This window comes from Rhodococcus tukisamuensis NBRC 100609, from assembly GCF_001894985.1.
In the GTDB taxonomy this organism is placed as follows: Bacteria; Actinomycetota; Actinomycetes; order Mycobacteriales; family Mycobacteriaceae; genus Rhodococcus_G; species Rhodococcus_G tukisamuensis.
Genome location: NZ_BCXG01000007.1, coordinates 57,672 through 288,357, shown reverse-complemented (window position 1 = coordinate 288,357; position 230,686 = coordinate 57,672). Strand labels below are relative to the sequence as shown.

Genomic DNA, 230,686 nt, shown 5'->3' with positions numbered 1-230,686 from the left:
TGCAGCGGGACCTGCGGGACCGCTACACGCGCGGTGAGAGCATCCGAAGCCTCGCCGAGGCCACCGGCCGTTCGTACGGCTTCATCCGCACCGTGCTGACCGAGTCCGGGGTCGTGTTGCGCGGGCGGGGCGGGGCGAATCGACACCGGATGGCGTGACTCACCCCGCCCGTCGGCGGCTGAAGGAGACGTCGAGTTCAGTCCCGGCGCCGCACCGATTCCTCCACGAGATCGAGTACCGCGGAAAGGTTCTCGGTCGCATGCCCGGACGCGATCCGCGCGATCAGACCGTCGAGCACCAGATCGAGGTAGCCGAGCAGCACCTCGGTCGGCAGGTCGTCGCGCAGCCGTCCCGCCGACTTCTGGCGTTCGAGCCGGCTGACCGTGGCCTGGGTCAGTTCCGCGCTGTGCTGCGTCCAGTCCCGGGCGAACTCCGGGTCGGTGCGCAGCCGCCGCGCGATCTCCAGGCGGGTGCCGAGCCAGTCGAACTGCTCGGGCTGCGCGAGCATGTCGCGCATCACCTGGACCAGGCCTTGCTCGGCCGCCACGTCCGCCATCCTGCGGGCATCCTCGTGGGCCAGCGCCAGGAACAGCCCGTCCTTGTCCTTGAAATGGTGGAAGATGGCGCCGCGCGAGAGCCCGGTTTCCTCCTCCAGTCGGCGCACAGTGGCGCCCTCGTAGCCGTACTCCGCGAAGCACCGCCGGGAGCCGTCGAGTATCTGGCTCCGTCGTGCTGCGAGGTGGTCCTCGCTGACCTTGGGCACAGCCGACATCCTTTCGTACCGAACGGGAACGGCGGGCTCGAGACGAGACGTCCCGAGCCCGCCGTCCGCGCTCTGTGCGATCTACCTAGACCACAGGATCAGGTGCGACTAGCCCCTGATCATGTTGCGCAGCACGTACTGCAGGATGCCGCCGTTGCGGTAGTAGTCCGCCTCACCGGGGGTGTCGATGCGGACGACGGCGTCGAACTCGACCTTGGAGCCGTCCGTCTTGGTGGCCGTGACCTTCATGGTCCTCGGGGTGACACCCTCGTTGAGCTTGGTGATGCCCGTGATGTCGAAGGTCTCGGTGCCGTCCAGGCCCAGCGACCCGGCGGACTCGCCGGCCGGGAACTGCAGCGGCACAACGCCCATGCCGATGAGGTTGGAGCGGTGGATGCGCTCGAACGACTCGGTGATGACGGCCTTGACGCCCAGCAGGCTGGTGCCCTTGGCGGCCCAGTCACGCGAGGAGCCGGAGCCGTACTCCTTGCCGCCCAGGACGACCAGCGGGATGCCGGCGGCCTGGTAGTTCTGCGACGCGTCGTAGATGAACGACTGCGGGCCGCCCTCGAGGGTGAAGTCGCGGGTGTAGCCGCCCGAGACGTCGTCGAGGAGCTGGTTGCGCAGGCGGATGTTCGCGAACGTGCCGCGGATCATCACCTCGTGGTTGCCGCGACGCGAGCCCAGGGAGTTGTAGTCCTTGCGCTCGACACCGTTGGCGTCCAGGTACTGCGCCGCCGGGGTGCCGGGCTTGATCGGGCCGGCCGGGCTGATGTGGTCGGTGGTGACCGAGTCGCCCAGCAACGCCAGGACGCGGGCGCCCGTGATGTCGGTGACCGGGGTGGTCTCCATCGTCATGCCCTCGAAGTACGGCGCCTTGCGGACGTAGGTCGAGTTCTCGTCCCACGCGAAGGTGTCGCCCTCCGGGGTGGACAGGTTCTGCCAGCGCTCGTCGCCCTTGAAGACGTTGGCGTAGGAGTTGACGAACATGTCCTGGTTGATCGAGGACGCGATGGTCTCCTCGATCTCCTTCGTCGAGGGCCAGATGTCCTTCAGGAAGACGTCGTTGCCGTCGGTGTCCTGTCCGAGGGGATCGACCTCGAAGTCGAAGTCCATGGTGCCGGCGAGACCGTAGGCGATGACCAGCGGCGGGGAGGCCAGGTAGTTCATCTTGACGTCGGGGGAGATGCGGCCCTCGAAGTTGCGGTTGCCCGAGAGCACCGCGGTGACCGACAGGTCGTTGTCGTTGATCGCCTTGGAGATGTTCTCCGGCAGGGGACCGGTGTTGCCGATGCACGTGGTGCAGCCGTAGCCACCGAGGTAGTAGCCGAGCTTCTCGAGGTACGGCCAGAGGCCGGCCTTCTCGTAGTAGTCGTTGACGACCTGCGAGCCCGGCGCCATGTTGGTCTTGACCCACGGCTTGGTGGACAGGCCCTTCTCGACCGCGTTGCGGGCCAGCAGGGCGGCGCCCAGCATCACCGACGGGTTCGAGGTGTTGGTGCAGGAGGTGATGCCCGCGACCACGACGGCGCCGTGGTCGAGCACGAACTCGCCCTGCTCCGGGGTGGTGACGCGCACCGGCTTGGAGGGGCGGCCCTCGGCGCCGTTCGCGGCCGACGCCACGGCGCCGGCGGCGTCGTCAGCGTAGGAGAGCGCGGCGGGATCGGACGCGGGGAAGGACTCCTCGACGGCCTCGTCCAGCTGGCTGTGGTCGGCCGCGGCGTGATCCTCCACGTAGGTGTGGATGTCGCGACGGAACGCGTTCTTCGAGTCCGAGAGCAGGATGCGGTCCTGCGGGCGCTTCGGGCCTGCGATGGACGGCACCACGGAGCCGAGATCCAGCTCGAGGTACTCGGAGTAGTTGGGCTCGGCGTCGGCGTCGTGCCACATGCCCTGTTCCTTGGCGTACGCCTCGACGAGCGCGAGCTGCTCCTCGCTGCGGCCGGTCAGGCGCAGGTAGTTCACGGTCTCCTCGTCGATCGGGAAGATCGCGGCGGTGGAACCGAACTCGGGGCTCATGTTGCCCAGGGTGGCGCGGTTGGCCAGCGGCACCTCGGCGACGCCCTTGCCGTAGAACTCGACGAACTTGCCGACGACGCCGTGCTTGCGCAGCATGTCGGTGACAGTGAGCACCACGTCGGTGGCGGTCACGCCGGGCTTGATCTCGCCGGTCAGCTTGAAGCCGACGACGCGCGGGATCAGCATGGAGACCGGCTGGCCGAGCATCGCGGCCTCGGCCTCGATGCCGCCGACGCCCCAGCCCAGCACGCCCAGGCCGTTGACCATGGTGGTGTGCGAGTCGGTGCCGACGCAGGTGTCGGGGTATGCCTGACCGTTACGGATCATGACGGTGGGCGCCAGGTACTCGATGTTGACCTGGTGCACGATGCCCATGCCCGGGGGGACGACCTTGAAGTCGTCGAACGCGCCCTGGCCCCAGCGCAGGAACTGGTAACGCTCGCCGTTGCGCTGGTACTCGAGGTCGACGTTGCGCTCGAGGGCGTCGGCGCGGCCGAAGACGTCGAGGATGACCGAGTGGTCGATGACCATGTCGGCGGGGGAGAGCGGGTTGACCTTGCTCGGGTCGCCGCCGAGAGCGGTGACGGCCTCACGCATGGTGGCCAGGTCGACGATGCAGGGCACGCCGGTGAAGTCCTGCATGATCACGCGGGCCGGGGTGAACTGGATCTCGATGCTCGGGTCGGCCGACGGATCCCAGCTCGCGATCGAGCGGATGTGGTCGGCGGTGATGTTCGCGCCGTCTTCGGTGCGCAGCAGGTTCTCGGCGAGAACCTTCAGCGCGTACGGCAGCTTCTCGGTGCCGGGAACTGCCGAGAGTCGGAAGATCTCGTACGAGTTGTCTCCGACCTCGAGAGTTCCCTTGGCGCCAAATGAATCAATACTGGTGGTCACGTCAGCTCCACTCGTCTTTGAGGTTCGCCGTCGGCGGGGCTGTGCCGACGGCTGAAGCGAGGCTCGTCGCGGCGAACCAATCGGTCGCGCCGAAGCACCTCGAGGCAAGTCTAACAGTACGCTTGTCCTGTGAAGCCCGCGGGCGGTTCGTGCGCTCCCGACGTCTGGCCGGTCGGGGCACGTGTCGATCCTTGCCCACGTCCCGGCGTGTCGCAACGCCGGGCGCCGAGCGGCACGGGTGGGATCGGGCCGGTCCCGTAGTGTGCTGGGCGAACGACGCGCCGCGCGAGCCCACGCGCCTGAAATCGATCCGGATGAAAGATGCCTGCTGCCCTCACCTTCGCGTTCCTCCCGGCCCCGGCCGACATCCCGCCCGAGGTCAACATCGACACCGTCGTCGCGGACCTCGCGGACGACGGGGTGTCCGCGCCGTCTGCCGACGTGCCCGGCCTGCAGGCGGTGGTGGCCCGTGCCCGGGAGCACGGGCTGGACGTGAAGATCGTCGTCCTGGAGCGGAACCCGGGGCGCGACGAGCAGTTGCGCGACATCGCGACGGCGGTCGGCAAGCACGAGGACGGCACCGTGCTGGTGCTCAGCCCGAGCTGGGTCGGGTCGTACACCAACACCCTGCCCCGGGTCGCCGTCGAGGACGCCCAGGACAAGGCGTACACCGGCAACGCTGTGCAGTCCGCGTCGAACTACGTCGACGAACTCATCGCGCCGGGGGAGTCGTACGGGCTGATCACCGTCGGTGTCCTGGTACTGGCCGGCGGCGCGGCCGCGGCCACCTGGGTGCTGCGCAGGCGCCGCGCCGACCGCGACGGTCGCTGACACTCCTTCCATCGCCCGGATGGGCGTTTTCTCGCGTGCGTCGGCGCGCGGTGCGCCGCAGGGCCCGCATTTTCCGACAGTCCTACGGGGCGTTGGCATTCGGATGTGAAGTCGGTGAATTCGACGTGTCCGTCAATGGTGCGGAAAACTACTTCAGTGTTATTTGTGGTTAGAGTTACCGCCCGTGGGCAAAGTGTCGTACGGTGCCATTGGCACTTAAGGGGAAGAAGTGTCGTCGTGGCATCGTCGTCACGTATGTGGATCGTCACGTAGGTGACCGCTGCTCGCGCACGTTTCCCCCGATGGGCACGACCACGAAGACGGGTTGCAGGGCCAGTTCTGGACGTCGGCTCGGTGACACCGGAGTTGTTCACCGTGGTGGTTGAACCGAGGGAGAAGTCAGTGAGCCGAAGGGCAGCGCGCGGGACCCACCGCCGCGGATTCTCGCGATCGAGAATCCGTAGTGCGCAACTGCTCGTCGGACTCGCCGTCGTGACGTCCCTGGTGACGACGACGGGCCTGGCCGCGGCCGTTCCTCCGCCACCTCCGAACCCCAGTGATTCCGACCTCCAGCAGGCCACGGCGGGTGTGGATTCCCGGCTGGGTCAGGTCGGTGCGCTGATCAACGAAGTCGCTTCGGCCGACCAGCAATTGAGCGCCCTCGACGACGAGGTGGCGATCAAGCGCGAGGGCGTCAACAAGGCACTGGTGGACCTGCAGAACGCGCGTGACGCGGCCAGTGTCGCGGCAGGTGCCGTCGCCGGGACGCTGCAGGCGCTGCAGGACGCGGGCGCGCAGATCCACTGGGCGCAGACGAAGTTCGACGAGTTCGCGGCGAACACCTATCGGCAGGGCACCGGGGTCGCGTCGATCGCCTCCTTCATCGGATCCGCCGGGCCGGCGGACGTGCTCGACCGGGCCCAGTTGATCAAGCTCCTTGCCACCAACAAGAACTCGGTCCTCGATGGGCTGCAACGTGCGCGCACCGCGGAGGCCAACAAGAACTCCGCCGCCCGCGAGGCCAAGCAGTCCGCGGACGAGGCCGCGTCCGCCGCGGAATCGCAGAAGGCGGAGGCGGAGAACGCAATTGCGGTGGCCCGCTCCGCGTTGGCCGAGCAGGCGGGCAAGAAGGCGAAGATCGAGGCCGAGAAGGCCGCCGCCGAGGCGGCTCTGGGCGCCGCGCGTGAGAATGTCTCGGGTCTGCAGAATCAACGCCAGGCATTCGTGAACTGGGACACCCAGCGTGCCGCCGAGCAGGTCGCGGCCGCCGCGGCGGCCGCCGCGGCCAAGCAGGCCGCGGCCGAGGCCGCCGCCCGGGTGGCGGCGAACGAGGCCGCCCGGGCCCGGGCCCGCGAACTGGCCGAGGGCCAGCGCGCGCACACCCAGATCGAGGACGACCCGCCGAGCGGCGAGACCGACACCTCGGGGACCGACGAATCGGGCGCCGACACGTCCGGGACGGACAACTCCGGGACGGACAACTCCGGCACGGACGAATCGGGCACGGACACCTCGGGCACAGACACTTCCGGCACGGACGGCTCCGGAACCGACACGTCCGGCACCGACGACTCGGACACCGACGAGGTCGCGCCGACCACCACGCCGAAGCCGAAGCCGGCGACGCCCAAGCCCACCAAGCCGAAGCCGACGACGCCCAAGCCGACCAAGCCGAAGCCGACGGTCTCGGGAAGCGCCGCGATCGAGACCGTCATCGACCGAGGCATGGCGCAGCTGGGAATCACCTACGCCTGGGGAGGCGGCGACGAGAACGGTCCGACGCTCGGCATCCGGGACGGCGGTGTCGCGGACAGTTACGGCGACTTCAACAAGGTCGGCTTCGACTGCTCGGGCCTGATGATCTACGCCTTCGCCGGAATCGGTGTCTCGCTTCCGCACTACACCGGCTACCAGTACACCGCCGGCGAACAGGTCTCGACGTCGGAGATGAAGCGCGGCGACATGATCTTCTACGGGCCCAATGCCAGCCAGCACGTCGCGCTGTACCTTGGCAACGGGGAGATGCTCGAGGCTCCGCAGTCGGGTTCGGTCGTCAAGGTCTCGCCCGTCCGGTGGAGCGGTATGACCCCCTACGTGGTCCGAATGGTTGCCTGACCTCCTTCTCGCTCCCGGTCCGGGAGACGCGGGTGAGTTCGGGTGCGATCGATGTGAAAGCGGTGGATTCTTGGTGACCTCAGCGGACGGGGCCGGCGCGATGCCGGATGCGCAACTCCTGGAGAAGGTGATCTACGAGGTCAAGCGGGTGATCGTCGGTCAGGACCGGCTGATCGAGCGGATCCTGGTCGGTCTGCTGGCCCGCGGCCACGTGCTGCTCGAGGGCGTGCCGGGTGTTGCGAAGACGCTGGCCGTGGAGACCTTCGCGACGGTGGTCGGCGGGTCGTTCTCGAGGGTGCAGTTCACCCCGGACCTGGTGCCCACCGACCTGATCGGAACCCGCATCTACCGGCAGGGCCGCGAACAGTTCGACACCGAACTCGGCCCGGTGGTGGCCAACTTCGTGCTCGCCGACGAGATCAACCGTGCGCCCGCGAAGGTGCAGTCCGCACTGCTCGAGGTGATGGCCGAACGGCACGTGACCATCGGCGGCAAGACCTTCCCGATGCCCGACCCGTTCCTGGTGATGGCCACCCAGAACCCGATCGAGAACGAGGGTGTCTACCCGCTTCCCGAGGCCCAGCGGGATCGATTCCTGTTCAAGATCCTCGTCGACTACCCGACGGTCGAGGAGGAGCGCGAGATCGTCTACCGGATGGGTGTCGAGGTGCCCGTGCCCAAGCAGGTGCTGGGCCCGGACGAGTTGATCCGCCTGCAGAAGGCCGCCAGCGGTGTGTTCGTGCACCACGCTCTGGTCGACTACGTCGTCCGGGTGATCGCCGCGACCCGCACGCCCGCCGACCTGGGACTGACCGACGTGGCCGGCTGGATCTCGTACGGGGCCTCGCCGCGTGCCACCCTCGGCATCATCTCCGCAGCGCGGGCGCTGGCCATGGTCCGCGGCCGTGACTACGTGGTGCCGCAGGACGTGCTCGACGTGATTCCGGACGTGCTGCGGCACCGACTGGTGCTGTCCTACGACGCCCTCGCCGACGAGGTCTCGCCCGACGACGTGATCAACAGGGTCCTGCAGACCGTCGGACTGCCCCAGGTCGCGGCCCAGCCGGTCGCCCCCGTGGCGCCGCCGGCGGCCAACGGTGCGCCGCAACAGCACTCGGCCGGCGCGGTGCAGCAGCATCCGGCCCCGTCCGCGCCCGCACCGGTCGCTGCGTCCGAGCAGCCGTCGGCAGGGTCGGGCCCGGCGCCCCAGAACCCGGCAGGCCCGACCGCGGCGGTCGGTGGCCAGCAGCGGTGACCGGTTCGGCAGGTGACGCCGCCCCGTCGGCGGCCCGTCCGGGCGGGGCGGGGTCGACCTCCTCGGCGGGGCTGCCCTCGTTCCGCTCGGGCCAACTGCGCGACCCCCAGCTGGCGGCCGCGCTACGCACCCTGGAGTTGACGGTCCGTCGGCGCCTGGACGGGGTCCTGCACGGCGAGCACCTCGGGTTGATCCCGGGCCCCGGCACCGAGCCGGGCGACGCCCGCGAGTACCAGCCCGGGGACGACGTCCGGCAGATGGACTGGTCGGTGACCGCCCGCACCACCCACCCACACGTGCGGCAGTCCGTGGCCGACCGGGAGCTCGAGACGTGGATGGTGATCGACCTGTCCGCGAGCCTCGACTTCGGCACCGTGGGTGCGGAGAAGCGTGACCTCGCGGTGGCCGCCGCGGCCGCGGTGACACACCTGACCAGCGGCGGCGGCAACCGGATCGGTGCGATCGTGGCCACCGGCGAGCGGACCGTACGGATCCCGGCGCGCGGCGGACGGCTGCACGCGCAGGCGATGCTGCGCACCATCGCGACGACGCCGCACGCGCCGGACGGGGTGCGGGGGGACCTGCGCGGCGCGATCGAGTCGCTGCGCCGGCCGCAACGCCGGCGCGGGCTGGCCGTGGTGATCAGCGACTTCCTCGGCCCGCTCGACTGGGAGCGGTCGCTGCGTGCGATCGCGGGCCGGCACGACGTGCTCGGCGTCGAGGTGCTCGATCCCCGCGACCTGGAACTTCCCGACCTCGGCGACGTGGTGCTGCACGACCCCGAGACTGGGCGCACCCGTGAGTTCCACACCACGCCCGAGTTGCGGGCCGACTTCGCCGCCGCGGCGCAGGCCCACCGCCGGGCGGTCGAACAGACCCTGCACGGCTGCGGTTCGTCGGTGCTGAGCCTGCGTACCGACCGCGACTGGATCGCGGACGTCGTGCGCTTCGTGGCGGCCCGTCGGCACAGCTATGGTGCTCGGGTGAATCGAGTGCCCCGCCGGTGAGTCTCACGGATTTCGCGTCGCCCTGGTGGCTGGCGTTCGCTGTCGTGGTGGCCGCGATGGCCGTCGGCTACGTCGTGGTCCAACGCGGCAGGCGCAAGCACGTCCTGCGTTTCACCAACCTCGAACTGCTCGAACGGGTCGCCCCCAAGCAGCCCGGCAGGCTCCGGCACCTGCCGACGGCCCTGGTGCTGTGTGGGCTGCTGCTGCTCACCGTCGCGCTGGCCGGCCCGACGACAGACAAGCGGGTCCCTCGCAACCGCGCGACGGTGATCCTGGTGATCGACGTGTCGCTGTCGATGAAGGCGACCGACGTCGAACCGACCCGGCTCGCTGCCGCACAGGAGGCGGCGAAGTCGTTCGCGGACGGCCTCACCCCGGGCATCAACCTGGGGCTGGTCGCGTTCGCCGGGACGGCCTCCGTGCTGGTCTCGCCGACCACCAACCGCAACGAGACGAAGACCGCCATCGACCACCTCACCCTGGCCGAGCGGACCGCGACCGGCGAGGCCATCTTCACCTCGCTGCAGTCCATCGAGACCCTCGGCGCAGTCCTCGGCGGCGGCGACCAGGCCCCGCCGGCCCGGATCGTGCTGCTCTCCGACGGCAAGCAGACCGTTCCCGACTTCGAGACCGACCCGCGTGGCAGCTACACCGCGGCGCAGTTGGCCAAGGAGAAGGGGGTGCCGATCTCGACGATCTCGTTCGGCACCCGCTACGGCACCGTGGACATCGAGGGCGACCGAATCCCGGTACCGGTCGACGACCCGTCGCTGCGTGAGATCGCGAGGCTGTCCGGCGGTAGCTTCTTCACCGCGTCGAGCCTCGAGGAACTGCGCAAGGTCTACGACACGCTCGAGGAACAGATCGGTTTCGAGACCACCCGTGGCGATGCGAGTCGGCCGTGGCTGGTGCTCGGGGTACTGTGCACCGCCGCCGGTCTTGCGACGGCTTTGGTTCTGCGCCAACGCCTGCCGTGACCACGCGGTGACCGATCACAATTTGCACCGACCCAACCCCGCCAGTCGAACATGAACAGATAGGTTGATCGCATGTCCAACCCCACTGCGCCCGACAACGCTGCCCCGTCCCGCTCCGTGCTCGTGACCGGAGGCAACCGCGGCATCGGCCTCGCGGTCGCCCAGCGCCTCGCCGCGGACGGCCACAAGGTTGCCGTCACGCACCGTGGCTCCGGGGTTCCCGAGGGGCTGTTCGGCGTGAAGTGCGACGTGACGGATTCGGAGTCGGTGGACCGGGCGTTCTCGGAGGTCGAGGCGCACCAGGGCCCGGTCGAGGTGCTGGTGGCCAACGCGGGCATCACCGACGACACCCTGCTCATGCGGATGACCGAGGAGCAGTTCACCAGCGTCATCGACGCCAACCTGACCGGTGCCTTCCGCTGCGCCAAGCGCGCCAACCGCGCGATGCTGCGCGGCCGCTGGGGCCGGATGATCTTCCTGGGTTCGGTGGTCGGCCTGGGCGGCGGCCCCGGCCAGATCAACTACGCATCGTCGAAGGCCGGAGTCATCGGTCTCGCGCGCTCGGTCACCCGCGAGCTGGGTTCGCGGTCGATCACCGCCAACGTGGTCGCCCCGGGCTTCATCGAGACCGACATGACGGCGGAACTGCCGGACAACCTGCGCGACAAGGCCAAGGAGTTCATCCCGCTGCAGCGTCTGGGCAAGCCGGAGGACGTCGCGGCCGTGGTCAGCTTCCTCGCCTCCGAGGACTCGGCCTACGTCTCCGGTGCGATCATCCCGGTGGACGGCGGCATGGGCATGGGCCACTAGCTCCGCCCGAATACATCACCCACACACAGACTTTCATCACAGGAGAAGCGCTATGGGCGGACTGCTCGAAGGCAAGACCATCCTCGTCACCGGCATCATCACCGACTCGTCGATCGCGTTCCACGTCGCGAAGGTGGCGCAGGAGCAGGGCGCGAAGGTCATCATCACCGGTTTCGACCGGCTGCGCCTGATCGACCGCATCGCGCAGCGGCTGCCGCAACCGGTACCGCCGGCCGTCGAGCTCAACGTGCAGGACGACGAGCACCTCGCGACGTTGGCGGACCGTGTCCGTGAGCTCGCGCCCGAGGGCATCGACGGCGTCGTGCACTCCATCGCGTTCTCGCCGCGCTCCGGTTTGGGCGCGCCGTTCCTCGACGCGCCCTGGGCCGACATCTCGACCGCGCTGGAGGTTTCGGCGTACTCGTACGCGTCGTTGGCCAAGGCGCTGCTGCCGGTGCTCAACGACAACGCCTCGATCGTCGGCATGGACTTCGACCCGTCGCGCGCGATGCCGTTCTACAACTGGATGGGTGTCTCGAAGGCCACCCTCGAGGCGGTCAACCGGTACGTGGCCAAGGAGGTCGGCGTCCGCGGCATCCGCTCGAACCTGGTCGCTGCGGGCCCGATCAAGACGCTGGCCGCCAAGGCCATCGCCGGCGACAGCACCGGACCGGGTGCCGAGCTCGACAAGCTGAACACGGGCTGGGACGACGTCGCCCCGATCGGCTGGAACGTGGACGACCCGACGCCGGTCGCCAAGAGTGTGTGCACGGTGCTCTCCGACTGGCTGCCCGGTACCAGCGCGTCGATCATCTACGTCGACGGCGGTTTCCACGCGATGGTCGGCTGACCGGATCCCATCTCGCCACGACGACGGTTCCCGAGATGACTGAGTTCGACGCCCTGCTGCTGCTCTCCTTCGGCGGGCCGGAGAAGCCCGACGACGTCCGCCCGTTCCTGGAGAACGTGACCAGGGGCAGGGGAGTGCCGCCCGAGCGCCTCGACGAGGTGGTCGAGCACTACCTGCACTTCGGTGGGGTGTCGCCGATCAACCGGCTAAACCGCGACGTCATCGCCGCGGTCGAGGCCGAGTTCGCCGGTGCTGGAATCGATTTGCCGATCTACTTCGGCAACCGGAACTGGCACCCGATGGTCGAGGACACCGTCGCTCGCATGCGCGACGACGGTGTCCGCTCGGCCCTGGTGTTCCCGACCTCGGCGTGGGGTGGCTACTCCGGGTGCAGGCAGTACCACGAGGACGTGCTGCGGGCACGGGCCGCGGTGGGCGACGGGGCGCCGACGCTGCGGAAGCTGCGCCAGTACTACGACCACCCGCTGCTGGTCGCGGCCTTCGCGGACGCGATCGCGGCGGCCAGGGCGCAGCTTCCGCCGTCGCAGCGCGACGCCGCCCGTCTGGTGTTCACCGCGCACTCGGTACCCGTGTCCGCGGACGCGAGCGCGGGCCCGCCCGCCGACGGCGGCCGGCTCTACAGCCGCCAGGTGGCCGAGGCCGCACGGCTGTGCGCGCAGGCCGCGGGCGTGGCGGACCACGACCTGGTCTGGCAGTCCCGGTCGGGACCGCCTCAGGTGCCGTGGCTCGAACCCGACATCTGTGACCACCTCGGCGCGCTCGCGGCCGGCGGAACCGAGGCCGTGATCGTGTGCCCGGTGGGCTTTGTCTCCGACCACCTCGAGGTGATCTGGGACCTCGACACCGAGGCCCGCGACAAGGCCGCGGAGCTCGGTCTGGGCTACGTCCGCGCCGGCACGCCCGGCACCGATCCCCGGTTTGCCCAACTGGTGACGGCGCTGGTGGGCGAGCAGTTGAGCGGGGCGGCACCGGACCGGCTCGGCAGCGAACCGCTCTACGGCGCCGGGCTGAACGGCGCCCTGTGCGCGACGGCGTGCTGCGAACCGGTTCGCCGGCCCGGTCGCCAGGCGTAGCTCGGCCGACGTTGCGGTCGATCGGGTGCCTTGCCATCGATGGCGGCCGGTCCCGCGATGCCCGATCGGAACTCCGATTGCAGGGGTCTGACCTGGGCGTATGATCTGAGGATGCCGCTGCGATACGTCGATCCGGCCAAGAAGCACGGCCCGGTGTACAAGGCCACGGAACGCTTCGGGCGCTCCCGCATCGGACAGCTCTACGTGCGCAAGATCGCCTCCCGCACCGACCCGTGGGTGTACCGCGTCACCGGCGGGCGCCTGCCGTCACGGGACTGGTCGGTCCCGTCGGCGCCGCTCAGGACCACCGGCGCCAAGTCGGGTCTGCCTCGCGAGGTGCAGGTGTCCTACTTCCACGACGGGAGCGATCCGATCCTGATCGCGTCCAACTACGGTGGAGCGAGACACCCCCACTGGTACCACAACCTGATTGCGCACCCAGAGTGCCAACTCGGCGGCGAGCGATTCGTGGCGACGGCGATCACCGGGGCCGACGAGCACGAGCGCTTGTACGCGCTCGCCGAGCGGGTCTACGCCGGGTACCACGACTATCGGGTCAAGACTGCGCCGATCGGGCGGCAGATCCCCGTCTTCAGGCTCTCCCGCAGCGAGAGCGGCTGACCGGAACGGCTCCTATCTCACGTTTCTGCACGTCGGGGGTGGTATTGGGAGGCGCCTCGGTGCATGATGATGTCATCACCTCGTCCATGCCGTAGCCGGGGGAGCAATTCATGACCCGTCGTCTCGCCGCGGCAGCGTTCCTCGCGATCGCCGCCGTCACGCAGTTCTCCGGTGTGGTGCTTACCGGCACCACGCCGATCGCGGGAGCGCAGAGCACCACGGCGACCGCCGCCCCCAGCGCCACCGCCACGCCGTCGGACAAGTTCATCAGCAACAAGACGGACGACCCCAAGGACCAGCCCTTCTGTGACGACCAGGCGGCCCTGGCCAACAACCTGAACCGGCAGGGCGACGCGACTCGCGCCGAGAGCGTCGTGTCCACGGCCAACATGAGCGGGTGTCGGATCTACACGTTCCCGTCCTCGCCGGACGGGTAGTGACGGCCGCCGGCGGTCACATCGTCCAGGCGAAGCGGAGTCGGTCGACGACCTCCTGTGGCGGCTTGTCCCGGTACTCGGTCAGCTCGTAGTTCCTGACGGCGTACAACGCCTCCAGCACGAGGGGGTCGAACAGTTCCCCCGCCAGCCGGGACGACCGGAACCGGTCGAGCATCTCGTCGGGTTCGGTGGGCATCGCCTCGACGCCGAGCGCGCGCCGCTCCTCCTCGCTGAGCTGGTCCGGGTTGACGGTCACCTCGCCGGGCAGCGGCAGGTCCGTCGCGATGCCGGCCAGCGCGGCGCCGAGGACCGCGGTGCTCGCGAGGTACGGGTTGGCGGACGGGTCGATCGGCTTCACCTCGAGGTGGGCGCCGTGCGGATTGCCGGGGGTGTCGGCGCACAGCCGGACGGCGGCCTCCCGGTTCTCGAGCCCCCAGCAGGCGAAGGCGCCCGCCCACGTGTTCGGCCGCAGTCGGTGGTGCGAGAGCGTGGACCCGGCCAGCACGAGCATCAGCGCGGGCAGGGCCCGGACGAGGCCGGCGACTGCGCCGCGTCCGGTGGCCGTCAGTCCGTGCGGGCCGTCGCCGCCGGACAGGGCCGGTCGACCCCGCCGGGACAGCGAGAGGTGCTGGTGGGCGCCGTTCCCAGCGCCGTCGAGGGTGGGGAACGGCGAGAACGAGGCGCGCATCCCGTGTGCTCGTGCCGCCCTGCTGACGAGGATGCGGGCCAGCACCGAGTCGTCGGCCGCGGAGACGGGGTCGGTCGGGGACAGGGAGACCTCGAACTGGTTCGGCCCGTACTCCGCGTGGACCTGTTCGATCGCCAGTCCGGCCCGGTCCGCCGCCTCGACGAGGTCCCGGACGAACGACTCCGCGGCGAGGGCTGCGGTCAGCCCGTAGGCCGACCACTCGTCGGCGGGCAGCGCGTCGAAGAGGCAGAACTCGATCTCGTGCCCGATGCGGGCCTCGAGGTCCACCTCGCCGAGCCGGTGCACTGCCCGGCGGAGCGCGCTGCGGGGGCAGGCCCCGTAGGGGCTCCCGTCCTGATCGACGAGGTCCGCCGGCGCCCAGTGCGAACCCTGCCCGAGGTCGCGCAGTTGGTCGGGGCGGATCCGGAGCCGGAGGTCGCCGACCGCCGAGAAGGACGGCGTGAACGCGATGTGGTCGTCGACGCAGAAGACGCACCAACTCGGGGAGGCGCCGGCCCCTGCCGACGCGAACGTGGACAGGCGCGCGGCGGGCATCACCTTCGCCCGGGAGATGCCACTCATGTCCACCACGGAGCCGATCACCCGATCCCGTGGGTCGAGCGGGGTGCCGGTCGTGCTCGGGGAACGTGGGACGGAGAGCATGGGCGTCTCGTCTCGTCGGGTGGCTCGGTGTCGCGCTCCCGAGTGTCCCACCCGCGGCGAGTTCCGGCAGCCTTGGACCGACCGGTCCACCGGCGCCCGAGATCCATGGAATGATCGGTCTATAACGATCGGTCCACGCGTTGACCTGGGGGTACAGATGACGGAGACCGGACTGGGTCCCCGCGAGCGACTGGTGAACTCCGCTGTCGCCATGGTTGGTGTGCGCGGCTTCCACGGCACCGGAGTCTCGGAACTGCTCGCCCACAGCGGCGCGGCTCGCAACTCGATCTACCAGCATTTCCACGGGGGCAAGGCCGAACTGGTCGAGGCGTCCACGCTCGCCGCGGGCGAACGGATGTCGGCGCTGCTCGGGTCGCTGTACGAGGACGGCGGCGTCGAGGGACTGGTCGACGGACTGGTCGACTGGTGGCAGCGCGCGTTGGAGCACGACGGTTTCGAGGCCGGGTGCCCGGTGGTCGCCGCGGCGCTCGCCGGCCCCGACCTGCCTGGTGTGGTGTCCGCGGCCGGGACGGCGTTCACCGTCTGGTGCGCCCAGCTGGCCGCGGCGCTTCTCGAGCGCGGACTGACGGCCGACGCGGCCGAGTCGCTGGCGCGGTTCACCGTCGGCGCGGTGGAGGGCGCGGTAGTCCTCTGCCGCGCGACGAAGTCACCGCGACCACTCGACGACGCCCGCACGCAGCTCAGGGCACTGCTCGAGCTGCGCCTCCGGGACGAGGGCTGACGCCGGGCACCTGACTGGGAAGCGTCACCGACCGGGTGCGGTCAGCAGCACCGCGCTCGCGGCGTCGGCGCCGAGGCGGTACCCGCCCCCGACGGCCGGAACGGACTCCGCCGCGGCGGGAGTGAAGGTGCCGTCCGCCGCCACCGTGGCCCCGGCGAAGGTGGTGCCGTCGGTGGACTCCGGCGCGCCGCCGGTGAGCCGCTCGGCGCGCGCGGCAACCGGCCCCGGATTGCGTTCGCAGTGGACGATTTCGGACGGTACCGGTCGCCGCCGGTCACGAGCACAGTTGGGCGAAAGCGCCCGCGGCCGCCTACCTTCACGGGGTGCACGACGACCTCTACCACCGTTACGAGTTCACCTTCCTGGTACCGCTGCTGACCGTCTCCCGGGAGCACACGCTGGCGGCCGACCTCGGCTCACGGGCCCATGAGGCGAACGGGCTGCAACTGCTGACCATGACCGCCGAGGGGATGCGCGCCGTCACCACCGCCGCCGACGTGGTCGAGCGCCTGACGGCGCACGGGGTGCGGCCGCATCGGACACATCCGGACCTGGTGACGCGTCAGGACATCGCGGACCGGGGCGGGGTGACCCGGCAGGCGGTGGGGCAGTGGGTGCGCGGCGAACGGCACCGGACCGCGCCGTTCCCGGTGCCGTTCAACACGGTCTCCGGCGGGGTCTGGCTCTGGGGGGACGTCTACGGCTGGCTGCGCGAACGCGACTACGGTCGCGACACCGGGCTGCGGTATCCGACGCTCGACGAGCACATCCGCATCGACCGGCACATCGCGATGGACCGAGGGGAGCCCGGGGCCCGGGCGTAGAATCGGCGGTTGTCGGCCGGTGAGGTCGTGTCGCACTCGCAGTACCGGTGGCCGCCGTCCTGCCTGGTCGTTCAGCGCGGTTGAGCAGTCGCCCAGCCGAGCCTGCCGACACGGATTGCGAGGCATTTCGGTGATGATGCGGACCGACGGGGACACCTGGGACATCGTCAGCAGCGTCGGTCTCACCGCGTTGGGTGTGGCGACATTCCGGGCGTTGGAGACGGCCAGGCCCGACGCCCTGATCCGGGACGAGTGTGCGCGGTGGTTCGTCGATGCGGCGGGCGAGCCGCATTTCACCGGACTGCTGGCCGACCCGTCACCGCTCGAGAACACGCCGTTCTTCTTCCCCGGGTTCATGGGGCTGAGGACGAGATTCTTCGACGACTTCTTCACCTCCGCTGCGGCGGCCGGGGTTCGGCAGGCGGTGATCGTGGCCGCCGGACTGGACGCCCGGGCGTACCGGCTCGACTGGCCGGCGGGCACGACGGTGTACGAGGTGGACCAGCCCAAGGTGCTCGAGTTCAAGGGCGAGGTGCTCGCCGAACACGGTGCCCGGGCGAAGGCCGATCGGCGTGCGGTCGCCGTCGACCTGCGAGAGGACTGGCCGGCCGCCCTCGTGGCCGCGGGTTTCGACCCGGCCCGGCCCACGGCGTGGTCGACGGAAGGGCTGCTGCCGTACCTGCCCGGCGCGGCGCACGATGCGCTGTTCGAGCGGATCGACGAGCTCTCCGGCCCGGGCAGCCGTCTCGCGGTCGACGGATTCGGCGCGGGCACCGACATCAAGCGTTTCGCGGAGCTGCGGGAGAAGTACTTCCCCCAGAACCCGTTCGGCGACATGGACATTGCCGAGCTCTTCTACCAGGACGAGCGGGCAGATCCGGTGCAGTGGCTGACCGGGCGCGGGTGGACGGTGTCGCTGGCGAACCCGCTCGAGCTGGCCGCCGACTACGGCCGGCCGGTGCCCGAGCTCCCCGAGGACCTCGCCGACCTGACCCGGAAGTCGACGTACCTGACCGCGGTGAAGTAGGCAGACCCGCTCACGTGCGCGGCAGCACCGCGCGCATGCTCGCGCCCGCGGCGCCGAGGCGCGCCGCGCGCACCGCGGACCACAGCGGACGCAGGGTGTCCTCGCGGGCCGCGGCCCCGGCCGCGGACTGTGCCCGGCCGCCGGCGTCGCCCGCGACGGTCAGGATCGCGGCCACCTGGTCGGCCGTGTCGAAGATCCGCAGGGCCCGGTCCGGGATGGCGCCGGGGTAGCCGTGGTGGGCGTACTCCGCGAGCAGTCGGGCGATCCGGGCCCGCGGGTCGTCCTCTCCCGGTGCGAACCCGCCGCGCATCGACGCCAACGCGTCCGCCGCTTCCCGGACCGCCTGCCGCAGCTCGTACTCGGCCTCGCCGAGGCCGATCTGCTCGGCCGGGACGGGAATCGCCGGCACCGGAAAGACCGTCCACCGCAACACATCCGGTCCCTCCACCGACGGCACGATGCCGATTCCGGCGCGGCCGTGGGCGCCGACCAGCACGCCCTCGCCGGCCTGGACGGCGGCGCCGGCGAAGGCGGTCCCGGGTGGCAGGCCGCGGACGTCGCCGGGTGCGGGCAGCACGAGGGCGATCGACGCCTCGCGGTCCCGCTCGGACACCTGCCGCACCGCGCGCAGCAACAGCACGGGCCCCGCGTCCTCGGGATCGGGCCACGGCAGGTCCCACTGCACCGAGACCTCGGCGTCGGCGGCGCCGACCAGATGCATGGGCGCCCAGGCCTGTACGGCGTCGATGACGTCGTCGGGCGAACTGGAGCCGGCAAGCCAGGAGGCGGCCCACACGGCCAGGGTGGTACTCGGACAGGACACGGTAATCCAGCATAGGTCGGCGTGGCGGGCTCGGACGAACCGAGCGGGTGTCCTAGCGTGATGGTCCGTGACTTCACGCGACATGTACGGCGGCAACATCTTCTCCGGCCACACCAGGCGTCACCGACCGGCGGCACCCCGGGTCCCCGCCGACAAGGGGCTCGTCGTGGAGGACGCGGCCACCGGCTACTGCGGGGCCGTGGTCGGGATGGAGAAGACGTACGACGGCGACTTCGTCCGGCTCGAGGACGGGCGCAGGCAGACCCGGCTGTTCGCGATGCGGGAGGCGTCCTTCCTGATCGACGGCAAGGCCGTCACGCTGGTCCGGCCGACCGCGGTCAAGAAGGCCGCCCCGGCCCGCTCGGCGTCCGGGTCCACCCGGGTCGAGGGCCTGCGGGCCCGTACCGCGCTGCCCAGCCGGATCTGGGTGGAGGGCATCCACGACGCCGCGCTGGTCGAACGGGTCTGGGGTCACGACCTCCGGGTCGAGGGCGTGGTGGTCGAGCACCTCGAGGGCCTGGACAACCTGGCCGACCGGCTGGCCGAGTTCGGCCCCGGTCCCGGGCGGAAGGTCGGCGTACTGGCCGACCACCTGGTGGAGGGTTCGAAGGAGTCGCGGATGACGCAGAACCTCGGCCCGCATGTGCTGGTCACCGGTCACCCGTACATCGACGTGTGGGAAGCGGTGCGGCCCAAGGCCGTCGGCATCGAGGCCTGGCCGAAGATCCCGCGGGGACAGGACTGGAAGACCGGCATCTGCCGGGAACTGGGGTGGGGGACTCCGCAGGACGGTTGGCGGCGCGTCTACGGCGCGGTGTCGAGCTTCCGCGACCTCGAGGCGCCGCTGATCGGCGCGGTCGAGCGTCTGGTGGACTTCGTCACCGAGCCGCTCGCCGAGGGGTGACCGGGGGCGGTGTCGCGAGCCCACCGGCTCGGCGCCGGATTCTGGTTAGATGGACTCGTGGCGGCGATAATCTGGCTGGTTGCAGGCGTTTTGCTCGCAGGGGCCGAGGCGATGACTGGGGACTTCTTCCTCCTCATGCTGGCCGGCGGCGCCCTCGCGACGGCGGGGGTCACCAGCGTGACCGACCTGCCTGTGTGGGCGGACGCGGTGATCTTCGCGTTGACCTCGCTGGTTCTCGTGCTCGGCGTGCGCCCGGCCCTGCTGCGCCGCTTCGCCAAGCCGCCGCTGCTGGCCACCAACGCCGAGGCGTTGCCGGGCAAGAAGGCAACGGTGCTGGCGGAGGTCGCGGAGCACGGCGGCCAGATCAAACTCGGCGGCGAGGTGTGGACCGCTCGCGCGCTCGACCCGACCGAGGTGTACCTGCCCGGCACCACCGTGACCGTGATGGAGATCGACGGCGCGACCGCCGTCGTGTGGAGGGGACCCTAGAAATGTCTGGAGAGTTGTGACAGTGGCCGCACTCATCGTTCTTGCAGTGATCGTCGTGCTGGTGGTGATCACGATGGCGAAGTCCGTCGCGATCGTCCCGCAGGCCGAGGCGGCGGTGATCGAGCGCCTCGGACGGTACGTGCGCACGGTGTCCGGTCAGCTGACCTTCCTGGTGCCGTTCGTGGACCGGATCCGCGCCAAGGTGGACCTGCGTGAGCGGGTGGTGTCCTTCCCGCCGCAGCCGGTGATCACCCAGGACAACCTGACGGTCTCGATCGACACCGTCGTCTACTTCCAGGTGACAAACCCGCAGGCCGCGGTGTACGAGATCAACAACTACATCGTCGGTGTCGAGCAGCTCACCACCACCACTCTGCGCAACGTCGTGGGCGGGATGACGCTGGAGGAGACGCTCACCTCGCGGGACTCGATCAACGGCCAGCTCCGCGTCGTGCTGGACGAGGCCACCGGCCGGTGGGGCCTGCGCGTCGCCCGCGTCGAGCTCAAGAGCATCGACCCGCCGCCGTCGATCCAGGAGTCGATGGAGAAGCAGATGAAGGCGGACCGCGAGAAGCGGGCCACCATCCTCACCGCCGAGGGCCATCGGGAGTCCGCGATCAAGACCGCCGAGGGCGACAAGCAGTCCCGCATCCTCGCCGCGGAGGGCGCCAAGCAGGCGTCGATCCTCACCGCCGAGGGCGAGCGGCAGTCCCGCATCCTGCGCGCGCAGGGTGAGCGGGCCGCGAAGTACCTGCAGGCGCAGGGCGAGGCGAAGGCCGTGGAGAAGGTGTTCGCGGCCATCAAGGCGGGCAAGCCGACGCCGGAACTGCTTGCCTACCAGTACCTCCAGACGTTGCCGGAGATGGCCCGCGGCGACGCGAACAAGGTGTGGGTGCTGCCCAGCGACTTCGGCGACGCCCTCAAGGGGTTCGCGAAGACGCTCGGTGCGCCCGGCGAGGACGGGGTGTTCCGGTTCGAGCCGAGTGCCACGGACGACGCGGCGGCGCCGGTGGACGACTCGGAGGAGGTCGCGAGCTGGTTCGAGACCAAGTCCGATCCGACGGTGGCGCGCGCGGTGGCGGCGGCCGAGGCGGTGGCGCACAAGTCGGTGGATGCGCCGGCGCCGCAGCAACTTCAGGTCGAACCTCCGGTTCCGCCGAACCCGTCGTCCGAGCCGGTGATGGACCTGCTGGTGGACCCGCTCAATCCTTCCTGAGGGCGGTCGACACTTCCGACTCCGACAGCGGAACGGTGGTGCCCGGCACGGGCATTCGGGTGTCCAGCACCAGGCCCAGGACGCCGATTGCGATGCAGGCGCCGGAGAGCGCCAGCAGGGCCGGGTTGGTCTGTCCGCCGAGGGCGTCGCCGAGCACCACCACGCCGATGGTGCCGGGCACCACCGCGACCAGGGTGGCGAGGACGAACGGCCAGAACCTGATCGACGACACCCCGCTGCAGTAGTTGACCACCGAGAACGGCACCGGCGCGATCAGCCGCAGCGACCCGACCGCAAGCCAGCCGCGCCGGGCCAGCCGGTCGTCCACCTTCTGCACTGCGGGGTGCGTCAGCCGGGCGGCAACCACGTCGCGGCCCACCGCGCGGACCAGCAGCAGGGCGAGGGCGGCGCTGAGCGTGGTCGCGGCCACCGCCAGCACGATGCCGGTCAGCGAGCCGAACAGCACGCCCGCGGCGAGGGTGAAGACCGTGCGGGGGACCGGCGCGACGGTCACGACCGCGTGTACCGCAAGGAATACGAAGGGGAAGGCGGGGCCGACCGAGTCGGCCCACTCGCGGATCTGGTCGATCGACGGATGCGGGACGAGGAGCGCCGCCGCGGCGAGGGCGAGCAACAGGAGCAACGCCCCGATCAGCTTCGGGTCGCGCAGCCACCTTGTCACGATTGCCCAGGCTACCTGGTGCCGTCGGGACGGCTCACCCACCGACGCCAATGTTACTGAGCGGTAATCAGGCACGCGCGATCGCGGCCGTTTCGGCGGCCGCTAGCATCACGGGACAATGACTGTGCCCGAATAACCGAGAGGAAGCAGACACCGTGTCACAAGCTCCAGTGTCACACGCTTCACAGGCCGAAGCGGCTGCCCGCGACTACGCGGCGTGGCAGCAGGCGGTGGCGGCGGTGCTCGCGAAGGCCCGCCGGGTGGACGTGTCCGAGCTGCCCGCGGAGCCGGAACGGCTCCTCGACACCCCGACCTACGACGGCGTCACCATCGCGCCGCTGTACACGCGCCGTGACGAGACCGCCGAGACCGCCCTGCCGGGCGAGTTCCCGTTCGTCCGCGGCCGCGACGCACACCGTGACGTGAACCGGGGTTGGCTCGTCAGCGCGGCGTTCGGTGCCGGCGAGTCGGATCCCGCCGCCACCAACCAGACGATCCTCGACGGCCTCGAGAACGGCATCAGCGCCGTCTGGCTCAGCGTCGGCGCCGACGCGCTGCCCGCCACCGGCGTGGCGAAGGCACTCGAGGGCGTACTCCTCGACCTCGCGCCGCTGACCCTCGACGCAGGCGCGGACACCGCGGCCGCGGCCGAGCAGGTCCTCGCGCTGCTCGATGCGCGGGCCGCCGCCGGTGACGGCGTCACCGACCGGGCCGCGGTCACCGTGAGCCTCGGCGCCGCGCCGCTGACGAGTCGGTTCGCCGACCGGGCCGACGTGGACCTCGCCGCCGCCGTGGCACTCGCGCAGACCGCCGCGGGCCGCGACGAGACCGTCCGCGCGCTCACCGTCGACGGCACCGTGTTCCACAACGCGGGCGCCAGCGACGCGGAGGAGCTCGGCGCGGCCATCGCGACGGGGCTCGAGTACCTGCGGGCCCTGACTTCCGCCGGTCTCACGATCTCGCAGGCGCTGGGCCAGGTCGAGTTCCGGTTCTCGGCCTCCGACGACCAGTTCCAGACCATCGCCAAGCTCCGGGCCGGACGCCAGCTGTGGGCCCGTATCGCGCAGGTGTGTGGCGCATCCGAGTTCGGCGGCGCCCCTCAGCACGCCGTCACCTCGGCCGCGATGATGACCCAGCGGGACCCGTGGGTGAACATGCTCCGCACCACGCTCGCCGCGTTCGGCGCCGGCGTCGGCGGTGCCGACTCGGTGACCGTGCTGCCGTTCGACGCCGCGGTGCCGGCGGGGACGCTGGAGACCTCCAAGTCCTTCGCGGCTCGCATCGCCCGCAACACCCAGCTGCTGCTGCTCGAGGAGTCGCACCTCGGCCGGGTCCTCGACCCCGCCGCCGGTTCCTGGTTCGTCGAGGACCTGACCGCCTCGATCGCGGCCAAGGCCTGGGAGTTCTTCCAGCAGATCGAGGCCGACGGCGGGTTCGCCGCGGCGCTCGAGTCCGGTCTGGTCGCGGACCGGATCGCGGTCACCCGCGCGGCCCGCGAGTCCGACATCGCGCACCGCAAGACCGCGGTGACCGGCGTCAACGAGTTCCCGAACCTCGACGAGAAGCCGCTGCCGGTCGGCGCGAGCGCCCCGCTCGACGACGTCGCCCGTTACGGCGCCGCCTTCGAGGCGCTCCGCACCCGGTCCGACAGCTACCTGGCGGAGAACGGCTCGCGGCCCAAGGTGCTGCTCGCCGCGCTCGGCTCGGTGGCCGAGCACAACGGCCGCACCACCTTCGCGTCGAACCTGCTGGCCTCCGGCGGCATCGAGGCCGTCAACCCGGGCACCCTCGACCTCGGCACCCTGCCGGGCGTCGTGCGGGACGCGGGCACCACGGTCGCGGTGCTCTGCGGCACAGACAAGCGTTACGGCACGGACGGTGTGCCCGCGGTCGACGCGCTGCGCGCGGCCGGCATCGAGACGGTGCTGCTCGCCGGTCCCGAGAAGACCTTTGCCGACGCGGAGGGTTCCGACCGCCCCGACGGCTTCCTCACCGCTCGTATCGACGCAGTGTCGGCCCTGTCCGGCCTGCTTGACACCTTGGGAGTGAAATGACCAGCCGCGTCGGCCACCTGATCGGCAGCTTCGCCGACGTCCCGCTGACGGACCCGGCCGCGCCCGCCCCGCAGGCGCCCACCGTGGACCAGTCCGCCGCGCACATCGCGGAGGCGGCGGCCGCGAACAACTACACCGCCGACGAGGTGGTGTGGTCCACCCCCGAGGGCATCGACGTCAAGCCGGTCTTCACCAAGGCCGACCGTGACGCGGCGGAGGCCGAGGGCTACCCGCTCGACAGCTTCCCGGGCGCGGCGCCGTTCCTGCGTGGCCCGTACCCGACCATGTACGTCAACCAGCCGTGGACGATTCGCCAGTACGCCGGCTTCTCCACCGCGGCCGAGTCGAACGCCTTCTACCGCCGCAACCTGGCGTCGGGACAGAAGGGCCTGTCGGTCGCGTTCGACCTCGCGACGCACCGCGGCTACGACTCCGACCACCCGCGCGTCGCCGGCGATGTCGGCATGGCCGGTGTGGCCATCGACTCGATCCTCGACATGCGTCAGCTCTTCGACGGGATCGACCTGTCGCAGGTGTCGGTGTCGATGACGATGAACGGCGCGGTGCTGCCGATTCTCGCGCTGTACGTCGTCGCGGCCGAGGAGCAGGGCGTCACGCCCGAGCAGCTCGCCGGAACCATTCAGAATGACATTCTGAAGGAGTTCATGGTCCGCAACACCTACATCTACCCGCCGAAGCCGTCGATGCGGATCATCTCCGACATCTTCGCCTTCGCCAGCGCGAAGATGCCGAAGTTCAACTCGATCTCCATCTCCGGCTACCACATCCAGGAGGCCGGCGCGACGGCCGACCTGGAGCTGGCGTACACCCTCGCCGACGGCGTGGAGTACATCCGTGCCGGCCTGGACGCGGGCATGGAGATCGACAAGTTCGCACCGCGGCTGTCGTTCTTCTGGGCCATCGGCATGAACTTCTTCATGGAGGTGGCCAAGCTGCGTGCCGGCCGCCTGCTGTGGGCCGAGCTGGTCGAGAAGTTCGAGCCCAAGAGCGCGAAGTCGCTCTCGCTGCGTACCCACTCGCAGACCTCCGGCTGGTCGCTGACCGCGCAGGACGTGTTCAACAACGTCGGGCGGACCTGCGTCGAGGCGATGGCCGCGACCCAGGGGCACACCCAGTCGTTGCACACCAACGCGCTCGACGAGGCGATCGCGCTGCCGACCGACTTCTCGGCTCGCATCGCGCGCAACACCCAGCTGCTGCTGCAGCAGGAGTCCGGCACCACCCGGCCGATCGACCCCTGGGGCGGATCGCACTACGTCGAGTGGCTCACCCACCAGCTGGCGAACCGTGCGCGCGCGCACATCGCCGAGGTGGAGGAGGCCGGCGGCATGGCGCAGGCCATCAGCGAAGGTATCCCGAAGCTCCGCATCGAGGAGGCCGCGGCCCGCACCCAGGCCCGGATCGACTCCGGCCGCCAGCCGCTGATCGGCGTCAACAAGTACGTGCCGGACGAGCCGGACAGCATCGAGGTGCTCAAGGTCGAGAACTCCAAGGTGCGTGCGGAGCAGCTCGCGAAGCTCGCGGCGCTGCGGGCCGAGCGGGACGAGGCCGCGACGCAGGCCGCGCTCGCCGAGCTCACCCGGGCGGCGGCGTCCGCCGAGGGCGGCATGGAGAACAACCTGCTCGCGCTCGCCGTGAACGCGGCCCGCGCGAAGGCCACTGTCGGGGAGATCTCCGACGCGCTCGAGAAGGTCTACGGGCGTCACCAGGCCGAGATCCGGACCATCAGCGGTGTGTACCGGGACGAGGCCGGAAAGGCGGAGAACATCGCTACCGCAACCGAACTCGTCGAGGCGTTCGCCGCGGCCGAGGGTCGTCGTCCCCGCATCCTGGTCGCCAAGATGGGCCAGGACGGACACGACCGCGGCCAGAAGGTGATCTCCACCGCCTTCGCCGACCTCGGCTTCGACGTCGACGTCGGACCGCTGTTCCAGACCCCCGAAGAGGTGGCCAACCAGGCCGCCGACGCCGACGTGCACGTCGTCGGTGTCTCCTCCCTGGCCGCCGGACACCTCACCCTGGTGCCGGCGCTGCGGGAGGCGCTCGCCGCGGTGGGCCGCCCCGACATCATGGTCGTGGTCGGCGGCGTCATCCCGCCCGGCGACTTCGAGGAGCTGTACCAGGCCGGCGCAGCCGCCATCTTCCCGCCCGGCACGGTGATCGCGGACGCGGCCACCGGACTGCTCGAGAAGCTGTCGGCACAGTTGGGGCACGATCTGAGTGGCAGCTAGGCCGGTCCTGGACCTGACCGCACTCGGCGACGCGGTGCTGGCCGACCGGCGGGCTCAGCTCGCCAAGGCCATCACCCTCGTCGAGTCGACCCGGGCGGATCACCGGGAGCAGGCGCAGCAGCTGCTGCTGCGCCTGCTCCCGCACGCCGGTGGTGCCATCCGAGTCGGCATCACCGGCGTGCCCGGGGTGGGCAAGTCGACCACCATCGAGGCGCTCGGGATGTACCTGCTCTCGTTGGGGCACAAGGTGGCGGTCCTGGCTGTCGACCCGTCCTCGACGCGGACCGGCGGTTCGATCCTGGGCGACAAGACCCGGATGCAGAACCTCTCGGTGGAGCCCAACGCGTACATCCGCCCCTCGCCGACGTCCGGCACCCTCGGCGGCGTCGCGAAGGCGACCCGCGAGACCATCGTGCTGCTCGAGGCGGCCGGCTACGACGTGATCCTGGTCGAGACGGTTGGCGTCGGGCAGTCCGAGGTCACGGTGGCGAACATGGTCGACACCTTCACCTTCCTGACCCTCGCCCGCACCGGCGACCAGCTGCAGGGCATCAAGAAGGGCGTGCTCGAGCTGGCCGACATCGTCACGGTGAACAAGGCGGACGGCAAGCACAAGATCGAGGCGAAGGGTGCGGCCCGGGAACTGGCCGGGGCGCTGCGGCTGATCTACCCGCACGACGCGTTGTGGAAGCCGCCGGTGCTCACCATGAGTGCCCTTGAGAACGACGGCGTCGACAAGTTCTGGGACGAGGTCCTGCGGCACCGGAAGGTGCTCGGGGACGCCGGGGAACTCGAGCGCAAGCGACAGCAACAGCAGGTGGACTGGACCTGGTCCATGGTCCACGACCAGTTGCTGCGCCGGCTCGACGACGACGTGAAGGTCAAGTCGATCCGCCACGACGTGGAGCAGCAGGTGCGGGAGGGCTCGCTGACGGCGGCACTCGCCGCGCACCGGATCCTGGACGCGTTCGACAGCTGACGGTCGGTTCGGCATGCCCGGCCGAACCGCTCCGAGGCAGGTCAGAGGCGCTCTGCCCCTGATCTGTGGGGTCGCCGCGGTAGGATTACGGCGCCCGCGAGGTCGACCCACCAGGTACCGCTCATCGGCGCGGTACTCGGCCCGGGGCAGGGGCGGAAGTGCCGACCATGAGGGTTTCCCGCAAGGACCGCAGTCCGGGCTCTCGCCACGGCGGGCGTCGCCTCCGGCACGCACGCGCCACCCGACTCGCGGTCCTCACGTCGTGCGCCGCGCTGGCGATCGCCGGCTGTTCGGGCACGTCGGACACCACCAGTTCGTCGCGATCCGTCGCGAACACCGTCTCCGCGCCGGCATCGGCCGCGCTGAAGCCGATCGACCCGGCCGCATTTCAGGCGGCGGTGGCGGACGCCGCCGAGGTGCTGATGGTCCCCGGCGCGGTGGTTCAGCTCCGCACCCCTCAGGGCACCTTCGACGCGGTCGTCGGCACCACCGAGCTGGGCGCGCAGACCCCGCCGGACACCGGCACCCACTTCCGGGTCGCGTCGAACACCAAGACGATGACGGCGGCGCTGATCGTGCTGCTGGCCCAGGACGGCAAGCTCCGGTTCGACGACCCGGTGTCCGCCTACGTGCCGGACGTGCCCGACGGCGACAACATCACCATTTCGGAGCTGCTGAAGATGCGCAGCGGGCTCTACGGCTACACGGACGCGCCGGAGTTGTCGGCGGCCCTGGACGCCGACCCGGCACGGGTCTGGACACCCCAGGAGGTGCTGGACATCGCCTTCCGGCACCCGCCGGGGTTTCCGCCGGGCACGGCATTCGAGTACAGCAACACCAACTACGCGCTGCTGGGCCTGGTGGCGGAGAAGGCCGGCGGACGCCCGCTGGCCCGGCAGTTGCAGGATCGGCTGTTCGGCCCGCTCGGGCTGGGGCGGACCTCGTTGCCTGCGGCCGACGACAACTCGCTGCCGGAGCGCTACTCGCGCGGCTACATGTACGGCGACACGTCCTACGCGATGGTCGACAAGCCGTACCCCGCCGACTTGCAGGCCGCCGCACGCAGCGGCGCCCTGCAACCCCTCGACTACACCCACCAGAACCCGTCCTACGCCACCGCCGCCGGGGCGGTGATCTCAACGGCCGACGACCTGGCCACGTGGACCCGAGCGCTGGTGTCGGGCAAGGTCTTCGACGCCGACCACCAGCAGCAGTGGCTCGACAGTCTGCAGCCGGAGGACCCGAGCTCGCCCGACGGACGGCAGTACGGCTACGGCATCACGTACCAGCGTTTCGGGCCGAACGCCGCGATGTACTACCACGGCGGCGAGCTTCCGGGCTTCAACTCCTTCATCGGTCACGACCCGGACAACGACGTGACGCTGGTGATCTGGACGAATCTGACCCTCTCGCCCGACGGCAGGACCACGGCAAATGCCTTGCTGCCCACGGTTCTCGACGAGATCTACACCGGGTTGTCCGTGGCGCCGACACCCGCCGTCACCCCCACCGGCTGACGCGGGTCAGCGCGCGACGGTCGCGGCGACCAGGTCGTGACCGAGGTCGAACCGGATGCCGTCGGGGTTGGTCAGTCCGGGTCCGCGGTACCAACTCTCGTCGGACTCCGGGTGCGGGCCCACCAGCCCGACCCGGCCGGCGCCGTAACTTGTGACGGCGGCCGCGGCGGTCCCGGTCCGGTACCGCGCCAGCACCGTGGTCTCCGGGGCGGTCACCCAGGCCCCGGTGAACTCCGGGCCGTCCTGGAAGAACATGTGCCGCCGCTCGCCGCGCCAGTTCACCTCGATCACGGTGTCGTCGGTGTCCTGCACCTCCGAGCCGGCTGTCCCGAGGTAGCGGTGCACGGTCTCGGGCACCAGGTCGAAACCGGGGTCGGTCCCGGCGAGGTAGGCGCCCAGGCAGAAGCCGAGGTAGTTGCCGCCGCCGTGGACGTAGGCCCGGATGTCGGCTGCGTGCGAGCGCATCCGGCGCCACGCCGGACGCACCTCACCGCCGCCGGGCTGGGCGTAGACGGCGGCGCCGGCGAGCGCTTCCGTGGTCAGCTCGACGTCCTCGTCCGGTCCGCAGTAGACGACCCGGAACGGGTCCGGCGCCGATTCGAGGAGCCGCCCGACGGCCTCGGAGCAGCCCGAGCAGGACGCCTTCCCCCGGTACACCAGCGCCACCGGTCGATCGTCGGGCCGCTCGTGAAGTGCCCAGCCGGCGGCGGCGCCGCCGATCGCCGCCGTCCCGGCACCGAGCAGGAACCGCCGCCGGGTCAGCTGCTTACGCCCGGTACTCACGCCGGCCTGTGCGCGGCAGACCGGCGCCGGGCCCAGTCCTCGGTGCGGCGGCGCACCCGGCTGGTCACGGCGGTGACCAGTCCCTCGAGCGGGCCACGGCCGGCGGTGGCCTTCCAGACGATGGCCAGGGCGATCATCACCACCACCTGGCGCAGGTAGCCGGACCAGGGTCCGTACACGTCGAAGTCCGAGTTCACGAACATGATGTGGCCGACGTAGGCCGTCAACGACAGGCTGCCGACGGCGGCCAGGGGGACGAACAGCACCCGGACGGCCAGCGCGAGGTACCGGCGTGTGACGTGGCCGAGCAGCAGGGCCACCCCGAGCACGGCCAGGGTGCTGCCGATGGTCGCGGCCAGGTCCAGTGGGGTGCCGGTGTGCGGGCCGTCGACCGCGAGCCACCACCAGGTGGTGGTGGGAACGGTGCCGTCGCCGCCGAACGCCAGCAGTTCGGCGATGACGTCGTCGTCGGTGGTGGCGTCGAGGTGTTCGAGGCCGCCGAACGGGTTCAGCAGGGCCCAGGAGGTGACGGCGGAACCGAGCATCAGTGCGACGCCCGTACCGGCCAGGCCCGCGGCGACGCGGATCGAGGTCAGGGTGAGCCGGCCGACCACGAGGCCCGCGCCCACGTACGTCATCCAGACCAACGCGGGGAACTCGCCGGTGAAGACGAGCGTCGAGAGCACGCCGAGTGGATCGGAGAACAGCGCCCCGAAGCTCAGCTGCTCGTCGAGGAACTCGGGCAGGTGGGGCAGCAGCGCCTGACTGAGAACCGGCAGCAGCAGTCCGGCGGCGACCGTAGACACCAGCAGTGTCCGGGTCGAGAGGTAGATCAGCGGGATGGCCAGCAGGAACATGACCGCGTAGTAGGTCAGGATCACCACGCCGAACTCGATGTCGGTGTATCCCAGGGACAGTCCGATCAGTCCGATCACGACCGCCCGGGCGGCCAGCGACGCGCTGATTCCGGTGGCCTCGGGGCCGCGATGCAGGCGGCGACGTCGGGAGATGAACGCGATGCTCACCCCGGCGAGCACCGCGAAGATGGCCGCGGCGCGACCGGCCGCGAGTGAGAACATCCAGGTGGGTTCGCCGGCGTCGTCGTACTCGTTGAGGGAGTGGACGGCGATCATGCCCAGGACCGCCAGCCCGCGGGTGGCGTCGACGCCGACGAGGCGCGAGGCCCTGCGGGTCGGGGGAGCGGCGGTCGGCTGCGAGACGGCCGCGGTGTCCGGAGTGACGCTCATGGTCAGCACATCACCGCGTCGATCAGGTCCAGCCCGGCGGCGACGCCGGTGGACTCGGGTGTGCGCAGGCCGGAGTCGGCGAACCAGTCGGCATCGGCCTCCGGGTGCGGGCCGACGACGCCGACCCGGCCCGAACCGAAGTCGGTGGCGAGCGCGGCCACCTGCCCGTTGGCGTAGTTTGCGATGACTTCGACGGGGGCGGCAGGGGCCGCGTTCAGCTCGAACATGGGTCCGTCCTGGAAATAGAGGGGTTGACGGTATCCGCGCCACCGCACCTCGACGGTGGTGGCGTCGGTCGAGGCCACGGCTGCCCCGGCGGAGGCGATGTACTGGTCGGTGTCGCCGGGTAGCAGGTCGAAGCCCGGGGTGGCCCCGGCCAGGTAGCCGCCGAGGCAGAAGCCGAGGTAGCGGCCGCCTCCGGAGACGAACCCGCGAATGGTGTCCCGGTGCCGACGCATCCGCCGCCAGGCCGGTCCCAGGGTGGCGCCGCCGGGCTGCGCGTAGACGGTCGCCACGCCGAGGGCCGCGCGGGTGAGCTTGACCTCCTCCCGGGGCCCCACGTAGTGGATGTCGAAGTTCCACCGACTGCGGCGCAGCAGCGACGCGACGGACTCGGGGCAGCCGGGCCCGGTGGCCCCGCCGCGGTAGACCAGCGCGAGCGGACGACGGGTGGTCACGAGCGGACTCCCTGTGCCGGGATCCCGTGCCACCGGGTGTGCGGCGGCAACTGCTCGCCCTTCATCAGCAGCGACAACGCATCGAGTTCGGCACCGTCGCCGACCACCGCGTCGTAGAGGACGATCGAGCGAGTACCGACGGTGGCGCTGCCGCCGACCGTGACCGTAGACATCTTCATGACCCGGTCCTCGAAGAGGTGGGTCTGCAGTGAGACACCCGCCCCGACGGTGGCGTCGTCGCCGATCCGGACCAGGTCGAACTCGGTGAGGTAGGTGGTGCCGATCCAGGCGCGGCGGCCGATGGTGGCGCCGAAGCTGCGCAGCAGCGGGGGCAGGAACGGGGTGCCCATCAGCTGGTGCAGCAGCACCGGTACCGCGGCAGCCTCGTACACACCGGTCGCGAACTCGGCGCGACGGACGAACTTCGCCCACAGCGGCTCGACGCGGGGCACGTAGGTGCCCACCATGTTCCGCTTCACCGCGGCCGCGTAGAGCACCACGCCGTACGCCGTCGCCAGCGCCAGCAACGGGGCTACGACGACGGTCACGAACATGCCGGTGTTGCGGGCGAACTGGGACAGGCCGAGCAGGTAGAAGTACAGGCTGACCCCGACCACGGTGGCGGGCAGCGTGATCCGGAAGAACTCGATGAAGAGCCGGTGGGCGACGACGCCCCGGCTCGGGCTGAAGATCTCGGAGTCGTCGAAGTCGCCGCTGTCCTGACGCGCCGGCAGGAAGATCGCGGGCGAGCCGAGCCACGAGGTGTCCGGCGGCACGCCGCCGGCGGGCGGCACCGTGAGCACACCGATCAGCGAGCCGTCGCCGGTGCGGGTCCCGCTCGGCAGCATGGCGGCGTTGCCGACGAACGCTCGGGTCCCGACCTCGGTGTGCTCGAACAGCATTCGGCCGTTGCAGACCGTCGCCCCACCGAGACTGGCCATGTCGGCCACGAAGCTCTCGTCGCCGATGGTGAGCAGGTCCGGGTCGATGTGCGCCACCGTCGAGACCTCGGCGCCGACGCCGACTCGGGCGCCGAGCAGGCGCAGCCACGGTGCCGTGTACAGGGTGGCGTAGAGCGAGTTGTTGTAGGTCAGGCTCATCTCGAAGAGCTTGTCGGTCATCCACTTCCGGATCCCGAGGCCGGACGCGGCAGGGTACTCGCCCGCCGGCAGATTCGGCAGGATCAGCTTCTTGCCGCCTGCGACCACGGCGCAGACGGTGAGCACGTAGACGGCGCCGGACAGCAGCGTCGCGAGCAGTGCGGCGATCATGCCGTACTCGAGCAGCACGGCCCAGACCATGACCAGGCTGGGCACGATGGTCGCGATGGCCAGCAGCTCCAGCAGGGCCAGGCCGCCCCAGGCAGCGGCGGTCAGTCGGCGGGTCCAGCTCGGCGCGGGTCCGGCGGCGTGCATGGCCTCGACGCTCTCGCTCAGCGCGGGCACCTCGGACGGCGGTGAGCCGATCCAGCGCTGGCCGTCCGGGATCCGCCAGCCGCGGGTGAGGGTGGACTGCTCGCCGAGCATCGCGCCGTCGCCGATCCCGGAACCGGGCTCGAGGACGCAGTTCTCGGCGACGAAGGCGCGGTCGCCGATCACGATGGGCGCGAGCACTACCCAGCCGCTCGCGACATGCCACGGGCGGAGGTCGGTGTTGTAGCCGATCGAGGCGTGGTCGCCGATGGTCACCATCGAGGGGAAGGGCACCGTACTGGTCCCGATGTAGCTGTCGCGGCCCACCTCGGCGCCGGTGGCGCGCAGGAAGCTCGCCATCATCGGGGACCCGCTCAGCACCGGCATGGGCGAGAGCATCATCAGGTGCTCGACCATCCACAGTCGGAGGTAGGTGGCGCCCCACAGGGGGTAGGTGCCGGGCTCGATGCCGCGGGAGAGTGGGCGGACCAGCAGTACCGGCAGTACCCAGCGCACCAGCAGATACGTCGGCACGGTTGCCAGGAGTAGGTCCACCAGCGCGCCGAAGGAGGGCTGGCCGTCGTGCAGGCTGTAGACGACCGAGACGGGAAGGGTGACCACCAGGAGGATGAGCAGCAGCAGCCCGCCCTGTGCGCCGCCGGCCCGGGCCACCTCCGAGCTACGGGGTACCCGCGGGGGCAGTTTGTCCACCGGCGGCGCCGCGACCGCGGCCTGACCGGCCGCGGGCGCCAGGGCAGCGGCCAGTTCCCGGACCGTCGGGTTTGCGTACACGTCCCGGATGCCGAGGGCGTCGTCGACGCCGCGCTCACGGAGCGTGGTCACCAGCTGCGCGGCCAACAGCGAATGTCCACCCAGTTCGGTGAAGAAGTTCGCGTCCACGGACAGGGCGTCGGCCTCGACGCCCAACTGTTCGGCCCACAGCACCTGGAGGGTGCGCTCGAGGTCCGACGCGGCGGCCACCACGGGCCCGGTCGCAAGTGCCAGACGCTGTCCGGTCGGCTCAGGCAGTCGGGGCCGGTCGACCTTTCCGCTGGGCATCATCGGGAGCTCGTCGACGATGTCGACGAACGTGGGCACCATGTAGTCGGGCAGGCGCGAGTGCGCCTCCCGGTGCAGGCGCTCGATCAGTTCAGGGGAGCCGCCCTGGCGGGCCGAACCGGTCCGCAGCACCAGGTAGGCGGCGAGGTGCTCGGAGCCGGCCACGGTGGCCAGGGTGACCACGCTGCTGGCGACGGCGGGGTCCTCGAGCAGCACGCTCTCGATCTCGCCGAGGTCGACGCGGTGGCCGCGGATCTTGACCTCGCTGTCCGCGCGCCCGAGGTACTCGATCTCGCGGTCGTCGGTGATGCGGCCCAGGTCGCCGGTGCGGTAGAGGCGTCCGCCGGGTCCGGCGAAGGGATGCGGGAAGAAGCGGTCCGCGGTGAGGTCTGGGCGGCCGACGTAGCCGCGGGCGACGCCGGGTCCGCCGATGCAGATCTCGCCGACCTCACCGTCGGCGACCGGGTACCGGTCCTCGTCGAGGATGACAACCGAGTAGGTGGGCAGCGGTACGCCGATGGTGACCGGGCGGCCGGGCAGCAGCTCGCACCAGGTCGCGGTGACCGTAGCCTCGGTGGGCCCGTAGGTGTTGAGGATCCGCCTTCCCGGCCGCGCCCAGCGCTCGACGATCTCGCGGGGGCAGGCCTCTCCGCCGACCAGGATGCTGCGCAGCCGGGGGAGGTCGCGGGGGATGGTCGCGAGCAGGGTCGGCACGCAGTACAGGACGGTGATCGCGGCGTCGTCGAGGAAGTCCGCCAGTTCGCCGCCGAGCCGGCGGGAGTCGGTGGGGCCGGCGACCAGCGTCGCCCCGACGGCCCAGGTGGGCCAGATCTCCTCGATGGAGAAGTCGAACGAGATGGTCATGCCCTGGTACACGCGGTCGGTGGGTTGCACGTCGTAGACCTCGGGCACCACGTCGAGGAAGTTGCAGATGCTCGACTGCGCGACCTCGACGCCCTTGGGCCTTCCGGTGGAACCGGAGGTGTAGATGACGTAGGCGGCCGGGTCCTTGTGCAGGATCTCGAGGTCCGGCCGGGTGCCGGGCTGGCCGGAGATCTCGGCGGCCTGGGTGTCGAGCTCGAGCCAGTTGGTGTGCAGCGTGGACAGGGTCTGCCCGAACGATGCGGTGGTGACGACGAGGTCCACCCCGGCGTCTTCGGTTATGTACGCGATCCGGTCGGCCGGCGAGGCCGGGTCGATCGGCACGAAGGCCGCGCCGGCCTTGAGCACACCGAGGAGTGCGACGTACGTGGCGGGCGAGCGTTCGAGCAGGATCGCCACCCGCGACCCCACCCCGCTGCCCAGCGCGGTGAGCTGGTGGGCGAGCTGGTTGGCGTGGAACTCGAGCTGGGCGTAGGTCAGTCGGACGGACCCACATTCGACCGCCACGGCGGAGGGCGTGAGGTCGGCGGTGGCCTCGAAGACATGGTTGAGCCGACGACTGAGGGGCCGGAAGGTGGACCCTCCGGCCGGGCTCGGCTCCACCCGCCGCATCGGTGCTGTCATGTCTTCGTGCAAGGAGGCCCCCCCAGGCGAAAGTTATTTGATGGTTAACTTTGATGCGAACAGCACGGCCATAGAACCATGGGGGTTGGGCGTCGTCGGCGTGCCGGTGGCGTCTCAGTGGATGGGTGACCGCTGGCCTCGCCCGGGCCCGGCGGGCGAGTGGACCCTTTCCGGACGGTCGTCCAAATCCCTACCGTGGGTCCAGGTTTGGCAATGAATGGCCTGCGTGTGGATAGTTTTGTACGGCGTCTGGCGGCATCGACGTCGGGGTGGAACACGCCTCGGCCGAGGTCTTGGGATTCGGCCGGAATCGGCAGTCGGGGGTGATGCGACGGACCCGGGGCCATCCGGTGTGGTGCAGATTTCAACCTCGTCTTCACCCGGTTTCGACCACTGCGAGTGTCCTGGATCACCCTGAAGTTTGGGCGCTGTTTGCGTCCAGTGACATCGCGGGTAACTTCGAGTGGAGGGTGGGCGATGCGCTGAATGTCCGGTTTGCGGTAACGGAACGACGCGCCCGCCCGACCACACAGTTGACCGGCCGAGGGGGGTGCAGGGTGTTCGAGACGTTCTGTGGTGAGGTCGTCAGGTCTGGGGCTGGGTCAGTGTTGGTGGCCGATCCGACGGTCGCGCTGCGCCCACGGCTGTTCGCCCGACTGGACGAGGGGCGCCCGCTCACGGTGATCGGTGGTCCGCGGGGCTCCGGCAAGTCCGCGCTCGTGCAGTCATGGTTGGCGACTCCCGCGGCGGCGCACCTGCACGCCGTCCTGGTCCCGGCGCCCGCCACGGGCCTTGATCCGGCCGACTACTGGCGGTGTGTCGACGAGGTGCTGCGTCGGGTCGACCCGAGCGTGGGCACCGCGGTTGTCGTCGACCTGCCCGAGTTGCTCCGCGAGGAGGACCACCGGACCGGGATTCTCGGACTGCTGCGGTCGTGGCCCGGCACCCGGGTGATCGTCACGACGCGCTGGGGCGCGGGGTTCGCGGACCACTGGCCCGCGGAACTCGAGGCGACGGTGCTCGTCGGTGCCGAGCTGTCCTTCACCGAGTCGGAGACGGCCGAGTACTTCGCCCGGTCGGGCGTGGTCCTCGACGAGCGGACCTACCGCAGCATCCACGCGGCGGTGGGTGGGCACGCCGGGCTGGTGAGGTCCGCGTTGGCCGTGGCCCGCGTGTTCGGCGCCGACTACGAGGTCGAGCGGGCCCGCTCGACCGATGCGCTCGACGCCGCGGTCGACCGGTACGTCGCCGACCAGTTCCTCGGTGACGCCGAGCTCGCGCCGCTTCGCCCGTTCCTGCTCTCGACCTCGGTCGCCGCCGTTGTGACGGTGGCCGTCGCCACGGCGTTGACCGGCGACGGCGCCCGGTCGCACCTCCTGACCCTCGAGCGGTCCGGCGTCCTGGTGCGTGCGGCGGGCCCGCAGATCGACGAGTGGGTCTACCCTCCGGCGGTCCGGACCGCGCTGGTCCGGGCCGCCAGGGCGGAGCACGGTGGGCGGAGCCTCCCGGAGTCCGCGGTCCTGGCCCGCCACTTCCAGCAGTCCGGAGACCTGCCCGAGGCGTTGGTGCACGCGGTCGAGGCGGAGCAGTGGGACCTCGCGCTGTCGATCGTGGGGGAAAACTGGGTGGAGATGATCCACACCCGGCCGACGGTGCTGCGGGAGAGCCTGACCGCGCTGCCGCCGTCGGTGGTCGAGGGCTTCCCCACGGTGAAGGCGGCCCGTGAGCTCTTCGTCCGTTGGGGATCCGACCAGGTCGAGGTCCCGTATCCGGGTGCGGCCGGGCCGGCCGGACGCACCGCGGGGAGTCGGGCGCCGCTCTCGCTTCGAGACACCCTCATCCTGAACACGGTCCAGATGATGGTCCTGCGGTTCGCCGGGGAGTTCGGCCGCGCCGTCGACCTTGCCGTTCACACCTCGGCCCTGGCCGCCGGCACCGCGGCGGCGGACCGGTCCGAGGTCGACGAGATCCTGCCGCTGCTCCGGCTGCAGTGGAGTATCACCCGGCAACTCGCCGGCGACCTCGGCGAGTCGACGACCGATCTGCTGCGGGCGTACCGGACCAGCGAGCTCGGTGGCATCGAGTTCGCCGCCCGCAACGCGGCGGGGGCGCTCGCACTGAACTATGCGCTCACCGGCGAGTACGGCCTCGCCGACCAGTGGCTCGAGGCCGAGGCCCGGTTCGGGGTGCCGGCCGGATGGGTCGGGCCGATGGTGCGGGTTCCCGGTCTGGTGGCTCGAGCGCTGGTCGGGGTGGGACGCCTCGACACCGCGTCGGCGGCGCGGGCCCTCGACCAGCTCGACGACCTGTCCGATCGCGACGAGCTCTGGGGCTTCGCGGTCTACGCGCGGTGCCGGCTGGACCTGGCGCGGGGTGCCGCGGAGGAGGGGCTGGACCGGGTGCGCCGTGCCGTCGCGGTGTACGGCCGCTGGTTGAGGCCAGGGAGCGTGTCCGGTCCGCTGCTGGTCGCGGTGGAGGCGGAACTCCGCTGCGCGCTGGGGCGCGCGACCGAGGCGCGAGCAGCGGTGGCGGGAACGTACCGGTCCCACCCGCTGGTGGCACTGGCGCGGGCCCGGGTCGAGTTCCAAACCGGGAACCCGGGCACCGCCGCCGTGGAGTGCGAGGAGCTGGCGCACCGCGGCGACGCGTGGACGGGGACCCGGATGGAGGCGGTCCTGCTCGGGTCGGCCGCATCGCTCGCCCTCGGGGAGGCGGAGGCCGCCGGCCGGGGTTGGCGCCGGGTGGCGGCATTCGTCGAGCAGACCGGGGCGGTCGGGCTGCTGACGACCGTGCCGGCCGCCGCGGTGGACGCGCTGTCGGCCGAGCTGCCCGCGCCGCAGGCGTGGCGGACGCTGCCGGCCGAGGAGCGTGCGGCGCAGTTCCCGGACCCGGTCCGGAGGGTCAGCCTGACGGGCCGGGAGGCGACTGTGCTCCGGTCCATGGTGGACGGGGCAACCGTCGCGGAAATTGCTTCGCGCCTGTACGTCTCGCCGAACACGGTGAAGACCCAACTTCAGTCCCTCTACCGCAAGCTCGGCGTGCACACGCGGGCCGATGCGATCCGGGTTGCGAGGGAGAGCGGCCTCGCCTGAGCGCCTGCCGGGGTGCCGTCAGCCGCCGTAGACGGTGGTCTCGATCAGGTCGTGTCCGAGCTCCGGGTGGATCGCGTTGGTGGGCGAGAGCCCGTCGCTGCGGAACCAGCCGCTGTGCGCCTCGGGATGCGGTGCGACGACGCCGACCCGGCCGGCGGCATAGTCCGCGACCACCGCGGCGGCCTGGCCACCGGCGTAGGTCGCGAGGATCTGCGCGGTGTGGTTCGAGTTCAGCTCGAAGACCGGGCCGTCCTGGAAGTAGAGGGTGCGCGGTTCGCCGCGCCAGAGGACGGTGATCCGAGCGGCGTCGGTGGTCGTGACCGTCGCGTCGGCCGCGGTGATGTACTGCCAGGTGTCGCCGGGCAGCAGCTTGAAACCCGGTGTCGCGCCGGCGAGGTAGCCGCCGAGGCAGAACCCGAGGTAGTTCCCGCCCCCGGAGACCCAGTTCCGGATGACGTTGGCGTACGGCTGCATCGCGACCCAGGCCGCGGACAGGGTGCCGCCGCCCGGCTGCACGTAGACGGTGGCCGTGTCGAGGACATTCTTGGTGATCTTCAGCTTCTCCTGCGGTCCGACGTACGCGGTGCGGAACGGACGCGGCGCCGTCTGCAGCAGTGCGGCGGCGGACTCCGGGCAGCCCGGCGAGGAGGCGGGTCCGCGGTAGACGAGTGCCAACGGCAGCTCGGCGGCGGTCGTGGTGGGCGCGGATGTCGGGAGAGGCGCGACGGTGGGAGCCGGCACCGGCGGCAGCGGCGAGGCCGCCGGCGGGGTGGTCGGTTGCGGCAATGGCCAGTTCGACGACAACTGCGCCTGTGCCGGTCCGGCGGTGGTGCCGCCCGCCAACAGGCCGGCGCCCGCGACACCCAGGAGAAGCCTTCGTCGATCGATCATCCAGACCTCCCAATCGTGCTGTCCCTCGTGGGGTTTGGTCCGACGCTACAACCCGGCGTGTGACAGGTGTGACTTAAGTCCTGAATTCGTCCGAACCCGTGCGCAGATCGGTGTCCGTCTGATCTCGGGCAAAGGCGCCGACCCGGTCGACGAGACGGGCGAAGAACGCGTCCGGATCGGTCCGGACCGCGACGTCGACATTTGGTGAGCGGCCCCACATCCCGTGCCAGTCCGCGACCGTGCAACCGCGAGTGAGGGTTCCGGCGAGCTCGACGTCGACGGTGGCGGGCCGGTACTCGGCCAGGGCCGGGTCCAGTGCGAGCGCAGCGGCGAACGGGTCGTGCATGTGGGCCAGGAAGCCCTGCCCGTGGTCGCGGTGGAACTCGAGGTAGAACCGCACCGCGTCGGACAGATGTCGGATGATCGGAACGGATGCGGCCGAACGGGTTCCGGGCGGATCCAGCTCGGTGACAATCTCGGCCGGCACGCTGCCCGCGGCCGCGGCGAGGCGCCGCAGGTGCTCGGGTCGCATCTCGATGGTCTCGGTGATGTCGAGCGGGCAGACGATCGGCCGGCGGTCCGCGGGCGCCGCGGAGAACGCGGCGAACACCTCCTGCGCCGCCTCCGGGTCCACCGAGATGTTCCACTCGGACTCGGGGGTGGTGTTGCCGGGATGGTTGAACGCGCCACCCATCACCACCAGCCGCCGGAGCAGCTGTGGCAGTGCGGGTTCGAGCCGGAGCGCGAGTGCGAGGTTGGTCAGCGGGCCGGTCACCAGTCCGGTCACCTCGCCGGGCCGGGACCGCGCCACCTCCACCCAGGCCTGCGTCGCGCTGCGCGTCGAGACCCGCCGGCCCGACGCGGGCAACTCGGCGTAACCGATGCCCTGCGGGCCGTGGGTGTCCTCGGTGGTGCGGAGCGGATCGGTCAGCGGCACCGGCGAACCGAGGGTGACCTCGACGTCCGGCCGGCCGCACAGGTCCAGCCAGGCCAGGTTGTTGGCGGCGACCTGCGCGGCGGGCACGTTGCCCGCGGTGCTCGCGACCGTCAGGATCTCGGCCTCGGGACTGGCCAGCAGGTACAGCAGGGCCAGCGAGTCGTCGATGCCGGTGTCGAGGTCGAGGATCAGCGGGACCCATGCCGATTCGTCGGTCACCTCAGGCCCCGATCCGGACGCGGGCCTGGTGGCGCACCGGGAAGTTCACCGAGCGCGCAATGAAGCACATCTGGTGGGCCTCCTGGTGGAGTGCGTCGAGCCGGTCGCGGACGTCGGTCGCCGAGCCCGCGGACGGCGACACCGTGACCTCCGGCCGGAGCGTCACCTCGGCGAATTGTCCGGCGCCGCCGGATTCCTCGGTCATCGTGCCGGTCGGGTGGTCGACGTACCCGGTCACCACCACACCGGCCGACGCCGCGAGGCCGAGGAACCAGAGCATGTGGCACTGGGACAGTGACGCAACCAGCAGTTCCTCCGGGTTCCAGCGCGACGGGTCGCCGCGGAACGAAGGGTCGGAGCTGCCCGGCAGGTCCGGTTTGCCGGTCGCCGAGACGACGTGTCCGCGGCCGTAGGCGCGAGGGTCCGCAGTTCCCTTGCCGCTGTTGCCGGTCCACGTCACGGTCAGGTCGTAGCGATGTTCGCGCACCCGGCTGATTCTGCCAGCTCGCGAGCCCGTCCCGACCACACCCGACGCCCGGTCGGACCCCGGCATCGGTCAGACCCAGTGCGGGGCGTCGGCGCCCCAGTCGTGGGCGGGAAACGGGTAGCTCTGACAACCGGGAAGCGGGGGACGGGCGGCGGTGACCGCCCCGTGGGTGACCGTGGTGTCCGGGCCGGGCGCCCGTGCGGTCACCGGATCGGCGACCCGTCCGGGCGCGTCGAGCAGCCAGCGGGCGGTCCTGGCCAGCGACACCGACACCGTCCGCCCCGAGCCGTCGCCGCGGCGCAGGGTCAGCGCGTCCACGATCCCGGCGGCCAGCAGGTACCCGCTGGCGTGGTCGAGCGCCTGCACCGGCAGCACGCCGGGATGTTCGCCGCCCTCGGCGAGCGAGATGCCGGTCGCGGCCTGGACTATGGAGTCGAAACCCCGGCGGTGTGCCCACGGGCCGTCGGTGCCCCACGCGCTGACCGAGCCGTGCACCATCCCGGCGGCCGCTTCGGCGAGCCCGAACCGGTCCAGCGCGCCGGGGCGGTAGCCGGTGACGAGCACGTCGGCGGTGGACAGCAGTCCGCGCATCGCCCGAGCCCCGTCGTCGGAGCCGAGGTCCAGCAGCGCCGACCGCTTTCCCTGGCCGGTGTCGCGGTGCTGCCAGTCGATCTCGTGCAGGTGCGGCGGATCGACGCGGAGCACCTGCGCCCCGAGCAGCGCCAACGCCCGCCCGGCGACCGGGCCGGCCAGTACCCGGGTCAGGTCCAGGACCCGCAGCCCGGCCAGCGGTCGGGCCGGATCGGTGGTCCGGCCGGCGTGACCCAGCGGGGTCGGGTCGGTGCCGGGCGCAGACCCGGGCGTGCCCATCCGGACGATCGGCCCGACGGCGGAGGCGACCCCCTGCGGATGCCGCGACCACTGTGCCTCGGTCCGTACCCGCGCCGCGACGGCGCCGGACTCGGCGGCCCGGTCCTCGACCTCCTGCGCCGACATCGTCCCGATCCGCGAGGACAGCACGCCCGCGTCGGAGTCCTCCGCGAGCTCGAGCGCCTCCAGCAGTCGGGCGCGATGGTGTGGGTAGTTCGCGTGGGTGCGAACCCACCCGTCGGCGGCGGCGAAGAACCCCGACATCGGCGCGAACCCGGACACCGGTTCGCCGTCGATGCGCATCATCGCGTCCCCGGCGAACGACGCGGCGACCCGCTCCGGGTCGAGCGCCCACGGGTGCGGATCCAGGCCGCGGGAGGCGAGCAGCCGGTCGACGGCGGAGGCCAGCGCGCCGACGGACCCCAGGGCGAGGGCGGCGGTCGGCAACCGGGACGAGAGGAAGCCGTCGGCGGGCGGGAAGACTTCCCGACCCGACGGGCGCGGCAGCGCGCAGCCGTTCTGGTAGTCGGTGAGGAGCAGCTCGGCGGACACCATCCCTGGACGCTATACCCGCAGACCGGGCGTATCTCCCAACCCCCGTTTCGGCGCCCCTGGCGCCCAATCGCTGCCCCGCTGCGTTGTCGTCGGCGCCGATACAACCCCGGTATCGGCTTCTCCTCCGCCTTGCCGGACCGCGATTGCTTCGCCAGGTGCATCCGAGTGGGGTTGAGAGACACGCCCTACCCTGGTCAGATGATTGCCGACCCCGCAGGACCTTTCGGACGCCGGCCCGCAGCCGCACTGGGCGCGTTCGCCGCGGTGTCGGTGACCCACCTGGCCGCCCAGCTCGTCGGCGCGGACGGCGTGGCGAACGTGAGCCAGTGGTTCCTGATGCCGCTGCTCGCCGGGTTCCTGGCGCTGGCCACCGCCGCGCCGCGCCCACGGCTGGTCCGGCTGACGCTGGCCGCGCTCGGCCTGTCCTGGCTGGGCGACGCCGCGCCGGACCTCGCGGACGGCGACACCGCGTTTCTCGTGATGATCGGGTTCTTCCTGCTCGCGCAGCTGGCGTACATCGCCGCGTTCTGGCCCTACCGCGCGGCGAGCGTGCTGCGCCGACCGGCGGTTTTCGGATACGTCGCGGTGATCGTTGCCCTGGTGGCGGCCTGCGCGCCGGGTGCGGGGCCGCTGCTCGTACCCGCGCTGGTCTACGGCATCTGTCTTGGCGCGATGGCCGCGCTCAGCACGGCGCTGGGCCGGGTCGCGGCCGTCGGCGGGGCGCTGTTCCTGCTGTCCGACTCCATGATTGCGCTCGGCGCGTTCGCGGACTGGTACCACCCGCCGGCCGAGGGGTTCGCGGTGATGCTCACCTACGTCGCCGGGCAGGCGCTGCTGGTTTTCGGGGTGCTGGCCGCCGCCCGGTCGACGGCAGCCGGCCCCCTCACCGCGACTACGTCCTCCGGACGCTGATCTCGAATCCGGCGGCCCGGAGCCGGTCGACGAGGGCGTCGCCGATGGCGGTGGCCGGGGTCAGCACGCCGGCGGCGGCGGGCAGCCTCTCGCCGTCGAACGCCAGCGCCAGCGCCGACTCGCCGAGCATCACCGCGGTCGCGGCGTACCCGGGGTCGCCCTGCGCGCGCACCCGGGCCGCGTACCGGGCGCCGGTGCTGGTGGTGGTGTAGAGGTCCATCGTGAAATGGCCAGTCCTGCGGGTCTTCTCGCTCGGGCCCTCGCCGGGTGCGGGCAGCACGCGGTCCAGGAGGTAGCGGGTGGGGCCGAAGGCGAGACCGGCCATCAGCGCGCCGAGCCCCGCCGACACCCCGGCGGCGAAGACGGGTGAGAGCGCCGACTGACCCACGCTCATCACCTCCCGGTACCGGAACGTGCGGCCGTACGCCCACTTGCGCAGCGAGTTGCTGCGGCGCACCACCCGGGTGTTCGTCGAGCCCATCACGAACGGCGCGGTGCGGCCGCCGAGGCCGGGCGCGATGTCCGAGCCCTTCACCATCTCGAAGTCGGACTGCCGGCCCAGGTCGGGTTCGGCGGCCAGGTCGGGGCTCAGCGAGTACGGGCCGGCCGCGATCCGGCGGGCGTGGCGGTCCACCTTCACGGTGTCGACCAGGTTGCGCATCGAGTCGACGGTGCCCCCACTGACCCCGCCGCGGAACGCGCTGACGACCAGCGTGGTGTCGGTGAGGTCGCCCTCGCCGTCGGCGCTCACCTGCTGGTGCAGCACGTGCACGCCGAGGTCCGAGGGGATGGAGTCGACGCCGCAGGAGTGCACGATGCGGGCCCCGGACGCCACGGCCACGTTGTGGAACCGGTCGATGCTCTCGCGGCCGAAGAGCACCTCGCCGGACAGGTCGGTGTAGTCGGTGCCCTCCTCGGCGCAGGCCCGCACCAGGTCGATCCCGTACTTCGCGTACGGGCCGACGGTGGTGACCACGACGTGCGTCGACTTCGCCAGTGCGGTCAGCGAGTCCGGGTCGTCCGCGTCGGCGATCAGGATCGGCCACGCCGACGCCCCCGGCAGCGACTCCCGCACCCGCTCGAGCCGCTCCCGGGAGCGGCCGGCGAGGCCGATCCGGGTGCCGTCGGGCGCGTGGCGGGCCAGGTACTCGGCGGTGAGCCTGCCGACAAAGCCGGAGGCGCCGTAGACGACGACGTCGAGGTCGCGGGTGCGGGTCATGCCGCCGAGCCTAGTGCCCCGTGCCCGAAGTCTTCTCGCGGTTGCCGGGGCCCACGCGGCGCCTCGCTGCGTTGTCGACGTCCCAGGTAGAACACCGCTACCCGTGACGTCTCCGCCTTCCGATGCATCCACGTGGATCCCCGGCACCCATCAACGGACTTCGAGCACGAGGCACCAGGTGGCTCAGGTCACCAGGGCGATGGCCGGTAGTCCTTGAGGAAGCAGCCGTAGAGGTCGACGCCGAGTTCGCCCTGCACGATGGGGTCGTACACGCGGGCCGCGCCGTCGACGAGGTCGAGCGGGGCGTGGAAGCCCTCGTCGGCCAGTCGCAGCTTGGTGTAGTGCGGCCGTTCGTCGGTGATCCAGCCGGTGTCCACGGCGGTCATCAGGATGCCGTCCTCGTCCAGCATCTCCTTGGCGCTGGTGCGGGTGAGCATGTTCAGCGCGGCCTTGGCCATGTTGGTGTGCGGGTGTCCGGCGCCCTTGTAGGCGCGGGAGAACTGGCCCTCCATCGCGGACACGTTCACCACGTACTTGCGGCGGGCCGCTGCCGCGGCCATCGCCGGGCGGAGCCGGGAGACCAGGATGAACGGTGCCACCGAGTTGCACAGCTGCACCTCGAGCAGCTCGATCGGGTCCACCTCGGCGACGGTCTGCACCCAGCTGTTGGTGTGTGCGAGGTCCGGGACCAGCCCGCCCGCGTCGATGGCGATGCCCTGCGAAATGCGTTCGGGGGAGGCCGAACCCGCGACCAAGGCCAGCTCGCTGACCTGGTGCACGATCGACTGCGCGGCCTCGGGCAGCGAACTGGCCAGCGAGGCCGGGTGGGCGTCGCTCGTCTTGCCGAAGGTGAGCACGTCCGGCAGTTCGCCCGCGGGCAGCGGACCGGACTCGGCCTCGACCAGCGCGGAGTAGGAGCCGGGGGAGCGGCGCACCGTCTGGGCGGCGTTGTTGATCAGGATGTCCAGCGGACCCTGGGCGGCGACCGAGTCGGCCAGCGAGACCACCTGGGCGGGATCGCGGAGGTCGATGCCGACGACGCGGAGCCGGTGGATCCAGTCGGCGCTGTCCTCCATCGCCTTGAACCGGCGGATCGCGTCGTTGGGGAAGCGGGTGGTGATGGTCAGGTGGGCGCCGTCGCGGAGCAGGCGCAGCGCGATGTACATGCCGATCTTGGCGCGGCCGCCGGTCAGCAGGGCGCGGCGGCCGGTGAGGTCGGTGCTGGCGTCGCGCTTGGCGTGGCTGCTGGCCGCGCAGTCCGGGCAGAGCTGGTGGTAGAAGGCGTCGACCACGGTGTAGCGCTGCTTGCAGATGTAGCAGGGGCGCGGGCGGATCAGGGTGCCCGCCGTGGCGCCCGGGGCGTTGGAGGTGATCAGTACGCCCGCGGTCTCGTCGTCGATGCGCTCGGGCGAGCCGGTCGCGGTGGCGGCGACGACCGCGCGGTCGGCCTCGGAGACCGCGTCCCGGGCCTCGATCCGGCGACGCCGCTTGAGCTCCTTGAACATCTTGCCGCTGGCCCGCTGCAGGGCCACCGAATCGGGGTGGTCCGAGTCGAGCTCACCGGCCGCGTTCAGCACCCGGATGCAGGTCTCCAGGTCGGTGGGATCGATACCTGTCATTGGTTGTGCCATCGGTTGCAAACTCAGTTCTGATCGCGTCGTACTGGTCGCAGCGAATCCTACCGAGTCGGCGGCCACCAGCCGATTCGGCCGCCGTCAACTGGTGACAACGGCGCCGGGCGCGAGGAGGATTTTTGGTGTCGGGGGATGGCCGGGCCGCCGCGCCCGGCGGGCGAGAGAGGCCGAGATCATGAACGAGAGAGCACTGAACGAGAGGGCGATCGGCGACGGCAGCGGGGCGATGCACCCGACCCTGCACGCCGAATCCGTGGTGCCGGTGACTGCGCCCCTGCAGAAGGACGGACCGTTCCTGCCGGAACTGACCGAGGTGGATCCGCTGGTGCGCGCGCCGGACGCGCGACGCGACTTCAACGTCGGCGGCGCGGGCGTCACGGTCGCCGTGCTGGACACCGGCCTGCGGTCGACGCACGTGGACTTCGCCGGCCGGGTGGTGCCGGGCCGCAACTTCACCGCCGACGGCGGACACGACCGGGCCGACGTCACCGACCGCAACGGCCACGGCACCAACGTCGCGGGCATCGTCTGCGCGGGCCGGATCCACACCGGGATCGCGCCCAACGCGCGGATCGTGCCGGTCAAGGTCCTGTGCGACGACGGCACCGGACGGTTCGCGGACGTCCGGGACGGGCTGGAGTGGGTACTCGACCACCGCGCCGCCCTCGGGATCTCCGGGGTCTGCATGTCGATGTGCGCGTCGGACAACCGGACCACCGACACCGACATGCCGGGTGATTCGATCGGTGCGCTGCTGCAGGAACTGGCGGACGCCGACGTCGCCTGCTGCGTGAACGCGGGCAGCGAGTACTACGCACACGGCGGCCTGCAGGGGATGAGCTACCCGGCGATCTTCCGGCAGACGATCAGCGTGGGAGCCGTCTACGACGCCGACGAGGGACCGTTCCGGTACCGGGACGGCGCCAAGGCGTTCAGCACGGCTCCGGACCGGTTGACGCCGTTCACCCAGCGCCTGCACCACAAGGTGGGTGGCGCGTGCGCGACGTCGCTGTTCGCGCCGGGGTCGCCGGTGACCTCCACCGGGATCCTCAACGACACCGGTGAGTCGATCCAGTACGGGGTCAGCCACGCGACGGCGTGCGCGACCGGCGTGGTGCTGCTGTTGCAGTCCTTCTACCTTCGTACGACGGGGTCGTTGCCGTCGGTCGCCGACCTGACCCGATGGCTGGCGCGCGGCAGCGAGGTGATCTACGACGGGGACGACGAGCACGACAACGTGGGCCACACCGGCCTGACGTTCCCGCGCGTGAGCGCGGTCGGCTCCCTGCTGGCCTGCGCGAAGGAACTCGCGATGCGTGAACTGGTCGCCGCGGAGCACGCGCGGACCCAGGCGCGCTCGCCCAGCGAGCCGGTGATGATGTCGAGGTGAACGCCAATGTCCTTGCGGCACAACGAGAAAGGCCCCGGATCGAAATCCGGGGCCTTTCTCGTCTGTCTCAACTCAGAGTGCGCGAGGGGGGACTTGAACCCCCACGTCCATTAGTAGGACACTAGCACCTCAAGCTAGCGCGTCTGCCATTCCGCCACTCGCGCTTGCACACACTGTGTTGCTTGCTCGCTGCTCTCGCTGCGTGCTGGAAAAGATTAACCCAGAGTGGGCCAAAGCCCCAAATCGTCTCGTTTGTGCAGGTCAGAAGGCTGTTTTGGAGGCGGATTGTCGGTTCGACGACGGAAACCGATGGCGGCAGGTGGGCGGTGGTAGGAAAGGGAGGTGTCCGACATGGCGAAATCCCAGCAGTCCCAGAATTCCCAGCAGTCCGAACGGGCCCGCGGCCGCGCCGAGGCGGAGGTCGTCGACCTCGTCAGCGCGCTGATCCGGTTCGACACCTCCAACACCGGGGAGCCCGAGACCACCAAGGGCGAGCGGGAGTGCGCCGAGTGGGTGGCGGCGCGGCTCGAAGAGGTGGGTTACGAGACGGAGTACGTCGAGTCCGGTGCGCCCGGCCGTGGCAACGTCTTCGCCCGGTTGCGCGGCGCCGACCCGGAACGCGGCGCGCTGATGATCCACGGCCACCTCGACGTGGTGCCGGCGGAGCCCTCGGACTGGAGCGTGCACCCGTTCTCCGGCGCGGTGGCGGACGGCTACGTGTGGGGGCGCGGCGCCGTCGACATGAAGGACATGGTCGGGATGACGTTGGCGCTGGCCCGCCAGTTCAAGGCGGAGGGCACGGTGCCGCCCCGGGACCTGGTGTTCGCCTTCCTCGCGGACGAGGAGGCGGGCGGCACCTGGGGCTCGCAGTGGCTGGTCGAGCACCGCCCCGACCTGTTCGAGGGCGTCACCGAGGCGGTGGGTGAGGTGGGCGGCTTCTCCCTGAGCGTGCCGCGGCCCGACGGCAGCGACGCGAGGCTGTACCTGGTCGAGACCGCGGAGAAGGGGCTCGGCTGGATGCGGCTGACCGCGAAGGCCCGCGCCGGACACGGTTCCTTCCTGCACGAGGACAACGCGGTCACGATCTTGTCCGAGGCGGTCGCGCGGCTCGGTCGGCACACCTTCCCGCTGGTGGTGCCGGACTCGGTGGCGGAGTTCCTGGGTGCGCTGAGTGCGGAGACCGGTCTCGATTTCGACCCCAGCTCGCCGGACATCGACGGCACCCTGGAAAAGCTCGGCACCGTCTCCCGGATCATCGGCGCGACGCTGCGCGACACGGCGAACCCGACGATGCTGGCGGCCGGCTACAAGGCGAACGTGATCCCGCAGACCGCGTCGGCGGTGGTGGACTGCCGCGTGCTGCCGGGCAGGCAGGCGGCCTTCGAGCGGGAGGTGGACGAGCTGATCGGCCCGGACGTCACCCGCGAGTGGATCACCAAGCTCGACTCCTACGAGACCACCTTCGACGGGCACCTGGTGGACGCGATGAACGACGCGATCCTCGCGCACGACCCGAACGGACGCACCGTGCCGTACATGCTCTCGGCCGGCACCGACGCAAAAGCGCTCGCCAAGTTGGGGATTCGGTGCTTCGGCTTCGCTCCGCTGCAGCTCCCGCCGGACCTGGACTTCACCGCGCTCTTCCACGGCGTGGACGAGCGGGTTCCGGTGGACGCACTAGAGTTCGGTACCCGGGTGCTCGAGCACTTCTTGTTGAACAGCTGAAGCGGTCTCACGCCGGCTGATCGGCCGAGCCGCCCCTTCGACGAAAGGACCCCCATGTCGCACGACCCGTACGGACCGCTCCCGGACCTGCCGTCCTTCGAGCTGACCTCCGAGCAGTTCACCGAGGGTGGTGAGGTGCCCGCAGCGCAGCGCAGCGGCATCTTCGGCGTCCCCGGTGGCGAGGACGTCTCCCCGCAGCTGTCGTGGTCCGGATTCCCGCCCGAGACGAAGAGCTTCGTGGTGACGATGTTCGACCCCGACGCGCCGACCGCGTCCGGCTTCTGGCACTGGGCCGTCGCGAACATCCCGGCTTCGGTGACCTCGCTGGCGGCCGACGCCGGCGACGGCACGGGCGCGGGACTGCCCGCGGGCGCCGTCACCCTCAAGAACGACGGCGGCGGGCACCGTTACCTGGGATCGGCGCCGCCGGTCGGGCACGGCCCGCACCGCTACATCTTCGCCGTGCACGCCCTGAGCGTGGAGACCGTCGACGGACTGACCACCGACTCCACCCCGGCCTTCCTCGGGTTCAACCTGTTCAGTCACGCGATCGCGCGCGCGACCCTGACCGCCACCTTCGGGCACTAGTCCCGCGCCGGTGAGTCCTCCCGGTCCCCGATCGGGGCCGGGAGGATCCACAGGGTCAGCTCCGGTGTTCGGCGCCGACCGCCTCCGACAGCGACGTGTAGCCGCCGTCGCGCAGGCGCCGCGCCAGTCCCTTGTGGATCCGGCGCATCCAGAACGGCCCGCCGTAGATGAAGCCCGTGTAGCCCTGCACCAGCGAGGCGCCGGCCAGGATCCGCTCCCAGGCCTGGTCCGCAGTCTCGATCCCGCCGACGGAGACGAGCGCGAGCCGGCCGCCGACCCGCGCGTAGAGCCGCCGCAGCACCTCGAGCGACCGGTCGGCCACCGGGGCGCCGGACAGTCCGCCTGCGCCGATCGCGGCGACCTCGGCGTCAGGCGTCGCCAGCCCGGCCCGGCTGATGGTGGTGTTGGTGGCGACGATGCCGGCCAGGCCCAGTTCGAGTGCCAGGTCCGCGACCGCGTCCACGTCCTCGTCGGACAGGTCGGGTGCGATCTTCACCAGCACCGGCACCTCGACGCAGTCGAGCACGGCCTGCAGCAGCGGGCGCAGCGACTCCACGGCCTGCAGGTCGCGCAGGCCGGGGGTGTTCGGCGAGCTCACGTTGACCACCAGGAAGTCCGCCAGCGGCCCGAGCAGTCGCGCGCTGGCCGCGTAGTCGGCGGCCGCGTCCTCGGCGGGCACGATCTTGGTCTTGCCGATGTTCGCGCCGATCGGCACGCCGACCCGACGCTGCCGCAGGTGGTTGGCCGCGTGGCCGGCACCGTGGTTGTTGAAGCCCATCCGGTTGACCAGCGCGCGGTCGGCGGGCAGCCGGAACAGTCGCGGCGCGGGGTTGCCGGGCTGAGCCTGCGCGGTCACGGTGCCCACCTCGGCGAAACCGAAGCCCAGCGGGCCCCACACGTTCACGCCGGTGGCGTCCTTGTCGAAGCCGGCCGCCAGGCCGAGCGGCGCCGGGAAGTCGACGCCGAACACCTGGGTGCGCAGGGCAGGGTCCCGCACGGTGAGCACCCGCGCCACCAGCGCGCGCAGCGGCCCGAAGAACGTGACCAGACGCATCGCCCGGAATGCCAGGTGGTGCACGCGTTCCGGCGGGACGAGGAACATGATTCGAAGCAGCAAGCGGTACAACGGTTCTCCCTGGATTCCTGGCGTGGGGACGCGGTCGGCGTCGGTGCGGCCCGCGGTCACTGGCCGGCGGTCTCGATGCGCTGCAGCCCGTCGCCGGTCGCGGAGGCGACGAACAGGGTGCCCGTCTTCGAGTCCACCGCAACGGAGTTGGGCTGGCGGACGGTGGGGTAGCGGTGCTTCTCCACCGGGATCCCGCTGGAGAGGTCGAAGCCGACCACCTCGTTGGTGCCGGTCAGCGTCACCCAGACCAGGTTGGTGTTCTGGTCGACCGTCACGCCGAACGGCGAGTTCGGCACGGGGAAGCGCTGACGCATCATCAGCGGGTCGGTGGTGAAGGCGATCAGTTCGCCGCCGGTCGTGTCGGTGACCAGCACCCGGCCGAAGTGATCGGTGGCGAGGTTCGTCGCGCCCTCGCCCGCCCGGAGCGCCATGCCCTGGCCCTCGTCCATGATCACGTTCGTCACGGACGTCTGGCGACGGTCGAGCGCGGTGACCTGGTCGCCGGTGACGCCCAGGGCGTCCACCGAGGCGAAGCCCGAGACCTTGCCGGTCTGAGCGCCGTTCGCGTCGAGTTCGAGCACGGCACCGTCCGCGGTCCCGACGACCATGCCGCCGTCGCCGAGCAGGGTGGCCGAGCGGACCTCGCCGTCGACGTCGACCGTGGTCGTCTCGCCGCTGCCGACGTTCACCTTCACCACGGAACGGCCGGCGGGCACCGCCAGCACGCCGTCGCGGGGGTCCGACAGCGATGCGGTGCCGCCCGGGAGGGTGATGTCCCGCGGCGGCGCCGCGACGTCACCGGCGGGGTAGAGCAGCAGGTGTGTCGCGTCGTCTGTGAGCAGCGCCACGGTGCCCGTCGCGGCGTCGAAAGCGGTGGCGCCGACGGGCTGTCCGAGCGGCACAAGGGTGCCGGCGGGCGAGGCGGCGGCAGGCGAGACGGCCGCCGTGGCCGAGTCGATCGTCTTCATGTCTTCCCCGCCGCTGTCCGAGGAACAGCCGGTCACCAGCAGTAACAGCGCTCCCGCCAGAACGGTCGTGGTGCGTGCCGCCGGTCCCCGCATGTATGTCTCCTTTGTCGCCACTCGGCGTTCGGCAGCGGCCGGCGCGGGCTTGTCCCCGCGACCGGCGACCGGCCGGACACCATCTCCACCCCATAGCATCCCTGATTCGGTTCGGGGGCGAGAATCCGACTCGGACGTGCGGAACAAATACGGCTACCGTTGTTGCCAACACGAGGCGCCGGTCGACTCGGTGGAGGACACGCGATGGACGCAGACGAGGCCGCACAGTTCGTCCTCGAGGACCTGACGGTCGGCGCTTACGCGCACGGGTTCGGCCGCAACCCGGACGGCGAGGTCTTCGCCTTCCGGGTCCGCCGCAGCACCCTGCGCGTCGAGGTGTACCGCCGCGACCTCGAGACCGACGTGCCCGACAGCTCCGACGTCGTGGCCACGGCCGAATTCGCCGTCACCGACGTCGATCTCACCGACGAACGCAGCGTGGCTGCGGTGGTGCGCGACGCCGTGGCCACCGCGGAGCGGACGGAGCCGGCCGGCAGCGGTGGGCTGACGGTGCGCGCGATCCTCAGCCGTCTCAGTGCCGTGATCGACGTGTTCTGAGCTGTCTCGCTACCCGCCGCCGCGGCGCGGCAGCACCAGCTGGGCGCCGGTCTCCGGGTGCGCCAGCACCTCGACCGGGTGGCCGTAGACCCGGGTGAGCAAGGTCTCGGTCAGCACCTCGGCCGGACTGCCGTGCACGGCCAGGCGACCGGCCTCGAGCACCGCCACGGTGTCGGCGTACGCGGCCGCCAGCGCGAGGTCGTGCAGCACCACCACCACAGCCGCCCCCGCGCGAGCGCGTTCGCGCGCCAGGCCCATCACCGCCTCCTGATGGCCGAGATCCAGGGCCGCGGTCGGCTCGTCGAGCAGCAGCGTCCCCGTCCGCTGGGCCAGCACCCGGGCCAGCGCCACCCGGGAGCGTTCGCCACCCGACAGGGCCGCGAACGGGCGGTCGGCGAACCGGTCGACGTCGCAGGTCGCCATCGCCTCGCGGACGGCGTCGTCGTCCTCGTCGCGGCGGACGGTTCGCGTCCACGGTGCCCGGCCCATCTGGACCACCTGGCGTGCCGTGAACGAGAACCCGACGGTGTGCTGCTGGGGGAGCACCGCGCGGCGCTGGGCCATGTCGGTGCCGGTCCACTCGGACAGTGGCCTGCCGTCGAGTTCGACGGTGCCGGCCACGACGGCCTGGTCTCCGGCGAGCGCGGCCAGCAGGGTGGACTTGCCCGCGCCGTTCGGGCCGACCAGCGCGAGCACCTCACCGGTGCGCACGTCGAGGCTGACCGACTCGAGCACCCGGCGCCGGCCGCGGTCCACGCTGACGCCGACGGCGCGCAGGCTGACCTCGCCGGGCGCGGGCGCGGTCGGGACCGGGAGTTCGCGGGCGAGGAGGTCCTGGATCCGGCGGGCGAGCGCGCTCATGCCCAACCACCCTGCTGGTGCCGGGTGCGCCGCAGCATCCAGAAGAAGAACGGGCCACCGATCAGCGAGGTCAGCATGCCCAGCGGGAGGTCGGCGTTGGGCACCAGGGTGCGCGCGCCGAGGTCGGCGGCGAGCAGCACGATCGCCCCGCACAGTGCGCTGGCGGGGATCAGCATCCGGTGCGCCGGTCCGACGACCATCCGCATCAGGTGCGGCACCACCAGGCCGACGAACAGGATGATCCCGGTGAACGCCACCGACGCGGAGACCAGGAGCGCGACCACCACGACCGCGAGCTGACGCAGCCGCTCGACGTTCACCCCGAGGTGTGCCGCCGCGCTCTCGCCGAGCGCGAGCAGGTCCAGCTTGGACGCCATCGCCATGCTCACCGCGATGCCGACCGCCGCCATCGGCGCGACGATCGCGACCGCGCCCCAGGTGGCGCCGTTGAGGCTGCCGAGCTGCCAGAACACGATCTGGTCGCGGGCGGCGGGGTTCGCGACGAAGGTGAAGAACGCGATGAGTCCGCCGGCGAAGGCGTTGATGGCGACGCCGGTGAGGACCAGGGTCACCACCTCGGTGCGGCCCTCGGATCGGGCCAGCAGGTAGACCAGGGCGGTGGTCACCAGGCCGGCGACGAAGGCGCCCGCGGCCACCGCGGTGCCCGCGACGAACGCGCCGCCGGTGACGATGACGAGGCTGGCGCCGACCGCCGCGCCCGCGGAGACGCCGATGACGCCGGGCTCGGCCAGCGGGTTGGCGAACACACCCTGGAGCAGGGCGCCCGCGCAGGCCAGTGCGGCGCCGACGATCACCGCGAGCGTCACCCGCGGGAAGCGCACCTGCCAGAGGGTGACCTCGCCGCTCGGGTGCGCGGGCATCGGCCCGATGTCGAGGCCGATACGGTGCAGGATGCTGCCCACCACCTCGGCGGGTCCGGTAGGCACCTGCCCAATGCAGGCCGACGCGACCGCCAGCACGAGCAGCAGCAACGTCAGCGCGAGCAGGACCGTCCCGCCGCGCAACCGGCGGCGGGCGGGAGTGGTCGGTGGTGTCGTGGTGGTCACGGGGTCGGCGGTGGTCGTCACGGGGCCGACGGGGTGTACAGCGCCGTGGCGAGCGCGTCGAGGACGTCGCCGGTGCGAGGACCGAAGCTGAGCAGCACGCTGTCCTTCATGTCCACCACCCGCTGGTTGCGGCCGGCGGGGGTCTGCGCGACGCCCGGGATCTTCGCCAGCCCGTCGAGTCCGCCGATGGAGTCCAGGCCGTTCGACATCATCAGGAACACGTCCGGGGCGGACGCGATCATCGCCTCGCTGGTGATCGGCTGGAACTGCTGGGTCAGGCCCGCCGCGGTGCCGGCGTCGACGCCGCCGAGTGCCTCGATCAGCGAGTCGGCCCCCGAGCCCGGGCCCGCCATCATGGTGATGGCGGTGCCGCGCATGTAGAGGAAGGCGATCTTGGGCCGGGTGCCGTCGGTCGGGGCCTTGGTCGTCGCGGCCGCGATCTGGTCGGCGGTGCGCCGGCTCAGTTCGGCGCCCGCCGCGGGCACGCCGAGGGCGTCGGCGACGGCCTGGATCTGGTCGGGGACACCGGCCAGCGTCCGCGTGGGGTCGAAGAACACCACGGGCACGCCCGCCGCCCGCAACTGTTCCTGCACGGCCCGTGGGCCGATGCTGGTGTCGGTGAGGAACACGGTCGGGCGCAGGTTGAGGATCGCCTCGGCGGACAGCGACTGCCCGCCGGGCGTGATGTCCGGCACCGACTCGACGGCCGGGAACCCGGAGGCGGTGTCGCGACCGACCAGGCTCTTGCCCAGGCCGAGCGCGTACACCGTCTCCGTCAGCGTGCCGTACTGGTCCGCCGCGACGATGCGACTGGTGTCGGTGATCGTCACCGCGACCCCGTCCGCCCCCGTCACGGTGACCGGCAGGGTCGCGGCCGGGTTGTCCGCGATCGGCTGCGGGTCCAGGCTCGCCAGGGTGGCGGTGCTGCGCCCGGTCTGGCCGCCGGTGGCGGCGTCGTCCTGCGAGCCGCACCCCGCGGTCACCATGATCACCGTGACTGCGGCGAGTGCGCCGAGGACACGGCGGCGGTGATTGATCATCGGATGGTTGGCGCCGGTACTCCTCGTGCCGAGGAGCAACAGGTGCCATCCTCCTTTCGCGGGTTGGTGCGGTTCGAGCCTGAGATCTCCTGCCGTGGGGCAGGAAGGCGTTACTTGACGAGGTAGCTCTCGATGTCGGCCTCGAGCGCGGCGAAGAGGTCGCCGTTGAGCTGGTACGCCAGGTTCACCTCGTCGATGAGCTGCCGCTGCTCCTGCTCGGAGAGCGGGGCCGCGTCGAGCTTGGCGCGGTACTCGTCCTTGTAGACCTTGGGCTTCTCGATCTGGTCGAAGATGTAGAACCGGAGTCCGTCGACGGTGTAGCCGTAGGCGCGCTCGAGCATCCGCCGGATGATCTGGCCGCCGGACAGGTCGCCCATGTACCGGATGTAGTGGTGCGCAACGAAACCCGTCGACGAGTCGTACGCGACCTCGTCGATCCGCTCGATGTAGCGGGCGGTTGCAGGCAGCGCGGTGACCTGCTCACGCCAGCCGTCTCCGAGCAGGAACTCGAGGTCGGCCTCGAGGGCCTCGGTGCGCAGCAGTTCCTCGCCGATGAACGGCGCGGCGACGGGGTCGCTCGCCTTGGCCCGGCCGGCGGCCTCGAGTGCGAGGTACACCAGGTAGGTCTGGCCGATCAGGGCGGCGTGGGCGGCCGGGGTCAGCTTGCCGGCGAGCAGGTCGCCGACAAAGCGGGACTGCTCCGTGTTCCTGTGTGCCGCGTCGGTTTCGGTCCTGATTCGTTCGGCCAGGCCCGGCGCCGTGGTATCGGTCGCGTCAAGCGTCGTCATGCTCATCTCCCCGTGGGTTGGTCTGGTTTGTCGATACCGTCGCGGAGCGCGGGCCTCGAGTTGTCACTAGGTTAGCCTGCCCTTCCGGAACGCGTTGCAGTGGCAGACCATCCGGCCCACCGGTCGGGACGGAACACGATCACCGGACCGGTCGGGGGAAGGGTCGTGTACTGCGGGTACTTGGAGACGAGGGCGCGGACGCCGGCGGTGCCCTCGGGGCTTGTGGCGTCGGCCACGCGGGCCTCGCAGTCGACGCGGACCCACCACAGCAGGTTCCAGTCCTCGTCGTACTCGTCGACGAGGAGGCTGGCCCTGCCGGTGGCCGTGATGTGGTCGAGCCGGCGCAGGTTGCGGGTGGACTTCGGCTTGTCGTCCACCGCCGAGTACACGAGGCCGTCGGCCGTCGCGAACACCAGTGGCACCAGGTGTGGGCGGCCCGCGGCGGTGACGGTGGCCATCCGTGCCACCCGCGCCGCGGCGAACCGCCGTCGTTGTTCCTCGGCGTGCACGGTGCCCAGAGTAGGCGGGCGGGGCCCGTCAGGCGCTGACGTCGTCCAATGCCGCCGAGATCGCGGCGGGCAACTCCAGTTCCTCCGACGCCAGCACGCCGGTGTGCTGCGCGTAGTCCCGGGCGCCGACGATGGCGCTGGTGACCCCGGGACGGTCCCGCACCCAGGCGAGCGCGACGGCCAGCGGCGAGGCGCCGAGTCCGTCGGCGGCGGTGACGACCGCCTCCACCACCCGGGCGGTTTCCTCGGTCAGGTAGCCCGCCACCAGTTCCGCGCCGGTCTCGGAGGCGCCCCGCGAGTCCGCCGGGATGCCGTCGCGGTACTTCCCGGTGAGCACGCCGCCGGCCAGCGGGACCGCGGCCAGCAGTCCGACGCCGTGGTGGTCCGCCGCCGGGATGAGTTCGTCCTCGACCCCGCGGGCGAGCAGCGAGTACTCGGCCTGGGTGGCCACCAGCGGCGTGCCCGCGGCCGCGGTGGCCAGCTGCCAGCCGAGGTAGCCGCGGGCGCCGACGTACCGGACCCGGCCGCTCGTGACGGCGTACTCGAGCGTCGACGCCACCTCGTCGACCGGGGTGAACGGGTCCCAGGTGGCCACCTGCCACAGGTCGAGATGGTCGGTGCCCAGTTCGCGCAGCGTCGCGTCCAACTGGCCGAGCAGTGCGCGGCGCGAGCAGTCCACGCCGTCGCGGCCGGGATGGATGCCGCCGCTGCTCGAGATCACCAGTTCGGTGCGCGGGATCACGTCGTCGAGCAGTTCGGCGAGGATCCGCTGGGCGACGCCGCCGCCGTAGAACGGGGACGAATCGACAAGGTTGCCACCGGCTTCGGTGAAACCGATGAGCTGGGCCGCCGCCTCGTCGCCCTCCGTGTCACGGCCCCACGCCAGGGTGCCGAGGCCGAGTCGTGAAACTCGGAGACCGCTGTTACCGACCGCGCGCTGCCGCATCAGATACTCACCACAAGTTCTGGAGCGTAGTGCCGCAACGGCGCGAACGCCGCACGGACCCGCCCGGTACGGTGCACTCCGTGAATCTTCGAGCCAGCATCCCTGCGGCCCTCGCCGCCAACCACTTTGGAGCCGACCGGTGATCGGCGAGTCCATGACCTGGATTCAGGCCATCGTCCTCGGCGTCGTGCAGGGCCTGACCGAGTTCCTCCCGATCTCGTCCTCTGGGCACCTGCGGATCGTCTCGGAGGTGCTCTGGCAGGAGGACGCCGGTGCCTCGTTCACCGCGGTGACGCAGCTCGGCACCGAGGCCGCGGTGCTGGTCTACTTCGCCCGGGACATCGCCCGGATCGCGATGGCGTGGTTCCGGGGCCTGCGCGACTCGGGCCGGCGTGGGCACGACTACAAGATGGGCTGGTACGTCATCGTCGGCACCATCCCGGTCGGCATCCTCGGGCTGCTGTTCAAGGACCAGGTCCGGACCGGGGCGAGGAACCTGTGGCTGGTGGCCACCATGCTGATCGTCTTCGCAGTGGTCATCGCGGCGGCCGAGTACTACGGCAGCAAGCGGCGGCCGATCGAGGGGCTGACCCTCAAGGACGGCGTCATCATGGGCTCGGCGCAGGCGCTGGCCCTGATCCCCGGCGTCTCCCGCTCCGGCGGCACCATCAGCGCCGGCCTCTTCCTGGGGCTCACCCGCGAGGCCGCCGCCCGTTACTCGTTCCTGCTGGCGATCCCCGCCGTGACCGCGGCCGGCCTGTTCAGCCTGCCCGACGCCTTCGAACCGGCGGGTGAGGGACTCAACGCCAGCGGCGCGCAGCTGATCGTCGCCACCCTCATCGCCTTCGCGATCGGGTACGTGACCATCGCGTGGCTGCTCAGGTTCGTGGTCAACCACTCGATGTACTGGTTCGTCGGCTACCGGATCATCCTCGGCCTGGTGCTGTTCGGACTGCTCGGCACCGGCGTGATCGCGGCCACCTAGGCTGATGCCATGACGGTGATTCTGCTGCGGCACGGGCGGTCGACGGCCAACACCTCCGGAACGCTCGCCGGCCGAACCCCCGGCGTCGACCTCGACGACCGCGGCCGCGAGCAGGCGGCCTCGGTGGTCGAGCGCCTCGCCGCGCTCGAGCTCGCCGCAATCGTCCGGTCGCCGCTGCTGCGCTGCGAGAGCACCGTGGGCCCGCTGGCCGGCGCCCGCGGCCTGACGCCGGTGGTCGACGACGCGCTCGTCGAGGTGGACTACGGGCAGTGGACCGGTCGGCCGATCAAGGACCTGCTCGGCGAGCCGCTGTGGAAGGTGGTCCAGCAGCACCCGTCCGCGGCGGTCTTCCCCGACGGCGAGGGGCTGGCGCAGGTGCAGGCCCGGGCGGTCGCCGCGGTCCGGGCACACGACGCCCGGCTGGCCGCCGAACACGGCAAGGACGTGCTGTGGGTGGCGTGCAGCCACGGCGACGTGATCAAGTCGGTGCTGGCCGACGCTCTCGGCGCGCACCTGGACGGGTTCCAGCGGATCGTCGCCGAACCGGCGTCGATCAGCGTCGTGCGGTACACCGCGACACGCCCGTTCGTGCTGCGGATGAACGACACCGGCGCGGACCTGTCCGGGCTGAACGGCGCCGGGCCGGCGAAGGGCGCGGGGGTCGGCGCGTCGGACGCGGTGCCAGGGGGAGGGGTGGGAACCGATGGAAAAGCGGATAATGAGGGCGGGACCGATCCCGAATGACCAGTGAGCAGCTGATTCGAACAGGTGGAGGTGCAGATGTCCCGAGCGATTCACGTATTTCGCACCCCCGATCGATTCATCGCCGGAACGGTCGGTGAACCGGGCGACCGCGTGTTCTACCTGCAGGCCATCCACGACTCCCGGGTGGTGAGCGTGATGCTCGAGAAGCAGCAGGTGCAGGTGCTCGCCGACCGGATGGGCCTGCTGCTCGACGAGGTGCACCGGCGGTTCGGCACCGCGATCCCGCCGGAGGAGACCGACCTCGCGGACCTGAGTCCGCTGGTGATGCCGGTGGACTCCGAGTTCCGGGTCGGGACGATGGGGCTGGGCTGGGACTCCGACGCCGGCGCGGTGGTGGTCGAACTGCTCGCGGTCAGCGAGTCGGAGGTCGACGAGTCCGTCGTCCTCGACGACGTCGACGAGGGCCCCGACGCGGTGCGCGTGTTCCTGACACCCGAACAGGCCCGGGAGTTCGCCCTGCGGTCGGTGCGGGTGATCGCCGCCGGCCGGGCGCCGTGCCCGCTCTGCGGCGAACCGCTCGCCCCGGACGGCCACATCTGCATCCGGACCAACGGTTACCGGCGCGGGGCCACCTTCGGCCACGCCGTCGAACCCACCGAAGAGAACTGACCGTTGACCGCCGATCTCCCCGACCCCGGTGACACCGACCTGCTCGTGTCGGGCGAACTGACGGTACTCGGGCGGATAGTGACCGCGAGCAACGCGACGCTGGTCTGCGAGGCCTCCTCGAACGGGAAGAGCCTGCGCTGCGTGTACAAGCCGATCCGAGGCGAGCGGCCGTTGTGGGACTTCCCGGACGGCACCCTCGCGGGGCGGGAAGTGGCGTCGTACCTGGTGTCCGAGGCGACCGGGTGGGGCGTCATCCCGCGCACCGTCCTGCGGGACGGGCCGTACGGCCCCGGGATGGTGCAGGAGTGGGTGGAGACGCCCGAGCCGACCGGGGAGCTGGGCGAGCGCCTCGACCTGGTCGACGTGTGCCCGCCGGACCAGGTGCCGCCGGGCTGGTTCGAGGTGCTGCGGGCCGAGGACAGCGACGGCGAGGAGGTCGCGCTGATCCACGCCGACGACCCGCGTCTGCAGCGGATGGCGGTGCTCGACGTGCTGCTCAACAACGCGGACCGCAAGGGCGGGCACGCGCTCGAGGGCGTCGACGGCTCGGTCTACGGGGTGGACCACGGCATCTGCCTGCACACCGACGACAAGCTGCGCACCGTGCTGTGGGGCTGGGCCGGCCAGCCGGTGGAGGGCGCGCTGCTGCCGGACATCGAGATGTTCGCGAGCCGGCTGGACGGCGAGCTGGCGGACCGGCTGCACGAACACATCACCGGCGACGAGGTGGACGCGTTGCGGGCCCGGGCCGCCGCGCTGCTGGCGGATCCGGTGATGCCGATGCCGTTCGGCCGTCGCACCATTCCCTGGCCGCCGTTCTGACACCGCCGGTCGCCACCCGCGACACCGTGAAGGACCAGTTCCTCGCGTCGACCAATTGAGGCGACGACCGCCGCGTCCCTATACCCTGAACGGGCAGCCTGTGCCGATAATGAAGTGATTTCCACTGCGTGAGGATCCGGATGAAGAACTTCTCATCGCCTGATCCGCACCGCGACGCCGCGCAGCCGCCGGCAGTCGTACACGAACCGTACGGCTCTTCGGACGCGTTTCCGTTGTCTGCGGTCCAGAGAAGCGTGTGGTTCGGTCAGCAGCTCAGCCCGACGGCGCCGATCTTCATTGCGCAGTACGTGGAACTGCACGGCGACGTGGACCTCGACCTGCTGCGTTCGACGGCGGTGACCGCGGCCCGTGAGTTCCAGTCGCCGTTCCTGCGTCTGGTGGACACCGGCGGGGAACCGAGCCAGATGGTCGACCACTCGATCGACACCTCGATCGCGTTGTTCGACTTCCGGCAGGAGAAGGACCCGCTCGGCGCGGCGCATGCGTGGATCGACAACGACTACGTCACCCCTATCCAACTGACGCGGGACCGTCTGGTGGAGATGACCATCCTCCAGGTCGGCGACAGGGACTATCTGTGGTACACGCGAATTCACCACGTCGCGCTCGACGGCTACAGCGGCATGACGATGCTGAACCGGATCGCGGCCCTCTATACCGCCGCATCCAAGGGTGTCGAGCCGGAACCGAACCGGGCTCTCGACCTGCGCACGCTCTACCAGCTGGACCAGAGGTACCGCTCGTCGAGCCGGTTCGAGGGCGACCGGGAGTACTGGGCGGAGCATGTGCGCGGGATCGAGGGCGGTTCCACGCTCGCGCACCGGGACGGCCCGGCCGCGGCCCGCAGCCGGCTGGAGAGCACACAGCTGACCGACGCGGCGCTCGATCGGCTGAACTCCTCCGACGCCCTGGTCGGCGCGACGTCCGCGGCCGTACTGATTGCGGGGTTCGCCTGCTACCTGTCGAGGATGACGGGCAGCCGCGACGTCCTGGTGAACATACCGGTGTCCGCGCGTACCACCGCGCCGCTACAGCATTCCGGCGGCATGCTCGTCAACGTCGCCCCGCTCCGGATCACCGTCGATCCCGACGACACCGTCGCCGGCCTCGTGCGGCGGGTGCAGCTGGAACTGATGGGCGCGCTGCGTCACCAGAGGTGCAGCCTCGAGGACATCCGGCGCGACGCCGGGTTGACCGGCGCGCGGCAGGGGCTGTCGGGGCCGATGGTCAACGTGATGCTCTTCCGCCAGGAGATCACCCTCGGGTCGATCGTCGGCGAGTACCACATCGTGACCTCCGGACCAATGCGGGACCTGCTGGTCAACATCTACCAGAGCGGCTCGCCCGCCCGGACGCTCGTCGACTTCCGCGGCAACCCCAACAGATACGGCGAGGAGGAGTTGCGCACCCATCACCGGCGCTTCGTCGAACTCGTCGAGGCCCTGCTCGCCGCCGAGCCGGACACCGTGGTGTCGGACCTCCATGCCGAGTCGGCCCGGATCGGGGAGCGCATGCGGCGCGAGACCGCCGAGCTGGCCTTCTGGACACAGGAGCTGGCCGGGCAGCCGGAATCGGCGGTGCTGCCCCGCGCCGGCCCGGCGCCGACCGGCCGGACCGGTCGGGGCTCGGTCGCGCGCGTACTCGACCGCGACCTGCACACCGCGGCCACGGCGCTAGCCCGCGGCCTCGACGTCGGGCCGTTCACCATGCTGCACACCGCACTGGCCGCGGTGCTGAGCAGGCTCACCGACGTCGACGACATCGTCGTCGCCGCCCCGGTGCCGGCCCGGCCCGACAGCACCTCCACCCGCAACACCGTGGCGCTGCGCACCCCGATCGACCCGTCCGCCGCGTTCACCGACCTGGTGCTCGAGACCGGCGAAAGAGAGCGCCGCGCCTTCGCGCACCCGGAGACCCCGATCGAGCGGGTCGTCGAGACGCTGGGCGCGCCCCGGCCTCGCGTGACGTTCGGCGTCCACACCGCCCCGTCCGCCGCGATCGCTCCCGAGGACACCGAACTCACGGTCGACCTGACCGAGCACTTCACCGCGCAGGGCGCGCCTGCCGGTATCGACGCGCGACTGACCTACGACAACGCCGCGCTCGACGAGCACACCGTCACCGCCCTGATCGACCGGTTCGAGCGCCTGCTCGCCGGTGTCGCCGAGGATCCGGACCGGCCGGTGGGGGACGTGCCCATCCTGACCGCTGAAGAGACCGCGGGTCTGACCCCGGTGGAGGGTCCGGCCGACGTCGCTCCGCGGACCCTCGCTCAGATCCTCGCCGACGCGGTCGCGGTCGATCCGGACCACGAGGCGGTCGTCGCCGACGGGCGCAGGCTCTCCTACCGTGAACTCGACGAGCTCGCCGACAGCTTGACCGGCCGCCTCCGCGATCACGGAGTCGGTCCGGATTCCGTTGTGGCCCTCGCGATTGCGCGTTCGGTCGAGTCGGTGACCGCGGTCTGGGCGGTGGCGCGCACCGGGGCCGCCTTCCTGCCCGTCGACCCGGACTACCCGGTGGACCGGATCGAGCACATGCTCTCCGACTCCGGCGCCGGAATCGGCCTGACGGTCCGCGCTCACCGCGACGGGTTGCCCGAGACCACCACGTGGCTGGTCCTCGACGACCCGATCGCGCGGCCGGACCCCCCGTTCTCCCGCGTCGCGGGGACCCGGCCGGTGCATCTCGACGACGCGGCCTACCTGATCTACACCTCCGGGTCGACGGGGGTGCCCAAGGGCGTGGTGGTCACCCATCGCGGGCTGGCGAACCTCGCCGCGGAGGAACGCGAACGGTTCGCGATCACCGCGGACTCCCGCACCCTGCACTTCTCCTCGCCGAGCTTCGACGCGTCCGTGCTCGAACTGCTGATGGCGGTGGGGGCCGGCGCGACGATGGTCGTGGTCCCGCCGAACGTGTTCGGCGGCGCGGAACTGGCGGACGTGCTGCGCCGCGAGCGGGTCACGCACGCCTTCGTCACCCCCGCCGCGCTCGCATCCGTCGATCCCGCCGGACTCGACAGCCTCGATTGCGTGGTCACCGGCGGTGACGTGTGTCCGCCCGAACTGGTCCGGCAATGGGCTGCACCGACACCCCCGGGTTCCCGCGGCGCGCCGACACACCCGCGTTCCCGCGGAGCAGGTCGCCGGATGTTCAATGCGTACGGCCCGACCGAGACCACCGTCGTCGCCGGCATCAGCACCACGTTGCGGCCCGGCGCCGCCGTCACCATCGGCGGGCCGTCCCGCGGATGCGGCGAAATGGTCCTGGACCGGCGGCTGCAGCCGGTGCCGGAGGGGACGGTGGGGGAGCTGTACGTGACGGGCGACGGGCTGGCCCGCGGCTACCACCACCGGCCGGGACAGACCGCGGACCATTTCGTGGCGGACCCGTTCAGTGCCACCGGCGGGCGGATGTACCGGACCGGCGACCTGGTGCGGTGGCATGCTCGGGCGAGCGGCGCGACCGCGAACACGGCCGCGCGCGAGCTCGAGTATCTCGGCCGCAGCGACTTCCAGATCAAGATCCGTGGCTTCCGGATCGAGCTCGGTGAAGTCGATGCCGTGCTCCAGTCGCATCCGAGTGTCGCGTTCGCGGCGACCACCGGGTACACCCGTCCCTCCGGGGACGTCGTGCTGGTCGGCTACGTGCGACCCGCGGCAGGCGCCGAGATCGACGAGGCCGAGCTCCTCGCTCACGCCGCCGAGTCGCTGCCCGCGTACATGGTGCCCGTGGCCCTCGTCACACTCGACCGGGTCCCGCTGACCCCCGCCGGCAAGTTGGACCGCAGCGCGTTGCCGGAACCGCGCTTCCGCGGGACGTCCGCCGGATATCAGGCGCCGCGCAGCAAGACGGAGGAGACGGTCGCGGCGGCGTTCGCGGATCTGCTCGGCGAGGAACACGTCGGTGTCGCCGACAGCTTCTTCGATCTCGGCGGCGACTCCCTGGTCGCCACGCGAGTGATCGGACGGGTGAATGTGGCGCTGCCGGTGCGGCTGAGCGTGCGTGACCTCTTCGCGGAACCGACCGTTTCGGGACTGGCTCACCACGTCGATCGGATCCTCGAGAACGCCGACCCCGGTCGGCCGGTGCGGGAGCGACCTGCGCTCGTTGCGCGGGACCGCCCGGACCGGCTCCCGATGTCCCCGGCGCAGCAGCGGATGTGGCTGGTGAACCAGATCGACACTGCGTCGCCGGCTTACAACATTCCGTTCGCCGTGACGTTCACGGGCGAGCTCGACCGTGCGGCGCTGCAGACCGCGTTGAACGACGTGATCGACAGGCACGAGGCCCTGCGGACGGTGTTCCCGGCAGATGCGAGGGGGCCGTGCCAGGTGATCCTGCCGGCGTCGGACGTGGCAGTGGACCTGACACCCGTTGTTGTGGACCCGGAGCGGGTGGCGGAGACGGTCGCGGCGACGGCCGCCGCCGGGTTCGATGTCCGGGCGCAGGTTCCGCTGAGAATCGTGCTGCTGCGGACCGGGTCGCGTCGACACGTCCTGGCCGTTGTGCTGCACCACATATCGGCGGACGGGCAGTCCGTCGAGCTGTTGGCCCGAGACGTGGCGGCGGCGTACGCCGCGCGGGTGGCCGGTCGCGCACCCGACTGGGATCCGCTGCCGCTGCAGTACGCCGACTACGCCCTGTGGCAGCACGAACTGCTCGGGGCGGAGGACGATCCGCAGTCGCTCGCCGCCCGGCAACTCGCCTACTGGGGTGACCGGCTCGCCGACCTTCCGGCGGCGATCTCGCTGCCGCACGACCGCCCCCGATCCCCGCGGACGACCGCGTCCGGTGACCGGATCGAGTTGGACGTGGAGGCCGGGGTCCACCGTGACCTGGTCCGGATCGCGCGCGAGCACGGCTGCACGCTGTTCATGGTCCTGCACGCCGCGCTCGCGGTGCTGCTCGCCCGGCTCGGCGCCGGGTCCGATGTCGCCGTGGGCACACCGGTCGCCGGCCGCGGCGAACCCGAACTGGACGACATCGTCGGAATGTTCGTCAACACTCTCGTCCTGCGCAGCACGGTCCGTCCCGAGACCACGTTCGCCGACCTGCTCGCACAGGTGCGCGAGACCGACCTGGGAGCCTTCGCCCATGCCGATCTGCCGTTCGAGCGGCTGGTCGACGAGTTCGCCTCGGACCGGTCGCCCACGTACGCGCCGCTGGTGCAGGTGCTGCTCGAGTTCCAGCACGGCGCGCCGACGACGGTGGCGATGCGGGGACTGTCCGCCGAGGCCGTCGAGGTGGATCCGGGTGTCGCCAAGTTCGACCTCCAGCTGGGAGTGCGGGAACGGTTCGACGACTCGGGTCGCGCCGCCGGCCTGTCCGTGGCCCTGCAGTACGCAACCGACCTGTTCGACCGCGCCACCGTGGCCGGGATCGGCGACCGGTTGGTGCGGGTCCTCGCCGTGGCGGCCGGCGACCCGACCGCGGTCGTGGGCGACATCGTGATCACCGACGAGCGGGAAAGGGCGCTCGCGGCGCGGGAGCGGCCCGGCCGCGTGGTGCCGGCGGCCACACTGCCGGAGCTGTTCGCGAGTGCCGCGGCACGCAGCCCGGACGCCTGCGCGGTCGTCTCCGGTGCCAGGCGCGTCCGCTATTCCGAGCTGGCGGCGCGCGCGAACACGCTGGCTCGCCTGCTGATCGGTCACGGCGTTGGACCGGGCTCTCTGGTGGCCGTCGCGACGGCGCGTTCGGACGATCTGCCGGTCGCACTCCTCGCGGTCCTCACGACCGGCGCCGCCTACGTCCCCGTGGACCTGGACTATCCGGCGGACCGCATCGCCTACATCCTCACCGACGCATCGCCGGTGTGCGTCCTGGTCGAGGGTGCCGAGAACGGTTCGGCTGTGCGTCGCAACGACATTCCGGTTGTCGATCTCGGCGATCCCCGGGTGACGACCGCGCTCGACGAGCTGTCGCCCGAGGCGGTGACCGATACGGACCGGACCGCGCCGTTGCACCCGGATTCGCTCGCATACGTGATCTACACGTCCGGATCGACCGGACGGCCCAAGGCGGTGGCGGTGTCGCACCGAAGTGTGACCACGCTGTTCGGCAGTGCGCAGGAGTTGTTCGGATTCGACGGCGACGACGTGTGGACGATGTTCCATTCGTACGCCTTCGATTTCGCGGTGTGGGAGCTGTGGGGAGCGCTGATCCACGGCGCCACCGTGGTGCTGGTCGACCAGATCACCGCTCGCTCGCCACGGGACCTCCTGCGGCTGCTGCAGGGCGAGGCGGTCACGGTGCTGTGCCAGACCCCGAGTGCCTTCTACCAGCTGGCCGACGCCGAACGGGCACGCGCCGACGAGGGGGACGCCGCGGTGCTGCGGCTGCGGTACGTGATCTTCGGTGGGGAGGCGATGGACCCGGCGCGGCTCACCGCGTGGTTCGCGCGCCGAGGGGATTCCACACCGCAGCTGGTGAACATGTACGGGATCACCGAGACCTGCGTGCACGTGACCCACGACCCGCTGACCAGGTCTTCGGTGGGCCGCGGCCGGGGGTCGATCGGCCGCCCGCTGCCGGGGCTGCGGGTGCGTGTGCTCGACGAGCGGTTGCACGTGGTGCCTCCCGGGGTGGTGGGGGAGCTGTACGTGTCGGGCACGCAGCTGGCGCGGGGCTACCCGAGTCGCGTGGGGGAGACGGCCGCGCGGTTCGTTGCAGACCCGGCCGGGGCCGGCACCCGGATGTACCGCACCGGCGACCTGGGCCGGTGGCGGGTGGACGGCACGCTCGAGTACGCGGGCCGCTCGGACCACCAGGTGCAGGTGCGCGGATACCGGGTGGAGCTCGGGGAGGTGGAGTCGGCACTCGCTGCGGTGTCCGGGGTGGGGTCCGCGGCGGTGGTCGCCGACGCGGGCCCCGTCGGGATCCGGCTGGTCGCGTACGCGGTGCCGGACGGCGGTGCGGTCCTCGATCCGGACGAGGTGAGAGCGTCCGTCGCCCAGTGGCTTCCGGGCTACATGGTGCCGTCGGCGGTGGTGATCCTGGACCGGCTGCCAGTCACCGCGCACGGCAAGCTCGATCGCGCGAGCATGCCCGCACCCGGTGTCGCCGAGCACTCCTACGTCGCGCCGCGGAACCCGGTCGAGGAGATCGTCGCGGGCGTGATCACCGATCTGCTCGGTGTCGATCGGGTCGGCGCGGGCGACGGATTCTTCGCGCTCGGCGGCAACTCGTTGGTGTCGGCGCAACTGGTCGCCCGGGTCAACGACGCGACCGGCGCCGCGCTCGGCATCCGGGACGTCTTCGACGGCCCGACCGTCGCCGAGCTCGCCCGGCGGGTCGGCGGGGAGGGCAGCGGGGTGCGCCGGCCACCGCTGAGCGCGGGTGCCCGGCCGGCCCGGATCCCGTTGTCCCCGGCGCAACAGCGGATGTGGTTCGTCAACCAGTACGACCCGCAGTCCCCGGCCTACAACATCTCGTTCTCGCTGCGCTTGTCGGGCGACCTCGATGCCGAGGCGCTGCGGGCCGCGCTCGGCGACGTCGTCGCCCGGCACGAATCCTTGCGCACGGTCTACCCCCTCACCGACGACGGGCCCAGTCAGCAGATCCTGCCGGCCGAGCTCGCGGAGTCCGGACTCGAGGTCGCCCGGGTGCTCGATGCCGACGACCTGCGCTCCCGGGTGCGGGCGACGGTGGCACGCGGCTTCGACGTTGCGGAACAGGTCCCGCTGCGGGCAAGCCTCTTTCGGGTCGACGAGACGACCCACGTGCTCACCGTGGTGCTGCACCACATTCTCGCCGACGGCTTCTCGCTGAACCCGCTGGCACGCGACGTGGCCGCCGCGTACGCGGCGCGCCTGTGCGGCGGCGCGCCACAGTGGCCGCCGTTGACCGCGCAGTACGCGGACTACACACTGTGGCAGCGCGATTGGCTCGGAAGCGAGGACGACGCGTCGTCCCCGCTCGCCCGTCAGCTCGACTACTGGACCGCCACACTGGCGGGCCTGCCCGAGGTACTGGACCTGCCGAGCGACAGGCCCCGGCCGGCGGACCGCTCGCAGTCCGGTGGGCGCGTCGAGTTCGCGGTCGACGAGCGGCTGCACCGGAGCCTGATCGCGCTCGCCCACAGCCGCGATGCAAGCGTGTTCATGGTGGTGCATGCGGCGTTGGCCGCCCTGCTGTCCCGGCTCGCCGGCACCGACGACATCGCGATCGGCACCCCGATCGCGGGCCGCGGCGCCGCCGCCCTCGACGACCTCGTCGGGATGTTCGTGGGCACCCTCGTCCTGCGCTGTGATGTCGGCGGCGCCTGCTCGTTCGGTGAGCTGCTGCACCGGGTCCGGGAGACCGATCTGGGCGCGTTCATGCACGCGGACATCCCGTTCGAACGGGTCGTGGACGCGCTGGATCCGCCCCGCTCGCACGCGCATACGCCGTTGTTCCAGGTGATGCTCGAGTTCCGGACCATCGCGCCGCCGGAATTCGCGCTGCCGGGACTGCGGGTGGCGGCACTCGACCCCGGCGAGGTGGCCGCGAACTTCGACCTGCAGCTCACCGTGGCCGAGGAGTTCGACGCCGCGGGCGGCGGAGCGGGAATGGCCGCCGGCCTGGTGTTCGCGACCGACATGTTCGACGAGGCCACCGCGCGGACCCTCGCCGACAGGTTCGTGCGGATCCTCGAGGCGGCGGCCGAGTCCCCGGACCTGCCGGTGGCGGACATCGACATCCTCGACGGTGCCGAGCGCGCCGCCCTCACCGCGGTGGAGGGGGTGCCGGGCGCGCCGCCGCGCACGTTGGCCGCGGTGCTCGCGGCGGGCGCGGCGATCGATCCGCACGCGCCGGCGATCCGATTCGACGGCCGGGAGATCTCCTACCGCGACCTCGACCGCGTGTCGACGAGGCTCGCCCGCAGCCTGATCGACACGGGCGTCGGCCCGGGGTCGGTGGTGGCGCTGGCCATGCCCCGCAGCGTCGAGTTCGTGATCGGCCTGTGGGCCGTCGCGAAGACCGGGGCCGCCTTCGTCCCGGTCGACCCGGCGCACCCGGCGGAGCGGCTCGCCTTCCTGCTCGACGACTCGGGTGCGATCCTCGGGCTGACGCTCGCGCGGTCCCGGGACGCCCTGCCCGACGAGCCGCGCTGGTGGACGCTCGACGCCGATCGCCTGATCGGCGAACCCGCTGCCGCCGCACCGATCCGCGACACCGAACGGACCGCTCGGCTGCGGCTCGACGACGCGGCCTACCTGATCTACACGTCCGGATCGACGGGAACTCCGAAGGGCGTGACGGTTACTCACCGCGGTCTCGCGGCGTTCGCCGACCACCTGCAGCGGCGGTGCCGGACGACGCCCCGCTCCCGGACACTGCACTGCGCATCCCCCAGTTTCGACGCATCGATCCTCGAGCTGCTCCTCGCGTTCGGTGCGGGTGCGACCATGGTGATCGCGCCGCCCGCCGTGTACGGCGGCGGCGAGCTGCGAGATCTGCTCGCGGCCGAGCGGGTGACCCACTGCATGCTCACGCCGACGGCGCTCGCGGCGACGGATCCGGCCGGACTCGACGACCTGGAGTGCGTGCTGTCGGGCGGTGAGGCGTGCCCGCCCGACGTGGTGGCCCGCTGGGCCCCGGGACGGCGGATGTACAACGCGTACGGGCCGACGGAGGCGACCGTCGCGGCGAGCGTCAGCGACCCGTTGTTCCCGGGCGATCCCGTCACGATAGGCGGCCCGGCACCGGGTTTCCGCGTGCGAGTGCTCGACCGCAGGTTGCAGCCGGTACCCGTCGGGGTGCCCGGCGAGCTGTACCTCGCGGGCCCGGCTTTGGCCCGCGGCTACCACCGGCGTCCGGGGCTGACGGCCGGCCGGTTCGTCGCCGAACCCGGCGGGGATTCCGGCGAACGGATGTACCGCACGGGAGACCTCGTGCGCTGGACCGGCGGCGGTCGGCTGGTCTGCCTGGGACGCGGCGACCGTCAGGTCAAGGTGCGCGGCAGTCGAATCGAACTCGGTGAGGTCGAATCGTGCTTGACGGCAGACGGATCCGTCGGTCAGGCGGTGGCCGACGTGCGTGCGGTCGGGCGCGGGGGAGACCGGCTGGTCGGGTACGTGGTGGCCGCCGCGGGGGCGGAGGTGGACACGGCGCGCCTGCACGAGGCCCTCGCGGCGCGGCTGCCCGGGTACATGGTCCCCGCACACATCGTGGTGCTCCCCGAGCTGCCGATGACCGTGCACGGCAAGCTCGATCGGGCGGCCCTGCCGACGCCCGACCACGGGGCGGAGGTGTCGGTGGGCCGGGCGCCGTCCGGTGCGGCCGAGGAGACCCTGGGCCGGCTGTTCGCGGACCTTCTCGGGCGCGGCACCGTCGGGACGGAGGACTCGTTCTTCGTCCTCGGCGGCGACAGCATCATGTCGATCCAGTTGGTGGCGCGCGCGAAGGCGGCGGGGCTGTCTCTCACACCGCGTGACGTGTTCGATCACCCCACGGTTGCGGGGCTCGCCGCGGTGGCCGACTCGAACTCCGCCCCCCGGCCGTCGACGCTCGAAGAACTGCCCGGCGGCGGTGTCGGGGAGGTGCCGCTCACCCCGATCCTCGCGTGGATGCTCGGCCGCAGCGCCGGCCGGATCGACCGGTTCTCCCAGTCGGTGTTGCTGGCGCTGCCCGACGGAGTCGACCGGGCCACGCTCGAGGTCGCGGTGCAGGCCGTCCTCGACACGCACGACATGCTCCGGGCCCGGCTCAGCCGCGACGGTGACACCGACGGTGACACACCCCGTCGCTCCGCTCGCCCCGGTGGCTGGCGAATGACGGTTCCCGGCGTCGGGGGCGTCACCGCCCGGGACGTGGTGACGCGGATCGAGGTCGATTCAGTGGACGACGCCGCGTTCGACGTCCGCGCGGCCGCGGCGGCCGATGCCGCGGCCGACCGCCTGGATCCGGCCGCAGGCACGATGGTGCAGGTCGTGTGGTTCGACGGGCCGTCCGGCACCGGACGGCTGCTGCTGGTCGTCCACCACGCCGCCGTCGACGGCGTGTCGTGGCGCGTGCTGGTGGCAGACCTGGCATCGGCGTGGGCGCAGGCGTCGGAGGGGCGGGTGCCCGCGCTGCCGCCGGTGGGCACGTCGATGCGCCGGTGGGCGATCGCGCTGGAAGAGCTCGCCCCGCAGCGGGTCCCGGAACTGCCGATGTGGGAGCGGATTCTCGGCGGCCCGGACCCGACGATCGGGTCGCGGCCGCTGGATCCCGCGCGCGATGTCGCGGCCACGAGCGAGGTGCTGACGTTGGAGGCGCCGCCCGAGGTCACCGATGCCGTCCTCACCGCGCTGCCGGAGTCGCTCCACGCCGCCGTGCTGGACGGGCTGCTCACGGCACTCGCGATGGCGGTGGTCCGCTGGCGCGGCGAGCGGGGCGCCCCGCGGTCCGACGTCCTGCTCGGCGTCGAGGGGCACGGGCGGGAGGAGCCGGCGGTGCCCGGTGCGGACCTGACGCGCACGGTCGGCTGGTTCACCACGCTGTCGCCGGTGCGCCCGGACCTGTCGTCGATCGATCTCGCCGAGGCGTTCACCGGGGGCGCGGCGGCGGGCGCGGCGGTCAAGCTCGTGAAGGAGGCGCTGCGGGCGATCCCGGACCGGGGGATCGGGTACGGGCTGCTCCGCGGACTGGCCGGGGAACCCGGCCCGCAGGTGCGCGGGTGGCGCGAGCCCCAGATCGTCCTCAACTACCTGGGGCGGGTCACGGCGGGCGCCGGCGACGATCCGCAGGCGTGGCTGCCCACCCGGCGGCACGGGCTCGGCGGCGCCCAGGAACCACGGATGCCCGTGACGGCCGTCGTCGACATCGCGGCCGGGCTCGTGCCGCGGCCGGGAGGCGCCGTCCTGCAGTCGTCCTGGACGTTCCCGACCGGAGTTCTCGATGCCGACGACGTGCACCGGCTCGCCGACCTGTGGCACCGGGCGCTGGGTGCGCTCGCCGCGTACGCCCACAGCCCCGGTGCGGGCGGTCTCACCCCGTCCGACGTCGCTCTCGTCCCGCTCGACCAGACGGCGATCGACGCCCTCGAGGCGCGCCGGCCCGGGCTGACCGACGTCTGGCCGCTGACCCCGCTGCAGTCCGGACTGCTCTTCCACGCCCGTCTCGCGGAGCGATCGGTGGACGCGTACATGGTCCAGCTCGTCGTCGAGCTGCACGGCCGACCGTCGCGGGAGCGGATGCGCCGGGCCGCGCGGACTCTGCTCGATCGTCACCCGAACCTGCGGGCGTGCTTCGTGGAAGACGACGCCGGCGACGTGTATCAGGTCGTCGAGGGCCGGATTCCGGTGCCCTGGAATGAGATCGACCTGTCCGGACTCGACGGGGCGACGGGTCGGGAACGCTGGCGGGAACTGCTCGCGGCGGACCGGGCGACGCCGTTCGTGATGGACCGCGCACCGCTGCTGCGCTTCACCCTGACCCGGACGGGAACGGAGGAGTACCGGCTGCTGCTCACCCACCACCACATCCTGCTGGACGGCTGGTCGACGCCGCTGCTGCTCGAGGAGCTGCTCACCCTCTATGCCGCGGACCGGGAGCCGCCCCCGGCGGGCGACTACCGGGACTACCTGACGTGGCTGACCGCGCAGGACCACGCCTCCGGCGTCGAGGCGTGGCGCCGGGCCCTGGCCGGCGTCGACGGGCCGACGCTGTTGGTGCCGCGGGACGACGGTGGCGCGGCTCCGGCCGAACCCGGGGAGGTGACCCTGACGCTGCCCGCCGAGGAGACCGAGGCGCTGGCGACGGCCGCCCGGGAGCGCGGGGTGACGGTCAACACCGTCGTCCAGGTCGCCTGGGCGCTGGCGCTCGCGGTCCTGACCGGCCGCACCGATGTGGTGTTCGGTGCGACCGTGTCGGGCCGTCCGCCGCAGGTGCCCGGGATCGAGTCGATGATCGGGCTGTTCATCAACACCGTGCCGGTGCGGATCGAGTTCGATCCCCGCGAAACCGTCGGTGAGCTGCTGAGCCGCGTGCAGGCGGAGCAGGCGGCGATGCTCGACCACCACCACGTCGGGCTCGCCGACATCCAGCGGGAGGCGGGTCCGGCGGCGGTGTTCGACACCCTGACGGTCTTCGAGTCGTACCCCGTCGACCGCTCGGCGCTGGCGAGCGACACCGACGTCGCCGGCCTGCGGGTGGCGGGCGTCGAGGGTTTCGACGCCACGCACTATCCGCTGACCGTGCTCGCGAGCATGGACGAGCGCCTGCGGCTGGTCCTGAAGTACCGGCCGGACCTGCTCGACCCGGCCGAGGTGGAATCGATCGCCGACCGGCTGCGGTGCGCGTTCGCGACCGTGACACACGAGACGGCGCACCCCGTCGCCCGGGTCGACCTGCTGTCCGCGGACGAGCGGGCCGCCGCCGCGCCGATCCGCGGCGGTGCGGCAAGTCCGCCGCGCCCCCTGCCGGAGATCCTCGTCGCCGGGGCCGGGATCGAGCCCGACGCCGTCGCGGTGGACTCGGAGGACGCGCGGCTGTCGTACCGGGACCTCGACGCGGAGTCGAATCGACTGGCGCGGCAGTTGATCGATGCGGGGGCGGGACCGGGAGCGGTGGTTGCGATCGCCCTGCCGCGGTCGGCGCGTTCGGTGACGGCCGTGTGGGCGGTGGCGAAGACCGGTGCGGCGTTCGTCCCGGTGGATCCGACCTACCCGCCAGCCCGGGTCCAGCACATGCTCACCGACTCCGACGCCGCGGTGGGACTGGTGCTCGACGCCGATCACGGGCGCATGCCGGACTCCGTGCACTGGCTGGTGCTCGACGATCCGGACTGCGAGGCGGACCTCGACGCACGGCCGGCGGAAGCCGTCCACGACGCGGAGCGGCCGAGTCCGGTGCACGTCGACGACGTGGCGTACCTGATCTACACGTCGGGATCGACGGGCAGGCCGAAGGGTGTGAGCGTCACCCACCGCGGCCTGTCGTCCCTGCTTGCCGCGCAGCGCGACCACTACGCGATTCCGGCCGCGGCGCGCTGCCTGCACGTGTGCTCGCCCAGCTTCGACGTCTCGGTCCTCGAGCTGCTGCAGGCCGCGACCGCGGGCGCGACGCTGGTGATCGCGCCGCCGCGCGTGTACGGCGGGGCCGATCTCGCCGGACTGCTGCGCCGGGAGCGAGTAACCCACGCCTGCATTACGCCTGCCGTGCTCGCCACCGTCGAGCCCGACCGCCTCGACGACCTCGACGTGCTGGTAGTCGCGGGCGACGCCGTCGGCCCGGAACTGGTGGCCGACTGGGCGCCCGGACGAACGATGCTCAACGGATACGGGCCGACCGAGTCGACGATCCTGACGACGATCAGCGCGCCCCTGGTGCCCGGGGCGCGGGTGCCGATCGGGGGCCCGGTGAACGGCACCGACCTGCTCGTCCTCGACGGCTTCCTGCGACCGGTCCCGGCCGGCGTGCCGGGTGAGCTGTACATCGCGGGCGCGGGACTGGCCCGCGGATACCACCGGCGCGCCGCGTTGACCGCCGCGCGATTCGTCCCGGACCCGCGCGGCGCGCCCGGCAGCCGGGTGTACCGCACCGGCGACGTCGTCCGGTGCCGGCCGGACGGAGCGCTCGACTACCTGGGCCGCAGCGACTTCCAGGTCAAGGTGCGGGGTCTGCGTGTCGAGCTCGGGGAGATCGACGCGGTGTTCGCCGCCCACCCGGCGGTCGGGTTCGCCGTCACGGCCGCGCGGGCACGCGAAGCCGGCGACCCGATGCTGGTGACGTATGTCGTGCCGAACTCCGCGGACGGCGTCGACGTCGCCGCCCTCACGGACTTCGCGGGCGGGCGCCTGCCGGCGCACATGGTGCCGACGACGGTGGTGACGCTCGACGCGGTCCCGCTCACCCCGGTGGGCAAGCTGGATCGCGCCGCACTGCCCGAACCGGAACTCGCCTCGCTGACACCGCGATTCCGGGAAGCGGGCAACGCCACGGAGGCGGCACTGGTCACCGTGTTCGCCGAGGTGACCGGCATCGACACGGTGGGCGTCGACGACAACTTCTTCGCGCTGGGCGGCAACTCCCTCAGCGCGACGCGGGCGGTGGCCCGGATCAACCGCGTGCTGGGCAGCAGGATCGGGCTGCGAGACCTGTTCGACTGCGGGACCGCGGCTGCGCTCGCGCCGCGGTGTGCGGCCGCGGCCGCACTGCCCGGGGACGGGCTGCGCACGGGCGTCCGGCCCGACCGCATCCCGCTGTCGCTGGCACAGGAACGCATGTGGTTCGTCAACCAGTTCGATCCGGCGTCGGCCGCGTACAACGTGCCGATGGTGTTGCGGCTCTCGGGGAGACTCGACGAGCCGGCCCTGCAGCGGGCCCTGGTCGACGTGGTGGAGCGGCAGGATTCGCTGCGGACGGTGTTCCCGTCCTCGGCCGCCGGCCCGTCCCAGGTGACGGTGCCCGCACCCGGCGTGGTCGGGGACCTGACGCCGGCGCCGGTCACCGCGGACCGGGTGACCGCCCGCGTCGGGGAGATCGTGCACGAAGGATTCGACGTGGCACGCGAGGTCCCGGTGCGGGTGCGCCTGCTGCGGACCGGGCCGGACGAGCACGTCCTCGTGCTGGTGGTCCACCACATCGTGGCCGACGGGTTCTCGGTCGGACCCCTGGCCCGTGACGTCGCGACGGCATACGCGGCCCGGGTCGGCGGCGCCGCACCGGGCTGGGGACCGCTGCCGGTCCAGTACGCGGACTTCGCCGTGTGGCAGCACGCGACGCTGGGTTCCCGGGACGACCCGGACTCGCCCGTCGCCGGCGAGATTGCCTGGTGGGAGGACCTACTCGCGGGGGCGCCGCCGGTGACGGGGTTGCCGCTGGACCGTCCGCGCGAGCCTCGGCGCTCGACGCGCGGTGGGCGGGTCGAGCTCTCGGTGGAAGCCGGCGTCCACCGCAGGCTCACCGAACTCGCGCGCCGGCACGATTCGACGCTGTTCATGGTGGTGCACGCCGCACTCGCGGTGTTGTTGTCCCGAGTGGGGGCCGGCCGCGACGTCGTGGTCGGAACCCCGGTCGCCGGGCGCGGCCAGGCCGAACTGGACGACGTGGTCGGCATGTTCGTGAACACCCTGGTGCTGCGCACCGCGGTCGATCCGGCGGCGCCGTTCGACGCGGTGCTCTCCGGGACGCGCGAGGCGGACGTGGACGCCTTCGCACACGCCGACGTGCCGTTCGAGCGGCTCGTCGAGAGGTCGGCCTCGGCGCGGTCGACGTCGTACGCCCCGTTGTTCCAGGTGATGCTCGAGTTCCGCAACGTCGACCGGCCCCGCGTCGGGCTGCCTGGCCTGACGGTCGAGGTGCTCGACGTCGACATGGGCGAGGCGAAGTTCGACCTCCAGTTCGGGATAGGCGAGCGATTCGACGACTCCGGCGCTCCGGCGGGACTGACGGGCGACGTGCTGTTCGCATCCGACGTGTTCGACGAATCCACCGTGACGGCACTCGCGGACATGTTCGGCCGGGTGCTCGCGGCGGTCGCGGCCGACCCGTCCGTCCGGGTCGGGGACATCGACATCGTGGGGGCGTTCGCTCGCGAGGAGGCGGCGGAACTCGCCCGCGGACGCGTGCCGGCCGCCGCGGCGGCCGGGACGTTGCCGGACCTGTTCGCGGCGGCGGCCGCCGCCGACCCGGACACGATCGCCGTGGTCGCCCCGGGCATGCGGGTGACGTACCGCAAGCTCGACGAGCGTTCGAACCGGCTGGCGCGCTGGCTGATCGACCGCGGCATCGGTCCGGAGTCGGTGGTCGCCGTGATGATGGATCGGTCGGCGGACCTGGTGGCCGCGTTGGTCGGGGTCGCGCGGTCGGGTGCGGCGTACCTGCCGGTGGACCCGTCGTATCCGGCGGCGCGAATCGGATACATGCTCGACGACGCGGCACCTGCCTGCGTGCTGGTCGACGCGAGCGTGCCGGGGGACCTGGTTGCCGGTGCACCCGTGGTGCGTCTCGACGACCCCGACATCCGCGCGCAGCTCGACTCCCTGAGCGCAACGCCGGTGACCGACGCCGACCGCACCGGTCCGCTGCACGCGGATTCCGTCGCCTACGTGATCTACACGTCGGGTTCGACCGGGAGGCCCAAGGGCGTCGCGGTGACCCACCGGAACGCGGTGACGCTGCTGACCGGAGCCCGCGCCGTGCTCGGCTTCGGCGCGGCCGACGTGTGGACGATGTTCCACTCGTTCGCGTTCGACTTCGCGGTGTGGGAACTGTGGGGGGCCTTGGGGTTCGGCGGCCGGCTGGTCGTCGTCGAGTACGACACCGCACGGTCCCCGGACGAGCTGCGACGCCTGCTGGTGGCCGAGTCGGTGACGATGCTGAGCCAGACGCCGTCGTCGTTCTACCAGTTCGCGCGGGCCGATGCCGCGGCCGACGGCGGCACCCTCGCGCTCCGCTGGGTGGTGTTCGGCGGCGAGGCGCTGGACGTCGACCGCCTCGCCCCCTGGGTCGACCGGCACGGGTGCGCCGCACCGGCTCTGGTGAACATGTTCGGCATCACCGAGACCTGTGTGCACGTGACCTGGCGGGTGATCGACGTCGCGGCGGTCACCGGGCCGCGCCCCACCGGGTCGGTGATCGGCGGCGGACTTCCCGGGGTGCGGGTATGGGTGCTCGACGAGCGCCTGCGTCCCGCACCGCTCGGGGTCGCGGGCGAGTTGTACGTGTCGGGCGCGCAGGTGGCGCGGGGATACCGGGGACGGACCGGGCTGACCGCGGGACGCTTCGTCGCCGACCCGTTCGGTCCCGCGGGGCGGATGTACCGCACCGGCGATCGGGCCCGCTGGACCTCGGACGGCGAGCTCGAGTTCCTGGGGCGCAGCGACTCCCAGGTCCAGATCCGCGGATTCCGGGTGGAGCCGGGGGAGGTCGAGTCGGCCCTCACCGCGGTTCCGGGGGTCGCGTCCGCGGTCGTGCTCGCGCGATCCGGGCCTACCGATGGCGCCGCGCGGCTGGTCGCCTACGTGGTCCCCGAGTCCGGTGCCGCGCTCGATCCGGCCTCGGTCACCGAGGCCGTCGCCCGCCGGCTGCCCGGACACATGGTGCCCTCCGTGACGACGGTCCTCGCGGAGTTCCCGATCACCGCGCATGGCAAGCTCGATCGCGCCGCACTCCCCGAACCGCGGCCGGGGACCGTCGGCGGGCGGGCACCCGGCTCCGGCACCGAGCGACTGCTGGCGAGACTGTTCGCGGAGCTTCTCGGTGTCGAGACGGTCGGTACCGACGACTCCTTCTTCGGGCTCGGCGGCGACTCGATCATGTCCATCCAGCTGGTGTCGCGGGCGACGGCCGCGGGGGTGACGTTCACGCCGCGCGACGTGTTCGAGCGGCGCACCGTCGCCGGTCTCGCGGAGGTCGCCGACCTCACCGGCACCGACGACGTCGTCGTGCTGCCGGAACTACCGGGCGGCGGCGTCGGCGATGTCCCACTCACGCCGATCATGCGGTGGCTCCTCGAGCGCTCGGGCACGCGGACCGGTGGCGACTTCCGCCGCTACTCGCAGTCGGTCCTGCTCGCGATGCCCACCGGAATCGGCCGCGACACCCTCACCCGCGCAGTGGACGCGGTCATGGACCGGCACGACATGCTGCGGTCCCGGCTCCGCCCGGACGCCCGCGCCGAGTCCGGGTGGCGGCTCGAGGTGCGACCGCCGGGTGCGGTGCCCGCCGACACGATCGTGCGACAGGTCCCGGTCGACACCGTCGCCGGAGCGGGCCACGCGACCCAGGATGCACTGGAGGCGGCCGCCGACCTGCTGGATCCGGAGTCCGGCAGCATGATCCAGTTCGTGCACCTCGTCGGGGGAGACGCGCCGCGGTTGCTCGTCGTCGCCCACCACCTCGTCATCGACGGGGTCTCGTGGCGGATCCTGATCCCCGACCTCGTGCTCGCCTGCACACAGGCCGCGGACGGTGCGCAGCCGGACCTACCGGCGATCGGCACCTCGATGCGGACATGGGCGGACGGGCTCGTTCGGGCGGCGCGGGACCGCGCCGGCGAGCTGGACCTGTGGCGGTCGACGGTCTCCCGGGCATCCGTGGGGCGCGCGGTGGGAGAACTCGACCCGTCGGTCGACGTCGCAGGCACCCTCGAGCGCGTCGAGGTGGAGTTGCCTGCCGACGTGACCCTCGGCCTGACGACCACGGTGCCGCGGGTGTTCCACGGCGCAGTCGACGACGGTCTGCTCACCGCGCTGGCCCTCGCGCTCGCGGCCTGGCGTCGCGGCCGCGGCATCGAGACCGACGACGTCGCGGTGGCGCTCGAGGGGCACGGCCGCGAGCCCCAGGTGGTGCCGGGCGCCGACCTGTCCCGCACGGTGGGGTGGTTCACGTCGATCTACCCGGTGCGCCTGGACCTGTCGGGCGTCGACGTCGAGGAGGCCCTCGGCGGTGGCGCCGCCGCCGGTGCGGCGGTGAAGGCGGTCAAGGAGCAACTGCGCGCGGTGCCCGACCACGGGATCGGGTACGGCCTGCTCCGGTACCTCGGCGACGAGGCGGGAGCCGAGCTGCGCGGGTTGCCCGAGCCGGAGATCAGCTTCAACTACCTCGGTCGGCTGGGCGGCGGCGCCGAACCGCGCGGGGACGGAAGCTGGCTCCCTGTCACGGAATCCGGACTGCACGATGCGGTGGCAGCAGACCTGCCGGTGGCGTTCGCGATCGAGGTCAACGCGGTGACGGTGCCCGGTCCTGACGGCCCGCGGATCAGGGCGACGTGGGCCTTCCCGCGCCGCGTGCTCGATGCCGCGGACGTGCAGCGGCTGGCGCAGGGGTGGATCGTCGCCGCGCGGGCGGTGGTCGAGCGGGCCAGCGCGCCGGGTGCGGGCGGGCGGACCCCGTCGGATCTGGGTCTGGTGCACCTGGACCAGTCGGCCGTCGAGCGGTTCGAGGCCCGGTTCCCGTCGCTGTCCGACGTGTGGCCGCTGACTCCGATGCAACGCGGCCTGTTCTTCCATGCCGAACTGGCCGACACCTCGGTGGACGCGTACCTGGTGCAGCTGATCCTCACCCTCGGCGGCGTCGTCGACGCCCGGCGACTGCGGCGTGCGGTCGAGGGCGTGCTGGATCGGCACGCGAACCTGCGGACGGGATTTGTGCGTGCGCCGGAAGGGGAGGCCGTGCAGATAGTCCAGGACGGGGTGGCCGCGCCCTGGGCGGAGACGGACCTGCGCGAGTCCGCCGAGCCGGCGGCGTCGGAGCGGTTCGCCGAGATCCTGGCCGAGGACCGCACCCGACCGTTCGTCATGGCGTCGCCGCCGCTGCTGCGACTTCGTCTGGTGCGCATGCCCGGTGGCACGAGCCGACTGGTCCTGACCAACCACCACATCCTGCTCGACGGGTGGTCGACGCCGCTGCTGCTCGCGGAGCTCGTCGTGCTCTACGCCACCGACGGCGACCCCTCCGCGCTGCCGCGGGTGCGCCCCCACCGCGACTACCTCGAATGGCTCGCGGGGCAGGACCGGTCGGCGGCGCTGCACGCGTGGACCGACGCCCTCGACGGGCAGGACGAGCCGACCCTGCTGGTCCGCGCCGGGTCCGCCACGACCGCGCAGTCCACCCCGTCGCGGGACCTGCCGTACGAGTTGGACGTCGAGACGACCGAGCGGCTGCGGGTCCTCGCACGTGAGCGCGGGCTGACGCTCAACACCGTCGTCGAGGTCGGGTGGGCAATCGTCCTCGGACTTCTCACCGGCCGCGACGACGTCGTGTTCGGCAGCACGGTGTCCGGGCGGCCCCCGCACGTGCCCGGCATCGAGTCGATGATCGGGCTGTTCATCAACACCGTGCCGGTCCGGATCCGGCTCGATCCCGCGGAGACTCTGGGCGCGTTGCTCGACCGGGTGCAGGCGGAGCAGTCGTCGCTGCTCGACCATCACCACGTCGGGCTCACCGACATCCAGGGCGCGGCGGGACCGGGTGCCGGCTTCGACACGCTCACCGTGTTCGAGTCCTATCCCGTGCCCGGCGAGCTGTCCGCGGACGCCGACATCGCGGGGATGCGGGTGACCGGCATCGAGGTCCGCGACTCCGCCCACTACCCGCTGAGCGTGGTCGCGTCCACGACCGACCGCCTGCGCCTGACGATGAAGTTCCGCCCGGACCTCCTAGGACAGACCGCGGTCGACGCTGCCGCCCGCCGACTGTTGCACGTCCTGCGCGCGATCGGCGACGATCCGGGGCGGCGCCTGGCCGGACTGGACCTGCTGACCGCGGACGAACGCCGGGTGCTGGCGCCGGTGCGGGGAGGTCCGCGCGGCGCGGCCCGCACCCTCCCGGAGATCCTCGCGGCCGCGGCCGCCCCCAACCCGGAGGCGATCGCGCTGGTCGCCGACGGGCGCGAGCTCACCTACGCGGACCTCGACGCTCGGTCCAACCGGGTCGCACGGGCACTGATCGACCACGGTGTGGGGCCGGAGACGTACGTGGCGCTGGGTGTTCCACGGTCCGTCGAATCGGTTCTCGCGATGTGGGCGGTGGCCCGCACCGGGGCCGCGTTCGTCCCGGTGGACCCGGACTATCCCGCCGAACGGGTGCAGCACATGCTTGCCGACTCCGGTGCCCTCGTCGGGCTCACCGTCGCGGCGCACCGGCACCGGCTGCCCGACACGCTGCCGTGGCTGACGCTCGACGACCCCGGATTCGCCGCGGACTGCGCTTCGCGATCGCCGGCGCCGGTGGCCGACACCGAGCGCACGGCGCCGCTGCGGGTCGACAATCCCGCCTACCTGATCTACACCTCCGGCTCCACCGGCGTGCCCAAGGCCGTCACCCTGACTCATCGGGGCCTGGGGAACTACGCCGACGAGCAGCGGGATCGGTGCGCGGTGACCGCGGGCTCCCGGACGTTGCACTTCTCGTCTCCCAGCTTCGACGTCTCGCTGCTCGAGTACCTGCTGTGCTTCGCGGCGGGCGCGACCATGGTGATCGCGGACCGCACCGTCTACGGCGGCGCGGATCTGGCCGCGGTGCTGAAGCAGCAGCGCGTCACCCACGCCTTCATCACGCCGGCCGCGCTCGCCTCGATCGACCCGACCGGGCTCGACGATCTGCAGTGCGTGATGGTCGGCGGGGAGGCGTGGCCGCCGGAGCTCATCGCGGACTGGATGCCGCAGCGACGAATGGTCAACGTGTACGGGCCGACGGAGACCACGATCGTCGTGAACATCGAGGACTGTGTGCCGGGAGTCGCGCCGATTCCGCTGGGCGGGCCGATCCGCGGCGTCGCCGAGACGGTGCTGGACGCGCGACTTCAGCCGGTGCCGGCGGGCGTCGAGGGCGAGGTCTACATCGCCGGCCCGGGCCTGGCCCGCGGCTACCACCGGCGGGCCGGTACGACCGCCGGACGTTTCGTCGCCGACCCGTTCGGCGAGGCCGGCGGGCGGATGTACCGCACCGGCGACGTCGGGGTGTGGACCCCGGACGGGAAGCTCGAGTACCGCGGCCGCAGCGACTTCCAGGTGAAGGTCCGAGGCTTCCGCATCGAACTCGGCGAGATCGACGCCGTGCTGGCGGCGCATCCCGACGTGCGGTTCGCGGCCACGCTCGGGCGCCCGGGGCCGGGCGGCGACACCGTGCTGGTGTCCTACGTGGCAGCGGCCGGCGGCCGGGACATCGCCGTCGACGACCTCCGGGCGCGGTTGGCCGCGCAGGTCCCCGGCTTCATGGTGCCGGCGTCGATCGTGGTGCTCGACGACATCCCGCTCACGCCCACCGGGAAGCTCGATCGCCGCGCACTGCCCGATCCCGAGTCCGGTCACGCCGCGGAGGTGTTCAGGTCGCCGACCAACCCGATGGAGGAGGCGGTGACCGAGGTGTTCGCGACGGTGCTCGAGGTGGACCGGGTGGGCACCGGCGACGACTTCTTCGAACTCGGCGGCAATTCGCTGTCCGCGACGCGCGTTGTCGCCCGACTCCGGGAGACCCTCGGCATCGATCTGGGTGTCCGCGCGCTCTTCGCCGCGCCGACCGCGGCGGCACTGGCCGAGCGCATCGAACACGGGGCGGCGGGCGCGTCCGGCCGTCCTGTCCTCGAGCCGACCGAACGGCCGGACGAGATCCCGCTGTCGCCCGCGCAGCAGCGGATGTGGTTCATCAACCAGTTCGACCCGGCCTCGCCCGCGTACAACGTCCCCCTCGTGGTGCGCCTGTCGGGTGCACTCGACATCGAGGCCCTCGACGCGGCGCTGGCCGACGTCGTCGACCGGCACGAGTCGCTGCGCACCGTCTTCCCGGTCGGGCGTGACGGCCCGGTTCAGCAGATCTGCCCGGCGGCCGAGGCGGCGCCCGCCATTCGGCCGGTGCCGGTCGCCGACGAGCACGAGCTGGCCCGGCGGATCCACGCCGAGGTGTCCGCCGGTTTCGACGTCACCGCCCGGGTGCCGATACGTGGGGCGCTGTTCGTGCTCGGTGCCGACCAGCACGTCCTGGTACTGGTGGCCCACCACATCGCGGTCGACGGGTTCTCGACCGGCCCGCTGTCCCGGGACCTGGTCCGCGCGTACGCCGCGAGGGCGGCGGGCCGCGTGCCCGAGTGGTCGCCGCTCGCGGTGCAGTACGCCGACTACACACTGTGGCAGCGCCGGCTGCTCGGTGACGACCACGACCCCGGGTCGGTGGCCGCGCGGCAACTCGACTACTGGACGTCGACGCTCGCGGGGGCACCGGATCTACTGGGGCTGCCGACCGATCGACCACGCCCACCCCAGCAGTCGTTCCGCGGCGGCCGAACGGGCTTCGCGATCGAGCCGCGGCTGCACCGCGGGATCGAGGAGTTCGCCCGGCGGCACGGGACGAGCGTGTTCATGACGGTGCATGCCGCGCTCGCAGTGTTGTTGAGCCGTCTCGGCGACACCGGCGACATCGTGATCGGCACCCCGGTCGCGGGCCGAGGGGAATCGGCTCTCGACGACCTGGTGGGAATGCTCGTCGGCACGCTCGTGCTGCGCACCCGGATCGAGGCCGCGCAGTCGTTCGCCGACCTGGTCGCCGCCGTGCGGGAGGTGGACCTCGGCGCGTTCGGTCACGCCGACATTCCGTTCGAGCGGGTGGTCGAGGCGCTCGATCCGCCGCGCTCGACCGCGTACTCCCCGATCTTCCAGGTGGCGTTGGAGTTCCAGAACGACACGCGGGCCCGCCTCGACCTGCCGGGCCTGACCGTCGAGGGCCTTGCCCCGCCGTCCGGTGTGGTGAAGGAGGATCTCGAGTTCGTGCTCGCCGAGCAGTTCGACGGCTCGGGCGCCCCGGCCGGCATCGCCGGAAACATCGAGTACGCCGCGGACCTGTTCGACGCCGACACCGTGCGCGGTTTCGCCGAACGGTTCCTCCGGGTCCTCGAATCCGCGCTCGCCGATCCGCACTGCGCGGTCGGTGACCTGGGGATCCTGCGCGACGACGAACAGCGCGACCTCACGCCGGCGCACGGCGGCCCCGACGCCCCGGAGATGCTGCTGCCGGGGCTGTTGGCCCACGCCGGGCAGGATCCCGATGCGGTCGCGGTCGCCTACGACGGCGACGAGGTGTCGTACGGCGAGCTGGACCGGCGGTCGAACCGGCTGGCGCGGATGCTGATCGGCCGCGGCGCCGGGCCGGAGCGCTACGTCGCGCTCGGGTTGTCGCGGTCGTTCGAGTCGGTGCTCGCGGTGTGGGCGGTCGCGAAGACCGGGGCGGCCTTCCTGCCGGTCGACCCGGAGTACCCGGCCGGCCGGATCGAGCACATGCTGGACGACTCCGGCGCGGTGCTGGGGGTGACCGTCGCCGGGGCGCGCAGTCGTCTGCCGGACGACGTCGACTGGGTGGTGCTCGACGATGCCGACACCACCGCGGTGGTCGCGGACATGTCGGACACGGAGGTCGTCGACGCCGAGCGGATCCGCCCCCTGAGGGCAGAGAACCCCGCGTACCTGATCTACACGTCCGGGTCGACCGGCATCCCGAAGGGCGTCGTGCTCACCCACCGGGGCCTGGCGAACCTCGCCGCCGAGGAGCGCACCCGCCTGGACGTCACTCCCGGCGCCCGCACCCTGCACTTCGCGTCCCCGAGCTTCGACGCGTCGGTGTTCGAGATCGTGATGGCGCTGTGTGCGGGCGCGACCATGGTGGTCGTCCCGCCGGACGTCTACGGGGGCACCGAGCTGGCCGCAGCCCTGGAGGCCGGCCGCATCACCCACGGATTCCTGACCCCGACCGCGCTGGCGTCGGTGGATCCCGACGGGCTCGACTCGCTCCGCACGCTCGTCGTCGCCGGTGAACCGTGCCCCCCGGAACTGGTCGCGCGATGGGCGCCGGACCGCACGATGCTCAACGCGTACGGCCCCACCGAGACCACGATCATGGCGAACATCAGCGATCCGATGACCCCGGGCGCGCCGATCACGCTCGGCGGGCCGATCCGCGGCGTGTCCGAGCGGGTGCTCGACGCGCGCCTGCACCCGGTGCCGCGTGGCGTGGTGGGGGAGCTGTACGTCGCGGGGCCGGCCCTCGCCCGCGGCTACCACCGTCGGCCGACGTTGACGGCCGGCCACTTCGTCGCCGATCCGTTCGGCTCGCCCGGTGACAGGATCTACCGCACCGGTGACCTGGTCCGTCGACGGACCGACGGCGCGCTCGAGTACGTCGGCCGCAGCGACCTCCAGGTGAAGGTTCGCGGCTTCCGCATCGAACCCGCCGAGACGGATGCCGCGCTGATCGCGCAGGCGGGCGTCGGGTTCGCGGTGACGATCGCACGTACCGGGCCGGCGGGCGAGACGCTGCTGTGCTCGTACGTGCGCGCGGCCGGGGACGCGCACCTCGAGCCCGACGAGCTCCGACGCGGGGTGGCGCAGCGACTTCCGAGCTACATGGTCCCGGCGTCGGTGACGGTGCTCGACCGGGTCCCGTTCACCCCGACGGGCAAGCTCGACCGCGACGCGCTGCCGACTCCGGAGTTCGCGTCCGCCGCGACCACGTTCCGGGAACCCGCGGGTCCGGTGGAATCTGCGGTCGCATCGGCATTCGCCGCGGTCCTGGGGGTGGAGCGGATCGGTGCCGACGACAGCTTCTTCGACCGCGGCGGCAACTCGCTGCTGGCGACCCGCGCGGTGACCGACCTCCGCGAACGCCTCGGACGGGACGTCTCGCTCCAGATGCTCTTCCTGGATCCGACCCCGGCCGGAATGGCAGGCCGGATCGGCGCGACGGCCGCCGCCGGGGTCGAGGACGCCCTCCGGGTCGTGATTCCGCTGCGCGGCACCGGAACCGGCCGCCCGCTGTTCTGCGTTCATCCCGGAATCGGGTTGTCCTGGGGGTACGCCGGACTGGTCCGGTACATACCCGCCGAACGCCCCGTGTACGGCCTGCAGTTGCCCGCGATCACCGGCGGGCCGGCTTACGGATCGATCGGGGAGCTCGCGCGTCGGTACGTCGACGAGATTCGCACGATCGCTCCCGAGGGACCGTACGACCTGCTCGGCTGGTCCCTCGGCGGCGTCCTCGCGCACGCGATGGCTGTCGAGCTACAGCGCCAGGGCGAGTCCGTCTCGACCCTGGCGGTCATGGACAGTTACCCGGGCGACGGCGCGGACCCGATGCTCGGACGGCTCGAGCTCGCGGAACTGCTGCGCGGTCTCGGGCTGGACGTGGGAGCGCCCGACGAACATCGGGACCTGACCTACGACTCCGCGGCGCGCATGCTGGGCGAGTTACTCGGGAGCGAGGGGATCACCGCGGCACACCTCGAGCGGATCAATGACGGTTACGCGCACTCACGACTGCTGGTGCACCGCTTCGTGCCGGGTGTCTTCGACGGCGACCTGCTGGTGTTCCCGGCGCAGCGCGGGCAGGAGGGAGGCACCGACCGTACGGCGCAGGAGTGGCGGCCGCTCGTCACCGGCGCCATCGACGAGTGCCCGGTCGACTGCGGGCACAACGACATGATCGAGCCGTCGTCGCTGGCTGTGATCGGTCCCACGCTTGCCGCGCGACTCGGGCGGCGGACCTGAGTGGTCGGAGTCGGGACCACCTTCTTGGAACGACTCGTGCGGATCGCGTGTCCGGGCCTCGGATAGGCTCGGGGCCATGCAGTCCTGGTCCGACATTGCCGTTCCCTCCGTCCCCGGTCAGGGTCCGCCCCTGCGCCTTTTCGACACCGCGGACCGCCGGGTCCGGCCCGTCACGCCGGGCGCCGTCGCCACGATGTACGTCTGCGGGATCACCCCGTACGACGCGACCCACCTCGGTCACGCGGCGACCTACCTCGCCTTCGACCTGGTGAACAGGCTCTGGCGCGACGCCGGGCACGAGGTGCACTACGTGCAGAACGTCACCGACGTCGACGACCCGCTCTTCGAGCGGGCCGAGCGCGACGGCGAGGACTGGGTGGTGCTCGGCATGCGCGAGACCGCGCTGTTCCGCGAGGACATGGAGGCGCTGCGGGTGCTGCCGCCGCGCGACTACATCGGCGCGGTCGAGTCCGTGAACGAGGTCGTCGAGATGGTGGAGAAGTTGCTCGCCGCCGGGGCCGCGTACGTGGTGGAGGACGCCGAGTACCCGGACGTCTACTTCCGGGCCGACGCCACCGAGCAGTTCGGCTACGAGTCGGGCTACGACCGCGAGACCATGGAGCGATTCTTCGCCGAGCGCGGCGGCGACCCGGACCGCCCCGGCAAGCGTGACCCGCTCGACGCCCTGGTGTGGCGGGCGCAGCGGCCGGGCGAGCCGTCCTGGCCGTCGCCCTTCGGCGCGGGCCGGCCCGGCTGGCACATCGAGTGCTCGGCGATCGCGCTCAACCGCATCGGTTCCGGCTTCGACGTGCAGGGCGGCGGCACCGACCTGATCTTCCCGCACCACGAGTTCTCCGCGGCACACGCCGAATCCCTGGTACTGGAGCGGCGTTTCGCCCGGCACTACGTGCACACCGGGATGATCGGGCTGGACGGCGAGAAGATGTCCAAGAGCCGCGGCAACCTGGTGTTCGTCTCCAAGCTGCGGGGCGAGGGCACCGACCCGATGGCGATCCGGCTGGGCCTGCTCTCCGGTCACTACCGGACCGACCGGGCCTGGACGGACGAGGTCCTCACCGCCGCCGAGCAGCGGCTGGACCTGTGGCGCCGGGCCGCCGCACGGCCGACCGCGCAGAACGCCGAGGACACCGTCGCGCGGCTGCGTCAGCACCTGGCCGACGACCTCGACACCCCCAAGGCACTCGACGCGGTGGACGGCTGGGCGCGCCGCGCCGTCGAGCACGGCGGCGCCGACGCGGCGGCGCCCGGTCTGGTCTCCGACGCGGTGGACTCGCTGCTGGGCGTGTCCCTGCGCTGACCTCCGCCGCCTTCTCCCCAATGTCACACTGGGTCCCTTGGGGATCCCCGATGTGACATTGGGGACGGAGTGGGGGACGAATGGATGACCTTTCACCGATGCGACCGGTCGTGGTGAATGAGGACGTCCCGGCGTCCGAGCCGTGGTGGCCGGGTGCGGTTGGGCTCGCCCTCGTCGCCACGGTGTGGATCTACGCGTTCGCGACGCATCCGTCCGGACCCGTCGCGTGGGCGGTGGGTGGTCTCGCGATCCTCGTCGGCCTCGGGTGCTTCGTCGCGGTGACCCGGCGGACCCTGCGCGAGAACGCCGGCCACCGGATTCCGTGGTGGGGTACGCCGCCGGTGCGGCCGCGGCAGTGGGATCTGCTCGCCGGTGTCGCGAGTCCGTTGATGACGGTGGGGGTCGTCGTTGTCGCCGGCCTTGTCGGTCGCGGATTTTGGCCGGTGCTGGTCTTCCTGGCGGCTGTCGTGATCGTCGCAATTGGGGTCAACGTCGTTCACAACCGTCGCAGTTCAACCGGTGATCCAGGCCGGTTCGGTGGGCGGGGGAGCGTCACCTCGGATTAGATGGGCAGATGGACACAGTCAGGTTCTTCGAGCTGGCGACCGAGACCTTCGAGGTACTCGGAGTCCTGTCGATGGTGGTGGGGTTCGTTTTCGCGTTCCTCCTCGCCGCGCTCACCTGGAAGCGGACCGGCGACGGCGCGCGGGCGTTCAAGACCCTGCGCGAATCCCTCGGCGGGGCAATCCTGCTCGGCCTGGAGCTGCTGGTCGCGGCGGACATCGTCAAGACCGTCACGTCCACACCGTCGCTGACCGACGCGGCAATCCTGGGACTGATCGTGCTGATCCGGACCGTGCTGAGCCTGTCCATCGAGGTGGAGATCGAGGGGGTGCCGCCGTGGAAGCGGGCGCTGACCACGGGCCCGCAGGTGCTGGCCCGGGCAGCACGTCAGGCCGGCGACGAGGCGCGGTGACGCGGCCGGCGTGAACCACCGGCCGCGATCGCCTCGCTAGGCCCTGACAGCCGAGTCCTGCTGTCCCCGAGGCGAACCGGCGTGGCGCCGGGCGGCAACGGCCAGCCGGGTGTCCTCGGCGATCAGGTCCGCGTTCAGCGCGGCGCCGGCCATCACCCCGGCCGCGGCGGCACCGATCACCTGGGCGCGCGGGTCGGTGACGTTGCCCGCAGCCCACACCCCTGGCACCGTGGTGGCGCCCATAGCGTCAACGGGGAGGTGGGTGCCGATCACGTGGCCGCCCATCTCCATCGCGGCCGGCTCGAGGCCCAGGCCCGCGAGGAAGTCGGCGCGGGCGGTGAAGGGCGGCGAGACCACCAGGGCCCGGCAGTCGACGCGCTCGCCGGTGGCCAGCTGCACGCCGGTGAGCCGGTCCTCGGACACCTCCAGGCCGGTCACCTTCTCGGCCACGACGGCGATGCCGCGGGCGGCGAGCTGCTCGGCCTCGTCCGCGGTCGGCTCGGGGCCGTCGTGCAGGAACAGGGTCACCTCCGCACTCCACTGCCGCCACATCAGGGCCTGGTGCACGGCGAGCGGCCCGGTGGACAGCACGCCGATCTTCTCGTCGCGCACCTCCCAGCCGTGGCAGTACGGGCAGTGCAGCACCTCACGACCCCACCGCTGCTCCAGGCCCGGCACGTCGGGCAGCTCGTCGACCAGGCCGGTGGTGACCAGCAGCCGCCGCGCGGTCACCCGGCGGCCGTCCGCCAGCTCGACGCGGAATCCGTCGTCCGTCGCGTCGGCGGTGGTGACGGCGCCGGTGACCAGCTCGGCGCCGTAGCCGGCGGCCTCGTCGCGACCGTCGGCCAGCAGCGCGGCGGGGTTGTCGCCCTCGCGGCCCAGGTAGTTGTGCATGTGCGCGGCCGGGGCGTTGCGCGGGGCGCCGGCGTCGACGACCAGGACGGAACGCCTCGCCCGTGCCAGCGTCAGTGCCCCGCTGAGACCGGCCGCGCCGCCGCCTACGACAACGACGTCGTACTTCTCGTTCATGTGTGCTCCTCGTGCTCGTCGGTGGGCTCCGACTCTGCGCCCGCCGCCGCCGGGCTGGCAAGTTCTTTTGCCGAGGCGGCAAACTGGGGGGATGAACGAAGACCCGCACTCCCTCGAGGACGTCCTCGACGCGGTCGGTCCGCGGCTGCGGGTGCTGCGCCTGCAACGCGGTGCGACGCTCGCGCAGCTGTCGGAGTCGACCGGGATCTCGGTCAGCACGCTGTCCCGGCTCGAGTCCGGTCAGCGACGGCCCACGCTGGAGTTGCTGCTGCCGTTGGCCCGCGCCCACCAGCTTCCCCTGGACGAGCTGGTGGACGCGCCCGCCACCGGCGATCCGCGGATCCACGCCCGGCCGATCAGCCGGAACGGGATGGCGATCATCCCGTTGACGCGGCGACCCGGCGGGGTGAGGGCGTTCAAGCACGTGATCCCGCCGCACACGCCGGCCGGCGAACCGAAGCTCCAGGTGCACGAGGGCTACGAGTGGCTGTACGTGCTCTCCGGGCGGCTGCGGCTGCTGCTCGGCGAGCACGACATCGTCATGACGCCGGGGGAGGTGGCGGAGTTCGACACCCGGACCCCGCACTGGTTCGGCAACACCGGCGACGAGCCCGTCGAGGTGCTCAGCCTGTTCGGTCCGCAGGGCGAGCGTGCGCATGTCCGGACCCGGCCGGGTGCGTCCTCCTGACGCGACACGCCGACGACACGGGTGGCCACGTGCTGCGCGTCGCGGAACCGGCTGCGAGAATTGCGCCCTGCGTCGAACTACCCAAAAGGGGCATACGGATGAGTGGCACCACCGGCGCACACGCGCTGCCGGAACAAACGGCACCCGAGCGGTTCGGGCACCTGATCGAACGGCGCGACGACGCCGACTTCCCCTTCTACAACGACCGGCCCGCGGCGCTGTCGGTACGTCAGTGGCTTTTGCTGGTGGCTTCGGTGGTGGTGGGCTTCGCGGCGCTGGTTCTCATCCCTCAGCCGAACAGCTTCGTGGCACTTGTTCCGCGGATCCTGTTCGTCTGCATCCCGCTGGGCGTGCTGGCAGTGGTGACGCGGGATCACTGGCGGGCGCTGTTCCGTCGCGTGCGTGGCCGTGACGTCGCCACCATGGTCGGCTTCGCCGTACTCAACCTGGTCGTCACGTTCACCCTCGCGCTGATTGTCAGCTCCGTGTTCGGGGTGGCCAAGAACGAGGCCATCGACGAGGTCGGCACAGCCGGCGCGCTCGACACCGTCGCCTTCTACGTGGGCACCGGTTTCCAGTTGGTCGGCGAGGAGGTCTTCACGATCATCCCGTTCCTCGCGGTGATGTACTTCCTGTTCACCAAGGTGAAGGTGTCCCGCAAGACCGCGATCCTGCTCGCCTGGCTGATCAGTTCAGCCTGGTTTGCCGCCGCCCACCTGCCGACCTACGACTGGAACTTCGCCCAGGCCTTCATCGTCATCGGCGGCGCCCGGCTGGTGCTCACCCTGGCCTACATCCGCACCAAGAACCTGTTTGTCTCCTCGGGCGCGCACATCATCAACGACTGGACGCTGTTCACTCAGTCTCTGGTCGGCGGCGCGGCGTTCATCGCGATCTGAGTCGCCGGCCGAGGGAACCTCACCGGACGCCAGGCGCCGCCTCAAACGGTAAGTGGCGAAACGACTCTGCCGTGTTGTGGGTACTCGCGGTGTGGATCGTGCCGCATGCGCCCTCTCGTCGCCATATCCTGAGTGAATGGGCACGAACCCCGCTGCAGATCAGATCGCTCGCCTGCTGATCGAGCGGGAGGATCTCCTGCTCGATGGCCGCGAACTCGAGGCTCGCCTGGACCGATTGAGGCGACGGCTCGATGACGTGAACGCGGAGATTGCCTCACTTCGCCGAATTGAGTGCGAACTGCTCCAGCGCCACCCCGAGCTCGAACAGGACTGATTCTGAGGCTGTTCGAACGTTCGCCCGCCATGGTGGCCGCCTCTCGCTGGAAGCAGCGGACGGAGCTGGCGCACAATCGCCAGCTCCGTCCACAGACAATGTCGCTCCTGACGGCCGCCTAGATTCCCAACGACCGGGCAATCATCGGCCAGGAGTTGTGCAGGTCGTCCTGCCAGTAGCCCCACGAGTGGGTGCCGGCGGGCTTGAAATCGAACGTCGCCGGAATGTTCAACTGTGCAAGACGGTTGGCGAGGTTGTGGGTGCAGTAGTTCGCGGCGGCCTCGATGACGCCGCCGACGATGACCTGGTTGGCGAGCGCCCCTACCTGGCCGTTGATGCCGGGCGCGTCCAGCGTCTCGTGCGGGCCGGGGAGTCCGGAGCCGGCGGCGATGTAGAGGTCGGTCCCGCGGAGCTTCTCGGCGTTGACGACGGGATCGTTCTCCACCCAGCCCGGCCCGTCGAGGGGACCCCACATGTTGGTGATGTCGCCGCCGCCGCGTGTTCCGGTGACCACACGGATCGCCTCTTGACCGGCGAAGGTGCTGGTCTCTGCGCAGCCGCTGTACGCGCCGACACTCTTGTAGAAGCCGGGCTTCGCGATCGCGAGATTGAGCGCCGAGGTTGCGGTCATGGAGATCGCGGCAATGGACTGCACTTTGTCGGTGTTGAACGTGGCGTCGATGACGGGCGGAAGCTCCTCGTTCAGGAACGTCTGCCACTTCTGGCGGCCGAGTTTCGGATCGTCCTTGACCCAGTCGGTGTAGTAGCTGAAGGCACCCTCGAGTGGGGTGACGACGTTGACGTTCTTGTCCTTGAAGAAGTTCATGACGTCGGTTTTGCGCTGCCAGGTGGCCGAGTCCTCGCCGCCGCCTGCGCCGTTGAGGAGATACAGCGTCGGTCGCGGCACGCTGGTGTCCGAGGGAAGGATGACTTCGAGGGGGATCTTCCGATCCATCGACGGCGAGTACACCGAGATGGTGACCTTGCGGTCGGAGTTCTTGGTGGTGCTCACCAGATAAGAGCCACTGGCGTTCGATGTGGCGGCGGTGTCACCGGCAGCCGAAGCTGTCACAGGGATCGCCAGCAGCGAGGCGGCTGCCACGACCACCGCAGCCGCGAGAACCCTGCCGCGCCCGACCTTCGAACTCCTCATACGGATGTCCTCCCCCTGAACTCGAAACATGCCGCGTAACACCGAATGTGCTCACGGTCGGTCGTCAACTCAGCACCGAGCCTCCCCGTGGACCGGCATTGGTGCAGCACCATACCGTCTGAAGTGCGGTGAATCTCCCGATCAGCGATACCGGCTCGGGATTCGCCCGTCGATTCATCCCACGCCGATGACATCGCAAACCAGTTCTCGAGCTTCGGTGTTCGCGAATATCCTGGCAGCTGGTCCGTGGAAACCACGGAGATCGCCGGCCAACTCCTGGGCGAGCCGGCGTCGCGACGAACTCGTGATCGCGACCAAGACCTTCAGCGATCTGACAAGGTAGACACCATGCCTACCGCCCTGATCGAGGTTCGCCGACGTTATTCAGAAGCGGATGAAATTGCCATCATCGACGCGGTTCATGGCGCGCTGGTGGCTGCTTTCCTCATCCCACCGCAGGACAAGCATGTGCGACTCATCGCACATGAGCCCCACAGGTTCGCCTGCCCGCCGCATCTGGCGGAACCCGAGTTCTGCACCATCGTCTCGATCGATTGTTTCGCCGGTCGATCAGGGCAGGCCAAGCGGAACCTCTATGCCGAAATCGTCGACCGCCTCGCGGCGCTCGACATCCCCCGAGACCACATCACGATCACCCTGAGGGAGATCGAGCCCGAGAATTGGGGGATCCGGGGAGGACAAGCCGCCTGCGACGTCGACCTCGGCTTCAACGTGCATGTATGACGAGCATTGTCGACGCGGCCTGCTGACCAGCAGTCCGTCTACGAGCCGTCGGTCGGTGTCACGAACTCCGGCTGATCGAGCACCCGCAACCAGCTTCCGTCCGCCTGCCTGCGGGCGACCTGGGCCCGGGCGCCCGCACCGTCCCTCGGGGGAGTCGACGTCAGTGCGATATTGCCGCTGATCAGCGTCGGCAGCGGCGGCTCCTGCTCGAAACGCGGCGCGTGCGCCAGCACCGACTCCCAGAGTGCCTGGATGGCGGCGCGGCCCACGGTCTGGCCGCCGGGTGGGTACGCCATCACGGCATCCTCCTCGTAGAGCGCCGCGACCCCGGCCGCGTCGCCGGCATTGCTGCGTTCGACGAACAGGCGGGTGAGGTCTTCCGGGACGAGCGCTTTCTCATTGGGCGACATGGCAATTCCTTTGCTCGAATGGACGGTTCTGCCGACAGGGTCCAGCCTTCCCCGCCGACTGTCATGTGTCCAACAGATAGTTCTTCTGGGAACTAGAATCTGCAGTCATGGAATTGCGTCAGCTGGAGTATCTCGTCGCGGTGGCCGAGGAATGCAACTTCACCCGGGCCGCCGAACGCATGCACGTCAGCCAGTCCGGGATCAGCGCGCAGATCCGCCAGCTCGAACGCGACCTCGGCGCACAGTTGATCGACCGTTCGAGCCGCACCGCCACCCTGACCGCCGCGGGCAAGGCGGCGATCGCACACGCCCGCGCCGCGCTCACGTCGGCGGAGGCGGTCCGGCAGGCCGTCGACGAGGTGACCACCCTGATCCGGGGTCGGCTGGTGGTCGGCATGGTCACCGCGTGCACCGTCACGGGGCTGTTCGACGCGCTGGCGGCCTTCCACACCGCTCATCCCGGGGTCGAGATCACCCTCGTCGAGGACGGGTCGGATCGGTTGGCGGACAAGGTGCGGTCCGGCGCGGTGGACCTGGCCCTGGTCGGGTCCGCATCGGCCCCGCCGCCGGGACTGGACGCGCTGCAGATCGTCAGCGAGCGACTCGTGGTGGCGGCGCCGCCCGGCCACCCGCTGACAGGGCTGCGACGGGTGCGGATCGAGGACCTGGCGCGGCACCCCATCGTGTGCATGCCGAAGGGCACGGGGATCCGCACGGTCTTCGACCAGGCCTGCGCGGCGGTTGGGGCCCGGCCGGAGATCGCGTTGCAGGCCAGTGCGCCGGACGCAGTGGCGGACCTCGCGACCCGTGGCCTCGGCGTGGCGATCCTCAGCGAGTCGATGGCGGGCGGGTACGGCGGGCTCGTCGCCCGGGTGATCGACGACGTCGGGATCCCCGCGGTGCTGGCGCTGGTCTGGGGTCGGACGGGCACCCCGGCGCTGCGTGAGTTCGTGTGGCACTGCCGACTTGCCTTCGGCGAGGGTCCTACCCCGGCCTGACGGACTCGGCGACCGCCGCACTGGCGCGGCGGGCACCCCGCCGGCGCTCACGGCCCAGCTCCCACAGGTAGTGGTCGAAGTCGACCTCCATGGTGTGACGGGCGGACTTGTAGAACCGCTTCTTGTAGAGCTGGTCCTCCCGGGTCATCTGCGCCCGCACCTCGGTGTCGTCCGGGGCGACGTAGTCGCCGCGCACCGTCTCGGCGATCCAGGCGCCCTGTGCCTCGGCGAGCGGCATCACCGCACCCACCGGCTGCAACAGCCCCACGAAGTACAGGCCGGGCAGGTCGGGGTGGACGGTCCGCTTCCACAGCGGCAGGTCGTTGTCCTCGACGCTCAGCAGGTCCGGGTCGAGGAAGGGGAAGGACACGCGGTACCCGGTCGCCCACACGATCAGGTCGGCCGGCGCGCTGCTCCCGTCCACGAAGACGACACGGTCGCCGTCGAGCCGCTCGATGCCGGGCCGAGGGGTCAGCCGTCCGGAGCGCAGGGCGTCCCGGATGCCCTCGGACTGCACCGGATGCGACTGGCCGGGACGGTGCGTCGGCTGCGGCAGGCCGAGCTTGGCCACGTTGCCGGAGAGGGCGGCGCCGAAGGCCAGCCGGGCGCTGGTCACCCACCAGGGCAGCCACGCCGGCAGCGCGATCTGGTCCGACGGTCGCCCGAGCAGGAACTTGCGGAGCACCCACTCGCCGCGACGCTGGGAGATCGACGCCGACCGGGCGCACTCGGCGGCCGCCACCGCGATGTCCATCGCCGAGTTGCCCGCGCCCACCACCACGACGTCCCGCCCCTTGAGCTGGTCGGCATTGCGGTAGTCGTGCGAGTGGATCTGCTGCCCGTCGAACGTGCCCGGGTAGGCCGGCTCGGGCCACCGCGCATCCCAGTGGTGGCCGGTCGCGACGACGACCGCGTCGAACTCCTCGGTGCGCGTTCCGTCGGGCCCGGTGACGGTGACCGACCAGCGGCCGTCGGCCCCCCGGTCGACCCGGTCGACGGTGGTCGAGAAGGTCAGGCGGTCGCCGAAGCCGAAGTGCTCGACGTAGTCCCGGAAGTAGGCGGCGACCTGGTGGTGCATGGCGTAAGCCGGGTAGTCCTGCGGCATCGCGAAGTCGGAGTAGGCCATCCGCGGGCAGGACGTGTTGATCTCGAGGGTGTCGTAGCAGGCGGAACTGCCGTTGGGGTTGTCGTAGACCCAGTTGCCGCCGACGACCGGGCCCTGCTCGTAGCACTCGAACGGGACGCGCGCGCCGTAGAGCGCCTTGGCCGCGGTGATCCCGCTCGACCCGGCGCCGATCACGCAGACCCGCGGCAGGGTGGGGTCGGGGGTGATCGGCGCACCCTGGGCCGGAGCTCGATGCCCGGCCTTGACCATGTAGGACATGTCGTCATGGTGGCACGGGAGACGGCGGTCCGACAGGGATCGATGCCGACCGGGGTCGCCGCAGATGGGGAAGTTCGTCCGACGTGCACGCCGGTGCGGGGCTATTGTCGCAGGTGGACCGCGCCCGACTTCGCCAAGACGGTCGGCGCAGGTCCTCGAGTTCGCGGTGATGGCCACCGCAGCCGCGGTGGCCGGATGGAGTTCGCATCCACCCGGGAGGGTGTCCGATGGACCTGCACCTCGATGGAAGATCCGCGGTGGTGACCGGCGCCAGCAAGGGCATCGGCCTGGCGATCACCCGCAGCCTCGCCGCGGCCGGTGCGCACGTGGTCGCCGGATCACGCACCCGTACACCGCAACTGGAGGCCCTCGAGTCCGAAGGGAAGGTCACCTTCGTGGCCTGTGACCTGTCCACCGCCGAGGGGCCGATCGCGCTGGTCGCGGCCGCCGAGCGACTGGGCAGTGTCGACATCCTGGTCAACAACGCCGGCGCGGTCACCCCGCGGCCCGGCGGCTTCGTCTCGGTCACCGACGAGGACTGGAACGCCGCGTGGTCACTCGGGATGATGGCCGCGGTCCGGACAACCCGCGCCGCGATCCCGGGGATGACCGCGCGCGGCAGCGGGTCCATCGTCACGATCGGCTCGGTCAACGCGTTCTACCCCGACCCCGGCATTCCCGACTACTGCGCGGTCAAGGCCGCGCTCACCAACCTCACCAAGGCCCTGTCGAAAGAGCTGGGCCCCAAGGGTGTTCGCGCCAACTCCGTCAGCCCGGGACCGGTGTCGACGGACCTGTGGTTCGGCGACGGCGGCGTCGCGGACGTGATCGGGAAGTCGAGCGGCGCGAGTGCCCAGGAGGTCGCGGACGGCGCCGTCGCCGGCACCGCGACCGGTCGGTTCACCACCCCCGACGAGGTCGCCGACCTGGTGGTGTTCCTGGCCTCCGACCGGGCCGCGAACATCACCGGCGCGGACATGACCATCGACGGCGGATTCATCACCACCGTGTAGGTAGGAGCCGATCACCGAAGAGCCGGGCAGGAAAGGGACACCTCATGAGAATCACCCAACTCGCCAGGTCGGCCTTCGTCATGGTGGCCCTGGTGATCGTGGCCGCCGTGACGACCGCGGTCCCGGCGGCCGCGAAACCGCTGCCCACGATCGTGCTGGTGCACGGGGCGTTCGCCGACACCACCAGTTGGGACGGCGTCGCGGCGAATCTGCGGGGCCGCGGCTACACCGTCGTCGTACCGGACAACCCACTGCGCGGGCCCGGTCACGACTCCGCCGTGATCGAGAAGACGCTCGCCGGCATCTCGGGCCCGGTGGTGCTCGTCGGGCACTCCTACGGCGGCGCGGTGATCACCAACACCCACAACCCGAATGTGCGGGCGCTCGTCTACGTGGCGGCCTTCGGCCCGGCGCAGGGCGAGCCGGTCCAGCTGGCACTGGACCCGATCCGGTTCCCCGGGAGCCAACTCCTGCCGCCGGCCCTGCAGGTGAAGGTCGTGGACGACGCGCACGCGATCGGCGGCAAGAACCTCGACGGCTACATCGCCGACGCATATTTCCACCAGGTGTTCGCGCCCGACGTCAGCGACAGTGTCGCCGCGACCATGCTCGCCCACCAGCGCTCGATCGCCCTGTGGGCGAACCTCGAACCGTCCGGGCCCACGTCGTGGTCGGACACCCCGAGCTGGTACCTGGTCTCGGCGGGGGACACGGTGATCCCGCCGGCGGCGCAGCGGTTCATGGCCGATCGCATGCACGCGCACACCAGCGAGGTCCAGGCCTCGCATGTCGCGCTGGTCTCGCAGCCCGGCGTGGTGGCCGACACGATCGTCGCGGCGGCCAGCGGCTCGTAGCGGTCAGAGCCCGGTCGTCAGGACGACGCGGAATCGGGCCTTGCCGCTGAGGGCGTGCCGGTACGCGGCCGGCGCGTCGATCAGCGGGACCTGCTCGATCATGGGACGGATGCCCGTGAGGGCCGCGAAGTCCAGGGTCCGTTCGACGTCGCGGGCGGTGCCGGCCGGGTGCCCGCGCACCGCGCGGGACTGGAAGATCAGTTGGAAGGGGCTGACCGGGATCGGCGTCGGGACGGCGCCGATGACGATCAGTTCGCCGTCCGCGGAGAGCCCGTCGATGGTGGCGGCCATGGCCGCGGAGTTGGCGGCGGTGGCCTGGACGACCCTGGCCCCGCCCAGAGCGAGCAGCTCGACGGCGACGTCCTGCGTGGTGGAGTCGATGTAGTGCCGGGCGCCGAGCTGGCGGGCAAGCGGTTCCTTGTCCGGGCCGCGGGCGATCGCCACCGTGTCGAAACCCATCTTCGCCGCGAACTGGACGCCCAGGTGCCCGAGGCCACCGAGGCCGAGGACCGCGACCAGGTCGCCGGGCCGGGCCGAGCTCCGGCGCAGCGAGTTGTAGGTGGTCACCCCTGCGCAGGCCATGGGCCCGGCCTCGGCGGCGGTGAACTCGTCGGGGATGCGGGCGATCGCGGTGGCAGGCACCACCACCGCGTCGGCGTACCCGCCCGGGTAGTGCCAGCCGGGAACCTGGAGGTTCTCGCAGTGCATGAAGTCCCCGTCACGGCACGGGTCGCAGTACAGGCACGCGCCGCCGAACCAGCCGACCGCCACCCGATCCCCGGGGCGCCAGCGGGCGACCGCCTCGCCGACCGCGTCGATGCGACCCGCGATTTCGTGGCCGGGGGTCACCGGGAAGGTCACGCCGGGCAGCGCGTTGGTGACGAACGCGTCGTCGGAGTGACAGATGCCGCAGGCCTCCACGGTGACCCGCACCTGACCCGGACCGGGGTCGGGAATCTCGCGGGTGGTGAGGTGCAGTTCGGCGCCGGGCTGGTCTACCTGGACGGACCGGATACTGGCCATGACGAATATCTCCTCCCTGGCGTGATCAACGCGGGTCGGAGGACCGTACGAGATGTCGTGCGCGGCAGAGACACTCGCCAGGAGTCGGGTGCAGAGACGGTCCGGACCGCCGCGGCGTGTCCCGTCCTGACGGGGCCCACCGCCATTCGGCGTCGATGCTTCGAGCGTAATGCCCATCCGTCGCGATGACCATCGCCCGGCCGGTCGCCATCTCCTTCGAGGTGCTACGGGTGATGGACTTTCGGCGTTTCGTGGTGGGAGTGTGGATCTCGGGCCAATCGGAGTGAGATCGGCCGGCGGTGACATCGGCCGGCAGCAACGACAGGAGTGGTTGCCGTGGACATGAAGCTCGAGATTGTGGTTTTGCCGGTCTCCGATGTGGACCGGGCCAAGAACTTCTACCAGTCGCTCGGGTGGCGTGAGGACGCCGACGTCACCACCGGCCCGGATTTCCGGGTGGTGCAGCTGACACCGCCGGGTTCGGCCTGCTCGGTCATCTTCGGAATCGGTGTCACCTCGGCGGTCCCAGGTTCGGCGGACGGCCCGCAGCTCGTGGTGACCGACATCGAGGCGGCCAGGGCCGACCTGGCGAGCCGCGGTGCGCCGGTCAGCGACGTCTTCCACGACACCGGTGGGGTGTACCACCACGCCGGGGCCACCGGACGGGTCCCCGGGCCGGACCCGGACCGCCTGAGTTACTGCTCGTGGCTGTCCTTCACCGACCCGGACGGCAACACCTGGTTCGTGCAGGAGGTCACCACCCGGCAACCCGGCCGGGTGGTGACCTCCGGTCCGGTGGCCTACGCCTCCGCCGCCGACCTGGCGGAGGCGCTGCGCCGCGCGGCCGCCGCGCACGGCAGGCACGAGGAACAGATCGGGCAGGCCGACCCGAACTGGCCGGACTGGTACGCGCAGTACATGGCGGACGAGCGCTAGGGACGAGCGTCAGAACTGGATGGACTTCGTCTCCAGGAACTCGGCGAGGCCGTCGGGTCCGAACTCGCGGCCGTTGCCGGACTGCTTGTAGCCACCGAACGGTGCGTTCAGGTTGAACGCACCGCCGTTGACCGCGACCTGACCGGTCCGGAGACGACCGGCCACCGCGCGGGCCCGGTCGACGTCCCGCGACCACACCGCGCCCGAGAGTCCGTAGTCGGTGTCGTTGGCAATGGCGACGGCCTCGTCCTCGGTGTCGTAGGGGACGATCGAGAGGACCGGCCCGAAGATCTCCTCCCGGTGAATCGTCATGTCCGGGGTCACATCCGAGAACACGGTCGGCTTGACGTAGTACCCGGCCGGCAGTCCGGAGAGCGGTCCGCTGCCGCCGGTGAGAAGGGTGGCGCCCTCCGCCACGCCGCGGTCGATGTAGCCGCGGACGCGGTCCAGTTGCGTCTTCGAGACCAGAGGGCCGAGCACGGTTCCCGCGTCGGCGGGTTCGCCGACGGCGACCGACTCCGCGGCGGCCTTGACCGCGGACTCGACCTCGGTGAGCCTGTCCCGGGGGACGATCAGTCGCGTCAGCGCCGAGCAGGTCTGGCCGGAGTTCAGGAACGCCATCTGCACGGCGTGCGGCACGACCGCGTCGAGGTCGGCGTCGGGGAGCACCACGTTGGCGCTCTTGCCGCCGAGTTCGAGGGTGACCCGTTTGACGGTGCGGGCGGCCAGTTCACTGACCCGGGTGCCGGCGCGCGTGGACCCGGTGAAGGACACGAGGTCGACGTCTGGGTGCGAGGCGATGGCCTCGCCGACAACCGGTCCGGTGCCACTGACCAGGTTGAACACCCCCTTGGGCAGGCCGACGGCATCGACGATCTCCGCCAGCAGCCAGGCGTCGAGCGGCGCCACCTCGCTGGGTTTGACGACGACGGTGTTGCCGGCGGCGAGCGCGTAGGCGACCTTGCCCGCGATCTGGTGCAGCGGGTAGTTCCACGGCGTGATCGCGCCGACGACCCCGACCGGTTCGCGGACGATGAGCGAGTTGCCGCGCTCGGTCTCGAACTCGAAGGACTCGGCCACCTCGGCGGCGTGCAGGAAGCTGTTGATCGGCATCGGCACCTGCACCGCCGCCGCGAACGAGAGCGGGGACCCCATCTCGTCCGAGATCGTCTGCGCGACTTCGTCCGCGCGGTCGATCAGGCCCTGCGCGACGGCCCGCAGGTAGGTGGCGCGTTTGTCGACCGGGGTGTGCCACCAGTCCTCGAACGCGGCCCGGGCCGCGGCAACCGCGGCGTCCACGTCGGCGGGAGTGCCGTCCGGTACCGCGGAGATGACCTCCTCGGTGGCGGGGTTGAGGACGTCGATGCTCGCGGTTCCCTGGGAGGGGACCCACTGCCCGCCGATGTACAGCTGGTCGAAATGATGTGTGCTCATGTCTGCCTGCTCCGTTGGTCGGTCGGCGGTCAGTAGTCGGCGTCGGTGAACTCGATGACGCCGCGCAGGTTCCTGCCTGCCAGCATGTCGTCGTAGCCCTGGTTGATCTCCTCGAGCGTGTACGTCCGGGTGATCAGCTCGTCGAGTTTCAGCGCGCCGCTGCGGTACTCGTTGAGCAGGGCCGGGATCTGAGTGCGCGGCCCGATGCCGCCGAAGATCGCGCCCTGCAGGCGCTTCTGCAGCAGGGTCAGCTCGAACAGGCTCAGGGTCACGTTGGTGTCGGCGTAGTCGCCCATGCCGACCACCACGACGGTGCCGCCCTTGGCCGTGATGCTCATCGATGGCGCGATGATGTCGCCGGTGATCTCGCCGACGGTGATGACCGTGACGTTGGCCATCTCGCCCCAGGTGATCTCGCCGATCGTCGCGGCGGCCTCCTCGATGGAGGCGAAGGCGTGGGTGGCGCCGAACCGGATCGCCTCGGTCCGCTTGAACTCGACCGGGTCGATCGCGACGACGAACCGGGCGCCGGCGGCGTGCGCGCCCTGGACGGAGTTGATGCCGACACCGCCGACCCCGACCACCACCACGGTGTCGCCGACCTTGGTGCCGCCGGCCTCGGTCGCCGATCCCCACCCGGTGGCGACGCCGCAACCGAGCAGCGCCGCCGACTTCAGCGGAATGTCGTCCTCCACCTTGACCAGTGACGCCTGGTTGACCGTGATGTAGGGGGAGAAGGTGCCGAGCAGGCACATCTGCGTGAGACCCACGCCGTCCATGGTGACCCGGTACGACTTGTCGGCGATCGAGAGCCCGGTGAGCAGTCCGGCGCCCTCGTCGCAGATGTTCTGCAGGCCCATCGAACACGGCTTGCACACGCCGCAGGCCGGGATGAACGCGGTGACGACGTGGTCGCCCTCGGCGAGCCGGCTGACGCCCCGGCCGACCTTCGTGACGATGCCCGCGCCCTCGTGACCGCCGATGACGGGGAAGGGGATCGGGCTGTGCCCGGTGCGCAGGTGGTGGTCGGAGTGGCACATTCCGGAGCTGGTCAGGCGAACCTGGACCTCGCCGTCCACGGGATCCCCGAGGTCGACCTCCTCGACCTTCCAGTCCTCGCCGACACCACGGAGTACAGCTGCCTTGGTCTTCAAGATTGCTCCTTCTGTGTCCCAGCTCACATGGTTGTGATGGGGCCACGTTAGGTGCAGTTGGTGACCTGTGTCACGTGCGCCGCGCCACGGGGACGCGTGAGCTGCGCAGGGAGCCGCCTACGCCTGCGCGAACTCGAGTCCTCCCTCTGCCGGTGCGAGCATCCGCCGTCGCAGCGGCGAGCCGAGCGCCCGCGCGAGGTCGGTGCCGTCGTGTTCGGCCAGCAGTTCGCCGCCGGACCACACCAGCAGCGCGGCGCTGACGGTCTGTTCCGCCGTCGAGTGCGCCAGGTCGTAGTGCGCGCACCCCGGGACCCCGGCGTAGGTCACCCAGAGGTCGTACCCGGTCATGAACAGGTCCAGGTCGAACTGCACGCTCAGCCCGAGCAACTCGCTGCGGCCGTTGTCGTCGACACCCGCGAACGCCTCGTCGAGCCCGAGCAGCCGGGGGGAGTGCGGGTCGGCGGACGAGAGCATCACGTGCGCCGCCGCGAACAGGGGCAGGTGCAACGACACCGACTGCTCGCCACCGGAGAGCGCGCCGTGCCTCGCCACCGTCAGCCGGTCCTCGCTGCCGTCGCCGCCGATCAGGGTGAACGAGAACACCCGCCAGCGGCGGTAGTCCAGGGCCGTCGACAGGATCTCCGGGTAGGACCGCTCGGGGTGCGCGGCCCGCGCGATCCGGATCTGCGCAGCGAAATGCGCACGCATCGTGGCCAGTTCGTCCGGGCCGAGGCCCGACGCGTCCCGGTCCAGCAGCTTCGAGATGGCCCGCGAGTTGTCGTCGAGGTTGTCCGCCAGCACCCAGTGCACACCGATGGTGCTGCCGGAGGACATGCGCCGCTCGCGCATCTCCGCGCCCATCTGGCCGATCAGCTCGCGGGCGTCGACGGTCCGCTCGTGGATCTGCTGCGCCAGCCCGGTCAGCAGCGCGTCCTCGAGGATGCGCCGCTCGGACTCGGTGAGCAGCTGCTCCTGGTCGGCCCGCGCGCCGCCGATCCGGGCCGCGAACTCGCCGATCGAGGAGTAGCCCTGCTCGTCCTGCACCCGCACCGTGGTCAGACCGTCAGGTGCGTCCCACTGCAGCCGGTAGTCCTGGCCGGCCGCCGCGAGTTGCGCGTCGAAGTCCTGCAGCGCGGAGGTCAGGGCCGTCCGGGTGGCCTTGCGGGCGCCGTCGCTGACCTTGACCGACGCGGTCGCGTCCGCCATCGCCGAGTGCAGCGCGTGCACCTCGGGCGGCAGCACCGACGCCCCCGAGCCGGGGCCGTCCTCGTTCTGGATGCGGTACACCAGCTGGTCGGCGCTGAGCCACGCCGCCGCACTCGCGGGCCAGGAGTGGGTGTCGGTGACGCCGATGAGCTCGAGCAAGTCACGGCGCGCATAGGGGGCGAGCCGGTCTGCGTCGGCGCGTGCCTCGGTGAGCGCGCTGCGCAGGGTCTCGACCGCGGTGTGGTGGGCGCCCGCGGACTTGCCGATCTCCTCGACCGCCGAGTCGCTGGCCTTGCGCGCCGCCCGCTGCTCGACCTTGCACTCCTCGATCCGCGCCCGGGCCTTCTCGAGGTCCGCGTCGATCTGGTCGGCGTTCGCGCCGAGCAGGTCCCGGAGCATGTCCAGCCGCTGCACCTGCTGGGCGTAGCTCTCCTCCGCGATCGCGGACTCCTCGGCATGCTCCTCGGCGATGCCGCGCGCCTCGGCGTGCCGGTCGTCGGCCTCGCGCAGGTGCTCCACCTCCTTGGCGTGCTCGCGTCGGCACCGCAGCACCAGTTCGCCCTGCTTCTCGAAGTGCCCGATGGCGGCCGCCAGGGAGTCGAGGTCCCGGGCCAGGTGCGGGGTCCGGTGCGCGACCGCCGTGGACCGCAACGCCTTCTCCTTGGCGCCGAGGTCGGCGATGGCCTGGTCCAGCTCCCGCTGCGACGACGCCGCGGCCTCGGAACGGGTCCGCAGCGCGCCCGCCGACTCCGTCACCGCCTTGAGCGCGGCCAGCACCGGCGTGGCGCGCGGCAGCGACTTCGCCGCCGCTGCCACCGCCGTGATCAGCTCGGCCGTTCCGCGTTGGGTGTGCAGGGCGGCCTCGCGGGCTGCCTCGGCGGCCTCGAGGGCGGCGTCCAACTCGGCCAGCCGCAGCTCGCGGCGCCGCGCCCGGGCGGTCGCGCCGATGTACTCGGCGTCGGTCTTGGTGTGGCGGCCCTGCTGCACGCCCTGCCAGAACCGGCCGTCGTGTCCGACCACGACGGCGGCGTCGGTCCAGCCGGACTCCTCGCCGACAGTATTCTCGGAGCCGGACTCCTCGGCGGCTGTGCGCAGCGAGATCGACGCCAGCAGCGCCTCGACCCGACCCTCGGCGACGCCGGCGTCGGCCTCGACCAGCAGCACGTCGGCCAGCGTCGGGCCGGCGGGGCGGCGGCCGGCGGGCAACGGCACCAGGTACTGCTCGGACGCCGCGTCCGGCGCCTCCTCGCCGCCGTACACCCAGCCGTCGAGCAGGTTCGCGGCCTGCAGCGCCGACTCGACGCCGGCGGCGACCGCGGGGTCCACGTCGTCCGCGAACCGCACCAGCCGCCACAGCGGGGCGCCGGACAGGTGCTCGCGCGAGCCGGTGCGGGCCGCGAAAGCCGGTGGTGCGTCGTCGCTCTCGGCGGCGATCCGGTCACGGTCGGCGGTCAGCGCGGCCACCGTGGCCGCCGCCTGCGCGGCGTCCGCGCCGGCCTGCTGACGCCGGAACCGGACGGCGTCGAGGCCCTCCTCGGTGTGCTCGGCCAGCAGCGTGGCCAGGCTGGGGGACTCGTCGTCGCCGACGTCCGCGACCGCGTCGTGCAGGGCCACGAACATCTCGCTCGACACCCCGATCGACGCATAGGTCGCGGAGTTGCGGGTCCACCACGTGCGCAGCGCCTTCGCGCACTCGGACCGGGCCAGCTGGGCGCCGGCCTCGGCCTCCACGACCGCGGCACGGGCGGCGTCCAGCAGCTCCCGGCCGCGGTCCGCGGCGCGGTCCGCGCGGGTGCGTTCGGTGCTCGCCTTGTCGACGGTGGCCAGCGCCTCCCGGACCACCCGGACGTCGCCGTCGCGCTCCTCGGCGTGCCCACGCACGGCGGCGGTGAGCTGGTCGGTGCGCGCGGCGTCGGGCAGCGGCGTCCAGACGATGCCGGCGTCCTCGGCGGCGGACTGCAGTTCGTCCTCGGCCCGGGCCAGGGCCGCGGTGGCGGCGGAGACGGCGGCGGCGGAGCGGTCCGACTCGCCGGCCCGCTGCTCGAGGCTGGCCTGCGCCTTGCGGGCCTTGTCCGACTGCTGCTCGGTGGAGAGCTTGAGCTGCGCGACCACCGCGGCCAGGTCGTCGAGTTGCTGCTTGCCCTCGTACGCGCCGGAACGCTGCAGCGTCTCGAGGTCGGACCGGCTCTGCTCAAGGTCGCGTTCGGCGGCGGTCAACCGTTCCTCCGCCGCGAGCCGCTCCTCCTGGCGCCGGGCCTGCAGGGCGGCGGCGTCGAACAGCGTGCCGATGCCCTGCTCGACGGACTCGAGCCGCCGGGAGACCTGTTCGACGTCGGCGCGGGCCTGCTGGCGCAGGTACTTGCGGTACACCGTCACGAAGTCCTGTGCCGCCTGGTCGGCCGCCGCGAGACCCTCGAGCGCGCGCCCGACCTCCTCCATGTCGCTGAAGGACCGGGCCGCCTCGAGCACCAGGTGCTCGTCGAGCGGCCGGAGACCGTCGGTCAGTGCCTGGGACAGGCCCTTCGGGTCGAGGTTCTTCGCCAGCTGCGGGCGGCGCAGGGTGAGGATCAGGTTGATCAGCTGGTCGTACCGCTCGGCGCCGAGGCCGAAGAGCCGGGCGTCGATCGCGGCCCGGTAGTCGGTGGGACGGTCGGTGAGCGCGTCGGTGCCGAGCTGGTCGGCGAGCTGGCGCTTGGTGAGCGGGCGGTCGTCGCTGCCGAGCAGCGAGAAGTCCACTCCCACTCGGCCTTCGGCGACGAAGTGCCACCGGGTGACCTTGTCGTTCTGCCGGGTGGCGCGCATCCCGATGCCCACCGTGACGGCCTCCGGGTCGTCCTGCGGCCCGCGGGCGAACTCCATCCAGACGTACGAGTGTGCGCTGTCCTGTCCGCGGTAGAGCAGGTTGGACTTCATGGTCCGTTCCTCGCCGGCGAACGGGTTCAGGCGGCGGGGCTCGATGCGGCCGTCGAGGACGAACGGGAACAGCACCTCGAGCGCCTTGGTCTTGCCCGAGCCGTTGGGCCCGCGCAGCACCAGCCGCCCGTCGGCGAAGGAGAACTCCTGGTCGCGGTAGTCCCACAGGTTGATGATCCCGGCCCGGGTGGGACGAAAGCGCGCGCGTGCCATGCGAATCTGCCTCTACTTCTCTGCGGGGCTGGAGTCGGTGGAAGGGATGGGGTCGGTGGAACGGAACTGCGGGGAACCGGACTGCGGCGAGCCGAGCTCTGGGGATGCGGGGTGCACGTCGAACAGGTCGGGCTGTGCGGCGCGCTCACGGACGGTGACCACCACGCCGCGGTACCGCGCCAGTGCGGGCAGCGCCAGCACCCCGCCGTCGGTGCGCCGCACCAACATCTGCTTGTCCAGCAGCTCGACCGCACGGCGCCGCAGCCCGTCCGGGTCCGCCTGCCACTGCGCGGCGAAGGTGCGCCCGAACCGTCGGATCAGCTCGGCCACCGCCGCGTCGATCCAGCTGTCCTCGATCAGCGGGTACCGCGGCGGCTCCCGGTACTCGGTCTCGGCCGCCACGGCGTCGGTCTCCGGCTCCTCCGGTTCGTCCGCGAGCCCGCGGAAGATGCCGGCGTCCGGGATGGCGGAGTCCAACTGCGCCACCAGGTCCGAGTGCCGGGACTCGGGCAGCGGCAGCCGCACCGGCTCGGGGGCATCCGGATCGAGCACCCGGTCCGCGATCTCCCCGGCCAGCAGCAGGGCCACCTGCGCGACGGTGCCGGTGCTGGGGAACCTCAGGTCCGAGAGCCGGCCGGACGAGTCGATCAGGGTGATGCCCTCGGCGCGGCGCTCGGCGACCAGGCCGGTCAGCTTCTCCACGTCCGCGGCGGTGCGGGGCAGGGCCAGCTGGAGGGCCTCGTCGTCGTCGAGCTCGGCGGCGTACACCACGGGCCGCTCCACCAGTGCGCGGCGCACCCGGCGGGCGGTCTCCCGGACGTCCGTGGCGTGTTCGGCGTTCGGCGGCGCGTCGGCACCGCCGGCCACCAACCCCTCGACGGACACCAGGTGCTGCAGTGCCCGGTGCGGCCGGAACAGCGCCACCACCACGGAGCGGTCGATGTCGTAGAGCGCTTCTCCCGCAGCGGGATTCGCGGCCCACCCGGTGGCGTCGCCGTCGGCGAGGGCGATCGCGCCGCGGGCCGTGAGCCACCCGACGGCGTCGACGAAGGCGTCCCGGTCCGCGGCCCGCTCGGTGGACAGGTCGACGCCGTCCACCTGGGCGGCGTCGGCGGCGACGTGGTCGGCGAGCTCGGAGAGGGTGATCTGGTTGCCCGCACGTCCCAGGGCCGCGAGGCACAGCGCCAGGTAGGCATACCGGTGCCGGTCGAAGTCGCGGTCGGTGCCGGTGCGGGCGGGGGAGGTGGCGTCGAGCCGGTCCGCGACGGTGAACAGCCGGGCCGTCGTCTCGGTGACCTCGAGCCGGTACCCGAACAGCTCGAGCAGGTCGTCGCGCAGTTCGGTGGCCCAGCGGCGCAGCAGCGGCAGCGCAACCCGGTCCGGGTAGGTGGCGGTGACGAGGTGGTTGGCCAGGATCACCCGGGCCGCACGCTGGTAGGAGTCCAGGGCCAGCGGTGAGATCTCGTGCGCCCTCACTGCACGCTCACCCGCAGCCCGTCCAGGTGCAGGCTGCCGCGCGCGGTCCGGACGGTCGTCGACTCGGTGTGCGGGGTCAGCGTCAGCCGCACCCCGCTGTCCGAGCCGGTGGAGCTGGCCACCCGGCCGCTGACCGGCACCCGCGCGGTGAGCGCGGCGTTGAGCAGGCTGAGCAGCACCTGCGTCTCCTGTTCGTCGAGGGTCCGCTCGTAGACGCCGCCCGCGGCGAGGGACGCGGCGGCGACGCTGCGGGCCCGCTGCTGGTCGAGTTGGCGCTCGCGGAGACGGCGGATGCCGGCGTCGTTTCGCTGCACCCGCCCCGGCAGGCCGGTGGAAGGCGTGCGCCCGGTCTCGGCGAGGGTGCGGGAGATCTCCACCGGCGGTGCGTCCCACCAGGACCGCGACTGCGGGATGACGTCGGCGTCGGGATGGAGCATCGACAGGTGCCGCGGCTGGCCGAGGTCGAAGACGGACCGGTACAGCGCGTGCGCCGCGTCCTCGGTGGGGGTCGCGGCGAACCAGCCGGCGAGGTGGCGCAGCTGGCTCTCTCGGCTCACCCCGCCGCGGCGGGTCTCGGTCACCCGGCGCAGCAGCGCGAGTACGGCCGCGATGGCGCTCATGGTGCCCTCACGCAGCCGCTCGGACTCGCTGAGGCCGGCCTCGGCGGCGACGAACCACTGGGTCAGGCCGCGCCAGCGCGCGGCCCAGTCCGCCTCCCGCTCCTCGACCGGCAGGAACATCCGCTCGTCGCTCGCGGCGGCCCGGGCGAGCAGCCGTTCGATGCCGGTTGCCTCGACCTCGGCGATGGCGCGCGCGATCTTCGGCGCGTACCGGGCCAGGTCGGAGCTGAACTCCCGCATGTGGGTCAGCAGCGCGTCCTTGTGCGTCAGGAACGATTCCGGGGTGATCTCGGTGGTGCGCACCAGGTCGCCCAGCGTCAGGTAGAACTGCGCGGCGCGGGCGGCCATCTCCGAGAGCGTCGAGTCCAGGCGGTTGAGCTTGCGGTAGATCAGGTCGCCGTCCGCCGCGCGGTTGGCCTCCGCCAGTTCGTTCATGTCGGCCAGCAGGTCGGGCAGGGCCAGGCGGGAGAGCGAGGCGTCGTCGCCGCGGGCGCCGAGCACGTCCTCGACCGCGCGGAAGGTCTGGTAGCCGAGCTGGCTGAACTGGTAGACGAAGTGCCGGTTGCGGTACTCGGCGAGGGTCGCGGCGCGGGAGCCGTCGTAGCTTCGTTCGAGCACGCCCCACTGGTGCAACTGTTCGAGCAGGGGGCCGATCTCCGCGGCCGTCAGCCGGCCGGCGGGGTCGTCTGCCGCGATCGTGGCCAGCCGGTCGGCAACCTCGGCGCCGTGCAGGAGCACCACGTAGTTCGCCCGGGCATGGTCGAACGCGCGCAACACCCACAGGTAGTCCGCCCGCTTCTCCGCGGTCGCGAAGGAGAACAACCGCAGCCGGTCGTCGCGGACGAACGTGTCACGGGTTGCCAGGTCGGCGGTACCGGAATCGCTCACCGGGAACAGCCTAGGGGAGCGGGACACTCGCGTGGTCAACCGGCAGGGAGCGCGTGTCCCGGAGCGGGTCGACGGCCCGGAAACGCAGCGCGTCCCGGGACCGTGACGGTCCCGGGACGCGGTCGGACACCTTCGGGTGGCTACAGCGGGACCGGCATACCGTAGGTCATCACGATGTTGCCGTCGGCGGTCTCGAGTCGCGCGTAGGGGCGGATCGTGGTCTGCCCGATCGCTCCGGAGACGCTGCCCTGCACCCCGCCGATGCGGATCTTTGCCCCCGGTCCGTCGAACATCTTGTCCTTGACCACCGGGACGTCGGTGATGCCGCCCGGCTGGAGGTCGAAGATGAAGTTCTGCTGCGGGATGATGTCGCCGAGAAGTTGCCCGCGGTTCTCGAACCCAATTCCCAGAGCGAAGTCGTCGGTGACGTCGCCGAGGGCGATGACGTCCTTGTGCTCCAGTTCGAACCCGAGGCCCGGGGTGTTGAGCTGGATGGAGGCGCCGGTCAGGGCGACCGGGTAGCCGACCTGGTAGCCGAAGGTCAGCTTGCTGCCCTTGGCGTCCGCCGCGCCGGGACCCTCGATGCGGGCCTGCGCGTAGCCGTTGTGGAAGAACTCCCGGCTGAGCGGCGAACTGTCGAGCGGTGGGACGATCTGGATCGAGGTGTCGCCCTGGCTGACTTCGAGCCGGTTGCCGTGGTCGTCGAAGATGCTGTTCGCGTTGTCGACTCCCGCGGACGCGGTCCCGCCGCCGAGCGTGATCCCTAGAAGTGCTGCGCCCGCAGCGGCGAGCGCACGGGTGGCATTTACCTTGCGATTTCGACGTCGCTTGCGATTATCCGTCATGAAATCATCATCCGTTCGGTCGCGTTCCGAGGTGCCCAGCACCTGGTCACCAGTTCAATGATGGATCCCCGATCTGGGTCAGACGCTAGTGGATGACGGCCGAGTGCGCGCGCCTTTGCCCACCGGACCCGCCGGTCAATTCCGTTCCGGTGCGGCGGTGTGTCCGTTTCGCGGCATCAGCAGCGGCGCCAGCACCGCGAGCGCCGTCGTCGGCACCAGGAACGCCGCGGCCGGGCTGACCGAGTACAGCGGCGTCAGCAGCAGCGGGGCCAGCGCACCGCCGCCGAACCTGAAGGCCTGCACAACCGACACCGCGCCACCCCGGTTGGCGCCGGTGCCGGCGAGGATCGAAGCGTTCACCCCGACGAGGACGAGCTGCGAGGCCGCGCCCGCCAGAGCCCAGGCCACCGCGACGACGGCGAGCGAGCCGACCAGTCCCGAGGCGATGACCGTAGCGGCACCGCCGATCGAGCCGACCAGCACCGCGGTGCGCGCCCCGTACCGGTCGATCAGGTCGCCCACCGGCCGCGCGACCAGCATGCCGACGATGCCGAATCCGGTGAGCAGCAGCCCGCGTGACGCGGGTTCGAGGCCGAATGCGTCCTCGGCCCGGAACGCGATCAGGAAGTTGACGCCACCGAGGGCGCCCCAGCCGAGCAGCGACACCACGCCGATCCGCAGCACGGTCGGCCTGAGTGCGTCCCGGAGCCGGGGCGGCGGGCCGGTGGTCGCGTGCTCGCTGCTGGCGGGCAGGCCCGCCGCACCCAGCGCCAGCGCGACCGCCGCGATGACGACGAAGGCCAGTCGCCACTCGAACTCCGCGGCCAGCCCGCCGACGATCGGTGCGGTGGTCATGCCCGCGGCCTGCAACGCACCGAAGGTGCCCAGGGCCCGGCCCAGTTTGGCGCGCGGGGTGACCGCGGCCAGCGCGGCGAGCAGCAGCGGCGTGGTGAAGGCGTTGCCGGCGCCCTGCAGCACCCGCCCGGCGAGGAACACCTCGAAGGTCGGCGCCAGCGCGCACAGCAGCGAGGCGAGTACATAGCCGCCGTAGGCGACCCGGACGGTGCGCAACCGGCCCCACCGGGCCCCGTAGGTGCCCGAGATCAGCATCAGGGCCGCGAACGGCAGCAGGTACGCGGTCACCGTGGACGCCGCGGTGGCGGCGCTGACACCGAGGTCTGCGCCCATCTCGGGCAGCATGCTGATGACGACGCCACCACCGAACGGCCCGAGGAACCCGCCGGCGTAGAGCGCGCCGCGTTGAAGTCGAGATCTCACAGACCGCCGAAACTCCCGGGCCCACGCCGCCGCAGGTACCGCTCGAACTCGGCGGCGATGGCGTCACCGTCGATCTTCGAGATCACCTCCGAGATGTCCACCTCCGCGTCGCCGCGCTCCTCGAGCGAGCGGACGTACTCGCTGATCTCCTCGTCGTCCTTGGTCATCTCGGTGATCGACTGCTCCCAGTCCTCGGACTGGGCGGGCAACTCCGCGAGCGGCACCTCGACGTCGAGCACGTCCTCGACGCGCTGCAGCAGCGCCATCGTGGCCTTCGGGTTCGGCGGTTGCGAGACGTAGTGCGGTACCGCGGCCCAGAACGAGATCGCCGGGACCCCGGCCTTGACGCACTCGTCCTGGAGCACGCCGGTGATCCCGGTGGGCCCCTCGTACCGCGTCTGTTCCAGGTTGAACCGGGCCGCCGACTCGGAGTTGTACGCGGTGCCGGTCACCGGGACCGGGCGCGTGTGCGGGGTGTCCGCCAGCAGTGCGCCGAGGATCACCACCGTGCTCACGCCCAGGTCCTCGATGATCTCGAGCAGGTCGTCGCAGAAGCTGCGCCAGCGCATGTTCGGCTCGATGCCGCGCAGCAGCAGGACGTCCCGGTCGCTGCCGGGCGGCGAGCACACCGAGATCCGGGTGGCCGGCCACTCGATCTCCCGGGTCACCCCGTCGACCTGCCGCACCGTGGGCCGATTCACCTGGTAGTCGTAGTAGTCCTCCGAGTCGAGCTCCGCGAGAGGGCGCGCGTCCCAGATCAGCTCCAGGTGCTCGACGGCGCCGCTGGCCGCGTCGCCCGCGTCGTTCCAGCCCTCGAACGCAGCGACCAGGATCGGATTTCGCAGCACCACCGCGTCGCCGTCGGGGGAGGAATGACGGCCGTCGGGCGTGACAGGGGGTTCGCTTGGACTCACCCACCCAGCCTACGACCAGGGTGATTTAGTCCGCCCACTACTGTGGACACCATGTCTACCCCATTCAATTCCGGCCTGTTGGATGCGCTCACGCGGCGCGTTGTCATCGGCGACGGTGCGATGGGAACGATGTTGCAGGCAGCGGACCTCACCCTCGACGACTTCCTTGGGCTCGAGGGCTGCAACGAGATCCTCAACGAAACCCGGCCTGACGTGCTGCGCGGCATCCACGCCGCCTACTTCGAGGCCGGCGCCGACGCCGTGGAGACCAACACCTTCGGCTGCAACCTCCCGAACCTCGCCGACTACGACATCTCCCACCGGATCCGTGACCTGTCCGAGCGGGGCACCCGCATCGCCCGCGAGGTCGCGGACGAGATGGGCCCGGGCCGCGACGGCATGCCGCGCTTCGTGTTCGGGTCCATCGGGCCGGGCACCAAGCTGCCGACCCTCGGCCACGCGCCCTTCGCGGTGCTGCGCGACGCCTACGCCGAGTGCGCGCTCGGCATGATCGACGCGGGCGCGGACGCGATCCTGGTCGAGACCTGCCAGGACCTGCTCCAGGTCAAGGCTGCGATCATCGGCAGCCAGCACGCGATGGACCAGGCCGGTCGTCGGATCCCGATCATCACCCACGTCACCGTGGAGACCACCGGCACCATGCTGCTGGGCAGCGAGATCGGCGCGGCCCTGACCGCGCTCGAGCCGCTCGGCATCGACATGATCGGTCTCAACTGCGCCACCGGGCCGGACGAGATGAGCGAGCACCTGCGGCACCTGTCGAAGCACTCGACGCTGCCGGTCTCGGTGATGCCGAACGCCGGCCTGCCGGTGCTCGGCCGCAACGGCGCCGAGTACCCGCTGACCGCCGACGAACTTGCGGTCGCGTTGAGCGGCTTCGTCTCCCAGTACGGGCTGTCGATGGTCGGCGGCTGCTGTGGCACCACCCCCGAGCACATCACCGCGGTCGCCGAGGCGGTCCGCCTGGTCGAGAAGGCGCAGCGCACCCCCGCGCCCGAACCCGGCACCTCGTCGCTCTACGCGTCCGTTCCGTTCGAGCAGGACGCCAGCATCCTGGTGATCGGCGAGCGCACGAACTCCAACGGCTCCAAGGGTTTCCGCGACGCGATGATCAGTGGCGACTACCAGAAGTGCATCGACATCGCGAAGGATCAGACCCGCGACGGCGCTCACATGCTGGACCTGAACGTCGACTACGTGGGACGCGACGGCGCACTGGACATGGCCGCGCTGGCCAGCCGGCTCGCGACCGCGTCCACGCTGCCGATCATGCTCGACTCCACCGAGCCGGAGGTGCTCGCGGCGGGTCTCGAGCACCTCGGCGGCCGCAGCGCCGTGAACTCGGTGAACTACGAGGACGGCGCCGGCCCGGACTCCCGGTTCCAGAAGATCATGCGGCTGGTCAAGGAGCACGGCGCCGCCGTGGTCGCCCTGACCATCGACGAGGAGGGCCAGGCCCGCACCGCCGAGCACAAGGTCCGGATCGCGCGGCGGCTGGTCGAGGACATCACGACCAACTGGGGCCTCGCCGAGTCCGACATCATCATCGACGCGCTGACCTTCCCGATCTCCACCGGTCAGGAGGAGGTGCGCCGCGACGGCATCGAGACCATCGAGGCCATCCGGCAGCTGCACGAGATGTACCCGGAGGTGCACTTCACGCTGGGCATCTCGAACATCTCGTTCGGGCTCAACCCGGCCGCGCGCCAGGTGCTCAACTCGGTGTTCCTGCATGAGTGCACCGAGGCCGGCCTGGACACCGCGATCGTGCACGCGTCGAAGATCCTGCCGATGGCCCGGATTCCCGACGAGCACCGCGAGGTGGCCCTCGACCTGGTCTACGACCGTCGCCGCGAGGGCTACGACCCGCTGCAGCGGCTGATGGAGCTCTTCGAGGGCGTCTCCGCGGCGTCGGCGCGCGAGACCCGGGCCGAGGAACTGGCCGCGCTGCCGCTGTTCGAACGGCTCGAACGGCGCATCGTCGACGGCGAGCGCAACGGGCTCGAGCCGGACCTCGACGCCGCCATGACCGAGGTCCCGCCGCTGGCGATCATCAACGAGACGCTGCTCTCGGGCATGAAGACGGTCGGCGAACTGTTCGGCTCCGGCCAGATGCAGCTGCCGTTCGTGCTGCAGTCCGCCGAGGTCATGAAGGCCGCGGTGGCGTACCTGGAGCCCCACATGGAGGCGTCCGACGAGGACGGCAAGGGCCGGATCGTGCTGGCGACCGTCAAGGGCGACGTCCACGACATCGGCAAGAACCTCGTCGACATCATCCTGTCCAACAACGGCTACGAGGTGGTCAACCTCGGCATCAAGCAGCCGATCGCGACCATCCTCGAGGCCGCTGTCGACAAGCGCGCGGACGTCATCGGCATGTCCGGCCTGCTGGTGAAGTCGACCGTGGTGATGAAGGAGAACCTGCAGGAGCTGAACTCCCGCGGGGTCGCGGAGCAGTTCCCGGTGCTCCTCGGCGGCGCGGCCCTGACCCGCTCCTACGTCGAGAACGACCTCGCCGACGTCTACGACGGTGAGGTGTCCTACGCCCGCGACGCCTTCGAGGGGCTGCGGTTGATGGACGACATCATGTCCACCAAGCGCGGCGGCGGTCCGGACCCGGACAGCCCGGAGGCGTTGGCGGCCAAGGAGAAGGCCGCCGAGCGCAAGGCGCGGCACGAGCGGTCCAAGCGGATCGCCGAGGCGCGCAAGGCCGCCGAGGTCCCGGTCGTGGTGCCCGAACGGTCCGACGTGGCAACCGACGTGACGCTGCCGACGCCGCCGTTCTGGGGAACCCGCGTCGTCAAGGGCATCGCCGTCGCCGAGTACGCGGGGCTGCTCGACGAGCGCGCCCTGTTCCTGGGCCAGTGGGGCCTGCGCGGCCAGCGGGCGGGCGACGGACCGACCTACGAGGACCTGGTGGAGACCGAGGGGCGCCCGCGGCTGCGGTACTGGCTGGACCGGCTCGCCGCCGACGGCATCCTGGCGCACGCCGCGGTGGTGTACGGGTACTTCCCGGCCGTCTCGGAGGGCGACGACATCGTGGTGCTCACCGAGCCGGAACCCGATGCGCCGGAACGCTTCCGGTTCACCTACCCGCGTCAGCAGCGGGACCGGTTCCTGTGCATCGCGGACTTCGTGCGCTCGCGCGCCGCGGCCCGCGAGACCGGGCAGGTGGACGTGCTGCCGATGAACCTGGTGACGATGGGCCAGCCGATCGCGGACTTCGCCAACGAGCTGTTCGCCTCGAACTCGTACCGTGACTACCTCGAGGTGCACGGGATCAGCGTGCAGCTGACCGAGGCGCTGGCCGAGTACTGGCACCGCCGGGTCCGCGAGGAGCTGACCCTGCCCGACGGCCACAACCTCGCCGAGCAGGACCCCGCCGACGTCGAGGAGTTCTTCAAGCTCGCCTACCGCGGCGCCCGCTACTCGTTCGGCTACGGCGCCTGCCCGGATCTCGAGGACCGGGTCAAGCTGGTCGCGCTGCTCGAGCCGGAGCGCATCGGGGTGAAGCTGTCGGAGGAGCTGCAGCTGCATCCCGAGCAGTCCACGGACGCGTTCGTGCTGCACCACCCGGAGGCCAAGTACTTCAATGCCTGACCTGGTACTGGCGGACCCGGCGGTCGTCGGGGTCACGCTCGAGGGTGTGCTCTGGGACATGGACGGCACGCTGCTCGACTCCGAGAAGCTCTGGGACGTGGCGATGGGCGAGCTCGCGACCGAGCTCGGCGGGGTGATGACCGAGCAGATGCGGCACGCGGTCCTCGGCGCCTCCGCGCCCGACGCGCTGGCACGGATCTTCGCGGCGCTGGACCTGGACCCGACGCCCACCGCGGTGGCCGGCGCGGGGGACTGGATCAACGCCCGCGTGACCGAGCTGTTCGCACTGGGCATCCCGTGGCGGCCGGGGGCCCGCGACGCGTTGCGTGCGGTCCGGGCCGTCGGGCTGCGCACCGCGCTGGTGACGAACACCGAGCGTGAGCTCGCCGAGCAGGCGCTGGACACCTTGGGGCGCGAGCACTTCGACGTCACGGTGTGCGGCGACGAGGTGCCCAGCGGCAAGCCGCAGCCGGACCCTTACCTGCGGGCCGCGGCCCTGCTGGGTCTCGAGCCGGCGCAGTGCCTGGCGATCGAGGACTCGCCGACCGGTGCGGCGGCCGCCGTGGCCGCCGGCTGCGCGGTACTGGTGGTGCCGTGCGAGGTGGACGTGCCGACGGGTCCGCGCCGGGTGCACCGGACCACGCTGGAGGGCATGGGCGAGTCGATGCTCGCCTCGGTGTGGCGCGCCGCGCACGCCTGACCTGGGGTGGCAAGATCGCACGCATGACAGCGCGGCGGGGCGGACGGCTGGCGGCTGCCGTCGCCCCGGCCGTCGCCGTGGTGGTGCTGGCGACGGGGTGCTCGGCGGGCGCCGGGCTCTCCGGGTCCGGCGGCCCGGACACGCTCACCGTCGCGCTCACCGCGAAGCCGGACAACCTCGACTTCACCCGCACCGCGGGCGCCGCGATCCCGCAGGCGTTGCTGGGCAACGTGTACGAGGGTCTGGTCCGGCTCGACGACAGCGGCGTGATCACCCCGCAGCTGGCCGCCTCGTGGGCGGTCAGCGACGACCGCACCGTCTACGACTTCGCCCTCCGCGAGGACGTGGTGTTCAGCAACGGGGACGCCTTCGACTCCGGCGACGTCAAGTTCAGCATCGACCGGGTCAAGACCGAGTGGACGGCCAACTCGCCCGCCACGATGGCGGTGGTGGACCGGGTCGAGACCCCGGACCCGCACGTGGCGAGGGTGGTGCTGCGGCGGCCGAGCAACGAGTGGCTTTTCGCGATGACCGGCCCGGTCGGCGCCATGTTCACCCCCGACGGCGTCAGTCACCTGGCCACCACCGCGGTCGGGACCGGGCCGTTCACGGTGGCGCGGTGGAACCCCGGCTCGGAGCTGGTCCTCGCGGCGAACCTCCGGTACTGGGGGCCGGCGCCGGGGATGAAAACCGTTCGGCTGCGCTACTTCGCGGACGCCACCGCCCAGGCCAACGCGATGCGCAGCGGGGGAGTCGACGTCGTCTACAGCCTGGGTGCGCCGCAGCTGCTCGCCCAGTTCGCCGGTGACAACCGGTTCCGGGTCACCCAGGGCACCACCAACGGTGAGGTCACCCTGTCGATGAACGGCGCGGTCGCGCCGTTCGACGACGTGCGGGTGCGCCGCGCGGTCATGTACGCGGTGGACCGGAAGTCGGTGCGGGACACCGCCTATGCGGGATACGGCGAGCTGATCGGGTCCATGGTCCCGCCGACGGACCCGTGGTACGAGGACCTCACCGGCGTCTACCCGTTCGACCCGGACCGGGCGCGGGCGCTGCTCGCCGAGACGGGCACCCCGAACCCCGTGGTGCGCTTCAGCGTTCCCAACCTCCCGTACGCGAGCGCCGCCGCGCAGGTGGTGGCGTCGCAGCTGCAGCAGGTCGGCTTCGACGTGCGCACCGAGCCCGTCGAGTTCCCCGCGGTCTGGCTGGACAAGGTTTTCGCCCGCCACGACTACCAGATGTCGGTGATCCAGCACTCCGAGCCGCACGACATCGTCACCTTCGCGAATCCGAAGTTCTACTGGGGCTACGACAATCCGGAGGTGACCCGCCTGGTTGCCGAGGCCGACGCCGCCGACGAGGCCGGGTACGTCGAGCGGATGCGGGAGGTGGCGAGGACCGTCACGGACGACGCCGCCGCGGACTGGCTGTTCCTGTTTCCCCTGCTGGTGGTGGCGGACTCGGACCTGACCGGGCTGCCCCGCAACGCCACGAGCCTCGCGCTCGACCTCGCACCGGTGCGGCGCGGGTAGCGCGATGGCACTCGCACTGCTCCGGCGGCTCGGGATCTTCGCGATGACCGCCGCCGTCGCGTCCGTGCTGGTGTTCGCCTTGCTCTCGGTGCTGCCCGGCGACCCGGCCCGGATCGCGCTGGGCGTGCAGGCCGACGAGGCGGACGTGGCCCGCGAACGCGTGGCGATGGGCCTGGACCGGCCGCTGTACCGGCAGTACCTGGACTGGGTCGGGGGGATGCTGCACGGCGACCTGGGCACCTCGTACCTCACCCGGCAACCGGTGGGCCCGGAGATCTTCGACCGGCTGCAGGTGACGCTCTGGGTGGTCGCGGCGGGCATGGTGGTCGCGCTGGTGATCGCGCTGCCGCTGGGGGTGGCCGCCGCGGTCCGCAGCCGCCGGCCCGACGGCGTGCTGATCGGCGGGATCAGTCAGGTCGGCATCGCGATCCCCGCGTTCCTCGCCGGCGTGCTGCTCTCCACCGTCTTCGCCGTCGAGCTGGGCTGGCTGCCGTCCAGCGGCTGGCAGGCGCCTATCGAGGGGATCGGCGCGTTCCTGTCCTACCTGGCCCTGCCCGCGCTGGCGCTCGGGCTGGTGCAGGGGTCGGTGCTGACCCGGTACGTGCGGTCGGCGGTGCTCGACGAGATGGGCAAGGACTACCTCCGCACGGCGCGGGCCAAGGGCCTGACCCGGACCCACGCGCTGCTGCGGCACGGCCTGCGCAACGCGGCGATCCCGGTCGTCACGGTCGCGGGCCTGCAGCTGACCACGCTGCTGATCGGCGCGGTGGTGGTCGAGCGGGTGTTCGTGGTGCCGGGACTGGGCAGTCTGCTGCTGGACAAGGTGAGCCAGCGGGACATGGCGGAGGTGCAGTCCATCGTGATGGTGCTGGTCCTGATGGTGCTGCTGCTGAACCTGTTGGTGGACATCGTGTACACGGCGATCGATCCCCGCATGCGGAGCGCGGCATGAAACGGCATGCGGAGCGCGGCATGAAACGGCATGCGGAGCGCGGCATGAAACGGCATGCGGAGCGCGGCATGAAACGGCATGCGGAGCAGGGCGTGAAGCGGGCGTCCGGCAGCCTGGTGGCGGGAGCGCTGCTGATCACCGGGGTGCTCCTTGCGGCGCTGGTCTCCTTCGTGTGGACGCCCTACGACCCGACCGTCGTCGACCCCGCCGCCCGGATGCTGCACCCGAGCGCGGCGCACTGGCTCGGCACCGACGACTTCGGCCGCGACATCTTCAGTGCGCTGCTGGTGGGGGCGCGGACGACACTGCTGGTCGGGTTCGTCGCGACGGCGATCGCAGCGACCCTGGGCATCCCGGTCGGGGTGGCCGCCGGCCTGCGGCCCGGTCGCACCGACGAGGTCCTGATGCGCGGGAACGACGTGCTGCTGGCGTTTCCGGCGCTGCTGCTGGCGATCGTCTTCGCGGCGGTGTGGGGTGGCTCGACGGTGACGGCGATGGTCGCGCTCGGCCTCGGCTCGGCGCCGTCGTTCGCGCGGGTGGCCCGGGCCGGCACCCGGCAGGTGGCCGCCCACGACTACATCCTGGCCGCCCGGGCGGCGGGCCGGCGGCCGGGGGCGATCGCGCGGCGGCACGTGCTGCCGAACATCTCGAGCGCGCTCATCGTGCAGGCGTCGGTGACCTTCGCGATCGCGGTGCTCGCCGAGGCGGCGCTGTCGTACCTGGGGTTCGGCACCCCGCCGCCGACGCCGTCGTGGGGGCGGATGCTGCAGGAGTCGCAGCCGTACCTGTACCTGCAGCCGGCGGTGATGCTGTGGCCGGGACTGGCGATCGCCCTGACTGTGCTCGGGTTCAACCTGCTCGGCGACGGGCTGCGGGACCGGCTCGACCCGAAGTCGGTGCGGCAGTGACGGCCGGGACCCTGCTCACCGTCGCCGACCTGACGGTGCGGACGGGTGACCGGACGCTGCTCGACGGCGTCGGGTTCGCCCTGTCGGCGGGTGAGCGGCTGGGGCTGATCGGCGAGTCCGGGTCCGGGAAGTCGCTGACCGCGCTGAGCGTGCTGGGGCTGCTGCCGGACGAACTGCACGCGAGCGGGTCGATCGTCGTCGACGGCGGGCCCGGGAACCTGGTGGGCGCGCCGGAACGGGTGTGGACGTCGCTGCGCGGCGACGACATCGCCATGGTGTTCCAGGAACCGATGACCGCGCTGAACCCGCTGATGCGGGTGGGGCGGCAGGTGGCCGAGATGATCGAGCTGCACCAGCGTGGCACCGACCGCGCCGGCCGGCGCGCCGCGACCCTTGACCTGCTGGCGTCGGTGAACCTGCCGGACCCGGCGCGGATAGCCCGCTCCTACCCGCACGAGCTGTCCGGCGGGCAACGGCAGCGGGTGCTGATCGCGATCGCCATGGCGAACCGCCCCCGGGTGCTGATCTGCGACGAGCCGTCGACCGCGCTGGACGTGACGGTGCAGGCGCAGATCCTGGACCTGATCGACACCACGGTCCGCGACCACGACACCTCGCTGCTGTTGATCACCCACGACCTGGCCGTCGTCTCCCAGCTGTGCGAGCGGGTGCTGGTGATGCGCGACGGCCGGATCGTCGAGTCCGGCCCGGTGGCCGAGGTGTTCGCCGACCCGCAGCACCCGTACACGCGGTCGCTGCTCGACGCCTCGACGCTCGGTCCAGGCAGCTCGGCGTCGGGTGAGCACGCCGTCGCCTCGCCGGAGGAGTCCGGGCCGGCGCCGGTGTTCAACGAGCAGCCGCGGCCGCTGGTGTCGGTGCGCGGGCTCGGCCGCACCTACCGCGGTTCGCGGTCCAGTCTGCTGCGTCCGCCGGAACCGGTGCACGCGCTGGCCGACGCGTCCTTCGACATCGGCCCCGGCCAGCGCTTCGGGGTGGTGGGAGAGTCCGGTTCCGGGAAGTCGACGTTGATCCGGCTGCTGTGCGCCCTGGACACCCCCACCACGGGTTCGATCCGGTTCGGCGGGCAGGAGGTCGCCGGCGCACCGGAACGGGACCTGCGCGGGTTCCGCCGCGACGTGTCCATCGTGTTCCAGGACCCGATGGGCTCGCTGGACCCGAGGATGCGGGTGGGCGAGATCGTGGCCGAGCCGCTCACCGACCGGACCGGCGCCGCGGCGAAGGTGGCCGAGATGCTCATCGCGGTGGGCCTCGAACCCGACATGGCGCGCCGGCATCCACACCAGTTCTCCGGCGGCCAGCGTCAGCGGATCTCGATTGCCCGCGCATTGATCACCAGCCCCAAGTTCCTGGTCGCGGACGAGCCGGTCAGTGCCCTGGACGTGTCGGTGCGGGCGCAGGTGCTCGACCTGCTGGCGCGGCTGGTCCGGGAGTACCAGCTGACCCTGCTGCTCGTCTCGCACGACCTGGCGGTGGTGCGGCACGTCTGCGAGGTGGTGGCGGTGATGAACCGGGGCCGGATCGTGGAGTGCGGGCCCACCGAGGACGTCTACGAGCGGCCGCGCGACCCGTACACCCGGACCCTGATCGGCAGCGCGCCGATCCTCGGCCGTCCGGCAGGCTGAGTGCGCGGGTGGCGGCCCGTACCCACTGTGAAACAATCACGACCCGTGAAGACCTTCGAATCGCTGTTCGCCGAGCTGTCCGACCGTGCCGCCACCCGCCCCGAGGGCTCCAGCACCGTGGCCGCGCTGGACGCGGGCGTCCATGCCCAGGGCAAGAAGGTGATCGAGGAGGCCGGCGAGGTGTGGATCGCCGCCGAGTACCAGAGCGACGAGGAACTGTCCGAGGAGATCTCGCAGCTGCTCTACTGGGTACAGGTCCTGATGGTGGGGCGCGGTCTGAAGCTCGAGGACGTCTACCGACATCTGTGAGCCCCGCTCGCATTCCCGGTAGACCCCATTCGACCTTCCCGAAAGGAAGCACCATGCTGCGCGTCGCAGTCCCGAACAAGGGCTCGCTCTCCGAGTCCGCCGCCGAGATCCTCAGCGAGGCGGGCTACCGCCGCCGCACCGACTCGCGCGACCTCACCGTCCTCGACCCGTCGAACCAGGTCGAGTTCTTCTTCCTGCGCCCCAAGGACATTGCCATCTACGTCGGCTCCGGCGAGCTGGACCTGGGCATCACCGGCCGCGACCTCGCACTGGACTCGGCGGCCCCGGTCGCCGAGCGGCTGGCGCTCGGCTTCGGCCGGTCCAGCTTCCGGTACGCCGCACCGGCGGGGAAGGAGTGGGCGCCCGCGGACCTCGCCGGCCTGCGCATCGCCACCTCGTACCCGAACCTGGTCCGCGCCGACCTGGCCGCGCGCGGCATCGAGGCCACCGTGATCCGCCTCGACGGCGCCGTGGAGATCTCGATTCAGCTCGGCGTCGCGGACGCGATCGCCGACGTGGTCGGCTCCGGACGGACGCTGCGCCAGCACAACCTGGTGGCGTTCGGCGAGTCGCTGTGTGACTCCGAGGGCGTGCTGATCGAGCGGGAGGGGTCCGACCGCTCGGACAAGGCCCGCAACCAGCTGATCGCCCGGGTGCAGGGCGTGGTGTTCGCGCAGCAGTACCTGATGCTCGACTACGACTGCCCGCGCTCGCTCCTCGGCGAGGCGCTTCGCGTCACCCCCGGTCTCGAGTCGCCGACCATCTCGCCGCTCGCGGACGAGGCGTGGGTGGCGATCCGGGCGCTGGTGCCGCGCAAGGTCAGCAACGACGTGATGGACCAGCTGGCCGACATCGGCGCCAAGGCGATCCTGGCGTCCGAGATCCGGGCCTGCCGCGCGTTCTGAGCCGACAGACGAACGGCCCCGACCACAGGGTGTGGTCGGGGCCGTTGGTCTGTGTTCGAGGAACTCCGGTGAGTCAGTGACCTCTCCGATGCGGACCTGTCCGGCGTCGACCTGTCCCGCGCGGACCTGTCCAGCGCGGACCTGACCGTGCGGACCTCACTAAGGCGGATCTGAGCTCCGCGAAGCTGTCCGGCGCGAACCTGACCCGCACGCACCTGACCCGCACGGACCTGGCTGAGGCGGACTTGTCCCGCGCGGACCTGCTCCTCGATGTCCTCGGTGCTCATCGACCCGGCGGGTGCGACGTGCCCGGGGACTGCCGGTGTCGCCGATGCGTTCATGGGTGGACTTCCTTTGTTGGGGTTGCGAATTCGGTGGCGCCGGAGGAATTGCCGGTAGACGTCGTCAGATCATGAGGGCGGCGACACCGGCGCAGGCGATGGCGAACACGGCCACGAGTAGGGGCGGCCTGGATGTCGGTGCTGGGGTTCTACAGACCGACGGCGCGTTCGAGGGCGCAGAGTTCATCGTCGAGGTGGCCGAGCATCGGCTCGAGGCGGGGGAGGGCGCGTCGGCAGCCGGTCAGCCCGAACGCGATCTCGTCGTCGGTGCTGGTGCAGGTGATGTTCAGGGCCTGCCCGTCGACCGGGATCGACAGCGGGTACAGCGCGGTCAGGCGGGCGCCGTTCCAGTACAGCGGCGCGGCCGGTCCGGGCACGTTGGAGATCATCACGTTCGGGGGGCGGATCGGCCCGCCCACACCGAACATGCCCAGCGCTAGCGGGGCGACCCCGAGGGCGCTCATCGCGAGCACCTGGGTGCGACTGCGGGTGCGCATCGCCGCCTTGCCCTCGGTCATCGAGTCGCGCACGACCCGGAGCCGGCGGACGGGGTCTGCGAGGTCGGTGGCGAGGTTGCACGCCAGCATCCCGATCTCGTTGCCTACCTGGTTCTCATGGTGCTCGCCGCGCAACGAGACCGGCACCATCGCGATCAGCGGGTCGGCGGGCAGCGCATCGAGGTCACCCATGAAGCTACGCAGCGCACCGGAGCACATCGCGAGCACCACGTCGTTGACGGTGGCACCGGCGTGCTTGGCGACCAGGCAGAGGCGTTCGATCGGCCAGGACCGAGCGGCGAACCGGCGGGCGCCGCCGATCGGCACGTTGAGCATCGACTCGGGCGCGGAGAACGTGAGCGGTCCACCGCTTCCGCGGCAGGCGCGGTTGACGGTGCCGGCCAGAGCCGGAAGCAGGCCAGCGACCTCCCCGACGGTGGCGGCAAGCATCGGCACGAGAGCGGCGACCTCGCCGACCGCGCCCCGGGCGGCGCGCAGGGCCGCCGCCGGCAGGTCGAGCACCGCTGCGCCGGCCGCGGCCGGGTCGGAGACGAGTCCGAGTTCGGAGCGCTCGCGCACCGCAGGTTCCCAGGGCGCGGGCATACCGGACGCGGCAGGGTCCTCGCTGAGCACGCTGCGCAGCACCTTCATCGCGGACACGCCGTCTGCGAGGGCGTGGTGGATCTTCATGTACACCGCGAAACGGCCGTCACCGAGGCCTTCGATCAGGTGCATCTCCCACAGCGGCCAGTCCCGGTCGAGCGGTCCGGCGTGCAGGCGGGAGACCAGTTCGAGCAGTTCAGGAATCCCGCCGGGGGAGGGCAGGGCATCGTGGCTGACGTGATGATCGAGGTCGGCCTCGGTATCGGTCTCCCAGCCCCACTGCCCCAGCGAGGTCACCGACCGGCGGGCCCGCTTGCGCAGCAGAGGCGCCACCTTGCCGCGGGCGTGCGCCGCGTCGAGCATTGCCCGCACGTCAGCGGCGTCGCCGCCCTCGGGCGGCGCGAACAGCGCCAGGCCCCCGACGTGCATCGGATGATCGCGGGACTCGCCGAGCAGGAACATCGAGTCGGTCGGCGACATAGGGAGCAGCAAGGTTCAGCCCTTCCGTCAGCCCGTGCCGGACCGATCGCGGTCCTGTCCCCGGGGCCCGTGGTTGTGGCGTGTTCGTGTGTTTCCAGCGACAGCGACTCAAGGTGAGTCGGGTCACAATCGAATATCGACTGATGTCCTGTCTACATCACGGACGCGGGCCGACGCGACCAGTCGCGAGCCTAATTAGGCCTGGTAAGAGGTGTTTTCGGCACGGTCGTGCACCTTTTCGGCGGGGCGTTCAGGACGCACCCCACCCTGCAAACGGGTAGTCCGAAAGGTTGTAGGTGTCGCGGGGCGGAGGGACAACAGCCCTCGTGGGGGACGTCGGGGAGCTCACCGCGGTGGTGGCGGAGATCGAGAGTCGCCTGGCTGCGATGCGGGACAACGATCCCGGTCGTCGGGCGGTGCTCCGGGATCGGGACCGTGCAACGTTGTATCTCACTGTTGTGCGTGCCGGCCGAGCAGAATTGATCCCCGAAGCCCTCTACCGTGGCCTTCTTGCCCGAAACTCGCCCAGTCCGGAGTCGATTGCAGTCATTCGGCAACGCGCGACGCGGCCAGGGACGGCCGACGGACGCGGCGGATCGTGACGGGTGTTGGTGGTCTGTGTCCTGTTCTGCGCCTGCAGTATTCGGTCGCGCGGCTGCCGTTGCGGATCGTCGACGACATCGTGGTTAGCCGCCTACCCGCGCACTCTCCGCCACGGGTGGCCTACCGCCACCCGTTGCTCGTCCTCGACCGTGCCGCCTGCCGCCTGCTTGACTACCCGGCGGCGAGGGAAAGCGCGGAGGCGCTGGGCGAGGCATTGATCGTTGACCGCTACAGCTGCGATGACACGGAGCTCGCAGCGGTTGTCGCACTCGGTCGCAGTTACCGACGACGGCGACACCCGCATTTCCCGCCTGGTCGGTAACCGCCACACAGACCCAACTCATGCTCAGAGTTTGTAACCGATCGTGCGGAGCAGTGCCTTGCGGTCGACGACATCGGCGCTCGTCTCCACGCCGACGGGTGGGCTCGACTACATGGCGCCCCAGCTGCCGTTCGGCAACGGGGCCAGCGGGATGCGCACATACAACGGCAGGTCGGGATTCGGGACCTTCAGCCACCGAAAGGCAGTGCTGCTCAAGCAGTTCAAGCCCGACCCCCGGTTTACCTACCCGCCCTACACCGACCGGGCAGTCAAGCTGATCCGCCGGATGTACCGGGCCTGAACCGCGTAGCGGCAACGTACCGAGCTCGAGGCCTTGACGGTCACTCGATCAGCGACCTCTGTTGATCAGAGGCATGTGGGGCGATATCGCACCCCGTGAAACGGCTGACCCCCGTCGCGCGTCGGCCGCACCGACACAGCTGTGCCACCGCACGATCCGGTCCACCCGGGGTGTGAGCCACAGGCTGGACTCGAAATCCTCGACCGGCGGTGCGGATCCGCCCGTCGATCTGGTGGGCATCGTCGGTCTCGTCCGCGGCCGCGAGACCGCTGAACGGAAGTTGTCGTAGCGGATCTTCCGAACGGCACCCCACCGATGACGTTGAACGCGACGACGTGCCCCTCGATGAACGCCTTCTGGCCTTGTGAGGCGAACCGCGGTGGATCGCCTTGCCGGAGCAGGACAGCCTGAGGGTGAACAGGAAACATCTTGTCATCGTCCCGGCGAGGTTGACCCACACATCCCCGAAGTCGACCTCAGCCTCCGCGCCCGGCGGGTGATCCTGCAGCCCGAACGCGGCCTCGACCCGTGCGCCTGCCCTCGCCGGCTGCCACTGGGTGCGCACCGGCCAACCCTTGTGCCTGATCGGCGATTCCGGCGCCGGCAAATCGCATCTGCTCATCGGCCTCGGCACCGCGGCAGCGGAAGCCGGGTTCCGAGTCCGGTACACCCCGGCCACGAAACTGGTCAACGAGCTGGTCGAGGCCGCCGACGAGAAGCAACTGGCCAAGACCATCGCCCGCTACGGCCGGGTCAACCTGCTGTGTATCGACGAACTCGGCTACATGGAACTCGACAAACGCGGCGCCGAACTGCTGTTCCAGGTGCTCGCCGAGCGGGAGGAGAAGAACTCCGTCGCCATCGCGTCGAACGCGTCGTTCTCCGGCTGGACGAAGACCTTCACCGACCCGCGCCTCTGCGCGGCGATCGCCGACCGCGTCACCGTCGGCGGCACCATCATCGAAACCGGCACCGACAGCTACCGCCTCGCCCACACCAAAGCATCCATGCCCGCCACGTGACATATCACCAGCGCAGAGTGTGCGGCGACAAGCTCACCGACTGGAAACGCCGTTCGCCGCGCCACCCTTGGCCGACGCGCGGCGGTTTGCGGGACGCGTCGGGAAATGTGTGGTCGAATCGGATCCTGCAGGTGGTGCGTGGTTCGTCGGGCCCGCGCGCTTACCCACTACATGAGGGAGCCCCGATGACCGAGAAGCGTAGGCGACTGACCCTCCTCGAATGGCTCAAGAGCCTGCGCTACCGGTTGACCCGATGACCGGTCCGAGTCGAGGTTTGAGCCCCGAGGAGTACCGACATCTGTTGTCGCGGAATCCGATCGCGATGATGGTCCACGACCAGAACTCCCGATTGCTCGAAGCCAATCAAGCGTGCGCCCACCTGCTGGGCTACAGCCTGACCGAGATTCTCCGGCTCGACGCTCGCGATCTGGTCCATCCCGACGACCATGTCGAACGAGACAGAGAGACCGACGCACTGATGTCCGGCGCCGTCGACTCCGTTTCCGCCTCGGCCCGCAAGTTGCTACGCAAGGATGGCGAAACCTTATGGGTGCAAGCCAGCAAGTCGGTGATACGCGGGGACAACTTCGGGAAGATCATGGTCTTCTTCGACAAGTCCTGGACCTTCGAAGTGTGGCGGGAAGGCGAGACCCGGGCATGAAGTAGGACGTCCGCGGTTGGTGGCGGCGTCCGGCCAAGCCCTGTTCGCAACTCGACACGCCGACGCATGGTGAGGCCAGATATCTCCGACATGCGGGCCGAGAACGGTTGACATCGCCAGTTTGCCATGTCAACCGTCGGCGGACCCACCTGGCGGCGGGCGAGCCAGCATGTCGAGTTGCGATCTGAGGCCGCTTGCGCAGTCGGTGATGTCAGCAACAGGTGACGCCTGCGGGGCGACCGCCCGGCTTGCCTCCCGATCTCGCAAGGCCAAGGGCCACAACTCGACAAGGCGGCACGTGCACCAGGCCGGCCCTGTTGTGGATGGAGGGGTGTTCACCAATGGCGAGCTGGAACGCGAACGCAGGGGCTGACCCTGAGCGAGTCAGGTTATCGAACGTGCGAACTTGTCGACCCGGTCGGCTACTTCATCACGCCAATGCGGTTCGAGCGGCTCATGCGGCATGCCAGGAACAACGTTAGCGGTGACGCCGAACCTCCTGGCAGTTCTTTGTGCTTCCCTGACCGTGAAGATCGCATCATTCTCACCGGCAATGACCGTCATCGGGATGGCGGGGATGTTCTTGCGTCGAGGCGGCAGCGCGAAGGTCATCTCGATAGCGGCGGGATACGAATCGTCTTGAAGGTGACTGTGCATTTCGCGCACTCGCTCTTCGGTCGTGTCGGGCCCGAGAGCCCACTCACGGAGGTACTCCGGCTTCTCCATGATCGGCATCAGGCTCAGCATGAGATGACTGCGAAGCCACAACAGCGGATGGCGGCGAATCAAACGCACTGTGAACCCGCGAGCCCCCGCCGCTGGCACCGGAGCGAGCAATACGGCGGCCGCCGCGGGGTGTCCTTTCGTCAAATACCGTTGAAGGACAAACCCGCCCATCGAGTGGCCGACAATCAGCGGCGGCGTGGGCAGTGAATCTACGACAGAGCGGACGTCGTCAACGTAGTTCCTGATGCTCGCCCAGCGGAGTTTGTCCTGCCCTCGCTCTTGCCGTGACCGCGCAGGCTCAGTGCATACACTTCCCAGCCGAGTTCGGTCAGCTTGTCGATGAACCCGTACTCCCAGCACCAAGCGCCAACCCAAGCGCCGTGCACGAGCAGAATCGGAGGGCCGTTCGGAGTCCCGACTGGTTTGCGATGAATCAGTTCGAGTTTCGGCACGATCTACCCTCCGTAGCAGCAGCAATCAATTAAAAGCTGATCTGCAGAGTGAGACTTCGTCGAAAATACCGAACTTCGTTGGATTTTCGGCAATTACTACGGAACCTCACACAGAGCCGTTCGGCGCAACCCGGTCCTGGTGGACGGGCAAGGTTCAATCGCAGCCACGGAACCAGCGACTGCGCCTGCTGCGAGCGAATTCGACTTTCTCGGCGGCCAGCTCTGTGCTCGGGCCGAGGAGCACGCCGGTCGGTTGCGGTCCGCTGAGGAAGTTGGCGTGCACCTTGCCAACCTCGCCACGGCCGAACTCGATGAAGCACTCGCCGGCGCCGTCATACGGTGGCGGTGGAGGCGTTCCACGAAGACGGGCGGTGATGTCGTCGGCGACCACCCGTGCGGCACGCTCGGCGAACACCCCCGCCTTCGCGGTGTAGGCAGCAGCGACGTCTCCGATCGCGTACACGCCGTCGAACCGGGTTGCCAAGTTCGTTTTCTCCACCGGAATCCAGCCGTCAGGCGCGAGTCCGGACGCGGCAACCACCGCCGGTACCCGATGGATCGGGATCCCGATGAACAGGTCGTACGGGATGCCGCCGCCCTCGGCGAAGTCCGCGCCGATCCCCGTGTCGCCTACCCGGCACACCGTTCGCTTGGGGACGAAGGTGATTCCACGCGCGGTCAGGTGTGCGAGCAGGGGCTCGGACACCTCTTTCGCGACCGGCACCGGGGCACCCATGTACCCGGCCACGGTGATCGTCACACTGTCGCGCAGGCCGCGACCTGTGAAGTAGTCCTCGAGCAGGAAGGCTGCTTCGAAGGGCGCCGGTGGACACTTGTAGGGCTCACCGAGCACACTGATGACGACGTTGCCGCCGTCGAACGTGGGCAGCGCATCGCGGAGCCTCTCGGCGCCGGCGAGGGTGTAGTAGTCGTAGCCGCGCTCGGTGAACCCAGGAGTGGCCGCGGGGTCGTACTCCGCGCCGAGGGCGACGACCAGGAAATCTGCCTGGTAGGAGCCGTGGTTTGTGCGGACTCGACGATGTTCTGGGTCGATCTCGGTGATCGTCTCCTGTCGGAATTCGACGCCGGATATCCCGAGTCCTGTGTAGGGCAGTCGCACTTCCTCGGTGGTGTGTCTACCCAGCAGCACATCTAGTTTGGAGAAGCCGAAGGCGAACGCGTCGCTGCTGTCGATCAGCGTCAACTCGGCGTCCTCGGCGAGCGTTTCGGACAGGCGGGTGGCTGTCTCGAGGCCGCCGAACCCCGCACCCAAGATCAGTATGTGAGTCATCGTTGTGCCGCCGCTTCGTGCTGATCCGCCTGACCGGACATGCTGGTCGACGGCGGGCTTGCGACGATGCGAAGGTACGGGCGTGGTGCTCGCCAGCCATCGGGATAGATCCTGCGGGCTTCCTCATCGGTGACCGAGCCTGCGATGATCACGTCATCGCCCTGCCGCCACTGGGCCGGGGTGGCAAGGCCATGGAGAGCTGTCAACTGCAGCGAGTCGATCACCCGCAGTACCTCGTCGAAGTTGCGACCCGTGGTCATCGGGTAGACCAACACCAGTTTGAATTTCTTGTCCGGACCGATCACGAACACGTTGCGCAACGTGGCGTTCTCGGCCGGAGTACGTACGCACGGATCCCCAACAGTGTCGGCAGGCAGCATCCCGTATGCCTTCGATACAGCAAAGTCGGTGTCGGCGATCAACGGATAGTTGGGGGCCACGCCCTGAGTTTCTGCAATGTCGTCGGCCCACCGGGTGTGATTGTCGAGCGGGTCGACAGACAATCCGATGATCTTGACATTACGGCGGTCGAACTCAGGCTTGATCTTCGCCATATAGCCGAGTTCTGTGGTGCATACCGGAGTGAAGTCCCGGGGATGTGAGAACAGTACTGCCCAGCGGTCGCCGATCCAGTCGTGGAAATGGATCGGCCCCTCGGTGGTCTGCGCAAAGAAGTCCGGTGCCGTGTCTCCGATGGTCAGCAACGCCATGACATCCTCTAATCGTCCGTTCGATGTGGGGATCAGCTCGACTGCGTTCGTCCCGGATTCTGTGCAGTCAGCTGGCATCTGGCCGTGGCTGCAATGCAGGTCGTCAGCTATCGCCGTCCTGCGACTGTCCACGACCACCACATCCAGTACACACCCGGACGACTTCCCGGCATAGGGCGTCAGAGTGGAGGACGTCGGCCGCCGACCAGCGGCGCTTGACCGCCGAGCGGATGTCAATCCGGAGACTATACGGACCTGGGTTCGGCGGGGCCGAGTCTCGGCCGTCAGAACGCGGGGGCAATGGGGCCCTCCCCGGGCGCTCGCTGCCTCCGGTCCGCTCCGCCGCCGTTGGGACAGATCCCGGACTTCTGCCAGGTGGGTTCGGCCATCGTCCGGGTCGGGGTGGAGACCGAGAACCTGGTGTGCGGTCGCGGCCGCCCTGCCGGCATCTGGTGTGCTGACCCGCACCGTCGTGGTGCACACGGACGGGGCGAGGGCGGGAACCGGCACGGCTCCGGTGTACGCCGTCGTCACCGCACAGCACCCGCCGCGACAAATGGTCTCCGAACCGGTGTCGGTCCGGTTCGCCGATGGGGACGCTCGCGGACGGCAGGGAACCCGTCGCCGAGTCCGCGGTCGCGGCAACATGGCCGCCCATCCCACCGCGATAGCCTGTGCCGCGGGAAATGACGACAACTTCGAGACAGGGGGCTTCGATGGCTGGTCCGTTCAGGCAAATGGTGAGTAGTGATGGACAGTTTCTCGACCTCGAGGAGTTCGTCAAGACGATCGACAACCCCGGCGATGTCTACGGGATGGTGGAAGAAATGTTGGGGATGATCTGGCATCTGGCCAACCGGGTCGCTCAGGCGACCGGTGAAGATCCCGCCGCGATCATCGAGGGTGCACGGGCACAGTTCGACGATGGTCTCGACTGAGGTCAGCATCTCCAAGGGGGTCAGTTATCACCTGCCGTCTGGGGGTTGGCCTTCACCTGCCGTCGACACCGACGACAGCGATCGTGCCGTCTGAACCTCGCAGCTCGAGAACGGTGTCTGACGAGGTGAGGGGACTCGGGCCATCCCACAGAGATCGCTCGGCGACGAGGTGGGGAGTTGTGAAGGTGGGGCGCCCGATCCGTCACAGAGCGGGCGCCCCACACCGACATCTCGGACGCCGACCAGGGACTGTGGCCCGGGCACGCTGACGGCGTCCAGCTGAGGGCCCTCCCGGGCGCTCGCTGCCTCCGGTCCGGTTGCGTTCGCCGTCGCGGGGATACGGCCGGTGTGGTGCCCGCCGGGGGAATCGAACCCCCACACCCTCACGGGTACCGGATTTTGAATCCGGCGCGTCTGTCAGTTCCGCCAGGCTGCGCCGCTACTACCGGGCCCCAACTACGGTCGAAGATCAGGCCAGAAGCGACGGTTGAAACCAGGCCACCCAACCACGAGCAGCCAGCAGTACCGCGGCCTTACGCCTTCCAGATGGTGCTGATCGCCTCATATTCGAGAAGATCGGCGCCGCCCGCGCGGCGGCCCCGACCCCGATCAGCCCGGGCGGTTCACTCGCCCGTCAGCGCCGCCTGCACCCGATCGGTGTCCGCCTGCGACCGCCCGGGGTCGGGCAGGATCCGCGCCCACATGTCCGCGGCCTCCGGGCCGTAGGAGTGACCGTGCCCGGCGGGTACGTCGGCCGAGAACACCATGTCGAGAGTGACCTGCCAGAACGTGACCAGGGGCAACCACCCCATGTTCGGGTCCACGTCGCGACCGCGCGGTTCCGTGAGCCAGTCCGGCTCGTTGAACAGCAACGACGGCGACCACCACACGATCGGATCGCTGGCGTGCTGCCAGTACACGATCCGGCGCGGACCCCACTCGGCGTCCAGGTCGAGGTCCGCGGGATCGGCTGCGAATCGGACGGACCTGCCGCCGTCGACCACCGGGCGGATCTCGGTGGAGCCGGCGTCCCGGTCGGCCGTCACCTCCCGCCATTGCGGGGTGAAGTTCGGGGTCCCCGACCACAACGCGCCGTCCACCCGGGTGGCCATGTCCTGGTAGCCGGCGAACGCGTTCTGGCCGCCGTATGAGCCGAGGCTCTCGCCGAACACGACGAGTTTCGGCCTCGACTCGACGGGCAGGTCGATCCAGCGCGCGAAGACCGCGTTGAACAGGGCCCGGCCCGCGACCTGTGGGGTCTCACGATCGGCAATGAACGCCAGCGGGCTCGGCAGGAACGAGTACTGCATGGACGCGATCGCCGTGTCACCGCCCTCGAGGTATTCCAACGAGGAGGCGACGCTCGGGTTCACCCACCCGCGACCGGTGGTGGTGTTGACCGCCAACACCTTTCGCTCCCACGCCTTGGTGCGGTCGAGTTCCGCGACCACGAGATCGGCCACGGCCGGCACCGAGTCAGCAGACTCGCGGCCGGCATAGGCGCGGATGGGCTCGAGTGCCGGGCGACCGGTCACCGCCTCGATCTGCGCGGCATCGGGCCCGCGTCCGACGAAGGTGCGGCCCTCCTGCCCCAGAGTGTCCCAGGCCTGCGCGGACGCGGGCGACCCGCTCCGCTCCGGCGCCGTCGGCTCCACCACGCCCGCCGCGGTGTCGTTGTCCGCGCCGGAGAAGCTCCAGTTGGCAAACGCGATGAGGCCGTTGTAGAGCGCGCCGTTGACGATCAGCACTCCGAGGGTCACCGCCACCACCAGGCCCGCGACGTTCGCGGCCGGGCGCGGCACGAATCGTCGCGCGAACGCGCTCAGCCTTCGGGTGCCGGCTCGGATGCCCCGCGCGGCCTCGAGCAGGACGAACCAGACCGCCGCCGCGATCAGGAACACCAGCAGTACGTTCGCCCCGTTGGTCGGTTCGACGGCGACGAGATCACGTATGTAGTTCTGCCAGCGCGCGCCGAGCACCAGGAATACCGGGACCAGGACCAGCGCCGCGAGACCGAGCACCCACCAGCCGATCCGGCGGGTGCGTGCGGACCACGTCGCCGTGACGCCACAGGATCGCACCAGCCAGGCCGCCGTGCAGCCGAGACCGTAGCCGAGCGCGACCGAGATGCCGGTCGCGAGGCCCTGGAGGTACCAGGCCCGCGGCAGCAGTGACGGGCTCATCGACCAGGTGAAGAACACCAGCGCCGTCGCCAACCCGACGGGATGCAAGCGGCCTCCGTGTCGCCGCAACCGGTTTCGAAGTCGCTGGATCCTGGACGCGGGGTCGGGCGCGGCTGCGGTCACGGCGCTCGCGTCCGCGCCGACTGTCTCGGGAGCTGTCTCGGGAGCTGCAGTCATGATCGCCAACATAGACGGTTGAGGTGGTTGAACCGTCCATGTTTGATGTACACCTTTGCCGGGGGTGATGAAACCTGGGCCGAGTCGGCGAGTCAACCGAACTCGGGTCAGTCCGACGGCTCGGGCCTGGGACCGGGCGTGGCTACCCCTACCTCGATCGCGGACGACCGGAGCCCATCCGTGGCCCCGGCCGCGCCACCGACAGCAGCCGTTCTCGACAGCTAGAGCGTGTCTCCTGTTTGGTGAGGAACCGCAGCCAGGTGCAGACCGCTGAGAGCATGACGCCGGCGCGGCACCCGTTCATCCTCACAGTCGTAGCGGTTGCCAGCCCGCGCCACTGTCTGAGTGCGGCGACGGCTCGTTCGACGCCGGGGAACTGGGCGATCATGGATTCGACAAGACGCGCGGGAAGGTCGAACCCTGATGGAGGAAACAGTGATGGCGGAACGCTCCGTCTCGGGCAGGCGAAAGCGGGCGGACTATGGCGAAGTGGCGGGCGCGGTCCTTCAGGCACTCCCGGACGAGGGGCACCGCGGCGCGAACCGCCTCAGCGTCGCGCTCATCACCGACCCGGAGTCGTTCGATGCCCTGCTCGCGGCATTTCGGCGGGTCGAGGCGGCGCATCTCCGCGTCGGCCGGTGCTTTCTGACGCTCGACGATCCGAACCAGTGCCTCTACACGAGCGGACATGCGCGCGCCAAGCACGATCTGGACGGGGACATCGCGTACCCGGACGACGACACCGACGACGCGCTCGCCGTCTACGACGCGGCGGTGTTCGAGTCGGCCGGAGCGGCGCTCCGAGATCCGGACCGGGCTGTGCGCTGGGAGGACGTGGGCAACTCGCTCGTCACGGCGCCGAGCGACATCGAGGCGTTGGTGGCGCTCAATCGAGACCCGGGGTTGGTCGTGGACGACGTGCACGTGGTGCAGTGCCTGCCGACAACGGACCACACCGATCTGCTCGCCGACCTGCCGAACGGCTACTTCGCCGGCGACTGGACGCCGTTCGAATGCCATGCGGTGGCGCGCCGGATGGGCGAGCGGCACGGGTACGCGCTGATGGGGATCGGTGCGTCCACGCTCGGGTTCCTCAGCGTCCTCGATCCCGGGCAACGGGACGCCGACGCCCTGATCGCCGATCTGCGGGAGCTGTACGGGCATCGTGACGTCGACGCCTGGAACGAGCTCGCGGACCTGCTGCGGGGGTCGGCGGTGCTACTCCTCGGATACACGGAGAACTTCGCGGACCTGACAGAGACTTAGTCCGTCACAGGTAATCGAGTGCTTACAGCGCCTGCGTCCTCACCGGCCCGACTCGGAGTCGAGCCCGCGTGCTGGGGCTCGCACGACAATCGGTCGGGACGGTGTGCCCGCTTCCGTCACAGGTTCCCGTAGGCCGAGCTGCTCGGCTTCGGCAGCAGAATCGACCACGGCAGATATCGCCCGTTGCAGGCGAAGGAAATCCTCCCAGTTTCCGTCGCATTCGATCGAGGGGAGCCCGAAGCTCTCCGCTCGTCGAGCCCAGGTCAAATGCACCTCGGTAAAGCGTTCGGGATCCTCTACGTGCTGGCAAAGAACGTCGTCAAAGGCGACATCGTGTGCTGCTACCTCAACGGCGACCCCGAACAACGGATGCTCGGCTGACACTTCCACAGCGACTTCCTCGGCGATCCCGGAGTGAGACACGTCGCATTCGTCGTTGGGCCGGGCGGTCGCGCACCATCCTTCGGGCAATGCGGAAAGCTGTGACTCGGTCAGGGACATGCGCTTCTCTCAGTCAACGTGCGAATGAGTTGAACGGCTGGCGCGTGGTGACGCGGACGAGCCGAATGCTGGACGGGCAGGAGGATTCACGCGAGTGCCTTCAGCTCGGCGGACGGACTGCGGCAACAGCACACCTGCTGACGACGGCCGCCCCGCCCTCCGGCGACGGCGCGACGGCATGCGGTCGCGATGGACGATTGCGATCGCATGCCGCCCGTGTCGACGCCACCCGCGGGCTAGCGGCCGCGGACCTGCAGGGTCTGGTTGATCCGGCCGACCGGGCCGGACTCGTCGTGCAGGACGCCCGCGCACATGCCGACCCCGTCCGGGCCGTAGGACGTCTCCGCGGCGATGCCGACCCACTCGCCCTCGGGAACCCGGAAAAGGTGCACCGTCACGTCGGTGTTGAGGAACGTCCACTCGGCCGGGTCGAGCTTGGTTCCGACCCCGTTCGCGACATCGGCCACCACGAACAGCTGCTGGACGGGGGAGAGTGGTTCGCCCTCCACGAGAACGGCATTCGGGCGCGCCCACATCTGCCCCGGGCCCTCGCAGCCGATGTCGGTCAGCCACATCCACTCGAGGCTGGTGACGAACCCGGTGTCCCAGAACGGGCCCTCCAGTGCCGTCTCGTGTGCCTGCGACCGCGGGGCCAGTGCCGGGTCGCCGGCATGCGCGACGGCGGACGAGTCGGCGGTCTGCATGCGCCAGCCGGTGCCGCGGGCCACCGCGCGGGCGGTGCCGTCCGGGCCGGCGGCCCACAGCTCGGCGACCACGAGCTCGACCCGGCGGCCGGGCCGCTCCACCCAGGACCGCACCTCGATGTCGGCGATGGGGACCGGGCCCAGGATCTCCACGACCACTCGGGTCAGCCGGGTGTCCTCACGCGACTCGCACCGCTCGAGTGCCCGCACCAGCAGCGCCGACGGGGGTGCGCCGTGCTGCATGGCCGGCCCCCAGGTGCTCTCCGTCAGCGCGGTGCTGGCGAAGCGCTCGGTGCCGTCGGCGTCCCGTCCCAGCGGGAGGTAATAGGCCTGGTCACTCAATTGTCGATCTCCTCGGAACTCTCGTCTTCAGAACTACCGGCGCCCGATGCGGTCGGACCCTCGGGCCAGCCGGGGTAGGGCGGCGGCGTGCCACCGAACGCGGGGCAACGGACCTTATGATCGCACCAGTTGCACAACCGCCCGGGATTCGGTGGGAAGTCCCCGGTCTCCCCGGCGGTGCGGATCGCCTGCCAGATCGCGGTCAGGGTGTTCTCGAAGCGGAGCAGCTCCTCCTCGTCGGGGGCGTAGGTGAGGATCTCCCGGTCCGCGAGGTACAGCAGTCGCAGTTGCGCGGGCACGATTCCGCGGGTGCGCAGCAGCACCAGCGCGTAGAACTTCATCTGGAACAACGCCTTGGACTCGCTGGTCTCCCGCGGGGCACGTCCGGTCTTGTAGTCGACCACCCGGAGGTGGCCGTTCGGCGCGACGTCGATCCGGTCGACGAATCCTCGCAGCACCACGCCGTTGTCCAGCTCGGTCTCCACTCCCAGCTCGCAGGACTCGGGATCGAAGCGGGTGGGGTCCTCGAGCTGGTAGTAACCGTCCACCAGGGCCCGGGCCTCGGCGAGGAAGGCGTCGCGCTCCTCGGCCGGCACCGCCTCCGCGACCTCGGGGGACTCGGCGAGCACCCGCTCCCAGGCGGGGCCGAGCAGGGCGGCGGCGCGCTCGGGGACCCGCTCGTCCGCGGGCAGGCCGTAGAGCGCTTCCAGCGCGGCGTGCACGACGGTGCCGCGGATCTGTGCCTTGGACGGTGTCTCGGCGATCCGGTCGACCGCTCGGAACCGGTACAGCAGCGGGCACTGTTTGAAGTCGCCGGCGCGGGAGGGGGAGAGAGCAGGCCGGGAGCGGGCTCGAACGCCGTCGGCGGGGGAGACGGGGGGCGACGTCGCGGGGGTGCTCACACCTGGCAGGGTATGCGCAGGGTCCGACACCGCTGTCGGGGCCGGCGCGAGGGTCGCCGGGAGTACCTACGCTAGGAGCAGTTGACTGATGACAGTGCGCGATGCCAGGCCGAGTGGGCCGTTTCGGGTGGGCGACCGCGTCCAGCTGACAGACGCGAAGGGTCGGCATTACACGGTGGTGCTCACCGAGGGCAAGGAGTTCCACACCCACCGCGGTGGGATCGTGCACGACGCGCTGATCGGCGCCGACGAGGGCAGCGTCGTCACCTCCACCAACGGCACGCCGTACCTCGCACTGCGTCCGCTGCTGGTCGACTACGTGCTGTCGATGCCGCGCGGCGCGCAGGTGATCTACCCGAAGGACGCCGCGCAGATCGTGCACGAGGGCGACATCTTCCCCGGTGCCCGGGTGCTGGAAGCGGGTGCCGGTTCCGGCGCGCTGACCTGCTCGCTGCTGCGCGCGGTGGGGCCCGAGGGAACGGTGCTCTCGTACGAGGTGCGCGACGACCACGCCGAGCATGCCGTGCGCAACGTCGAGACCTTCTTCGGCGAACGGCCGGAGAACTGGGAGCTGACCGTCGCCGACGTGGCGGACTTCGATCCCGAGACCGCGGGCGGACAGGTGGACCGGGTGATCCTGGACATGCTGGCGCCGTGGGACACGCTGCCGGCGATGGCGAAGGCGCTGGTGCCGGGCGGCGTGCTGATGGTCTACGTCGCCACCGTCACCCAGCTGTCGAAGGTGGTCGAGGCGCTGCGCGAGCAGGAGTGCTGGACCGAACCGCGGTCCTGGGAGTCGATCGTGCGCGGCTGGCACGTGGTGGGCCTCGCGGTGCGCCCCGAGCATCGGATGCAGGGGCACACCGCGTTTCTGGTGAGCGCGCGCCGGCTCGCCGAGGGCACCGTCACCCCCAAGCCGCAGCGCCGCGCAGGCAAGGGCAAGGCCCCCGCCTAGGGCTTGTCTTCCAGCCTGCGTCAGCTGACGCAGGTCAGGCGGCCCATCGAGAGGATGGTGCAGACGGCGGTGTCCGAGACGACCCACTTGCCGTCGACCTGGTCGAAGGTCAGGTCGGTGGGGGCACCGCCGTGCGGGCCGGTGATGGTGGCGGTGGCCTTGACGGTGTCGGCGTCGACCGGGGTGACAGCGGTGACCGCGGTGGTCAGCGGGTAGCCCCGCAGGACGCCGTTGAACTGCTCGAGCACCGGCGCCTGCTTCTCGCCCTTGACGATCAGCGCGGCCTTGTCCGCGGCCGGGACGGCGGGGTCGAAGAACGTCACCAGCGTCGCGTTCAGTGCCTCGGTGCTGGGCGCGTCCGCCAGCGCCTCGGTGGCGGCAGCGTCGGCGGTCGTCGTCGTGGCGGTCGACTCGGTGGCGGTGGAGTCGTCGGAACTGCAGGAGGCGACGCCGACTGCGACGAGGGCGGCTGCTGCGGCGGCGAGGGACTTGCGGATGATCACGAATGGGCCTTTCGCTTGCGACAAGACTGCGGATAGATAGGTGAGGCTAACATGACCTAGAACCGGTTCTGGCTGACGGACATCTCACACTGTGTCGTGTCGCTGGTGTCGCTCCGCAGATTCGGCGCGGCGGCTGTAGCGTTGATAGATCGCAACTGGGAGGAGTCGCGCATGAGCGCATCAGAGAATCCGGACTCGTCGGCTGCCAGGGCGGAGCTGGAGGCCCTGCAACTCGAGGCGGCCCGGTTGCGTCGCCAGTTGGCGCAGTCGCCCGAGCAGGTACGCGAACTCGAGGCTCGGGTGGACTCGCTCTCGATCCGCAACTCGAAGCTGATGGACACGCTCAAGGAAGCGCGTCAGCAGCTGATCGCGTTGCGCGAGGAGGTCGACCGGCTGGGCCAGCCGCCGAGTGGGTACGGCGTGCTGATCGGGATGCACCCGGACCAGACCGTCGACGTGTTCACGTCCGGGCGCAAGATGCGGTTGACGTGCTCGCCGAACATCGAGGCGGAGTCACTGCGGCCCGGCCAGACGGTGCGCCTCAACGAGGCGCTCACCGTGGTCGAGGTCGGCTCGTTCGAGCGGATCGGCGAGATCTGCAGTCTCCGAGAGGTGTTGGACGACGGCGAGCGTGCGCTCGTGATCGGGCACGCCGACGAGGAGAGGGTGGTCTGGCTCGCACACCCGCTGATCCTGGCGGCCTCGGACGTCACCGAGCATCCCGTCGACGAGGACATCGACTCCCCGACCCGCAAGCTGCGGCCCGGCGACTCGCTGCTGGTCGACACCAAGGCCGGGTACGCGTACGAGCGGATCCCGAAGGCCGAGGTCGAGGACCTGGTGCTCGAGGAGGTGCCGGACGTCGACTACGGCGACATCGGCGGACTCGGCCGGCAGATCGAGCAGATCCGCGATGCGGTGGAACTGCCGTTCCTGCACAAGGACCTCTTCCACGAGTACGCGTTGCGGCCGCCGAAGGGTGTGCTGCTCTACGGCCCGCCCGGCTGCGGCAAGACGCTGATCGCCAAGGCGGTGGCCAACTCGCTGGCCAAGAAGATCGCCGAGGCCCGGGGTCAGGACGCGAAGGACGCCAAGTCCTACTTCCTCAACATCAAGGGCCCGGAACTGCTCAACAAGTTCGTCGGCGAGACCGAGCGGCACATCCGGATGATCTTCCAGCGTGCCCGGGAGAAGGCCTCCGAGGGCACGCCGGTGATCGTGTTCTTCGACGAGATGGACTCGATCTTCCGCACCCGTGGATCCGGCGTCTCCTCGGACGTCGAGACCACCGTGGTCCCGCAGCTGCTCAGCGAGATCGACGGCGTCGAGGGCCTGGAGAACGTCATCGTGATCGGCGCGTCCAACCGCGAGGACATGATCGACCCCGCGATCCTGCGGCCCGGCCGCCTGGACGTGAAGATCAAGATCGAACGCCCCGACGCGGAGTCGGCGCAGGACATCTTCTCGAAGTACCTGACCGAGCACCTGCCGGTGAACGCCGACGACCTGGCGGAGTTCGGCGGCGACCGCACCGCCTGCATCAAGACCATGATCGAGCGGGTCGTGGACCGGATGTACGCGGAGAGCGACGAGAACCGTTTCCTCGAGGTCACGTACGCGAACGGTGACAAGGAGGTGCTGTACTTCAAGGACTTCAACTCGGGCGCGATGATCCAGAACATCGTGGACCGGTCGAAGAAGTACGCCATCAAGTCCGTGCTGGACACCGGTACCCCGGGCCTGCGCGTGCAGCACCTGTTCGACTCGATCGTCGACGAGTTCTCCGAGAACGAGGACCTGCCGAACACGACGAATCCGGACGACTGGGCGCGGATCTCGGGCAAGAAGGGCGAGCGGATCGTCTACATCCGCACCTTGGTCACCGGCAAGAACGCCAGTGCCAGCCGCGCGATCGACACCGAGTCGAACACCGGCCAGTACCTGTAGGACCGTCAGGCGGCGGTGGCCCGGACCGGTCGACGGTCCGGGCCACCGCCGTCCGGTCGGCCGCTACCGCGGCGCGGCGGTCAGGAAGTCCGCGAGCAGGGCCCGGCTGTCCGGGGCGAACGGCCACGCCGGGTCGGTGAGGTGCGCGCGCAGCTCCGCCTCGGTCCACCACCAGCCGTCGACGATCTCGCTCGCCTGGTGCACCACCGGCCCGTCCCAGCGCCCCTCGAAGGCGAAAAGGTGGCAGCGCAGCAGCTTCCCGTCCCACTCTCCGTCCCAGGAGACCCGGGCCAGGGGAGTGAGGTCGATGCCGTGCACCCCCAGCTCCTCGCCCAGTTCGCGGGCGGCGGCGTCGGCCGGCGTCTCGCCCGGGTCGACGACGCCGCCGGCGAGGCAGTCGTGCATGCCGCCGAACACCGCCTTGGCGGGGGAGCGGCGGTGCACGTAGATCCGCTGCCCGTCGAGGGACCGCAGCAGCACGCCGGAGCTGGCGTGCCACAGTCCCTCCGCGTACACCCGCGACCGCGGGGCGGTGCCCGTCTCGTGTCCCTCGGCGTCGTAGACGGTGACGACCTCGTCCCCGACGGGTGCGGCATTGCCGGGCTGCTGATCCATGTCCTCATCGTGTCACGAGGCGTTAGGCTGACCGAGTGCCTCTCCCGAGGCGGCTGGCCCGCTTCAACAGGGCGGCGACCAATCGCGTAGTGCTACCGGTCGCCGGCCGGCTGCCGGGATTCGCGATAGTCCACCACCGGGGCCGCCGCAGCGGCCGTCCGTACCGGACCCCGGTGAACTGCTTCCGGTACGGCGACGGTTTCCGCTTCGGGCTCACCTACGGGCGGGACAGCGACTGGGTACTCAACGTGCTGGCCGCGGGCCGGGTCGACATCACCACCCGCGGACACCTGCTGGCCCTGACCGACCCGCGACGGGAATGCGACCCCCAGGCGCGGTGGGCGCCCCGGCCGGTGCGCGTGGTGCTTCGGCGCCTCCACGCGGGCGACTACCTGCAGTGCCGTCTCGGCAGCGGAACGTGAGCGTTCTGATCAGGCGTTGACGTGCGCGCTCCGCCACATCGAAAGGCGTGGTCCGATGAGAATGCACAGTCGACAGATGAGCTTTGCCGGGGTGGCGCTGGCGCTGTGTGCCGCCGTCTTGGTTCCGCCGCCGGCGGCCCGCGCGTTCGCCGAGGACATCTGCTACACCGAGGACGGCGCCCCCGCCCACAACTGCGGCCCGCTGCCACCGGTGTGCCCGCTCGACGATCCGGACGCGCCGGTGTGCGGACTGCAGGCGTTCGCGGCGTACGGGTTCACGTTGCGTCGCCCGCTCGGCGGACGCAGCCTCGTGCACACGGACTCGACGTACATCATCGCTCGCAGCGTGGGCTTCTCCGAGCGCGACGCGTACTGGATCGCGGCATACGACGAGGCGACCGATCTGGGGTCGTTCGCCCCGCGCGACGTCGACGGCCGGCTCGTCCCCGACGCGGATTCCCTGACCACCCAGGACATCAGCGGCCTGGTGCGCACCCACTTCGCCACCGGCGGTTTCCTCTTCCACTTCCTGCCGACGATGCGTGGGCCGTCGGATGCCCAGCCGGACGGGCTCAGTCCCGATGCCGACGATCCCGCACACGAGGTCATGCTCACGCACCTGCGCCGGTGGGCCATGGCCGGACCAGGAAGCGCCGCGCCGCTGTGCACCGGAGGCTTCACCAACCCCGGCGCGGACGGCGACTATGCCACCGGCGCAGCCTGTTACGGCGACGCTGAGCCCGCGCAGATCCACGGCGAGTATGCCGTCGAGACCCCGGTGGCCATCCCGTTCGACAACGAGACCGGCGAGCAGGTCATCTCCGGCGACGTGCGGTCCGGGCAGTTCGACTCCTGGATCGGCGACAACGCCTGGAACGCGCGGACCGGCATCTACCTGCATGCGCTCGGCGACCGCATCTCGCACCGGGCCTGCACCGACGCCGGCACGATCACGCCGCCGTCGCCGGATCGGCCGGAGTTCCGCATCGACCTGAACAAGCCCACCTGCGACCAGGGCCCGCACGCGATCCGCCACGAGTACGAGACGGGTGTGGACTTCGCCGGGCTCGAGCCGGGGGACCGGACGACCGAGGCGATGCTGTCGATGGTCTACGACGAACTGGTCGCCTTCGCGCAGGCCCGCGGAACGCTCGACGAGCGCGCGACGCTCCCCGCGACCAAGACGGCACTCGTCTCCGGCGGCCTGGTGCCGGCGTTGCAGATCAGGGAACCGGTCGAGCGGATGACCGCGGTGACCGAGGTCGGCTGCCGGGCCGGGGTGGGGCAGTTCCCGGGCACGCCGACCTGCCTTGCCTGACCGTTTCGGTGGTGCCGCGGCCAGTCGTCATCGCTCGCCATTCACCACAATAATGTCATAACGCAGCTTATCGGCGTTTGAGCCGAAGGCTCGAGCCGTCGGCGAACGATCTAGGACTCGCTCCGAGGGAGGGGGGGGGTGTCGGCCCGAGAAATGGCGCCGCGAAATCGGCAACAGGCCCTGGTGGGGGACGTTAGGGTGCGTCCACTGTTCTGGTCAACGACCGATGAAGGGGATGAGGAATGCACACAGCGGGGGTTCTGCGGGTTGGCATCTTGGGAGGGATTGCCGCCGTTGCGGTGGCGACTGCGGTGTCGCCGATCGCCGCGGCCGCCGGTTCGTCGGGTGGCTCGGCGGACGGTTCGGTGTCCGGTTCCTTGGCTGGGTCGGTGGGGGGTTCGTTCGGAGAGCCCATCGGTCCGGATGCGATCACGGTGATGCAGATTCCCGCGAACGGGATTGCGGTGAGCGGACTCGTCGTGCCGTTTCCCTACAACGGAACGGTGAACGCCGAAACCTCGGATGTTCCCGGACAGACGGTGTTCTCGGCGCCGCTCTCGGACGAGGTCTGCTCTGCAAACGGTTTCGGCTTCCGATCGATCAGGATCGGCTACACCAACGTCGCCACGGGCGATGCGGGATCGGTGGACGTGCATCCGTGCACCACCTTCATGGGGTCGCCACTGGATCGTGTCACCGCGCACACGGGATCCGGACCGGTGGTGTTCACCGTGTCCATCGTCGGACAACCCTCCCTGCCCGGGTTCGGAGGTTTCATCGCTCCCTGAGCGACTGGTTCCCCTCGGCGGCAGGCAGCGATCGCTGCCTGCCGCCGGCTGGCTTCCGCCTCGCCCTGCCGACCACGGATCGCAGCCGACGGCGGCGCGGCGGCGCCGCAAGGGAACAGTCGGAGGGCCGAGCGCATCGACGATCTAGGCTCGTGGGCATGCAGCGCATCATCGGTATCGAGGTCGAGTACGGGATTTCCTCCCCGACGGAACCGACCGCGAACCCCATCCTGACCTCGACTCAGGCGGTACTCGCCTATGCGGCGGCCGCCGGCGTCCCGAGGGCCAAGCGGACCCGCTGGGACTACGAGGTGGAATCGCCCCTGCGCGATGCCCGCGGCTTCGACCTGGGCCGGTTCAGCGGCCCGGCCCCGGTGATCGACGCGGACGAGGTCGGCGCCGCCAACATGATCCTCACCAACGGCGCTCGCCTGTACGTCGACCATGCGCACCCCGAGTACTCGGCGCCCGAGGTCGCGGACCCGCTCGACGCGGTGATCTGGGACAAGGCCGGCGAGCGGGTGATGGAGGCCGCGGCCCGGCACGTCGCGAGCGTGCCCGGCGCACCGCGACTGCAGCTCTACAAGAACAACGTCGACGGCAAGGGCGCGTCGTACGGCACCCACGAGAACTACCTGATGTCGCGGGCGACGCCGTTCAACGCCGTCGTCGCCGGCCTGACGCCGTTCTTCGCCTCCCGGCAGGTGATCTGCGGGTCGGGACGCGTCGGGATCGGGCAGTCCGGCGACGAGGCCGGCTTCCAGCTGTCCCAGCGCGCCGACTACATCGAGGTCGAGGTCGGGCTGGAGACCACCCTCAAGCGCGGCATCATCAACACCCGCGACGAGCCGCACGCCGACGCGGACAAGTACCGGCGTCTGCACGTGATCATCGGCGACGCCAACCTCGCGGAGATGTCGACCTACCTCAAGGTCGGCACCACCGCGCTGGTGCTGGACCTGATCGAGGCCGGTGTCGACCTGTCGGACCTGCATCTGGCCCGGCCGGTGACCGCGGTCCACCAGATCAGCCACGACCCGACCCTGCGTCAGGCGGTCGCGATGGCCGACGGCCGCGAGCTGACCGGCCTTGCCCTGCAGCGGATCTACCACGAGCGGGTGGCGGAGTTCACGGCCCGACGCGGCGACGACGACCCACGGGTGGCGGACGTGCTGGACAAGTGGGCCATGGTCCTGGACCTGCTCGAGCGGGACCCGATGGAGTGCACGCACCTGCTGGACTGGCCGGCCAAGCTGCGGCTGCTCGAGGGCGCCCGCAGCCGGGACGGGCTGGGCTGGGCCGCGCCGAAGCTGCACCTGATCGACCTGCAGTACTCCGACGTGCGGCTCGAGAAGGGGCTCTACAACCTGCTGGTGGCGCGCGGGTCGATGGACCGGCTCGTGACCGAGCAGCAGGTGCTCGACGCGGTGCACAACCCGCCGACCGACACCCGGGCCTACTTCCGGGGCGAGTGCCTGCGCCGGTTCGGGGCGGACATCGCGGCCGCGAGCTGGGACTCGGTGATCTTCGACCTGGGCCGGGAGTCCCTGGTGCGCATCCCCACGATGGAGCCGCTGCGGGGCAGCAAGGCGCACGTCGGCGCCCTGCTCGACGCCGCGGAATCGGCCGCCGACCTGGTCGATCAGCTCACCACCTGAACACCGCCCCCGCGACACGGCCGGGCGCCCGCGTTCTGACGGTGTCGCTCGGTAGGGTGGAGATCCGTGCACGAGGCGCACACTGGGTGTGGCAGGGACATCGACGGTCGAGTAGACCCCGGCGTTCAGGAAGACCCGGTGTGCGGGCGCAACTGAGGAACCTAACGAGGAGGTCGGCGGCTATGGCGCAGGAGCAGACCAAACGCAGCGGCGGTGGCGACGAAGACGACGGCCAGGTCGGCGAGGGAGCGGCCGGTCAGGAACGTCGGGAGAAGTTGGCCGAGGAGACCGACGACCTGCTCGACGAGATCGACGACGTGCTCGAGGAGAACGCCGAGGACTTCGTGCGCGCGTACGTGCAAAAGGGTGGGCAGTGACGGCGGGTCACCCGGCGTCGCGCCCCGCACTCGGGGACGAGCGGCTGCGGTACGGCACGCAGCTGTCCTCGTTCTCCGAACATCTGCGTCTGCATGCGCCGGACCTGTTGCCGGAGAACCGGTTCGACGTCGGTCGCTCACTCCGGACCGGAGGTGAGCCGATGAACGCCGCGGACCTGGCACCGCACGGCACCACGATCGTGGCGGTCTCCTTCGACGGCGGCGTGGTGCTCGCCGGTGACCGCCGCGCCACCATGGGCAACATGATCGCCAGCCGCGACGTGGAGAAGGTGTACGTCACCGACGACTACTCCGCGGCCGGCATCGCGGGCACCGCGGGCGTGGCGATCGAGCTCGTCCGCCTGTTCGCGGTCGAGCTCGAGCACTACGAGAAGATCGAAGGGGTGCCGTTGACCTTCGACGGCAAGGCGAACCGTCTGTCCTCGATGGTCCGCGGGAACCTGGGCGCGGCCATGCAGGGGCTGGCCGTGGTGCCGCTGCTGGTCGGCTTCGACCTCGACGCGGCGGACCTGTCCAAGGCCGGCCGGATCGTCTCGTACGACGTGGTCGGCGGCCGCTACGAGGAACGCGCCGGATACCACGCGGTGGGCTCCGGGTCGCTGTTCGCGAAGTCGGCGTTGAAGAAGACGTACGACCCGCGTGGCACCGAGGAGGACGCACTGCGCGCCGCGATCGCCGCGCTGTACGACGCCGCCGACGACGACTCCGCGACCGGCGGACCGGACATGACCCGCGGCATCTACCCGACCGCCGTGGTGATCACCGCGGACGGCGCCGTCGAGGTGGCCTCGGCCAGGGCCGCGGAACTGGCCCGGGACGTCGTCGCCGCCCGCACCCAGGAAGCAGGTGACATGCCGTGACGATGCCGTACTACGCCTCCGCCGAGCAGATCATGCGAGATCGCTCGGAGCTGGCGCGCAAGGGAATCGCCCGCGGCCGCAGCGTCGTCGTGCTCACCTTCGCGGACGGGGTGCTGTTCGTGGCGGAGAACCCGTCGACCGCGCTGCACAAGGTCAGCGAGCTCTACGACCGGCTCGGGTTCGCCGCCGTCGGCAAGTACAACGAGTTCGAGAACCTGCGTCGGGCCGGCATCATGCATGCCGACATGCGGGGGTACTCCTACGACCGCCGCGACGTCACCGGCCGTTCGCTGGCCAACGCGTACGCGCAGACGCTCGGCACCATCTTCACCGAGCAGCCCAAGCCGTACGAGGTGGAGCTCTGCGTCGCCGAGGTCGGCCGGGCTGGTCAGGACACGCACGCGCAGCTCTACCGGATCACCTACGACGGGTCCATCGTCGACGAGCAGCGGTTCGTGGTGATGGGCGGCGCAACAGAGCCGATCGCGCTGGCTCTCAAGGACAGCTACCGGCCGGGCCTGGACCTGGCCGCCGCGGTGGACGTGGCGGTGACCGCGCTGCGCAAGGGCACGGTGGTGCCCGGCAGTGGCGACGCGGAGCCGCGCACCATCGGCGTCGAGGCGCTCGAGGTGGCGGTGCTCGACCAGACCCGGCCGCGGCGCGCGTTCAAGCGGATCACCGGTGCCGCACTCGCGGCCCTGCTGCCCGCCACTGCCAAGCCGGGGTCGGCCGCGCCCGCACCGAGCGACCCGAAGGCCGACGAGGTCGAGAAGTCCGACGGGGACACGCCGGCAGGAACCTGACGCACCGGCAGTGACCGCCCGTGGGGAAGCCACGGGCGGTCACCACCGCCACGTCGTACACGTGCCTCACCGGTACAGGCGCAGCGCCGCGGGCCGGCTCGCGAACCGGAACTCCCGGCCCCGGCCGATCACCTCTCCGTCGGTCGCCAGTGACACCGGGTCGCCCTGCAGCCGCACCGTGACGGTGTCGGTGTTCGCGTGCGCGTACGTCTGCGAGTTCGCCAGGGTGCCGGTGGCCGTCGCCCACAGCAGCCGGGTGCGCGAGAAGCGCCGGTCCGCTCGCAGATACCGGACGTCGAGCGTGCCCTCGTTCAGGTCCGGTCTCGACAGCGGGACCTGGTCGGACGGCGCGTACCTGCCGTTGCCGACGAACAGCATCCAGATCGAGGTCCGCCGACCGTCCACCGTCGCCGGGATCGGCTCGGCCGAGGCCAGCACCCGGGCCATTGCGGCGGCGGCCGCCGGCCACTTGCCCAGTCGCGGTTCCCACCGCTCACGCAGCCGGACCGCGTCGGGATACCCACCCAGGCTCGCCGTGTTGACGAAGACCGTTGCGGGTTTCCCGTCGCGCAGTACCTCGCCGACATCCACCCGGACCGCGGTGCCCGCCGTCACCGCGTCGCGGGTGGCCTCGACGTCCTCGACGCCGACGTCGCGGGCGAAGTGGTTCAGTGTGCCGCCGGGGAAGACCGCCAACGCGAGGTCGTGCCGGAGTGCGGCGTCCACCGCGGTCACGACGGTGCCGTCGCCGCCGCACACCCCGAGTGCACGGGGCGCCGAGCGTTCGACGGCGGCCTCGAGTTGCGCGTTGACGTCGCCGTCCGGGTCGGCGCGCAGGACGGTGGCGGCCGGCAGCAGACGAAGCAGCTGGTCGCTCGGGTCCTCGTCGGATGCGCCCGATCCCGGGTTGACCAGGATCAACAGGCCGCTGCCGTCGGGCAGGGCGGGGGCGGTCGCGGTGGTGCCGAGGGTGGCGGGCTCGTCCGTCCGGACCGCCCACCAGCGCCGGGTACCGAATGCGACCGCCGCACCGACCACGGCGCCGGCCAGCACGTCCGACGGCCAGTGCACCCCGACATGGATGCGCGAGTAGGCGACCGCGGCGCCGACCGGGGCGAGCGCAACCGCGGCTGCCGGCGACTCCAGGGCCACCCCGGTGACGAAGGCGGCCGCCGAGGCGGCGTGGCCGGACGGGTACGACGACGACGTGGGCACCCGCCGCGGCCGCCGTCCCGGCGCGACGTGCTCCTGGGGCGGTCGGCGACGCGGGAAGACCGGTTTGAGCACGGCGTTTGTCAGCGCGCTGGCCCCGGCGAGGGACAGCACACCGCGAACGCCCGCACGCCGGGTCCGGCCGCCCACGGCGAACGCGACGGCCCCGACCGCGAACCACAACAGGCCGTGGTCGGCCGCGCGGCTGGCCGCGCGCAAGCCGTCGTCGACCCACACCCTCGACTCGACGACGGTCGGTTCCGAGTTCGTCACGGCTCCAGGCTAGGCCGCGCTGGTCACCGTTCGGTGTCCGTACGCGTGGAACAGGTCAACGAGGCTGTGCGCGTTGTACTCTCGAAGTGTGCAGCGACGAATTATGGGCATAGAGACCGAGTTCGGTGTGACCTGCACCTTCCACGGCCACAGGAGGCTGAGCCCCGACGAGGTGGCCCGCTACCTGTTCCGCCGGGTGGTGTCCTGGGGTCGCAGTTCCAACGTGTTCCTCCGCAACGGCGCCCGGCTCTACCTCGACGTCGGATCGCACCCCGAGTACGCGACCGCCGAGTGCGACAACCTGGGGCAGCTGGTCACCCACGACCGTGCCGGTGAGCGTGTGCTCGAGGACCTGCTCGTCGACGCGGAGGAGCGCCTCGCCGAGGAGGGCATCGGCGGCGACATCTACCTGTTCAAGAACAACACGGACTCCGCGGGCAACTCGTACGGCTGCCACGAGAACTTCCTGGTGGTCCGGGCGGGGGAGTTCTCCCGGATCTCGGACGTGCTGCTGCCGTTCCTGGTGACCCGGCAGCTGATCTGCGGCGCGGGCAAGGTGCTGCAGACCCCGAAGTCCGCCACCTTCTGCCTCTCGCAGCGTGCGGAACACATCTGGGAAGGGGTCTCCTCGGCGACCACCCGGTCCCGGCCGATCATCAACACCCGGGACGAGCCGCACGCCGACGCCGAGAAGTACCGGCGCCTGCACGTCATCGTCGGCGACTCGAACATGTCCGAGACCACCACCATGCTCAAGGTCGGCTCGGCGGCGCTGGTGCTGGAGATGATCGAGGCCGGCGTCACTTTCCGCGACTTCGCCCTCGACAACCCGATCCGCGCCATCCGTGAGGTCAGCCACGACTTGACCGGCAGCCGCCCGGTTCGGCTCGCCGGCGGCAGGCAGGCCAGCGCCCTCGACATCCAGCGGGAGTACCACTCGCGGGCGGTCGAGCACCTGCGCACCCGCGAACCCGACCCGCACGTGGAGCAGGTGGTGGACCTGTGGGGCCGGGCGCTCGACGCCGTGGAGGCGCAGGACTTCGCGAAGGTCGACACCGAGATCGACTGGGTGATCAAGCGCAAGCTCTTCCAGCGGTACCAGGACAAGTACGGCATGGAACTGTCGGACCCGAAGATCGCCCAGCTCGACCTCGCCTACCACGACATCAAGCGGGGGCGCGGCGTCTTCGACCTGCTCCAGCGCAAGGGTCTGGCCAAGCGGGTCACCGAGGACGAGCAGATCGACGAAGCCGTCAACACCCCGCCGCAGACCACCCGGGCCAAGCTGCGCGGCGAGTTCATCTCCGCGGCCCAGGACGCGGGCCGGGACTTCACCGTCGACTGGGTGCACCTCAAGCTCAACGACCAGGCTCAGCGGACCGTGCTGTGCAAGGACCCGTTCCGGTCGGTCGACGAGCGCGTCGAGCGCCTGATCGCCTCCATGTGAGCGTGGTGTGGCTAGGCTGCTGACCCGTGGCGATCAGCAAAGTCGAGCGGTTGATGAATCTGGTCATCTGCCTGCTCGCGACCCGGCAGTTCCTGACGGCCGAGAAGATCCGGCACCTCGTCGCCGGGTACGACGAGGAATCCAACTACGACGCCTTCAGTCGGATGTTCGAGCGGGACAAGAACGAGCTGCGTGACCTGGGCGTGCCGCTCGAGACGGGCCAGGCCTCCCGCTTCGGCACCGTCGAGGGCTACCGGATCAACCGCGACGCCTACGAACTGCCCGACATCGACCTCACCAGCGAGGAAGCCGCCGCGGTCGCGATTGCGGTGCAGCTGTGGGAGTCGCCGGAGCTGACCTCCGCCGCACAGGGCGCGCTGATGAAGTTGCGCGCCGCGGGCGTGGTCGTGGACCAGGACCCGGCCGCGCCCGTGGTGACCGCGCTGCCGGCCCGCACCCGCGGCTCCGAACCGGCGTTGGAGAAGCTGCTGGCCGCGGTGGACGCCGGACGCGCCGTCCGCTTCGAGCACCGCCCGGCGCGCAACGAGCCTTACCGGACCCGGACCGTCGAGCCCTGGGGTGTGGTCACCCACGACGGCCGCTGGTACCTCGTCGGGCACGACGTCGACCGCGACGCCACCCGCACGTTCCGGCTCTCCCGGATCGGCGACGACGTCGTCGCGTTCGGCCCCGAGAACGCCGTGCACAAACCGGCCGGCGTCGACCTGCGGGCGATGGTCGACCGGATCGTCGGCACCGGGGGCGTCGCGGGCACCGCGACGGTGGTGGTCCGCGACGGCCGCGCCCAGGAACTGCGGCGGCTGGGCCGGGCGGTGTCGACGCGGACCGTCGGCGACTGGGATGGGACGGTGCTCGAGGTGCCGGTCCGGTCCTGGGACTGGGTGGCCCGGCTGATCGCCGGATACGGGGAGGACGCGCTGGTGCTGGCACCGCCGGACCTGCGTGGGGACGTGATGGACAAGCTGCGGGCGGCCGCAGGGGTGGGGGAGAACCCGGGTATGGAGACTGCTCGATGAGTCAGCTGTCGCGACGGCTGTCCCGGCTGCTGAACATGGTCCCGTACTTCGCGGCGAACCCGGGGATCAGCGCGGCCGAAGCCGCCGCGGAGCTCGGGGTGACCACCACCCAGCTGATGAGCGACCTGAACCAGCTGTGGATGTGCGGGCTGCCCGGTTACGGCCCCGGCGACCTGATCGACCTGTCATTCTCCGAGGAGAGCATCCAGGTCACCTTCTCCGCCGGCATCGACCGTCCGTTGCGCCTGACGTCCACGGAGGCGACGGCGTTGCTGGTGGCGCTGCGCTCGCTGGTGGAGATGCCCGGCACCGCGGACCCGACGGCCGTGCAGGGCGCGATCGCCAAGATCGAGTCCGCGGCGGGCACAGCCGCGGGTGGTACCCACGCCGCGCCGCCCGTCGAGCCGGAGGACCCGATCGCCGCGACGGTCCGCGCCGCGGTCGGCCGGGGCCGGGCCCTGGACCTGACCTACTTCTCCGCCTCTCGCGACGCGGTGACCCGACGGGTGGTGGACCCGGTCCGGATCGTGCTGATGGACAACCACAGCTACCTGCAGGCATGGTGCCGTCAGGCCGAGGGCGTCCGGATGTTCCGGTTCGACCGGATCGACGCGGCGACCGAGCTGGACGAACCGGCGCGGCCCCCGCAGGAGGCGCTCGACGATTCGCACGTGACGGACCTGTTCCACGACGACGACACCCTGCCGCAGGCCCGGCTCGCCGTCGCCGCGGACCACGCCTGGGTGATGGACTACTACCCGATGACCGACGTGCGGGTGGCCGCCGACGGGTCGATCGAGGCCTCGATGCGGTACGGGTCGCTGGAGTGGATGGCCCGGTTGATGGCCGGCTTCGGGCTCGGGGTTCGGGTACTGGGCCCCGAGGAGCTCTCGGTCGCGGTACGGTCCCGTGCGAGCGCCGCGTTGGCGGCCTATTCTCAGTCCGCTGACGGATCCACTTCCGGATAAATCGGTCACTCACGACCGGGAACGCGGGCCATCGGTCCGGTAGCATCGAACCAACTAAGTCTCTGGAGGTAGAAATGGGCGGATTGCAGCCCACGCACTGGATCATCGTCGCAGTGGTGCTCGTCATCCTGTTCGGCTCGAAGAAGCTGCCCGACGCCGCTCGCGGCCTCGGACGGTCGCTGCGGATCTTCAAGAGCGAGGTCAAGGAGATGCAGAACGACGGCACTCCCGCGGCCGCCGCGCCTGCGGCCCCGGCCGTGACCCCGCAGTTGCCCGCCGTCACCCCGGTGACGGCCGAGGCGGCGCCGGTCACCCCGCAGACCGAACCTCGTACGTCCTAGTCCCGTACCCGACCTGGCCCGGGATGCTGCTGTGTCCCGGGCCGACGGCTGACCAGAACTAGGGTCCACAGTGCGAATCCCCTTCGACCCGCGCCAGAGCAAGCGCAGGGTCAATCCCGACGGCACCATGTCGCTGGTCGAACACCTCTACGAGTTGCGTACCAGGCTGCTGCTGGCGCTCCTTGCGGTGCTGGTGACGACGGCTTTCGGCTTCTTCTGGTACGGACACCAGATCCTCGGACTCGAGAGCCTGGGCGACCTGCTGCGCGGCCCGTACTGCTCGCTGCCGGAGTCCAGTCGCGCCGAGATCAGCCCCGACGGCAGTTGCCGCCTGCTGGCCACCGGGCCGTTCGACCAGTTCATGCTGCGGTTCAAGGTCGCGCTGGCCGCGGGCATCGTGCTGGCCTGCCCGGTGTGGCTCTACCAGCTGTGGGGTTTCATCACCCCCGGTCTGCACGACAAGGAACGCCACAACGCGATCGGCTTCGTGACCGCCGGCGCGGCCCTGTTCGTGACCGGCGCGGTGCTGGCCTACGTGGTCGTCGCGCAGGCGTTGAGCTTCCTGCTCACCATCGGCGACACCGTCCAGGTGACCGCGCTCAGCGGCAACGAGTACTTCGGGTTCATCATCAACCTGCTGATCATCTTCGGCGTCAGCTTCGAGATCCCGCTGATCATCGTGGCGCTGAACTTCGTCGGGGTGCTCCCGTACGAGAAGCTCAAGGCCTGGCGTCGGGGGCTGATCTTCGCGCTGTTCGTCTTCGCGGCGTTCGCCACTCCCGGCTCGGACCCGTTCTCGATGCTGGCGCTGGCGCTGGCGCTCACCGTCCTCTTCGAGTTCGCGGTACAGATCGCCCGCGTCCACGACAAGCGCAAGGCACGCCGGCAGGCCGCCGAGGGCTGGGGCGAGCTCGACGACGAGGAGGCCTCGCCGCTGGGCGAGACCGCGCCGATCGACAAGGCGGACGCGGTCAGCGCGCCGTCGTCCGGCGACTTCTCCGACACCCTGTGACGGCGCACATGTCGGTCGCAGTCCGCGACCGACATGTGACAGCCTGACGGGGTGGAACTAGAGGTCTTCGCGGCGCAGCTGAAATTTTCCCTTGATCGCTTCCAGTCCGAGGCGTGCCGTGCCCTGGAGGCCGGTCACGGGGTGCTGGTGTGCGCACCGACCGGCGCGGGCAAGACCGTGGTCGGCGAGTTCGCCGTGCACCTCGCGTTGGCCTCCGGGCGCAAGTGCTTCTACACCACCCCGATCAAGGCGCTGAGCAACCAGAAGTACGCCGAACTGGTGGAGCGCTACGGCAAGGCGTCGGTGGGCCTGCTCACCGGTGATTCGAGCATCAACCCGCAGGCGCCGGTGGTGGTGATGACCACCGAGGTGCTGCGCAACATGCTGTACGCGGACTCCGACCTGCTGCGTGGGCTCTCGCACGTGGTGATGGACGAGGTGCACTACCTGGCGGACCGGTTCCGCGGCGCCGTGTGGGAAGAGGTGATCCTGCACCTGTCCGAGGACGTGCGCCTGGTGAGCCTGTCGGCGACCGTAAGCAACGCCGAGGAGTTCGGGTCGTGGATGGCGACCGTGCGCGGCGACACCGAGGTGATCGTCGACGAGGTGCGGCCGGTCCCGCTCTGGCAGCACATCATGGTCGGCCGGCGCATGTTCGACCTGTTCGACAACGACGCGCAGGCCCAGGACCCCGCCGCCCGCCTGGTGGTGGACCGCGAACTGGTGCGGCACCTCAAGCAGCGGGAGGCGGCGGCCCGGCTCGAGTCGTGGGAGCCGCGGGGCCGGGTGCGTGGCGGTCGCGGTGGCAACACCAACTACCGCCCGCCGGCCCGGCCGGAGGTGATCGCCCGGCTCGACGAGGACGGCCTGCTGCCCGCCATCACCTTCATCTTCAGTCGCGCCGGCTGTGACGCCGCGGTCGCGCAGTGCCTGCGCTCCCGGCTGAAGCTGACCACCGAGGAGCAGGCCGCCGAGATCGCCGAGATCATCGACCGTCACACCGGCGCGCTGCCGAAGGCAGACCTCGCGGTGCTCGGCTACTGGGAGTGGCGCGAGGGCATCGAACGCGGCATCGCCGGGCACCACGCCGGCATGCTGCCCGCGTTCCGGCACGCCGTCGAGGAACTGTTCGTCAAGGGGCTGGTGCGGGCGGTGTTCGCCACCGAGACGCTGGCGCTGGGGATCAACATGCCGGCCCGCACAGTGGTGCTCGAGCGGCTGGTCAAGTACAACGGCGAGACGCACGCGGAGCTGACGCCCGGCGAGTACACCCAGCTCACCGGCCGGGCGGGCCGCCGCGGCATCGACATCGAGGGGCATGCGGTGGTGCTCTGGCAGCCGGGGATCGAGGCCACCGAGGTGGCCGGCCTGGCCTCCACCCGGACGTTCCCGCTGCGCAGCTCGTTCCGGCCGGCGTACAACATGTCGATCAACCTGATCGACCGGATGGGCGCACGGGAGTCCCGCTCGCTGCTGGAGCGGTCGTTCGCGCAGTACCAGGCCGACCGTTCGGTCGTCGGACTGGTCCGCACCGTCGAACGCAACGACGCGGCGCTGGCCCAGCTCGCCGACCAACTTGGCGGCGTCGACGGCGAGTTCTTCGAGTACGCGCAGCTGCGCGAGCGGGTGCGCGCCCGCGAGCGTCAGCTCGAGCGTCAGGGCCGCACAGATCGCAGGCAGGACGCGGTCGAGTCGCTGACCGCGCTGCGCCGCGGCGACGTCATCGCCATCCCGGTCGGACGACGCTCCGGACTCGCCGTCGTGCTCGAGGTCGACTCCGACGCGACCGACCCCCGGCCGTTGGTGCTCACCGAGGACAAGTGGGCCGGCCGGGTCTCCGCGGCCGAGTTCCCGATGCCCGCGAAAGCGCTCGGCACCATGCGGCTGCCGAAGTTCGTCGACCACCACACCGCCCGCAGCCGCCGCGACCTCGCCGCCGCGCTGCGCAGCACCGGCATCGTCGCGCCGGGCCGGTACGGCAAGCGGCGTTCGCCCGCGTCGAGCGACCGGGAGCTGGCGACGCTGCGGCGGGCCCTGCGCTCGCACCCGTGTCACAGCTCGCCGGATCGTGAGCAGCTGAACCGGATCGGCGAGCGGTACAACAAGCTCGCCCGCGAGACCGAGACGCTGCGGCAGAAGGTCGCCGCGACCACCAACTCGCTGGCGCGCACCTTCGACCGGATTCTCGGCCTGCTCGGCGAGCGGGACTACATCGAACAGGGCGAACTGGGCGCCGCCGGCGCAACCGGTCACGGCATCACCGAGAACGGGCGGCGGCTGGCTCGTATCTACTCGGAGAGCGACCTGCTGGTGGCCGAGTGCCTGCGCCACGGCGCCTGGAAGGGGCTCGGTCCGGCCGAACTCGCCGCGGTGGTTTCGAGCATGGTCTACGAGTCGCGTCAGGACGGGGACGTCGGCGACCGCGGACCCACCGGCCCGATCCGGCATGCGCTCGGCGAGACTGTGCAGTTGTGGTCCGCGCTGCGGGCCGACGAGGTCCGGCACCGGCTGCCGCTGACCCGGGAGCCCGACCTGGGGTTCGTCACCGCCGTCTACAAGTGGGCACGCGGCGAACCGCTCGTCGACGCACTGCTGGCGGCCGGGGACCGTGGCCAGGCCCTGTCGGCGGGCGACTTCGTGCGGTGGTGCCGGCAGGTGATCGACCTGCTCGACCAGGTGCACTCGACCGCGCCCGACCCCGAGGTGCGGTCCGCGGCATCGAAGGCGGTCGGCGCGATCCGCAGGGGTGTCGTCGCCGTCGACGCGGCCTGAGCGTGCCGGATGTGATTGGATTCGGGCGCTGTCGAAACATCGGGCCGCCGAGGGGTTGTCGCGCCCGACGCGTTGCGGCGGGGGAGCAGGGACGACGGGCGAGCACCCGAGTGGAGGCACGATGAACGATCAGTTCGACGTCGGCAGCACCGACGGACAGGCCGCGCAGGACCGGCAGTGGGCGCAGCGCCCCGACGCACCACAGCCTCAGCCGGCGGACGCGGCGCCCGTGCCCACACCGGCCCCGCCGCAGTGGGGCCAGCAGGCCTGGGGCGGGCAGGTGCCGCCTCAGGGCCCGCAGTCCCAGCCGGTTCAGCCGTTTCCCGGGCAGCCGTTCCCGGGCCAGCCGTTCCCCGGGCAGCAGCAGTTTCCGCCCGCGCCGTACCCGGGTCAGCAGTTCCCGCCTGCGGGATTTCCGGGTGGCCAGTACCCGCAGCCCGGGCCGTTCCCGACCGGACAGGTTCCGCAACCCCAGTACTCACCGCCCCAGTACGCGGCGCCCCAGTACGCCGACGCGCAGTTTCCGCAGCAGCCGTACCCGGGACAACCGCTGCCGGGCCAGTACTTCCCGCCCGGTCAGTACCCAGGTCAGCCCCCGTACCCGACGGCGCCGCCCGAGCACGGCCCGGCCAAGTCCACGGTGTCGAAGTGGGTGGGCATCGGCATCGTCGCCCTCCTGCTCGCCGGCGGTGTCGTCGCCGCGGTGCTCGGCACCCGGGGCACCACCCTGGACCGGGCGGCGGCGGAGCAGGGCGTCGCCCAGGTGCTGGCGGACTCGTACGGTGCCACCGACGTGGCCGACGTCGCCTGCCCCTCCGGGCAGAAGGTCGTCAAGGACGCCACCTTCACCTGCACCCTCACCGTGAAGGGGAACCCGCAGCAGGTCACCGTCACCTTCACCGACGACGAGGGCACCTACGAGGTGGGGCGGCCGACCACGCCGTGACCGGCCCCGGGTCGACGGTCACGCTTGACGCGGGGCCGCCATCGCCTTGACCAGTCGGCCGACGGACGTCTCGATCGCGAGGTCGGCGGCCAGTTCGGCCAGCCGGTCCGGATCCACCGGCGCGGCCGGCAGCAGGTCCGGCCGCGACAGTGTCACGTCAGCGTCGGTGAGCACCTGCACCACCGGCAGCGCCGCGTCAAGGTAGTCCGCCGCGGCCGTCAGTTTCGCCCGAATTCCCTTGGCCAGACCGGACTCCGGGTCCGCCACCGCGTCCCGAAGGGCTGCCACGGAGCCGTACTCGAGCAGTAGCGCGGACGCGGTCTTCTCGCCGACACCCTTGACACCGGGCAGTCCGTCGGACGGGTCGCCGCGCAGCAGGGCCAGTTCCGCGTAGCCGGGGCCGGGACGCTCGGCCGGGACCCCGTACTTCTCGGCGACCTCGGCGGGGCCGAACAGTTCGGCCTTGGCCAGCCCGCGGCCCACGTAGAGCACTCGCACCGGCACCGGCTCGTCGGCGACCACCTGCAGCAGGTCCCGGTCGCCGCTCACCACGACCACGGTGTCCTCGCGTTCGCGGGCGGCGAGCGTGCCGAGGACGTCGTCGGCCTCGCACCCCGGTGCGCCCGCGGTGGCGATCCCCGCCGCCGCCAGCACGTCGAGGATCATCGGGACCTGCGGGGTCAGGGTGTCCGGCACCTCCTCGACGTCCGGGCCCTGCTCGTGTTCGGCGGCCACGCGGTGAGCCTTGTACGACGGCACCGCGTCCACCCGGAACTGCGGGCGCCAGTCCAGGTCCAGGCAGACCGCGAGCCGGGACGGCTGGTGCCGGGTGACCAGCGAGGCGACCATGTCGGTGAACCCGCGCACCGCGTTGACCGGCCGGCCGTCCTTCGCCGTGAACGATTCGGGCAGTGCGTAATACGCGCGGAACCACAGGCTTGCGCCGTCGAGGAGAAGCAGGGGGCCAGTCATGCCGCTCATCCTGCCAAACATCGCTAGCCTCAGTGTCATGAGTGCACAGAGCTCCTCGACCGGACGTTTCCCGACCGCCGTCTACGGCGAGCGCCTGCGGCGCGCCGCCGAACTCACCGCGGCCGCCGGGCTCGACGCGCTGCTCATCACCCCGGGTCCGGACCTGCGGTACCTGCTGGGCTCGCGGGCCGACTCGTTCGAGCGGCTCACCTGCCTGGTGGTGCCGGCCGACGGGAGTGCCGCGTCGGTGGTGGTCCCGCGCCTGGAGCTCGCCGCGCTCGGCGACTCGGCGACCGCGGAACTGGGCCTGTCGGTGCGGGACTGGGTGGACGGCGTGGACCCGTACGCGCTGGTCGGGTCGCTGCTGCCGACGCCGAGCCGCACGGCGGTCGCGGAGGCGATGCCGGCCCTGCACGTGATTCCGCTGACCGCGGCCCTCGGCGCACCGCCGGTGCTGGCCACCGGTGTGCTGCGCGAGCTGCGAATGCTCAAGGACGAGGCCGAGATCGAGGCACTGCGCCGAGCGGGCGCGGCGATCGACCGGGTGCACGCGCGGATGGGGCAGTGGCTGCGGGCCGGTCGCACCGAGGCCGAGGTGGCCGCGGACATCGCCGTCGCGATCGTCGAGGAGGGCCACACCGGCGCCGAGTTCATCATCGTCGGGTCCGGTCCGCACGGCGCCGACCCGCACCACGAGGTGTCGGACCGGGTGATCGAGTCCGGTGACATCGTGGTGATCGACATCGGCGGCCCGGTGGAGCCGGGCTACAACTCCGACTCCACCCGCACCTACAGCCTGGGCGAGCCCAGCCCGGAGATCGCGGAACAGTTCGCCGTGCTCGAGCGGGCCCAGCGCGCCGCGGTCGACGCGGTCCGGCCGGGGGTCACCGCGGAGTCGGTCGACGCGGCCGCCCGCGACGTGCTCGCCGCCGCCGGGCTCGCGGAGGTCTTCGTGCACCGCACCGGCCACGGCATCGGCCTGTCGGTGCACGAGGAGCCGTACATCGTGGCGGGCAACAGGATCGAGCTCGCCGAGGGCATGGCGTTCAGCATCGAGCCGGGCATCTACTTCCGCGGCCGGTGGGGCGCGCGGATCGAGGACATCGTGGTGGTGACGGCCGACGGCTGCGAGTCGATGAACCTGCGGCCGCACGGTCTGACGGTCCTCGGCGGGTAGCACGGTCCGACACCTGCCGCGATCCTTGACAGCGCTCGTCGTCGGGGGCACCTTGTCGCCCCGAGTGGATCGGACCCCTTGCCCCTTTTCACCTGTGTGTACAGGATTGCTTATAGAGAAAAGCGGGGAGAAGATGGCGACCATCATGGATCTCGACCCCGAGCAGCAGCAGCTCTACCGCAGGCTGGCACAAGACACGCGAGAAGGTGGCCCGGATCAACTACCTGGCGGCACCTGCGACAGCTCTACGAGTCGGGGCTGACGCAGACCGACCTTGCTCGGATCGCGGATGTGAGCCAGCCGACCATCAGCGACCTCCTCGAGCGAGCACGCGTCGACGCCCCCGACGTCCGACCCGGCACGCACGGAGGCACCGCGTACGAGATCGCCGCCCGGTACACCGCGGGGGAGATCGACCGCGCGACGCTGCGGCGCGAGTTGATCGAGTGGACCTACGAGAAGCCAGGCGATCCGAGCCCCTTCCCGTACGCCAACGACGCACCGCCGATCACCGAGGGCGGTTTCAACAACCAGGTCGGGCGAGCCCTCGGCGAGGGACTCCTCGACGACGAGGACTACGACGCCGTGTCGACGGCCTGGCCGACTGACCCGTGGCGTCTCCTGAGCAGATCCAGTCTCGCCGTGAACTGGCTGGCGGGAGACCCGCGCGCCCTCCCCGGGCAGCGGGGCCGTCGCCTACGGAACGTAGACGGTTACGACGCCCGGTGTGTACGGGCCGGCGTCCGAAGTGGCGGCGACGACGACCTGCCCGGTCCCGGTCGACAGGACCGCTGCCGGGTATCCGTCCACTCCGGCCGACATCCGGGCGGAGCCCGAGGCTCCGCTCGACAGGTTCAGCCAGTGCACTTCGCCCGGGAGTACGCACTTCCACCAGCCTTCCTTCGGTCCGGTGATCGTCACCGTCCCGGGCTGTTCGCCGACCACGGCCACGCAGCGGATCGAGGGAACGTCGAGGCTGCCGTACGGGTTTCCGAACGGCGCCGGGTTGATCTGGAACGGAACGGTGACCGCGGCGGAGGCGACGGCCGCCGGCGCCAGAACCGAACCGGCCACGACGGCCGCGCAGGCGACCGATCGGCGAACGAAGTCGAGCATGGCGACCTCCAAGAACAGTCGGGGCCCGGCACTTTTTCAGTAGTTGCAGTACCCGCCCAGCTCGCACGGAACGTTGCGCATGAGCCAGATTCGAGCGGGTTCGGGTAGGAACCACAGCGTCCACCAAATGGGTGCGAAGTCCATTTCAATTACCTCCTTACAGGGGCAGTGTCCGCCGAGGTGGCATCCGAGGATCGACCACAGCGCGATCCGCCATCCTTAGGGAGCAGTCGGTAATTCAGGTGCCATGGAACTGCGAATTCGTCTCCGGCGTCACCACAACCTCCGGGGTGGGTGAAGTCCCGACCGATCGAGCCTATCGGCAGGGTCAATGGGCGACCTTCGGGGAACCTACAAGTGGAAGCAGCTCACCAAGGTGATGCGGTTGAGCGTGCACTGATCTGCCGGCCATTGGGGGCGGCACCGTCCGGTGTGTTCTTGAGCTGGTGGAATAGCCGGTCCGTGTCGAAAGCCTCGGTTTGGGTGGCGGGCGCTGTCGTCTTCGAAGGGGGCGAACCAGCAGTCCTGTTCGACGACCGTCCTACAGGACTGCCTCGACCCGCGCGGCGTCAGCGGGCGCAATTCTGGTTGAACTGACACCGCCATCTGACGGCGCGAGAACACCGCCATTTATAGCCGTGAGTCACACCCACAGTGTGCTCACGCGCGAGAGTGTCTCAGAACTCATCGAAAGGACGAGTTTCCGGACAACCGATTGAGACGGGTTTTTGGGACAAGTCCGCGCCCAGCTCGCGCCTCCTCAGCCGCCCAGTCCGATTCGTGCCCGGGAAACGGCCGATTGATGGACGCCCCGGATCGCGGCCGGCATCGGTTGTCACTCGCGGCGATATGTGGCGGGGTTCTCGCGTCGTCAGGTGGCGTCAAGCAAGCCCGCCGCAGTCACCGGCGGGTTGTCTCATCTGTTGCGAGGAGTTCTCGGATGCTGGCATAGATGTGACGCCGGAAGATTGCTTCTGGTTCGCGCCAGTCAAGATGATGGTTGACCTCGAGGGCGACAATGCCGTGGAACGCTCCCCACCAGGCGAGAAAGTCATCGAGGAGATCGTCGTCGGCCAGCAGCTGACTGATCGTGCATCCTCGGGCCTCGGCGTATTGGGCGGCGATTGGTTGCAGCACGTCCGTTTGTGCGGACACGGTGGACCCACCTGGTGGTGCGGCATACCCGTCGATCTGGTCGAAGAAGATGAGATTGAACTGTCGGCGATGTTCGATCGCCCAGGACCGGTAGGCAAGTGGCCCGGCGGCGAGGCGCTGTTCGAGAGCCAAACCTGCCGATGCACCGAATGCAGCAGCGATGTGGGCTTCGAGTGATTTGTAGCTCTGCACGATCAACTCGGTAAACAGCTCGGCGAGACTGGGAAAGTAGGTGTAGAGCGCGGGCGCACTGACCCCCACCTCGCGCGCGATCCCGCGAAGGGTTACCGCAGTCGGCCCACCTTCCTCGAGTCGCCGGCGCGCTTCGGCGACAATGTCCTGCTTGAGTTCTCGACGCTGCCGATCACGCCTGGGTTCCTTCGTCATCCTGCACAGGATACACTTAACGCCGTTAAGCAACCGAACATCGATCAGGAACCAGGTTGTTGTGAATCAGACTGTTGGAATGACGCTCGATTGCGTCGACGTGAAGACCGCGGCGATCTTCTGGAAAGCCGCTCTTGGCTACGACGAACCCGTCCCGTACGCAGACGGTGCGCAGTTCCATGGGCTTGTTTCGCCGGGCGGAGGTTTGCATCACCTCACGCTGCAAAGCGTGAAGGAGCCGAAAGATGTCAAGAACCGGGCTCACCTGGACCTCTTCGTCGATGACCTCGACTCAGAGGTCTCGCGACTAGCTGGCCTCGGTGCGCGAACACTGGAAGAGCACAACGACGACGGCGGGTATCGCACAGCGGTACTGGCTGATCCCCTGGGAAATGAGTTCTGTGTCGTCCAACGCTGAGTAGCAGCCTCTCACCGCGGCCCGCCGGCCTGAGCGCCCGGCGGCGCGGCGGAAATCGTGACCGCTCAGAGGTCAGAGCTGTCCGGTACGTCGATCGCTGAGCCGGAGGATTCTCTGGTCAGAGTAGAGATATACCCATGGCGATCCGAGGCCACTGGTCAAGTCCGGCAGCCGCTTCCCCTCGCCGTTCAGTCACAAGGCCATGCGTCAGGTCCTCGTCGTCGAGTGCCTTCCAGTCGAGTTGCTCGTAGAAGGGACCGTTGAAGGGGACATCGCGGTAGGTCGTGAGGGTCATGCGAGTGAATCCCTGATGGAGAGCGCATTGTTCGGCGGCGCGCACGAGCCGGCGTCCGATTCCCTGGTGACCCCAGTCGGGTGCAACGGTCACCTGTTCAACGTGTAGCGCGCCGTCGAGCGGGCACGTGCGCACGAATCCGACAAGGCCACCCTCGCAGGAGACTGCGACGATGAGGTGTCCACTTGTCCTGGCAGCTTCGAACTCTGGTAATACGGGCGTAGGGCCGTCGGCGACCAGATCCATTCCCAGTTCTCGAAAGAGGGCGCCCGCCGCGATCTGCATCGCAGGAAGGTCTGCGAGGTCGTCGTCAGGCATGGCTTGCCGAATGATCACGTCGGTCACAGTCCGAGTATCCGGTCCCGCCTTCCCGACCGCCACATAGCGCCGTGAGTCACACTCCTCGACCTCACCATCCAGATTCTCGTCCGGAAAACGGTCTTTTGATGGACGCCTCGGATGGCGGCCTGTATCGGTTGCGGCAGTTCGGGATTCGTTGGGAGAAGAGGCTGAAGTCAGCGTTGCGGCTTGATGAGGAGTACACCTGTCACCCCGACCATCACGAACAACACTGCGATAGCCCCCGCCCATTGGCCGACGGCCAAGGCTCCGAACAGGATGGAGCCGATAGTTCCCACGGTGCCGATGATGAGCAGCAGTACCCCGACCAAGGTCATCGGCTGATTCTTTCCGCCCGGCTATGCAGCAGGGTCGCCAGGTGGCCGGTGCTGCGACTTGAACTTGTCGGATGTGAGCCTGGTCCGATCGGGCCGCGTCACCTTCATCGGATCGCCCGTCTCCGGGTCAATTGGCACAAAGTCGCCGTAGATGCCTGAACCGTGCCCGGCCAGGAACGCACGGTTCTCCCGATCGGCCTTCTGTTCGGCGAGCAGCCGCTCGTTCCGGTCGCGGATCCTTCGGGCCTTCCTTCGCTTGTCCCATTCGTCGAAGACCCGAACGTAGATCACCAACGCAGCGACCAAGCCGATGAGGACGAGGACGACGGTCCAAAACGGGTGCATGCTGGAGCTCCGAGCGACGATGGGGTCGAGACGGCTGATTGTGGCACGGTAGCGATCCCATCTGGTTCGATTCTTGGGCAGGGGCTCTCGCCGGCGCCGCTGGCGCACGGCGCGAGCCGAAGCGTGGCGCGGGGTGTCGCGGAATCGACCGATTGATGGACTGTCGAAAGTTGCGAACGGAGACACCCGCAGTTTGCAGCGTCCACGCACCTGGAGCCTTCTACTGCCGACCAACCGCCGGCAAGTGCGCTCGACCACCATCGAGATCGACCCATCCGCCGTCTCCAACGGTTACGTCGACTCGACCGTGCTGCTTGTTGGCAATCTCCTCGAGAGTGTGGCTCTTCGCGGGCGAGAGGAGTTCGTCCATGACCCCCAACATGCCGCCGCCCGCATCCCCACGTTTGCCCTTGCGCCAGTACACCCACCCTTTTCGCTCGGCCCACAGTCCTACCTGGTCCAGGCCGACCAGCACCGTGATTGCGATCGCACCGAAAAGGAAGGTTTCCATCAAATGATTCTCCTTGGATGTACGTGCCCTGGCTATCAGTTCGGGCATCCTCCAGTCGGCCAGCCCGATTCGTGTCCGGGAAACGAAGGATTTCAGGACGGGCGACCCGACCAGATGATTCATGATCGGGGCGACCCGTCGCGGACGTAGGCTGACAGCAACCTTCGGCCGGCACCGGTGCTCACGACCGGGAGCTGACCACCAGGCAGGGAGGTCCGTCGATGAGACAACGTCACCGTCTACGCCGAGCATCCATCGTCGCCGGAGCTGGATTAGCGCTGCTCGCCGCGGCACAGCCGGCCGCCGCCGCGCCGACCGACACCGTCTTCCCTATCCCCGTGGTGTGGATCGGGCACACCACGACCAACCTCCCCACCGGCGACATCGACTACGTGACGGCCAGCACCGACCCGGCAATGCCGGGCATCACCCGATTCACCGGGACCCTCTACACGGTCCACTGGCGCAATCTCTCGACCGGCACAGCCGGCACCGTGCGCGGCGAATGGCCGAGCGTCGAGGTCCACACCGGGTCCGGACCGGTGGTCGCCACCGTCACGCCGGGCGCCGTGGGCTATGCACTGACACTCCTGCCCGGCGCCGGCGCCTGGACGGTCCCCTGACCGAGAAGCTAGTGATCACCAGCAGTCCCGCCCTCGGATGCGACTTCGGCGGGCGCTGCCCGTAACCAACCCCGATTGGGGCCGCCCGCAGCACCCTCGTCGTTGGCGCCACCTGACGACGTGAGAACTCCGCCATCTATCGCCGCGAGTCACAACGGAGCGACCCACACGTAGCTCGAGACCGCCAGGGACCGGTGGGGGAGCGTCGAGATCACAACCATGTTGACCCCGGCGCCGGCGGGAACGTCGATCCGGGTCTGCCCGCGGTCGACCGGCACCCGCAGGGTGTGCGTGAACGGTGCGATGCCATTGATCCAGTCGGCCTGGACCGTGGTCCCGCAGGCGGGGCTCGTGCCGAAGCTGCCGCGGGGAGTGAGGATGACCGCGAGGTTCCCCGGCCGCGCGGGATCGGTCTCGAAGTAGACGTGGATCGGCCCGTTGCACGGACCGAGGTTGTCGATCGGAATCATGGTGGTGACGGCCGACTGCGGGGAGTCGATGAACCTGCGGCCGCACGGTCTGACGGTCCTCGACGCGTGAGGCCGCCGGGTCCTTGACAAGACCCGGAGGCTTGTCAAGCATGGGTGTGACCCAGGACACTTGACCGGGTGTCCGCCACACCTTCCGGGAAGCGCGGCCATGACTACTTCACCAGTGCTCAGGCAGGGATTCGGATCGATCCGCGCGGGCGGCCTGAACTGGGAGTCGTTCCCGCTGCGGCTCTTCGACAAGGGCAACGCACACTTCTGGGATCCGCGGTCCGTCGACTTCAGCCGGGACGCGCAGGACTGGGCGGGGCTGACCAGCGAGCAGCAGCGTAGCGCCACCTACCTGTGCACCCAGTTCATCGCCGGCGAGGAGGCCGTCACCGAGGACATCCAGCCGTTCATGCGGGCGATGTCCACGGAGGGCCGGCTCGGCGACGAGATGTACCTGACCCAGTTCTGCTTCGAAGAAGCCAAGCACCTCTCCATCTTCCGGCACTGGATGGACGCGGTGGGGCTGGACGGGGACCTGCACCCGTTCGTCGCGGAGAACCCCTTCTACCGCGAGCTGTTCTACGAGGAGCTGCCCGGCTCGTTGCGACTGCTCGAGACGGACCCGAGCCCGGCGAACCAGGTGCGCGCCAGCGTCACCTACAACCACGTGATCGAGGGCAGCCTCGCGCTGACCGGCTACTACGCCTGGCAGAAGGTCTGCACCGAGTGGGACATCCTGCCGGGCATGCAGGAGCTGATCCGGCTGATCGGCAACGACGAGCGCAGGCACATGGCGTGGGGGACGTTCACCTGCCGTCGGCACGTGGCGGCCGACGACGCCAACTGGGGCGTCGTGCAGCATCGGATGGGCGAGCTGATGCCGTTGGCGCTGGGGATGATCAACTGGGTCAACGAGCAGTTCGAGGTACAGCCGTTCGGCCTCGACCCCGCGGAGTTCGTCACCTATGCCGCGGACCGCGCCCAGCGCCGTCTCGGGGCCATCGAGTCGGCCCGCGGCCGGCCCGTCGCCGAGATCGACGTCGACTACTCGCCCGAGGTGCTCGAGGATCAGTTCGGCAAGGAGGACGACGCCGCGTTCGCGGACGTGGCGAAGTAGCCCGCAGCGGCCGGCGGAATCCCCGTCCGGTGGCGGCACGTCGCCGACGGGGTCACACTGGCGTTCACGTTCGGTGGCCGGGAGGGGTGACGCCGCATGGCGGATGCTGTCGAGGTCCAGGACCTCGTACTGCGATACGGGAAGACGCTCGCTCTCGACGGGATCAGTTTCACCGTCCCCGAGGGAACGGTCCTCGGGGTGCTCGGCCCGAACGGAGCCGGAAAGACCACCGCCGTCCGGATACTGGCCACCCTCCTGCGGGCCGACTCGGGGCGGGCGTCGGTGTTCGGACTGGACGTGGCGAGCCAGGCCGACGAGGTGCGGGCATCGATCGGGCTGACCGGCCAGTTCGCTGCGGTCGACGAGTACCTGACGGGGTTCGAGAACCTCGAGATGGTGGGACGGCTGTTCGGGGTGGACAAGGCCGAGGCGAGACGACGCGCGGACGAGCTCCTCGCCCGGTTCGACCTCACCGACGCCCGCGACCGCACCGTCAAGCAGTACTCGGGCGGCATGCGCCGACGCCTCGACATCGCCGCCAGTCTCATCGGGCGTCCCCGCGTGCTGTTCCTCGACGAACCTACGACGGGCCTGGACCCGCGCAGCCGGATCGGGATGTGGGACTTCATCTCCGACCTCGTCCGGGACGGGACGACGATCCTGTTGACGACCCAGTACCTCGAGGAGGCCGACCGGTTGGCCGACTCGATCATCGTGCTGGACAAGGGCTCGATCATCGCCGCCGGCACCTCGGACCAGCTCAAGGGCCGAGTCGGAGGGGAGCGCCTGGAGTTCGTGCTGGAGGACTTCACCCAGGCGCCGCGGGCCTGCGAGCTGCTGGCGTCGCTGGGGATCGAGCCGCCGACCACCGACGCGCAGGCCCGCCGGATCAGCATCCCGGTCTCGGGCGGCGTCGACGACCTCGCGCAGGCCCTGAGCCGACTCAAGGAAGCGGACCTGGCGGTGTTCGACGTCGGTCTGCGCAGGCCGAACCTCGACGACGTGTTCCTCAGCCTCACCGGGCACGTGGTGGAGGAGCAGGCGGGTGAGCCGTCGTGAGGATCTTCCGGGACTCCGTCATCGTCGCCAAGCGCAACCTGATCAAGGTCAAACGGGTCCCGGACCTGCTGGTGTTCTCGACCCTGTCGCCGATCATGTTCGTCCTGCTCTTCGCCTACGTCTTCGGCAGCGCGATCGCGGTGCCCGGCGTCAGCTACAAAGAGTTCCTGATGGCCGGAATCTTCGTCCAGACGGTCATCTTCGGCGCGACGATCACCGGCGTGAGCCTCGCCGAGGACCTGCAGAAGGGGGTGATGGACAGGTTCAGGTCGCTGCCGATGGCGCGCTCGGCGGTGGTGATCGGCCGGACCGCCGCCGACGTGGGCACGAACGTGCTCACGGTGGTCATCATGTCGATCACCGGGCTGATCGTGGGCTGGCGGATCCACTCGTCTTTCCTCGAGGCGGTCGCCGGGTACGCGCTGTTGCTGCTGTTCGCCTACGCGATGTCGTGGGTGATGGCGCTGGTGGGTCTCTCGGTCAAGACGCCGGAGGTGGTCAACAACGCGTCGTTCATCGTCATCTTCCCGCTCACCTTCATCGCGAACACCTTCGTCCCCACCGACAATTTCCCCACCGTGCTCCGCACCCTGGCCGAGTGGAACCCCGTGTCCTCGGTGACGCAGGCGGCCCGGGAGTTGTTCGGCAACACCAGTCCCGCCGTGCCGGCCCCCGACGCCTGGCCGTTGCAGCATGCGGCGCTGTACTCGTTGGCGTGGATCATCCTGCTGCTGCTGATCTTCGTACCGCTCTCGGTGCGCAAGTACGAGCGGACGCTGACCTCGTGACGGGCCGGTGGTCCACATCGTGACCGGGCTGGGCGGCCTGCCGAACGGCGACAGCCGACACCGATGCGCGGGTCGGACGAATTCGGTGACGAGTGCCGACTTCTTGGGGACGTTCGCCCCTGTTCGGCGACCGTCTGCCCGGGAAAGGTCGAACTGCGAAGGATCGCGCGGCGCCCGAGGCCGTAGCACCCGCCTGACGAACCCGAGGAGAGCGACATGTTGACAAACCCGCCGATCGTGGTCGGCGTCGATGGTTCCCAGTCCTCGAACGACGCCGTGTGGTGGGCGGCAGAGAGCGCGGTACGCAGGGATGCGCCGTTGCTGCTGGTCGCCACGGTGTTCGTCGCCGGCACGTACGGGGTTCCGATCGGGATGCCACCGACCTACTTCGACGACCAGGAGATGGAAGGAAAGCTCCGGCTCGCACGCGCCGCCGACCTCGCACGCGAAGCGGCGTCGGGACGGCCTCTGACGATCGAGTCCGAGCTGTTGTCGGGCCAGCCGAGCCTGGTGCTGATCGACCGCTCCCGGGACGCGCGGATGCTGGTGGTCGGGTCGCGTGGCCTCGGGGAGTTCACCGGAGGGCTACTGGGATCGGTCAGCACCGCGGTCGCCGCCCACGCGCGTTGTCCGGTCGCCGTCATCCGCGCACTGGAGGATCCGGAGGGCGCGGTGGGCGGACCCGTCGTGGTCGGTGTGGACGGCACGAAGAACAGCGAACCGGCGGTCGTGGAAGCCTTCACCGAGGCGTCGCTGCGCGGCGTCGAACTGATTGCGGTACACGCGTGGTCGGACGTCAACGTCACGAACCTCCTCGGCAGCGACCGGGCCTTCGACTGGACCTCCGTTCGTACTCGCGAGGAGGCCGCATTGTCGGAAAGCCTGGCGGGCTTCGGCGAGCGCTTCCCGGAAGTTGCCCTCCGCAGGGTCGTGGTTCAGGACCGCGGGGTGCAGGCACTGGTCGAGTTCTCGGCGTCCGCGCAGTTGGTGGTCGTGGGGAGCCGGGGCCGTGGGGGGTTCACCAGCCTGCTGCTCGGCTCCACCAGCAGGGCGTTGTTGCATGCGGTCACCTGCCCGTTGCTGATCGTGCACGCGCGGCCCTGAATCTTGGAGCCCACACTGTTCGACGACAGGGTGGGAAGATGGGGAGAGGCCAGGTCGGGTGTGGGGTCGCGGATGCGGAGGGGTCGCATGGCCCTCGTAGGCAGTCAGCGCGCAACGACGATCATCCGTGGCCGCGAGTTCTCAGCCGTGCTGTTCGACCTTGACGGGGTCGTCACGGACACTGCGTCCCTGCACGCCGCGGCGTGGAAACGGATGTTCGACGACTACCTCAGTGGTCTCGGCGGCGATCAGTCGCCGTTCACCCTCGACGACTACCGCCGCTACGTCGACGGCCGCGAGCGCACGGACGGCGTCGCCACGTTCCTGCGGTCACGGGGAGTCGACCTTCCCCGCGGAGGCGCCTCGGACCCACCGTCCGAGGCGAGCCTCAACGGACTGGGGACTCGCAAGGACCTGCTGTTCCAGCACCTGCTGGTCACCGAGGAGGTGCCGGTCTTTGCCGGAACCGTCAACGTACTGCGACTGCTCCGCGCGGGTGGTGTCCTCACCGCCGTGGTCAGCGCAAGCCGCAACGCCCGGCAGGTGCTCGACGCGGTCGGACTGACCGCAGAGTTCGACATCCGCGTCGACGGCGTGGACGCGAACCGGTTGGGGTTGCCGGGCAAGCCCGCCCCGGCGATGTTCCTCGAGGCGGCCAGACGGCTCGGCGTGGAACCGCGTCACGCTGTCGTGGTCGAGGATTCGTCGGCGGGGGTGCGAGCGGCACGATCCGGCGGGTTCGGATTCGTGATCGGGATCGACCGTGATCGCCGCAACTCCGCACTGGACGAGAACGGCGCCGACGTCGTGGTGGACGATCTGGAGGTCCTGGACCTCGGGATCTCGGATCCCGTCCGGCAGGCCGGCGTCCCCGACCCGGACTGCCGGGTCTGCGCGGTGGCGGCGCCCTCGCCGTGGCTGTTGACCTACGGAGGAGCGGATCCGGCGACGGAGGGGACACGGGAGGCACTGCTCACCCTCGGGAACGGGTACCTCGGCACTCGTGGTGCCCTGCCGGAGGCACACTCAGACGGAACGCACTACCCCGGGGTGTACCTCGCGGGCTGCTACAACCGGGTGTCGTCGGTCGTGGACGGGGCGCTGCGAGAAGACGAGAGCATGGTGAACCTGCCGAACTGGCTGGACTTCACGTTCCGGGCGGAGGAGGGTCCCTGGTTGCGCCCGGGCAGTCACGAATTGCTGCACCACCACATGACGTTGGATCTTCGCCGTGGGGTGCTGATCAGGGAGAGCGTGGTCCGCGACGGAGACGGTCGCCGCACCCGGATCCGGCAACGCCGGGTCGTGTCGATGAACTCGCCGCATCTCGCTGGGCTCGAAACAGTACTCGTCGCCGAGAACTGGTCCGGGCGGATGACCGTCCGGAGCGGACTCGACGGCGGGGTCCGCAACTCGAATGTCGCGGAGTTCGATGGTCTGGAGGGCCGACATCTCACGGCACCGGCGACCGGGACGGTAGGGGGAGGAGAGATCTGGCTCAGGGTCGAGACGAATCAGTCGCGGGTGCGGGTGGCGCAGGCGGCGAGGACCTCGATCCGGCTTGCCGACGGTGGCGAGATCGAGGTGGACCGGACGACAGTCACGGAAGCTGAGGCCGTTCGTCACGAACTCACCTTCGCGGTCGCCGTGTCGGCCCAGGTCCTGATCGAGAAGATCGTGGCGACCTACACCTCGCGTGACCATGCGATCTCGGAACCGGTGCTCGCGGCCCGACAAGCTGCAGCGGATGCCCCGGAGTTCGCCCAGTTGCTGGCCGCGAGCGAAGCGACATGGCACAACCTCTGGCGCCGTTGCGAAGTCGTCTTCGACGCCGACACCGAGCTACGACTCGCCGCGAACGTCCAGACATTTCACGTGCTGCAGACGCTGTCACCGCACACTGCGGACCTTGATGTCGGGGTGCCCGCGCGAGGTCTGCACGGCGAGGCCTACCGAGGGCACGTCTTCTGGGACGATATCTTCGTCCTGCCCTTCCTGACACTTCGTCTACCCGAGTTGGCCAGAGCCTTGCTGGAGTACCGCTTTCGGCGGCTGGGCCAGGCAAGGCGCAGGGCGCAGACCTTCGGACGACGAGGGGCTGCCTTCCCGTGGCAGAGCGGGAGCGACGGCCGAGACGAGACTCCTCCCGCATTCTTCAATCGACATTCCGGTCGCTGGATGCCGGACAACTCCGCCCGACAGTTCCACGTCAATCTCGCTGTTGCATACAATGTCTGGCACTACTGGGAGGTCACTGCGGACTTCGGTTTTCTCGCTACCTTCGGCGCCGAACTGCTGGTCGAGAACGCCCGATTCTGGTCGAGTCTGGCCACCTACGACGCGGACGCGGACCGGTACGACCTGTGCGGCGTGATGGGGCCCGACGAGTTCCACGACGGCTATCCCGACCTCCCCGGGCGTGGAATCGACAACAACACCTACGTCAATGTCATGACCGCGTGGTCGCTGGCACGGGTGCTCGACACCAGTCGAATACTTGGCGAGGACCTCGGGCTGTGGCCGAAGCTGGGCGTCACGGCCGCCGAGCGGGGCGAATGGGAGCATCTGAGCCGGCGTCTGCGGCTGGAGTTCCTCGACAACGGAATCCTCAGCCAGTTCAGGGGATACGGCGATCTCGACGAACTGGACCTTGACGACTACCGGGCACGGTACGGGAGCATCGGCAGGCTCGACCTGCTCCTGGAAGCCGAGGGCGACTCGTGCAACAGGTACAAGGTCTCGAAACAGGCCGACGTGCTGATGCTGCTCTACCTCTTCACCGCCGAGGAGCTCACCGGTCTCGTCACCCGCCTCGGGTACGAGTTCGACCCGGCATCCATCCCCGACATCGTCGAGTACTACCTGGCGCGGACCTCACACGGGTCCACCCTGAGCAGGGTCAGTCACGCGTGGGTCCTGGCCCGCGGCAACCGCAGGGAGTCGTGGCAGATGTTGCGTGAGTCGCTCGACTCCGACCTGGGAGACAGCGCGCACGATACGACCCGCGAGGGAATCCACCTCGGCGCGATGGCCGGCAGTGTCGACATTCTCCAACGGTGCTACTCAGGTCTCGACGTACGCGGCGACACCTTGTGGCTGCATCCCCAACTGCCTGCCGAGTTGAGCGCACTGGAGTTCGACATCAGGTATCGCGACCACTGGCTGCACGTGCGATGCGACCACACCACCGTGACCGTCTCGACAAGCCCCAGTGCCGCGGCACCCGTGCGGGTGAACATCCACGACGAGACGTACTTGCTCACCGCCGGGGCGTCGGTCACAGTCTTGGCCCGGTGCTGAGCGCGCGTGACTCACCTGCTCGGCGAAGCGTGCGCGGCGGTCTGCCAACGGTCAACACTCGAACGGCGCACCGGCCCAGATCCGTCGCGCCGCTGCGGTCGAGTCGGCGAGGGGGCGAGCGGTGTCGATGCGGGCGGACTCGCCCCAGAGGTCACTGACCGCGGCCATCCGGTCCGCTGTCTCGACCGTGGCGTCCGACCACCCCGGGGTCCGTGTCCGAATCCGTGTGGCCGCCACCGTCCGAGGGCAGTGGCACTCGAGGGGCACCACGGTGGCGCTCACGCGTTCGGCGACCACCCGCGCCCGCTCGCGCTCACGCAAGTCGGTCCACGAGGCGTCGAGGACGACCGAGTGTCCGAGCCGGAGGTGATCCTCCGCGTACCTGCGCAGCGTGGAGTACACCAGCGCGGTCGATGCAGGGGAGTACAGCCCCGATCCGAACACTCCCACCTCTCCGGACAACTCGCCGGTGTCCCGCAGTTGTCGGCGCACCTCGTCGCTCGAGATTCGCACCGCACCCACCGCCTCGGCGAGTGCCTCCGACAGGGTCGACTTCCCGGTTCCCGGTAGGCCTCCGACCAACGCAAGGCGCACCGCGCCCTCGCCGAGATGCCCGAGCGCGAGTGCGAAGTGCCGGGTGGCGTCCCGATCGGCGTCCGCGAGGCGCTGGGCACTTCGGACACAGTCGACCTTGGCCCGGACGAGCGCGCGATATGCGACGTAGTGGTGCGCCAGAGATGCCGGGGCCTCGTCGCCGGCAAGCTCTCGGTACTGCGCGAGCGTCGCGTCCGCGAGGTCGTGTCGGCCGAGGAACTCCAGGTCCATGGCGAGGAAGGCGGTGTCGTCGATGCGATCGACGAACCGAAGCCGATCGTCGAAGTCCAGGCAGTCCAGGATCCTCGGCCCGTCCGGCAGACAGAAGATGTCGTCCGCCATCAGATCCCCGTGGCCGTCGACAATGTTCCCGTCCGACACTCGACGCTCGAAGAGTGCCGCCCGCCCGTCGAGGTAGCGACGGGCCATCGACGAGATCTTCTCGAGGTCCTGGTGCGAGACGACATCACCGGGGAGCGAACCGATCTCGTCGATGTTGTCCTGCCATCGCCGACCGACCGCCTCGACGGATCCTTCCCGGTCGACGTCGGCGCCCCTGCGCGCCGTGGCGTGAAAGCGGGCGATCTGCTCGACCACCGGCAGAAGATCGGCGTCGGCGAAGTCGCCGGCGGCCGCCAGTGCGGACAGCCTGAACGCATCCGGGAGGCGGCGCATGAGCAGGACCGGTTCCCTCGGACCGGAATTCGACGTTACGAGGTGCACAACGCCGAGGTAGATGTCGGGCGCGAGGCGGGTGTTGAGTTCCAGTTCTCTCCTGCAGGCCAACTCACGGAGTTCGTGGGTGCTGAAGTCGAGAAAGGCGGTGCGGACCGGCTTCTTCCCCTTGTAAGCACGGTTGCCCACCAGGACCACGACACCGGTGTGTGTCTCCCGGATCTGTGCGTCGAGTTCACCGCTGTCGCTCACGGGAATCCTCGCATTCTTGTGGTGGGGTGCGATTCGCGGCGGAGCTCAGATGTGCTCCCGATAGACGAGAACCGAACAACGGGCGTGGTAGATCAGGGATTGACTGGTGGAGCCGAGCACAGTGCCTGCGACTGCACCGCGGCCCCGGCTGCCGACCACGAGAAGTTGACCGTGCCTGCTCAAGGTCGACAGTTCCTCGGCGGCGCTTCCCTGCCGAACGAGCGTGTCGACGTGGACGCCTGGAATCGCCGTCTGCCACCGTTCGGCTCGGCCGCGAATCTCCTCCTCGAAGTTGTCCGCGACGCCGAGCTCCCGATCCCCGTGTGGATCCCGCCGGATCGAGTACTCGGCCCGCACCGCGAGCACGTGAGTGCCCCTGATCCGCGCCTCGTGGATCGACGCCCCGACGAGCGCGTCGTCGAGATGGGTGCCGTTCACCCCGACGATCACGGGTGCGCTCCGTGGCCGCACGCGGTGGTCCTCCCGGACCAGCGCCACCGGACAGCTCGCTCCCACTGCCAGGGCGGCCGCGGTGGAGCCGAGCAGCATGCGGGGCAAGAACCCGACGCCGACCGAGCCGACGACCACCATGGTGGCGGAGTGGGATTGGGACAGCAGCGACGAGTGCGGACGCCCGAGCGTGACGGTGGTCTCCACCTCGACGGCCTCGATCGTCCGCGCCGCGGCCGCCGCGACTGTCAGTGCCTGCTGTGCCGCCCGAAGCTCGGCGTCGGCGTCGGCGACGACGTGGACCAGCCGGAGCTCGACCTGCCGCGCCGCCGCTTCCGTCGCTGCCCACTTCGCTGCCAGAATCGCGCAGCGGGATCCGTCGATTCCGACGACGACAGGTCCAGTGGTGCACGGGTCGTAGGTCACTGTGCTCCGATCACGCCGTGCCGAGGCGTCGTCACGGCTGCCGCCCCTGCAATGCGGCTGAGCGCGCCCGAAACTCCTCCTCGTCGATCTCTCCCCGGGCGAACCGTTCGGCGAGCAACTGCTGGGCGGAATGGTGGGGCGGCGGTGGGCCGGCCGGCTGGTGTCCCCGGCCCAGAAACCAGACCACCGCCACGATTCCCCCGACCAGCAGTACGACGAACACCAGCACACCCATGGCCATGTACGCGTACATCCAGCCGCTCGGGTTGTGACCGTTCCAGTACATGTCCATGACTTCCGACTGCCTCTCCCTGGGGGCTCCGCCTTGCGGGGTGCCGCCTTCCGACAACTGTCCGCCCGGCGCGAGTGTGTGTACAGGGTCGTTGTGCCCTGAATCGGGGGCGGGAGTTGTCAGTGGTTGTACGCCTTCGGGGCGTGAGTGAGATGTGGTGACCTACGGCCCTCACCCGGTGGTGGATCACCGCGAAGGGTCGAAAGGAAATGCCGAGGAGGAGGCTGCGTGATGGATGGTGTCCGCCGGTCTCGGATGCGTCGAACGGGGAGGACCGCAGTGCCGAGACCGTAGCCGACGCGAGTTGGTCGACCGGCGGCGTCGTGCAACGCGACACACTGGTGGTGAACGCCCGCTCGAGGGCGGGCGACAGTGTCCCACTGTGGGTCGTTGTGAGCGGGCACCAGAGCACGCCGCCGCGATCTGGATTCGCCGGTATGGCCCGTGGCCTGACTCGCGGTCCGGATTTCTGGCGACCGCATGGAGGACTTTCGGCCGTGTCGAAGCCGCCGGAGTAGGGCAACACTGGACAGGGACGAGCACCCGCAATACGACGAGCACCCGCAATACGGAGCGTGACCCCGTGGCGAAGCCGACCGACCCGTACATGACGCAGACCGACCTGCTGGCGTGGCGGATGGAGCAGGACCCGGTGCTGCGATCGACGATCGTGGCTGTCGCGCTTCTCGACCGGGTCCCGGACTGGGACGCGTTCGTTCGCTTGATGGAGCGCGGCACGAGAGCCGTCCCGATCTTCCGGTACAAGGCGGTCAGCACGTCGATCGGACTAGCGCCGCCGCGCTGGGTCGTCGACCCGGACTTCGACCTGTCCTGGCATCTCCGACGAGCGGCCGTGCCGCCGGCCGGCGGACTGGCCGCGGTCCTCGACTTTGCCAGGACCGCCGGCATGAGTGCCTTCGACAAGGACCGGCCGCTGTGGGAGTTCACCGTCCTCGAAGGACTGTCCGAGGGCCGGGCTGCGCTGGTGATGAAGGTGCACCACGCCCTTACGGACGGGGTCGGAGGAATGCAGATCACCAACGAGATCGTCGACTTCACCCGCTCGGGCACCGACCGCGGACCCGCTCCGCAGCCCGTCGTGCCGGGGCCTGCCGACGGGCGGTCGTCGGCCCTCACCGCATTGTTGTGGCATCTCGACACCGGCGTGCGGCTCCTCCGAAAGGGCGCGTCCGCTCCGGTTGGGATCTCACGGATCCTGACGGCACCACTGTCGACGGTGCGTCGGCTGGCAGCGGTCGCAGGCTCTGTCGCCCGCTTCACCCGGCCGGTGACCACCACGTTGTCACCGGTCATGACCGAACGGAGCACCCGCAGGCAGTTCGCAGTACTCGACATCCCCCTCGACGGTCTCCGCGGCGCGGCAAGTGCGGGCGACTGCACGATGAACGACGCCTTTCTGACGTCCGTCCTGCTCGGGTTGAAGCGGTATCACGCACTCCACGGGGCCGATGTCGCCGAGTTGAGTCTGACGCTTCCGATGAGCCTGCGCGCCGAGTCGGATCCGTTGGGCGGCAACAGGATCACCCTTGCCCGTTTCACCCTGCCGACGGTCGAAACGGATCCCGGTGATCTCATGCGCGCCGTCCGGCGAACGGTGACCGCGTGGCGTGACGAACCCGCCGTGGCGCACTCGTCGTCGATCGCGGCGGTTCTCAATCTGTTCCCGGCGAGGATCCTCGGCAGCATGCTCAAACATGTCGACTTCGTTGCCTCCGACGTGCCGGGCCCGACAATCCCGCTGTATCTCGCGGGCGCAGAGATCTGCGAGTACTACGCATTCAGCCCCACGCTCGGCGCGGCCTTCAACGTGACGTTGTTGTCGTACCTGGGTCACTGCTCGATCGGAGTCAACGCGGACTGCGCGGCCGTGCCGGACCTCTCGTGCCTGGCGGAGTCCCTGGATGCGGGATTCCGAGCGGTCTGCGCCCTGGGTGTCGCGCCCGGGGTGTGAGGTCATGTGGTGCGGGGTTCCTCGATCTCCATGCGCGTGACTCCGGCGACGGTGTGAGCGAGAGCCTGCACCACTCGCTTCTCAGCTTCGAACGAAGGTGGCCCCTCAGCAAGCGCTCGGTGACCACGCCGATCTCGGTGCCCGGACCCACGACTTCGACGGGGGTGGTCATGGCCGACTTGACCACCGTTTCTCGGTCGTCGAGATCAGCTCGCAACAAGTCGGACTCGGCCAGGATCCAACGCGACATGGTGACTTTCTCCCCTCGGAAAGTGGTGCCCGAAGGGTGTTCGCTTGGAGGGGAGCCGAGAGGACGATGTCATGGCACTGCAACATCCCGACACTGACTACTGGCGGGTCACACAACTCGACCAGGTGACATTGCAGGATTCGCCGTTGGTGGGGGGCAAGGCAGCGAACCTCGGAGAACTGACACGCGCGCACTTCCCTGTGCCGCCGGGATTCGTGGTGTCCGCGAGTGCTTACCTGGAAGCATTGGATGCGGCGGGTATCCGTGAATCTGTCCGCGCAGCCAGCGCTGCCGGCCAGAATTCCGAGTCGACCAGCGCCCTCGTTCGAGGGCTCGGCATTCCGGACCTGTTACGCGACGAGGTTGCTGCCGCATATCGCCTGCTCGGAGAGTCGGTACCGGTGGCGGTGCGCTCGTCGGCGCCTGCCGAGGACGGACTCGACATGTCGTTCGCGGGAATTCACGAGAGCTACACGAACGTCACAGGTACCGACGCCGTACTCGACGCGGTACGGAACTGCTGGGTCTCGCTCTGGTCGGATCGGGCGATCGCGTACCGCAGCGTGCACGGTATCGACGACGAACCCTCCATCGCCGTCATCGTGCAAGCCATGGTTCCGGCGGACCGGTCGGGTGTTGCGTTCACCGCCGATCCCAGGACCGCAGACCGTGACCAGATCGTCATCGAGGCTGCGCTGGGTCAGGGTGAGGTGGTGGTGGGAGGACAGGTCGAACCCGACCTGTACGTAGTGGCGAAGGAAGGCCTCCAGCTGACGGAGGTGCGGCTGGGTTCACAGGGATTCGAGATCACGGCAGGGACTGACGGCGACACTCGGGTCAACCTTCCGGCCGATGACTCGCACGAGCGGGTCCTGGACGACAACCAGGTGTGGCAGGTCGCGTCGCTGGCTGCGGCTGCAGAGAACCACTACGGCCGACCCCAGGACATCGAGTACGCCTTCGTGAAGGGGCACCTGTGGATCGTCCAGGCGCGGCCCATCACCACGCTCGATCGCTCCAGCACAAGCACAACAACCACAAGCGCAGCAGGAGGCACGGAGCCGGGCGGGAGCCGGGTCGTCCTCGCCAGTGGCCTGGCTGCCGGTCCGGGGGTTGCGTGTGGACACGTTCGCGTCCTGCACGACCTCAGCGAAGCCGGTCGGCTGACCGACGGCGAGATCCTGGTCGCCCCGATGACGCGGCCGGACTGGGTTCCGACGCTGCGGCGGGCGGCCGCAATCGTCACCGACGGCGGCGGGATCACCTGCCATGCCGCCATTGTCGGTCGCGAACTGGGCCGGCCAGTCGTAGTCGGTGCGCGGACGGCCACCGCCGACCTGGCGGACGGTCAGCTGGTGACCGTCGACGGCGGTTCCGGAAACGTCTACGAGGGCGATGTCACCTCGCTCTCCACCACCGGCCCGGACACCGCCGACGGCGGCGTGGCATCCGTGGCGGCCACGCGAGAGATGCCTGGGCCGCCGGCGGTCGTGACCGCCACCTCGCTCTACGTCAATCTGGCGTCACCCGAGTCCGCCGAGAGCGTCGCAGCGATGGATGTCGACGGCGTCGGACTGCTCCGGGCCGAGTTCATGATCACCACGGCACTCGACGGAACCCATCCTTCGCTGATGATCTCCGAGGGCCGGCGCGAGGAATACGTCGACCGGATGGTCGACGCAATCACCACCATCGCCGCCGCATTCGCGCGTCGGCCAGTGGTCTACCGCGCCGTCGACCTTCGATCCAACGAGTTCGCGGGGCTGCGAGGCGGCGAGGTCGAGCCCGACGAGGACAACCCCATGATCGGCTACCGCGGCTGCTTCCGGTACATCCGGGACCCGGAGCTGTTCCGACTGGATCTCGACGTCCTGCACGCGGTCCGTCAGCGGTACGACAACGTGCACCTGATGATTCCGTTCGTGCGCACGCGATGGGAACTCGAGCAGTGCCTCGGCCAGATCGACGCGCATCCGCTGGGGGCGGACCGGACGATGCACAGGTGGATCATGGCGGAGGTACCGTCGGTCGAGTACTGGATCCCGGAGTACGCGCGCCTGGGAATCGACGGGCTCTCGATCGGAACCAACGACCTCACCCAGCTGGTACTCGGCGTCGACCGTGACTCGGCGACGTGCAGTGACCTGTTCGACACCGCCGATCCGGCGGTCCTCGCCGCCATCGACCGCATCCTCGAACAGGCTCGAGCGTGCGGGATGACGACCTCGTTGTGTGGACAGGCCGTCTCCGAGGATCCCAAGCTGCTGGAACATCTCGTCCGACGCGGCATCACCTCCATCTCCGTCACTCCCGACCGGGCGGTCGCGGCCCGACGTACTGTGGCCGCCGCCGAACGACGGATCCTGCTCGAGGCCGCTCGACGCAGCTAGCAACCCGGGGCGTGATCGGGGATGCAGACCATTTCGCGTGCGGCGGGCAATGCCCTGGTGGCCGCGACCGTCGGCGCGGCGGGTGCCGGAGTCGATATGTGCACGGGTGAGGACAACTGCGTCAATGGTGTCCGGCGGGAAGGAATAGCGCCGTAGTTCAGCGTCTCGAGGCTGCGCGACCCCTGGAACAGGCTGCAGTCCAGCCTGGTGTGCCTGCCCTCCGACACAATCTCCGTGCACGAGCCGGTTGCCGTCCTCGCGGCCCCGTGAAAGGTGAGGTTCACGCCCTTCGCCATGGCGACCTCCTTCTCCGAAATGGACAGAGCGTCACCGCGGCTACGCGGGCGAGCACCCTCACTGCTGTGCAAGCGAGCGCCCCCACTGCTCGGCTCGAATCTCTTCGCCGTCCTCGAGGCGCGACTCCTTGTCGACGAGGAAACTCTCCGACTCCGCGACGAGATCGAATCCCAGGTGCCGAAGCTTTCTCCCGATTCCCTTCGATGCTCTCCCGGTCAGGAACGCGGGCGCATCCACTCGGGTGTCGAACGCGACTGCCTTGCCGTGGGTGGGTGCAAGCGACGAAAGCCATTCCCGGATGCCTTCGCTCGCTGCATCCGGTTCCAGTGTCACCGTGCTGTCGGGTTTGCCGGCCGTCTCTTCCGCGCTGTGACGTGTCGATTCGCGACTCATCCCGTGTACGTGTGTCGGCCCTCCGACGATTACCAGGTCGTATCCAGACAGATCCTCGTCCCGTGCCTGCGACACCGGGACGGCCTTGACCGAACTGAACGGTGCGATGCCCCGGGCTATCGCTTCCGCGACGCGATGAGTGTTCCCGAACATCGACTCGTGGACGACGAGTGTGCGCATGACGATTCCTCCTGTGCCGAGCACTGGTCGGAACCAAACCACGGACTGGGTGCGATCCTCCGACTCGGGTTTCACTTCTCAGTGTTCCATCGACCACCACAGCCCGAGCAGAGCACAAAGTCCTGTGGCCGAACTTCTTTCGTCGGTCCGCTCCCACGTCGGTGTGACCGCACCAGGTGATGTCGAGGCCCCGACAGGTGCCCAAAGCCTCTTCCTCGGTGTGGCGCAAGGCGCGACGATCGAACGACGACACACAAATACCGATCTTGTCGGGTGGTGGCGGACGGAGAAGGGAATGCACGCGGAACCGGGGGACTGGCTGGTGATGAAGGGAACGATCGTCGGCGCACCGGACGAGATCGGGCAGATCGTCGAGGTCCGTTCGGCGGGCGGTGGGCCACCGTACTTCGTCAGATGGCTGCGCAACGACCACGAGGCGCTCGTCTTTCCGGGACCGGACGCGCATGTGGTGACCGCCGCCGAGAAGCTGAAGGCGGACAGTTGCGAGCGGCGCCGCATTGTGGAAGTCCAGCAGGCGATTGCTCGAAAACCGCACGCAAGCTGAGTGTGAAGGTTGAGGGCCGCAGTGTGGGCGGCAGCGGTAGCCCACCGGAAGAAGGAACGGTCCGCTCTCGGGTCGCCGCATCGACGAGCCGGTGCTCCGGTGCGCCGGGCGCCGTCGCGGCCGTTTCTCGGCGGACAGGGGACCTTGTGCTCTGCCGCCGTGCACGGGTGAGGAGAAGGCTGGCCTGCAGTCGAGGTGGGCACCCGCCCACAACGTCACCTCGACAGCATCTCGGTCCGCGGCTGTTGGACGGGCCGGCCATCGCCCGGCGTCGCGCCCGTATCGACTCTGCCCGAGATCTTCTGGCACGTCGCGGTGGCTCGGCGGTGTTCTTCGGCCGCTTTGTTGTGTTCACGCGAGCCGCGGTGCCCTTGCTGGCCGGGATTTCGCGCATGCCCTACCGCCGATTCCTGGCCTTCAACGCACTCGGCGGCCTCGTCTGGGGCGTCGGCTTCGTTGTGCTCGGCTTCGTCGCGGGGAATTCGTATGCCGCCGTCGCCGATGCCGTCGGCCGTACTACGGCGGTTGTGGTCGGGGTCATCCTGCTGGGCATTGTCCTGGTCTGGCGGTCGAGGGTCCGCCGCCTCCGGCGGACCGGCGCCTGATCCGGTGACTACATCGGCGGTCGGGGCCACCGAGTTTGTCGTCGAGGTCCTCGAGCCCTACAACGAACCGGACAATCGCCGTATGGTCAATAGCGTTCCTGAAGGGAATCCACCGGAGGGCACCACTTCAGAGGCGGAAGCCGCTCGGACAACGAATGCGATCTGACATACCGGCCGGAACGGGCGGGAAGATGCAACCGACACACAACGGCGAATAGACCACGATGTCCGCCCACGAACCAGACGAGCACCCCGACCGGGCGGTGCCATCCGGGTCGGCACGGCCGAAGGACCTTGGTGACATGGCGCTGATGCTCGGCGCACTCTCGCTCGTGGCCTTCTGGAGCTTCGGAGTCGGTGTCCTCCTGGGGTTGGGCGCGGTCGTCGCCGCGGCGGTCGCCCGAAAACGCGCCGTCGCCGCACACCGGCCGGTCACCGTGGAGGCGATCCTCGGCGGGCTGACCGGGCTCGTTGGAATCACGGCCGGTCTGTTGTTTCTCGCCGCCGTCTGACAGGTGTCGCCAGGACTCCGTTGGGCGGAGCTGGGGGCGGTGCGGAAGTTCTCTGCTGCCGGTGACCACGGACCCTGATGTGCTCGGTCACCGACCGGCTTCACCCGTCAATGCGAGTCCGGCCGCCGGGTCTTCGCGCTGACGCGAATCTCTGCGGCAACCGACGCGATGACGAGGGGCAGGGCGGCGGACACCGCCGGTGACAATCCGATGCCGTAGCCGAGGTCGTCCGCTTCGACCGCGTAGACAACCGCGCGGCGGGGCTCTCGGCCAAGGGCGGCGGCCAGGGCCAGTGCTGCTGTGATGCCCAGTCCGTGTGAACTGGTCGGCTGAGCGCTGCCCAGGGCGGAGGAGGCCGCGACGCGGTATATCCGCCCCGGCTGCGGCGGCCGGCAGACGACGCGGTTGACGTTTCGGTCCGCAGCGGCGTGACGCCGGGGACAGCATGGTCGCGGCAATCACGCTGTCGTTGGCGCGGGGGCAGTCCCTCTCCAACGCTGTGCGATTCGGAATTGCCGCCGGCGCGGCAACTCTCATGAAGCCGGGCACCGCGCCGTGCAGTCTCGACGAGGTCGACCGAATCTTCACACAGGCGAGAAGTCACCTCATCCGGCGGTGAACAGTGCCGCCGCTCTCGCCGCCGCCTTCCGGGTCCGTCACGCGATGAAGTTGCCGAATGTCGGGTTGGCCTGGCACAGCGGCTGGCTGCCGAGGTTGATCGACCCGAACAGCGTCGCCATCACGTTGCCGCGGCCGGTGTAGACGGTCTTCGCCAGGTACGGGTAGCTGCCCTCGAGGTTCGCGATGCCGGTCTGACCGGTGTCGGTGTTGATCCACGCGACCGTCACCTGGGCGGCGGCCGGGATCGGCGGGGCGGCCGGGAACGAGGCAAACCTGATCTCGCCCGGATTGATCCCCGGTTCCGGCCCGGACTGCCCGGTCCCGCCGGTCAGCGACATCAGGCTGCCCTGATTGGGGCAGCCGATGGTCAGGGCCGGGGGACCGAACGGGTGCGGGGGAAGGGCCTGACCGGGGGCGGCGAACAGGGCCGCGGCGGCGAGCGGTGCCGTCAGGGCGGTGATCCGGAGAATCGAAGTACGTCGAGCGCCCATGGCTGCTCCTAGGTCCGATGCGAGGCGCTCGGCCCTGCGCGGTCCGCCGATCGGAGAGTCGGCCGCCGAACGCGATTGTGACTCAGCTCACCCTAGCGCCGTAAGACTCACCCGTCGAGATCAGCGGCCGAGCAGGGTGGCCAGCCCGAGCGCCCGTCGGACACTGATCTCGATGACCACCCGGGTCGGGTTCTCCCGGGGCTCGCGGTACCGGCCGGCGTAGCGGGCCACCGCCTCGGCGACCTCCGCCGGATCGTCGCTGACCCGGGCCGGCCCCTCGAGGGTCAGCCACCGGGCGCCGTCGATCTGGGTGACGGCCGCGTAGCCGGCGCGTTCGGCGTTGAGCGCCTTCTGCGAGCCGCCGTTGGTGATCACCCGCACGAGTTGGCCCTCGTGGTCCCAGGTGAAGCCGACGGCGACCACGTGCGGGGTGCCGTCGCGGCGCAGGGTCGTCAGGGTGGCGAGGTGCCGATCGCGCAGGAATGCGTGTGCCTCGTCGGACAGGTCGGCGGGGTTGAAGGGGGTGCGAGCCATGGGCCGACCGTAGTCGAGGACACTTGAGGCCATGAGTGTCGGATCGGTAGTCATCCTCGGCGGCCGCAGCGAGATCGGGCTCGAGATCGCCGCGAGGCTTGCGCCCGGCAGGCCGGTGATCCTGGCGGCCCGCCGCAGCGGCGACCTGGAGCGCGAGCGGGCCGGGGTCCTCGCGGCGGGTGCCACGTCGGTCGAGACCGTCGAGTTCGACGCCGACCACCTCGCCGACCACGGCCGGGTGCTCTCGGAGATCGTCGAACTCGGCCCGATCGACGTGGTGGTCCTCGCCTTCGGCATCCTGGGCGACCAGGCCCGCGCCGAGACGGACGCCCAGCACGCGGTGAACGTCATCCACACCGACTTCGTCGCGCAGGTCGGCGTGCTCACGCACCTCGCGCAGCTGCTGCGCGCGCAGGGGTCGGGGCGGATCGTGGTGTTCTCCTCGGTCGCGGGCGCCCGGGTGCGGCGCGCGAACTACGTGTACGGCTCGGCCAAGGCCGGGCTCGACGGCTTCGCCAGTGGGCTCGGCGACGCGCTGCACGGCAGCGGTGTGCGGCTGCTGCTGGTGCGTCCGGGCTTCGTCATCGGCCAGATGACCGAGGGCATGACCCCGGCGCCGATGTCGAGCACCCCCGGTCAGGTTGCGGATGCGGTGGTCAAGGCGCTGCGCCGGGGCCGCGAGCGCGTGTGGGTCCCCGGCATGCTGCGTCCGGCCATCTTCGTGATGCGGCTGCTGCCGCAGGCGATCTGGCGGCGGATGCCGCGATGAGCCTGCCGGTCACCGTCGTCGGCATCGGCGCCGACGGCTGGGACGGCCTCTCGCCCCGCGCGCAGCGGGCCGTCACCGACGCCGAGGTCCTGATGGGCTCGACCCGGCAGCTCGGCCTGGTCCCGGAGTCCTCGGCGCGGCGGGTGCCGTGGCCGTCGCCGATGGTGCCCGCGCTGCCCGCCCTGTTCGACGAGCATCGCCAACGCCGGGTGTGCGTACTCGCGAGCGGCGACCCGATGTTCCACGGAGTCGGCGTCACGCTGTGCCGGGTGCTCGGTCCCGAACGGATCCGGGTGATCGCGCATCCCTCGTCCGTCTCGCTCGCCTGTGCCCGGCTGGGCTGGCCGCTGCACGAGGTGCCGACGGTGAGCCTGGTGAACCGGCCGGTCGCCACCCTGACACCCGAACTGCGCGACGGCGCTCGGGTACTGGTGCTCAGCAACGACCAGCACACCCCGTCGGCGGTCGCGGAACTGCTGCGGGAGGGCGGTTTCGGCGGCAGCCGGATGGTGCTGCTCGAGCAGCTCGGCGGGCCGGCGGAACGGGTGCACGACGGGACCGCGGACCGTTGGCCGCCCGAGCCCGGCGACCCACTGAACGTGATCGCCCTCGAGGTCCGGGGCTCGGGCGCCACGCCTCGGCTGACCCGGATCCCGGGCCTGCCGGACGCCGCGTACCGGGGCGACGGGCAGATGACCAAGCACGAGGTGCGGGCGCTGACGCTGAGCGCGCTCGCGCCCGCGTCCGGTGAACTGCTCTGGGACGTCGGCGGCGGCTCGGGCACCATCGGCATCGAGTGGATGCGCAGCCATCCCCGTTGTCGCGCGGTCGCGTTCGAGCGCGAGCCGTCACGGGTCGAGCAGATCCAGGACAACGCGTCGGCGCTGGGCGTTCCGGCGCTGGCCGTGCGGGGCAGCGCGCCCGCGGCCTTCGACGCGGAGGCGGCCGGCCCGGACGCGATCTTCGTCGGCGGCGGCGTCACCCAGGACGGCCTGCTCGACGCCTGCTGGGCGCGGCTGCGGCCGGGCGGGCGGATGGTCGTAAACGCGGTGACCGCGGAGTCGGAATCGCTGGTGCTGCAGTGGCACTCGCGGCTCGGCGGCGACCTCCGCAAGTTCCAGGTCTACCGCGGCGAACCGCTCGGCGGATTCACCGCCTGGCGGCCCCAGCTTCCGGTCGCCCAGTGGTCGGTGTCAAAGCCCAGCTCCGTGACAGAGACGACAGAGGAGTCGAACCAGTGACCATCCACTTCATCGGAGCCGGGCCGGGTGCCGCGGACCTGATCACCCTGCGGGCGGCGCGGGTCATCGCCGCCAGCCCGGTGTGCCTGTACGCCGGCAGCCTGGTGCCCGCCGAACTGCTCGACACCTGCCCCGAGGGCGCCGAGGTCGTCGACACCGCCCGGATGAGCCTGGACCAGATCGTCGACAAGCTCGTCGAGGCCGACCGTGCCGGGCTCGACGTCGCGCGCCTGCACTCCGGTGACCCGTCGATCTACTCCGCTGTGGCCGAACAGGTTCGCCGGCTCGAGGCCGCCGGCGTCGGGTACGACATCGTGCCCGGGGTCCCCGCATTCACCGCGGCCGCGGCGGCGCTCGGGCGTGAGCTCACCGTCCCGGGGGTGTCCCAGTCGATCGTGCTGACCCGCGTCTCCACCCTGTCGACCGCGATGCCGCCCGGCGAGGACCTGCGGTCGCTCGGCCGCAGCGGGGCGACGATGGTGGTCCACCTGGGCGCGCACCGGATCGAGCAGATCGTCGAGGAGCTGTCCGAGAGCTACGGCTCCGACTGCCCCGCCGCCGTGGTCGCGTTCGCCAGCCGCCCCGACGAGGTGGTGCTGCGGGGCACGCTGGCCACCCTGGTCGAGCAGGTCCACGCGGCGGGGATCACCAAGACGGCGGTGGTGATCGTCGGCCGGGTGCTGGCCGCGGAGGGCTTCCCGGACAGCTACCTGTACTCGGCGACCCGGTCCCGCGCGACGCACTGATGCGCCGCGTCCTGGTGCTCGGCGGGACCCGCGAGGCCCGCGACCTCGCGGCGCTGCTGCACGCCGACCCGGCGGTGTCGGTGGTCTCGTCGCTGGCGGGCCGGGTGCGTGAGCCGGTGCTCCCCGTCGGCGAGGTCCGGGTCGGCGGGTTCGGCGGCCGGGACGCCCTCGCGGAATGGATGCGGGGCAACCGGATCGACGCCGTGGTCGACGCCACCCACCCGTTCGCGACCCGGATCACCGCCAACGCCGCCTGGGCGTGCGCGCGGGCGGGGGCGGCGCTGCTGGTGCTGCGCCGGCCGGAATGGGTTGCCGGGGAGGGAGATCGGTGGCACGCGGTCCGCGACCTCGCCGAGGCCGCACGCGAGGTGCCGGCGCTGGGGCGGCGGGTGTTCCTCACGATCGGGCGTCAGGGCGTCGACGCGTTCGCCGGCGCGCCGGGCCGGTACCTGGTCCGGGCCATCGACCCGCCGGAGGTCGCGATGCCGGCCGAGGCGACGCTGCTGCTCGACCGCGGACCGTTCACCCTCGAGTCGGAGATCGCGTTGATGCGTGAGCACCGCATCGAGGTGCTGGTGACCAAGAACAGCGGCGGCGCGCTCACCTCCGCGAAACTCGGCGCCGCCCGGGAACTGGGCGTTCCGGTGCTGATGGTGGCCCGTACACCGGTGCCGCCGGGGGTGGCGTCGACCTCCGATCCGACGGCCGCCGCACGCTGGGCGTCGGGAGTAGCGTGAGGCACGGGGGACGCCCACCCGAGTGAGGAGAGCCTCGTGACTGCATCCGAGCACCACCAGCACACGGACCACGACCACGTCCACGGACCCGAGTGCGGCCACGTGGCGGTGCCGCACGGCGACCACGTCGACTACGTCCACGACGGACACCTGCACCGGGTGCACGGCGACCACGTCGACGAGTGCGAGAGCGCGGGGCACACCGTGCACGGCGAACACGAGCACCACCACGGCGAGGGATGCGGTCACGTCGCGGTGCCGCACGGCGACCACGTCGACTACATCCACGACGGGCACCGTCACGCCCCGCACGGCGACCACTACGACGAGCACTGACGCAGCGCCGGGGCCCGCACAGACCTTTTGCCCCCGTCACACCGGAATTGGGCGTCCAACGGGGGTGTGACGCGGCGAAAGCCCGTGTGCGGGGCGCCCGGTCGAGCCGCTAGCCCGGGTAGCGCCGCGGCGTGAAAACCCGCGGGCCGGTCGCGCTCTGCACCACCGTGGTCAGCGACGAGCCGATGATCAGCAGGCAGCGCATGTCGATCTCGGCGGGGTCGAGTTCGCCGAGGGTGACGATCCGCACGCTCTCCTGCGGTCCGGCGACGTCGCGGCCGATGATCACCGGGGTCTGCGCGGAGCGGTGCTCGAGCAGCAGGTCCCGCATCGCGCCGACCTGCCAGGTCCGGGACTTCGACGCCGGGTTGTAGACGGCGATCGCCATGTCCGCCGCCGCGACCGCGGAGATCCGCTTGGCGACGATGTCCCACGGCTTGAGCCGGTCGGAGAGGGAGATCATTGCGTAGTCGTGGCCCAGCGGCGCGCCGACCCGGCTGGCGACGGCGTGCGCGGCGGTCATGCCGGGCAGCACCCGGACCTGGACGTCGGACCACTGCGGCTCGGCGCCCATCTCGACCACCGCGGCGGCCATCGCGAACACGCCGGGGTCGCCGGAGGACACCACGACCACCCGGGCGCCGCGCTTGGCGAGGTCCAGGGCCATCGCCGCGCGCTCGGACTCGACCTTGTTGTCGCTGGCATGCCGGAGCTGGCCGGCGACCATGGGTACCCGGTTGACGTACGTGGTGTAGCCGACGATGTCGGTGGCGCGGGACAACTCGTGGCGCACCTCCGGGGTGGTCCACGCGTCGTCGCCGGGACCGAGGCCCACGACGACAACCTCGCCCGGACCGCTTGCGGGCGTCGCCGCGGGGTTGTTCGACGGGCTCGGCACCAACGCGATCGAGAAGTAGGGCACCGAGGACTCGTCCACGTCGGCGGCCGAGAGCACCCGCTGATTCGCCGTGCTGGCCCGTTCGACGTAGCTGGCCTCGGCGAGCCGCCCGGAGTCCTCCAGCGCCTGCCGCACCGCCGGATACGTCCGGCCCAGCTTGAGGATCGCGGCCGAGTCGGTCTCGCGGAGGCGCCGGGTCAGCTCCGCGACGGGCAGGGTGCCGGGCAGCACGGTGAGCACCTCGTCGCGCTCGACCAGGGGCCGGCCCAGCGCCGCGGAGGCCGCGCTGATCGAGGTGACACCGGGGATCACCTCGGCGTCGAAGCGATCGCACAGCCGCTTGTGCATGTGCATGTAGGAGCTGTAGAACAGCGGGTCGCCGGCGGCAAGCAGGGCCACCGACCGGCCGGCCTCGAGGTGCTCGGCCAGTCGCTGCGCGGCCGACTCGTAGAACTCGTCGATGGCGCCCTGGTAGCCGCCGGGATGGTCGACGGTCTCGGTGGTCACCGGGTAGACCAGGTGCTCCTCGAGCTGACCCTCGCGCAGGTACGGCGCCGCGACGGCCCGCGAGATGCTGCGGCCGTGCCGGGCGCTGTGGAAGGCGATGACGTCGGCCTCGGAGATGATCCGCGCGGCCTTGACCGTCACCAGTTCGGGGTCGCCCGGGCCGAGCCCGATGCCCCAGAGCTTGCCGGCGGCAACCTGGGTCGATGCGTCGGCCATCACTCGACCTCGGTGGCGATGGCGTTGAGGGCGGCGGCGGTGATCGCGCTGCCGCCGCGGCGGCCGCGAACCACGAGGTACTCGGTCTCGCCGCTGCGCGTGATCAGGTCCTCCTTGGACTCGGCCGCGCCGATGAAGCCGACCGGGCAGCCGATGATCGCCGCCGGCCGGGGCGCGCCCTGGTCGATCATGTCGAGAAGGTGGAACAGCGCGGTCGGTGCGTTGCCGATCGCGACCACCGCGCCCTCGAGCTTCGGGCCCCACAGCTCCAGCGCCGCGGCGGAGCGGGTGTTGCCCAGCTGCTCCGCGATCACCGGGACCCGCGGGTCCGCCAGCAGGCAGAGCACTTCGTTGTTGGCGGGCAAGCGCTTTCGGGTGACCCCGGAGGCCACCATCGTCGCGTCGCAGAGGATCGGGGCGCCGGCGCGCAACGCGGCACGCGCGGCGGAGACCACACCGGGGGAGAAGGCGACGTCGTCGACGAGGTCGACCTGGCCGCAGGCGTGGATCATCCGCACCACCGTCTGCGAGACGTCCGCGGGGAACCGGGTCAGGTCAGCCTCGGCGCGGATCGTGGCGAAGGACTGACGGTAGATCTCTGCCCCGTCGCGGATGTAGTCGGTCATGCGGACCACGATAGTGGCTTCAGGACGACGGCCGATCCACCCGGTAGCCGTCGCCGGTGGCCACCACGTCGGTAACCTCGCCGCGCGGTCGGCCGCACTTTCGCTCGCAGCCCGCCCAGTGCTGACGGCCCTCGCCGATCTCGCCGGCCGCCAGCGCCGCGCCCAGGTCGGCCCGCACGTCGGCCAGCGCCTTGCCGCATCCCGGACGCCCCGCGCACGCGCTGACCTGCAGCCACGGCGAGTTCTCGTCGAAGATCAGGCCCATCGGCGCGAGCACCCGCACCACCTGCTCGGCCGTCCAGTCGTCGAGGTCGCAGACCAGCACCGAACGCCAGGGCGTGACGACGAGCGGCTTGTCCACCGCCGCCAGGAACTCCGCGACCCGGGCGCTCATGGTGCCGAGCGCGAGCCCGGCGGCGAGGGTCACCGCGCCGTCGCCGTGGTCGAGCCAGCCGATGGGCCCGGTGCCCACCGCGGGCAGGTCGACGGTGTCGGCGGTCCCGGCGCTCAGGCCCAGCCCGCTCAGCAGCCGGTCTACGCCGCCGTCGATCTCGTGCAGGCGCCACTGGTCCTCGCGGATCTCGAGCAGCAGGCGCGCGGCGGCGAGGAGCACCTCGACGCCGTCGGCCGCGGGGATCCGGGCGCCGTGGTCGCGGCCCGCGAGCACCAGCGCCACCTCGTCGGGCCCGACGGCGTGCAGGCCCAGGTCCGCCGACAGCCCGGAGACGTCGCCGCGGCCGTCGTCGAGGGAGAACATCACCCGTCCCGGCAGCGCGGCCAGCGCGGGATCGGCGCACAACCCGCGGTCGAGGTCCTGGACCCAGCCGCGCACGTCCACCCGCCCGCCGATCCGTCCGGAGAGGGGGCTGGCCAGGATGTTGCGCACCCGCTCGTGGCTGGGCGAGGGCAACAGCCCGGCGTCGGCGAGCCGGCCCGCGAACGCGGCCGGGTCGGTCACGGCCCGCAGCTGGATGTTGCCGCGGGAGGTGAGCTCGAGCTCGCCGCCGGCGAGGTCGTGGGCCGCGGTGGCGAGCGTCTGCAGCTGCGCGGCGGTCAACGCGCCGCCGGGCAGCCGCACCCGGGCGAGCGCGCCGTCGGCGGCCTGGTGCACCTGCAGGGCGCCCGGGCAGGCGTCGGGGCGGGACCGGTCGCCGGTGGCCGGTCGGGGGGAATTCGGGTTCGCGGACATCGTCTCCAGGTTACGTTCCGCGCACCGGTAGGCTCAGCGGCGCTTGCGACAGCTCACGAGGAAACCGGTGTGAATCCGGTGCGGTCGCGCCACTGTGACCCGGTACGGCCGGGGAGTCAGACACTCGTGTGCTGCCGTCCGGAACCAATGGGGCGCGAGACCCCGAGGAGGCCTCACCCGTGATCCTGCTGCTGTCGACGTCCGACACCGACCTGCTCAGTGCCCGTTCCAGCGGCGCCGACTACCGCTGGGCCAACCCCGCCCGGCTGCTCGTCGACGACCTGCCCGCCCTGCTCGACGGCGTCGACCTGGTGGTGGTGCGGATCCTCGGCGGCAAGCGCGCCTGGGAGGAGGGCCTGGACGCGGTGCTCGCGGCGGGCCTGCCGACCGTCGTGCTGGGCGGCGAGCTGGCCCCGGACGCCGAGCTGATGGAGTTGTCCACGGTGCCCGGCGGCGTCGCCGCGGAGGCCCACGCCTACCTTGCGGAGGGCGGGTCGGAGAACCTGCTCCAGCTGTCCAACTTCCTCTCCGACACGGTGCTGCTGACGGGCCTCGGGTTCGACGCGCCCACGCACACGCCCACCTGGGGTCACCTGGACCGGCCCGCCGCAGCGGCGGACGCCGACGCGACCGTCGCGGTGCTCTACTACCGCGCGCAGCACCTGGCCGGGAACACCGCATACGTCGAGGCGCTGTGCCGGGCGATCGAGGACCGCGGCGCCCGGGCGTTGCCGATCTTCTGTGCCTCGCTGCGCACCGCGGAGCCGGAGTTGCTCGACGCCCTGCGCGCGGCCGACGCGATGGTCGTCACCGTGCTGGCCGCCGGCGGCACCCGGCCCGCGGGCGCCACCGCGGGCGGCGACGACGAGGCCTGGGACGTCACCGAACTCGCGGCGCTGGACGTGCCGATCCTGCAGGGCCTGTGCCTGACCAGCAGTCGTGAGACCTGGGAGGCCAACGACGACGGCCTCTCGCCGATGGACGTCGCGACCCAGGTCGCCGTGCCCGAGTTCGACGGTCGACTGATCACGGTGCCGTTCTCGTTCAAGGAGATCGACGCCGACGGCCTGACCAGCTACGTCCCCGACCCCGAGCGCGCGGCCCGGGTGGCCGGCATCGCGGTGCGCCACGCCCGGCTGCGGCACATCCCGGTCGCGGACAAGCGGATCGCACTGATGCTGTCGGCCTACCCGACCAAGCACGCCCGGATCGGCAACGCCGTCGGCCTGGACACCCCGGCCAGCGCGATCGCGCTGCTCACGCAGATGCGTGACGCCGGTTACGATCTCGGCCCGCTCGACGGCGAGGACGCACTGCCGGGGCTGGCGGCCGGGGACGGCGACGCGCTGATCCACGCGCTGATCGCGGCGGGCGGTCAGGACCCGGACTGGCTGACCGCCGAGCAGTTCGAGGGCAACCCGATCCGCATCTCCGCGGACCGCTACCGGCAGTGGTTCGACACGCTGCCCGCGGACCTGCGCGAGGGCGTCGAGGAGCACTGGGGCGCCGCGCCGGGTGAGTTGTACGTTGACCGTTCCGCCGATGCAGACGGCGAGATCGTCGTCGCGGCAATGCAGGTCGGCAACGTGGTGCTGATGGTGCAGCCGCCCCGTGGGTTCGGTGAGAACCCCGTCGCGATCTACCACGACCCGGACCTGCCGCCGAGCCACCACTACCTGGCCGCGTACCGCTGGCTGGCGGCGCGTCAGGACGAGGGCGGGTTCGGCGCGGACGCGGTGGTGCACCTCGGCAAGCACGGCAACCTCGAATGGCTGCCCGGCAAGAACCTCGGCATGTCCGCGTCCTGCGGCACCGACGCCGCGCTCGGCGAGCTGCCGCTGATCTACCCGTTCCTGGTCAACGACCCGGGCGAGGGCACCCAGGCCAAGCGCCGCGCGCACGCCACCCTGGTCGACCACCTGATCCCGCCGATGGCCCGCGCCGAGTCCTACGGCGACATCTCACGGCTCGAGCAGCTGCTCGACGAGCACGCCAACATCTCCGCGCTCGACCCCGCGAAGCTGCCCGCCATCCGCCAGCAGATCTGGACGTTGATGCGGGCGGCGAAGATGGACCACGACCTGGGCCTGGCCGAGCGTCCCGAGGAGGACGTGTTCGACGACATGCTGCTGCACGTCGACGGTTGGCTGTGCGAGATCAAGGACGTGCAGATCCGGGACGGGCTGCACGTGCTCGGGCAGGCGCCGCACGGCGACGCCGAGGTGGAGCTGGTGCTGGCGATGCTGCGGGCGCGCCAGATGTGGGGCGGCGAACAGCATGTGCCGGGTCTGCGGGAGGCGTTGGGGCTCAGCGAGTCCGGTGACGAGTCCCGCACCAGGGTCGACGACGTGGAGGCCACCGCCCACGAACTGGTGCGGGCGATGGCGGTTGCCGACTGGGATCCCGCCGCGGCCGACGCCCTGTCGGAGGACGAGACGGTCCGGCAGATCCTCCGGTTCGCGGCCACCGAGGTGGTGCCGCGTCTGCGTCAGACCGACGACGAGATCACCCAGGTACTGCGGGCGCTGGACGGCCGCTTCATCGCGGCCGGCCCGTCCGGCTCGCCGCTGCGCGGGCTGATCAACGTGCTCCCGACGGGCCGCAACTTCTACTCCGTCGACCCCAAGGCCGTGCCGTCGCGGCTGGCCTGGGAGACCGGTCAGGCGATGGCCGAGTCGCTGCTGGCCCGCTACCTCGCCGACCACGGCGAGTACCCGAAGTCGGTGGGCCTGTCGGTGTGGGGCACCTCGGCGATGCGCACGTCCGGCGACGACATCGCGGAAGTCTTTGCGCTGCTCGGTGTCCGGCCGGTGTGGGACGAGGCCAGCCGCCGCGTCACCAGCCTGCAGGTGATCGCGCCCGAGGAACTGGGCCGGCCGCGCGTCGACGTGACGGTCCGGATCAGCGGCTTCTTCCGGGACGCGTTCCCGCACGTGCTGGCACTGCTCGACGACGCGGTCCGGCTGGTGGCCGACCTCGACGAGCCCGCCGAGCAGAACTACGTGCGGGCGCACGCCCAGGCCGACCTGGCCGAGCACGGCGACAAACGACGAGCCACCACCAGGATTTTCGGCTCCAAGCCGGGCACCTACGGCGCCGGGCTGCTGCAGCTGATCGACTCGAAGAACTGGCGTGACGACGCCGACCTGGCGCAGGTGTACACCACGTGGGGCGGCTACGCGTACGGCCGCGGCCTCGACGGGGCGCCGGCGTCGGACGACATGCGGACCGCCTACCGCCGAATCGCGGTGGCGGCCAAGAACACCGACACCCGCGAGCACGACATCGCCGACTCCGACGACTACTTCCAGTACCACGGCGGCATGGTCGCGACCGTCCGCGCGCTGACCGGGAAGTCCCCGGAGGCGTACATTGGCGACAGCACCCGCCCCGACGCGGTGCGCACCCGCACCCTGTCGGAGGAGACGGCCCGGGTGTTCCGGGCCCGGGTGGTCAACCCACGCTGGCTCGAGGCGATGCGCCGGCACGGTTACAAGGGCGCCTTCGAGATGGCCGCGACGGTGGACTACCTGTTCGGGTACGACGCCACCACCAACGTGGTCGCCGACTGGATGTACGAGAAGCTCGCCGAGACCTACGTGCTCGACGAGCAGAACGCCAAGTTCATGACGGAGTCGAATCCGTGGGCGCTGCACGGGATTGCGGAGCGACTGCTCGAGGCCGTCGAGCGGGACATGTGGGAGGAGCCGTCGCCGGAGGTCCTCGACGGCCTGCGCCGGGTGTACCTCGAGACCGAGGGCGAACTCGAGGGGGAGTAGCGCCGCGGGGCCGCCGCGGGACCCGCACCCTAGGCTGGGGGCATGAGCCCCACGCTGAGCGAGATCGGTGCCGCCAAGTACGTCCTCCTGACCACCTTCCGCAAGGACGGGTCGGCGGTCGCGACGGCGCTGTGGGCGGCCCCCGACGGTGACCGTCTGCTGATGTGGACGGTCACCGACTCGTACAAGGTCAAGCGGATCCGGCGGAACCCGCGGGTGACGGTCGGCGCCTGCGACGTGCGTGGGAACCCGAAGGGGGAGCCGGTCGAGGCCACCGCGGTGGTGCTCGACGACGCCGGCACCGAGCATGCCCGAGAGGTGATCGCCCGGCGCTACGGCGTGTTGGGTTGGCTGACGATCAAGGGCAGCCTGCTCCGCCGCGGCCGCTCCGGCACCGTCGGCCTGGCGATCACCACGGACTGAACGGGCGGGAGAGGCGGATCCGACACGCGGACGCCGGGTGCGGGCATTCGCGGCCGATCGCGTTCTAGCCTGGGCCAGGTAGGGAACTCCGAGAGAAGAGGTCCAACCATGGCACTGCCCACCCTGACCCCCGAACAGCGCGCCGCGGCACTGGAGAAGGCCGCCGCGTCCCGCAAGGCCCGCTCCGAGATGCGGGAGAACCTGAAGTCCGGGAAGCTCACCTTCGTCGACATCCTGGACAAGGCGGACTCGGACGACCTCGTCGGGAAGACGAAGGTGCTGTACCTGCTCGAGTCGCTGCCCAAGGTCGGCAAGGTCAAGGCCCGTGACATCGTCGAGTCCATCGGCATCCCGGAGACCCGGCGGGTCGCCGGGCTCGGTGCCCGCCAGCGCGCCGACCTGATCGCGAAGGTCGGCTGACACCTGCGCATCCCGCCTCCCCGGTGCCCCCTCGGCACCGGGGAGGCGGAGCTCACTCGGGCGTTCCGACCGCCCACTGCGCGAGTGCGAGGCACGCCAACGCCCCGGTCGAGGCGAACGCCCGGACGATGTTCCAGCGCACCCACGACGCCTCGAACTGCGATCGCACCGCCGCCAGGTCCCCGATCCGGTCGGGGGAACCCGCCGCGGCCAGCCTGTCGTTCATCGGCACGTTGATCCCGATGGTGACGGCCAGCACCGCCACGTAGAGCACCAGCGCGGCGACGATCCACGGCATCGCAGGCCGGCCGAGGTGGGTGAGCAACGCGGCGACGGTGAAGACCAGTGCCCCGCCGAAGGCGACGCCGAACCAGCCGTTGAGGATGGCGACGTTGATTCGCTGCATCGACTCCACGAAGGTTCGGTCGTCGGCGGCGCCCAGGCCCGGCATCACCGACACCGCGAAGGCGTAGAACAACCCCGCCATCAGCCCCATGAGAACGACGGCGGTCACCAGCGTGCCGCCCCGCGTTGCCGTCCAGATCCCGTTTGTGTCCATGGGTCGAGTCAACCCGCACAGCGCGAGACGATCCATAGCCAGAAGACGCAAAGTCATGTTTGATCGTCTAGCCTGGCGGGCATGGATGCGCTCGGTGGGCTGCTGGACGGACCGAGGGCGCACGGCGCGTTCCTGCTCCGCTCGGTCCTCGAACCGCCGTGGTCGCTACGAGTGCAGGATCGCGCGCCGCTGACATTGGTGGTGCTGGTCAGCGGCTCGGCGTGGGTGTGTCACGACGGCGCGGCACCGGTGTCGATGCGCCCCGGGGACGTCGCGGTGGTCTGCGGGCCCGACGCGTACACCGTCGCGGACGACCCGGCCACCGCGCCGCAGGCGGTCATCCACCCGGGCCAGGTCTGCACCACGCCGGACGGCGAATCGCTGAGCGAGGCAATGACCCTCGGCGTACGTACCTGGGGAAACAGTCCAGACGGTTCGACGGTGATGATCACGGGGACCTACGGGGCGGGCGCCGCTGTCGGCGACCGGTTGCTGCGCGCGCTCCCGCGCCTGCTGATCCTGCGGGCCGACGAGTGGGACTGTCCGCTGCTGCCGTTGCTGGGCGAGGAGATGCTCAGGGAGGAACCGGGGCAGGAGGTGATGCTGGACCGACTTCTGGACCTGCTGCTGGTCACCGTGCTGCGCGCCTGGTTCTCCCGCCCGGAGTCGGCGGCGCCGGCCTGGTACCGGGCACAGGGCGATCCGGTGGTCGGCCGCGCGCTGCGACTGCTGCAGGACAAACCCGCACACCGGTGGACGGTGGCGGCGCTCGCGGCCGAGACCGGGATGTCCCGGGCGGCGCTGGCCCGGCGGTTCACCGAACTGGTCGGTGAACCGCCGATGACCTACCTGACCGGGTGGCGACTCGCGCTGGCTGCGGATCTGCTGCGCGAACCCGGCACCACGATCGGTGCCGTCGCGCGAAAGGTCGGGTACGGCAGCCCTTTCGCACTCAGCGCGGCGTTCAAGCGGGTGCGCGGCTCGAGTCCGCAGGAATTCCGCAGTTCCCTTGCGCCTCCGGTGGGGTACTAGCTGCCCAGGGAACCCGTGTCGGAAGAACCGGAGAACAGGTCGTTGAGGGAACCGATCGTCGACCCGGTCGACGACCCGGATCCGAGGAAGTCGCACACCGAACCGCAGGCCGGCGTCAGGGCGAAGGTGAGGTGCACCGACGCCTGCGTGCCCGCATCCGCGAGGCTCTGCGTGCCGCCCGCGGGGACCAGGAACGATCCGCCGCCGCCGGCGTCCGTGCCGCCGCCGCCGCCGTACAGACCGCCGCCGCCACCACCGCCGGTGCCCTCGCCGCCGGCGCCGAGGGCGCCGTCCTGGGAGTCCGCGGTGCCCTTGCCGCCCGCGGTGGCGGTGCCGGCCTGCCCGCCGCCCGCACCCGGTGCCGAGGTGGCCGCGTTTCCGCCGGGCTTCCCGGTGGTGCCACCGCCGCCGCCGGGGGCGACGAGGATCCGCGAGTTCAGGGCCCCGACCGGGTCGGCCTCGAAGGAGACGGTCGAGATGCTCGTGTAGCCGCCGCCGCGGCTGATGCCGGTTCCGCCGTCGACCCCGACTCGCAGGTAGAGCTTCGAACCCGGGGTCACCGGCAGGTCGGCGTCAACCTTGCCGCCGAGTCCGCCCGGGCCGGCCTCCGCGCCGTTACCGGTACCGCCGATCGCCGTGACCCGCATCGAGTTGACCGTGGCAGGCACGACCAGCACCTGCTCCTTGGTGCTGCCCGCGTAACCGCAGGTGGTGAGCTTGCCCGACATTGTGCATTCGGCGTAGGTGTCGGCCGCTCCAGCGACGCCTGCACCGCCCGACAGGGCCGAACCGGCCACCGCGAGCCCCAATACGGCTGCGATACCGAACCCGCGACGGACCCGCCCGGTCGACTTTGCCTGTGTCACTCGAACACTCATCGAATCCACCTCACCGAATCACCTGCGTTCCCGGGACGGGTACAGCGCGATGCGAAGCATGCCATGTCGGATGGGGAGCCAGGCCCGAATTGGACGATTGTCCTAGTACTCGGGACATGACCGAGGCCCGCCCCGGCTGGCTGCCGGTGCGGGCCTCGAGATGTGTACTGGTACCGCTGTGTGTCCAGCTGCCGAGCTACGAGCTTCCGAGGTCGCCCAGGCTGCCGAGGCCGGGGATCAGGTCGCCCAGGCCGCCGCCACCGAGTCCGGGGATGTCGTCGAGTCCGGGAAGCGTGATCGGAACCCACGAGTAGAACTGCACGTACACCTGCGGCCGGGCACCCTTCTCGGCCAGCTTGTCGGTTCCGCCGACGGGGATCAGGTACGAGCCGCCGCCACCGGCACCGCCCTCGGCACCGCCGCCGCCGCCGAAGTAGCCGGCACCGCCGCCGCCACCGATACCGGCACCGCCAGTGCCCTGCGCACCCGCCTGGCCGTCCGGGGTTCCGGTGCCGCCCGCGCCGCCCGCGACCTTGGTGCCGGCCTTGCCGCCCGCCGCACCTGCCCCGGCGACGCCGGGATTGCCGCCGTTGGTGAGGGTTCCCGCTCCGCCTCCGCCGGGTGCCGCGATCAGGAGCGACTGGTAGCCCTTGGTCGCGTCTGCCTTGACCGACTGGGTGGACACGCCGGACAGCCCGCCGCCGGCCGATGCGCCCGAACCGCCGCCCTGACCGACGAGGAAGTAGATCTTCGTTCCCGGGGTGACCGTGATGTCGCCGGTCACCTTGCCGCCGAGTCCGCCCGCACCGAGGCCGTCCTGGCCGCCCGCACCCGTCGCGGTCACGGTCATCGTGGTGACGCCCTTCGGGACCTCAAATGCGAATTCCCCGGCGGCCTGGAACGTGCAGGTCGCGAGCGGGCCCGCCTGCTGGCATCCCACGACCGTACTTTCGGCACCGGCCACGCCCGCGCCGCCCGACAGGGCCGTGCCGGCCACCGCGAGCCCCATCGCAGCACCGATCCCGATCCCGCGGCGGATCCGCCCAGTCGACGTCATCCGCGCTACCCCTGCACCCATCAAGCCACCTCACAGATTTACTGCGCTCCCGGATTGGAGTACAGCGCGGAGCGAAGCATGCCACGCCGAAGGCGGTGTCAGAGGTTGAATTGGACGATTGTTCTGAACCGCGGAACCTCAGTCCTCGTTGAACCCGTGCAGTCGGTCCAGTTCGCGCCGTTCACGTTTCGTGGGCCTACCGGTGCCGCGGTCGCGCTGCGGCACCGCCAGCAGCACCTCCCGCGGCGGGGGCGGGGGAGTGCGGTCGATCAGGCACAGCACGGCCTCGGCCGCCCCGACCCGCTTCTTCACCAGCCGGACCACCTCGACCACCCGCTCGACGCCGCCGGCCCGGACCCGGACCTCGTCGCCGACGCGCACCGAGTAGGCGGGCTTCATCGACACGCCGTTGACCCGCACGTGACCGGAGCGGCAGGCCGCGGCCGCCAGCGACCTGGTCTTGAACAGGCGCACGGCCCACACCCAACTGTCGAGACGAACACCCGACGACTCTCCCGCAGACACGGCTCCCAGCCTAGTGGCTCGACGCGGCCGCGCCGCCGTCACAGCCCGGCGACCTCCCGCCGGCGCACCGGCCGCAGGAACTCGTCGATGTCCTCGCGAACCCACCACGCGCCGGATTCCTTGCGCTCAGACAGGGTGGTGAACCGGTACAGGTACAGCCGTGCCCGCACGAACGTCGGCGGCGACTGCGCAAACGGGTTGTGCCGGAGCAGCTTCACCGTCGCCGGGTCGTTGCGGAGCAGCCTCGCCACGAACGGCACGAACCACGACCCGGCGTAGCCGGGCGAGATCGCGGCGAACCACATCAGCCAGTCCAGCCGCAGGTGGTACGGGGCGAACTGCCGTGGCCGACGGTGCACGTCGCCGGGTTTGCCGCGGAACTCGTACTCCTGCCACACGGTGTAGTCGTCCACGCGCGTGTCGACGGTGCCCTCGACGATCACCTCGTAGCGCCGCTTGGTCACGTGGCCGAACGCGCCGTAGGTGTTGACCAGGTGCCAGGGGTTGAACGACGCGTTCATCAACTGCCGGTGCGCGAACAGGTTTCGCACCGGCCAGTAGCTGAGCACCACCACCAGTGCGGTCGCCGCCAGCACCGCGCCCACGAACACGGCCGGCGTCGCGCCCGCGCCGTGCGGCACCGGCAGCACCCGGCCGAGGACCGAGTCCGGCAGCACGGAAACGGCCAGCACGATCGCCGCCCAGTTCAGCCATGCGAAGTTGCCGCTGACCACCAGCCACAGCTGGGTGACGATCATGATCGTGGCGGCGACGCCGGCCACCGGCTGCGGGGCGAACAGCCCGAACGGCACCACCAGCTGGGTGAAGTGGTTGCCCGCCACCTCCACTCGGTGCAGCGGACGCGGAAGCCGGTGGAAGTACCAGCTCAGCGGCCCGGGCATCGGCTGCGTCTCGTGGTGGTAGTACAGGCACGTCAGGTTGCGCCAGCAGGGGTCGCCGCGGATCTTGATCAGTCCGGCCCCGAACTCGAGCCGGAAGAGCAGCCATCGGAGTGCCAACAGGATCAGCAGCGGCGGCGCGGTGTCGGCGTTGCCGAGGAATACCGCGAGGAAACCCGCCTCGAGCAGCAGCGACTCCCAGCCGAACCCGTACCAGAGCTGGCCGACGTTCACGATCGAGAGGTAGAGCAGCCACATCGCCAGCCACACCAGTGCGCACACCGCTGCCGGCAAGCGGTCCGTCAGCCCGGCCGCGGTGACCGCGGCCAGCCCGGCCCCCGTCCAGGCGACCGCCGCGAAGTACCGGTCCGAGTAGTGCCACTGGAAGAGGCTGGGATGTCGACGGAACGACGACGTGCGCAGGAACTCGGGGACCGGCAGCATGCCGTCCGTGCCGATCAGCGCCCGGAACTGGCGGACCGCGGAGACGAATGCGACGAGGTAGAGGACGGCGAGCCCCTCCTTGAAGAGCAGCCGCCCCAGCGAGTAGTCGTCCGCGGCAAACCAGTCCACTGCCGTCACCTCGATGACGGACGCCCCGTGCGGGGCACCCAGTTCGGACGCTACACCGAGGACGCCGCCGGTTCCGTCCCGTCAGGTCCGGGGGTGGGGGTGCGAGGCAGCCGCAGTACCAGGCGGACGCCGCCGAGGGGGCTGTCCTCGAACCAGGCGGCGCCGCCGTGCAGCTCGGCCTGTTGGCGGATCAACGCCAACCCGAGTCCCGATCCGTCCGGCGCCGCACCCGCGCCGCGCCGGAATCGCTCGAACACGGCCTCGCGCTCGTCGGCGGGGATGCCGGCGCCGTCGTCGGTCACCGTGACGACCACCGCGTCCTGCCACTCGCGCGCCGCGATCTCGATCACCCCGGCCCGGCCGTGCCGGACGGCGTTGGAGACGGCGTTGTCGACCGCCAGCCGCAACCCGGCCGGGAGCCCGGTGATCACCAGCGTGGGCGGCGCGTCCAGGCGGATGTCCACCCCGCGATGGGTTCGGACCGCGTCGTGGGCGGCCCGGTCGAGCAGCTCGGACAGGTCGACCGGCACGAAGTCCGCCTCGGACGACAGTTCCCCCGCCGCCAGCCTCTCCAGCGCGTGGAGGGTGGCCTCGACCCGCCGTTCGGTGCGCAGCGCGTCGGAGAGGACCTCCGCGCGGGTGGCCGCCGGCAGGTCCAGCGTCGTGGCCACCTCGAGGTTCGTCCGCATCGCCGTCAGTGGGGTGCGCAGCTCGTGGGCGGACGCCGCGGCGAAGTCGCGGGCCGTCGCCAGCGCCGACGCGGTCCGGGCCCGTTCGGCCGCATTGGCGTCGAGCAGTGTCCGCAGCGCCGCGGCCAGCTCCTCGGCCTCGATGGCCCCCGACACGCGAGGCGGCGGCGCCGTGGGGTCGAGGCCCAGTCGGCGCGTCTGCTCGGCCAGCCGGCGTAGCGGTGCGATCGCGACCCCGGCGAACAACCAGCCCAGCGCGGCCGCCACGACCACCGCGCCCAGGCCGATCCCGATCGTCCACCGGTGCAGGCTGGTGATGGCAGCCTGCACCGGTGCGGTCGGCGCGCCGACCGAGATGGTGGCACCGAGGCCACTGAGCACCTCGACCGTCCGCACCCGGTACCGCGTCCCGTCGACCGTCGCGGTGTCCCAGCCCTCGGCGAACTTGGGCAGCTCGGCGTCGGTCGTGGAGAGCGTGAGTTCGCCCGCACGCAGCGTTCCCGCGTACTCCGGCGGCAGCGGCAACGGACCCTGCAGGACCCGCAGGCTGGTCAGGTTGGCCGCGGTCACCTGGGTGACCGAGTCGAGCTTGCCGTCGAGTTGGGCGTTGACCTGGCGTTCGATGCCCACCCAGGCGACGCCGCCGAGCAGCAGCACGACCAGCGCGGTGCCGAGCGCGGCCGCGGCCGTCACCCGCAGCCGCAGCGACACCGGTCGCCGTCGGGCGCTCATCGGTCCCGGAGCACGAAACCGACGCCGCGCACGGTGTGCAGCACCCGCGGCGCGCCGTCGATCTCCAGCTTGCGTCGCAGGTAGCTGACGAACACGTCCACCACGTTGGTCTCGGTCTCGAAGTCGTACCCCCACACCGACCGCAGCAACTGGTCGCGGCTGAGCACCGTCCCGCGGTTCTCGGCCAGCACCGCGAGCAGGTCGAACTCCCGCTTGGTCAGGTGCACCTCGGTGCCGCCGACGTCGGCCCGGCGGCCGAGCAGGTCGACTCCGACCGGGCCCACGCGGACCGTCTGCTCGGCCGGGGCGTTCTCCGGCTCCGGCTCCGGCCGGCGGCGCAGCAGTGCGCGGATCCGCGCGACCAGTTCGCCGAACTCGAACGGTTTGACCATGTAGTCGTCCGCACCCGCCTCGAGCCCCGCGATCCGGTCATCGACCTCGCTGCGCGCACTGAGCACGCACACCGGGACGTCGTTGCGCATGGCGCGCAGCGCGGTGACCACGCCCACCCCGTCGAGCAGGGGCAGGTTGAGGTCCAGCACCACCAGGTCCGGATCGTGCGCGCCGACGGCCCGGAGCGCGGCCGCTCCGTCCGCGGCGGTGAACACCGCGAAGTCCGAGAGTTCCAGCCCGCGCCGGAGCGCGGTCAGGACATCCGCGTCGTCGTCGACGATCAACACCTTCTGAACCGCAACCACTCCCTCATCTTGCAGCGTCCAAGCCGAACGCGCTCTCAGGCCGCGAGGGGTCGCGGCGCCAGCATGGACTCCACCGAGTCCGCCCACTGAAGATATTCGTCCGTCCACTGTTCCGCCGGATCGGCAGAGAAGAGGAGGACGTCGGCACCCTCGTCCGGGCTCCCGCCCGGCAGGACGGAGGCCATCCATGCGCGGCCGGGCTCGGTGACGATCACCTCGCGACAGTTCTCGTCGGCCGCGAGAATCGCGACCAGTCCCCGCGTCCGCAGCTCCGCGGTCGTGGCGGTGACGCACCGCCGGTCCCAGCTCGTCATCCGAATGTCCGACATGACTCCTCCTGGACTCTTGAGATATGTTGCTCTCCAACAGGATTCGAATCCCGGATGAGCTCGTACCAAAAGACTAGAGTCCGGAGTTTGTGGTTCCGTTACGGCCGATTAAGGACTTTGTGAGAGTCGGTTCAGCCGATCGCGTCCAGGTAGCTCCAGCGCCCGTCCACCCGGACGAACCTGCTGTGCTCGCGCAGCGAGTCCCGGTGCCCCTCGACGACGTAGTGCGCGACGAACTCGACGGCGCCCTCGGTGTCGAGCAGTCCGCCGCCCGAGGTGCCCAGCACGTCCAGTCGTGTCCAGCGCTGGTCCGGGTCCAGGTCGAGCCGGCGGGGCCGGGTGCTCGGGTGCCAGGTGCGCAGCAGGTAGGCCGCGTCGCCCACGGCGAAGGCCGCGTACCGCGAGCGCATCAACTGCTCGGCGGTCGGGGCGTCGGCCTGCCCGCCGTGGAAGCGTCCGCAGCAGCCGCCGTAGGTCTCGCCGCTGAGGCAGGGGCAGCGGGCGGCCGGGTCGAGGGGTGTCGTCGGGTCGGCCATCACTGGGCCTGACTGACCGAGGACATGTGGAAGTCCGGGATCCGCAGCGGCGGCATCGCGGTGCGGGTGAACCAGTCCTTCCACTCCCGGGGCAGCGCCGGCGCGGTGGCGCCCGCCTCGCTGACCCGGCGCAGCAGGTCCAGCGGGCTCTCGTTGAAGCGGAAGTTGTTGACGGCGCCGGTGACCCGGCCGTCCTCGACCAGGTAGACCCCGTCCCGGGTGAGACCGGTCAGCAGCAGGCTCGTCGGGTCCACCTCGCGGATGTACCAGAGCGTGGTCAGCAGCAGGCCGCGTTCGGTGCGGGCCACCATGTCGTCGAGGTCGGCGCCGCTGCCGCCGGTCAGCAGCAGGTTCTCGCCCGGCACCGCGACGGGGGCGCCGAACTCGCGGGCCGCGTGCCGCGGGTACGCCAGCGCGCCCACCGCGCCCCCGCGGACCCAGTCGACGCGGCCGACGTCCATCCCGTTGTCGAAGAGAGAGACGGTCTCGCTCGACGTCGCCGCGGACACGAACGGTGCGTACTCGAGTCCGGGGGAGCGCGGGTCGGAGAACAGGGTCAACGGCAGGTCGGTCAGCCGCTCGCCGACGCGCGTCCCGCCGGCCCGGGAGAGGGCGGTGTGGCCCTCCTCGGCGCCGCGACCCTCCATCGTCCACATCAGGTAGATCATCAGGTCCGCGACCGCGGACGGCGGCAGCAACGTCTCGTAGCGGCCGGCCGGCAGCTCCACCGTGGTGTCCGCCCAGCCGAGCCGGGTCTCCAACTGCGCCAGCAGGGTTTGCACCGACACGTCCCGGAAGTCGGTGCTCCCGGCGCCGACCCAGGCGCTGGCATCGCCACGCTTGCCGTTGATCTCCACCGAGCCGGTCGGCTGGGTGAACCGGCGTCGCACGCCGGTGGAGGTGCCGAGCCAGGTGCTGTGGAGCTGGTGGTGCGCGAACCCGTACAGCCGGTCGGCGCCGTCGAAGCCGTCCGCGAGATCGGCGGCCACCCCGGCGAAGACGTCGATGCCGGTGGCCGCCGGGCCGTCGTGCCACCCCGGGTCGGGGGCGCCCGCCGGCACCAGGTCCATCGCGTCCTCGGCCGGCCGCGCGGCCCGGGCGGCGGCCTCGCTGGCCCGCACCACCTCCGCGACCTGCGACGGGTCGACGCTGCTCGAGCTCACCGTGCCGACCCGCGCGCCCGCGTCGTCGCGGACGATCGAGATCACCGTCCAGGTCCTCGAATCCGAGACACCGTTGGTGGTCATCGAGTTGCCCGCCCAGCGCAACGCGGCCTCGCTGGCGTCGGTCACGATGACCATCGCCTCGTCGGCCTCGGACAGGGCGAGCACCTGCTCGACCAGGTCCTGCGCGGCGATCACCGATCGGCCTCCGGCTGCATCAATTGTCACTGCCCACCCTCCACCCGTGTGTTGAGTACGTTGACGCCGCGGAACAGCGCCGAGGGGCAACCGTGGCTGACGGCCGCGACCTGGCCCGGCTGCGCCTTGCCGCAGTTGAAGGCGCCGCCGAGGCGCCAGGTCGACGGGCCGCCGACGGCCTCCATCGATCCCCAGAAGTCGGTGGTGGTGGCCTGGTAGGCCACGTCCCGCAGTTGCCCGTCCAGTCGGCCGTCACGGATTCGGTAGAACCGTTGCCCGGTGAACTGGAAGTTGTAGCGCTGCATGTCGATCGACCAGGACTTGTCGCCGACGACGTAGATGCCGTTCTCGACGCGGGAGATCAGGTCCGCGGTGCTGGTGTCGCGGTCCGGGTCCGGCTGCAGCGAGACGTTCGCCATCCGCTGGATCGGCACGTGGTGCGGTGAGTCGGCGTAGGAGCAGCCGTTGGAGCGCGGCAGTCCGAGCCGGGGGGCGAACACCCGGTCCAGCTGGTAGCCCACCAGGGTGCCGTCGCGGACCAGGTCCCAGCGCTGCGCGGACACCCCGTCGTCGTCGTACCCGATGCTGGCCAGTCCGTGCGGCTCGGTGCGGTCCGCGGTGACGTGCATGATCGGCGTCCCGTACTCGAGGGTGCCGAGCTTGTCCGGGGTGGCGAACGAGGTGCCCGCGTAGGCCGCCTCGTAGCCGATCGCGCGGTCGTACTCCGTTGCGTGCCCGATTGACTCGTGGATGGTCAGCCAGAGGTTGCTGGGGTCGATCACCAGGTCGGTGGGTCCCGCGGTGACGGACGGCGCCTTCGTCTTCTCCGCCAGCCACTCCGGGATCCGGGCCAGCTCGGTGTCCCAGTCCCAGGCCCCGTCCGCGGAGGCCTCGAGGTACTCCCAGCCGCGGCCGACCGGCGGGGCCAGGGTGCGCATGGTCTCGAAGCTGCCCGCCGACGCGTCGACGGCGGTCGCCTCCAGCTCGGGGTGCAGCCGCACCCGCTGCTGGGTGAGCGTCGAACCGGCCAGGTCCGCGTAGAAGGTCTGCTCCTTGACCTGCAGCACACCGGCGGTGACGTGGTCGACGCCGTCGGCGGCGGCCAGCCGGCCCGAGTAGTCGCCGAGCAGGTCCACCTTCTGCGCGGTCGGCACGGCGAAGGGATCGAGGGTGTACCCGGAGACCCAGGTGGCGTCGCGGTACACCGGTTCCGGCGCCAGCTCCACCCGTTCGCGGTTCAGCGCCCGCAGTGCGCGTGCCACCTCGACGGCCCGGCCCGCGGTGCGTGCCGCGGACTCGGCGGTGAGTTCGGCGTGCGAGGCGAAACCCCAGGTGCCGTCCACCACCACCCGTACCGCCAGGCCGAGCTCGTCGCCGTCGACCACCGACTGGACCGCGCCGTCACGCAGCCGGATCGACTGGGTGCGCAGGCGGTGCACCCGCAGGTCGGCGTGTTCGGCGCCGGCGGCCCGGGCCGCGGACAGCGCCGCGTCGGCCAGGGTGCGCAGGGGCAGGGCCAGGAAGTCGGGGTCGACATCGCGTGTCACGGTCACAGCCGAACACGCTACCGGTCAGCCGCCGGGCCGAACCGGCGGCCGCCGCGCCGCCTCAGGCCATCTCGGGTACGTGCAGATGGGCGATCGCCAGCTCGAACTCGCACACCTCGAGCACGTCCGCGCCCGCCTCACTGGTGCCCGCGGCCCGGAGGGTCATCGCCTGGTCTCGATTGCGGTCCATCGCCTCGAAGCTGTCGAACGTCACCGACGACACCGCGCGGCCGGCGGCGTGGTCGACCATCAGGCTGGCACTGCAGAACCCGTCGAGTTCCTCCAGCGCGGGCAGGATCGACAACTTGTAGAGGTCGAGGGCGCGGTCGATCCGGCCCGGTTCGACCGCGAGCCACGCGGCGCGGACGCAGGCCCCCGGGCTGGACCGGTGGTCGCGGTGCAGGACGGCGATCTCCCACCGCGACACAGAGGTGGTGCCGTGGAAGATCTCGGCGGCCCGGTCGCGCAGTTGCAGGACCGGCCCCTCACTCGCCCGGAGGGACTCGTCGTCCATCCAGGAACTGGTGGCGATGCACCGACCGGTTTCGTGGTCGACCAGCAACGACAGGCCGCAGCAGCCCTCGATGTCCGCGAGCGTCGGCATCACGACGTCGCGTATGTGCTTGATTCCGACGTCGATGAACGACGGCTGCGCATGGATGGTGGTAGAGCGTGCGTACACGACCGGCACCCTTCTCCTCGGGGTCGGCGCCCGGCGGCGCCGACGGGGCAATCCCTCGTCCTTCACGGTCCTCCGCTCGGCCGGGCAAGGCAATGGGTGGGACGGACTCGTGCCCGGACCTCCTAGGCTGACGGGATGCGGAGGTTCAGTCTGTGGCTGCGCGGCAAGCCGTTCATCGCCGACTCGATGCTGGCCGCGGTGCTCTTCGTGCTGGACTGTCTGGGCGCGCCGGGCAGTCAGGTGCCGTGGCTGTTCCTGCTGCTGAGCGTGATCCTTTCGGTGCCGATCGCCTTCCGCCGGCGCTACCCGGTCCTCGCGGCGGTGGCGATCCTCGCCGCGTCGATGTTCACGACCCTGGTCAGCGACCTGATCGGGGACGACGCGGAGAACCACTTCGCATTGCTGGGCCTGCCGGTGGCGCTGTACACCCTGGTCGCGTACGTGGGCCGCCGCCCCGCCGCGTTCTACCTGGTGGGGTTGGCCGCCGACGCCGTGTTGTCCGGCATCCTGCTGGACAACGGACCGTCCGACCTGCTCTTCGTCGCGCTGATCTACGCGTTGTCCTGGATTCTCGCCGAGTTTCTCGGCGCTCGGCGGCTCTACGACGAGGCGGTGGCGTCCCGGCTGGCGGTGGTCGAGGCCGAGCGGGACCGGAGGGCCGAGGAGGCGGTGGCCGGCGAGCGCACGCGGATCGCCCGGGAACTGCACGACGTGGTTGCACATGCGGTGAGCGTGATGGTGGTGCAGGCGGACGGGGCGTCGTACGCGTTGCGCCGCAACCCCGACGCCGTGGAGAAGGCGCTCGGCAACATCGCGGGCACCGGCCGCCAGGCGCTGGCCGAGCTGCGCCGCACGGTCGCGCTGCTGCGCACCGAGCAGACGCCCGCCGAGATGCCGCAGCACGGCACCGCGGGCGTGGCGAAGGTGGTCGAGATGATGCGGCAGGCCGGACTGACCGTCGAACTCGAGCAGACCGGCGACCTGGACGAGATCAGCCCGGCACTGAGCCTGGGCATCCACCGGATCGTGCAGGAGTCGCTGACCAACGTGCTCCGGCACGCCGGGCCCTCACCGCGGGCGGTCGTGCGGGTGCGCCGCCGGGAGGAGGACGTGCTGGTCGAGATCACCGACAACGGCCGGGGCACCAGCCTGTTCACCCAGGGGTCCGGCAACGGGCTGCTCGGTATGCGCGAACGGGTCGCGGTGCTGCGCGGCACCCTCGACACCGCGCGGCAACCGGACGGCAGCTGGCGGGTGCTGGCGGAGCTTCCGCTCAGCCCCGAGGACTGAGATCCCCGCGCTCGAGATCCCCAGTGCTCGATCCCCAGGTCGCGAGATTCTCGGGGCCGAGGAACGGTCCGTCAGTAGTCCCGACGACGCTCGGTGCGCCAGGCCTCCGGCTAGAGGCCGAGCGCGGTGACGGCGTTGCCGTGCAGACCCGCGTGCTGGCGCGAGTAGATCGCGATCATCCGCTGGTCGGTGTGCCCGCTCTGCGTCATGATCTGCTCGGCGCTCGCGTCGTTCCGGACGGCCTGGGTGACGAATCCCGCTCGGAGGCTGTGCCCGCCGAGCCGGGCGACGAACTCCTCCGAGTATCCCGCCGCCGCGGCACGGCGCTGGATCATCGAGGCAACTGCCTGTCCCGACAGCGCACCGGCTCCCAGTGCGCCGGTGCGATGCACGGGCCGGAACAGCGAACGGACCGTCGGCTCGGGACGTCCGAGCATGCCTCGGCAGCGATGCTCGAGCGGCCCGGACTCGGGCTCGGCGAGCAGTCGGCTCACGGCCGGTTTGCCGTCGCGGTCCCAGGCGTCCAGGACCTCACGCCACCGCCAGTACGCGCACACCGGGCAGGTTATCGGCGCGGTCCCGTAGGGGAGGGTGACCGTTCGGCCGGCCGCCGCCTGGTCGGTCTTCGACCGGCGGATCGTCACGTACAGTCCGTCGGCGCGGTGCGGGGCGACGTCGGAGACCGCGAGCGAGGCCAGTTCCGATCGGCGCATCGCGCCGGTGAGTCCGATCAGCAACAGCGCCGCGTCCCGGCGCTCGGCGGCGCGGTCGGCCCACGAACCGGCCGCCGACCGCGCGCGCATGGACTCGATCATGGCGCGCACGTCGTCGGTCAGCAGCGGCTCGCGCCGGACCGGCGGGGTGGCCCGGGTACGGGCGATGCCGCGGAGGATCTCGCGCACCGCGGACGACTGCCCCGGTTTCGGATGCCCGGCCAGGGAGTGAATCTTGTTGATCGACGCGACCCACCGCGTCATGGTCGCCGGCGCGTAGGCGGCCCGCCCGTCCGGCCGTACCTCCGACGACTTCTCCGTCAGGAACCACCCGACGACGTCGGGGGACGCCGGCAGCGGTGCCCGATCGACGCGTTCGCACCACCGGGTGAAAATCGTCCAGTCACTCATCTGAGCGGCCCGGGTATTGGGGGAGACGGACTCGACCCGCAGCCGGTGCATCGCCGCCGCTGCCTCGGCCGGGACGGCGGCAACCGCCGCGGTCGCCGGCACGGATTCGATCACGGGCCGCACGCTCGGCAGTTCCGTCACGGTGCCCCTTCGCCGATCATGGTCTTCCGCCACTCCTCGAATATGTACCTGGCCCAGCACGATACGGGTTGGCGCCGACAGAGTGGCGTGGCGGCAATCCCCGGACGCACCTGGGCCGGCCACAGGAGGACGCGACGCTGGTAGAGAGAACGCCGTAGACGATGCTTCGTCGGAGCGGCCTGCCTGCCGCGTTGGGTGCATGCAACCAGGAGGAGTGAACACAATGTCCGACATCCTGCTCATATCGGGAAGCCTGCGCGGCAAGTCGAGCAACTCGGCTCTGCTGCGCACTGCCGACACCCTCGTCCCCGCCGGCTTCCGCGGCGTGGCATACGAAGCGATGGGGGCCCTACCGCACTTCAATCCGGACGACGACCAAGATCCGTTGCCGCAGGCGGTCGTCGACCTACGCCGACAGATCGACTGTGCGGGTGCACTGCTGATCTGTACTCCCGAGTACGCGGGGGCCCTGCCCGGGTCGTTCAAGAATCTGCTCGACTGGACCGTGGGCGGCGTAGAGATCTGTGACAAGCCCACCGCGTGGATCAACGTCTCCGCCAACGCGACGGGTGCGGCCGATGCCCATGCGTCTCTACGGCTGGTGCTCACCTACACCGGTGCCGCGATCGTGGAGGAGGCGTGCGTCCACCTGCCGGTGACGCCCGCGATGATCGACGAAGGCGGGATCATCACTGATGTCGCGGTCCGGGAGGGCATCGCGGCAACCCTTGCGACCCTGAGCCAACGGGTGCTCGCTGCGGGTTGACCGGGCCTTTTCGCAGCTGTCCTCAGCGGCGCCGCTCGCTCGCGGTGCGCCGTCGACGTCATCGATGCCCTGTCAGTCCACGGCGGCGAGGTACTCGTTGTAGAACAATGCAAGGCCCACCGCCGACGCGATCGCCGCGAACAGCCAGAACCTGATGATCACGACAGTTTCGGGCCAACCTTTGAGCTCGAAATGGTGATGCACGGGCGCCATCCGGAAGACGCGTCGCCGCGATGTGCGGAACACGGCAACCTGAACCAGCACCGATGTTGCCTCGGCGACGAACAACGCACCGATGACGATGGCGAGCAACTCGGTTCTGGTGGTGATGGAGAGCCCAGCCAGAAGGCCTCCCAGCGCGAGCGAACCGGTGTCGCCCATGAAGATCTTGGCTGGCGCCGCATTCCACCAGAGGAATCCGACACATGCGCCGGCACCGGCGGCGCAGATCAACGCGAGATCGAGTGGATCGCGCACGTCGTAACAGCCTGCGCCAGGGGCGGTTTCACAGGCGTTGCGGAATTGCCAGAACGTGATGATCACGTAGCTACCGAGGACCAACCCCATTGAACCTGCTGCGAGGCCGTCCAGACCGTCGGTCAGATTGACCGCGTTCGACCAGGAAACCACCACCACGCAGGTGAACAGGACGAAGGCGACCGCCCCCATCGCGATCGTGGTGTCCCGGATGAAGGACAGATCGGTGCTGCCCGGCGTCAGTCCGCTCCCGCCGCGGAACCTCAGAGCGAGCACTGCGAAGATCACCGCAGCGGAGATCTGGCCAATGTACTTTCCGGTCGCCTTCAGGCCGAGGTTGCGTTGCTTCCGAATCTTGATGTAGTCGTCCAGGAACCCGACGCCGGCCAGCGCAGTTGTAAGGCCGAGTACGAGGAGGCCCGACGCGGATGGACCGTCTGCCTCGTACCCGATCCCGATCAGATGTGATCCCAGGTACCCTGCCCAGATTCCGCACAGAATCGCGACCCCGCCCATCGTCGGGGTTCCGCGCTTGGACTGATGGCTCGCCGGCCCCTCGACTCTGATCTCCTGACCGAGTCCCTGCCGCGAGAATGCCTTGATCAGAATCGGCGTCAGCAGGATGGACACCGTCAGTGCGATTCCGGCCGCAAACAGGATCTGCCTCAATTGTTCCCCCCAGACGGTGCAGTCCTGCGTTGTCGTCGGACTCGGTCGAGCGCAGGCGTTTTCAGGTCAACAGCTCGGTGGGTGCACCCACGCCCCTGGATCCACGCGGACTGATGGACGATCCCCCGCGGACACGATAGCGGCGGCAACCGGCCCAACCAACCAGCGAGTCCACAAACTCCCTGGGGGCAAGGCCCCCTGGGGATCTGGGGGCCTTCACTCGTCTCGCGTCCTGAGCAGTGCCCGGTTCGCTGAGGAGACCGGCTGGGTGCCTTGCCCTTGACGAGACCGTCGAGGTCCCGGCGGGGTGCAGGGACCGCGGGATCGCCTCGAGGATGGCGGATCAGTCCTTCGCGCCACGCAGGGTCGAGAGTGTCCGGATCGGGGTGTCGGGATTCATTCGGCCTCCAGGTCCTGCAGGAGCGGGCGCAGGCGGGCGAGGGTGCGTTCGTCCTCGACAGCGATGTCGCCGCTGGAGTCGAAGCGCTCGTCGCGGTCCACGAGGGAGCGGAGCTTCTTCGCGACCGCGCGGCGGACCGTTTCCGGTGCGCCCGCCAGCCGTTCGGTGAGCCGGAGGCCGAGTTCGCGCGCCCACCGGTCGGTCACGGCACACGCGACGACCTTCACGATTCGTGCGGGAGTGCCGGGCAGGGTCAGCCCGAGGTCGAGGAGGGCGATCGCGGCGGCGGTGCTGGTCTTGACGAGCGGGCCGTTGTAGTTCTTGCGGTCGGTGACGACGAGGTCGGCGAGCAGCGCCTCGAAGTCGGTGTGCGCCTCGGGCGGTAGCCACTGCTGGGCGCGCCAGTCGAGCGCGAGACCGATGGCTTCTTCGATCGGGCCGCGTCCGGCGTCGATGATGCTGCGAAGCACAGGCCAGCCGGTTGCGGCCTCGCCCGAGTCGAAGGCGGCGAGGATGCGTAGTGAGGTGAGCTGGTCATCTCGCTGGTAGTCGCTTGTCGCGGCGTTCGTGCCGACGAGGCTGCGGCACCAGTCGAGGAAGCGCGGGTCGGCGCGGTCAGCCCAGTGCGCGAGCACCGCGGACTCCTTGTGTTCGAGGTCGGCGTCGAGGACGCGACGGAAGTCATCGGGGTCCTTCGTCAAGCGTGCGAGAGCGAGCAGCACGGTCGCGTCGCCGGTGACGGTCGCCTCGCGGACGCGGTCGATGCTGGTGGTGTCGCCCCACGTCGCGAGCGCGTCGGCGGCCTGCTTCGGCGCGACCGTGAGCAGCTCCCGGACCTCGGGCAGCGCGCCGGCGGTGGCCTCGGCGGGCCAGGAGGCGAGCAACTCGATGAGGTGTCCGGCGCCGTCGCGGGACGGATCGACAGGAGGCTCCTGCCGCAGCGCCTGCCGGATACCCGCGATGAGCATGGTGGCGGACGGTGCGTGCTCGCGCACGAGCGCGTGGCCGAGCGCGGAACGCCCCGACGCGGAGGTGGCAACCATGAGGCCGCGCGCAGCGGGGTTCGTGAGCAGGGCCTGAGCCATCGGGCGAGCCCACCGTCCGTCGCCGGCGCGCAGCAGAGCGAAGGCGGAGTCTGCCCGAGCATCCACGTCGAAGGTGCTCGACCCGATGGCGGAGGTGCCGCCGGTAGTGACCCGCTCGGCGAGGGCGACGAGCAGGTCGCAGACCTCGGGTGTCGGTGGGCACTGCCGGAGCGCAGTCATCATCGCCTCCGGCCTGGCTTCAGGCAGCGCCGCGAGTGCGAGCAGACGACGGACCGCCGCCGGGGCGTTGCTCCGGGAACCGATGACGACATCGACGAGCCCTGCGATCGTCGCCTCGTCCGGCGTCGGCAGCGCGGCGAGTACGTCAGCCGATGCCTCCGGGTTGACCGTGCTCAACCACTCCGGGAGGTTTCCGACGCCGAACGCGATGCGGGGCGCGACCTCGACGGCGAGCTCCCATCCCGCCACGAGCGCGTCGAGGTCGGTGGTCTCAGTGCTCCCGGCCGCGATCCGCGCAAGCGTCGCCGCCATCACCAGGCCGGGATCCCCGTCAGCGAGAGCCGCCGAGACATCGACCCCGAGTGTCGTGAGCGCGGCGACACATGCCTGCTCGACCTGCCCCGTCGGGCGTGCGCTCGCCCGCGCCGCGAGCGCATCGAGGGCGGCGGAGTCGGCCGTGCGCGCCGCGGCCTGCAGCAGTGCCGCGGCTGCGGCCTCCGGGCCGTCGTCGGCGATCAGTGGTCGCACGAGCGCCGCGATCCCGATCAACGAGTCTCGGCCCGACCGGACGAGGGCGGCCGTCTCGGCGTCGTCCACCTCGACGTGTTCACAGGCGCGCACCGCGTCGGCGAACATCAGCAGCAACCACGCCGTGCTCTCCGCATCCGCGGTCTGCCGTGCGCCGAGCAGCGACGCGATCGAAGCCATAGCCGGCGCGGTCGAGTCGTAGAGGGTTCCCTGATGCAACACCGCCGCCCACAGCTCGTGCAGCGACTCCTCGACTGTCTCCGCGCCGGCCAGCCCCTCGATCCAGCCGGGCACATCGCTCGCATCGCCGTATGCATGCTCCAGCATCGGCCAGTCGACGTCGGCGAGGTGGGTGCGCCAGGACACGCTGTTCATTGGTCTCCTTGTCATCGAACGGCCCGATGTCGGGCGGGCCGTTGCACAGTTTCGCCGCGTCCGCGACGGGCTGGACCGGGTCGGGTCGGCGTATCCGCCGCCTCAGGTGATCGTGTGGCCGAGTTGGTGGGCGGCGGTGTCGATCGCGTCGGCGAGTGCGGGCCCTCCCGCCGCTCCTCGACCTGGCGTCGTCTGAAGGTCGCGGAACTACCGGTCGCTTCGGTGGACGCTGCGGACGGCGCCGTCGAAGCCGACCGTCAGGAAGCCCTGCGCCCCCGTGTCCTCGTTCCGCAGGTAGATGCCCACGGCCGGTCCGTCGTCCCCGCGGTCTGCGATCAGGTAGACGTCGCTCGGATTGCCCACGCCGAGCGTGCGATCGGCGCCGTAGAGCAGCCCGATCAGCTGGGGAACGTTCGGGCGCAGCTCCGCGAGGTCGACGGGGACGCCCTCGGTGCGGTGGGACGACGTTCCGTCGTCCGTGATCCGGGCCCGCCCGTCCTCCACCTCGTACCGGTACGACTGCTCGCGGCCGGGTTGGCCGGGAACCGGGCGTGAGAACGTCGCATACGCGGGGTGGACGGTCAGCCGGTCGACCTGCGAGTCGTCCAGGTGGTGGGCAATCTCGTCGAGCATCCGCCCGAAACCCGCCGCGGTGGTCAGTTCCGCTTGCGCCCCAGCCGTGGTGGCGGCCGGATCGCCGCTGTCCCGACTCGACGTGACCACCACGATGCCGCCCACCAGGACGACGGCAGTCGCGAGCGCGACGGCCCAGCGGGTGCTCCGCTGCGGTGACGGCGGGCTCACGCTCTCCCGCAGTTCCGCAGGCACCTGCAGGTCCCGCACGAGTCGATCGAGGTCGGCCAGCGTGCGCGCCGACCCGGCTGCCTCGACCCGATTCCGGTGCTCGCCGTCGCTCAGCTGGCCGTCGGCGAACGCCGAGTCGAGGGCGTCGCGCACCGCGGCGCGGTCGACGTCGCGGGCGCGCAGTCGCGTTGTCGCGGCCACGGGGCGAAGGCGATTCGGCATGATCTTCATCCCTCGGTCGGGGAGATGTCGACGACCGAGCCGTCCAGACGCGTGTTGACGAATCCCGATCGGTCCGCGTCGTCCGTGAATTGGACGGTGACCAGGCCTTCGGTTCCCGAATCCGGGCGTACGAAGATGTGGTCCACCCTTCCCGACGGCATCCCGACACGGTTCGCCCCCGTCGCGATCACGTCGCCGAGCCGGGCCACGTCGAGGTCCGCGAGGTCGACCGTGGCTGTGTCGAGGGGCCGCGCCCCCGGATCTCCCGAGGTGGAGAAGCCGCCGCGGAAGCTCCAGTCCTGTTCGCGGTGCGGCTGGTCCTCCAGCATCCGGGTCACGAACACGTAGCTGGAGTAGAAGGTCACCTGGTCCACCCGCAGATCCCCGCCGAACTTCACCCCGAGCTGACGCACGAATTCGCGGACTCCGTCGGTGGTGAGGGGATCGATCGGCTCGATCACTATCGGCGCTGGCTCGCCCGCCGGGATCGGCGCGGGGGCGGGAGCCTGCCGGGCCGCGCCGGCGACGTCGGTGGCCTCGGGTGCCGCGTCGTCCCCGCGGGTGGCGAAGACCAGGGTTCCGCCGACCGCCAGGACCGCGGCGAGGACGGCGGCCACGACGCGTCCGGGAACCCGTTGCCGCGGCGCCGGTTCGGGCGCCGTCGCGCGGGTGGCCTCGACGAGATGGTCGGGGATCTGCAGGTCCGAGACCAGCGCGTCGAGTTCACCGAGCGTCTTGGCCTTCATCGCAGCGGCGGTGCGTGCCTGGTACTCGGCCGGGTCGAGCTGTCCCTCACCGTATCCGGCGTCGAGCAGCCCGCACGTCTGGGCGCGATCGATGTCGCGCGCGCGAGTTCTGGAGGAATCCTGCTCAGGCACACACGTGATCCTAGGAAACCGTGCTGAGTCGTCTCCGCCCGCCTCCGGACCGATCCGGTCCCGCGGCTACTCCCACTCGACCGGCGGTCACGCCTCGATCGGGTCGTACCAGTCGGCGTTCTTGAGCAGCACCCGAGTGCCCAGGTCGCGGTCCCATTCCGGCTCGATGCCGTGGCGCCGGAGGACGGGAAACATCACGTCGTCGAGCAGGCGCGTCACGTCTGCCGTGTAGAGGACTTCCTTCTCGTCATCGCTGAGCGCGTCGTAGACGGCCTCGTCGAAGTCCTCGGGCGGGAACGCGCCGTAGCCGATGTAGGTCTCGCCGTCCTCGACGAGCTTGTCGGTGTCCTGCTGGTGGAAGTAGGCGTAGCCCTTCCAGTGGCGGCTGTCGTCGCGCTCGCCCCAGATCTCGCCGGATGCGCAGGTGCCGCAGCAGGAGAAGTCCGCACGGGCGAGGACGCCGTTGGCATTGAGCTCCTCGAACGCGGCGATCGTGCGGGAGGTGTACGCGCCGATCTCCGCCTGCTGGCGCAGCCGGGCGGTGCGGAGCGCGTCGAACGCCGCCCCGAGCTGCTCGTCGGTGAGGTCGTAGTCCTCGCTGTAGATGTCGATGAAGTCGTCGGCGTCGCCTCGGCCGGTGATCAGCTGATCCCAGATCTGCCCGGTCAGCTCAGCGCGGCCGTCCTCGTCGAGGGGCAGCTCGGGCAGGGTGGCGTAGGGCGGCAACGTGTTCGGGTTCGACAACGCGCTCACAGCGCAACCTCCAGACAACGAGCGGAACCGGGCCAATCGCCCGGCGGTGACGATGCTAGCTTCCGTCGATCCACAGATCGGTACGCAGGCCAGGACACGAACGAGGCCTCGCACCCCACTTCACCGAATGGTGGAACTCGCAGATCGTCTCCCCGAAGGTGCAGTCGTCCTTTCTTCGTGTTCTCGCTGACCAGAACGAGATCGACGCCCTCGGTGCGGTCGAGGACCGAGTCGGGCGCCCTGGTGTCGCGGTCAGATTGCCGACAGGGTGAACCCAGTGATCATGGGGACTGGGCCAGCTTCCGTGCCCCAACCGTATCCCCGTCGCACACCGCACTGCGCGAAGGACATTCGGCTTGGATATCGGGCCACGTCAGTCTCCGCGGCCCCGGAACGCGTGTGGGATCATCGCCGAATGGTCCTGGAGCACGCGCTGCTGTCGGTCAATCCCGGCGAGGAAGATGACTTCGAGGCAGCCTTTGCGGAGGCCAAGGAAGTCATCGCGGGCATGCCCGGCTACCAGTACCTGACCCTGTCGCGATGTCTGGAGCGACCGAGCATCTACCTGCTACTTGTGCATTGGCAAAGCCTCGAGGATCACACCGAGGGCTTTCGTGGATCTACCCAGTACCAGGAGTGGCGTCGGCTGCTGCACCACTTCTACACCCCGTTCCCCACGGTCGAGCATTTCGTGCAGGTGCAGAGCGCCTGACGCTCCGGGCCCATCAGGCGGACGTGCGGTTGCCGACCATCCCTGGAAGCCGCAAGTGCCGTGTATTGAACGCCTCCATGCCGAGTGGAGTCGGCCCAAGTCCACCTACTTGGGTGCGCTCCGGTGAAGTGGCCAACGCGGTTCTCGGCGACGCCAGTCACGTACACCATCGCGCTCGGAGAGTGCGTGAGGTTCGCCGATGGTCGAATGGAAGACCTCGCGCTGGCGGCGCACTCACTGAAACGGCAACTGTGACGCGGCTCTGGCGCACGAACACACGGCCCGTGCCTGGCCCGCCCGGCGTTGTCACGCCAGAGGGCGGACCGGGCTACGGCGCACGCGCTACTGGATGCTCGGTACCACTAGGCGGCAGGGTCATCGAGTCTGGACATGCTCGTCGAGGAATTGCTGTGTCATATCGGCAATCGCCGCCGCGTGAGCGTGGAACAGGTAGTGGTGGCCGTCCATGATCGTGACCTGCTGGATCGCCGGGTTGCTGATCGCCGCGTGGTGCGAGGGCTCCCACTCCGGTTCCACCTCGAGCGAGGAGGCGGCGAGGATCGACAGTGCCGGCAGCGTCGGCGGGAACACGGCCCCCTCGGCCGATCGCACGTTCTCCGCCCCGCGGGCCATCTCGTCCAGCACGGTCGGGTTCAGCACCCACGAGTACGCGCGCAGGTACAGGTCCTGCTGGTCCGGGGTGTACTCGGCGGACTCGCCGAGACTCTCCCGGTAGTCGGCCACCAGCCCCAGGTAGTCGGTGCTCTTGTCCAGGGCGATCAGGTCTCGGGTGCCGCCGGCCGCGTTGACGCCGGACATCCAACTCGGCCAGTCCGGGGAGTTCTGGGCACTGTCAGAGGTGTAGCGCTCGTCGTCCAGGCCCACCACTGCGGCGACCTCGTCCGGGTGGTGTGTGGCCCACCACATCGCGTACAGGCCCGAAATCGAATGGGGCATCAGGACGTACGGGCCGCCCAGCCCCAGTTCCCGGAGCGCGGCCCGGGTCTCGTCGACGATCGCCTCGCTGGTGCGCGGGGCGTCGGTGCCGTCGCTGAGGCCCAGCCCGAAGGGCTCGACGGTGACGACGGTGTTCTGCTCGGCCAGGCGCCGCGCCAGCGGGGCGAAGCCGAGGATGGGCTCCGGCGTGGCCAGGCCCGGCATCAGGACGACGGTCCGCGGTCCAGAACCCTGGACCGCGACGCTCATCCGGCGCCCGTCCACCTCGACATAGCGGTGGTCGGAGCCGATTGCCTCTTCGATGGCCGCCTTGTCGCGAGGCGTCTGCCACCAATGGACACCCGCTGAAATCGCAACGGCAACAACGACCACCGAGACCAGGCCGACGAAGATCCATCGCACCACGCGAAGTGGCCGGCGCCGTGGCTTCGGATGCGTCGAACCCGATACTTCACTTGGTCGATCGCCATCGGTCTGCCCTCCCGACTCCACGTCGACGGCAATCGGATCAGGCCCCCCTGTACTCCCCATGCGGCCAACATAACCGACGCCAATCGCCCGTATTCGTTCCTGCCGGGCGATGCGGCTATTGTCTGGATCAGCGGCAGGCAGTGGGCCGCCCCCCACACCGGCGAGGTCTGGGGCGCAACAGGCGTCCTGGGTCCGAATCCGGGGGCGCTGCCCTCGGATTTGAGGTGGCGGGCCTACTGCCTTCCCGGCCTGGTCGCGGTTGTCGCTGGAAGCTGATCGACGACCGCCCTGGCGCGGGCTCCTCCCACGGGACGTTCTAGTATCCACGCGATGGGCAGCGTTGACGACCTCCAACTCGCGTTCGACACCTCGGACTTGGCGGCGGAACTCGCGCTCGCTCACTTCGAGTCTGGCGTTTCGGCAACGCTGAAGGACGACGGCACACCGGTCACCGAAGCCGACCGGGAAGTTGAGCGCTTGCTCCGGGAGACGTTGTCGGGGGAACGGCCGGACGACGCGTTCTTCGGTGAGGAACTCGGTCAGCTCGGCGAGTCCGATCGGGTCTGGATTCTCGACCCGATCGATGGCACCGGGTTCTTCAGTCAGGGTGATCCGAACTGGCGAATCCACATTGCCTTGGAGGTTCAGGGGACCACCCAGGTCGCGGTCGTCACCTCTCCGGCGCTGCGGCGTTGTTGGTGGGCAACCCGGGGCGGCGGTTCCTTCGAGTCGTGCTGGCCACGCGAGGAGAGCGAGACGCGCCGCCTCCAGGTCAGTACGACGGCGACGCTCGCCGACGCCTTGCTCGATGCTGTGGATGACGAGTCCCGAGCCCGACTCCCACCGAGTGCCGCCCACGCACTGGGGAGCCCGTTACCGCTGGTCGAACTCGTTCGCGGCGAGATCGATGCCTTCTTGGCCGAGCGTTACCACAAGTGGGATCACGCGCCGTGGGTTCTCCTCGTCGAAGAGGCCGGCGGCCGCTTCACCGATCGAACCGGTGGACACGCGTGCGATCGGGGCGGCGGCCTGTACTCGAACGCCAACCTGCACGGGCAGCTACTCGCTTCGCTGCAATACCCGGCGCATTGAGGTTCCGCCGCGGGCGAGGCGCGGGCGACGCCGAACCGGCGCCGCCCGGCAAGCACGGAAGGCGGATCCGCTTGCGGCGAGAGGCCTTCCACCGGGTCTGTGAGGCGGGCTACCGTCGACCTCGGTCGTCATTGCCCTCCCTCACCTGAGGGGCCGACAACCCGTTGGTCGTAAACCCGCGCCCCGCATCGCCGTTCGCGGTGAACCCGACTCCGTCGTCCGCGATCGCGCTGACCCGTTCGCCCGGTCAGTACGTTGCTGGATCCCAGAAGTAGAGCTGACCTGCAAAGGCGCCGATCAACCCCGACGGCGGGTTGAGGGCGTGCTTCTTTCCTTCCGGATCGAGCTGGTACGCAACGGTCATTCCGTGGAAGGAGACGCAGTGGATGTTGTCGGTTCCGAAGGGGCTGAACGCTACCTTGTTGGTGCCGTTCCATGCGTCGAGGACCCACGGCACCCGAAACTGGTCGCTGCACGGGTATTCGCGTAGGCCGACATCTTGTGCCGCTGCGCCGGGCGCCAAGACGGTTCCGCTGCCGACTGCCAGTGCGCCCGCTGCGACGAGCATCTTGCGGTTCATTTCGAATTGCCTCCCCAACATTCGGTAATGGACAGTCTGTTTATAGGACACGCAGCGGTCGGCGTTACAAGCCTGCCGCAGTTTGACCGTCCCGATGAGTTCACCGCCGGTTCGACCTTGGGTCGATCCACCCTCGAGCGCCGGATTGGTGCCTGCTTGACGATCGCAAAAGGGGACGGCCGGTGGTGGAGTCGATCAGAGTGGGTTGCGTCCGTGAGGGATTCAGGTGACCCATACCGATTGCAACTCCTGTAGCGCGCAGTACCGCCGTGGGTGGCATTGCCACTGGTGGTGCGGCGCGGGCCAGGGGTACGCAGTGCCGAGCCGCCGCGGACAAGGGTGGCCGGCGGTGGTGAGGAACTTCCGCGGCTGCGCAGCGCTGTCGAGACGACGTTGTCGTCCTCGACCTCGGTCTATTGCGGGCAGCTGATGGTTCCTACGGCAGTGGTCGGTGAACCCGAGCCGCGGTTGCCCGGGGCGGCGTTGATCATCGAGAAGTCGACGACTCGGCCGTCGTCGCTCGACCGCACCGCGACGCTGTCGCTGTCCGGGTTGAACATCTGGACGAGAGTGCCTGTTTCATCGGCAAACATGATGGTCACCGACACGACGGCGGGTCCCTCCTCGTCGTCACCGTGCGAGTCCTTGTCTCTGACGGAGACTACGACCGTGTAGATGCCGCGGCCCGGGCGACGAACGAAAGATGAACTGCTGCACGGCGCATGGCGTGAGCTCCCCGCGTTGGATCTGACCCGACCCTGGTGCAGTGTCAGCGTACGCGCTCGGGTGCTTCAGGGGTCCTGCATGACGGTCGTCAAACAGGTCGCGCGCGACATGGCATGGACCGTCGCTCACCGCCCACACGAATGATTGAGTGGTCCAGTACTCGCGCCATTGGGGCAAGCCCCAGGAACACTGGAGCACGAGTCGTCCTCGTGGGAATGGCGAAGGTATGACTTCGTGAGGGAAGGGTGTGACTCGCGGCGTTACGTGGCGGTGTTCTCGCGTGGTTCCTTGGCGTTCCAGAGGGGGATGACTCGACGGATCTCCCCGATCCGCCGTGCAAGGGGAGTCGAGCCCCGGGGCTCGCGGCGCGGGCCGCAGGCCAACGCCGACTGCTATCGGTAGCAGTACGAATCGGAAGACGCGTCGCCGCCCTGGAGGCGAACCTGGTGTACCCGCAGACCCCGGAAGTCCTCGTCGTGGGGGAAGAAGGTCTCGTCGACGGTCATTCCTCCGCGAGGATCGGTGTGGATCGCAGCCATCCAGGCCCCGACGCCGTCCGGGTAGAACTGGTCGTCCCAGGCGCCGTAGAGGGAGTTTGTGAGGTAGACCCGCCGACCGTCACGGCTGATCTCGACCATCTGTGGGCCGCCGGACAGCGGCCGGTTCGGTGCCGCCGGATGCGCGTTGCGGCCGACGATCCCGCCGAGCCGGATGGACCCGGTCTCCGTCGGGTTGGCAGGGTCGTGCACGTCGAACTGCTTGAGCTCCCCGATGCCCCAGCACGAGACGTAGAGGAACCGGTCGTCGACGGACAGGTCGATGTCGGTGACCAGCGGTGGCACCGCACCGAACGGTTTCAGCGCCGGCGGCAGCAGGTCCGGATCGGCCGGCTCGGCCGGGACGGTGATCACCTTGTCCACCGCCCAGCTGCCGCCGTCACGGTGCCAACGCCACACCGAGGCCGACAGATCCTCGGTCGAGACAACCACACCAACGAACCCCCAGGTGGCATCCGGGTCATGCGACGGGCGCAGCTCGAGCGGCATCTGGTACTGCTCGCCGAGATCCACCCGCTGCCGGTGCCGGCCGGTGGCGAGGTCCCAGAAGTGGATGGCGTGGCCGTACTTGTTCGCCAGCAACAGCTCCGGCACCAGCCCGTCCTCGATCATCGAAGGCGTGCCCCACTCGCTGCTGATCAGCGTGTTCTGGTTGAGATGCCACCACGCGTCGTAGGCGAGGTATTGCGGTCCCCGGTCGGTCTCCCATTGCCGGAGCACGTCGAACGTGTCGTGATCGAGCAGTGCGATCCCGCCCGGCCCGTCCGATCCATTCACGCCGCCGAGGCAGGTCATGAAGACGCCGTCCGGCCCGCAGTGCAACGTGTGTGGTCGGGAGTATCCGGCCTGGGCTGCGAGCACGGCGCTGTCCACGGTCTTGACCAGGGTGGGTTGACGTGGGTCGGGCTGGGTGTCGAACACATACAGGTGGGACGAGCGCAGACCCGGCACGATCAGGTACCGGCGGGCCAACCCTTCCATGTGGTGACCCTCGTGTTTCAGTGCGCTGCTACAGGCGTTCCAGCCGAAGTGGTGCAGCTCGCCGCCCCGGTGGGGTACCTCGGTCCAGCCCACCACCCGGCCGTATGTTTCCGAGCCGGGATCCACGTCGATCACGCTCAGCGCATCGGGCTTCGCCGCCGCGCGATCGAACGCGACCACATAGGCCAGTGTCTCGGGCGGAGCGGCGGCCGCCTCGGCTGCGCTGCGATAGAAGGTCGGGTCCATGGTTGGCTGACTCATCGCCGTCCCCTTCGTATCGATACGACGAGACCCGCCATCACCGCCTGTTACACCTACCGCAACCCGCGCCGACGGGTTCGCAGTGACGAGGAAGACGTACGGGCTCTCGGTGAACACCAAACTTGTCTGCGCGGACAAACACCCGGCCTGCCATCGGGACATGGATACCCAATAAGGATAGGAGAAGCGGACGACGGGCGGAACCGTCTCGACCCGCCGACTGAAGCTCTTGTAGGAAGCTGACAACAAACCATCCGTCCGGAATAGCGATCTTCCTACAGGACCCGCGTGCACGGCGGATCGTGAAGAGCTGTCGGCGGTCATGACCCACGCCGAACGCCAAGGAACGAGGCGAGAACACCGCCACCTAACGCCGCGAATCACAAGGGAAGGGCTTGCAAACCCTGGTTCGTCTCAAAATGTCGCGCGATTTCAGTCTCGTTCGCGTTGTTGTCCCAGGCGTTCGTCTCAGATTTCCACGTCAGCGGCATTCACAACTCACTGAATCGGTCCTGTGACTGATCGCACAAGACCTGACTGCCGTCGTCTGGTGCCTACAGGTCGGGCACACCAACGCATCGGTCGGCGGCGGACTTCACTACTTGTCGACGAACGACTCACAGCGGATCTGACCGGCGGCGCGTATCAGGACCGGGTCGGCATCGATGCTGGTCGCGTCGCCGGTCACCTCGAACGTCACCGCGGGGTCGTGGTCGTTCGCGGTGATCGTCGCACCCTGGCCATCCTCCGCACCCATGCGGAAGTGGCGGCCCTGCTTGTCCGAGAAGACGATGGTCACGGACGGCGACTCGTCGGGGTACGAGGAGACGTCGGGGACATGGACTTGGACGTCGAAATCTCGTCCGGAGTTTTCGCCGCCGGCGTCGTACTCCGCGAAATCGCTGGTCTTCGCTGTGAAACTGCGCGCCGCGCCGGTGTGAGGGCCGCCGCGGCGGATGCATTCGGGGCTCGCTTCGAGCGGAAGGGTGACCCTCTCGGGCCAGGCACCGGTGACCTCGAGCCATGCTCCGCTCGAAAGGCCGGCAGTCGGCGTGGGCGGCCGTGGGTCTTCCGGCTGTTGAGGCACCCCGCATCCGGCGACCGCCGCTGACATGGTCGCGAGTACTGCCGTCACAGTGACGTATCTGCTCCTACCCCGCATGACAGCCACGGTAGGCGAGTGGATCGGTCGTGTGCAGCGGGATGCCGGGATTCCTTGTCGGCCACCGACATCTCGGATCGACAGGCGCCGCGTCGGTATCGAATGAGCAAAGAGGTCCGTGCCGAGGGAGTGCCGACAACGGAGTCGCAGCGCTGATCGGGGCGCCGGGGATCTGATCCGGTTCCAGGTTCGGCCGGCGCGTCTGACGGCGGATCCGTATCACCCAGTCACCGTGTGGCTCGGTTCCGAGAATCGGTGAGCAAGCTACGGCGGGCCCGACTCCTGTCGATGGGGCAGTCGGCAGGTGCACAGTTTTTGCCGGGGGCGGTGACGGGTCCGGGTGCGGGCGATCGGGTCGATGGCGCCGGATCCGAGTGCCAGGACAGTAACTCACGATAAGTGGGGATTATGACGATCAAGAATCATCGTTTCATTACGGCGGATGTAACGTAACATGACACGTAACGTAACTAAATAGGCAATCCAGCGAGAAACAGGGGACTGCACGTGAACACCGAGGACGCGAAGGACGCCGGCGCCACCGAGGAACCGAAGGCGCGACCGGGCCGGCCCCGCCAGTACGCCAGCGACGCGGATCGTGTCCGGGCCTTCCGGTCCCGCCGGAAGGCCCGCGAGCAGCAGGGAGAACTCGACGCGCTCCCGACCGCCACACCGAGCGAGGCGGTCGGGGTTCTTGAACGGACACTCGAGGACCTCCGGACCGTCACGACCACCTCGATCGAGCAGTTCAACGTGTTCGCCCGGCAGATCACCGCTGCCGTCGACAAGCTCAGCGACCCGGACACGCTCGACGTGGCACTGCACCGCGCGACCGTCGAACTCGCACAGACGAAGGCGAAGTACGAGGCGGATCTCGCGGAACTGCGGTCGCGCCACGAGGCCGCGGTCGAGGACCGAGCCAACGCCGAGGCCGCGGTCGACGCGGTCGACACCGAACTCGCCGCCGCGGTCTCCGATCACCGGCTCGAACTCGAGCGACTGTCCGCGGACCACGAGGCCGAGCTCCGGGCCCTCGAGGAGACGCACACCGGGCAGCTGCGAGCCGTAACCGAACAGATCGCGGCCGTCGAGGCCGGCCGCGACACCCGACTGGCCGCCGCAGAATCGGACCTCGACGGACTGCGCGGCCGGCTCCGCGAGGCGCAGGCCCGCGCGGACGCGGCCGAGCGACGGGCCGAGACCGCCGAGCAGTCCGCGGCAGCCTCCGAACTACGCGCCGAGCAGGCCGGCGCGGCGGCCGAGCAACGCCTGACGCAGGTGACCGCCGCGGCCGAGCAGCGCATCGTCGACCTGCGTGCCGCGGCCGAACACGCCGCCACCACAGCGGCGGGGATGATCGCGCGGCTCGAGAAGTCCGTCGACCACGAGCGTGCCGCGGCGACCGCCGCCCGCGAACGGTCCGACACGCTCAGGGACGAGCTCGAACGCGCCCGCCTCGACGCCCACGAGGCGCGCGCAGCCGAGGCCGCGCTGCGCGTGCAGGCAGGCGAGCCACGCGAGCGAAAGTCCCGGCCCGGCGAAACCGAAGGAGGGGAGACCGAGGCGGAGATACGCTGAAACCCCAGCAGGTCGGGGCGGTTTCCACACCGGAGGTCACGCCATGCGCCGGGTATCGACTCCTCGTTCGGTCGCCGCAGGGGCCGTCGCGTGCCTCGCCGTCCTCGCCCTCCCGCTCGGGTCACCCGCCCCAGCGACCGCCGACCCGCCATCGTTGACGACCACGGAGTTCCAGGTTCCAGTGCGGTACGTCGCGGGATGTCTGAGCACCGTCTTCACCTGCTGGTATCTACCGCCGCTGACGACCGTGACACCGTCAGCGACAACGGATACACCCGGGAGGGTGACCTTCACCGCGAAGCCCCCGACACCGGCCTACTATTCATGCCTCGACGTGACGGTGCACTGGCTGAACCTGACCACCGGCGCCGCCGGAACCACAGCACTTCGGCGGGTGCCACCCGACAACAGTCGCCGAGTGCCGCAGGACGAATGGTGCCGGTATGTCCCGTCGACCGCCGTCACCGGCAGCGGCACGATCGCCGCGACCGCCGATGTCGGCGCT

General features: G+C 70.5%; 190 protein-coding genes, 1 tRNA gene, 2 pseudogenes and 1 riboswitch (2 of these 194 only partly in view). Of the genes and pseudogenes, 103 read left to right on the top strand and 90 right to left on the bottom strand.

Annotated features, from left to right (window positions below; genetic code table 11):
• Positions 1 to 158 carry the 3' portion of a helix-turn-helix domain-containing protein gene (locus RT2_RS10995; protein WP_072844797.1) on the top strand. 61 nt of this gene lie to the left of the window's left edge, so only the last 158 of its 219 coding nucleotides appear in the window; its start codon lies off the left edge, out of view; it ends in the stop codon at positions 156 to 158.
• 38 nt (positions 159 to 196) lie between these two features.
• Here the strand turns inward: RT2_RS10995 and RT2_RS10990 are convergent, their stop codons facing one another.
• Complete coding sequence (locus tag RT2_RS10990) at positions 197 to 763, bottom strand: TetR/AcrR family transcriptional regulator (RefSeq protein ID WP_072844796.1); 567 nt, start codon at positions 761 to 763, stop codon at positions 197 to 199.
• Positions 764 to 871: 108 nt separating this feature from the next.
• Positions 872 to 3,676 (bottom strand): aconitate hydratase AcnA, encoded by a 2,805-nt coding sequence (acnA, locus tag RT2_RS10985; RefSeq protein ID WP_072844795.1) that lies wholly within the window; start codon positions 3,674 to 3,676, stop codon positions 872 to 874.
• Positions 3,677 to 3,997: 321 nt separating this feature from the next.
• Between acnA and RT2_RS10980 the strand changes: the two genes are divergently transcribed.
• The 10 genes from RT2_RS10980 (at position 3,998) to RT2_RS10935 (ending at position 13,673) form a co-directional block, all read left to right on the top strand.
• Positions 3,998 to 4,507, top strand: a complete 510-nt coding sequence (locus tag RT2_RS10980) for an Rv1476 family membrane protein (RefSeq protein ID WP_072844794.1) — start codon at positions 3,998 to 4,000, stop codon at positions 4,505 to 4,507.
• A gap of 402 nt (positions 4,508 to 4,909) precedes the next feature.
• Positions 4,910 to 6,622 carry an NlpC/P60 family protein gene (locus RT2_RS10975; protein ID WP_072844843.1) on the top strand — a complete coding sequence of 571 codons (1,713 nt, stop codon included), beginning with the start codon at positions 4,910 to 4,912 and terminating at the stop codon, positions 6,620 to 6,622.
• Between the two features lie 100 nt (positions 6,623 to 6,722).
• Positions 6,723 to 7,877, top strand: a complete 1,155-nt coding sequence (locus RT2_RS10970) for an AAA family ATPase (RefSeq protein WP_092776029.1) — start codon at positions 6,723 to 6,725, stop codon at positions 7,875 to 7,877.
• Between the two features lie 71 nt (positions 7,878 to 7,948).
• Positions 7,949 to 8,884, top strand: coding sequence for a DUF58 domain-containing protein (locus RT2_RS10965; protein WP_072844842.1), 936 nt, complete (start codon positions 7,949 to 7,951; stop codon positions 8,882 to 8,884).
• Complete coding sequence (locus tag RT2_RS10960; protein WP_072844793.1) at positions 8,881 to 9,861, top strand: VWA domain-containing protein; 981 nt, start codon at positions 8,881 to 8,883, stop codon at positions 9,859 to 9,861. The genes RT2_RS10965 and RT2_RS10960 overlap by 4 nt, the downstream gene beginning before the upstream one ends.
• A 72-nt stretch (positions 9,862 to 9,933) precedes the next feature.
• Positions 9,934 to 10,671, top strand: coding sequence for a 3-oxoacyl-ACP reductase FabG1 (gene fabG1 / locus RT2_RS10955; protein WP_072844792.1), 738 nt, complete (start codon positions 9,934 to 9,936; stop codon positions 10,669 to 10,671).
• A gap of 52 nt (positions 10,672 to 10,723) precedes the next feature.
• Positions 10,724 to 11,521: an NADH-dependent enoyl-ACP reductase InhA gene (gene inhA / locus RT2_RS10950; RefSeq protein WP_072844791.1), complete on the top strand. Its 798-nt coding sequence runs from the start codon at positions 10,724 to 10,726 to the stop codon at positions 11,519 to 11,521.
• Positions 11,522 to 11,556: 35 nt separating this feature from the next.
• On the top strand, positions 11,557 to 12,615 hold the full coding sequence (locus RT2_RS10945) for a ferrochelatase (RefSeq protein ID WP_072844790.1): 1,059 nt from the start codon (positions 11,557 to 11,559) through the stop codon (positions 12,613 to 12,615).
• Positions 12,616 to 12,726: 111 nt separating this feature from the next.
• The gene (locus RT2_RS10940; RefSeq protein WP_072844789.1) at positions 12,727 to 13,236 is read left to right on the top strand and encodes a nitroreductase/quinone reductase family protein; all 510 of its coding nucleotides are present in this window, start codon (positions 12,727 to 12,729) and stop codon (positions 13,234 to 13,236) included.
• A 110-nt stretch (positions 13,237 to 13,346) separates the two neighbouring features.
• The gene (locus tag RT2_RS10935; protein ID WP_072844788.1) at positions 13,347 to 13,673 is read left to right on the top strand and encodes a hypothetical protein; all 327 of its coding nucleotides are present in this window, start codon (positions 13,347 to 13,349) and stop codon (positions 13,671 to 13,673) included.
• Between the two features lie 16 nt (positions 13,674 to 13,689).
• On the opposite strand, the gene RT2_RS10930 is transcribed toward RT2_RS10935, so the two are convergent.
• Positions 13,690 to 15,024, bottom strand: coding sequence for a type I glutamate--ammonia ligase (locus RT2_RS10930; protein WP_072844787.1), 1,335 nt, complete (start codon positions 15,022 to 15,024; stop codon positions 13,690 to 13,692).
• Between the two features lie 157 nt (positions 15,025 to 15,181).
• Between RT2_RS10930 and RT2_RS10925 the strand changes: the two genes are divergently transcribed.
• From RT2_RS10925 to RT2_RS10915, 3 genes are all read left to right on the top strand, one after another.
• Positions 15,182 to 15,766, top strand: coding sequence for a TetR/AcrR family transcriptional regulator (locus tag RT2_RS10925; RefSeq protein WP_072844786.1), 585 nt, complete (start codon positions 15,182 to 15,184; stop codon positions 15,764 to 15,766).
• A 323-nt stretch (positions 15,767 to 16,089) separates the two neighbouring features.
• On the top strand, positions 16,090 to 16,590 hold the full coding sequence (locus RT2_RS10920; RefSeq protein ID WP_072844785.1) for a MerR family transcriptional regulator: 501 nt from the start codon (positions 16,090 to 16,092) through the stop codon (positions 16,588 to 16,590).
• 133 nt (positions 16,591 to 16,723) lie between these two features.
• The gene (locus RT2_RS10915) at positions 16,724 to 17,617 is read left to right on the top strand and encodes a class I SAM-dependent methyltransferase (protein ID WP_371851155.1); all 894 of its coding nucleotides are present in this window, start codon (positions 16,724 to 16,726) and stop codon (positions 17,615 to 17,617) included.
• Between the two features lie 10 nt (positions 17,618 to 17,627).
• On the opposite strand, the gene RT2_RS10910 is transcribed toward RT2_RS10915, so the two are convergent.
• Complete coding sequence (locus RT2_RS10910) at positions 17,628 to 18,440, bottom strand: Rv1486c family protein (protein WP_072844784.1); 813 nt, start codon at positions 18,438 to 18,440, stop codon at positions 17,628 to 17,630.
• A gap of 82 nt (positions 18,441 to 18,522) precedes the next feature.
• On the opposite strand from RT2_RS10910, the gene RT2_RS10905 reads away from it, so the two are divergent.
• Genes RT2_RS10905 through RT2_RS10895 form a run of 3 tightly spaced genes read left to right on the top strand, consistent with a single transcriptional unit; the run spans position 18,523 to position 21,049 of the window.
• On the top strand, positions 18,523 to 19,344 hold the full coding sequence (locus RT2_RS10905) for a DUF3097 domain-containing protein (RefSeq protein WP_072844783.1): 822 nt from the start codon (positions 18,523 to 18,525) through the stop codon (positions 19,342 to 19,344).
• A 57-nt stretch (positions 19,345 to 19,401) separates the two neighbouring features.
• Positions 19,402 to 19,833 (top strand): NfeD family protein, encoded by a 432-nt coding sequence (locus RT2_RS10900; protein ID WP_072844782.1) that lies wholly within the window; start codon positions 19,402 to 19,404, stop codon positions 19,831 to 19,833.
• A 22-nt stretch (positions 19,834 to 19,855) separates the two neighbouring features.
• The gene (locus RT2_RS10895; protein ID WP_072844781.1) at positions 19,856 to 21,049 is read left to right on the top strand and encodes an SPFH domain-containing protein; all 1,194 of its coding nucleotides are present in this window, start codon (positions 19,856 to 19,858) and stop codon (positions 21,047 to 21,049) included.
• Here the strand turns inward: RT2_RS10895 and RT2_RS10890 are convergent.
• Positions 21,036 to 21,731 (bottom strand): TVP38/TMEM64 family protein, encoded by a 696-nt coding sequence (locus RT2_RS10890; RefSeq protein ID WP_174556696.1) that lies wholly within the window; start codon positions 21,729 to 21,731, stop codon positions 21,036 to 21,038. The two genes, RT2_RS10895 and RT2_RS10890, sit on opposite strands and share 14 nt — an antisense overlap.
• Positions 21,732 to 21,901: 170 nt before the next feature.
• On the opposite strand from RT2_RS10890, the gene mutA reads away from it, so the two are divergent.
• The 4 genes from mutA to RT2_RS10870 all read left to right on the top strand — a co-directional run bounded on the left by mutA (position 21,902) and on the right by RT2_RS10870 (position 28,533).
• Entirely contained in the window at positions 21,902 to 23,785 is a 1,884-nt protein-coding gene (mutA, locus tag RT2_RS10885; protein WP_072844780.1) for a methylmalonyl-CoA mutase small subunit, read from the top strand.
• Positions 23,782 to 26,037 carry a methylmalonyl-CoA mutase gene (gene scpA, locus RT2_RS10880; RefSeq protein WP_072844779.1) on the top strand — a complete coding sequence of 752 codons (2,256 nt, stop codon included), beginning with the start codon at positions 23,782 to 23,784 and terminating at the stop codon, positions 26,035 to 26,037. The genes mutA and scpA overlap by 4 nt, the downstream gene beginning before the upstream one ends.
• Positions 26,027 to 27,016, top strand: a complete 990-nt coding sequence (meaB, locus tag RT2_RS10875) for a methylmalonyl Co-A mutase-associated GTPase MeaB (RefSeq protein ID WP_072844778.1) — start codon at positions 26,027 to 26,029, stop codon at positions 27,014 to 27,016. Before scpA ends, meaB begins: the two co-directional genes overlap by 11 nt.
• A 167-nt stretch (positions 27,017 to 27,183) precedes the next feature.
• A complete protein-coding gene (locus RT2_RS10870; RefSeq protein ID WP_083577321.1) occupies positions 27,184 to 28,533 on the top strand; it encodes a serine hydrolase domain-containing protein in 1,350 nt (449 codons plus the stop codon).
• A gap of 6 nt (positions 28,534 to 28,539) precedes the next feature.
• Here RT2_RS10870 and RT2_RS10865 read toward each other — a convergent pair whose 3' ends face one another.
• From RT2_RS10865 to RT2_RS10850, 4 genes are read right to left on the bottom strand one after another with little or no spacing between them, the layout of a single operon-like run.
• On the bottom strand, positions 28,540 to 29,316 hold the full coding sequence (locus tag RT2_RS10865) for a BPL-N domain-containing protein (RefSeq protein WP_245709256.1): 777 nt from the start codon (positions 29,314 to 29,316) through the stop codon (positions 28,540 to 28,542).
• Complete coding sequence (locus RT2_RS10860) at positions 29,313 to 30,563, bottom strand: heparan-alpha-glucosaminide N-acetyltransferase domain-containing protein (RefSeq protein WP_072844777.1); 1,251 nt, start codon at positions 30,561 to 30,563, stop codon at positions 29,313 to 29,315. Before RT2_RS10860 ends, RT2_RS10865 begins: the two co-directional genes overlap by 4 nt.
• Before the next feature lie 2 nt (positions 30,564 to 30,565).
• Positions 30,566 to 31,240, bottom strand: coding sequence for a BPL-N domain-containing protein (locus RT2_RS10855; protein WP_072844776.1), 675 nt, complete (start codon positions 31,238 to 31,240; stop codon positions 30,566 to 30,568).
• A complete protein-coding gene (locus RT2_RS10850; protein ID WP_245709258.1) occupies positions 31,237 to 35,217 on the bottom strand; it encodes a Pls/PosA family non-ribosomal peptide synthetase in 3,981 nt (1,326 codons plus the stop codon). The genes RT2_RS10855 and RT2_RS10850 overlap by 4 nt, the downstream gene beginning before the upstream one ends.
• A gap of 611 nt (positions 35,218 to 35,828) precedes the next feature.
• Here RT2_RS10850 and RT2_RS10845 point away from each other — a divergent pair.
• A complete protein-coding gene (locus RT2_RS10845) occupies positions 35,829 to 38,309 on the top strand; it encodes a helix-turn-helix transcriptional regulator (protein ID WP_139191175.1) in 2,481 nt (826 codons plus the stop codon).
• 18 nt (positions 38,310 to 38,327) lie between these two features.
• Here the strand turns inward: RT2_RS10845 and RT2_RS10840 are convergent, their stop codons facing one another.
• From RT2_RS10840 to RT2_RS10825, 4 genes are all read right to left on the bottom strand, one after another.
• The gene (locus tag RT2_RS10840) at positions 38,328 to 39,200 is read right to left on the bottom strand and encodes a BPL-N domain-containing protein (RefSeq protein WP_083577309.1); all 873 of its coding nucleotides are present in this window, start codon (positions 39,198 to 39,200) and stop codon (positions 38,328 to 38,330) included.
• 73 nt (positions 39,201 to 39,273) lie between these two features.
• Positions 39,274 to 40,356, bottom strand: coding sequence for a nucleoside hydrolase (locus tag RT2_RS10835; RefSeq protein ID WP_083577308.1), 1,083 nt, complete (start codon positions 40,354 to 40,356; stop codon positions 39,274 to 39,276).
• A 1-nt stretch (position 40,357) separates the two neighbouring features.
• Positions 40,358 to 40,843, bottom strand: coding sequence for an OsmC family protein (locus RT2_RS10830; RefSeq protein WP_245709259.1), 486 nt, complete (start codon positions 40,841 to 40,843; stop codon positions 40,358 to 40,360).
• A gap of 69 nt (positions 40,844 to 40,912) precedes the next feature.
• Positions 40,913 to 42,268 carry a CoA transferase gene (locus RT2_RS10825; protein WP_083577306.1) on the bottom strand — a complete coding sequence of 452 codons (1,356 nt, stop codon included), beginning with the start codon at positions 42,266 to 42,268 and terminating at the stop codon, positions 40,913 to 40,915.
• Between the two features lie 198 nt (positions 42,269 to 42,466).
• Between RT2_RS10825 and RT2_RS10820 the strand changes: the two genes are divergently transcribed.
• Positions 42,467 to 43,180 carry a lysoplasmalogenase gene (locus tag RT2_RS10820; RefSeq protein ID WP_072844773.1) on the top strand — a complete coding sequence of 238 codons (714 nt, stop codon included), beginning with the start codon at positions 42,467 to 42,469 and terminating at the stop codon, positions 43,178 to 43,180.
• On the opposite strand, the gene RT2_RS10815 is transcribed toward RT2_RS10820, so the two are convergent.
• Both RT2_RS10815 and RT2_RS10810 read right to left on the bottom strand, forming a co-directional pair.
• The gene (locus RT2_RS10815) at positions 43,161 to 44,399 is read right to left on the bottom strand and encodes a saccharopine dehydrogenase family protein (protein WP_072844772.1); all 1,239 of its coding nucleotides are present in this window, start codon (positions 44,397 to 44,399) and stop codon (positions 43,161 to 43,163) included. The two genes, RT2_RS10820 and RT2_RS10815, sit on opposite strands and share 20 nt — an antisense overlap.
• A 188-nt stretch (positions 44,400 to 44,587) precedes the next feature.
• Positions 44,588 to 46,030, bottom strand: a complete 1,443-nt coding sequence (locus RT2_RS10810; RefSeq protein WP_072844771.1) for an SDR family NAD(P)-dependent oxidoreductase — start codon at positions 46,028 to 46,030, stop codon at positions 44,588 to 44,590.
• A gap of 178 nt (positions 46,031 to 46,208) precedes the next feature.
• On the opposite strand from RT2_RS10810, the gene RT2_RS10805 reads away from it, so the two are divergent.
• Positions 46,209 to 47,423, top strand: a complete 1,215-nt coding sequence (locus RT2_RS10805) for a S8 family peptidase (protein ID WP_083577305.1) — start codon at positions 46,209 to 46,211, stop codon at positions 47,421 to 47,423.
• Between the two features lie 78 nt (positions 47,424 to 47,501).
• On the opposite strand, the gene RT2_RS10800 is transcribed toward RT2_RS10805, so the two are convergent.
• A tRNA-Leu gene (locus RT2_RS10800) sits at positions 47,502 to 47,587 on the bottom strand.
• Positions 47,588 to 47,774: 187 nt separating this feature from the next.
• Here RT2_RS10800 and RT2_RS10795 point away from each other — a divergent pair.
• Positions 47,775 to 49,148, top strand: a complete 1,374-nt coding sequence (locus RT2_RS10795; protein ID WP_072844833.1) for a M20/M25/M40 family metallo-hydrolase — start codon at positions 47,775 to 47,777, stop codon at positions 49,146 to 49,148.
• A gap of 54 nt (positions 49,149 to 49,202) precedes the next feature.
• Positions 49,203 to 49,736 carry a YbhB/YbcL family Raf kinase inhibitor-like protein gene (locus tag RT2_RS10790; RefSeq protein ID WP_072844770.1) on the top strand — a complete coding sequence of 178 codons (534 nt, stop codon included), beginning with the start codon at positions 49,203 to 49,205 and terminating at the stop codon, positions 49,734 to 49,736.
• Between the two features lie 55 nt (positions 49,737 to 49,791).
• Here RT2_RS10790 and RT2_RS10785 read toward each other — a convergent pair whose 3' ends face one another.
• Together RT2_RS10785 and RT2_RS10780 are read right to left on the bottom strand one after the other, a co-directional pair.
• Entirely contained in the window at positions 49,792 to 50,862 is a 1,071-nt protein-coding gene (locus tag RT2_RS10785; RefSeq protein ID WP_072844832.1) for a quinone-dependent dihydroorotate dehydrogenase, read from the bottom strand.
• A gap of 56 nt (positions 50,863 to 50,918) precedes the next feature.
• The gene (locus RT2_RS10780; RefSeq protein ID WP_072844769.1) at positions 50,919 to 51,923 is read right to left on the bottom strand and encodes a YncE family protein; all 1,005 of its coding nucleotides are present in this window, start codon (positions 51,921 to 51,923) and stop codon (positions 50,919 to 50,921) included.
• Between the two features lie 204 nt (positions 51,924 to 52,127).
• Between RT2_RS10780 and RT2_RS10775 the strand changes: the two genes are divergently transcribed.
• Positions 52,128 to 52,481, top strand: a complete 354-nt coding sequence (locus RT2_RS10775; protein ID WP_072844768.1) for a hypothetical protein — start codon at positions 52,128 to 52,130, stop codon at positions 52,479 to 52,481.
• Positions 52,482 to 52,490: 9 nt separating this feature from the next.
• Here RT2_RS10775 and RT2_RS10770 read toward each other — a convergent pair whose 3' ends face one another.
• The 6 genes from RT2_RS10770 to RT2_RS10745 all read right to left on the bottom strand — a co-directional run bounded on the left by RT2_RS10770 (position 52,491) and on the right by RT2_RS10745 (position 57,692).
• Entirely contained in the window at positions 52,491 to 53,342 is an 852-nt protein-coding gene (locus RT2_RS10770) for a heme ABC transporter ATP-binding protein (RefSeq protein ID WP_072844767.1), read from the bottom strand.
• The gene (locus RT2_RS10765; protein WP_245709283.1) at positions 53,339 to 54,367 is read right to left on the bottom strand and encodes a FecCD family ABC transporter permease; all 1,029 of its coding nucleotides are present in this window, start codon (positions 54,365 to 54,367) and stop codon (positions 53,339 to 53,341) included. The genes RT2_RS10770 and RT2_RS10765 overlap by 4 nt, the downstream gene beginning before the upstream one ends.
• 59 nt (positions 54,368 to 54,426) lie before the next feature.
• The gene (locus RT2_RS10760; RefSeq protein ID WP_083577319.1) at positions 54,427 to 55,449 is read right to left on the bottom strand and encodes a heme/hemin ABC transporter substrate-binding protein; all 1,023 of its coding nucleotides are present in this window, start codon (positions 55,447 to 55,449) and stop codon (positions 54,427 to 54,429) included.
• 110 nt (positions 55,450 to 55,559) lie between these two features.
• Positions 55,560 to 56,237, bottom strand: coding sequence for a biliverdin-producing heme oxygenase (locus tag RT2_RS10755; protein ID WP_072844829.1), 678 nt, complete (start codon positions 56,235 to 56,237; stop codon positions 55,560 to 55,562).
• Between the two features lie 71 nt (positions 56,238 to 56,308).
• On the bottom strand, positions 56,309 to 56,746 hold the full coding sequence (locus RT2_RS10750) for a TIGR03668 family PPOX class F420-dependent oxidoreductase (RefSeq protein ID WP_072844766.1): 438 nt from the start codon (positions 56,744 to 56,746) through the stop codon (positions 56,309 to 56,311).
• A 28-nt stretch (positions 56,747 to 56,774) separates the two neighbouring features.
• Entirely contained in the window at positions 56,775 to 57,692 is a 918-nt protein-coding gene (locus tag RT2_RS10745) for an aldo/keto reductase (protein WP_072844765.1), read from the bottom strand.
• A gap of 142 nt (positions 57,693 to 57,834) precedes the next feature.
• Between RT2_RS10745 and RT2_RS10740 the strand changes: the two genes are divergently transcribed.
• The 8 genes from RT2_RS10740 to RT2_RS10705 all read left to right on the top strand — a co-directional run bounded on the left by RT2_RS10740 (position 57,835) and on the right by RT2_RS10705 (position 90,130).
• Complete coding sequence (locus RT2_RS10740) at positions 57,835 to 58,677, top strand: undecaprenyl-diphosphate phosphatase (protein ID WP_174556698.1); 843 nt, start codon at positions 57,835 to 57,837, stop codon at positions 58,675 to 58,677.
• A gap of 9 nt (positions 58,678 to 58,686) precedes the next feature.
• Positions 58,687 to 59,421 carry a histidine phosphatase family protein gene (locus tag RT2_RS10735; RefSeq protein WP_072844763.1) on the top strand — a complete coding sequence of 245 codons (735 nt, stop codon included), beginning with the start codon at positions 58,687 to 58,689 and terminating at the stop codon, positions 59,419 to 59,421.
• Positions 59,422 to 59,457: 36 nt separating this feature from the next.
• A complete protein-coding gene (locus RT2_RS10730; protein ID WP_072844828.1) occupies positions 59,458 to 60,051 on the top strand; it encodes a DUF3090 domain-containing protein in 594 nt (197 codons plus the stop codon).
• 3 nt (positions 60,052 to 60,054) lie between these two features.
• On the top strand, positions 60,055 to 60,873 hold the full coding sequence (locus RT2_RS10725) for an SCO1664 family protein (protein WP_072844762.1): 819 nt from the start codon (positions 60,055 to 60,057) through the stop codon (positions 60,871 to 60,873).
• 140 nt (positions 60,874 to 61,013) lie between these two features.
• Entirely contained in the window at positions 61,014 to 87,836 is a 26,823-nt protein-coding gene (locus RT2_RS10720) for a non-ribosomal peptide synthetase (RefSeq protein WP_072844761.1), read from the top strand.
• 76 nt (positions 87,837 to 87,912) lie between these two features.
• Positions 87,913 to 89,154 (top strand): cysteine--1-D-myo-inosityl 2-amino-2-deoxy-alpha-D-glucopyranoside ligase, encoded by a 1,242-nt coding sequence (gene mshC, locus RT2_RS10715; RefSeq protein ID WP_072844760.1) that lies wholly within the window; start codon positions 87,913 to 87,915, stop codon positions 89,152 to 89,154.
• An 80-nt stretch (positions 89,155 to 89,234) separates the two neighbouring features.
• Positions 89,235 to 89,720: a hypothetical protein gene (locus RT2_RS10710; RefSeq protein ID WP_072844759.1), complete on the top strand. Its 486-nt coding sequence runs from the start codon at positions 89,235 to 89,237 to the stop codon at positions 89,718 to 89,720.
• A gap of 8 nt (positions 89,721 to 89,728) precedes the next feature.
• Positions 89,729 to 90,130, top strand: coding sequence for a DUF1622 domain-containing protein (locus RT2_RS10705; RefSeq protein WP_072844758.1), 402 nt, complete (start codon positions 89,729 to 89,731; stop codon positions 90,128 to 90,130).
• A 36-nt stretch (positions 90,131 to 90,166) separates the two neighbouring features.
• On the opposite strand, the gene RT2_RS10700 is transcribed toward RT2_RS10705, so the two are convergent.
• Complete coding sequence (locus RT2_RS10700) at positions 90,167 to 91,159, bottom strand: NAD(P)/FAD-dependent oxidoreductase (RefSeq protein WP_072844757.1); 993 nt, start codon at positions 91,157 to 91,159, stop codon at positions 90,167 to 90,169.
• Positions 91,160 to 91,250: 91 nt separating this feature from the next.
• Here RT2_RS10700 and RT2_RS10695 point away from each other — a divergent pair, with 91 nt between their 5' ends.
• From RT2_RS10695 to RT2_RS10685, 3 genes are all read left to right on the top strand, one after another.
• Positions 91,251 to 91,847 carry a helix-turn-helix domain-containing protein gene (locus RT2_RS10695; protein WP_072844756.1) on the top strand — a complete coding sequence of 199 codons (597 nt, stop codon included), beginning with the start codon at positions 91,251 to 91,253 and terminating at the stop codon, positions 91,845 to 91,847.
• 98 nt (positions 91,848 to 91,945) lie between these two features.
• The gene (locus RT2_RS10690; RefSeq protein WP_072844755.1) at positions 91,946 to 92,746 is read left to right on the top strand and encodes a CPBP family intramembrane glutamic endopeptidase; all 801 of its coding nucleotides are present in this window, start codon (positions 91,946 to 91,948) and stop codon (positions 92,744 to 92,746) included.
• 136 nt (positions 92,747 to 92,882) lie between these two features.
• The gene (locus RT2_RS10685; protein WP_072844754.1) at positions 92,883 to 93,080 is read left to right on the top strand and encodes a hypothetical protein; all 198 of its coding nucleotides are present in this window, start codon (positions 92,883 to 92,885) and stop codon (positions 93,078 to 93,080) included.
• 118 nt (positions 93,081 to 93,198) lie between these two features.
• Here the strand turns inward: RT2_RS10685 and RT2_RS10680 are convergent, their stop codons facing one another.
• Positions 93,199 to 94,233, bottom strand: a complete 1,035-nt coding sequence (locus RT2_RS10680; RefSeq protein WP_072844753.1) for an alpha/beta hydrolase — start codon at positions 94,231 to 94,233, stop codon at positions 93,199 to 93,201.
• Positions 94,234 to 94,581: 348 nt separating this feature from the next.
• Here RT2_RS10680 and RT2_RS10675 point away from each other — a divergent pair, with 348 nt between their 5' ends.
• Entirely contained in the window at positions 94,582 to 94,977 is a 396-nt protein-coding gene (locus RT2_RS10675) for a tautomerase family protein (RefSeq protein WP_072844827.1), read from the top strand.
• Positions 94,978 to 95,015: 38 nt separating this feature from the next.
• On the opposite strand, the gene RT2_RS10670 is transcribed toward RT2_RS10675, so the two are convergent.
• Positions 95,016 to 95,387 carry a YybH family protein gene (locus RT2_RS10670; protein WP_072844752.1) on the bottom strand — a complete coding sequence of 124 codons (372 nt, stop codon included), beginning with the start codon at positions 95,385 to 95,387 and terminating at the stop codon, positions 95,016 to 95,018.
• A gap of 107 nt (positions 95,388 to 95,494) precedes the next feature.
• Between RT2_RS10670 and RT2_RS10665 the strand changes: the two genes are divergently transcribed.
• Positions 95,495 to 96,385, top strand: coding sequence for a LysR family transcriptional regulator (locus tag RT2_RS10665; protein ID WP_072844751.1), 891 nt, complete (start codon positions 95,495 to 95,497; stop codon positions 96,383 to 96,385).
• Here RT2_RS10665 and RT2_RS10660 read toward each other — a convergent pair.
• Positions 96,372 to 97,769 carry a flavin-containing monooxygenase gene (locus tag RT2_RS10660; RefSeq protein WP_072844750.1) on the bottom strand — a complete coding sequence of 466 codons (1,398 nt, stop codon included), beginning with the start codon at positions 97,767 to 97,769 and terminating at the stop codon, positions 96,372 to 96,374. The two genes, RT2_RS10665 and RT2_RS10660, sit on opposite strands and share 14 nt — an antisense overlap.
• Positions 97,770 to 97,996: 227 nt before the next feature.
• Here RT2_RS10660 and RT2_RS10655 point away from each other — a divergent pair, with 227 nt between their 5' ends.
• Together RT2_RS10655 and RT2_RS10650 are read left to right on the top strand one after the other, a co-directional pair.
• Complete coding sequence (locus tag RT2_RS10655) at positions 97,997 to 98,782, top strand: oxidoreductase (protein WP_072844749.1); 786 nt, start codon at positions 97,997 to 97,999, stop codon at positions 98,780 to 98,782.
• Positions 98,783 to 98,826: 44 nt separating this feature from the next.
• Complete coding sequence (locus RT2_RS10650; protein ID WP_072844748.1) at positions 98,827 to 99,636, top strand: alpha/beta fold hydrolase; 810 nt, start codon at positions 98,827 to 98,829, stop codon at positions 99,634 to 99,636.
• Positions 99,637 to 99,639: 3 nt separating this feature from the next.
• On the opposite strand, the gene RT2_RS10645 is transcribed toward RT2_RS10650, so the two are convergent.
• Positions 99,640 to 100,659, bottom strand: coding sequence for an alcohol dehydrogenase catalytic domain-containing protein (locus RT2_RS10645; protein WP_072844747.1), 1,020 nt, complete (start codon positions 100,657 to 100,659; stop codon positions 99,640 to 99,642).
• Positions 100,660 to 101,001: 342 nt separating this feature from the next.
• On the opposite strand from RT2_RS10645, the gene RT2_RS10640 reads away from it, so the two are divergent.
• Positions 101,002 to 101,595, top strand: coding sequence for a VOC family protein (locus RT2_RS10640; protein ID WP_217635592.1), 594 nt, complete (start codon positions 101,002 to 101,004; stop codon positions 101,593 to 101,595).
• Positions 101,596 to 101,604: 9 nt separating this feature from the next.
• On the opposite strand, the gene RT2_RS10635 is transcribed toward RT2_RS10640, so the two are convergent.
• From RT2_RS10635 to RT2_RS10600, 8 genes are all read right to left on the bottom strand, one after another.
• Positions 101,605 to 103,029: an aldehyde dehydrogenase family protein gene (locus RT2_RS10635; RefSeq protein ID WP_072844746.1), complete on the bottom strand. Its 1,425-nt coding sequence runs from the start codon at positions 103,027 to 103,029 to the stop codon at positions 101,605 to 101,607.
• Between the two features lie 29 nt (positions 103,030 to 103,058).
• Positions 103,059 to 104,183: an NDMA-dependent alcohol dehydrogenase gene (locus tag RT2_RS10630; RefSeq protein ID WP_072844745.1), complete on the bottom strand. Its 1,125-nt coding sequence runs from the start codon at positions 104,181 to 104,183 to the stop codon at positions 103,059 to 103,061.
• A 117-nt stretch (positions 104,184 to 104,300) separates the two neighbouring features.
• The gene (locus tag RT2_RS10625; RefSeq protein ID WP_072844744.1) at positions 104,301 to 108,515 is read right to left on the bottom strand and encodes a TIGR02680 family protein; all 4,215 of its coding nucleotides are present in this window, start codon (positions 108,513 to 108,515) and stop codon (positions 104,301 to 104,303) included.
• Positions 108,516 to 108,527: 12 nt separating this feature from the next.
• On the bottom strand, positions 108,528 to 109,991 hold the full coding sequence (locus RT2_RS10620) for a TIGR02678 family protein (RefSeq protein WP_083577302.1): 1,464 nt from the start codon (positions 109,989 to 109,991) through the stop codon (positions 108,528 to 108,530).
• Positions 109,988 to 111,439: a TIGR02677 family protein gene (locus RT2_RS10615; protein ID WP_092776032.1), complete on the bottom strand. Its 1,452-nt coding sequence runs from the start codon at positions 111,437 to 111,439 to the stop codon at positions 109,988 to 109,990. Before RT2_RS10615 ends, RT2_RS10620 begins: the two co-directional genes overlap by 4 nt.
• 200 nt (positions 111,440 to 111,639) lie before the next feature.
• Complete coding sequence (locus RT2_RS10610) at positions 111,640 to 112,344, bottom strand: MspA family porin (protein WP_072844825.1); 705 nt, start codon at positions 112,342 to 112,344, stop codon at positions 111,640 to 111,642.
• 135 nt (positions 112,345 to 112,479) lie between these two features.
• Positions 112,480 to 113,622 carry an MFS transporter gene (locus RT2_RS10605; protein ID WP_072844742.1) on the bottom strand — a complete coding sequence of 381 codons (1,143 nt, stop codon included), beginning with the start codon at positions 113,620 to 113,622 and terminating at the stop codon, positions 112,480 to 112,482.
• Entirely contained in the window at positions 113,619 to 114,536 is a 918-nt protein-coding gene (locus RT2_RS10600) for a PAC2 family protein (RefSeq protein ID WP_072844741.1), read from the bottom strand. Before RT2_RS10600 ends, RT2_RS10605 begins: the two co-directional genes overlap by 4 nt.
• 51 nt (positions 114,537 to 114,587) lie before the next feature.
• Here RT2_RS10600 and metH point away from each other — a divergent pair, with 51 nt between their 5' ends.
• The 10 genes and pseudogenes from metH (at position 114,588) to RT2_RS25095 (ending at position 125,525) form a co-directional block, all read left to right on the top strand.
• Entirely contained in the window at positions 114,588 to 118,157 is a 3,570-nt protein-coding gene (gene metH / locus RT2_RS10595; RefSeq protein ID WP_072844824.1) for a methionine synthase, read from the top strand.
• On the top strand, positions 118,150 to 118,857 hold the full coding sequence (locus RT2_RS10590; RefSeq protein WP_072844740.1) for an HAD family hydrolase: 708 nt from the start codon (positions 118,150 to 118,152) through the stop codon (positions 118,855 to 118,857). Before metH ends, RT2_RS10590 begins: the two co-directional genes overlap by 8 nt.
• Before the next feature lie 23 nt (positions 118,858 to 118,880).
• Positions 118,881 to 120,392, top strand: coding sequence for an ABC transporter substrate-binding protein (locus RT2_RS10585; RefSeq protein WP_092776038.1), 1,512 nt, complete (start codon positions 118,881 to 118,883; stop codon positions 120,390 to 120,392).
• Positions 120,393 to 120,396: 4 nt separating this feature from the next.
• Positions 120,397 to 121,344: an ABC transporter permease gene (locus RT2_RS10580; RefSeq protein ID WP_072844739.1), complete on the top strand. Its 948-nt coding sequence runs from the start codon at positions 120,397 to 120,399 to the stop codon at positions 121,342 to 121,344.
• A 68-nt stretch (positions 121,345 to 121,412) separates the two neighbouring features.
• A complete protein-coding gene (locus RT2_RS10575; RefSeq protein ID WP_174556695.1) occupies positions 121,413 to 122,252 on the top strand; it encodes an ABC transporter permease in 840 nt (279 codons plus the stop codon).
• Positions 122,253 to 122,263: 11 nt separating this feature from the next.
• Positions 122,264 to 123,895, top strand: coding sequence for a dipeptide ABC transporter ATP-binding protein (locus tag RT2_RS10570; RefSeq protein ID WP_371851158.1), 1,632 nt, complete (start codon positions 122,264 to 122,266; stop codon positions 123,893 to 123,895).
• A 27-nt stretch (positions 123,896 to 123,922) separates the two neighbouring features.
• On the top strand, positions 123,923 to 124,204 hold the full coding sequence (locus RT2_RS10565; protein WP_174556694.1) for a phosphoribosyl-ATP diphosphatase: 282 nt from the start codon (positions 123,923 to 123,925) through the stop codon (positions 124,202 to 124,204).
• 53 nt (positions 124,205 to 124,257) lie between these two features.
• Positions 124,258 to 125,109, top strand: a complete 852-nt coding sequence (hisG, locus tag RT2_RS10560; RefSeq protein WP_072844736.1) for an ATP phosphoribosyltransferase — start codon at positions 124,258 to 124,260, stop codon at positions 125,107 to 125,109.
• An 84-nt stretch (positions 125,110 to 125,193) separates the two neighbouring features.
• A pseudogene (locus tag RT2_RS26815) lies at positions 125,194 to 125,283 on the top strand (pentapeptide repeat-containing protein); the annotation flags it as partial.
• Entirely contained in the window at positions 125,280 to 125,525 is a 246-nt protein-coding gene (locus RT2_RS25095; protein ID WP_218019047.1) for a pentapeptide repeat-containing protein, read from the top strand. The pseudogene RT2_RS26815 and the gene RT2_RS25095, both read left to right, overlap by 4 nt.
• A gap of 74 nt (positions 125,526 to 125,599) precedes the next feature.
• Here RT2_RS25095 and RT2_RS10545 read toward each other — a convergent pair whose 3' ends face one another.
• Positions 125,600 to 127,042 (bottom strand): WS/DGAT/MGAT family O-acyltransferase, encoded by a 1,443-nt coding sequence (locus tag RT2_RS10545; RefSeq protein ID WP_072844735.1) that lies wholly within the window; start codon positions 127,040 to 127,042, stop codon positions 125,600 to 125,602.
• 971 nt (positions 127,043 to 128,013) lie between these two features.
• Between RT2_RS10545 and RT2_RS10540 the strand changes: the two genes are divergently transcribed.
• The 3 genes and pseudogenes from RT2_RS10540 to RT2_RS10530 all read left to right on the top strand — a co-directional run bounded on the left by RT2_RS10540 (position 128,014) and on the right by RT2_RS10530 (position 129,939).
• Positions 128,014 to 128,256 (top strand): hypothetical protein, encoded by a 243-nt coding sequence (locus RT2_RS10540; protein ID WP_092775993.1) that lies wholly within the window; start codon positions 128,014 to 128,016, stop codon positions 128,254 to 128,256.
• A gap of 539 nt (positions 128,257 to 128,795) precedes the next feature.
• Positions 128,796 to 129,278: pseudogene (locus tag RT2_RS10535) on the top strand (ATP-binding protein); the annotation flags it as partial.
• Between the two features lie 220 nt (positions 129,279 to 129,498).
• Positions 129,499 to 129,939 carry a PAS domain S-box protein gene (locus RT2_RS10530; protein ID WP_083577298.1) on the top strand — a complete coding sequence of 147 codons (441 nt, stop codon included), beginning with the start codon at positions 129,499 to 129,501 and terminating at the stop codon, positions 129,937 to 129,939.
• A 384-nt stretch (positions 129,940 to 130,323) separates the two neighbouring features.
• Here RT2_RS10530 and RT2_RS10525 read toward each other — a convergent pair whose 3' ends face one another.
• The 4 genes from RT2_RS10525 to RT2_RS10515 form a co-directional block, all read right to left on the bottom strand.
• Entirely contained in the window at positions 130,324 to 130,983 is a 660-nt protein-coding gene (locus RT2_RS10525) for an alpha/beta fold hydrolase (protein ID WP_371851157.1), read from the bottom strand.
• Positions 130,875 to 131,117 (bottom strand): alpha/beta hydrolase, encoded by a 243-nt coding sequence (locus RT2_RS26810; protein ID WP_371851154.1) that lies wholly within the window; start codon positions 131,115 to 131,117, stop codon positions 130,875 to 130,877. Before RT2_RS26810 ends, RT2_RS10525 begins: the two co-directional genes overlap by 109 nt.
• 154 nt (positions 131,118 to 131,271) lie before the next feature.
• Positions 131,272 to 132,408: an NAD(P)/FAD-dependent oxidoreductase gene (locus RT2_RS10520; RefSeq protein ID WP_072844732.1), complete on the bottom strand. Its 1,137-nt coding sequence runs from the start codon at positions 132,406 to 132,408 to the stop codon at positions 131,272 to 131,274.
• Positions 132,405 to 133,118: a peroxiredoxin gene (locus RT2_RS10515; protein ID WP_072844731.1), complete on the bottom strand. Its 714-nt coding sequence runs from the start codon at positions 133,116 to 133,118 to the stop codon at positions 132,405 to 132,407. The genes RT2_RS10520 and RT2_RS10515 overlap by 4 nt, the downstream gene beginning before the upstream one ends.
• Positions 133,119 to 133,834: 716 nt before the next feature.
• On the opposite strand from RT2_RS10515, the gene RT2_RS10510 reads away from it, so the two are divergent.
• Positions 133,835 to 134,056: a hypothetical protein gene (locus RT2_RS10510; protein WP_139191176.1), complete on the top strand. Its 222-nt coding sequence runs from the start codon at positions 133,835 to 133,837 to the stop codon at positions 134,054 to 134,056.
• Positions 134,057 to 134,679: 623 nt separating this feature from the next.
• On the opposite strand, the gene RT2_RS10500 is transcribed toward RT2_RS10510, so the two are convergent.
• The gene (locus tag RT2_RS10500; protein ID WP_072844820.1) at positions 134,680 to 136,329 is read right to left on the bottom strand and encodes an alpha/beta hydrolase; all 1,650 of its coding nucleotides are present in this window, start codon (positions 136,327 to 136,329) and stop codon (positions 134,680 to 134,682) included.
• 525 nt (positions 136,330 to 136,854) lie between these two features.
• On the opposite strand from RT2_RS10500, the gene RT2_RS10495 reads away from it, so the two are divergent.
• Positions 136,855 to 137,682, top strand: coding sequence for a hypothetical protein (locus tag RT2_RS10495; RefSeq protein ID WP_072844819.1), 828 nt, complete (start codon positions 136,855 to 136,857; stop codon positions 137,680 to 137,682).
• Positions 137,683 to 137,721: 39 nt separating this feature from the next.
• Here the strand turns inward: RT2_RS10495 and RT2_RS25430 are convergent, their stop codons facing one another.
• The 3 genes from RT2_RS25430 to RT2_RS10485 form a co-directional block, all read right to left on the bottom strand.
• Positions 137,722 to 138,183 (bottom strand): hypothetical protein, encoded by a 462-nt coding sequence (locus tag RT2_RS25430; protein WP_139191177.1) that lies wholly within the window; start codon positions 138,181 to 138,183, stop codon positions 137,722 to 137,724.
• A 236-nt stretch (positions 138,184 to 138,419) separates the two neighbouring features.
• The gene (locus RT2_RS10490) at positions 138,420 to 139,229 is read right to left on the bottom strand and encodes a thioesterase family protein (RefSeq protein ID WP_072844729.1); all 810 of its coding nucleotides are present in this window, start codon (positions 139,227 to 139,229) and stop codon (positions 138,420 to 138,422) included.
• On the bottom strand, positions 139,226 to 140,131 hold the full coding sequence (locus tag RT2_RS10485) for a RecB family exonuclease (RefSeq protein WP_072844728.1): 906 nt from the start codon (positions 140,129 to 140,131) through the stop codon (positions 139,226 to 139,228). Before RT2_RS10485 ends, RT2_RS10490 begins: the two co-directional genes overlap by 4 nt.
• An 88-nt stretch (positions 140,132 to 140,219) precedes the next feature.
• Between RT2_RS10485 and RT2_RS10480 the strand changes: the two genes are divergently transcribed.
• Positions 140,220 to 141,086, top strand: coding sequence for a tRNA (adenine-N1)-methyltransferase (locus RT2_RS10480; protein WP_072844727.1), 867 nt, complete (start codon positions 140,220 to 140,222; stop codon positions 141,084 to 141,086).
• Positions 141,087 to 141,106: 20 nt separating this feature from the next.
• Here RT2_RS10480 and RT2_RS10475 read toward each other — a convergent pair whose 3' ends face one another.
• On the bottom strand, positions 141,107 to 141,589 hold the full coding sequence (locus RT2_RS10475) for a WKL family lipoprotein (protein ID WP_072844726.1): 483 nt from the start codon (positions 141,587 to 141,589) through the stop codon (positions 141,107 to 141,109).
• Between the two features lie 171 nt (positions 141,590 to 141,760).
• On the opposite strand from RT2_RS10475, the gene arc reads away from it, so the two are divergent.
• Positions 141,761 to 143,536 (top strand): proteasome ATPase, encoded by a 1,776-nt coding sequence (arc, locus tag RT2_RS10470; RefSeq protein ID WP_072844725.1) that lies wholly within the window; start codon positions 141,761 to 141,763, stop codon positions 143,534 to 143,536.
• A 63-nt stretch (positions 143,537 to 143,599) separates the two neighbouring features.
• On the opposite strand, the gene RT2_RS10465 is transcribed toward arc, so the two are convergent.
• Positions 143,600 to 144,151 (bottom strand): NUDIX hydrolase, encoded by a 552-nt coding sequence (locus RT2_RS10465; protein WP_072844724.1) that lies wholly within the window; start codon positions 144,149 to 144,151, stop codon positions 143,600 to 143,602.
• A 35-nt stretch (positions 144,152 to 144,186) separates the two neighbouring features.
• Here RT2_RS10465 and RT2_RS10460 point away from each other — a divergent pair, with 35 nt between their 5' ends.
• From RT2_RS10460 to prcA, 7 genes are all read left to right on the top strand, one after another.
• On the top strand, positions 144,187 to 144,573 hold the full coding sequence (locus RT2_RS10460) for a nitroreductase family deazaflavin-dependent oxidoreductase (protein ID WP_072844723.1): 387 nt from the start codon (positions 144,187 to 144,189) through the stop codon (positions 144,571 to 144,573).
• Positions 144,574 to 144,649: 76 nt separating this feature from the next.
• Positions 144,650 to 145,891 (top strand): hypothetical protein, encoded by a 1,242-nt coding sequence (locus RT2_RS10455; RefSeq protein WP_371851153.1) that lies wholly within the window; start codon positions 144,650 to 144,652, stop codon positions 145,889 to 145,891.
• A 437-nt stretch (positions 145,892 to 146,328) separates the two neighbouring features.
• A complete protein-coding gene (locus tag RT2_RS10450) occupies positions 146,329 to 146,679 on the top strand; it encodes a hypothetical protein (RefSeq protein WP_245709260.1) in 351 nt (116 codons plus the stop codon).
• Positions 146,680 to 146,837: 158 nt separating this feature from the next.
• Positions 146,838 to 148,337, top strand: coding sequence for a depupylase/deamidase Dop (gene dop / locus RT2_RS10445; RefSeq protein WP_072844721.1), 1,500 nt, complete (start codon positions 146,838 to 146,840; stop codon positions 148,335 to 148,337).
• Positions 148,338 to 148,519: 182 nt separating this feature from the next.
• Positions 148,520 to 148,714, top strand: a complete 195-nt coding sequence (locus tag RT2_RS10440; protein ID WP_072844720.1) for a ubiquitin-like protein Pup — start codon at positions 148,520 to 148,522, stop codon at positions 148,712 to 148,714.
• Positions 148,711 to 149,595 carry a proteasome subunit beta gene (gene prcB, locus RT2_RS10435; protein WP_072844719.1) on the top strand — a complete coding sequence of 295 codons (885 nt, stop codon included), beginning with the start codon at positions 148,711 to 148,713 and terminating at the stop codon, positions 149,593 to 149,595. Before RT2_RS10440 ends, prcB begins: the two co-directional genes overlap by 4 nt.
• Positions 149,592 to 150,398, top strand: a complete 807-nt coding sequence (gene prcA / locus RT2_RS10430) for a proteasome subunit alpha (RefSeq protein ID WP_072844718.1) — start codon at positions 149,592 to 149,594, stop codon at positions 150,396 to 150,398. The genes prcB and prcA overlap by 4 nt, the downstream gene beginning before the upstream one ends.
• Before the next feature lie 66 nt (positions 150,399 to 150,464).
• Here prcA and RT2_RS10425 read toward each other — a convergent pair whose 3' ends face one another.
• Positions 150,465 to 151,883, bottom strand: coding sequence for a bifunctional phosphatase PAP2/diacylglycerol kinase family protein (locus tag RT2_RS10425; protein WP_072844717.1), 1,419 nt, complete (start codon positions 151,881 to 151,883; stop codon positions 150,465 to 150,467).
• An 88-nt stretch (positions 151,884 to 151,971) separates the two neighbouring features.
• On the opposite strand from RT2_RS10425, the gene pafA reads away from it, so the two are divergent.
• The 7 genes from pafA (at position 151,972) to RT2_RS10390 (ending at position 160,406) form a co-directional block, all read left to right on the top strand.
• Positions 151,972 to 153,330, top strand: a complete 1,359-nt coding sequence (gene pafA / locus RT2_RS10420) for a Pup--protein ligase (RefSeq protein WP_217635593.1) — start codon at positions 151,972 to 151,974, stop codon at positions 153,328 to 153,330.
• Positions 153,331 to 153,356: 26 nt separating this feature from the next.
• Positions 153,357 to 154,367 (top strand): helix-turn-helix transcriptional regulator, encoded by a 1,011-nt coding sequence (locus RT2_RS10415; RefSeq protein ID WP_092775996.1) that lies wholly within the window; start codon positions 153,357 to 153,359, stop codon positions 154,365 to 154,367.
• Entirely contained in the window at positions 154,364 to 155,335 is a 972-nt protein-coding gene (locus tag RT2_RS10410) for a helix-turn-helix transcriptional regulator (RefSeq protein WP_072844715.1), read from the top strand. The genes RT2_RS10415 and RT2_RS10410 overlap by 4 nt, the downstream gene beginning before the upstream one ends.
• Positions 155,336 to 155,409: 74 nt before the next feature.
• Positions 155,410 to 155,676, top strand: coding sequence for a Sec-independent protein translocase subunit TatA (tatA, locus tag RT2_RS10405; RefSeq protein WP_072844714.1), 267 nt, complete (start codon positions 155,410 to 155,412; stop codon positions 155,674 to 155,676).
• Positions 155,677 to 155,746: 70 nt separating this feature from the next.
• Entirely contained in the window at positions 155,747 to 156,688 is a 942-nt protein-coding gene (gene tatC / locus RT2_RS10400) for a twin-arginine translocase subunit TatC (protein WP_072844713.1), read from the top strand.
• 51 nt (positions 156,689 to 156,739) lie between these two features.
• The gene (locus tag RT2_RS10395) at positions 156,740 to 159,460 is read left to right on the top strand and encodes a DEAD/DEAH box helicase (protein WP_072844712.1); all 2,721 of its coding nucleotides are present in this window, start codon (positions 156,740 to 156,742) and stop codon (positions 159,458 to 159,460) included.
• A 121-nt stretch (positions 159,461 to 159,581) separates the two neighbouring features.
• Positions 159,582 to 160,406, top strand: a complete 825-nt coding sequence (locus RT2_RS10390) for a DUF4333 domain-containing protein (protein WP_083577294.1) — start codon at positions 159,582 to 159,584, stop codon at positions 160,404 to 160,406.
• A gap of 18 nt (positions 160,407 to 160,424) precedes the next feature.
• On the opposite strand, the gene RT2_RS10385 is transcribed toward RT2_RS10390, so the two are convergent.
• On the bottom strand, positions 160,425 to 161,378 hold the full coding sequence (locus RT2_RS10385) for a 5'-3' exonuclease (RefSeq protein WP_072844815.1): 954 nt from the start codon (positions 161,376 to 161,378) through the stop codon (positions 160,425 to 160,427).
• 37 nt (positions 161,379 to 161,415) lie between these two features.
• Between RT2_RS10385 and RT2_RS10380 the strand changes: the two genes are divergently transcribed.
• Positions 161,416 to 162,555: a M24 family metallopeptidase gene (locus RT2_RS10380; protein WP_072844814.1), complete on the top strand. Its 1,140-nt coding sequence runs from the start codon at positions 161,416 to 161,418 to the stop codon at positions 162,553 to 162,555.
• Positions 162,556 to 163,251: 696 nt separating this feature from the next.
• On the opposite strand, the gene RT2_RS10375 is transcribed toward RT2_RS10380, so the two are convergent.
• A complete protein-coding gene (locus tag RT2_RS10375; RefSeq protein WP_072844813.1) occupies positions 163,252 to 163,671 on the bottom strand; it encodes a hypothetical protein in 420 nt (139 codons plus the stop codon).
• A gap of 900 nt (positions 163,672 to 164,571) precedes the next feature.
• On the bottom strand, positions 164,572 to 165,213 hold the full coding sequence (locus RT2_RS10370) for a TetR/AcrR family transcriptional regulator (RefSeq protein WP_092775998.1): 642 nt from the start codon (positions 165,211 to 165,213) through the stop codon (positions 164,572 to 164,574).
• A gap of 79 nt (positions 165,214 to 165,292) precedes the next feature.
• Here RT2_RS10370 and RT2_RS10365 point away from each other — a divergent pair, with 79 nt between their 5' ends.
• Complete coding sequence (locus RT2_RS10365) at positions 165,293 to 165,631, top strand: VOC family protein (RefSeq protein ID WP_072844710.1); 339 nt, start codon at positions 165,293 to 165,295, stop codon at positions 165,629 to 165,631.
• Positions 165,632 to 165,749: 118 nt separating this feature from the next.
• Here RT2_RS10365 and RT2_RS10360 read toward each other — a convergent pair whose 3' ends face one another.
• The 4 genes from RT2_RS10360 to RT2_RS10350 all read right to left on the bottom strand — a co-directional run bounded on the left by RT2_RS10360 (position 165,750) and on the right by RT2_RS10350 (position 167,582).
• Entirely contained in the window at positions 165,750 to 166,271 is a 522-nt protein-coding gene (locus RT2_RS10360; protein WP_169888284.1) for a GNAT family N-acetyltransferase, read from the bottom strand.
• Positions 166,272 to 166,441: 170 nt separating this feature from the next.
• Positions 166,442 to 166,603: a hypothetical protein gene (locus RT2_RS25840; RefSeq protein ID WP_169888281.1), complete on the bottom strand. Its 162-nt coding sequence runs from the start codon at positions 166,601 to 166,603 to the stop codon at positions 166,442 to 166,444.
• Positions 166,604 to 166,624: 21 nt separating this feature from the next.
• A complete protein-coding gene (locus RT2_RS10355) occupies positions 166,625 to 166,948 on the bottom strand; it encodes a hypothetical protein (RefSeq protein WP_072844708.1) in 324 nt (107 codons plus the stop codon).
• Between the two features lie 220 nt (positions 166,949 to 167,168).
• The gene (locus RT2_RS10350; RefSeq protein ID WP_139191178.1) at positions 167,169 to 167,582 is read right to left on the bottom strand and encodes a hypothetical protein; all 414 of its coding nucleotides are present in this window, start codon (positions 167,580 to 167,582) and stop codon (positions 167,169 to 167,171) included.
• 98 nt (positions 167,583 to 167,680) lie between these two features.
• Between RT2_RS10350 and RT2_RS10345 the strand changes: the two genes are divergently transcribed.
• Positions 167,681 to 168,082: a hypothetical protein gene (locus RT2_RS10345; RefSeq protein ID WP_072844706.1), complete on the top strand. Its 402-nt coding sequence runs from the start codon at positions 167,681 to 167,683 to the stop codon at positions 168,080 to 168,082.
• 149 nt (positions 168,083 to 168,231) lie between these two features.
• Here the strand turns inward: RT2_RS10345 and RT2_RS10340 are convergent, their stop codons facing one another.
• Complete coding sequence (locus RT2_RS10340) at positions 168,232 to 168,552, bottom strand: hypothetical protein (RefSeq protein ID WP_245709261.1); 321 nt, start codon at positions 168,550 to 168,552, stop codon at positions 168,232 to 168,234.
• A gap of 169 nt (positions 168,553 to 168,721) precedes the next feature.
• On the opposite strand from RT2_RS10340, the gene RT2_RS10335 reads away from it, so the two are divergent.
• From RT2_RS10335 to RT2_RS10315, 5 genes are all read left to right on the top strand, one after another.
• Positions 168,722 to 169,678, top strand: coding sequence for a R2-like ligand-binding oxidase (locus tag RT2_RS10335; RefSeq protein WP_072844705.1), 957 nt, complete (start codon positions 168,722 to 168,724; stop codon positions 169,676 to 169,678).
• A gap of 96 nt (positions 169,679 to 169,774) precedes the next feature.
• Positions 169,775 to 170,737, top strand: coding sequence for an ATP-binding cassette domain-containing protein (locus RT2_RS10330; RefSeq protein ID WP_072844704.1), 963 nt, complete (start codon positions 169,775 to 169,777; stop codon positions 170,735 to 170,737).
• A complete protein-coding gene (locus RT2_RS10325) occupies positions 170,734 to 171,525 on the top strand; it encodes an ABC transporter permease (protein WP_072844703.1) in 792 nt (263 codons plus the stop codon). Before RT2_RS10330 ends, RT2_RS10325 begins: the two co-directional genes overlap by 4 nt.
• A 216-nt stretch (positions 171,526 to 171,741) precedes the next feature.
• The gene (locus tag RT2_RS10320) at positions 171,742 to 172,629 is read left to right on the top strand and encodes a universal stress protein (protein ID WP_072844702.1); all 888 of its coding nucleotides are present in this window, start codon (positions 171,742 to 171,744) and stop codon (positions 172,627 to 172,629) included.
• Positions 172,630 to 172,716: 87 nt separating this feature from the next.
• Positions 172,717 to 175,929 (top strand): beta-phosphoglucomutase family hydrolase, encoded by a 3,213-nt coding sequence (locus RT2_RS10315; protein WP_092776000.1) that lies wholly within the window; start codon positions 172,717 to 172,719, stop codon positions 175,927 to 175,929.
• Positions 175,930 to 175,980: 51 nt separating this feature from the next.
• Here the strand turns inward: RT2_RS10315 and RT2_RS10310 are convergent, their stop codons facing one another.
• From RT2_RS10310 to RT2_RS25835, 3 genes are read right to left on the bottom strand one after another with little or no spacing between them, the layout of a single operon-like run.
• A complete protein-coding gene (locus tag RT2_RS10310; protein WP_072844701.1) occupies positions 175,981 to 177,450 on the bottom strand; it encodes a bifunctional aminoglycoside phosphotransferase/ATP-binding protein in 1,470 nt (489 codons plus the stop codon).
• Positions 177,451 to 177,495: 45 nt separating this feature from the next.
• Positions 177,496 to 178,326, bottom strand: a complete 831-nt coding sequence (locus RT2_RS10305; protein ID WP_072844700.1) for a universal stress protein — start codon at positions 178,324 to 178,326, stop codon at positions 177,496 to 177,498.
• A gap of 31 nt (positions 178,327 to 178,357) precedes the next feature.
• Complete coding sequence (locus RT2_RS25835; RefSeq protein WP_245709262.1) at positions 178,358 to 178,618, bottom strand: SHOCT domain-containing protein; 261 nt, start codon at positions 178,616 to 178,618, stop codon at positions 178,358 to 178,360.
• 607 nt (positions 178,619 to 179,225) lie between these two features.
• Between RT2_RS25835 and RT2_RS10295 the strand changes: the two genes are divergently transcribed.
• Positions 179,226 to 180,590 carry a wax ester/triacylglycerol synthase domain-containing protein gene (locus tag RT2_RS10295; RefSeq protein WP_083577317.1) on the top strand — a complete coding sequence of 455 codons (1,365 nt, stop codon included), beginning with the start codon at positions 179,226 to 179,228 and terminating at the stop codon, positions 180,588 to 180,590.
• Between the two features lie 321 nt (positions 180,591 to 180,911).
• Complete coding sequence (gene ppsA, locus RT2_RS10290) at positions 180,912 to 183,230, top strand: phosphoenolpyruvate synthase (protein WP_072844698.1); 2,319 nt, start codon at positions 180,912 to 180,914, stop codon at positions 183,228 to 183,230.
• 354 nt (positions 183,231 to 183,584) lie between these two features.
• Here ppsA and RT2_RS10280 read toward each other — a convergent pair whose 3' ends face one another.
• On the bottom strand, positions 183,585 to 184,100 hold the full coding sequence (locus tag RT2_RS10280; RefSeq protein ID WP_072844697.1) for a flavodoxin family protein: 516 nt from the start codon (positions 184,098 to 184,100) through the stop codon (positions 183,585 to 183,587).
• Between the two features lie 124 nt (positions 184,101 to 184,224).
• Between RT2_RS10280 and RT2_RS26375 the strand changes: the two genes are divergently transcribed.
• The 3 genes from RT2_RS26375 (at position 184,225) to RT2_RS10265 (ending at position 185,782) form a co-directional block, all read left to right on the top strand.
• The gene (locus RT2_RS26375; RefSeq protein WP_245709263.1) at positions 184,225 to 184,665 is read left to right on the top strand and encodes a DUF1918 domain-containing protein; all 441 of its coding nucleotides are present in this window, start codon (positions 184,225 to 184,227) and stop codon (positions 184,663 to 184,665) included.
• Between the two features lie 2 nt (positions 184,666 to 184,667).
• A complete protein-coding gene (locus RT2_RS26370) occupies positions 184,668 to 185,270 on the top strand; it encodes a DedA family protein (protein ID WP_255312526.1) in 603 nt (200 codons plus the stop codon).
• A gap of 302 nt (positions 185,271 to 185,572) precedes the next feature.
• Entirely contained in the window at positions 185,573 to 185,782 is a 210-nt protein-coding gene (locus RT2_RS10265; protein WP_092776002.1) for a hypothetical protein, read from the top strand.
• Positions 185,783 to 185,889: 107 nt separating this feature from the next.
• On the opposite strand, the gene RT2_RS26805 is transcribed toward RT2_RS10265, so the two are convergent.
• Positions 185,890 to 186,240 (bottom strand): hypothetical protein, encoded by a 351-nt coding sequence (locus tag RT2_RS26805; protein WP_072844693.1) that lies wholly within the window; start codon positions 186,238 to 186,240, stop codon positions 185,890 to 185,892.
• Between RT2_RS26805 and RT2_RS10255 the strand changes: the two genes are divergently transcribed.
• Complete coding sequence (locus RT2_RS10255; RefSeq protein WP_083577284.1) at positions 186,228 to 186,401, top strand: hypothetical protein; 174 nt, start codon at positions 186,228 to 186,230, stop codon at positions 186,399 to 186,401. The genes RT2_RS26805 and RT2_RS10255 overlap by 13 nt on opposite strands.
• A gap of 37 nt (positions 186,402 to 186,438) precedes the next feature.
• Here RT2_RS10255 and RT2_RS10250 read toward each other — a convergent pair whose 3' ends face one another.
• Together RT2_RS10250 and RT2_RS10245 are read right to left on the bottom strand one after the other, a co-directional pair.
• Positions 186,439 to 186,894 (bottom strand): hypothetical protein, encoded by a 456-nt coding sequence (locus RT2_RS10250; protein WP_072844692.1) that lies wholly within the window; start codon positions 186,892 to 186,894, stop codon positions 186,439 to 186,441.
• 120 nt (positions 186,895 to 187,014) lie between these two features.
• Positions 187,015 to 187,428: a pyridoxamine 5'-phosphate oxidase family protein gene (locus RT2_RS10245; RefSeq protein WP_072844691.1), complete on the bottom strand. Its 414-nt coding sequence runs from the start codon at positions 187,426 to 187,428 to the stop codon at positions 187,015 to 187,017.
• 31 nt (positions 187,429 to 187,459) lie between these two features.
• Between RT2_RS10245 and dprE2 the strand changes: the two genes are divergently transcribed.
• The 5 genes from dprE2 to RT2_RS10220 are packed head-to-tail and all read left to right on the top strand — an operon-like array spanning position 187,460 to position 191,257.
• Positions 187,460 to 188,197: a decaprenylphospho-beta-D-erythro-pentofuranosid-2-ulose 2-reductase gene (dprE2, locus tag RT2_RS10240; protein WP_072844690.1), complete on the top strand. Its 738-nt coding sequence runs from the start codon at positions 187,460 to 187,462 to the stop codon at positions 188,195 to 188,197.
• Positions 188,194 to 189,438, top strand: a complete 1,245-nt coding sequence (gene cbiE, locus RT2_RS10235; protein ID WP_072844689.1) for a precorrin-6y C5,15-methyltransferase (decarboxylating) subunit CbiE — start codon at positions 188,194 to 188,196, stop codon at positions 189,436 to 189,438. Before dprE2 ends, cbiE begins: the two co-directional genes overlap by 4 nt.
• Positions 189,435 to 190,184 carry a precorrin-4 C(11)-methyltransferase gene (gene cobM, locus RT2_RS10230; protein ID WP_072844688.1) on the top strand — a complete coding sequence of 250 codons (750 nt, stop codon included), beginning with the start codon at positions 189,435 to 189,437 and terminating at the stop codon, positions 190,182 to 190,184. The genes cbiE and cobM overlap by 4 nt, the downstream gene beginning before the upstream one ends.
• On the top strand, positions 190,184 to 190,921 hold the full coding sequence (locus RT2_RS10225) for a cobalt-precorrin-6A reductase (RefSeq protein WP_072844687.1): 738 nt from the start codon (positions 190,184 to 190,186) through the stop codon (positions 190,919 to 190,921). The genes cobM and RT2_RS10225 overlap by 1 nt, the downstream gene beginning before the upstream one ends.
• A gap of 36 nt (positions 190,922 to 190,957) precedes the next feature.
• Entirely contained in the window at positions 190,958 to 191,257 is a 300-nt protein-coding gene (locus RT2_RS10220) for a hypothetical protein (protein ID WP_072844686.1), read from the top strand.
• Positions 191,258 to 191,366: 109 nt separating this feature from the next.
• Here RT2_RS10220 and cobJ read toward each other — a convergent pair whose 3' ends face one another.
• From cobJ to cobG, 3 genes are read right to left on the bottom strand one after another with little or no spacing between them, the layout of a single operon-like run.
• Positions 191,367 to 192,878, bottom strand: a complete 1,512-nt coding sequence (gene cobJ / locus RT2_RS10215) for a precorrin-3B C(17)-methyltransferase (RefSeq protein ID WP_072844685.1) — start codon at positions 192,876 to 192,878, stop codon at positions 191,367 to 191,369.
• On the bottom strand, positions 192,878 to 193,504 hold the full coding sequence (locus RT2_RS10210) for a precorrin-8X methylmutase (RefSeq protein WP_072844684.1): 627 nt from the start codon (positions 193,502 to 193,504) through the stop codon (positions 192,878 to 192,880). The genes cobJ and RT2_RS10210 overlap by 1 nt, the downstream gene beginning before the upstream one ends.
• A gap of 19 nt (positions 193,505 to 193,523) precedes the next feature.
• Complete coding sequence (gene cobG, locus RT2_RS10205; protein WP_072844683.1) at positions 193,524 to 194,693, bottom strand: precorrin-3B synthase; 1,170 nt, start codon at positions 194,691 to 194,693, stop codon at positions 193,524 to 193,526.
• 46 nt (positions 194,694 to 194,739) lie between these two features.
• Positions 194,740 to 194,830, top strand: a riboswitch (adenosylcobalamin (AdoCbl) riboswitch).
• A gap of 42 nt (positions 194,831 to 194,872) precedes the next feature.
• Between cobG and cobN the strand changes: the two genes are divergently transcribed.
• The 3 genes from cobN (at position 194,873) to mihF (ending at position 199,315) form a co-directional block, all read left to right on the top strand.
• The gene (cobN, locus tag RT2_RS10200) at positions 194,873 to 198,472 is read left to right on the top strand and encodes a cobaltochelatase subunit CobN (protein WP_072844682.1); all 3,600 of its coding nucleotides are present in this window, start codon (positions 194,873 to 194,875) and stop codon (positions 198,470 to 198,472) included.
• Positions 198,473 to 198,514: 42 nt separating this feature from the next.
• Positions 198,515 to 198,895 carry a PPOX class F420-dependent oxidoreductase gene (locus tag RT2_RS10195; RefSeq protein ID WP_072844681.1) on the top strand — a complete coding sequence of 127 codons (381 nt, stop codon included), beginning with the start codon at positions 198,515 to 198,517 and terminating at the stop codon, positions 198,893 to 198,895.
• A gap of 108 nt (positions 198,896 to 199,003) precedes the next feature.
• Entirely contained in the window at positions 199,004 to 199,315 is a 312-nt protein-coding gene (mihF, locus tag RT2_RS10190; RefSeq protein ID WP_072844680.1) for an integration host factor, actinobacterial type, read from the top strand.
• A 52-nt stretch (positions 199,316 to 199,367) separates the two neighbouring features.
• On the opposite strand, the gene RT2_RS10185 is transcribed toward mihF, so the two are convergent.
• Positions 199,368 to 199,874: an anthrone oxygenase family protein gene (locus tag RT2_RS10185; RefSeq protein ID WP_072844679.1), complete on the bottom strand. Its 507-nt coding sequence runs from the start codon at positions 199,872 to 199,874 to the stop codon at positions 199,368 to 199,370.
• An 81-nt stretch (positions 199,875 to 199,955) separates the two neighbouring features.
• Here RT2_RS10185 and RT2_RS10180 point away from each other — a divergent pair, with 81 nt between their 5' ends.
• Positions 199,956 to 200,906 (top strand): AraC family transcriptional regulator, encoded by a 951-nt coding sequence (locus RT2_RS10180; RefSeq protein WP_072844678.1) that lies wholly within the window; start codon positions 199,956 to 199,958, stop codon positions 200,904 to 200,906.
• Here RT2_RS10180 and RT2_RS25830 read toward each other — a convergent pair.
• The 11 genes from RT2_RS25830 to RT2_RS10125 form a co-directional block, all read right to left on the bottom strand.
• Positions 200,903 to 201,784 carry a hypothetical protein gene (locus RT2_RS25830; protein ID WP_169888278.1) on the bottom strand — a complete coding sequence of 294 codons (882 nt, stop codon included), beginning with the start codon at positions 201,782 to 201,784 and terminating at the stop codon, positions 200,903 to 200,905. The genes RT2_RS10180 and RT2_RS25830 overlap by 4 nt on opposite strands.
• Before the next feature lie 196 nt (positions 201,785 to 201,980).
• On the bottom strand, positions 201,981 to 202,862 hold the full coding sequence (locus tag RT2_RS25825) for a hypothetical protein (protein WP_169888275.1): 882 nt from the start codon (positions 202,860 to 202,862) through the stop codon (positions 201,981 to 201,983).
• Positions 202,863 to 202,979: 117 nt separating this feature from the next.
• Positions 202,980 to 203,366 (bottom strand): RNA-binding S4 domain-containing protein, encoded by a 387-nt coding sequence (locus RT2_RS10165; protein ID WP_371851152.1) that lies wholly within the window; start codon positions 203,364 to 203,366, stop codon positions 202,980 to 202,982.
• Between the two features lie 38 nt (positions 203,367 to 203,404).
• Positions 203,405 to 204,838: a lipase maturation factor family protein gene (locus tag RT2_RS10160; protein WP_072844675.1), complete on the bottom strand. Its 1,434-nt coding sequence runs from the start codon at positions 204,836 to 204,838 to the stop codon at positions 203,405 to 203,407.
• A 50-nt stretch (positions 204,839 to 204,888) separates the two neighbouring features.
• Complete coding sequence (locus RT2_RS10155; protein ID WP_072844674.1) at positions 204,889 to 206,259, bottom strand: sensor histidine kinase; 1,371 nt, start codon at positions 206,257 to 206,259, stop codon at positions 204,889 to 204,891.
• Positions 206,256 to 206,996: a response regulator transcription factor gene (locus RT2_RS10150; protein ID WP_371851156.1), complete on the bottom strand. Its 741-nt coding sequence runs from the start codon at positions 206,994 to 206,996 to the stop codon at positions 206,256 to 206,258. Before RT2_RS10150 ends, RT2_RS10155 begins: the two co-directional genes overlap by 4 nt.
• Positions 206,993 to 207,286, bottom strand: a complete 294-nt coding sequence (locus tag RT2_RS26365; protein ID WP_072844673.1) for a hypothetical protein — start codon at positions 207,284 to 207,286, stop codon at positions 206,993 to 206,995. Before RT2_RS26365 ends, RT2_RS10150 begins: the two co-directional genes overlap by 4 nt.
• A 131-nt stretch (positions 207,287 to 207,417) precedes the next feature.
• Positions 207,418 to 207,822, bottom strand: coding sequence for a YchJ family protein (locus RT2_RS10140; RefSeq protein ID WP_072844672.1), 405 nt, complete (start codon positions 207,820 to 207,822; stop codon positions 207,418 to 207,420).
• A complete protein-coding gene (locus RT2_RS10135; RefSeq protein ID WP_072844671.1) occupies positions 207,822 to 209,183 on the bottom strand; it encodes a metallopeptidase TldD-related protein in 1,362 nt (453 codons plus the stop codon). The genes RT2_RS10140 and RT2_RS10135 overlap by 1 nt, the downstream gene beginning before the upstream one ends.
• A gap of 26 nt (positions 209,184 to 209,209) precedes the next feature.
• Positions 209,210 to 210,736 (bottom strand): TldD/PmbA family protein, encoded by a 1,527-nt coding sequence (locus RT2_RS10130; protein WP_072844670.1) that lies wholly within the window; start codon positions 210,734 to 210,736, stop codon positions 209,210 to 209,212.
• A 55-nt stretch (positions 210,737 to 210,791) separates the two neighbouring features.
• Positions 210,792 to 211,421: a hypothetical protein gene (locus RT2_RS10125; protein ID WP_072844669.1), complete on the bottom strand. Its 630-nt coding sequence runs from the start codon at positions 211,419 to 211,421 to the stop codon at positions 210,792 to 210,794.
• Positions 211,422 to 211,547: 126 nt separating this feature from the next.
• Between RT2_RS10125 and RT2_RS10120 the strand changes: the two genes are divergently transcribed.
• Positions 211,548 to 212,702: a sensor histidine kinase gene (locus RT2_RS10120; RefSeq protein WP_072844668.1), complete on the top strand. Its 1,155-nt coding sequence runs from the start codon at positions 211,548 to 211,550 to the stop codon at positions 212,700 to 212,702.
• Positions 212,703 to 212,812: 110 nt separating this feature from the next.
• On the opposite strand, the gene RT2_RS10115 is transcribed toward RT2_RS10120, so the two are convergent.
• Positions 212,813 to 213,940, bottom strand: a complete 1,128-nt coding sequence (locus RT2_RS10115) for a site-specific integrase (RefSeq protein WP_245709265.1) — start codon at positions 213,938 to 213,940, stop codon at positions 212,813 to 212,815.
• Between the two features lie 250 nt (positions 213,941 to 214,190).
• Here RT2_RS10115 and RT2_RS10110 point away from each other — a divergent pair, with 250 nt between their 5' ends.
• A complete protein-coding gene (locus RT2_RS10110) occupies positions 214,191 to 214,733 on the top strand; it encodes an NADPH-dependent FMN reductase (protein WP_217635594.1) in 543 nt (180 codons plus the stop codon).
• A gap of 72 nt (positions 214,734 to 214,805) precedes the next feature.
• On the opposite strand, the gene mraY is transcribed toward RT2_RS10110, so the two are convergent.
• The 5 genes from mraY to RT2_RS10085 all read right to left on the bottom strand — a co-directional run bounded on the left by mraY (position 214,806) and on the right by RT2_RS10085 (position 221,104).
• Positions 214,806 to 215,879 carry a phospho-N-acetylmuramoyl-pentapeptide-transferase gene (gene mraY, locus RT2_RS10105; RefSeq protein ID WP_072844665.1) on the bottom strand — a complete coding sequence of 358 codons (1,074 nt, stop codon included), beginning with the start codon at positions 215,877 to 215,879 and terminating at the stop codon, positions 214,806 to 214,808.
• A 396-nt stretch (positions 215,880 to 216,275) separates the two neighbouring features.
• The gene (locus RT2_RS10100) at positions 216,276 to 218,447 is read right to left on the bottom strand and encodes a hypothetical protein (RefSeq protein WP_072844664.1); all 2,172 of its coding nucleotides are present in this window, start codon (positions 218,445 to 218,447) and stop codon (positions 216,276 to 216,278) included.
• Between the two features lie 207 nt (positions 218,448 to 218,654).
• Positions 218,655 to 219,473: a DUF1707 SHOCT-like domain-containing protein gene (locus RT2_RS10095; RefSeq protein WP_072844808.1), complete on the bottom strand. Its 819-nt coding sequence runs from the start codon at positions 219,471 to 219,473 to the stop codon at positions 218,655 to 218,657.
• A 5-nt stretch (positions 219,474 to 219,478) separates the two neighbouring features.
• Entirely contained in the window at positions 219,479 to 220,351 is an 873-nt protein-coding gene (locus tag RT2_RS10090) for a DUF1707 SHOCT-like domain-containing protein (protein ID WP_072844663.1), read from the bottom strand.
• Positions 220,352 to 220,438: 87 nt separating this feature from the next.
• Positions 220,439 to 221,104: a DUF6891 domain-containing protein gene (locus RT2_RS10085; protein ID WP_072844662.1), complete on the bottom strand. Its 666-nt coding sequence runs from the start codon at positions 221,102 to 221,104 to the stop codon at positions 220,439 to 220,441.
• Positions 221,105 to 221,519: 415 nt separating this feature from the next.
• Here RT2_RS10085 and RT2_RS10080 point away from each other — a divergent pair, with 415 nt between their 5' ends.
• Positions 221,520 to 221,816, top strand: a complete 297-nt coding sequence (locus RT2_RS10080) for an antibiotic biosynthesis monooxygenase family protein (protein WP_072844661.1) — start codon at positions 221,520 to 221,522, stop codon at positions 221,814 to 221,816.
• A 375-nt stretch (positions 221,817 to 222,191) separates the two neighbouring features.
• On the opposite strand, the gene RT2_RS10075 is transcribed toward RT2_RS10080, so the two are convergent.
• On the bottom strand, positions 222,192 to 223,175 hold the full coding sequence (locus RT2_RS10075) for an alpha/beta fold hydrolase (protein WP_245709266.1): 984 nt from the start codon (positions 223,173 to 223,175) through the stop codon (positions 222,192 to 222,194).
• A 399-nt stretch (positions 223,176 to 223,574) separates the two neighbouring features.
• Here RT2_RS10075 and RT2_RS10070 point away from each other — a divergent pair, with 399 nt between their 5' ends.
• Positions 223,575 to 224,336, top strand: a complete 762-nt coding sequence (locus RT2_RS10070; RefSeq protein WP_072844660.1) for an inositol monophosphatase family protein — start codon at positions 223,575 to 223,577, stop codon at positions 224,334 to 224,336.
• A 247-nt stretch (positions 224,337 to 224,583) separates the two neighbouring features.
• Here RT2_RS10070 and RT2_RS10065 read toward each other — a convergent pair whose 3' ends face one another.
• The 4 genes from RT2_RS10065 to RT2_RS25420 all read right to left on the bottom strand — a co-directional run bounded on the left by RT2_RS10065 (position 224,584) and on the right by RT2_RS25420 (position 228,612).
• Positions 224,584 to 224,916, bottom strand: a complete 333-nt coding sequence (locus RT2_RS10065; protein ID WP_072844659.1) for a hypothetical protein — start codon at positions 224,914 to 224,916, stop codon at positions 224,584 to 224,586.
• A gap of 413 nt (positions 224,917 to 225,329) precedes the next feature.
• Positions 225,330 to 225,524, bottom strand: coding sequence for a hypothetical protein (locus RT2_RS25820; protein ID WP_072844658.1), 195 nt, complete (start codon positions 225,522 to 225,524; stop codon positions 225,330 to 225,332).
• Positions 225,525 to 226,034: 510 nt separating this feature from the next.
• Positions 226,035 to 227,441 (bottom strand): selenium-binding protein SBP56-related protein, encoded by a 1,407-nt coding sequence (locus RT2_RS10055; protein WP_072844657.1) that lies wholly within the window; start codon positions 227,439 to 227,441, stop codon positions 226,035 to 226,037.
• A gap of 598 nt (positions 227,442 to 228,039) precedes the next feature.
• The gene (locus RT2_RS25420; RefSeq protein WP_139191179.1) at positions 228,040 to 228,612 is read right to left on the bottom strand and encodes a hypothetical protein; all 573 of its coding nucleotides are present in this window, start codon (positions 228,610 to 228,612) and stop codon (positions 228,040 to 228,042) included.
• A gap of 498 nt (positions 228,613 to 229,110) precedes the next feature.
• On the opposite strand from RT2_RS25420, the gene RT2_RS10045 reads away from it, so the two are divergent.
• Positions 229,111 to 230,181, top strand: a complete 1,071-nt coding sequence (locus RT2_RS10045) for a coiled-coil domain-containing protein (protein WP_072844655.1) — start codon at positions 229,111 to 229,113, stop codon at positions 230,179 to 230,181.
• Between the two features lie 283 nt (positions 230,182 to 230,464).
• Positions 230,465 to 230,686: the 5' portion of a hypothetical protein gene (locus RT2_RS26360; RefSeq protein ID WP_245709268.1), read on the top strand. It continues 63 nt past the right edge of the window; the window shows 222 of its 285 coding nt (coding positions 1-222); the start codon lies at positions 230,465 to 230,467; its stop codon lies off the right edge, out of view.

Excerpts from the sequence above, each read along its gene's own strand:
- RT2_RS10980 (WP_072844794.1), top strand. The coding sequence starts at position 3,998 with ATGCCTGCTGCCCTCACCTTCGCGTTCCTCCCGGCCCCGGCCGACATC.
- metH (WP_072844824.1), top strand. The coding sequence starts at position 114,588 with ATGTCTACCCCATTCAATTCCGGCCTGTTGGATGCGCTCACGCGGCGC.
- RT2_RS10870 (WP_083577321.1), top strand. The coding sequence starts at position 27,184 with ATGAGGGTTTCCCGCAAGGACCGCAGTCCGGGCTCTCGCCACGGCGGG.
- RT2_RS10120 (WP_072844668.1), top strand. The coding sequence starts at position 211,548 with ATGCGGAGGTTCAGTCTGTGGCTGCGCGGCAAGCCGTTCATCGCCGAC.
- RT2_RS10315 (WP_092776000.1), top strand. The coding sequence starts at position 172,717 with ATGGCCCTCGTAGGCAGTCAGCGCGCAACGACGATCATCCGTGGCCGC.
- RT2_RS10345 (WP_072844706.1), top strand. The coding sequence starts at position 167,681 with ATGAGACAACGTCACCGTCTACGCCGAGCATCCATCGTCGCCGGAGCT.
- RT2_RS10440 (WP_072844720.1), top strand. The coding sequence starts at position 148,520 with ATGGCGCAGGAGCAGACCAAACGCAGCGGCGGTGGCGACGAAGACGAC.
- RT2_RS10720 (WP_072844761.1), top strand. The coding sequence starts at position 61,014 with ATGAAGAACTTCTCATCGCCTGATCCGCACCGCGACGCCGCGCAGCCG.
- RT2_RS10330 (WP_072844704.1), top strand. The coding sequence starts at position 169,775 with ATGGCGGATGCTGTCGAGGTCCAGGACCTCGTACTGCGATACGGGAAG.
- RT2_RS10250 (WP_072844692.1), bottom strand. The coding sequence starts at position 186,894 with ATGGGCGCTCGACGTACTTCGATTCTCCGGATCACCGCCCTGACGGCA.
- RT2_RS10655 (WP_072844749.1), top strand. The coding sequence starts at position 97,997 with ATGGACCTGCACCTCGATGGAAGATCCGCGGTGGTGACCGGCGCCAGC.
- RT2_RS10280 (WP_072844697.1), bottom strand. The coding sequence starts at position 184,100 with ATGCGCACACTCGTCGTCCACGAGTCGATGTTCGGGAACACTCATCGC.
- RT2_RS10670 (WP_072844752.1), bottom strand. The coding sequence starts at position 95,387 with ATGTCGCCCAATGAGAAAGCGCTCGTCCCGGAAGACCTCACCCGCCTG.
- RT2_RS10805 (WP_083577305.1), top strand. The coding sequence starts at position 46,209 with ATGAACGAGAGAGCACTGAACGAGAGGGCGATCGGCGACGGCAGCGGG.
- RT2_RS10815 (WP_072844772.1), bottom strand. The coding sequence starts at position 44,399 with ATGACCCGCACCCGCGACCTCGACGTCGTCGTCTACGGCGCCTCCGGC.
- RT2_RS25825 (WP_169888275.1), bottom strand. The coding sequence starts at position 202,862 with ATGGGTGCAGGGGTAGCGCGGATGACGTCGACTGGGCGGATCCGCCGC.
- RT2_RS10735 (WP_072844763.1), top strand. The coding sequence starts at position 58,687 with ATGACGGTGATTCTGCTGCGGCACGGGCGGTCGACGGCCAACACCTCC.
- RT2_RS10610 (WP_072844825.1), bottom strand. The coding sequence starts at position 112,344 with ATGACGGATAATCGCAAGCGACGTCGAAATCGCAAGGTAAATGCCACC.
- RT2_RS10245 (WP_072844691.1), bottom strand. The coding sequence starts at position 187,428 with ATGGCTCGCACCCCCTTCAACCCCGCCGACCTGTCCGACGAGGCACAC.
- RT2_RS10825 (WP_083577306.1), bottom strand. The coding sequence starts at position 42,268 with ATGGTGTCCGCCGAGCTGCTCCTCACCGACTACCAGAACGGCTGCGCG.
- RT2_RS25830 (WP_169888278.1), bottom strand. The coding sequence starts at position 201,784 with ATGAGTGTTCGAGTGACACAGGCAAAGTCGACCGGGCGGGTCCGTCGC.
- RT2_RS10510 (WP_139191176.1), top strand. The coding sequence starts at position 133,835 with ATGGCTGGTCCGTTCAGGCAAATGGTGAGTAGTGATGGACAGTTTCTC.
- RT2_RS10705 (WP_072844758.1), top strand. The coding sequence starts at position 89,729 with ATGGACACAGTCAGGTTCTTCGAGCTGGCGACCGAGACCTTCGAGGTA.
- RT2_RS10055 (WP_072844657.1), bottom strand. The coding sequence starts at position 227,441 with ATGAGTCAGCCAACCATGGACCCGACCTTCTATCGCAGCGCAGCCGAG.
- RT2_RS10700 (WP_072844757.1), bottom strand. The coding sequence starts at position 91,159 with ATGAACGAGAAGTACGACGTCGTTGTCGTAGGCGGCGGCGCGGCCGGT.
- cbiE (WP_072844689.1), top strand. The coding sequence starts at position 188,194 with ATGAGCCTGCCGGTCACCGTCGTCGGCATCGGCGCCGACGGCTGGGAC.
- fabG1 (WP_072844792.1), top strand. The coding sequence starts at position 9,934 with ATGTCCAACCCCACTGCGCCCGACAACGCTGCCCCGTCCCGCTCCGTG.
- scpA (WP_072844779.1), top strand. The coding sequence starts at position 23,782 with ATGACCAGCCGCGTCGGCCACCTGATCGGCAGCTTCGCCGACGTCCCG.
- RT2_RS10905 (WP_072844783.1), top strand. The coding sequence starts at position 18,523 with ATGTACGGCGGCAACATCTTCTCCGGCCACACCAGGCGTCACCGACCG.
- RT2_RS10350 (WP_139191178.1), bottom strand. The coding sequence starts at position 167,582 with ATGAATCATCTGGTCGGGTCGCCCGTCCTGAAATCCTTCGTTTCCCGG.
- RT2_RS10110 (WP_217635594.1), top strand. The coding sequence starts at position 214,191 with ATGTCCGACATCCTGCTCATATCGGGAAGCCTGCGCGGCAAGTCGAGC.
- RT2_RS10450 (WP_245709260.1), top strand. The coding sequence starts at position 146,329 with ATGCAGATTCCCGCGAACGGGATTGCGGTGAGCGGACTCGTCGTGCCG.
- RT2_RS10390 (WP_083577294.1), top strand. The coding sequence starts at position 159,582 with ATGAACGATCAGTTCGACGTCGGCAGCACCGACGGACAGGCCGCGCAG.
- RT2_RS10760 (WP_083577319.1), bottom strand. The coding sequence starts at position 55,449 with ATGATCAATCACCGCCGCCGTGTCCTCGGCGCACTCGCCGCAGTCACG.
- RT2_RS10755 (WP_072844829.1), bottom strand. The coding sequence starts at position 56,237 with ATGACGACGCTTGACGCGACCGATACCACGGCGCCGGGCCTGGCCGAA.
- RT2_RS10940 (WP_072844789.1), top strand. The coding sequence starts at position 12,727 with ATGCCGCTGCGATACGTCGATCCGGCCAAGAAGCACGGCCCGGTGTAC.
- RT2_RS10775 (WP_072844768.1), top strand. The coding sequence starts at position 52,128 with ATGGACGCAGACGAGGCCGCACAGTTCGTCCTCGAGGACCTGACGGTC.
- mshC (WP_072844760.1), top strand. The coding sequence starts at position 87,913 with ATGCAGTCCTGGTCCGACATTGCCGTTCCCTCCGTCCCCGGTCAGGGT.
- RT2_RS10635 (WP_072844746.1), bottom strand. The coding sequence starts at position 103,029 with ATGAGCACACATCATTTCGACCAGCTGTACATCGGCGGGCAGTGGGTC.
- RT2_RS10140 (WP_072844672.1), bottom strand. The coding sequence starts at position 207,822 with ATGGCCGACCCGACGACACCCCTCGACCCGGCCGCCCGCTGCCCCTGC.
- RT2_RS10850 (WP_245709258.1), bottom strand. The coding sequence starts at position 35,217 with ATGACAGCACCGATGCGGCGGGTGGAGCCGAGCCCGGCCGGAGGGTCC.
- tatA (WP_072844714.1), top strand. The coding sequence starts at position 155,410 with ATGGGCGGATTGCAGCCCACGCACTGGATCATCGTCGCAGTGGTGCTC.
- cobG (WP_072844683.1), bottom strand. The coding sequence starts at position 194,693 with ATGTCCGCGAACCCGAATTCCCCCCGACCGGCCACCGGCGACCGGTCC.
- RT2_RS10410 (WP_072844715.1), top strand. The coding sequence starts at position 154,364 with ATGAGTCAGCTGTCGCGACGGCTGTCCCGGCTGCTGAACATGGTCCCG.
- dprE2 (WP_072844690.1), top strand. The coding sequence starts at position 187,460 with ATGAGTGTCGGATCGGTAGTCATCCTCGGCGGCCGCAGCGAGATCGGG.
- RT2_RS10335 (WP_072844705.1), top strand. The coding sequence starts at position 168,722 with ATGACTACTTCACCAGTGCTCAGGCAGGGATTCGGATCGATCCGCGCG.
- RT2_RS25430 (WP_139191177.1), bottom strand. The coding sequence starts at position 138,183 with ATGTCCCTGACCGAGTCACAGCTTTCCGCATTGCCCGAAGGATGGTGC.
- dop (WP_072844721.1), top strand. The coding sequence starts at position 146,838 with ATGCAGCGCATCATCGGTATCGAGGTCGAGTACGGGATTTCCTCCCCG.
- RT2_RS10770 (WP_072844767.1), bottom strand. The coding sequence starts at position 53,342 with ATGAGCGCGCTCGCCCGCCGGATCCAGGACCTCCTCGCCCGCGAACTC.
- RT2_RS10810 (WP_072844771.1), bottom strand. The coding sequence starts at position 46,030 with ATGGCACAACCAATGACAGGTATCGATCCCACCGACCTGGAGACCTGC.
- arc (WP_072844725.1), top strand. The coding sequence starts at position 141,761 with ATGAGCGCATCAGAGAATCCGGACTCGTCGGCTGCCAGGGCGGAGCTG.
- RT2_RS25835 (WP_245709262.1), bottom strand. The coding sequence starts at position 178,618 with ATGGACATGTACTGGAACGGTCACAACCCGAGCGGCTGGATGTACGCG.
- RT2_RS10930 (WP_072844787.1), bottom strand. The coding sequence starts at position 15,024 with ATGCTCTCCGTCCCACGTTCCCCGAGCACGACCGGCACCCCGCTCGAC.
- RT2_RS10690 (WP_072844755.1), top strand. The coding sequence starts at position 91,946 with ATGAGTGGCACCACCGGCGCACACGCGCTGCCGGAACAAACGGCACCC.
- RT2_RS10685 (WP_072844754.1), top strand. The coding sequence starts at position 92,883 with ATGGGCACGAACCCCGCTGCAGATCAGATCGCTCGCCTGCTGATCGAG.
- RT2_RS10520 (WP_072844732.1), bottom strand. The coding sequence starts at position 132,408 with ATGACTCACATACTGATCTTGGGTGCGGGGTTCGGCGGCCTCGAGACA.
- hisG (WP_072844736.1), top strand. The coding sequence starts at position 124,258 with ATGCTGCGCGTCGCAGTCCCGAACAAGGGCTCGCTCTCCGAGTCCGCC.
- RT2_RS10080 (WP_072844661.1), top strand. The coding sequence starts at position 221,520 with ATGGTCCTGGAGCACGCGCTGCTGTCGGTCAATCCCGGCGAGGAAGAT.
- RT2_RS10970 (WP_092776029.1), top strand. The coding sequence starts at position 6,723 with ATGCCGGATGCGCAACTCCTGGAGAAGGTGATCTACGAGGTCAAGCGG.
- RT2_RS10370 (WP_092775998.1), bottom strand. The coding sequence starts at position 165,213 with ATGACGAAGGAACCCAGGCGTGATCGGCAGCGTCGAGAACTCAAGCAG.
- RT2_RS10645 (WP_072844747.1), bottom strand. The coding sequence starts at position 100,659 with ATGGCCAGTATCCGGTCCGTCCAGGTAGACCAGCCCGGCGCCGAACTG.
- RT2_RS10945 (WP_072844790.1), top strand. The coding sequence starts at position 11,557 with ATGACTGAGTTCGACGCCCTGCTGCTGCTCTCCTTCGGCGGGCCGGAG.
- RT2_RS10265 (WP_092776002.1), top strand. The coding sequence starts at position 185,573 with ATGGCGCTGATGCTCGGCGCACTCTCGCTCGTGGCCTTCTGGAGCTTC.
- RT2_RS10625 (WP_072844744.1), bottom strand. The coding sequence starts at position 108,515 with ATGGCACGCGCGCGCTTTCGTCCCACCCGGGCCGGGATCATCAACCTG.
- RT2_RS10070 (WP_072844660.1), top strand. The coding sequence starts at position 223,575 with ATGGGCAGCGTTGACGACCTCCAACTCGCGTTCGACACCTCGGACTTG.
- RT2_RS10580 (WP_072844739.1), top strand. The coding sequence starts at position 120,397 with ATGGCACTCGCACTGCTCCGGCGGCTCGGGATCTTCGCGATGACCGCC.
- RT2_RS10730 (WP_072844828.1), top strand. The coding sequence starts at position 59,458 with ATGTCCCGAGCGATTCACGTATTTCGCACCCCCGATCGATTCATCGCC.
- RT2_RS10225 (WP_072844687.1), top strand. The coding sequence starts at position 190,184 with ATGCGCCGCGTCCTGGTGCTCGGCGGGACCCGCGAGGCCCGCGACCTC.
- RT2_RS10065 (WP_072844659.1), bottom strand. The coding sequence starts at position 224,916 with ATGAACCGCAAGATGCTCGTCGCAGCGGGCGCACTGGCAGTCGGCAGC.
- RT2_RS10255 (WP_083577284.1), top strand. The coding sequence starts at position 186,228 with ATGGTCGCGGCAATCACGCTGTCGTTGGCGCGGGGGCAGTCCCTCTCC.
- RT2_RS10675 (WP_072844827.1), top strand. The coding sequence starts at position 94,582 with ATGCCTACCGCCCTGATCGAGGTTCGCCGACGTTATTCAGAAGCGGAT.
- RT2_RS10380 (WP_072844814.1), top strand. The coding sequence starts at position 161,416 with ATGAGTGCACAGAGCTCCTCGACCGGACGTTTCCCGACCGCCGTCTAC.
- RT2_RS10590 (WP_072844740.1), top strand. The coding sequence starts at position 118,150 with ATGCCTGACCTGGTACTGGCGGACCCGGCGGTCGTCGGGGTCACGCTC.
- RT2_RS10840 (WP_083577309.1), bottom strand. The coding sequence starts at position 39,200 with ATGATCGATCGACGAAGGCTTCTCCTGGGTGTCGCGGGCGCCGGCCTG.
- mihF (WP_072844680.1), top strand. The coding sequence starts at position 199,004 with ATGGCACTGCCCACCCTGACCCCCGAACAGCGCGCCGCGGCACTGGAG.
- RT2_RS10795 (WP_072844833.1), top strand. The coding sequence starts at position 47,775 with ATGGCGAAATCCCAGCAGTCCCAGAATTCCCAGCAGTCCGAACGGGCC.
- RT2_RS10680 (WP_072844753.1), bottom strand. The coding sequence starts at position 94,233 with ATGAGGAGTTCGAAGGTCGGGCGCGGCAGGGTTCTCGCGGCTGCGGTG.
- RT2_RS10365 (WP_072844710.1), top strand. The coding sequence starts at position 165,293 with ATGACGCTCGATTGCGTCGACGTGAAGACCGCGGCGATCTTCTGGAAA.
- RT2_RS25840 (WP_169888281.1), bottom strand. The coding sequence starts at position 166,603 with ATGACCTTGGTCGGGGTACTGCTGCTCATCATCGGCACCGTGGGAACT.
- RT2_RS10195 (WP_072844681.1), top strand. The coding sequence starts at position 198,515 with ATGAGCCCCACGCTGAGCGAGATCGGTGCCGCCAAGTACGTCCTCCTG.
- RT2_RS26365 (WP_072844673.1), bottom strand. The coding sequence starts at position 207,286 with ATGTCGGACATTCGGATGACGAGCTGGGACCGGCGGTGCGTCACCGCC.
- RT2_RS10745 (WP_072844765.1), bottom strand. The coding sequence starts at position 57,692 with ATGCGGCAGCGCGCGGTCGGTAACAGCGGTCTCCGAGTTTCACGACTC.
- ppsA (WP_072844698.1), top strand. The coding sequence starts at position 180,912 with ATGGCACTGCAACATCCCGACACTGACTACTGGCGGGTCACACAACTC.
- RT2_RS10650 (WP_072844748.1), top strand. The coding sequence starts at position 98,827 with ATGAGAATCACCCAACTCGCCAGGTCGGCCTTCGTCATGGTGGCCCTG.
- RT2_RS10385 (WP_072844815.1), bottom strand. The coding sequence starts at position 161,378 with ATGACTGGCCCCCTGCTTCTCCTCGACGGCGCAAGCCTGTGGTTCCGC.
- RT2_RS10495 (WP_072844819.1), top strand. The coding sequence starts at position 136,855 with ATGGCGGAACGCTCCGTCTCGGGCAGGCGAAAGCGGGCGGACTATGGC.
- inhA (WP_072844791.1), top strand. The coding sequence starts at position 10,724 with ATGGGCGGACTGCTCGAAGGCAAGACCATCCTCGTCACCGGCATCATC.
- RT2_RS10640 (WP_217635592.1), top strand. The coding sequence starts at position 101,002 with ATGAAGCTCGAGATTGTGGTTTTGCCGGTCTCCGATGTGGACCGGGCC.
- RT2_RS10780 (WP_072844769.1), bottom strand. The coding sequence starts at position 51,923 with ATGCGGGGACCGGCGGCACGCACCACGACCGTTCTGGCGGGAGCGCTG.
- RT2_RS10790 (WP_072844770.1), top strand. The coding sequence starts at position 49,203 with ATGTCGCACGACCCGTACGGACCGCTCCCGGACCTGCCGTCCTTCGAG.
- RT2_RS10710 (WP_072844759.1), top strand. The coding sequence starts at position 89,235 with ATGGATGACCTTTCACCGATGCGACCGGTCGTGGTGAATGAGGACGTC.
- cobJ (WP_072844685.1), bottom strand. The coding sequence starts at position 192,878 with ATGGCCGACGCATCGACCCAGGTTGCCGCCGGCAAGCTCTGGGGCATC.
- RT2_RS10480 (WP_072844727.1), top strand. The coding sequence starts at position 140,220 with ATGACAGTGCGCGATGCCAGGCCGAGTGGGCCGTTTCGGGTGGGCGAC.
- RT2_RS10295 (WP_083577317.1), top strand. The coding sequence starts at position 179,226 with ATGACGCAGACCGACCTGCTGGCGTGGCGGATGGAGCAGGACCCGGTG.
- RT2_RS10185 (WP_072844679.1), bottom strand. The coding sequence starts at position 199,874 with ATGGACACAAACGGGATCTGGACGGCAACGCGGGGCGGCACGCTGGTG.
- RT2_RS10210 (WP_072844684.1), bottom strand. The coding sequence starts at position 193,504 with ATGACCGACTACATCCGCGACGGGGCAGAGATCTACCGTCAGTCCTTC.
- RT2_RS10155 (WP_072844674.1), bottom strand. The coding sequence starts at position 206,259 with ATGAGCGCCCGACGGCGACCGGTGTCGCTGCGGCTGCGGGTGACGGCC.
- RT2_RS10100 (WP_072844664.1), bottom strand. The coding sequence starts at position 218,447 with ATGAACAGCGTGTCCTGGCGCACCCACCTCGCCGACGTCGACTGGCCG.
- RT2_RS10665 (WP_072844751.1), top strand. The coding sequence starts at position 95,495 with ATGGAATTGCGTCAGCTGGAGTATCTCGTCGCGGTGGCCGAGGAATGC.
- RT2_RS10660 (WP_072844750.1), bottom strand. The coding sequence starts at position 97,769 with ATGTCCTACATGGTCAAGGCCGGGCATCGAGCTCCGGCCCAGGGTGCG.
- RT2_RS10355 (WP_072844708.1), bottom strand. The coding sequence starts at position 166,948 with ATGCACCCGTTTTGGACCGTCGTCCTCGTCCTCATCGGCTTGGTCGCT.
- RT2_RS10860 (WP_072844777.1), bottom strand. The coding sequence starts at position 30,563 with ATGAGCGTCACTCCGGACACCGCGGCCGTCTCGCAGCCGACCGCCGCT.
- RT2_RS10575 (WP_174556695.1), top strand. The coding sequence starts at position 121,413 with ATGAAACGGCATGCGGAGCAGGGCGTGAAGCGGGCGTCCGGCAGCCTG.
- RT2_RS10465 (WP_072844724.1), bottom strand. The coding sequence starts at position 144,151 with ATGGATCAGCAGCCCGGCAATGCCGCACCCGTCGGGGACGAGGTCGTC.
- RT2_RS10375 (WP_072844813.1), bottom strand. The coding sequence starts at position 163,671 with ATGCTCGACTTCGTTCGCCGATCGGTCGCCTGCGCGGCCGTCGTGGCC.
- RT2_RS10455 (WP_371851153.1), top strand. The coding sequence starts at position 144,650 with ATGAGCTTTGCCGGGGTGGCGCTGGCGCTGTGTGCCGCCGTCTTGGTT.
- RT2_RS10935 (WP_072844788.1), top strand. The coding sequence starts at position 13,347 with ATGACCCGTCGTCTCGCCGCGGCAGCGTTCCTCGCGATCGCCGCCGTC.
- RT2_RS10915 (WP_371851155.1), top strand. The coding sequence starts at position 16,724 with ATGATGCGGACCGACGGGGACACCTGGGACATCGTCAGCAGCGTCGGT.
- RT2_RS10925 (WP_072844786.1), top strand. The coding sequence starts at position 15,182 with ATGACGGAGACCGGACTGGGTCCCCGCGAGCGACTGGTGAACTCCGCT.
- RT2_RS10340 (WP_245709261.1), bottom strand. The coding sequence starts at position 168,552 with ATGATTCCGATCGACAACCTCGGTCCGTGCAACGGGCCGATCCACGTC.
- RT2_RS10530 (WP_083577298.1), top strand. The coding sequence starts at position 129,499 with ATGGCTCAAGAGCCTGCGCTACCGGTTGACCCGATGACCGGTCCGAGT.
- RT2_RS10180 (WP_072844678.1), top strand. The coding sequence starts at position 199,956 with ATGGATGCGCTCGGTGGGCTGCTGGACGGACCGAGGGCGCACGGCGCG.
- RT2_RS10095 (WP_072844808.1), bottom strand. The coding sequence starts at position 219,473 with ATGCCGAATCGCCTTCGCCCCGTGGCCGCGACAACGCGACTGCGCGCC.
- RT2_RS10820 (WP_072844773.1), top strand. The coding sequence starts at position 42,467 with ATGATTGCCGACCCCGCAGGACCTTTCGGACGCCGGCCCGCAGCCGCA.
- RT2_RS10695 (WP_072844756.1), top strand. The coding sequence starts at position 91,251 with ATGAACGAAGACCCGCACTCCCTCGAGGACGTCCTCGACGCGGTCGGT.
- RT2_RS10515 (WP_072844731.1), bottom strand. The coding sequence starts at position 133,118 with ATGGCGTTGCTGACCATCGGAGACACGGCACCGGACTTCTTTGCGCAG.
- RT2_RS10585 (WP_092776038.1), top strand. The coding sequence starts at position 118,881 with ATGACAGCGCGGCGGGGCGGACGGCTGGCGGCTGCCGTCGCCCCGGCC.
- RT2_RS10320 (WP_072844702.1), top strand. The coding sequence starts at position 171,742 with ATGTTGACAAACCCGCCGATCGTGGTCGGCGTCGATGGTTCCCAGTCC.